We start from the raw sequence: 227,490 nt of genomic DNA, 5'->3' as shown, positions 1-227,490 counted from the left end.
AAGGTGTCGTCGTCCTGACGGAATTCGGCATGACGGCGGCTGACCGTGACATCGTCGAGGAAGATGTCACTGTCGGGGTGGCGCCCGGCCGATGTGGTGGGCTGATCCAACAGGAAGCGCGAGCCGGCATTGGGGCCGCGCTTGACAACCAAGAGAGCCGCACCCGCCGGCAGGCCCTCTACCCCTTGGACCGGCTGCTCGCCGGTCTGCTCACCGGAGCGCGACGCGTCGACCTCGTTGAGGAAGTCAGCACGGAATACCGATGTCGTCTCGGCCGCGCTCTCCCCGTAACCCGGGTCTTTGTTCTCGCTCACCCTTGCTCTCCTCCTCGAACCGTTATCCGTACAAGCATCCCGAAGCCGTTACCCAACGCGACCGGCTGTCGCGCCCATGAAGATTCCGGCACGGCCGCCGGCACATCTGTTGGCATTGACCGTACCCTGCCACGGTGTACCCGTGCAGGTAGAACTGTGAAGGCGGCTTCAGCCCCCAATAACTACTTGATAACCTGCGACATCGAGCAACTTCGAGACCGCATCGGCCAGTGCGGAAGCGTCGTCGAACTCCAGCTCGAACATCCATCCGTCACCATACGGATCGGTGTTGACCGTCTCGGGTTCGGCGTCCAGAAGTTCGTTCACCGCAACGACTTTCCCGTTCAGCGGAGCATAGATGTCGGAGACGCTCTTGGTGGATTCGACCTCGGCGATGCTCTCGCCCTCGGTGACCGCCGTGTCGACCGCCGGCAGCTGCACGAAGACGACGTCACCGAGCTGTGACTGAGCGAAATCCGTAATACCCACACGAACCCGGGTCGGATCGACGCGAAGCACCCACTCGTGCTCCTTTGTGTACCGGAGATCCTCGGGAAGGTGGGTCACGGGCGATGTCCTTTCGGGCGATCTCTCGACGGCGTCGTGCTCACTGTATCGGCTCCCGCCGACACCGCGACCCCGGCCACCCCGCAGCCGGCGTACCGGTGCGGATCAGGTGCGTTGCGGCTGTTCACCGGTGGGAATCGCGACCGTCCGGGCCACCGCGACGGCCTTGCCGAGATACAGCAGTCCGGTCCACAGATAGACCACCGCGCCCCACACCAGCAGTGCCCAGCCGAAGGCGTGCCCGAAACCCCGCAACGGCCAGTCCATGTGGCCGGCCAGCAGCCACGGCAGCGCCGACATGAGCGCGAAGGTGGCGGCCTTGCCGAGGTAGATCACCTCCGGCGGGGACAGCCCGCGGCGCCGGTAGATCGGCAGCGTCGCGGTCAGCACCAGATCCCGGGCGATCAGCAGCACCACCACCGGCCACGGCAGGATGTCGCGCAGCAGCAGGCCGATCACCGTGGCCACCAGGTACAACCGGTCCACGAACGGGTCCAGCAGCGCGCCCAGCCGCGAGGACTGGTCGAGCAGCCGGGCCAGTTTCCCGTCCAGGAAGTCGGTGAAGCCGCTGACGATCAGCAGGGCGAACGCCCACCCGTCGGCGTGCCGCACCAGCAGCAGCCACAACAGCACCGGAACACCGATCAACCGCAGCACGCTCAACGCGTTCGGCACGGTGAGGATCCGGTCGGCGCCGGCCTCCTCGGCCACGGCGTCCGGGGGTTCACTCGTCACAGCCAGTTGCATACCCTAAACCTGCGGTGACCGCCATTTCCCCACGCCGCGGCGGGGGCGCCGGAACGGACTGACACAATGAGGCACGATTTATTTCATGCAGGGGTGAGAGGACGACAATGCCCTACTTCGACTACGACGTCGTGGTGATCGGCTCCGGCTTCGGCGGGAGCGTGAGCGCGCTGCGCCTCACCGAGAAGGGCTACCGGGTGGCGGTCCTCGAATCCGGTCGCCGGTGGGAGGCCGACGACATCCCCGACACCAACTGGAACATCCGCAAGTCCATCTGGGCCCCGCGGCTCGGCCTCACCGGCCCGCAGCGGATCAGCGTGCTGGGCAAGTGCGCCGTGTTCTCCGCCGCCGGCGTGGGCGGCGGCTCGCTGATCTACGGCAACACCCTGTACGAGCCGCTGCCGAACTTCTACCGCGACCCGCAGTGGGCGCACATCACCGACTGGCAGTCCGAACTCGCGCCCTATTACGACCAGGCGAAGCGGATGCTCGGCGTCGCCCCGAACCCGCGCATGACCCCCGCCGACGAGGTGATCCGCGATATCGCCGAGGACCTCGGCGTGCTGAACACGTTCCACACCACCAACGTCGGCGTCTTCTTCAACGAGGGCAACCGCGGCGTGGAGGTGGACGACCCCTACTTCGGCGGGGCGGGCCCGCGGCGCAGCGGCTGCATCCACTGCGCGCGCTGTTTCACCGGCTGCCCGCACAACGCCAAGAACACCACCCCGACCAACTACCTGTACCTGGCCGAGGCCGGCGGCGCGAAGGTGTTCCAGCTGACCACCGCCACCCGGGTGCGCCCGATGGTCGGCGGCGGCTACGCCATCGAGACGCAGCGCTCGGATCGCTGGATTCGCAAGCACCGCAGGACTTTCACCGCCGAGCAGGTGGTGTTCGCCGCGGCCGCGCTGGGCACCCAGAAGCTGCTGCACAAGATGCGCGACGACAAGGTGCTGCCCCGGATCTCGCCGCGGCTGGGCGAGCTGACCCGGAGCAATTCCGAGGCCATCCTGAACGTGTTCAGCCGCACCCGGCGCGATTTCGCCGACGGTATCGCGATCACCTCCTCGATCCATCCCGAACCGGACACCCACATCGAGGTCTGTCACTACGGCAAGGGCCAGAACGCGCTGTTCCCGCTGTCGACGCCGATGGTCGACGGCGGCGCGTTCCGGTTCCTGCGCTTCCTGCTGGCGATGTTCACCCATCCGGGGGTCTACCTGCGCAGCCTCAACGCCCGGCACGCCTCGGAGAAGTCGGTGATCCTGCTGGTGATGCAGTCGCTGGACAACTCGCTCACCTCGTTCCGGCGCTGGGGCGGGCTGCGGACGAAACAGGGTACGGGACAACCGAATCCGACCTGGATCCCGGCCGCGCACGATATCGCGCGCCGGTTCGCGGAGAAGGTCGACGGCGATGCGCAGGGCTTGGTCACCGACGTTTTCGACATCCCGGCGACCGCGCACTACATCGGCGGCTGCGTGATCGGCGAGGGCCCGGACACCGGGGTCGTCGACCCGTACCAGCGGATGTTCGGGCATCCCGGGCTGCACATCGCCGACGGCTCCGCGGTCACCGCGAATCTGGGCGTCAACCCGTCGCTGACCATCACCGCACAGGCCGAGCGCGCAATGGCGTTCTGGCCCAACAAGGGTGAGCCGGATCCGCGTCCCGAACTCGGCAGCCGGTACCGGCGGATCCTGCCGGTGGTCCCGGCCCAGCCGGCCGTGCCCGAATTCGCCCCGGGCGCACTGCGGTTGCCGATCGTCCCGCTGCGCTGAATCCGTGCCCGCGCCACCGCCGCGGCGGCGCGGGCGCGCCGGATCGCGGCCGGATCGCGTGGGGAACCCTCGCGGGCACTTATGCTTTCGGATGACGAGTGTCGAGGGAAGGGCGGGTCGCAATGCTCGTGCGCGTGCAGAATGCCGCCGGCACCCAGGCCGAGCGGGTGTTGATCGAGTGGTTGCGGCAGTGGAAGGATCCGGCCGATCCGCACGGCGTGGCGACGGTGAACTGCAGCCTGTTCTACCAGGAGCGGCTGCATCAGTTCGACGCCGTGATCTGGACGCCGACCACCTGTGTGGTCATCGAGGCGGAGGCGTTGGTCGAGCAGGTCTCCGGCGATCTCGAGGTGCCGCCGCACGGCCCGTGGCGGGTCGGCGGCCGGCCGGTCACCCTCGAGGGTGAGGGCCGGCGCAGTCCCACCGAGATGTCGCTCGAGCACACCTTCGCGCTGCAGAGCTGGCTGGCCGCGCGCGGCCTCGGTCAGCGCGTGATACTCGGTGTGGTGCTGGTGATCCCGCCGGCCGGTTCCCGGCTGCGGGTGCAGCAGCTGTGGCACGATCCGGCGCTGCAGGTGCTGCTCGGCGACACCCCGATCCGGCTGCGCGATCATCTGGAGGCGCAGGCCTCACTGGGCCGCGCGCAGTGGACGGTCAACGATGTGGCGCTGTCCTTCCGCGGCCTGGGCATCCTGCCCTATCTGCCGTCGCCGCAGGACCTGGTCGCCGAGGGTTTCGGCGGGCCGGTCGACACCACGTTGTGGCGCGGCGGCCCGCTGCAGGCGCAGGCGGAGGCGTACCACGAGGAGCAGGCCGTCTCCGCGGCGGAGGCCGCCGGCGCGCTGCCGTTCACGATGCCCTGGTACAGCCCGTGGGAGCTGTATCCGCGCCGGTCGGACGGCCTCGACCTGGGCCAGACGCTGCTGCGGGTGATGCTGGCGCTCGGCATGCTGGTGGCCGTGGCCTGGATCATCTGGTTCGTGCTGACGGTGGTCGTGCACGCGGTGACCTGACCGGTTCAGCGCCGCCGCGGCCGATCCGCGCCGAGGTACATCGCGGACACCAGCGCGACGGCGGCCGCCGCCCCGCCGACGATGTCGGTGGGGTGGTGGTAGCCCAGTCCCACCATGCCCGCCGCGACCGGCACCAGCACCACCGCGGCCGTCACCCCCACGGCGATCCGCGTCCGGCCGTCCGCCGCGACGAGGACGAAACCCGTTGCGATCGCCACGAATTGGACGGTGTGCCCGCTGGGATAGGCGAGATAGTGGTGGAGATGCCGGTGCCACAACGGTTTCAGTGCCCAGGTGTTGATCGCGACCGCCAGTTCCGGTGCCACCAGCAGGAATCCGGCGGCGAACAGATCGCCGCGGCGGGCGTACCACAGCACACCGAGCAGCAGCAGCGGGATCAGCACGTAGCCGTCGCTCGGGATCACCAGTGCCCGGAACAGGCCGGGGTCGCGCTCGCAGGCGCGCTGCAGGACGCCCTCGAGGCCCCGGTCGGCGCCGGCCGGGCCGCCGCCGGCCGGAATCGCGAGCGGCACCAGGACGGTCACCAGCACGCCCACGGCCACGACGGCGGCCAGGCGGAGGTCCGGGATCGGTCGGGCACGCGCCCGACGATAACCGGTCCGGCGCACCCGCCGCGATCGCCGCGCGCATTCCTGGCAATCACTGGCGGAAAACGTTGCGGCCCATGGTCACCGGCCGTTCATCGTGGCACCATGTGCTGGTGGTGATCGAGCAGGCCGATCTGGCCGATGTGCTGGTGTTGACGCCGCAGCCGTTTCGCGACGACCGCGGGGTGTTCACCAGTACCTTCGACGCCGACGAACTCGACGCGCATCTGGGGGTCCCGGGGGTGGCGGCCGGATTCGTGCAGGATTTCCAGTGCCGATCCGTGCAGGGCGTGATCCGCGGGCTGCACGGCCGGTCCCGGCGCAGCGAGGCGAAACTGGTGCGGTGCGCGCGCGGCAGCGTGTACGACGTGCTGGTCGACATCCGGCCCGGTTCGCCGACCTTCGGCGTCCACGAGGCATTCCTGCTGGACGACAACGACTTCCGGCATCTGTACATCCCGCCGGGGTTCCTGCACGGCTTCCAGACGCTGTCCGAGGTGGCCGACGTGTGCTACCGCACCGACCGTCCGCACAACCCGCGCGAGGACCTGGCCGTGGCCTACGACGATCCGCAGCTGGCCATCGAGTGGCCGGAGCCGGTGACGGTCGTCTCGCCGGGCGATCGGGCCGCCGGCAGCTGGTCGGATCTGCTGGTCACGCTCGGGGCCGAAACACCCGGCCGACCGCCCTGTCAAAAAAGTTAACGATATTTATTAATACCCGTTCACAAATGGTCGCGGGTGTGGTTCACTAGCGCGAACGTGTTCCACATCGCGGTGACGTGAGGGCTCGCGGGCGAGGTTCCGCGCACTCCGGGAGGGGTCTCGCAGCGCCGCATTCCAGGCAGGAGACGCCGTGACCACACCGTCCATCTCGCACGATTTCGATTTCACCGATCCCGATCTGCTCGCCGGCCGGCTACCCGTCGAGGAGTGGGCCCAGCTGCGCCGCAGCGCGCCGGTGTGGTGGGTGGATCAGCCCGACGGCGTCTCCGGATTCGACGACGGCGGCTACTGGGTGGTCAGCAAGCTGGCGGACATCAAGGAGATCTCCAAGAACTCGGAGGTGTTCTCCACCAACGCCAATACCGCGGTGATCCGGTTCTCCGGCGAGATCAGCCGCCCGGAGATCGATATCCAGCGGGCCATGCTGGTCAACACCGATCCGCCGGCGCACGACAAGCTGCGCCGCATCATCTCCCGGGGTTTCACCCCGCGCGCGGTGCAGAGCCTGCGCGCCGCCCTGCAGGACCGCGCCGAGCGAATCGTCCACGAGGCCAAGAAGTCCGGCGGCGGCGACTTCGTCCAGCAGGTCGCCTGCGAACTGCCGTTGCAGGCCATCGCCGAACTGCTGGGCGTCCCGCAGTCCGACCGCGGCAAGCTGTTCGAGTGGTCGAATCAGATGATGAGCTACGACGATCCGAGCGTCGGCGGTAACCACATGACCGCCACGGCCGAGATCATGGGCTACGCCTGGAATCTCGCCGAGGAGCGGCGCAAGTGCCCGGCCGACGACATCGTCAGCCAGCTGGTCACCGCCGACATCGACGGTGAGGCACTGGGTTCCGAGGAGTTCGCCTGGTTCGTGATCCTGCTCGCGGTGGCGGGCAACGAGACCACCCGCAACGCCACCACCCACGGCATGAAGGCCTTCCTGGACTTCCCCGACCAGTGGGAGCTCTACCGCGAGCAGCGGCCGGGCACCGCGCCCGACGAGATCGTGCGCTGGGCCACCCCGGTCATCGCGTTCCAGCGAACGGCGTTGTCCGACACCGAGATCGGCGGTCAGGCGATCCGCGCCGGACAGCGGGTCGGGCTGTTCTACGCCTCCGCCAACTTCGACGAGGACCACTTCACCGATCCGTTCCGCTTCGACGTGCTGCGGAACCCGAACCCGCACGTCGGATTCGGCGGTACCGGCACGCACTACTGCGTGGGCGCCAACCTGGCGCGGCTGCAGCTGGACCTGATCTTCAACGCCGTCGCCGACGTGATGCCGAACCTGCGGCAGTTGTCCGATCCGGTGCGGCTACGCTCGGGGTGGTTGAACGGAATCAAGAGCTGGCAGGTTGCCTACGAATGAGCTGCACACCGATGGGCCCGGCATGACGACACCCGGGCGCCGGGGCCGGATGCCCGCCGTCAGCGACGCGGACATCCGGCGGGTCGCGCGTGCCCTGCTGGTGGAACAGGGCCCCGAGGCGGTGACCCTGCGCGCGATCGCGCGCAGCCTGGGCATCACCGCACCCGCCCTGTACCGCTACTACGCCTCCCGCGACGAACTGGTCGGCACGCTGCGCAGCGATATCTGCGCCGATCTCGCGGCGGAACTGGCGGCCGACCTCACCGCGCTGCCCGACGACGGCGTGGTGCAACTGTTCGCCATCTGCAAGGGTTTCCGGCAGTGGGCGCTGCGGCACGCCCGGGAGTTCACGCTGGTGTTCGCCTCGCCCGCCGGCGACAACCCCAGTGCCATGCGGCAATTCGACGAACCGTTCGGCCGGGTGTTCCTGGGCGCGGCCGGGCGGCTGCTGGCCGCCTACGACATCGTCACCCCGGCGCCGGAGGCGATTCCGCAGGGGCTGCGCGAGGATCTGGTGAAGTTCCAGTCCGAACTGCTGGCCGTCCTCGGCGAGGAGGGCCCCGACTTCCCGGCCGAGAAGCTGGATCTGGGCGTCACCTATCTGATGATCCAGTTCTGGGCCCGGTTGTACGGGCATGTCACCCTCGAGGTGTTCGGCAATTATCCGATGCCGCTGGGCGATCCGGACGCGTTGTTCGACGCGACGCTGGTCGATCTGGCCCGCAGCATCGGACTGGCCGGGTCCTGACCCCTCAGAGCAGCGCCGTGTTGCGGGTGGCGGGCAGCGCCAGCGCGACCGGGATCGCGACCGTGGCCAGCGCGATCAGGCCCCACGCGGTCTGATGCAGCGCGACCACCGGTCCGTGCCGGACCGCTGCGCTCGCGTACCAGCTCGCGACGCCGCCGACGCCGAACGATCCGGCGATGCGCTGCCAGATGCTGAACAGCGTGTTGGCGTCGGCCAGCCGCTCGGGCCGCAGCGGCTGCACCAGCACCGCGAGCAGCGGCGTGATCACCAGGCCCACCGAGACCGACCGCGCGGCCAGGATGGTGGCGGTGACCGCGATCGGGGTGTGCGCGCCGATCGCTAGCATCGCCGCGCTCGCCACCGCGAGGACCGTGAATCCCGCGAATACGGTGGTGCGCACCGAAATCCGGGTCAGCACCCGCTGCCCCAGCACCGTGCCGAGGCCGGTGAGGATGCCCTGCGGCAGCATCGCCAGACCGGTCACCAGCGCCGAATGTCCCTGCGCCGTCTGCAGGAACACCGGGAGCAGGAAGACCGCGGCGAAGGTGACGATCGAGGCCGCCGCGCAGAGGCACAGGGCGAGAACGGAACTGCGATACCGGGCGACGCTCAGGTCCAGGGCCGGATGTTCCCGGCGGCCGGCCCAGCCCGTGTAGGCGAGCAACAACGCCGCGCCGACGGCGATCGGCACCCAGGCGCCCGGCGCCGACCAGCCGTGTTCCCCGCCGCGGCCGGTGCCGTAGAGCAGGGCCGTCAGCCCCGCCGCCAGCATCGTCAGCCCGACCGGATCGAATCGCACCCCGGCGGTGCGGCCGGGGGCCAGCGCGGGCGGGATCCGCAGCGCGGCCAGGACGGCGAGCAGGCCCAGCGGCGCGTTGATCAGGAAGATCGCCCGCCAGCCCACGCTGCCGATCAGCGCGCCGCCCACACTGGGCCCGAGCGCGGGGCCGAGGAACAACAGCATCCCGCCGATCGGCGACATGGACCGGGTCGCGCCGCCGTTGCCGAGCAGCATACTCATCGCCAGCGGCACCAGCGGCGCACCCGAAAGCCCTTGGCACACACGGGCTCCCACCAGGAAGCCGATGGTCGGGGCGAGCGCGCACGCCACCGAGGCGAGGGTGAACAGCAACAGCGCCGTCCGGTACACCGGCAGCGTCCCGAACCGCCGGGCCAGATACGAGGTGGCGGCCAGGCCCGCACCCATGGCCAGCAGATATCCGCTGACCGTCCAGCCCACGGCGGTCAGATCGGTGTGCAGCCGCGCCGCGATCGGCGCCACCGCCACGTTCACGATGCTGGAGTCCAGCATGGACAGCAGCGGCCCGGCCAGCAGCGCGTACTGGGTGACCGGGCCGAGGCGCGGCGCGGTCGCGGTGGTGGTCGTCACGATTCCCCTTCCGGCAGTACCGGTTCGGTGTGCGCGTGGCGGCGCAGCTGCGCCAGCCACACCAGTTCGGCCTCGCCGCGGCGGACCATCTCCGCCGCGATCCGGCGGCCCCATTCCGCGGGTGTGGTGCGCGCGGCCTGGCCGCGCACCTGCTCCAGCTGCCGGCGCACCGCCGCCTCGCGGACGTCCAGCACCCGGAGCCGCTCCGGCACCGTCAGCATCGCGAAATGTGCCGCGCGCGTAAGGAATTCCGCTTCGTCACCGGCCTGATCGGCCGGCAGCTCGGCCAGCAGGTCCTGCAACAGCTCCCGACCGGTCGAGGTCAGCGTGTAGACGTGCCGGACCGGCCGGCCCGGAACCTGTTCCGATTCCTTGGTGACGGCGCCGGCCTCCTCGAACCGCCGCAGGGCCGGGTACAGCGCGTTGTTGTTCAGCACCACCCCGGTGTTCTCCTCCACGTGCTTGCGCAGGTCGTACCCGTGGGCCGGGCCGCGCATGAGATGCCGCAGGATCAGCACTTCGACATAGGACACTAGTCCACCGTAACCTATGTTCAGCTGGAATAGCCAGGTCCGGCCCGCCTTTCCCGGAGCGGCACGCCACGACCATCGACTCGCCCGACTGCACGGAACCGCACCACCGATCGCGGTACGGTTGCGCGGAACAACGCGGAAGCGCCGCAGCCCGCGGGAGAGGACGGCACCGAGTGGATGCGCCGAAGGTCGTGCACGCCGTCGAGATCGCGAGCCTGCCGGAACTGGTCTGGGTCGCGCTCACCGATGCCGAGGTGACCGGACGGTACCGGGATCGCCGCACGGTCGCCGACTGGGAACGCGGCGGCGTCTGGCGGCAACAGCGCCGCGACGGCACCGCCGACTTCCTCGGCACGATCCTCGAGATCGACCGCCCCCGCCGCTTCGTGCACACCTGGGCCCGGCCCGGGGAGACCGGCGCCGCCGAGCGCACCTCGGTGGTCGAGGTCGACATCGCGCTCAGCGGCCTGCGCGTCCGCGTCACCGTCACCCACCGCGACCTCCCCGACGACCAGCTCGACGAGGCCGCCCGCATCTGGACCCGCCTGCTCACCGACCTGCGGACCTACCTGGAATCCGGCCTCCCCCTCGACTGACCGGCCGTCGGCCGCCGAACCATCCGAAAGTTGGATGCCGCTCGGTCGGTCCGGGCCGTATGGTCGGATGTGAAGTTAGGTAACCCAAACTCACCGCCGCGCGAGACGAGAGCGAACATGCCCGAGACCATCGAAACCGTTCCGTTCTCCACGCAGATCCGCACCGCCACCGCGCAACAGCACGCCGACGCCGAGAACTCCACGTTCATGGGCGATCTGCTCGGCGGAGCGCTGGGAGTGGAGGCCTTCTACCGCTACACCGGGCAGCTGTGGCACGTGTACCGCGCGCTCGAGGCGCACTGGGACACCCTCGCCGCCGATCCGGTCGCCGGGCGGTTCGTCCGGCCCGAGCTGGCCCGGCTCGCGGCGCTCGCGGAGGATCTGGCCCATCTCGGCGGGCCGGACTGGCGCGAGGGGATCGCCCCGCTGCCGTCGACCGCCGAGTACGCCGCGCGGATCGAGGAGTGCGCGCGGACCTGGCCCGCCGGTTACGTCGCCCATCACTACACCCGGTATCTCGGCGATCTGTCCGGCGGGCAGGTCATCCGCGGCACCGCGGAGAAGTTGTGGCAGTTGCCGAAACGGGGTGACGGCGTGCGGTTCTACGTCTTCGACCACATCCCGAATCCGGCCGCCTTCAAGCGGGAGTACCGCGTCCTGCTGGACGAGCTGCCCGTCGACGACCTGGAACGGCAGCGGGTGCTCGGGGAGTGCCGCAACGCCTTCACGCTGAACACCGCCATGTTCCGGGAGCTGGCCGCCGAGTTCCCGGTGCGCCGCGAGGGGTGAGCGCCGGGACTCGGAACGGTTGCGCCGGTGCGGAGTTCACCTGTCCGTAGCGCGGGCGCCAACGCGGTCTGCCAGAGTCTGTAGACATGAACGTTCGCTGTCGTCTGGTAGCCGCGTGTGCCGCGGTGGCAGGGCTGCTGCTGGTCGCCGGCTGCGGCGGATCCGACGGAACGGGGGCGTCCACCACCCCCGCGCCGCCGGGGACGGTGCCGCTGATCTCGACCGACAACCTGCCCGCCGCCCGATCCGGCGAGGTCCATCTGTTCGGGATCAACGATCTGCACGGAAATCTGCAGCCGCCCACCGGAACCAACGGGCACGTCGGTACCTACGCCGCGGGCGGGGCGGCGTATCTGGCCGCGCACCTGGCGAAGCTGAAGGCGAAATATCCGGACAGCGCGGTACTCTCGGCCGGCGACAACGTCAGCGCCAGCCCGCTGGTCTCCGCGCTGTTCCACGACGAGCCCGCCATCGACTTCCTGAACTCGATCGGCACCGCCGCGTCCTCGGTCGGCAACCACGAATTCGACCACGGCGTACCGGAATTGACGCGGTTGCAGCGCGGCGGCTGCGCACCCGACGGCTGCTCCCCCGGCGAGCCGTTCCGCGGCGCGAGCTTTCCCTACCTGGCCGCCAACGTCACCGACGGCAACGGGCAGTTGCCGCCCGGACTGAAGGCGTCGACCGTGCTCACCGTCGGCGGGCACAAGATCGGGGTCGTCGGCGTCGTCACCCCCGACACCGTGAACATCGTGATGCCGCAGGGCATCCAGGGCTTCCACTTCGGCGACGAGGTCGACGCGATCAACAAGGCGGTGCCGCAACTGCGCGCCGAGGGCGCCGAGACCGTGGTGGCGCTGCTGCACGACGGCGGCAGCCAGCAGACCCACGGCGGTCCGGTCGACTACAACGCCTGCGCCGACATCTCCGGCAACGTGACCACGCTCGCGCAGCGGGTGGATCCCGCGGTGCGGGTGCTGATCACCGGTCACACGCACCAGGCGTACAACTGCACCATCGCCGGGAAGGTGGTCACCCAGGCCTCCTCCTACGGCCGCCTGATCAGCGACATCACGTTGCGCTTCCACGACGGCACGGTGGACGCCTCGGCGGTGAACCGGGTGGTCACCCACGACATCACCGCCGATCCGGCGGCCGCGAAACTGGTCGACTTCTTCGCGGCCCAGGCCGAGCCGCGCGCGAAGCGGGTGATCGGCGACTCCGCCGGACCGCTGCCGATGGAACCGGCGCCGGCGGGTGACTCCCCGCTCGGCGACGTGATCGCGGACGCGATGCTGTCGGCGATGGCGCCGGCGCAGGCGGTGGCCGCCTTCATGAATCCCGGTGGGGTGCGGGCGGATCTGACCGGCGGGGCGATCACCTACGAACAGGCCTATACGGTGCAGCCGTTCGGCAACGCGGTGGTCACCGTGCGGCTGTCCGGCGATCAGATCGTGAATCTGCTGGAACAGCAATGGAACAACGTCAGCAAGCCGGGCGTGCTGTCCGTCGCCGGGATCACCTACGCCTACGACGACGCGGCGCCGGCCGGGCACAAGGTGGTGCCGGGCAGCGTCCACATCGGCGGGCAGCCGTTGAATCCGGCTGCCTCGTACCAGGTTTCGACGAACAACTTCCTCGCCGCCGGGGGTGACGGCTTCACCGTGTTCACCCAGGGCAGCCAGACCGCGGTCGGCCCGACCGATCTCGACGCCCTCGAGTCCTATCTGCAGACCCGGGGATCGGTCCAGCCGCCGTCGGGCCGGATCGAGCGCCGCTGACCGGCCGGGCCGGCCGCGACCGGCTCACAGCCGATCGGCGGTGAAATTGGCGGCGGCGCGGATGCTGTCACCGTAGGCGACCACGTGCGCCGCCGGATCCAGGCCGCCCGCGCACACCGGATCGCCCGGGGCGCACCAGTTTCCGGTGCGCCCCAGGTATGGGCCGGGCACGCTCCAGCCGCCGAGGCGCATCGGATCGCCGAACAGCAGCACCGCCACCACCCGGTCGCCGAGGTCGCCGGACAGCCGGACCCCGCCCGGAACGTCCGCGGTGACACCGGTACCCAGCGCGGTGTGCACCACCGCCGCGCCCTGCGAATAGCCGGCCAGCACGAAGCGCTGCGCCGGACAGGCCGCCACCCGGGATGCCATGTGCGCCACCAGATCCGCGCTGCCCGCGCCCACCGAATACACATCCGTCAGATCCGCCGGATAGTTCACCCGATACCCGGCGACACCGACGGGCAATCGTTCTCGCAGCGCGGCGAACAGTGGATCGCCCACCGCGCTGCCGAGATATCCCGGCTCCTGGGTCCCCCTGGCCACCACCACCTCCACCGCCGCGCAACTCTGCGCCTCGGCCCGTGGAGCGGGGTACAGCAGACCGGCCGTGACCACGGCCGCCGCCACCCCGGCGATACGCCATTTCCTGGACGGCAACACCTTTCGGTCGCTCATCGTTCTCACCTACTCACGCCGTTGTGAGCGGCTCGACCCTCGCCCTCGACGACGGTCCGGAGCCGACAAGGCCCAAGGTAAGTGCGGTTCCCGGGGGCGGCAACGCGCCTGCGGGAGGTATATCCAATTGCCGCGCAACCGTATCCGGACGGAGTACCGGGGCGACCGGCAGTAAACCTGGGGCGTTCCCGGAATCAGGTGCAGGTCGGTGCGGGCGCCGCCTTCGGATCCGGCCCGGCCGGGGCGGGCGGCGGCGAACCCTCGTAGAGCGCAATCCCGGTGTGCTGCACCCGTCCCGGCGACAGCACGATGCCCGGCACCTGGACCTGATGCCCGTCGGTATCGGTCACCACGGCGGTGAACGGGCCCGATCCGGCCCCCGACGACGTGAACCAGTTGTCGATCCCCCGGGTGAGGGTGTGGGTGGCGCCGCCGGCGGTGGCCCGAATCTCCACCCGGCTCACCGGATTTCCGGTCTCCGCGACGAGCAGGCCGAGCCAGTCGGACGAGGAGCCGCTCTCCACCCGGTACATCAGATCCGGCGCCGGATTCGGATTGTGCACGCGCGCCACCCGGACGTCGGCGACCCCGGCGGTGCGGTTCGCGATCCGGCCGAAGGCCGCGGTGCTCACGTCGTATTGGTGTGCGGCACAGCCGGGACACCGATCGACCACCACCGCGCGCACCGACCCCAGCGGGCCGGTGAGATCCATGGTGGCGCCGCACAGCGCACCACCGTCGAATTCGTCGGTGGGCAGGCCGACGTAGAAGCCGTCGGCGGGCAGATCCGGGAACGAGCAGGCCGGCTCACCGGTCCCGAGCGCGAAGTACCGCGCCTGCCGCACCACCGCCGCGTCCACGTGCTCGGCATCCGGAACCGACTGTGCCACCGGGGTTCTCACCGCACCGGCGGCTTTCGCGAGCGGCGGATTCGACGTGACGTGGCAGGCCGCCTGCGCCGGCAGCAACATCCACACCACGGCCGCCACGATCCCGGCGACCACCAGCGTGGTCCACAGCCACGGTCGTACCGCTCGAACGTGCTCGTCCCGCGCCACCCGATGCATCGGCCACACCTCCGTCGCGTCACCCGCCATTTCCCGTTCGATGCTGTTCCGTACGGCACTGTTCCGGACAGCAATTTCCGTTCAGCAAAGCAGCACAACCCCGGACGTATGGGGTGAATAGACAGGTCGGAGCGGTTTACTCGGCGTGTCTACGGCGTGTCAGGTATCAGTACCGCCGCACCGGCAAACTTCCCGTGAGCCAGATCGGACAGCGCGCGATCGGCCGCGGCGAGCGGGTACGGATGGACGGTCACCTCGAGCCGGTGCGCACCGGCGAAGGCCAGGAATTCCCGTGCGTCCGCGCGGGTGTTGGCGGTCACCGAGCGAATCTCGCGCTCCTGGAACAGATGTCGCTGATAGTTCAGCGAGGGGATATCGCTGAGATGGATACCGGCGATCGACAGCACCCCGCCGCGGTCCAGCGCCTCGAGCGCCGGCAACACCAGGTCACCCACCGGCGCGAACAGGATCGCCGCGTCCAGCGCCACCGGCGGCGGATCGGCGGCGCCCTGGGCCGAGGCCGCGCCGAGGGCCAGCGCCAGCTCCCGCGCACCCGGATCCCGGGTCATCACGTGTACCTCGGCGCCGCGGGCCAGCGCCACCTGTGCGGCCAGATGCGCGCTGCCGCCGAAGCCGTAGATCCCGAGCCGCCCGCCGTCGGGCAGCGCGGCCCGTCGCAGCGCCCGATACCCGATGATGCCCGCGCACAGCAGCGGGGCCAGTTCGGCATCGGAGTACCCGGCCGGCAGCGGATGCGCGTAATCCGCGGGCACGACGGCGAATTCGGCGTAACCGCCGTCGGCGTCCCAGCCGGTGTACCGCGAATTCGGGCAGAGGTTCTCGGCGCCGCGCAGGCAGTACCGGCACGTCCCGCAGGTGTGGCGCAACCAGGCGATCCCCACCCGGTCCCCGGGTTCGGCCCGCACGCCGGGCCCGGCCGCCACCACCTCCCCGACCACCTCGTGCCCGGGGATCACCGCCGGCCGGTGCACCGGCAGATCACCCTCGGCCACATGCAGATCCGTGCGGCAGACCCCGCACGCGCGCACCCGGACCAGCAGCTCCCCCGCCGCGGGTGCGGGCACCGGCGCGCGCACCCGCGCCAGCGGCCCGGCGCCGATCGGCCCGGGCCGCCGCACCCGCCAGGCCGTCATCTCGCGCGGTGTGTCCGAGAAACCCACTGCCACACCCCTTTTCAGCGTACCGGCCGCCGGGTCACGGTCATTCCGCGGGCAACTCCAGGCCCTCCGCGGCGGCCTTGGCCGCCACCTCCTCGGGAAAGATGTTGCGGAACAGGTAGAGATCCTGCCCGAGCCGCCAGCCCGGGGCCAGCGCCTTGGCGTAACGCTCGAAATAGGCCAGCTGCTTACCCATCAGGATCAGCTGTTCCGGCCCGGACGCGTTGCGGCGCTTGCCGAATTCGACCAGCCGGGCCGCCACCTTACCCATGTCGAGATTGGCCAGCTGCCCGGCCAGTACCGGGGCCAGCGCGGTGGCCAGCTGCCGGCCGATGGTGGCGTCGTCGCCGGCCTCGGCATCGACCATGTCCAGTTCGCGCAGCGCCCGCGCGACCGGGCGGAAATCCCCGTCGATCGCGCTCGCGTGGAACAGCGCGGCGACGAAATCGCGCCAGGGACCGGCCATCCGGCCCACGATGCCGAAGTCCAGCATCGCCGCGCGACCGTCCTCGAGCAGCCAGAGATTACCGGCGTGCACGTCGCCGTGGAACATGCCGTGCGTGATCAGGCTCTCCAGCCACGCCTTCACCAGGCGGCGGATCAGCAGCTCCGGATCCGGGTGGACCAGCCGGATGTCGTCGAAGCGGTCCAGCGGCATACCGCGCATCCGCTCCATGCACAGCACCCGCGGGCCGCAGTACTCCCAGAACACCTCGGGCACCGTGACGTGGGTGTTGTCGCCGAAGGAGGTCAGATTGGCCCGGGCGCGGGCCTGATTCTCCGCCTCGTTGCGGAAGTCCAGCTCCGCCATGGTGGTCTCGTACAGGTCGCGCACCACGCCCTGGGCGTTGGCGACCCGCGCGTTCTCCGACCGCTTCTCCAGCAGACCGGCCAGCCGGTAGGCGGCGCGCAGATCCACGATCATGCGGCGGGCGATATCGGGCCGCTGCACCTTCACCACGGCCTCGCGGCCGTCGAGCAGGACGCAGGCGTGCACCTGGGCCACCGAGGCCGCCGACAGCGGCCGGTCGTCGAATTCGCGGAACAGCTCCCCGATCGGCCGGCCCAGATCGGCCTCGATGGTGGCGCGGGCGGCGATCGCCGGGAACGGCGGTACGTCGTCCAGGCAGCGCAGGCAGGCGTCGGCCAGTTCCTTCGGGAACGCACCCGGCGAGGAGGCGATGAGCTGCCCGAGTTTGACGAACATCGGGCCGAGGGTCTCGAAACCGTCGACGGTGCCGTCGGCCATCGCCAATCGGCGCCGGCGCCCGGCGAAACCACCGCGCGCCACGATCCGTCTGGTGATGTTGCCGCCGAGCACCCCGGCGATCGCCGCGGTGCGCCGCCGCTCCGCGAAACCGAACTTCTCCAGCGCCGGGCGCAGCACCGTCGGCACGGTCTCCGTCCGGACCGCCGCCGCCGTCACCGGTCACCCGCCCGGCCGCCGGTCCCTGTTCCCGCCTCTGTCCGAATCCGACTCTGCACCGCTGACGACCGCCTTGTCCTCGTTGTTCCGAAAGCCAACGTCCGAATGCCGCCGATCCACTGTCGTCGACCCGAGCACGACCGGCATATCACCCACCGGCCCCGAAGCACAGAGTGTACGACGAGATCGCCGGTTGATCCGCCGCCGCGACCGTGTCCGCGTGCCCGGCCCGCCGGACGCGGCCGCGGCGGCACCTCTCACAGCGAGCCGCCACCGCCGAGCAGCCAGGGGTTGGACGTGCAGACCAGATTCGGATTCTGTTGCGGATCAAGGGTGTTCAGGATGATCGAGAGCACCCGCGGCGAGTACATCAGCGTGAGGTGATCGGACAGATCCTGGTCGCAGCCGTCCTGGAGGGTGATGTTGCGGACCGTCGCGCCGGGCCCCGGCTGCAGGAAGGTCAGGTCGTACGGGGTGGTGATCTCGTCGTAGCGGGTGCCGACCACGGTGTAGTCCACGCCCGGCACGGTGTCGCCGCCGTCGTTGAGCTGATTCACGAAATCGGACCCGACGGTCTGCTGAATCCCGGAGTGGCCCACGAAGATCTCCACCAGGCCCAGTACATCGATGCCGAAATTGTTGATCGCGCGGCCGAGCGCGCCGATCCCGACCAGCGTGGTGCCGTGGTTGGTCGCGCCGAAGGTGATCTCGCGGTGCACCTTCGCCGCGCCGCCGTCGAACTTCAGGTACCACCGCGACATCGGCCCGCCCTGCGAATGCGCGACCAGATCCACCCGCGGCGCCCCGGTGGCGCCGAGCACCTTGTCGACGAACGCCGACAGTTGCTGCGCCGAATCCTGGATGAGGTCCGTCCCGTAGGCGCCCGGCAGCACCGACCCGAGGCCGCCGCCCTGCGGCAGGTCCGAGCGGCCGTAGTCGAAGGTGAACACGCAGAACCCGGCCGCGGCGATCGGCCCGCTGACGAAGGCGAAGTTGTCGTAGGCGTTCTCCCAGGTGCCGTGCACCAGCACCACCGGCTCCGGATGCGCCGCCGTCGGCTTGCAGTTCCAGTCGTTCGCGCCCGGGGGCGCCACATCCGGATGGAACAGCGCGTAGCCGAAGGCCGCGAGGAAGGCCGTCTGGGCCGGTCCGGTGCCGACCGTATCGGTGGAGCGCCCGCCCGCGGATCCCGAACTGGACCCGGAACCGCCGTAGCAGTTGCCCGATCCGTTCCCGGAGCCGGCGCCGCTGCCCGAGGTGCACGCGGAACCGGTACCGGCGATCGGATGCGAATCCGGATTCTTCGCGCCCTGCGCGATGTAGTCGACGAGCTGCTGCTCCGGATCGGCCGCGGTGAGCGGCATCGGGTCCGCATGCGCGCCGACGGTGGCGAATCCCGCGGCCAGCACCGCGGCCCCCGCGAGGACGGCCGCGCGCAACGGCCGGCGGCGGATGGTGTGTGTCATTCTTCGAGCCCTCCTGCGAACCACGATGTTCCCCGTTCCGGATGCCGGTCCTCCGGCGTTCCGGCTCCCGGAATGGCGCTCACGCTAGAACGGTGGCGAACCGGTCACGGCCGGTCTCGGCCGAACGCTTCGAAAGCTCACGAGCCCCGGCGAATCACGGTGGTGAGAAGCTACAAGCGGGCCCACACGAAAACACCGCGGTTCGCAATATTGCGAACCGCGGTGTCGAATCACAGTTTTATCACGACGGAATTGTTCCGGGCCACGGGACAATTCCGCCCGCGTCGGCCGCCGACCGGCTCAGACGCGCACGCCGGCCCTCCTCCGCTCGAGGTGGTCGGTGCGCTCGCGCCGGCCCAGCACCCGTTCCCGCTGCGCCTCGAAGCGCCGGGCCTTGTCCTCCAGATCGTCGAGGTAGGCCGCGAGCCGGTCGCGGGCCTGTTCGCCGGGACCGGTCAGATCGGTGCGCTCGAAGACGTTCCAGCTGCGCAGCACCGGGCGGATCACCACGTCGAGGTGCTGCCGCAGGTCGTAGATGCCGTGCTTGGCCAGGATCACCGCGTTGCGCCGGAAGTTGGGCTGGGTGAGGCCCGGCATCTGGAACCGGGTGACGACCTCGGTGATCGCCCGCATCATGTCGTCCGGGCACAGGTCCAGGATCGCCGCGGACATGCTGCGGTAGAAGATCATGTGCAGGTTCTCGTCCGCGGCGATCCGCTGCAGCATGCGCTCGGCGATCGGCTCACCGCAGGCGCCGCCGGTGTTGCGGTGGCTGATCCGGGTGGCCAGCTCCTGGAACGTCACGTACGCAACGCCTTTCAGCAGCTGCGGCCCGTCCGGACTGGCGATGCCGGTGGTCATGTGGGTCATCCGAGCCTGCTCGAGGGCCACCGGATCCACCGCGCGGGTGACCACCAGATAGTCGCGCATGACGATGGAGTGCCGGTTCTCCTCGGCGGTCCACCGGCCCACCCAGGTGCCGAAAGCGCCGTCGAAGCCGAAGGTTCCGGCGATCTCGCGGTGGTACGAGGGCAGATTGTCCTCGGTGAGCAGATTGGTGACCATCGCGATCCGGGCCACCTCCGACAGCCGCGACTGGCCCGGTTCCCAGTCCGTGCCCCCCATCGCGGCGAAGTTGCGGCCGTCGTCCCACGGCACGTAGTCGTGGGGATTCCAGGGTTTGGCCTTCCCGATGTGTTCGTCGAGGAGGCGGGCGGCGACCGGTTCCAGCTCGAGGAGCAGGTCCCCGTCGGTCAGGCCAGAAGTCACGCAAGCTCCTTATATCCGAGAGTCGGTTATCAGATCGAGGGCGAGCAGCGCCAGGCTGGCGCGCGAGATCCCGGCCGGATGGCTCAAATCCACTCCGGCGAGTCGTTCGACTCGCCGCATCCGATGCGACACACTGTTCGGGTGGATCTCCAGCCGGCGGGCGGCGGCCTTGCGGTCCAAACCTGAATCGAGATAGATCCTCAGGGTTTCCAGCAGGTCGGGGTGGGGTGCCAGCGGTCCGAGCAGGGCCGCGAGGTGTTCGCGGGCGGGCCCGGGCCTGGTGAGCTGATACTCCACCGCCAGGTCGGCCAGCCGGTACAGCCCCGGCGGACGGCCCAGGGAGCGTACCAGGTCCAGCAGTTCGCGGGCCTGCCCGACGAGTTCGGGGATCCGCTCGGTATCGCCGTCCACGACGGCCGCGGTCAGCGGCACCGACGCCGCCTCCGACAGCACCTCGACCGTATCCGCGGTCATCCGCTGCGCGCCCAGCCGGGCGGTGGACGTCTCGTCGCGGGGATCCAGCGGTACCAGCACGATGCCGCCGTCGATCGACAGCAGCGACAGCGCGCGCGAACCCAGTGTCGGGGCCAGCGCGCTCTGCAACCGGCGCAACTTCCGCCGCGCCGCCGATTCCGGATTGCCGTGCCCGTCCCGCTCCCCCGGATGCGGCGGGATCGCCAGTGCCACAACCTGATACGCGGGTGCGACGCCGATACCGGTGCGCTGGGCCAGCGCCGTGCGGCCGTGCCCGCTGAGCAGTGCCGTGACCAGGGTCTGCGCGGCGGTCTGATGATGCCGGGCGGACTGCCGGTGTTCGTCCAGATAGGCCGCGGTCGCGGCGACGGTGACCGTCTCCAGCAGCCGCAGCGCCGCGTCCACGAGTCCGGGCAGTTCGTCCGGACGCCGGCGTTCGGCGGCTATTTCGGCCAGTTCCCCGCGGACCGTCTCGTGCAGGGTGCGCAGCACGATGTCCAGGTCGATCCCCTCGCGCGCCCATTGCGCGGCCCGGCCGACCAGGTCCACGGTGACGGCGGCGTCGGGCTCCTCACTCGCGCCCGCGACCAGCGCGAGGCAGCCGCGCAGCGCGGCGGGCAGGCCCGCATCGCCGCCGGCCTGTTCCCCCGGCCGGAACCGGTCGGCGAGGGCGGCCTCCGGCAGCCGCGGCACGAGCCGCGCGGCAGCCGGGTGGATCGAGCCGTTCCCGGCCGTACGCAGCGGCCGCGTGCGGCCCAGTACCGGTGCTGATCGTGTCATCGCCGATCACCTCTGACTCTGTTCCAAGCGCGGTACCTGAATGCGCCGGAAGAGGGATTCGGTCTCGCACCACAGCGGGCGGGTCCGGCGCGTGCGACCAGTCGATGAGCGTGGCGCCGACCGCGCATCCACCGGCGCCACGCTCGAGATATAACGCTACGGAGACGGAAAGGGCCCGTCACCGGCATCCGGACATAACGATGAGAATTCTCAAACCGGATACGCGCCGATTCGGGGCGGCCCACAAAATCGCTCGAAGCGAAAACCGGGCCTGTTTCGGCGCGAATTCCGCGGGTTATTCCGTAACGGGCCCCCGGGGTCCGGACGATGACTGGTTGCACAGACCACGAACCGGTAACGTACGGAGGTGGTGCCGACCCTGGCACCCGCGACCGGACGGATGGCCGCGGCGGTACGGAAAGGCATCAGCGAGCTATGACGGGCACGGCCGAGAAGCTGCAGGAACTGCGCAAGCTCCTCGAGGTCGCAGAGGAACCGGCGGGTCAGGCCGGGATCGACAAGCGGCGGAGCAAGGGTATCCCCAGCGCTCGCGAACGGGTCCGGATGCTGCTGGACAAGGGCACCTTCGTCGAGACCGGCGCGCTGATGCGCCAGCCGGGCTCCGAGAACGCCTTCTACGGCGACGGCGTGGTCACCGGTCGCGGCTACATCGACGGCCGCCCGGTGGTGGTCATCGCGCACGACCAGACCGTCTACGGCGGTTCGGTCGGTGAGATGTTCGGCCGCAAGGTCTCCGCGGCGATGGAGTTCGCCTACGAGAACGCCTGCCCGGTCGTCTGCATCAACGACTCCGGCGGCGCCCGCATCCAGGACGCGGTCACCTCGCTGGCCTGGTACGCGCTGATGTGCCGCTGGCAGGGCGAATTGTCCGGTTATGTGCCGATGGTCGCGGTCATGCTCGGCAAATGCGCGGCCGGTTCGGTGTACGGCCCGGTGAATATGGACATTCTGGTCGCGACGGACAATTCGTATATGTTCGTCACCGGCCCCGACGTCATCAAGGCGGTCACCGGCGAGGACATCAGCGCCGAGGAGCTGGGCGGCGCGGCGGTGCAGGCCCGCGACGGCCTGCTGCACGCCGTCACCCACACCGAACAGGAAGCGTTCGACTGGGTGCGCAAGTACCTGAGCTACCTGCCGTCGAGCTGCCTGGAGCAGCCGCCGCTGATCAACCCGGGCCTGGAGCCCGAGACCACCGCGCACGACCTCGAACTGGACTCGATCATCCCGGACGCCGACAAGTCCGGATACGACATGCACGAGATCCTGCTGCGGATCTTCGACGACGGCGACTTCCACGAGGTCGGCGCGGGCAACTCGCAGAACCTCATCACCGGTTTCGCGCGGGTCGACGGCCGGGCCGTCGGCGTGATCGCCAATCAGCCGCTGGTGCTCGGCGGCGCGCTCGACGCGCAGTCCGGCGACAAGGCCGCCCACTTCATCCACATCTGCGACGCGTACCACATCCCGCTGGTCTTCGTGGTCGACACCCCGGGCGTGCTGCCCGGCGTCGAGGAGGAGCGCAACGGTGTCATCAAGAAGGGCGGCCGGTTCTTCCGGGCCCTGATCGACGCCACCGTCCCGATCGTCACGCTCGTGGTCCGCAAGGCGTACGGCGGCGGCTACGCGGTCATGGGCTGCAAGCAGCTCGGCGCCGACATCAGCCTGGCCTGGCCCACCGCCCGCATCGCGGTGATGGGCGCGGAGGGCATGGTCAGCATCGTCGGCCGCCGGCAGCTGGCCGCGGTGCCGGCGGAGCAGCGCGAGACGGTCAAGCAGCAGATGATCGACTTCTACAACGCCACCGTCGCCACCCCGTGGATCGCGGCCGAGCGCGGCTACATCGACGCGGTGATCGAACCGTCGCAGACCCGGCTGGAGCTGCGCAAGGCGTTGCAGGTGCTGCGCGACAAGCAGGCGGTCCGCAAGTCCAATCCGCGCAAGCACAGCATCGTCCCGCTCTGATCGCCGGTGCGGGCGCCGGACGGCTCAGCACTCGTCCGGCGCCGGCACCCCTTGCAGTCGCTGGTCCAGCCAGCTGATCGCGCCCGGATATCCGACGACGCCCGCGATCACGTGTTCGCCGAACACGCTGCGGTACACCGCGGTCGCGCCGAGTGCGCACTGCTGCCGGAACAGGTTGCGCGCGCCCGAGGCCGGGATCCAGAACTCCTGCTCGCCGTTGTAGATGTACAGCGGCACAGTCGATTTCATATCGGCCATGGCGGTGATCCGGTAGATCTCCGCCGCGACCGCGCCGTGCAGCGGATCGGGGACGTCGGCGGCCAGGTCGATGGGCAGCTGCAGCAGGCCGGGAACCGCGAAGATGCTGCCGCAGGTGTCCTTCAGCGGCGATACCGCCGCCCAGCGGGCCAGATTGTTCATCTCGGCCAGGATCTCCGGACGCTCCCGGCCGACGCCGAAGGTGGCGGCCAGGAAGAACCCGGCGGCGAGGTTGGCGTTCATGCTGCGGCCCAGCAGTTCGTAGTCCGCGGGCACGCCGCCGAGTGCGGCGCCGACCACCACATCGGCCAATTCCGGTGCGTACGAACCGATCAGGGCGACCGCGCCGCGGGTGGCGATCGCGCCGCCGGAGTATCCGGTCATGCCGAACCGGCTGTCGGCCAACTCACCCGAGGGCAGTTGCCGCACCGCGCGGATCGAATCCAGGACGGCGTGACCCGCCACATACGGCTCCGCATAGGCCATCCGCGGGCCCTCGTGATCGGGGATCAGCACCGCGTACCCCCGCCACACCGCCAATTGCGTGGTGGGCGGCAGGAAGTCGGTGACGTTCGTGTATACCGGCGAAACACCGTGCGCCAGTGAATAACTCGCGGTACAGGCCCGGCCCAGCGCATCGATGGGCAGGTTGTTCACCACCACCGGCCGGGAGCCGGCGCCGGTCCACGGCGTCGACGGCAGCACCAGCGAGGCGGTCGCGAAGGAGGGCCCGTCGTGCGCGTCGGTGGTGCGGAACTTCAGTTGCAGCACCTGCCGCACCGGCGCGGTGAGCACCGGCGCCGCGGTCGCGGTCACATCCCGTACCTCGAGTACCGCACCGGGTGCGGCGGCGTCCAGTCCGTCGGGCCAGGAGTCGAAGAACGGATCGCCGACCGCCGTCGGTAGCACCGCCTCCTGCAACCGGGCCAGATCCGGCGACAGGCCGGGCAGCGGCGCCACCGGGGCCGGCGGCGGCACGATCGGCGGCGGCGGGATCACCCGGTCGATCCACTGCTGCACCTCGGGCAGATTCGGCAGCTCGAGCCGGCCCATCGCCGGGAGCGCCGGTGCGGCTGCCGGATCCGCCTGCGGGGCAACCGGTTCTGGGGGCGGCGCGGGGGGCGGTAGCCCCGGAATCGCCGGTAGGCCGGGTATCGCCGGCAACGGCGGGAGGCCGGGCAGTGGCGGTTGCGCAACCGCCGTCGCCGGTACCGACAGGATCAGAATCGCCGCAGCGGGAATCCACCAATTCCGCACGGTCCACCCCCAACAGGCGAGATCACTTCGTTGTGAGTCGTCCCAAAGCGGTTGATACCGTGGCCCTCTCGGGCCGCGATGCCGACCGCGCCGGACAATTCGAGGGTAGCGACGCGGAACCGCCTGGTCGGGCGACGTTTTCGTTTCGTGCGCGGCTGGATGCCGGTTCGCAACCGGCCGCCGCCGGGTGACTCGATGCGGACACGGCGCCTGTCGCGGGCCCTGGCGGCCGCCGCGACGTCGGTATGCTGGGCGCCGACCCGAACACCGGTACCGAGTCGAGGGAGACCAGATGCGCATCGTCATCGCGGGTGGACACGGTAAGGTCGCGCTGCTGCTGACCCGGTTGCTCGCCGGACGCGGCGACGAGGTGATCGGAGTGATACGCAATCCCGCCCACGCCGGCGATCTCGAGGCCGCCGGCGCCCGCCCGGCGCGACTGAGCCTGGAGGACAACACGATCGACGAGGTGACCGCGCTGCTGGCCGGCGCCGATGCCGCGGTGTTCGCCGCCGGCGCCGGGGCGGGCAGCGGGGCCGCGCGCAAGTACACCGTCGACCGCGACGGGTCGGTCCTGCTGGCCCGCGCCGCCGAGGCCGCGAAAGTGCCGCGCTTCCTGCAGATCTCGTCGGCGGGCGCCGGTCAGCCGGTCACCCGCGGTGACGAGGTGTGGGCGGCCTACATCGACGCGAAGACCCAGGCCGAGGACGATCTGCGCACCCGCCCGCTGGACTGGACGATCGTGCGGCCGGGCAGCCTCACCGACGAGCCCGGCACCGGACTGGTGACCCTCACCGAGCCGCCGGGTGCGCGCGGCGCGATCCCCCGCGCGGATGTGGCCGCGGTACTCGCCGCCGTACTGGACGCACCCGGCACGGTCGGCAGAACCCTGGAGCTCATCGCCGGCCCCACCCCGATCGACCGGGCGGTCGCGGCGATCTGACCGCGCCGGTCAGCAGTCGGACGGCGCCGGTTCGCCGCGCATCCGGGCGTCCAGCCACGCCATCACCTCGGGCAGGCCCAGGACGGCGGCGGTGAGGTGGTCGGGGACCGGGATCGCCTCGGACTGCAACCGGACCCCCGCGCCGCACCAGCGGTGATCGGTGTCGACGATCGCGTCCACCGGGACCAGGCCGTCGATCGGCGAATGCCATTCGAAGACGGGCATATTCGGCACGCCGTCGTAGAGTTGCAGGCTGTTCTCCTCGATCACCTCGCGGGCCACCGGATCCTGCGTCATCGAGGTGGTCTTCGCGAAATCGATCATGCCCTTGCCGGCCGCCGCGGTGAGCAGATCGTTGGTGCAGCTGTTCGCCATTGCCTGCCGGACCGCGAGGCCGCGATCGTTGAGCTGATCCGACAGCGGGAACCGGTCCGGATATTCGCGTTCCAGTCCGAGCCCGGCGGCCAGCGCCAGCCCGAACACCGGATGCGCGCCGAAGCCGAGGCTCTCCAGCATGGTCACCAGATTCATCGGCACACCGCCCGCCGCGGCGCCGGCCAGGCGCAGTTCCGGTGCGTACGTGGGGGCCAGCGCGGCCGCCCAGGCCGTCGCCATCCCGCCACCGGAGTAACCGGCCATCGCGACCGGGCTCGCCGCCGTCCGCGACCGCGGCAGCCGCTGCACCGCGCGGATCCCGTCCAGCGTGATCTGACCACCCAGACGTGCGGCGCCGTAAGCGAATTGAGGACCGAGATGATCCGGCATGGTGATGGTCCAGCCCCGCTGCAACAGCAAGTTGTAGGCCGGCGCCTCGCGCACCATCAGTTTCGGATCGCTGGTGTAGAGCACGTGCGAGACCGCGCATTCGGTGCCCAGCCCGTTGATGATCGTCTGATACGACAGCAGCGGGCCGTTGTCCGGATGGTTGCGGGGGCTCAGTACCGTCGTGGTGGCCGCGATCGGTTTGCCCTCGGAGTTGGTGGAGCGGAACTTGATCAGGGTGATATCGGTGTCCGGAAAGATCGCCAGCGGCGGCAGCGCCCGGGTGTCGAGCACGTCGCCGGGCTGGTGGTCGGCGATGTCCGCGGGTGCGGCGTAGAACGGATCCGGATCCGCCTTCGGATAGATCGGTTGCGCCGCAGCGGTTTCCGAACCCGCCGCCACGAGCAACAGCCCGGCGGCCACCGAGATCAGTGTCCGCCGGAGTGTGGTTTTCCCCATGGCCGAGCAGGGTATCCGGTACCGGCCGCCACACCCAGTACTCGGGAACTGTCGGGAGAAGTCACAACCCGCCCGCGGCCGCCGCGGATACTGCATCTGCACCTGTACGTTCACCTGCACGAACAATTTGAAAGTTATCTTTCACTGCACGTTTCGTGCTTGTGCATTGAGGGGATCAGCGGTAGATGTCGGGGGTGACAGTCGATCGGGCGCAGACATCGGCGCACCGTCGTAGTTGGGAGGACCTTCCGGGCGAGGCGCGAGCCGCGATCGAGGCGGCGACGGGTCCGATCCACTGTTCCACGTCGGTGATCGCCGGATTCTCGGCCCATCTCGCCGAGATCATCGATGTCGGCACCGAGCAGTTGTTCGTGAAGGGCCTGCGCGCCGACGATTGCGAGGTCTGGTCGCAGGAGCGCGAGGCCGAACTCGGCCGCTACGTCTATCCGATCGGGCCGCAGGTGCGCTGCCACCTGCGCGCGGGCGGCTGGGATCTGGTCGTATTCGATTACATCCCAGGGCATTTCGCGGACTACCGCAACGACGCCGATCTGGCCGAGACCGCGGCGGCGATGACCGCGCTGGGGCGGCTGCGCTGCCCGCCGCGGCAGCCGCTCAAGGATGCGGTGCACCGCTGGGGCAAATATCTCACCGACACCGCCGATGTGCTGCGGTTCGGTGGCGACGCGCTGCTGCACACCGACTGGAACTACAGCAACGTCCTCATCACCGATGCCGATGCCCGGCTGGTCGACTGGCCGTGGGCCACCCGGGGCGCGCCGTGGATCGACCCGTGCTGCTGGATCGTCTGGCTCATCCTCGCCGGTCGCACGCCTGCCGAGGCCGAACAGTGGGCCGCGCGCATCCCGGCCTGGCACGCCGCGACCGAGCGCGATCTCGAGGTGTTCGCGACCGCCCTGGCCGCGGAATGGACCTCGACCGCGCACCGCAATCCGAACATCTGGACGTGCAGCCTGCGTGACGCGGCGCGGCAGTGGATGATCCACCGCTGGCAGCCGTAATCCGGCGCTCGCTCGGCGCGGTAGTGAAAGTCGCTCAGCGCGTTGGTGAATGGATCACTCAGCTCCGGCGCCCGTTGTCGGCCGTGCTGAAGCGGCGATCCAGGCGGTGGGCGCTGATCTGCCGTCCGGCGTTCGCGATCGCGGTCACCATCGAACTGCCGAACGCGCCCTCGCGATCGAACAACGTGGCGGTACCCACCGCGAGACCGTCCCGGCTGAGGTGATTGTCGGCCTCCGCACCCACCTCAGGGCCGACGGGCAGCCGGGCCAGCGCCAGCGTCACGTCGGTGTTGATGTAGCCGATGCCCTCGTCGCTCCAGTTGGTGACCATGCTGGTCTGCTCACCGACCAGTGCGGCCCGCACGAACGGCGACGGATCCTCGCCGACCATGACGTTCATCGGATGCTGCCAGGTGCGCTTGCGGGAGGCGTTCTCGTGCGCGCCGAAGGCCTGTGCCCACGGGCCGCCGGCGTCGCTGCCGAACCACGGGATACCCGGGCCGGTAGCCGGCGGCGCGAGCTCCAGCGGCGGCGGTGACGGCTGCCGCTCCCGGGTCCAGACCTTCCCCGGCGGCTCCTCCGACGGCCGCAGCAGCACCACCGAGGCGCGGGCCACCGGGGTGCCGTCGTTGCTCAGCACGGCGTCGGCGACACGGATGCGGTTACCGTCACGGACGCGCGTGGTGACGACGGAAAGCGGACGCATTCGGGCGGGCGCGAACATGTCCACGGTCAGCCGGACCGGAGCGAAGCCGTCGCCACCGTGCTCGACCTCGAGCCGGTGAGCCAACAATCCGCACACCGCCGGACCGACCACCTGGTCCGAGGACCATTGGCTCACGGCGAGAGGATCCGGGACGAACCGGTCCCCGTCCGCGCGAAAGTACCCGTATGACCCGCTCACTGTGCTCGTCCTGCCTGGTCGGGCCGCGGTCGGCCGCCGATCTTGATCCGAATCGACATATAGCACGATCACCGGCGAACAGCCAACAAACGTCGAAAGGCCAAGACATGCGGTTGCGAGCACTTCGGAGCAACTCTCCAGCAGCCGAAATCGCCTCTGCGAGTGCGTATTCGAAGTTGCAGATGTACTTGCATTTGTGCGCTACGTCGCCCTAAACTCGTTCTGCAAGGCAAAACAGGGGAATACCAGGGAGCCGTAGAGTGAACCCGGTGCCAATACTTGCCATCGGATGACTCGCGGCCTGGCGCTCAGGGGCGTTCACATGAACCAGCCAATGGACCTCGGCCGGATCGGGATCATGAACTTCAGCCGGACCGACAACTATAACAACTCGCGGGAGACCGCGACCCGTTTCGTCATCGATGCTGTCGAATCCACCGGCGCGGCCAGCCGCGACGACTTCGACATCGATCGGATCGTCACCACCGCACACGGCCTGGTGAACGATTGGGATTTCCAGGGTATGCAGCCGGAAGCCTTCTGGCGCATCGCATCCACCTGCATCCGGCAGTAGGACGGCGCCGTGGGTGGCAACCCCCGATCGGCCGCTGCCACCCGCTCCTTCATCGAAATACCCACGCGCACAACGTGGATCGGCGGGCCGCGATCGCGCGCGGCCGGTAGCTCAGCCGAGTCCGCGGATCGTCTTCTCCAGCAGTTGCCGTGACCGCTCCGGCGCCTCCGCCTGGACGCTCAGCCGATCCATGACCTGGCGGTACAGCTCCAGCTCCGCCTGCTTGTCGAGATACAGGGCGCTGGTGAGCTGCTCCAGATACACGATGTCCGGCAGTTCCGGCTCCGCGAAGCGCAGCATGGTGAACGAACTGCCCACTGCCGCATGGCCACCCGCCGAGAACGGCAGGACCTGAATGGTGATGTTGGACCGGTGCGACATGTCCAGCAGATGCTGCAACTGGGCCCGCAGCACCTCGGCGCCGCCGACCGGCCGGTGCAGCACCGCCTCGTCCATCACGGCCCACAGGGTGGGCGCGCCCGGCCGGCCGAGGATCTCCTGCCGGCGCTTGCGCAGTTCCACCCGGCGGGTGGTCTCCACGTTCTCGTGCCCGAGGGCCACGATGGCGCGGGCGTAGTCCTCGGTCTGCAACAGACCGGGAATCACCTGGCCCTCGAAGGTACGGATGGACTTGGCGGCGTGCTCCAGTCCGAGATAGGTCTCGAACCAGGGTGGCAGCAGATCACTGTAGCGATGCCACCACCCCGGCTGATTCGCCTTGCGAACCAACTCCAGGAAAGTCTCGCGCTCATCGGCATCCGCGACGCCGTACAACGTCAGCAGATCGCGAATATCGCGCTCTTTGAAGCCGGTCCGCCCGAGTTCGAGCCGGCTGATCTTGGCATGTGAACCACGAATGTGGTCGCCGGCACGCTCGCGTGTGATACCCGCCTGCTCGCGCAACTTTCGCAGTTGTCCGCCGACCGCAATACGCAGGGCGGTCGGGCCGCGGTCCGCGACAAGCGATTCCACACGGCCGATCCGGACGGGCTCTGCGATCATGAGGGTCTACTCCGATGCTCGACTGATCACCGGCAGTGAGGGCCACAACCGCCTCGTCGCGAACCACACCGCGCCGAATGCCAATGTTACCGTCCCCTAGGCGAGATCGTCGAATTCCCCGCTCTTTGCTCCGCGCAGAAAGGCATCGATCTCGGGACGGGTGTAGACCAGCACCGCACCCTCGGGATCCCGCGAATTGCGCATGGCCACCAGACCGTTCGCCAGATCCGCCACTTCCACGCAGTTTCCGCTCGGGTTGCTGAAGGTGCTCTTGCGCCACTTCATTTCGGACGTACGGCCAATCCCAGCTGCTGACATCTCCGACATCACAGTCTCCATCCTCTCGGACCAGGGCCTGCCCGCCTGCCGCGGAGCCTCGGTGCTTGCATCTGTTCTCGCAAGTGTTCTTGCATTTGAGCGGAACGTCCTCACGATAGCACGGTGATTACCGCGGATCGAGGCTTCGAGCGAAACGAAATCTTCTGCGCGACAAGGCGTTCGATCTTGATCTCGACTACCCGCCGGAGGTTTGCCACAAACCCGCACAACCGTGACGCACTGTGCAGATGTACTTGCATTTGCACAACACACATCCTTAGACTCGGGGACGACGCGACCGGCCGCATTCTCCACGGCTCTCGGACCGGCCGACGCCGGCATCGGCACCGACATCCATCTCGCACAGGTCAGAGGGCTTCCGGTGAACCAACGTCTGTTTCAGCCCGGTACATCCGAATCGAGCAGTGGCGCCGAGGGATTCGACGACTGCGCGACCGAACCCGGCAATCTCACCTTCCGCCGCGCGCGGAACATCCTGAGCACCCACGATCCGCACCTGGGTTGCCGGCAGTGGATCGCGGCGGCCGCCTACCTGTCGGCGGGCCTCGACGACGAGTGATCCGCCGAGGTCACGACGTCGCCGATGGCGCGGGTGCGCCACCGGTGCGCGCATGCCCGATTTCTCGGTGAACAGACGGGTATTTCGTATCCGTCCGGGCCCACTCGTGCCCGGGCTGCTGCACAATTGCAGTAGTCGCCGGCACTCATCGAGGAATTATGAACGAGCACAAGTCCGTTTCGGTCGTTTCGACGATTGCCGCAGTCGCGGCAGCGGTATTCCTGACCGGTTGCAGCCACAGCGCCACCGCCAAATCCATTACCGAACAAGTGCACTCGCCCGTGGCGGCGCCACAGGCCGCCGGAAATGTCCCGATCGGGCCGGGCCCGTCCGGCACGTACACCGTTGCGGCGCAACCGGCTCCGGGCACGTGCCATTTCCGCTATACCGCCGGCGGTCAGCCGCTGCCCGATCCGGTCTGTACCCCCGGCGCGACCAATCCGAAGGTCACACCGGAAACCATCGGCGACACGATCTGCCACAGCGGATACACCTCGTCGATCCGCCCGCCCGCGTCGATCACCGACCGGGAGAAGGACGCGAACGCGAAGTCCTACGGCTACACCGGCAATCTGCACGACGCGGAGTACGACCACCTGATCTCGCTGGAACTCGGCGGCGATCCCAACGATCCGCGCAACATCTGGGTCGAGCCGCCCTCCCCCGGGCACCAGGCCGGTTCCGGGCCGGAGAACCCGAAGGACAAGGTGGAGAACCAACTTCACACGCTGGTGTGCGGTAAGAAGGTCCCGCTGGCCGATGCCCAGTCCGCGATCGCGACCGACTGGACCACCGCCCTGGCCACCGTCGGCCATCCGGACGGGAAATGATCAGGAGCGGGTCGCGGTCACCAGGCTGATCAGCGAGGTCACCAGCGAGGCCGACGGATCCGGCGCCGGCGGCGTGCGGCCCAGCGCGCGGATGTAGGCGTCGACCTCGGTGCGCTCGGCATCCCAGCCGTGATCGGCGAACCACGCCGCGGCCTCGTTGCGCGGCTCGTTGTAGATCAGCTGCACCCACTCGGCGCGGCCGTGGCCGGCCTGGTCCGCGTACGACCGCATCTCCTCGAGCGCGGCCGGGCTCAGCATCTCGGTCTGCTCGACCGCGGCCCGGCTGTCCCGGCAACTGAGCGAGTCGATCGACTCGAACAGGCGGTCCTGCGCGGCGGCGGGCAGATACGGCAGCAGCCCCTCGGCCAGCCAGGCGGTCGGCCGGGTGCGGTCGAATCCGCCGTCGCGCAACGCCCGCGGCCAGTCCTCACGCAGATCGACGGCCACCTCGCGGCGGCGGGCCCGCGACATCCCACCGGCCGCGGCCAGCGCCTTCGCCTTGAAATCCAGGACCGGCGCCCGGTCCAGCTCGTAGACCACGGCATCGTCGGGCCACGACAGCCGGTAGGCGCGAGCGTCCAGGCCGGAGGCGAGGATCACCACCTGACGGATCCCGGCCTCGATCGCGGATTCGCAGAACGCGTCGAAATATCGGGTGCGGGCCGCCAGATACAGCTGGAAGCCGGCCCCGAATCCCGGATCGGTGAGCGGATGCTCCGCGACCAGGCCGTCGAGCAGGTCCTCCCATTCGGCGCCGGCGGCCCGGACGAAGGTCTCGGCGAACGGGTCCGACGCCAGTGGGTCCGGTTCCCGCGAGGCGAATGCCCGGCCGGCCGCCACGAACAGCGCGGTCGACCCGACACCGGAGGTGATGTCCCAGGAGTCTCCCTCGGTACGCATGATCGTGAAAGTACCGGTGATCCGGGCAAATCGAATCGCGACACTCTACGCCGGGTGACAAGCGCGTGCGTGACATTTCGGCAACTTCCGGCGGGCGGGTGCCCGAATCAACCGATTTCCGCGCATGCCGGTTGCCGGACGGATGCCGGATCCGCCTAGGCTCACCCACGTGGTCTCACCGATCGATGTCGCCAAGCGCCTGGTTCTCGGACAGCCGTTCCGCAGTGACCGGCTCGGTGAGACGCTGCTGTCCAAGCGCATCGCCCTGCCGATCTTCGCCAGCGACCCGCTGTCCTCGGTGGCCTACGCGACCCAGGAGATCTTGCTCATCCTGACGCTGGCCGGGGTGGCCTATCTCAACCTGACCTGGTGGGTGGCCGCCGGCGTCGTGGTGCTGCTGGCGGTCGTGGTGCTGTCCTACCGGCAGGTCGTGCAGGCGTATCCGTCCGGCGGCGGTTCCTACGAGGTGGTCGCCGAGAATCTCGGGGCCACCGCGGGCCTGGTGGTGGCGGCGGCGCTGATGGTCGACTACGTCATGACGGTGGCGGTGTCGGTGGCCTCCGGCGTCGACAACATCATCTCGGCCGCGCCCGGACTCAATCCGTATCGGGTGGTCATCAATCTCGGCGTCGTGGTGTTCCTCACCGCGATGAATCTGCGCGGGGTGCGAGAATCCGGGCGGCTGTTCGCGATTCCCACCTACGCCTTCGTGGCCGGGGTGCTGGTCATGACGGTGCTCGGGCTCGGCCGCACCGCGTTCGGGCACGCGCCGGTCGCGGAGAGCGCCGGCTATCAGATCCAGCCGCAGCAACTCGGGTTGTCCACGGCTGCGGTGGCGTTCCTGCTGTTACGAGCCTTCTCCTCCGGATGTACCGCGCTGACCGGCGCCGAGGCGATCTCCAACGGCGTGCCCGCGTTCCGCAAACCGAAGGCGCTCAACGCCGCGCGCACGATGACCGCGATGGGTGTGCTGGCGATCTCCATGTTCGCGGGCGTCACCGCGCTGGCCATGATCTCCGAGACCAAGGTCACCGAGAACACCTGCGATCTGATCGGCTTCCCCGGCGACTGCCGGACCGACGCGCAGAAGACCGTCATCGCGCAGATCTCGGCGGCGGTGTTCGGCGGGCACAGCGTGGCCTTCTACTACCTGATGGTCACCACCGCGCTGATCCTGATCCTGGCGGCCAACACCGCCTACAACGGCTTCCCGCTGCTGAACTCGATCCTGGCGCAGCGCCGCTACATGCCGCGGCAGTTGCACACCCGCGGCGACCGGCTGGCGCTGTCCAACGGCATCATGATGCTGGCGCTGGTCGCGGCCGGGCTGCTCTACGCCTTCCACGGTTCCACCACCCGGCTGATCCAGCTCTACATCGTGGGCGTGTTCACCTCGTTCACGCTGTGTCAGGCGGGCATGGTCCGGCACTGGAACCGCGAATTGCGCAGCACGCCGGCCGGGCCGGAGCGGGCCCGCATCCACCGCGCCCGCTTCATCAACGCGTTCGGCTCTTGTTTCACCGGCGTCGTCCTGGTCGTCGTGATGATCACCAAATTCACCCACGGCGCCTATCTGGTGGTGTTCGCGATCCCGGTGCTGGTGCTGATCATGTACGCGATCCACCGGCACTACTCCCGGGTGCGCGACGAGCTGGCCATCGCCCCCGACGACGAGGAGACCCTGCCGGGCCGCGTGCACGCGGTGGTGCTGGTGTCGGGCTGGCACAAGGCGACCCGGCGGGCCGTGCAGTTCGCGCGGGCCACCCGGCCGGACGCGCTCACCGCCATCACGGTCAACGTCGACGATTCCGACACCCGCCGGCTCACCCGGGACTGGGAGGAGGCCGGCGTGCAGATCCCGCTGAAGGTGGTGGAGTCGCCGTACCGCGAGATCACCAAACCCGTGATCGACTACATCAAACGGGTGCGGCAGGCCCGGCCGCGGGACGTGGTCGCGGTCTACATCCCGGAATACGTGGTGGGCCGCTGGTGGGAAAATCTGCTGCACAACCAGAGTTCGCTGCGCCTGAAGGCCCGGCTGCTGTTCGTCCCGGGCGTGATGGTGACCAGCGTCCCCTATCAGCTGCACTCGTCGGATTCGCGCACCGCCGAACGGGTGCAGCACTTCCCGGGTGAGGTCCGGCGCGGAATCACCGGCCCGGTCCGAGCATCCGGCCCAGCGGGGCCAGCCGCGCGCGCTCACCGGGAGTGAGGGCCGCCAGGCGGGCGGTGATGGCCTCGTCGAGCCGCTCGCGGATGCGGACGCGCAGGTCCTCGCCGGCCGGGGTCGGCCGGATGCGGGTGATGCGGCGGTCGTGCGGATCGGCCGCGCGCTCGAGCAGGCCGCGCTGCCCCATCCGGTCGACCATGCCGGTGACATTGGTCTTGTCGCAGCCGAGCCGGGCCGCGACCTCGCCGAAGGACGGTTCCTCGCGGCCGAGCAGGCACAGCAGCTGGGTCTGCTGACTGGTCAGCCCGAACTGCCGCGCGACCTCCGCGTAGAGCACCGAGGTCTCCCGGTGCAGGGTCATCGCCGCGGTGACCAGGTCCGCGTCGTCGTCGCTCACGCCACACAGTCTACGTGCTGGACTGTTGACATCCTCCACTTTATTGGTCGATGATCTCGACTATCGATGATGTCAACTCTTTGGAGGACGTATGACGGTCGCACTGGTCACCGGTGGCTCGCGCGGGATCGGGGCCGCGATCGCCCGCCGGCTCGGCGCCGGCGGGGCGCGCGTGGTGGTCAACTATCGCGAGAATGCCGAGGCCGCAAGGGAAGTGGTGGCCGATATCGAGACCGCGGGCGGCCGCGCGGTCGCCGCCGCCGGTGACGTCGCCGATCCCGTGCGGCTGCTCGGACTGTTCGATCTCACCGAGCGCACCTTCGGCGGTCTCGACGTCCTCGTGGCCAATGCGGGCACGGCCCGGTTCGCGACGCTGGCCGAGACCACCGACGCGGATTTCGACACCATGTTCGCGGTGAACACCCGCGGCACCTTCCTCGCGTTGCGGGAGGCCGCGCGGCGGATCCGGGACAACGGCCGCATCGTGGTGGTGTCCAGCGGATCCACCGTGACCGGGCGACCGGGCGCCGGGGCGTACGCGGCCAGTAAGGCCGCCGTCGAACAACTGGTCCGCGCGGCCGCCGCCGAACTGGGCCCGCGAGGTGTGACGGTCAACAGCGTGCGGCCCGGGGCCACGCGCACCGACGCGCTGCGGGTGGACCCGGCCGCCCTGGAGCAACTGGCCGCGCAGGTGCCGCTGCGGCGGATCGGCGAGCCCGGTGACATCGCCGCGATCGTCGCCTTCCTGGTCTCCGCCGACGGCGGCTGGATCACCGGGCAGCATCTGCACGCGGGCGGTGGCTTGTTCTGAGCTATCAAGGGGCGCAGGTGATTTCGATCACCGTCTTTCCTTGAAAGTACGATTCGCGGGTATTCGGGTTGCGCGGCCGCGGGGGCGGCTCGAGAATCCGGCCCGTGGAGAGCAGTAGATGAACAATCCGGACACACCCGTCGTACTGTCGGTCGTCATCCCCGCTCTCGACGAGGCGCGGGTGATCGTGGCGACGCTGGATCGGCTGGTCGCCCAGGACGCCGTCGACGAGGTGCTCGTCGTCGACAACGGCAGTACCGACGGCACCCGGCGCATCGTCGGCGAGTACGCGGCACGGAATCCGAAAGTCGTTCTGGTGGAAGAGGATCGGCGCGGCGTCGCGCGGGCCCGCAACACCGGGCTGGATGCGGCGCGCGGCGAATTCCTGGCCCGCACCGACGCCGACACGCTGGTCGCCACGAACTGGGGCGAGGTCATCCGGCGGTTCTTCACCGAACATCCCGAGACCGCGGCGCTCACCGGACTCACCACCTACTACGACTCCCCCGTGGGATTCCTGCTGGAATTGGGCTATCGCGTCCAGATCCGGCGCGGCAAACTCGGCGGCCAAGTCGGAAATCTGCACGGCCCCAACATGGCCGTGCGCCGCGACGCGTGGGAGCAGGTCCGCGACGACACCTCCACCCGGCCGGACGTGGTGGACGATCTGGATCTGGCGCTGTGCCTGAGCAAACGGGGGCTGCGCATCGATCAGCTGCTGGACATGCGCGCCGAGACCTCGGCCCGCCGCCGCCACACCAGCCCGCGGCGCTGGTGGCACTTCCAGCTCGGCGGCCTGCGCACCATCGAGGCACAGGGCTTCCGGGTGCTGCCCTACCATCGCTTCTTCATCGTGCTGGCCTGGTTCGCGCACACCGCGCAGTGGCCGATCTACCGGTTCTGGGACTTCGACCGCCGCCGATTCACGGTGCGCCGCAGCACCACTCGCGCCTTCCCGCTGGCCGAGCAGGTCTGACCGGCGGTCGGTCCGTCCGACCGGCGGTCAGTGTGCCTGTCGCGCCGGGCGATTCACGATCGGATAGCCGACGGCGACCAGGACCGCCCAGACGGCACCGACGAGCAGCGCGGTGCGGCCGCCGTCGGTGCGGAACAGCAGCACGATCACCAGCGCCAGGAAGGCCAGCGCCACAACGGTTGTGACGGGTGCGCCCGGCAGCCGGTAGTCGGTGGCCGGCAGCGCACCGCGGCGCACCCGGGACCGATAGATCCAGTGGCACACCAGGATCACCGCCCACACCGCGATGATGCCGACCGTGCTCACCGAGGTGATGTAGGTGAACGCCCGGTCCGGGGAGATCACGTTGACGAGTACGCCGAGCACCATCACCGCCGCCGAGACGATGATGCCCGCCTTCGGCACGTGCCGGCGGCTCAGCCCGCCGAGTACGGCCGGGGCCTCTCCGCGCAGCGCGAGGCTGCGCAACATCCGGCCGGTGGAGTACAGCCCGGAATTACAGGACGACAACGCGGCGGTGAGCAGGACGAAGTTGATGATGCCCGCCGCACCCGGAATCCCGATCGCGGCGAACACCTCCACGAACGGACTGCGGCCGGAGTGGAAGGTGCGCCAGCTCGCCACCGACATGATCACGATCAGCGCGCCGACGTAGAACAGCCCGATGCGCAGCGGCAGCGAGTTGATCGCCTTGCGCAGCGTGCGTCTCGGATCGTGCGCCTCCCCCGCGGTGACGCCGACCAGTTCCACGCCGACATAGGCGAACACCACGATCTGCAACGCCAGCAGGGCCTGGCCGAAGCCGTGCGGGAAGACCCCGCCGTCGGCCCACAGATTGCGGACCGTCGGATTCGGCGCGTGGCCGACGTGCAGGGTCAGCACCGCGATACCGATCACGATCATCGCCAGGATCGCGGTGACCTTGATGGTGGAGAACCAGAACTCGCCCTCGCCGAACAGCCGCACCGAGATCAGATTGGCCACGAACAGCACGCCGAGCACCGCCAGCGCGGTCACCCATTCCGGGATCGCGAACCAGTAGCGCACGTACTTCCCGGCCACGGTGATCTCGGCCATGCAGGTGGACGCCCACACCGCCCAGTAGGTCCAGCCGGTCGCGAAACCCGCGAAACGGCCGAGGAATTCGTTCGCGTACTCGGCGAAACTGCCCGAGACCGGACGGTAGGTGAGCAACTCCCCCAGCGCGCGCATGATCACGAAGATCACCAGCCCGGCCGCCAGGTAGCAGAGGATCAGCGCGGGGCCCGCCTGTTCGATGGCGCCGCCGGAGCCGTAGAACAGGCCGGTGCCGATCGCGCCGCCGATGGCGATCATCTGGATGGTCCGCGGATTCAGCCCCCGCTGGTAGCCCTCGCCGCCCTCACCGGGTACGGCGGCCACGACCGCGCCGTCCCCGGGCTCCCGGTTCATGGTCATGATCGGCACGCTACCGGCCGGTGACGATCAGGTGACGGCGGGGTATCGACAGCCCGGATGGACAGGAAAACTTGCAAGTTTGCCTGTCCTTCCCTACGCTGGGCCGGTGCCCGAGCCGGTCCCCCCGCAAACACCCCGCACGCCGGAGCAGATCGCGGCCGCCGCGACCGAACTGCGCGTCGTGGCGGGCCGGTTGCTGCGGCAACTGCGCGCGGCGCGCGCCGATTCGGAGCTCACCATGTCGCAGGCGGTGGTCATCGGCCGGCTCGCGGAGGGCCCGGCCACGGTCGCCGATCTCGCCCGCGCGGAACGGGTCCGGCCGCAGTCCATGCGGGTCACCCTCACCGCCCTGGAGGATCTGGGCGTGGTCGAGCGGACCCCGCATCCGACCGATCAGCGCAGCGTGCTCATGTCGCTCACCGCGGCCGGCCACCGGCTGCGCCGCGAGACCGAGGACGCCAAACAGAGCTGGCTGACCCGGGCGATGACCGAGAAGCTGACCCCCGGCGAACTGGACCGCCTCATGGACGCGGTGGCCCTGCTGCGCCGGCTCGTCGAACCCTGACCGCACCACCGAAACCCCGCACACCGAAGGATTCCGCCGTGACCACACCCCTGCTCGACCCCACCACCGCACTCGTCGTGATCGACCTGCAGCGCGGCATCGTCGGGGCCGCTACCGTCCCGAACCCGATCGAGGACGTCATCGCCCGCAACGCCGAACTCGCCGCGGCCTTCCGCGCCCGGCGGCTGCCGGTGGTGCTGGTGCGGGTGTCGTTCGCCGCCGACGGTGGCGACGTCCCGCCCGGCCGTACCGCGGGCCCGCGCCGCGGCGGCGATCAGCCGGCCGATTTCGACGTCCTGGTCGACGAACTCGACGTGCAGCCCACCGACATCATCGTCACCAAGCGCAACTGGGGTGCGTTCTACGGCACCGACCTGGACCTGCACCTGCGCCGCCGCGGGGTCACCACCATCGTGCTGACCGGCGTCGCCACCACCTACGGCGTGGAGTCCACCGCCCGCGCCGCGCACGAGCACGGCTATCACGTGGTCGTCGCCACCGACGCGACCGGCGACCGCAACGCCGAGGCCCATCAGCACGCCGTCACCCGCATCTTCCCGGCCCTCGGCCGCATCGCGACCACCGCCGAGGTGCTGGCCGCACTGCCCGCGACCGTCGGCGTCTGAGCCGGTCCGCCCCCGGCGGCCACGAATAAAATTGTCCTGGGTAACGTTCGACCGGACAGGCACCGCGGGCCCGGCACTTCCGCGGGGCGGACCGCCGCCGGATCCGCGCGGCGCCCGCACACAGTGTCGTGGCAGTCGAATTCCCCTGTCAGAGAGGCGGATCCAGTCGTGCCGAAGAATCCTCTCCCGGCGCTCGGCCGCGCCATCGCCAATCGCCCGACCGCGATGCGGGCCGCGCCGCTGATCATCCGGATCGAACGGTTCGTGCGCCGGGTGACCGGCGGCAAACACGGGGTGCTGGACGTCGCCGGGCTGCCGTCGATGGAGCTGACCGTGCCGGGCCGGCGGACCGGGGTGCCGCGCACGGTGTCGCTGCTGTACGTACCGGACGGCCCGGGCGCCTTCCTGCTGGTCGGCTCGAACTGGGGCCGGCCCGGCCATCCCTCCTGGTCGGCCAATCTCGGCGCCGTCGATCATGCCGAGATGCACAGTGGCGGTGACCGTTTCGAGGTGAAGGTGCGGCAGCTCGACGGCGCGGAACGGGAGCGGGCCTGGCAGCGGGCCACCGCGTACTGGCCCGGTTACGCGATGGAACAGCGCCTGGCCGGGGATCGCCGCTTCCGGCTGTACGAGCTGATCCGGATCTGAATTTCAGGGCACCACGGTGACCGGCCAGCGGCCCGCCTTCACCAGGCGCACCGCCACCGAGCCGACGATCCGGTGCCCGGTGTGCTCGGAGGCCCCGACCATCACCGCATCGGCCTTGAGTTCGTCTGCGGCACGGGCCAATTCGGCGTAGGGGTCACCGCGGCGGGTGAGGAACGTCCACGGCACCCGGAACACGTCGCGCACCTCGTCGGTGCGCTGCCGCAACTCCCGGGCCAGCTCCTGCGCGACATCCTCGGTGACGCTGCGGACGTCGACACCGTACGCGCCGGCCATCGTCAGCAGCGGCTGCACGTACACCAGGGCCAGCTGCGCGTGCTGCCGGCGCGCGGTGCCCGCGGCGTAGGCGGCGGCGCGCCACGAGGAGTCCGAACCGTCCAGCCCGGCCATGATCACCCGGGGGCCGTCGGTACCCAGTTCGAAACCGGATCCGGCAATCGGCGCCCACTCCGGCGTCCGCTCCTCGGTCATATTCCGAGCTTAGAACAGGCCGTCGGGGCGAGCGCGGGGCGGTATGCCCGGTTCGCGGGGGCGGACCGGTCAGCCGAGATACTTGCCGTACCAGTCGCCGACCCGGTGCCACGCCTCCGCGGCCCCGGCCGGGTTGTAGCGGGCGCCGGTGTCGTTGAAGAAGGCGTGATCGGCCCCGTCGGCGATGAAGACGTCGTGCGGCAGGCCGGCCTTCTCCAGGGCCGCCACCGCCGCCGGCCGGGTGGCGCCGACCCGCGCGTCGAGCGAGCCGTAGATCGCCAGCACCGCCGCCTTCGCCTGGGCCAGGTCGCCCCCGTCGGGGAACGGGCCGTAGAACGGGGTGGCGGCGGCCAGCTCCGGCGTGCCGTGCGCCAGCAACAGCCAGACCAGGCCGCCGCCGAAGCAGAATCCGGTGGCGCCCAGCTTCTTTCCCGGCAGCCGCTTCCCGAGCTCGGCCACCCCGGCCTGCAGATCGGCCACGAACCGGTCCTGCGGGATCTTGCCCAGCGCGGCGGTGGCGGCCGCGGTGTCGGTGAAGGATTTGGTGCCGCCCTCCTCGGACAGCAGGTCGACCGCGAGCGCGGAGTAGCCGATTCCGGCGAACCGGCCGGTGACCGAGCGGATGTGGTCGGTCAGACCGGTGTTCTCGTGGATGACCAGCACGCCGCCGCGCGGCTGCGGCGCCGCCGCCCACGCGCCCTGGAGCGTGCGGCCCTCCGGGCCCGGGAAGGTGACCGATTCGGCGGCCACCGCGCCGGCGGACCCGGGTGGGGCGGAAGTCGGTGCGGCGCCGGAGGTTCCGGAGGCGGGCACGGACGCGGTGGTGGTGGCGGAGCCCGAGCCGGAGTTGTCGGAACAGGCGGCCAGCAGCGCGACCGCGGCCGGGGCGCTCAGGCCCAGCAGGCCGAGCCGGCGCAGTGCCTCGCGGCGGCCGAGCAGGCCGTCGGCGTGATCGTAGGCGATTTCCTCGGCGATATAGCGCTGCAAGGGCTCCATGTCCCCACACCCTAGAGCGTCGCCGCGGCCCGGTCGAGGGGCACGCCGCCGGCCGAACCGGCCGATCGCAACCGCACAGGAGATGCGGCGCGGCAACTGGTTTCGCGCCGTTCACCGGCGATTCAGCTCTCGATCCTGAGCAGCAGATCGCGCAGGGTGCGCAATTCGCCGGGAGTGAGGCGGGCCAGCGCCGGCGACGGTGGATCCGGCGTGGCGAAGGCCTCGGCGAGCGACTCCAGCCCGGCCGCGGTGATGGACACCAGTTTCGAACGCCGGTTGCCCGGGTCGATCTCGCGCACCACCAGCCCGCGCTCCTCCAGCGCGTTGACGGTGACCGTCGCCGCGGGCGGATCCATTCCCGCGGCGTGGGCCAGCTCCTTGACCGTCATCGGGCCCTGCGCGAGCCGGCGCAGCACCCGAATCCGGCTGAACGCCATGCCCGTTCGCTCGATGACCGACCGTTTCCACTGATCGCGGCTGTCGGCGACGGCGCGGACGAGCAGTGCCCAGACCTCCCGGGCGACCGCCGGGTCCGGCAGGTCTTGTGCCGCAGGGTCATTCGGCATGGCTGGACACCTTCTGTTCGAGCAGCGGGGCGACGCGATCGCGAGTCCGGAACGCCCAGTCGGTACTCGCGGTGACCCCGAGTGCGACGATACCGGCGGCGAGCGCGGCCAGCACCCACCACAGGCCGGTATCGCTGAGCGCGCCGGCCAGCGCCACGCCGATGCTCATGCCGACCTGGCGGCTGGTGGAGGCCACCGCGGACGCCGCCCCCGATCGGTCGGCGGGCATCCCGCTCACCGCCGCCGTCGTGATCGGCGCGTTCACCAGGCCGAATCCGCCGCCGATCACCGCGAACGCGCTCAGCAGCAGCCAGATCGGCGTGGTGGGGCCGAGCCGGGTCAGCGCGAGCGCGCCGACGGCGATCAGTACCCCCGCGCCGACCATCGACGGCCGGGTGCCGTAGCGGCCGACCAGCCGGCCCGACAGCGGTGAGCAGATCAGCATCGCGAGACCCATCGGCAGGTACAGCAGGCCCGTGTGGACGGCCGAGTAGTGCCGGGTGCCCTGCAGATAGAGCGAGGCGGTGAACAGGAATCCGCCCAGTCCGGCGAAGGCGAACACCGCGGTCACGGTGGCGGCGGTGAACGGGAAGCTGCGGAAGAACCGGGGATCGATGAACGGCGAGGCGTGCCGCCGCTCGAGGTACAGGAAGGCCGCCAGCGCGACCACGGTCACCACGAAGATCACCGGCTCGCGCTCGATGAGCCCGAACACCAGCGTGAACATCACCACCATGGCCAGCAGCTGCCCCACCGGGTCGATGCCGCGGCGGTGCACCGATTTCGACTCGGGCACGAATACGGTGGTGAGTACGAAGGCCAGCACACAGATCGGCAGGTTGATCCAGAACACCGACTGCCAGCCGAACGAGCCGATCAGGAAGCCGCCGACCAGCGGGCCCATCGCCGTGGAGATGCCCACCACCGCACCCCACACGCCGATCGCGCGGGCACGCTCGACCCGTTCGGTGAACACCGTGGTGATGATCGACATCGCGACCGGATTGAGCATCGATCCGCCGACCGCCTGCGCGAACCGCGCGCCGATCAGCACCTCGACCGTCGGCGCCAGGCTGCACAGCAGCGAGCCGAGGGCGAAGACGGTGAGCCCGATCCGGAACACCAGTTTTCGGCCGAACCGGTCGGCGGTCGCACCGGACAACAGCAACAGGCTGGCCAGGGTGAGGGTGTAGGCATCGACGATCCACTGCAACCGCGACAGCGGCGCGTGCATCTCGGTCCGGATGGTCGGGATGGCGACGTTCACGATCGTCGAATCCATCGAGACGATCAGCAGGCTGAGACAGCAGGTCAGCAGCACGATCGCCTTGCGGCGGGCGCTCATCCCGGAAACGATTGTATGCACACAACTATTGTGAGAAGACAACTGTCCGCCGGGCAATACCCCGCGGCCCGTTGTGTGCCAGATCACCGGACCGGACCGGCGGACACGGATCGGGCCGCCGGGTTTGCGTCCGCGGGACCCGGGTATTGGCTGAACAAGCGTTGGACGACGTTGGAGTGGACACATGATTATTCTCATCGGTTTGATAGTGCTGATCGCGGCGATCGTCGTCGGAGTCTCCGCTATCTCCGCCAATTCCGATCAGGGCCACATGCTTCCGGCCCATTTCACTATTTTCGACCACCAGTTCAGCGGCTCGGAGAGCCAGCTGTTCGCCGCCGGCGCAGGCGTCGGCGCGGTGGCGATGCTGGGCCTGGTGCTCCTGCTCGCGGGGGCGTTCGGCACCCAGCGGCGGCATGCCAAGACCCGCCGGGAACTGCGTCAGACCCGCCGGGAGGCCACCGCGGCCCAGCGTGATCTGGCCAAGACCGGCCCCACGCCGGTGGTCAAGCCGGCCGCCGCCGAGCCCGCCGCCACCGCGACGAGCTGACCCGGCCGGTAAATCTCAGTTGATCGTGAATTCCGGTGAGACGCCGGTGAATTCGTTCACCGCGCCACCGGAATCACGGCTGTTTCCGGTATATGCGATGCGGTAGCGGCCGGCGGCGGTGCCCGCGGGAACCGTCCACCTGATCTCGATCAGCGAGGCGGCGGGCTGACCGTCCGGCCGCGACCAGTGCAGTTCGGTACACCAGTCGTTGTCGTCGAAGACCCGCCGGTTACCGCCCACCTGCTGCACCTCGAAATACGTTCCGCCCGTACGGAAGTCGTTGTTCGGGTGCGCACCGCTGAAGGTCACCGAAATCGTCTGTCCCGCAACGGCGGACGGCGCCGGCGCGGTCACCACAGCCCCGAACGCGTACCCGGCCACCGGGACGTCCGGCGGCACCGCGGGCAGCAGATCCGGCTGGAGGCCGGAGGTCCAGTCCAGCGGCGCCGGCCCGCGACCGGGATCCACCCGCGCGGCCAGAGCCCTTGCCAGCCGGTCGAATTCCTGCATGTACGCCGAGAGCGTCCACCGCCCGAACAGCGTCTCACCACCCTCGTACTGCTGGGAGACGTATTCCTCCGGGGTGGTCACGTAGCCGCAGTAGCCGTTCGCGTATCCCTGCACGAGCACAGTGCCCAGCGGCACCCCCAGCGCCCGCGCCACCACCCGCCGGATCCGCAAGCCGGACACTACCGTGTACTCGGCGGGACCCGAGGCCAGCACCAGATCGCCGATCCGCACGATCTGGATCGGCACCACCAGCGGCACCCAGGGCCGCGGCGGCAGGATGCCGAGCGGGACCGCGATCAGCTTGGGCGCCTGGGCATCCCGGATCCACTGCTCGATCGGGGCGGACACCCCGCCGAGCGCGGTCACCACCGGATTCGTCTCGCCCTCGAACAGGAAGGGCAACTGGGTGTTCCAGTTGTCCTCCGAACTCGTGGCGGCGGCCGCCGCGCCCATCATCGCCGGGGTGGTGCGGGTCGGTCTACCGTCGGGGGTGTAGTCGCCGTCGATCGCGGTGTCGCCCATGTTCACATAGCGCAGTACCGCGTCCACGCCGCCGGCGGTCATCGGCCGCGCGGCCGCGAACGCCGACTTCCCGGCCCGATACTGCCGCTCGCCGATGAGCGCGCAGTTCGCGCGGTTGTCCTCGGTCGGTCCGGTCGGATGCCACGGCGCCACCGACAGATTGGGGGTGATGTCGCCGGCGTTGGTCTGCGCGAAGGCGGCGACGAAGGCCGGCGGGCCGTCACCGGTGCGCACGCCCATCTCGTCGTGCTCCCAGCGGTAACTCGCGAAACCCTTGTTGTCCACCGAGATCAGCGTGTTGTGATCGGTGAGCGAGGTGCCGTGGGTGGCGAACCAGGTGATCGCGCCGACGTCCCGGCCGCCCTGGCGCAGCCGCAGCACCGTCACCGCCGGATCGATGCCGTCCGGGAATTCGGCCTTGTCCTCGGGCGGATTCAGCTCGAACGCCACCCGGGAGCGGTTGGCCCCGGCATCGTGCAGTTCGCCGTGCCCGAGCATCACCGTGCCCGGGGCCAGCCGGTCGTGCGCGGCGGCGACGGCCGCGACGATGCCGTTCACCTCCGCCTCGTGCGAATTGCGCTGGAAGCCGGAAGCGGCCAGGGAGTAGGCGTATTCGCGCGCGGTGCCACCGCAGGAGTTGTGGTTGTGCGTGGCGTTGAGGTTGACGTTGCGCTCGGTGTACAGGTCGCCGTAGCGCTGCGCGAGGCGCTGCAGCACGGCCAGGTGCACCGACTGGAACAGGCAGGCGTTGTCGGTGTTGACGAAGACCACCCGGCCGCCGGTGATCCGGTCCACGATCACGTACGCGCGCGCCCAGCAGCGGGTGAGCAAGCCGGTGGCGACCTGGTCCAGCTCGGAGTAACCCATCATGCCCTGCCCGGCGACGGCGCCGGTGATATCGGCCATGCCGCAACCGATCAGATAGTCCTGACCGTCGCCGGGCCCCGCGCCGGCCCGGCCCGGGACCGTCCCGGCCGCGGCCAGGGCCACGGCGGTGCCGCCGAGCAGGGATCGCCGGGAAACCGTCACGGGCAGCTCCTTCTCCGCGGCACTGGAACCTGTTCCGGCCGAATCGTTGCCCGAACAATACTGGTCACATGACCAGTACGCCAGCCCGCCGCGGCATCGACAATGCCCGGAAGCCGGCAACTCCGGGGCATTTGTTCACCGATTCACCCTTGTATCGAAACCCGGGCGGCGGCCAGGATTGGTTGCTGCATCGCCTTTGACAAGCGCCCGGCAGGACCGGTCCCGTGATCCTGCCGAGCGCCCGATGCCGAGTGCTCGGCAGGACCGGTCCCCTGATCCTGCCGAGCACTCAATGACAAGCGCCCGGCAGGATCGGTCCCCTTGATCCTGCCGAGCGCTCGGCGTTCGATCGTTCTCCGAGCAGCCGCCGACCGTCGTCCGGTGGTTCGCACCACTCATCGAATTCACGAACCCTCAAAAGTTAACGCCGGCCAACGCAATTGACAATTGCCGAGCACGAAGTCTGGGACAGTTCGAGGTGGATTGGCAGCCCGCTCCCAGCAAGAACCCGGAACTGACAGGATTTTCCCAGGTACGCCACACCGTGGCGCGTGCTACCTCAGCGTGTCGCCCGGCCGGGGTCGATCCGGGTGATCACCGTGGCGCCGTCGCGCGAGCCGACGGTGACCAGTTGCCGGTAGGTGCGGCCGGTGTGGTCCGGCCGGGATTCGGTGACCACGACATCGAACCGGCCGTCCGGTTGCGGGGTGATCTGCACGCAGTGATGGGTGCCGACGGGAACGGTCGCGATCCCGGCATCGATGATCTGCGCCCCGGACACCCACGCGTCCGGCGCGGTCACCGCGCGGGCGGTGGTGCCGGACCGGTCGACGTAGTAGGCGTGCTGGAAGGCCAGGATCGCGTCCGGCCCGGAGCCGGCGGATCCGATACCGTTGCCGCGCACCAGTTCCGGTGAACGCACCGGCTCACAGCCGGGACCGCCGCCGAGCGCCAGGTCCGCGCTGCTGGCCATCGTGGCCGGCGCGGCCTGTTGCATGCGGACCTCGAGCGAGAACACCACCCCGCCGACCACCGCCGCCGTCCCGACCACCGCGGCCGAACCCACCACCATCCGCCGCCGGCGCCCCGGCCGCGGTTGCGACTGCGATTGCGCCGTGGGAATCATCCCCGGCCAGATCACCGGTGGCGTATCGTCCGATCGCGACCGCCGATGTCGTCGGCGCCGGCCACGTGCCACCGCCGCCAGTGGTCCCCCGGACCTCGCCCCCCTGCGCTGCCCTGCCATGGCCCCACCGCACCCCTCTCCGAGCGTGACCGGTCGGTATTCGCCCCTCAAACATGTTGGGCTGGAACAACATTTTCACATTTGCGCCAATTCCGCTCGGCAAACGGGCAGTCCAGCGGTGATTTTCTGCGCGCGACCGGTGGTCAGCGGGTGCGCAGCGGACCCGGCCGGGGTGCGCCGGCGACCGATTCGAGGAACTCCTCGAGCTCCGCGTTGAACGACAAGGGCCGTTCCAAGCTGGGCGTGTGCCCGGAATCGGCCACCACGGCCAGGCGGCTGCCGGGGATGAGGCCCGCCAGTTCCGCGGCGAGCACGCCGCGGTCGAAGGAATCCTCGGCGCCGACCACCACCAGGCTCGGCACGGTCAGCGCGCGGGCCACCTCGGTGTAGTCGCGGCGTTCGGCGCGCCCGCGCAGCGCCGCCGCGGCGCCCTCGGGATCGGCGGCCGCGATCATCGTCAGCGCGTGCTCCACCACCGACGGACGGTCGCGCAGTGTGCGCGCCCCGAGCAGATGCGGCAGGAATTCCTCGGCGTACTCGTCGACGCCCTCCGCCTCCAGGCGATCGGCGAGGGCCAGCCGCTCCGCGCGCACCTCCGGGCCGTCGGCCGCCGCGGAGGTGCCCGACAGCACCAGCGCGGTGAGCCGATCCGGGTGGGCGGCAGCGAAATCCAGCGCCACCTGGCCGCCGATCGAATAGCCGATCACGGTCGCGGTCTCGGCCCCGGCGGTGTCCAGTACCGCGGCCAGCGCCGCCGAATGCGCGGTGAGCGCGATGGTGCCCGGCGCCGGCGCGCTGTCGCCGAAGCCGAGCAGATCCACGCACAACACTCGATAGCCGAGGGGGACGAAGTGCACGATCTGCGGTAACCACATGCTCTTGTCGAGCAGGAAACCGTGCACGAACAGCAGGACCGGACCGGCCCCGTGGTCGGTGTAACCGACCGATCCGCTGGGGGTGGCAACTGCTCGCATCGTATCTCCGCTGGCGCTGCGAACCGGGCATTCGCCCCGCACGTTAACACCCGAACGGCGCTCGCGCGATCGATGCCGGAAATCGGCGCCGCAGCCGCACTTCGGGGTGCGCCCGATCCCGCGTCACGGAATCATCGCCGCTCGGCCGGTCCGGCTCAGTGCAATCGGAAACCCTGGTTGCCCAGCGCCTCTCGCAGCCGATGCCGTCCGCTGAGAGTCGCGCCGGAACCCAGCCGGGCCAGTACCCGTGCGGTCCAGGAGTGCTGGAGCCGCTGTTCGGCGTAGTAGTCGGCCACGCGCTGTTCGTAATCCGCGATGGCCGCCAGTTGCGGTGCGGGGTCGTAGGTTTCGTGGTGCAGTACGGCACGCTGCGGCAACCGCGGCTTGACGCCGGCCTGCTCGGCCGGATCCGGGTGTCCCACCACGAGACCGAAGGCGGCGAACACCTGCTGCGGCAAGCTCAACAGCGCCGCAACCTCTTCCGGCCGATTGCGCAGCGCACCGATGAAAACGGTACCGAGACCCAGCGATTCGGCCGCCACCACGGCATTCTGGGCGGCCAGCGCGGCATCCACGAAGCCCACGTAACTGGATTCCAGATAGTCGGCACCCTCGAGCGGCACCCCACGATCGTCGGCCAGCTGGCGCAGCCGGCCGAAGTCGGCGGTCCACACCAGCAGCACCGGCGCCTGCACGATGTGCTCCTGCCCGCCGGCCAGTTCCGCCAGGCGGGCCCGCCGCTGCGGATCCCGGACCGCGATCACGCTCCAGACCTGCAGATTGGACGAGGTCGCCGCCGACTGCGCGGCGGACACCAGGACCCGCAGGGTCGCGTCGGAGACCGGCTCGTCCAGGTAGCGGCGCACCGAACGGTGACCGTGCAGCACCTGCAACACGGGATTCCACTGGTCCGGCACACCGATCTCCGGATCGCGATAGCGCTGCCGGAGGACGTCACGGGCGGATTCGACGGTGCTACTGGTCATACCCTCGATACTCACCCGCGCGGCGCGTCCGGTCGGCGGTTGGGGTCATCATGATCGAAAGGCCGGGTGTTCCGCGCCCGGCCGCCGGCCGAGGGAGAGGTGGTCGACGATGACTGCCGAGACGTCCGTACTGACCCGGGCCCTGTCCCTGGTCGCGGCCTTCGACGCCGAGCACATGGTGCTCAAACTCGCCGAACTGGCCGACCGGGCCGGACTGCCGCAGACGACCGCCTACCGGTACGCCGGCGACCTCGTGGCGTGGGGCGCGCTGGACCGGGCCCCCGGCGGGGGATATCAGATCGGGCTGCGCATGCTCGAGGTCGCCGCGCACTGCCCCCGCGGCCGGCCGTTGCGCGACGTGGCCCTGCCCTACATGGAGGACCTCTACGAGGCCACCCACCAGAACGTGCAACTGGCGGTGCGCGACGGCGTCGAGGTGATGTACGTGGAATTCCTCGCCGCGCGCAACGCCGTCGCGGTCAGGACCCGGGTCGGCGCGCGCTGGCCGCTGCACGCGACCGGGGTCGGGCTCGCGATCCTGGCCCACTCCCCCACCGCGCTGCTGGACGAGGTGCTGACCCACCCGCTCGCGGTGTTCACGCCGAAGACCATCGACAATCCGGAGCGGCTGCGCCGCGTGCTGGCGGAGGTGCGCCGCACCGGGGTCGCGATCAGCGACGGGCAGGTCACCCTGGACGGCTATTCGGTCGCGGCGCCGGTGTTCGGACCCGGCGGCACGGTACCGGCGGCGGTATCGATCGTGGTGCCCGCCGGGGATACGAAGCGGGCGACCTGGGCGCCGGCGGTGCGGACGGCCGCCAACGGCATCAGCCGCGCACTCGGCGCGGCGACCACCCGGGACCGGCGACGGCCCTGACGTCCGGGTATCGGGATCCGTACTTCCATCCACCGGAAGTGTGTCTTGGCTCCCACCCGTGCCCGGTCGCAGGGTGAGTATATGAGTCCCTCGACCACCATCATCCGTAACCAGTGGTACGTGGCCGCCTACGCCTCCGAGATCGGCGCGGAACTGTTCGCCCGCACCATCTGCGGTGAACCGCTGGTCTTCTTCCGCGCCGAGGACGGTTCGGTCGTGGCGCTGGCCGATCGCTGCATCCATCGCCGGTACCCGCTGTCGAAGTCGCGGCGCGACGGCGATCGGATCGTCTGCGGCTATCACGGCTTCACCTACGACCGCACCGGCGCCTGTGTCGCGGTGCCCGCGCAGACCCGCATCCCGCGCAGCGCCCGGGTCGCGGCTTTCCCTGTGGTGGAACAGGATTCGTTCGTCTGGGTGTGGATCGGCGAACCCGACCTCGCGGACGCCACCGCGATTGCAAGGGCGCCGTGGCTGGTCGCCGACGGCTGGACCACCATCCGCGGGTTGCAGACCATCCAGGGCCGGCACGCGCTGCTGATGGACAACCTCATGGACCTGTCGCACGAGACGTATCTGCACGGCGGCTACATCGGCACCCCGGAGGTGGCCGAGACGCCGATCACCACCGAGGTCGACGAGACCGCGGGCGTGATCCGGGTGTCCCGGCACATGGACGACGCGGAATGCCCGCCCTTCTACGCCGAGTCGACCGGTCTCGGCGGGCGGATCACGCGCTGGCAGGACATCGAGTTCCAGCCGCCGTGCCTGTACCGGCTGCACTCCCGGATCGCCCCGCAGGGCCACCACCCGCCCGCGGGCTATCGTCCCGGGGCGGACCACGCGCTGGATCCCGGCGCGTTCCACACCGAGATCGTCTACGCGCTCACGCCCGAGACCGAACACTCCGTGCACGACTTCTGGATGGTGGCAAGGGATTTCGCGACGAGCGACGCCGCGGTCACCGAATACCTGTACACCAGCAATCACACCGTGGTGATGCAGGACGTGGTGGCACTGGGCATCGTCGAGCAGACGGTCGCCGAGGACGAGCGCCGCCGAGGCGACGTCCGCGAACTGTCGATCAACATCGACACCGGCGCGCTCGCGGCCCGGAAGCTGATGACCCGGCTGGCCCGCGCGCAGGCCGCGGCGGACGCCGAGAACGCGGCAGCGCGGGCATGAGCGCATCCGGCGCGGACGCGCGGTACCGGATCGAGTGGTTTCCCGGCACCGATCGACTGCTCGGCGTATGCCATTGCGGCGCAACGATCATCGCCGAGGACCCGATCGAGACGTGGCAGTGGCTGCTCGGTCACCCCGACGGCCATCGGCCCCCGGTGCTCGACCCGCCCGGTTCGGTGCCGGCGGTCGCTGCGGTGTGACCGGGCGTCAGTGCGCCAGGTCGTACCAGACGTGCGGGATCGACCAGTCCCACTCCTCGGCCACCGGCGGCTGCCCCTCGGCAGCGATCGCGGCGTCCGGATCCACATGGATGTAGTCGACATACAGTTGGATGGCACCGGAGCTGCCCGCGCCGAGCAGCACCAAGCCGCGCAGGAAATAGCGCCATGCCACGGATGTCGTGATGCGTCGTCGCATCTGAACCCTCCTCGTCGGCGAAGGATGCCCCAGTGTGGTTGCAGCGGTCGACGGACGCCGCCCATCCGGCACGGCATCGTCGCCAGGTTCGATCTTCGCCCGCGCGGGCCGCTCAGGTGTACGATTTGTCGAAATTCGCGCCGGTACTGTGACATCCACGCCGCGCCGAGACATTCGCGCCATCCGTTCGTCGCCCGGCTGCCACTCCCCCCGTGGCCCGGCTGTGGTGTTCCCGACCGCCCGGCTGCGTGATCCCCACCGCCGGGCCGCGGGTTCGGCCGCTGCCGGGCTACCCATCGGCCGCCTGCCGCACGACCTTGGCCGCGAGCAACTGCTCCACTTCGTCGGCGGCGAAGCCCAATTCGGTGAGCACCTCCGTGCTGTGCTCCCCGATCCCGGGCAGCATCGGCCGCGGGCCGCGCGCGGTGGCCGGGCCGTAGCGCAACAGCGGCCCGATCTGTTCGAAGAAACCCCAGTCGTCGGTCCGGTACGCGAGCACCCGGCCCTGCTGCCGGTTCATCGGATCGTCGAGCACCGCGCGCCGGAACCCGTCCCGGTCCAGCGCCTCCACCGGCTCGGCGATCAGGCTCAGGGCCCGCAGCCGCTCGGCCCATACGGCGGCCGGCGCGGTCGCGAAGGCCCGCTCCAGGATCGGCTCGGCCGCCCGCGCACCCGCATCGGCGGCGCCGCCGCGCAACGGCGTGTACTCGGCGGCCAGACCGTCCACCTCGGGCAGTTCGGTCAGCCGCCGCCACCCGTCCGGATCCGGCACCACGAGCGCGAACCACCCGCCGTCGGAACCCTCGTAGAGCCGGTAGCCGGGACCGTATCCGGTCTGCGCGGCATCGAGCGCCGGCCCCCGGACCGGTTCGCCGTCGGACAGATACACACCGCTGTGCGGCAGCATGCCCGCGGCCAGCAGACTGGTGACCACCCCGTAGCCGTGCCCGTGCGCCGCCCGGCCGTACAGTCCGGCCAGCGTCCCGGCCGCGGCCAGCCAGCCCCCCGCGATGTCCAGCGGTATCCAGGTGGCCGCGATCGGATCGTTGCCCGCGCCGCCGATGGCCCGTTCGAAACCCGTGACCGCCTGCATCAGCGCATCGTTACCGGGCGCCTTCGCGCGCGGCCCGACCGCCCCGAACGCGCTGGCATGGCAGTAGACCGCGCGCGGATTCAACCGCGCCACAGTGTCTTCGCCGATCCCGAGACGTTCGGCGACGCCGACCCGGAAGTTGTGCACCACCACATCCGCCCCGGCCAGCAACCGCGCCACCACCGGGCCCGCCCCGGACGCGTTGAGATCCAGTGCGAGACTGCGCTTCCCGCGCTGACAGGCCGCCACGGCATAGGCCGCCGCACGCATCGCCTCACCATCGGGCGGTTCCACCTTGATCACGTCCGCACCGAGGTCGGCGAGAATCTCCGCGGCCAGCGGGCCCGCCACGAATGCCGAGAAATCCACCACCTTCAGCCCGGCGAGCACATCGCCGTCCGAATCGAGGAGCACAGCCGGGGTCACCGCGGAATCGGCTGCGGGCGAGGCCGATTCGGCCGGGGACCCGGCAGAGTCGGTCACGGGCAAGGCCGATTCAGCCTGAGGCACGGCGGACTCAGCCGCAGACAGGGCAGATTCGGCCGCAGGCACGGCGAACTCAACTGTCGGTACGGCAGACCCAGCTGCGGACAGCGCAGATTCAGCGGGGAGTGTGGCGGATTCGGCCGGGGAGGCGCCGGGCGCGGGGGTGGTGCGGGGGTGGATGGTGAGGGGGGAGCCGAACGTCACGACTTCGTGGCCGTCGGCGAATTCTGTTGCGGACAGGCCGATCTCGGCCAGGTGGGGATCGGCGAGCACTTCTCCCGGGCCGAGTACCGGTTCGCAGGCGACGCCGGCGGCGCGCAGTCGCTCGACCCAGTCGGCGCGCGGGCGGGTGGCGAAGAATTCGGTCCAGCGCCGGGCGCGGTCGCGGAGTTTGCCGGTCATCTGATCGGTGTAGTAGCCGTCGGCGCTGGGTTCGTCGCCGAGTACCCGGATCACGGACTCGTACATGCCTTTTCCGCCGAACCAGACCTGCAGCAGTTCGCCGTCGGCGCAGCGGTACAGGAAGTTCGGGAAGGTCGAGCCGTGTTCCCAGTAGTACTCGACGTCGGCGGCGGCCCGCTCGGAGCGGCCGATCATGCAGCCCAGGGTCGCCAGAAGTCCGTCGTAGAGCGAGGTTTCGGCCCAGCCACCCGCGCCGGTGCGGGCACGCCGGCCCAGCAGCGCGAACACCGAGGTGAGCAGCAGCGAGGCCGTGCCGACCGCGGAGGCCTGCGCGTCGACGAAGATCGGGCCCGGCCGATGCCCTGCCAGCTGGGTGCAGAATCCGGCGCGCGCCTCGACGGCCAGCCCGAAGTCGGCGACCGCGCCGCCGGAGGTGCGGCTGGGCCGGCAACGCGCGTAGACCAGTCCGGCGTTGTGCGGCACCAGATCCCGGTAACCGAGGCCGCGGCCCTCGACCATCTGCTCCGATCCGTACACCAGCGCGACGTCGGCGGTCCGCAGCAGTTCCCGCGTCCCGTCGCGATCGGCGCGTGCGATTCGCTTGTGCCGGTGCCAGACTCGGCCCCACGGCACATCGGCGTCGATCGGGACCGGTTCGCCGACCACGCGCACCACGTCGGCGCCGAGTCCGGCGAGGATCATCCCCGGCACGCCGCCGGCGGCCCCGAATCCCAGTTCGCTCGTGCCGACCGCCACCTCCACCACCGACAGACCCGCGCACAGCGGGGCGGACGCGCTGGTCACCGGATCGTCCCGGCGAGCGGGGAGGTGGGCAGCTTCAGCCGGGGCAGCACCTCTTCGGCGGCGAGCCGGACGATGCCGAGGGTGTCCTCGTGCGCCGCCGGGGAGATCACGAAGTGCCGCACCCCCGCGTCCACGTACTCCTGGAGGCGGGCCGCCACCTGTTCCGGCGTGCCCGAGGGGGCGATCTTGTCGAGCATCGACGACGGCTTGTCGCCGTAGGCACCGCCGAGGAATCCGGCGACATCCTCCCGGGCCCGATCGCCGTCCGCGCGGACCGAGCAGTAGAGGTACATCATCCATTCGAAGCCGGTCAGGTCGCGCCCGGCGGCGGCCGCCTCGGTGTGGATGGTGGTCACCGAGCGGGCGTAGGCCGACGGCGAGATCAGGTACGGCAGCCAGCCGTCGCCGAGGCGCGCGGCGCGGCGCATGGCCGGTTCCTTGCGGCCGGAGACGATCAGCGGCGGGCCGCCCGGCCGCATCGCCGGACCGGTGGCGCCGGGCGATTGCACCGGGCGCAGTTGCAGATCCTCGAACCGGAAGAACCGGCCCTCGTGGCTCACCGGCTCACCGCGCCACAACGCGCGGAGGATGGTCATGGCCTCGTCGGTGCGCGGGCCGCGCTCCTTCAGCGGCACCCCGACGGCGTCGAACTCGTGACGGAACTCCCCGCCGACCCCGAGGCCGACCGAGACCCGGCCCCCGGAGCGGGAATCCAGGTCGGCGAGCTGTTTCGCCACCATCACCGGCTGATACAGCGGCAGCAACAGCACCGCTGTGCCGATCCGGACCCGCTCGGTCCAGGCGGTCATCAGGGCGAGGCGGGTGATGGCCTCGCCGGTATGGGTCGGGGGCAGCAGGTGCCCGCCCTGCCAGATGGAGGTGATCGGCAGGCGTTCGGCGGCCGCCAGCCACTCCCGATCCGGCTCGGGGATCGCTGCCGCCCCGAAAACGATGCTGTCGGTGGACAACCCGGCTCCTTCGGCGAATGACGCTCCGATCGGCGCCCTGCGCCCTAAGATAGCAAATGCTCACTTAGAAAGAGGCTGGATTCGATGGATGCGATCGACGCGACGACCGGGATACCCCCGGCCGTGACCGAGGAGACCGAGCCGTTCTGGGCGGCGGCCGCCGAGGGACGACTGGTGGTCGAGCGCTGCGCGAGCTGCGGCGCGGAGACCTTCCCGCCGCGCGGCATCTGCCACCACTGCCGCGGCCGCGACCTGGCGATCACCGAGATCACCGGCCCCGGCGAGGTGTACAGCTACACCGTCGACCATCAACGCTGGCTACCGGACCTGGCGGTCCCTTACGCGATGGTACTGGTGGAATTCCCGGATCACCCCGGAGTCCGGGTTGCCGGCCGCTTGCGCGGTTGTGCGCCGGCGGAGGTCGCCGTCGGCATGCCGGTCGAGATCGGCTTCCAGCCCGGCCCCGGCGGATTCCACATCCCGAGCTTCGTCTGCACCGGCGCCGCGCCGGCCGCCGAGCCGACGGCCACCCCCGCACCACCCCCGGCCCGGCCGGCCGGAACCCGGCGCAGCCCCGGCGCGGGCCCGAGCACCGACCTGTTCGAGCGCAAGGTGGTCATCTCCGGGGTCGGGCAGTCGGCGATCGGCCGGCAGGTGGACCGGTCCGGATTCCAGCTGACCCTGGACGCGATCCTCGCGGCGGTGGCCGACGCGGGCCTGACCCTCGACGACATCGACGGCCTGGCCATGTACCCCGGTGGCGGCGTGGCGAATCTGCCCGGCTACTCCAACGGCAGCCTGTACGAGGTGCAGGACGCGCTGCGGTTGCGGACCACCTGGCGGCAGGGGCTGGTGGAGGGAATGTCGCTGCCGTTCTACGGTCCCGCGCAGGCGGTCGCCACCGGCGCGGCCCGGCACGTGGTCATCTGGCGCACGGTGAAGGAGGGCAGCGCGGCGCGCAATGCCGGCGGCCGCCCCGCCTACGGATCCACCAAACCGGTCGCGGAGGGCCCGAACGCCTGGCTGCTGCCGATCGGGATGCTGTCGCCGGTCTGCCAGATCGCCCCCTACGCGACCCGCTACATGCACGAATACGGCGTCACCCGTGAGCAATTGGCGTGGCTGCCGGTGACCCAGCGCGCACACGCCGCGCTCAATCCGGACGCAGTGTACCGGTCCCCGCTGACCGTCGAGGACTATCTGGCCGCGCGCGTGATCTCCTCACCGATCTGCCTGTTCGACTGCGACGTCCCCGCCGACGGCGCGACCGCGATCGTGGTGTCCGCGGCGGAGACCGCGCGGGATCTGCGCGCGCCGGTGCGGATCGAGGCCATGGCCGGGGTCGTGGACGGCCGGCCGTCGTGGGAGCAGTGGGAGGACATGGGCCGGGTCGGGCACGGTACCGCTGCCGAACTGTGGGCACGCACCGATCTGCGGCCCGCCGATGTCGACGTCGCCCAGCTCTACGACGGTTTCACCATCGAGGCGGTCTGGTGGCTCGAGGCGATGGGATTCTGCGGGGTCGGCGAGGCGGGCTCGTTCGTCGAGGGCGGCAAGCGGATCGCGCTGGACGGCGAACTGCCGCTGAACACCTGGGGCGGGCAGTTGTCCGGCGGCCGGCTGCACGCCGGCTTCGGGCACACCGCCGAGGCGGTGCGGCAGTTGCGCGGCGAGGCCGGGGAACGGCAGGTGCGCGACGCACGGGTGGCCGCGGTCACCAATGTCGGGGGGATCGAGGCCGGAGCGGCGTTGCTCACCACCTGGTGAGTGGGAAGTTGGATCGAAAGATGGAGCGGGACATGGCATATCGGACAGGCCGGGTCGAGGGCAAGGTGGCGATCGTGACCGGGGCCGGCTCGACCCCCGGCGAGGGTATCGGCACCGGTAAGGCCACGGCCGTGGCGCTGGCCCGCGAGGGCGCGAGCGTACTGCTGGTGGACGTGGCGCCCGAGCGCGCCGAGCTGACCCGGGAGCTGATCGAGGAATCCGGCGGCAAGGCAGCGGTTTTCGCCGGCGACCTGACGAAGGCCGCCGATGCCGAGGCGATGGTCCGGGCCGCGGTCGGCACCTTCGGCACCCTCGACATCCTGGTGAACAACATCGGCCGCGCGGCGGTCGGCACGGTGGTCGACACCAGCGAGGCGGACTGGGACCGCACCTTCGACATCAACCTGCGCACCGCCTTCCTGGCGTCGAAGTACGCCGTGCCCGTGATGGCGGAGAAGGGCGCCGGGTCGATCGTCAACATCTCCTCGATCTCGGCGTTGCGCGGTGACGGCACCATCGCCTACTCCGCGGCCAAGGGCGCGCTGCAGGCGATGACCATCGATATGGCGTATTCGCACGGGCGGCAGGGCATCCGGGTCAACGCGGTCGCGCCGGGCCACATCACCACCCCGATGCTGATGTCGGTGAGCACGCCGGGTCCGCGCGCGGACTTCATGAACACCATGCGCTCCGAGGCCGGCCTGCTGGGCACCCCCGGCGACGGCTGGGACGTGGCCTGGGCCGCGGCCTTCCTGGCCAGCGACGAGGCGCGCTGGATCACCGGCGTCACGCTGCCGGTGGAATCCGGCGTGCTGACCGTGACCCCGCTGATGATGGCGCCGCATCTGCGCGGGGTCCCGGAACCGGCGGAATGACGGCAACGGTTGTGTGGGCCGGGCCATCTGGTTAAAGTAAGTAAGTAGATACTTTCATTAGGCTCGGCCCGAGCCCTGTCTCGGCACCGTTGCCCGAATCGGCCAGTCACACTTGCGTTTCCGCTGATCCCGGAGACGCCCGAGCCAGGAGTACCACGTGGACGACACACTGATGTACCGCCGCGAATTCTTCATCGGCGGACGCTGGGTGGCGCCGGCCGGCACCGAGCGACTGCCCGTCGTCTCACCGTCGACCGAGGAGGTCGTCGGCGAGGTCCCCCTCGCGACCACCGTGGACATCGATCGGGCCGTGGCGTCGGCCCGGTCCGCATTCGACGACGGCCCGTGGCCGCGGATGTCCCCGCAGGAGCGGGCCGAGGTGCTCGCCCGCGCCGCCGAACTGCTGCGCAAGCGCGAGGCCGATATCGCCGGCATCACCGTCGACGAGATGGGGTGTGCGATCAGCCAGGCCAAACAGGCCCAGACCGGCCTGGTGGCGCCGCTGTTCGACTACTACGCCGAACTGATCCGCACCTTCGAGTTCCGGCGCACGGTGACCGTCGGCGAGCGGCGCGGCCTGGTCACCAACGAGCCGATCGGCGTGGTCGCGGCGATCAACCCGTGGAACGCCCCGGTCACGCTCGCGGCCTGGAAGACGGCCCCCGCGCTGGCGGCCGGCTGCTCGGTGGTGCTCAAGCCCGCGGCCGAATCCCCGCTCAGCACTTTCGTTCTCGGGGAGGCGCTGGACGAGGCGGGCGTGCCCGCGGGCGTGGTGAGCGTGGTCCCCGGCGGCCGGGAGGTCGGCGAACATCTCGTCACCCACCCGGGCGTGGACAAGATCGCCTTCACCGGGTCGACCGCGGCCGGTAAGCGGATCATGAGCCTGTGCGGCGAACAGGTGAAGCGGGTGTCGCTGGAACTCGGTGGCAAATCCGCGGCGCTGGTCCTCGACGACGCCGATCTGTCCGCCGTGCTGCCGCCGCTGGTGAAGGGCGGCATGCATCTGTCCGGACAGGTCTGCGGCGCGCACACCCGGGTGCTGATCCCCCGGGCCCGCTACGCCGAGGCGGTCGAGATCGCCGCCGCCGCAGCGAATTCCGTGACCGTCGGCGATCCGCACGATCCGGCCACCCTGGTCGGGCCGCTGGTGGCGCAACGGCAGCGGGACCGGGTCGAGAGCTATGTCGCCTCCGCGCTGGCCGACGGCGCCCGGGTCGCCGCCGGTGGTGTGCGGCCCGCGCACCTGGCGAAGGGCTGGTACTACGCGCCGACGATCATCGCCGACGCCGACAACACCATGCCGGTGGCCCGCGAGGAGATCTTCGGCCCGGTGCTGTGCCTGATCGCCTACGACGGCGACGACGAGGCCGTCCGCATCGCCAACGACTCGCCCTACGGCCTGTCCGGCGGCGTCTGGACCGCCGATCCGCAGCGCGGCCTCGACGTGGCGCTGCGGATGCGCACCGGCAGCATCGCGGTCAACGGCACCTATCCGCCGTTCCCGGCGGTGCCGTTCGGCGGCTTCAAGGAGTCCGGGCTCGGCCGGGAACTCGGACCCGAGGGGTTGCGCAGTTTCCTGGAACCGCGCAGCATCGGACTTCCGCCCGCGTTGTTCTGACCCCTCGACCATCGGTCCCCGCGCTGCCCAGGGCGGCGGCCGGGGACCCACTCGGACGGTGCACCATGAAGACTGTCTCGACCGACGACTCGTTCCTCCCGGCCAGCCTGGAGTCGACGGGCCCGTGCCCGGCGCGGGCGGACTATCTGGAACTGCGGTTCGCCACCTCCGTGGGCCGCTGGACCTGGTGTGTCCCGCACCCCGACGGCGAACCACCGGATCCGGACGAGGAACCGGTGGACCGGCTGGCGATCGCGATGGGCCGTTACGGCATACAGGCGTATCGGCATGCCGAATCCGGTACCGGTACCGCGTTGCCGAGCGCGACGGCGATCCCGCTGATCCTCGACGGCACCCCGGTGCAGGTCGCCCGGCGGCTCATCGAATCGGGCCGCTCGGGATGACCACCGGACCCCTGCACGGGGTGCGGGTGGTCGAGGTGGCGTCGCACGTCTTCGTGCCGATGGCCGCCGCGGTGCTCGCGGAGTGGGGCGCCGATGTCGTCAAGATCGAACATCCCGGCACCGGCGACCCCTACCGCGGGCTGGTCACCACCGGCCTGCACAAGGTCCATCACGGCGCCGACGTGCAGTTTCAGGCCGCCAACCGCGGTAAGCGATCCGTCGCGGTGGATCTGAAACGGCCCGCGGGCCGGCGGCTGCTGACCCGGCTCAACGCCGGCGCCGACGTCTTCCTGACCAGCGTGCGCCCGGCCGGACGCCGCGCGCTGGGTATCGATGTCGCCGGGGTCCGCGCGGACAACCCGGCGATGATCTACGCGTCGGGCACGGCCTTCGGCGCGCACGGGCCCGACGCCGATCGCGGCGGTTACGACGCGGGCGCGTACTGGGCCCGCAGCGGTATGCAGCACCTGCACCGGCACCCGGCCGAGGAACATCCCGCGGCACCCCGCACCGCATTCGGCGACGTCACGGCCGCTTTGTCGATCGCCGGCGCGGTCGGCGCGGCCCTGTTCCGGCGGGCCACCACCGGCGTGACCGCCACCGTCGACGCCTCGCTGCTGGCCTCCGGCATGTGGCAGATCCAGGCCGATCTGGTGAATTCCGTGATCGACGGCCGCAGCCCGGCACCGGCGCGGCCGGCACGCCACCGCGCCGCCAACCCCCTGATGCTCCCCTACCGCACCGCCGACGACCGCTACATCCTGCTGCAACTGCTCGCCCCCGACCGCCGCTGGCCCGAGTTGTGCCGCGCCCTGGGCGAACCCGAGGCCGCGGCCGATCCGCGCTTCGCCGACATGGCCGCGCGTACCCGCCACGCGAGCGCCTGCGTGGACTGGCTGGACGCGGTGTTCGCCCGCCGCAGTTTCGGCGAATGGCGCACGGCCCTGGCCGATTTCGACGGCGAGTGGGCCCCCGCGCAACAACCGCACGAACTCGCCGCCGACCCGCAGGTCCGGGCCAACGGCTATCTCGCCGAGGTCGATCTCGGCAACGGCCACACCCTCCCCATGGTCACCACCCCCGCCCAGTTCGACGGCGCCCCCGCACAACCGGCCCGCGCCCCCGAGACCGGCGAGCACACCGAGACGGTACTGCTGGAACTCGGCCTGAGCTGGGACGACATCGCAGACCTCAAGGACCGCAAGGCGATCGGCTGAGCTCGAGTTCCCCGCGCTCATCTGTTTGCCCGATTCGTCCTGCGGTAGCCTCGGCTCGACTCCGTGTGCGGGCAGCAACGGTCCGGGCGGGGCGGAGAAGGGGACCTGATGTTGAAAGCCGACATCGACCAGCTCGACCGGCTGGCGACCGTACTGGACGCTCTCGGCGACACCGTCGACGGTATCCGCGTCCGGGACAAGGACAACGATGTCGTCCCGTGCATGCCCGGCTCGTCGGTACCGCTGGCGTGCACCCAGCTGGGTCTGCACGTCGAGGGCGCATATCTGCGGGTCGCGGCGCGGATGAAGGGGCTGGCCGGCAAGATCCGAGACAGCGCCGGCAACCTGCAGATGTCCGACGACCGGTTCGCGCAGCAGATGCACGCGCTGGACTTCCACGCGGGGAATGCCTGATGCCCTCCCGCGCGGAACTGGACCGCTGGAACCTGCGCGCGCTCGACGACTGGGCGGCCGGTCTGCGCGCCGGCAACGAGAAGTTCCTGCTGGAAATCGACCGCAGCCGTAGATATTTCACGGATGTCGCACCGGACTGGTCCGGCAACGCCTACCACGCCGCCTACGACCGGGTCGGCCAGGACCACGACGAGGCCCGGAAGATCCACGGCGACATCGAGGATTTCCTCGAGGCGTTCACCCGCGCGGTCGGCGATGTCGCGTCGCACCGAGATGTGCTGCGCACCAAGGCCGCCGAGGCCGAGGCCGCGCAACTCACGGTCGCCGACGACTGGGCCGTGTCCGGTCACGACGCCGACGCGGTCCACGCGCACCAGGACGCCGTCGACACCGCTCGCCGCGAACTGGCCCGTGCCGAAGGCGAACTCGGCCGCCTGCTCGGCGAACGCAGCGAACTCGTCCGTGCCGCAGGCGATCTCTACGGCTCCTCGATCGAGGTCGGCGAAGCAGCCTCGCAGGGTGGACGTCTCGGCGCCGAGGACGGTAAACGCCTCGCCGACGCGATCAAGGCCGGGGACCGGGACGCCATCGACGCCGTGGCCGCCGACATGCCGCAGTACTTCCTCACCCCGCAGGATCTGCAGAACCTCGCCGACGGCAAGGATGTCACCACCGTCCCCGCCGAGGTGCAGGACTACTACCGGGAATTCCTCGACAAGTCCGGTAAGGACGGCCTGCTCGGCCTGTCCGACCACCTGACCCAGGCCGAAGCGCTCGCCCGTGGCGCGGGCTCACCGAATCCGCTCGCCGCCGGCCAGCGCGACAATCTCGCCAACGCGATCATGATGATGTCGAACGAGAAGGTGGGCAGCACCGCCCCCGACGGCACCTTCCGGCCCGGCGGCTATGGCCAACTCCCGGACTATCTGCGCCATCTCGTGAGCGACCGCCTGGAGACCACCCCACCGCCGAGCCCGCTGGAGATGCAGAACCGATTCGCCGACCAGGCGAAATTCGCGAAACTCCTCGGCGAGGCCAACCCCGGATTCGTGCCCGGCGCCGCGATGGCCGCGCAGATGCAGATCACCGCCGCCAGTATGAGCAGCTACGTCGACGGCCACAATCACGCCGGCACCGACCTCGTGGACCGATTCGAGCACCAGGGTGCCGTAGACATCAACGCCGCCTACTTCGATCGGGACAAACCCCAGATCGGCGACACCGCCCGCGCTTTCCTGGACCTCGGCACCCGCAACCACGCAGTCGACTACGGCATGCTGACCGATCCGCCCGCCACGGCCCACACCCCCGGCGACATCTACGCCGACCCGAAAACCTTCCGCGAGCAGGTCTTCCACCACGACTGGGGCGACAAGGGCAAGGTCGCCTCCCAGCTGTACAGCTGGGCCGGCGACCACGCGCACGACCAGACCCTCGACGGCGACCTGTCCCGCAAGACGATCGCCACCCTCCCACACCTGTTCGCCCCCACCGACTCCGGAGGTGGATCGGCGCTGACCGCCGGAGCCGGCGGTCATACGGTCTTCGAGAACAACGCGGACCTGTTCCGCAAGTATCCGGAAATGGCCACGGGGTTGTCGAAAGTGCTGGCGCCCAACCTCGATGCGCTGGCCGACCCGAGCCAGATGACCTCGCTGGCCCTGCCCGCCCCCACCGACCCACACCAGTACCCGTCGCCGGTGTCGTCCGAGGTGCGACTCGGCGTCGACGACGGCGATCGATTGTTGTTCCTGGCCGATCAATCCGAGGACGGCCGTAACCTTCTGGAGACGGGACGCGCACTGCGCGAGGCGACCATCTACGACCAGGCGATGCGTGAGGGAGGGAACAACGTGGGAGAGTGGCTGACCGAGAACGACGCCTTCACCCATCTCCGAGACCTGAACGCTCGCATGACGGCACAGCACTACAACGCGCTGTTCTATCAGGACGACATGAACGCGACCGACGCTGCGAAGCACCTCCAGGAGGTGTACGACAGCAAGCAGAAGGCCGCCGAGATCGCAAAGCAGATCATCACCAACACCATTCCGATGGACAAGGTCACCACGCCGATCACCGATCTGCTGCCGCACGTGGCACAGGGGGCGGCCAAGTCGTATATCAACGGGTTGCCCGGAATGGCGATGGACAAGGTCATTGCGGCGTGGAATCCGGTGCCCGATCCCGTGCACGTGCAGGATCCGAGTGGGAATCAGATCTCGTCCGAGATCAAGGTCGAAGCCACGAACAAACTTCTCGATGCGGCATACCGCGCGGGTCAACTGCCCACAGCTCTACAGGCCGATAATCACGGCTCTCCAATCTATTACGATGAACACAACCTGGATCGGGCGAATCACGCGATAGAGAGCTATTTCAACTCACGCGGAGCTACCGACTACCTGGGAACCGTCGAAACCAGAGGCGATATCGCAACGGTCAAGGACCTGGTTGGCGACCGCCGAAAGCTACAAAGCTTCCTCAACGGCGGATCCGAGCAGATCGAGGTGAAATGACACGAAACCGCGTGTTCCACCGGCTGCGTCAGATGACAACGATCGCGGCAATATGCGTCGTTACGAATCCACTGTCCGCATGCTCGACGAAAAAAGAGCATGAAATCGCGACTCCGACACCCTCGCCTACCTCACAGGCTGCGCCTCAGTATCCCGATCTCACATCCGGCTGGTCCATGGAAAAGCCCTTGACCGGGCGAGAACAGGAAGCAGCGCAGTTCGCAGCCGAAACCGAAGTAGCGGGCGCCGTATACAAGCTGTCGAACGACTACAGTCCCGAGATGATGCAGCGCTACAACGAACGCGTGGTCCGGACTTACTTTTACTCCGAACCCCTGTGGCAGGGCAGCAAGACCAAATGGCGCACCACCGGCGGAATACAATGGAAAGTGCTAGACAGCACGCAGAGTGAATCGGGTTACCGTGTGACACTCTGCGAGTTCGATACGCCGGGCATTTACGACATAATCGACGGTAAGCCCGTTCACGGCCCGGACGCTGAAAAATCTATTTCTGCCGAATGGGCCACCGTTGCTTGGACAACGGAGCCGTCGGCATTGGATTCACACAATGCAACCACACCCCGCCCCTTGATCACCTCGATCGTGAGCGCGGTCGGTTATCAGAACCCGGGCACATTGTGCGACAAGTACGCACCGGATCCGTTCGTCCAGCAACCTCCCGATCCGATTCAGCCCGGACAGAAGTAGTTCCGGTTCTCCGCGGCGAATGCCGGGGCCGCCGGGCTGCTCGGTGGCATCCGCGCGGCAGCAGTCGGCGACGCCACCGCACTGGAAACCGCACGACAGCAGAGCAAAAACGACCGGACGGGACGACCGCGCATCGTATGCTAGTCGGGTAAGTACTCACTCAGCAGGGACCGCTTCCAACGGGCTCGGACCAGGTGCCGATGCCGGTGGCGCGCATCCCGGACTCCCGGAAGAGCACATGAGCGAACTACCCGCCGCCGACCGCTTCGGTGAAGGCCGCGACGACAGTCCGTACTGGAACGAGAGCGTCTGGTTCTCCTTCTCGATCCCGCAGCGCCGGCTGCACGGGATGATCCAGTACTACTTCCGACCGAATATGGGCATGCTCAACGGCGGTCCGGTGATGTGGGATCCCTCGGGGACGTCGCAGTGGGATTGCTTGTACTACAACTGGAGTCATCTGCAGGCGATGCCCGCGGGGGCGCAGAAGTTCGCGATGACGGCGCGCAACTCGCTGACCGTCGAGGTGCTGGAACCGCTGACGCGCTACCGGATCGGTTACGACAAGGACGATTTCCGGCTGGAGCTGCAGTGGGAGGCCGTCGGTCCGATGCACGAACTGCACACCGGCGATCCGGGTCAGCAGGCGACCGCGAAATTCCATATGGAGCAGCCGGGCCGGATGACCGGCACCGCGCATCGACACGGTGAGCGGTTCGAGATCGACTGCTTCTCGATGCGCGACACCTCCTACGGTGCACGCGATTACGAGTCGCTGGCCTGCGGCGGCTACTTCTGGGGCATCGCCGACGGCGCCGCCTTCCACGCACTGTGCATGGGCGAGGGTCGCACGGCGAAATCCGTCGGCGGATTCCTCTGGCGCGACGGCGAACTCGGCAGCCTGGTCGACGGCGGCCGGGAGATCCTGGAGTACGGCCGATTCGGGCCCTCGCGGGTGGTGTTCGACGGCACCGACCATCTCGGCCGCACCGTGCACGCCACCGGTGTCATCGATCCCGGCCTGGTCTTCACCGGCTACACCGATCACACGGTGGTCTGGTCACTGTCGGAGTGGGATGTCGACGGTGTCACGTATTGGGGTGACAATCAGGAGTTCTCCCCCGCCGAGCGATTCCGCCGCCTCGCTCGCGGCGAAATCACCAGGGAGGCATGATGTCCGGGCAGATCGTGATCGTCAACGGCACCTCCGGATCCGGAAAGTCCACCGCCTGCCGCCTGTTCCAGCAACGCGCCCAGGACTATTGGCTGTCCTACGGCATCGACGATTTCCTCGCCAACACCCTCCCGGCCCGCTACGGCCACCATGGACCGCTGGCGACCGAGGGCATCCAGGCGGTCCCGGTCGACCCGGCCGCGCCGGACGGCCCGCTGCGCTGGACCTTCGGCCCGTACGGCGTGCGCGCCTTCGAGATCCTGCACGAATGGATCGCCACGGCCGCACGCGCCGGCGCGAACATCATCGTCGACCACCTCCTGATGACCGACACCCCGGTCTTCGCCGACTGCGTCCGACGACTCGACGGCCTCCCGGTATTGCTGGTCACCCTGAAACCGCCGTTCGAGGTGCTGGAACGGCGGGTCGCCGAACGGCAGATGGACAAGAAACTTCCCGTCGAGATCCTCGGCGCGGACGCCGCCCGCCGGATCGTCGACCGCCTCACCCGCCTGCGCCCCTGGTTCTACGAATCGGTGTACGCCAACGACCTCGCCGATCTCACCGTCGACACCGCGGAGCACGGCCCGGACGAGGTCTGCGACCTGATCACCGCCCGGCTCGCCGAAGGCCCCGGCACCGCGTTCGCCCGGCTCCGGACGGCAGTTTCCGTGATGTGAGCCCGACAACCGGACCGGCGATATGCCTGCGACCGATACGTTGACGCGCCCTACCATGCCGCTCCCGCACCCTGTCGTCGTGTCTCTTCTCACGTTCCACGGCGCCCCGGCACCGGCCCCGGTCGACGGGCTGCTCGCCATACCCATCCACATTCGCGCTGTCCGCGCCGAGGTCACCCTCGACGCGGCGACCGGAACCGGCATCGCCGACGCGGCCATGCACTACGAACTCGGCCCGCACACCGGCAACCCATTCTTCGACCTCCGGCAACGGATCGACCATTGCACCCTGGATGCCGGCCCGATCGCCACCCACCACATCCGCCCCCACGATTTCGGCGCCGGCCCGGGCAGTTCGTTGCGTGTCCTGGACATCGCCCAGGGAGCGGGCACCCGGCACACGCTCCGGTTCCATTACCGGCTGCGGCTGCCCGACGCGTCCTCGGCCGGCGGCCGCCCACCGGCACTGGTCCGGCTCCCCGGCCCCGCCGTCCGCTGGCAGTTCGGGATGTCCGACCTGAATCCCGGCCGTTACCTCGAAGCGTGGCTGCCCGCGAATCTGGTGTTCGACAGGTTTCCGTGCGTGCTGGATGTCCGGGTCACGGGCACCGCACTGCCGCACGCGGTGATCAGCAACGGTGACATCGTCGACCATGCAGCCGAGCATTGGACCGTGACGTGGCCGGCGCACTTCGCGGCGCTCTCACCACTGCTGGAGATCCATCCCCGAGCTGCGCTGATCACCGCGCGGGTGACCGCGAAACTGCCGGTATCAGGTGCGGTCTCGATCGAGGTCGCGAAGCCCGCCGACTCTCCGATCGACCTGGACGACCAGCTCATCCGCATTTCGGGCCTACTGGCGCGCTACGAGTGCGGCTACGGCCGCTATCCCCACCGCCGATTCGTCTGCGTATTCCATGACGGTATCGGCGGCATGGAATACGACGGCGGCTGCACGACATCGGTGTCCGCACTCGCCCATGAGACGCTGCATTCGTGGTTCGCCCGAGGTGTACGGCCGGCGAGTCAGGCCGACGGCTGGTGGGACGAGGGGTTCGCCCGATTCCATGACGACGGATTGCGCACCGAGCCGTTCGACTTCCGGCGGCCACCGGTGAAACTGTGTTCGCGCAACCCTTTTCAGCGGAACACGCCACCGAATTCCTATGTGGACGGCAGTCGCGTATTCCGCGGCGCCGCCGAACTGCTGGGCCGGGCCGGATTGCGCAGCGCCATGCGGACCCTGTTCGAGTCGCGCCGCGGAACGCCGGTGTCGACGGCCGAACTGGAGGCGCATCTGGTCGCCGAGTCCGGCGTCGTGGAGCTGGTGGACGCTTTCCACCGGTTCGTCTACGGCCTGGCGGACCCGGTCCCGAGTCCGCGGCTGTCGATATCGCAGGTAGGAGTCCGGCAGGGTGCCGACGGGCAGCCGGAACTGACCGCGCGAATACACAACTCCGGCGGTCGATGCCGGCACCTGCTGGTCGTCTTCACAATCGGGCGGGACAGGACGGCGACGTATCCGGCCGACTTTCTGCCGGGCACGGTGGCTGCGGCCGCGTTCGAACTCGGTTCGGGTCGATCCACCCTTGTGGCCGCACGTTGGCCGGCCCATCGGCGGATGCCGTCGGGACCGGTGCTGTTGCTCGCCTCCGTACATGCCCGGCGCAGCCACCCGGACGCGGGCAGCCGATCCGGCGAGGTGATCGCCCGGCCGGTCATTGTCGCCGGCGCGGCGGCGCGGGCCACGGCGCGCCAGTGAATGGCGGCTCGATGCCGACTTTCTCGATCAGTTCCGGTGACGGGCGCAGACTCAGCTCGGTCCACAGCAAGGTCGCATAACTCGTCAACTGCCGCCGTGCCTCACAGACATTGCCCTCGCCCAGATGCGCCTCGATCAGCGCCGACTGCGCCGACTCCCGCAGCGGCTCCTCGGCAACCAGTATCAGCATCATATCGATGGCCTCGGCGGTGCGGCCCTGCTCGTTCAATCGGCGCGCAACAGTCTCCATGGCGTGTAAGCGCAACTGCCGCAACTGTTCCCGGGCCAGCAGCAGCCACACTTCGTCCCAGCCGGGCAGCAGTTCCGCGGCGCACGCAAGCTCTCTGGCTTCGGCGAGCATGGCGGGCGCATCGGTCGGACGGTCCGCCAGAATCTGCTGTGCCCGGTCCCGGAACCCGTGCACGTCGACGACGACCCGGTCGGCCAGACCGACTCGATCCGTGCGGCCGTCGACCAAATCCGGAGTGGCCTGCCGGATCCGCCACAGGGCGGTCCGCAAACCGGCGCGGCACCGATCCTCCGGAGAGTCCGGCCACAGCCGCTCGGCCAGCACCCCTCGATCACAATCCGGCTCGACGACGCTGTCCAACGACAGATAAGCGAGCACGCGTTTCGCGTGCATCGGCACCGCGACATCCTGCCCGCCGACACGTAGTGAGAAACCGCCCAGCAACGACAGCATCGGGCGAGACACGGCACCGCCCGGCGGCGATGTGATGACAGTCGGTACCATCGCAAACCCCCTTCGGACAAATCCCAGCCGGACCAGCCGTGATCGATCGCTACGAGCCTGCTGAGTATCGATCGTAGCCCGTCGATCCGAGCGTCGACACCTCGTCTCCGACCACACATCGTTGATGGCAACGAGCATGACGTGCGCCGATCCTGGTCCGATGACCGATAACGACAGCCTGGTGGTCGTCGTGCGGGCCTGGCGAGAGCACGATCGCCTGCTCGTGCGGGTGCTCACCGGCTCGAAAGGCGCCTGCGGACGGGTGTTCGCCGACATCGACTCGGCGTCCGCGCACATCCGCGCGTTGCTCACGGAACTCCTCGGACCCGCCGAGACGAATCGTTGACGCCACGTGACATCGGTGGCGGCCACGATCACCTCAAAGTCTGCTATTCGCGGAGGTGGGCACCGTGTCGATCCACACCTACACCGAAACCGAGACGAATGCCGAGTCGCGCGACGATACGGCGAGCTACGTGTCACCGTTCTCCGGCCTGGTACAGCTCGCGGAGGCGCGCGACGAGGAGGCCGATGCGAAGTCGACGGCCGCAACCGGTTACGCGACCGGTGAATCACCGTTCGACGCGTTCTACGCCGCCGAATCACCATTCCAGGCCGAGGAGTTCGACGAATCCGCGGCCGCCGAGACCGCACTGGCCGAATTCCTGGAGTCGTTACACGACGAGGAGTTCACCGAAACACTCGACCAACTGCTCAACGAAGGCGCGGCGAAGGTGCTCGCCGACGAACAGCAATGGCAATCGCCACCCACGCCGACCGAGACCCAGGAATCCCTGCAGGAGTGGACGGCACCCCTGGCCACCGAATGGGAAAAGGCCATGGACGGCTACGCGGCCGGACTCGAGAACGCCGATCCGATCGGCATGAGCGAGGAACAGTTCGAGCAGCTACTCGAATCGTTGGAAACCCGGGCCGCGTTCGCCACCGAGGGCTTCGAGAACTTCTTCGGCACATTGATCCGCAAGGCGCGCAACACTGTTCGCAGTGCGGTCCGGTTCGCCAAGAACCCGGTGAAGGGCGTGCTCGATATCGCCGAGCAGGGCTGGAACGTCGTCGAGGGCGGTGTGACGGCCATCGGGAAGCATTTGATCGGCCCACTGCTCAAAAAATTGAAGAGGGCCGGGCTGGCCCTGTTGAAAGGCGTCGTGAAAAAGCTGGTGCGACCGTTGACCAAGCTCCTGCCGGTATCGGTGCGTCCGCTGATCCCGATCCTCGTGCAGCGACTGGGCGCCGGCGAGGCCGCCGAGACGTCGTGGGAATTCATCGAGGATGAAACATCATGGGAATTCCCGGTGGGTGAGACCGGCCCTGCGGCAAATGAATTCGAGGGCGAGCCCGTGCCCGGCGCCGCCGAGGAACTGACCGAGGCATTCGACACCCGACTGGCCGCGTTACTGGTCGCGCCCGAGTCCGAGGCGGATTCCCGCGACGAGATCGCAGCTCGTGACGAGTCCCCGGCCGGTGACGAATCGGCAGCTTTCGAATTCGCATACGAATCCGACGGCGGCGAATCCGAGGACGACCCGATCGGCGAACTCGACGACGCCCGGGCCCGGTTGGCCTACCAGTTGGCCGACTACACCGGCACCGAGGCGCCGATCGCGCAGATCCGACAATTCGTGCCCGCGGTCCTGGCGATCCGGCCGCTGCTGAAGCTGGGCCTCACACTAACCGGCGCTCGCAGCAAACTCATCGACCTCATCGCTGATCCGCTGGCGAATCTGATCAAGAACATGGTCGGCGCCGACGCAATGGCAACCATCACCCAGGCCGTCGGTCAGGAACCGTCGCGCATGATCGCCAGGGCCGCAGTCGGTCTCGGGTTCAACGCGCTGGGACTGGAAGCGCCGCAGGATCATCGGCAGATCGTAGCCGGCGAGGCCCTGGCCTCCGCGGTCGAGGCCACGGTGCTGCGGGTCGCGGACGAACTGACCGAGTCGGCCGTGGCGGACCCGCTGCAGGTCAGTGCCGCCGTGCAACGCGCCTTCGCCGAAGCCGCGGCCGCCTACCTGCCGGATCGGCTGTTACGCACCGACCTGCCCGAACGCGAAACCTCCGATGAGGGTGGGTTCTGGGTCATGATGCCGCGCGCGGTCCGTCCCCGGTATCGGTTCCGCCGGTACACCCGGGTGTTCCCGGTCACCATTCCGCGGCAGATCGCCCGGGCGATGACCTGGTCCGACGGCGGCACCCTGGAAAGTTATCTACTCGATCGAGGCGTCGAAAAGTGGCCGGTACACACCGAAGTCGACCTGTACGAGACCATGCCGGGCACGCTGGCCGGGCATCTGACCCGTGACGAGACACTGCCCGCGCAGGAGAATCCGAACGCCGAGGACTTTCAGCCGCTGACCGCCCAGGCCGCCACGCTGCTGTTGCGCCAGCCCGCACTGGGCCGGAACCGGGGCCGCCCGGTCACCCGGCCGCAGGTCTTCCGGCCACAGCCCGGACAGCGGTACTTCCGGATTCGTACCGCCGGACTCCCGGCTCGCCGCACTCGCCGGCCCCGGCGGGTGATCACGATCCGCTGGGACCCGGTGGGCTCGCGGCTACGGGTGGTGATTCGGCTCTCCGAGCGCCGTGCCCGGGAACTCGAACGGTTGTTGCGCCGCACCTCGCCCTCGGGGCAGCGCAATCTGCCGGCGGCGCTGATCGCGTTGTGGGACATCGTCCTTCCGCGATTGCGGCTGCGACTCGCGCGGCGACTGCTCACCGCACGAGTAGTGGGCACCCCTGCCGCCGCGGCCCGGCTGGCAGGAGCGCTGACGGCCGCCACCGGCACGGGCATCGGCACGTTCCTCACCCAGCGTGGTGCGCAGCTCACCGCAGCGGCGGGCGACCGGGCCGAAGGAGTCACCATCATCGTGACGTTCACCGGGTTGGCACGCGATGCCACGCGGACGCCCACTCCGGTCGTGACGGTCATCCCGGGCTGGCGTCATGACTGACGCGTTCGCCACCGAGATCACCGCTCTGGGCACGGAGGTGCGGCACTGGCGGCGCGCGGCCGTCGCGCTCGGCGATCTGGAGGTGGCGGCCGCACCGGCGGCCTGGCTCGAGCTGGAGTCCTATCTCGGACGCGGCGTGCGCGCGGTGCTGACCGGTCAGGTGGAAAGGCTTACCGCACAAGCAGATCGGACGCTGGCCGCGTTGCGCGCCGCGAACCGGCCGGCCGAACTCGGCCCGGTACGCGCCGACATCCTGGTCCTGCGGCGGCGCTACCTGCTGGCCGAATCGGTCGTGGACTTCTACGGCCACGCGGTGAACACCCGAACCAACCCGCGCATCGCCGCGGTGTTGCGCGGGCTCGACACCCTCGCGGTGGCGAGCATGGATCAGGTGTTGCGGCCCTTGGGAATCGACACGCCACCGGTGCTGACCTATCTGCACAAGGGGCCGGGCGCATCGATCCTGCGGGCCGGCGCCCGGCTCTGGGACGCGTCGATATCCCCGGCCGCCGCCATCAAGATCACCCGTCACAACCTCTGGCAGCCCACCTCGCTGGTGCACGAAACCGGTCACCAGGTAGCGCATCTGACGAAGTGGGTACCGGAACTCGCCGCGGCACTCGAAGCCGCGCTCACCCGCCGGAGTCCGCTCGCCGCGGAGGTGTGGCGCAGCTGGGCCGGCGAGGTCGCCGCCGACGTGTACGCGTTCTGCCTGCTGGGATTCGCCCCGGTACCCGCGCTGGCGACCGTGGTGGACGGTCCGCCGCCGATGGTCTTCCGGATGCTACCCGGCGATCCACATCCGGTGGCGGCGTTGCGGATCCAGCTGAACGTGGCACTGTGCCGGTCCTGGTTCGGCCCCGGGCCGTGGGACGCGCTGGGCGCCCGCTGGATGCGCCGCACCCCACCCGACGTGGCGCCGCCCGAGGTCGCGGCACTGATCAGGGCCAGCATGCCGCTACTGCCGATCATCACCGACGTGTGCACGCGGTTGCCGATGGCCGCCTTCGCGGACAAACCACTGTCCGCGCTGGCCGACCCGCGGCGCGTCGCACCCGCCGAACTGGCCCGGCTGGCCGAGCGGGCCGGTGCCGCGCTGTACACGTCGAGCTACCTGCAGCGCACCGAGCCGATGCGCATCCTGGCCCTGACCGTGCTGCGCGGGCTCGAATCCACCACCGCCTCGAGCGACATGGAGCCGTGGCTGCACCGGATCGGCGGAATCGAAGCGGAAGCCGCCGCATGACCATCAACGGGACAGGAAGGCAACGACGATGACCCACGAGTGCGGTTCCGGGGAAACCGGCGAAGAGCTGATCCGGGCGATGACCGACGCGTTCCGTTCGATGGGATACGGCGGCACCCGGACGGATCTGCTACGCGAACAGAAAGACTTGATCGTGCAGTTCCGGGTGGCACGCAACGGACTGGGCAATTACGGGCGTCACAACGAGCCTGCCGATCGGGCGTTGCAGCCGTCCCCGGAAGTCATCGGGTATCCCGACGAATACTTCCTGCGATTCGCGGGCACCCTGCCCGACCGCACCGCCTGGCTGATCCTGCACTATCACGATCCGGATGATCCGGACCATCCGGATCCGGTGTACCGGTATCCGGTCGACGATCTCGAAGACCGCATCCTGCCGATCGAGCATCGTGATGTGCGGCTCGTCGAATTCGCCGACCCACAGGGCGACATACTGGCGATCGCGGTGCCGATCGACCACGTCATGGATTTCAGGCCGCCGAATGCACCGGTGAAATCCGCGCGGCTGTCCGCGGAAGGAGAGTAAGGCCATGTTCCGCACCCTCGTCGAACTGATCACCACACCGCCGGGCGCTCAGAAGGTGGACAAGGCCAATGCCGTGCTGGCCGTGCACCCCTTGCAACTGAGCCGCTGGCTGGAGGAGATCTGGGCGCGCGGCGGCATCACCGGCGACGCCTGGAAACCCGTGCTGCTCTCTTCCGATGTCGCGCTCGGCGACCCGGCCGCGGTCACCAAGACCAGGCTCCCACAGGCTTTACTGGATACGCTGCCGTCCGGGGTACAACCGATGCCGGGAACGCCCCCGCCGCCGCAGCCCTTCACGATTCCGGGTCTGGGCACAGGAGACAGTTTGCCGCCGCCGGTCTGGGAACATCTCATGTACGCGTATTTGATCGAGGCGACCGGAATCTTCGAGATCCTCGGTGAAGTGGTGCGGCGCTTGGTGGTCGGGGAAACCCTGCCCGCACCGAGCATCGATACGATGGTCCTGACGAACCACACCGAGGAACTGTTCTACCGGGACCCGCCGCTGTTCGGTGTCGGCGGCCTGCTGACCAGTCAGCTGCGGCCGGATGCCCGAATCAACCGGCGCAATGTGTACTGGCGCATGTTCGGCATGGATCTGCCACATCCGCCCGGGCCGGGTGTCATCGGTCAACCCTGGAAACGCGATACCGGGTCGAACACGAACCAGCGCTTCCTGGAATTGTGGAACGAATTGCTGCGCCAGGTTTGGCTCGGCATCGAGAACGACAAGAACTCGTCCGGTCCGAACGCCACCGACGCAGGCTATGTGGGCTACCTGTGCCAGACCCTCGGCGAAATGCTGCAACTGCGTAGGCGCGGCGGGATGCTGTCGCGCGAGGAGTTCGCCTACGTGACGATGATGAGCTGGTTCCATCTGATCGTCGAATACGACACCACCCTCGTGACGGACCTGCACGCCGACGCGGGCGCGCAGGGCAACCCGGCCGATCGGCTGGCGGCCATCGGCACCCGGGTCGGGATCGCGCCCTCCCGGCAGGCCCGGGAACTGTTCGAACTGGCCGATCTGATCTCGCCGCTGCTGTGGTTCATCGAACTCGGGAAGTTCAACACCCCGACCCACGCCGAACTCCTGTACCGCAGAAACCTGCTACCCAACCCGGTCATCGCGACATCGATGAATCGGATCGTGGATCTGTGGCAGTCGGGCACCGGTGAGCGGGTCAAGGACCTCGCGGTCACCGTGCGACGGCAGCAGACACCGCAGCTCACCGCCCAACCGGCCCGTCTGCCCGGCAATCTCGTGCCGAGCGCGCCGTCCGGCAACGGGCACAAGGCACCGGCCCGCGCCTGGCCCTGAACCGAACCGGCACAACGGAGGAGTCAACGATGAGCGGCGCTGCCGAATCACCTGTCTTCGTACCGAATCCGGCCGAGACGACGGTGACACCGTGGCCGACGCGCGAGGACATCTACGCCGGCTACCAGGAGAATTCTCTTGCGCCGGACGGTCACCGGGACGAGTACACCGGTGGCGAAGACGAGTCCCGGTACGAGGACTCGGGTAACGAGAGCCCTGGATACGAGTACGCCGACCATGAGGATCCCGGCTACGAGACCTCCGGAGACGAAAGCCCCGGGTACGAGAGCTTCGGATACGAGGATTTCTCGTACGAGGAGGACTTCGCGTACGCGGAGGACTCCATCGGTACGGAGACCGCTCTGCTCGGGGAAGACGCTGTGTACGAGGGTAATTCGGCCTACGAGAACGATATCGCACCGCAGCACAACGGCTTCGAGTCCGCTCCCGGCGCCGATCTGACCGGTGAGATGTACGAGACGTACGACCTGGGAGTGGAGGCGCCCGAACCGGCCCACGAGAATCCGGTAGGCGAGGCCGCTGCGCTCGGCGAGGAGGCCGGGGAGTCGGCCGAGGACGAGGCGACATACGAAGCGGATCATGAGGATTCGTACGACGAGTTCGGCGGGGCCGAGGAAGGCGAGATCGCACCGGCCGCGGCCTTCCCATCCGGACTGGTACTGCGAACGGTCGGCGGCCCGACGGGGGAACGGCAGGAGCATTGGGACCCCAACCACACCGGGCTGCCGCTCTACGACACCGGTCCCGCGGTCCGTGGTCAGCGCCTGTCACCCGATTTCACGGTCCGCGAACTGGTCAGCAGCGGCGGCGTCGCCGCCGACCGCGCCCGCATCTCGCCGGCTCTGGTGCGCTGCCTGCAGGCGATGCACGACCGGGCGGGCCGGCCGGTGAAGATCACCTCGGGGTACCGGTCCTGGGCCCGCAATGTGGACGTCTACCGTCGATCCGGCGGGAAGGTCACATTGAGCAGGCATTGCAGTGGGCAAGCGGCCGACATCACCGTCGCCGGGTTGAGCGGCCTGCAGATCGCCCGGCTGGCGGTCGATTCCTGCGGTGTCGACATCGGTATCGGTATCGGTAACACGTTCGCGCACATCGATGTTCGCGGCACCCGGGCCCGTTGGACGTATCTGAAGGACCCGCGCGCGGCCCGCGCCGCGCTCGACGAACTCGCGGCTCATGAGCGCCGGCGGCGACCCGTCTGCCCCGGGGGAGCGTCCGCCATGTCGTTCGCACCGGCCCTGGCGGCCGCGGGCGGCGTCGCACCGGGGCGGCGGGTGATCCAGCGACTTCCGTTGCTGCGCGATCACCGGGGAACGCCACCCGATCTGGTGATCAAGTGGAACGCCATGATCGCGCCGACTGCCGTCGACGTGGTCGTGCATCTGCACGGCTACTCCGATGATCGGCAAGCGATGCGGATCACCACCGACAAGGAGCCGAACAGTGGGCTGGACTTCTCGGACCCGGATTGCCGAGCCACCGGTGGCCGCCTGACACCCACGCTGCTGGTGCTGCCGCGCGGACATTACAGCCCCAGACCCGGCGGTGATCCCAGGCGGTACACGTTCCCGGCCCTCACCGCACCGGGCGGGTTACAGCAGCTGATCGACGCCGCGCTGGCCGAGTTCACCGCGGCCACCGGCGCACCCGTACGGCGGAATCGGTTGATACTCACCGCACATTCCGGCGGCGGCGCCGCGCTGCTGGAGATCCTCACGCACACCGATCCCGACGAAATCCAGGTGTTCGACGCCCTGTACGACAAGCCCAAGGTCCTGATCGACTGGGCCCGGCGCCATCTGCGCGCGGGGAACGGTGCGCTGCGGGTGATCTTTCGACCGGGCGAGGGAACCGCGATCAACAGCGGAACGGTGGCCGCCGAGATCCGCCGGGCCGGTTCACCGAACTTCCGAGTCGAACGCACAACAGTTGGCCACCTACAGATTCCACGCCGGTTCGGCTGGCGATTGCTGGCCGACTCGGCGGCGAATCTGCCCGGACTCGTCCGGCCGCGGCCGGCTCACGAAGCCGAGACCGTGGAACTGCGTGCCGACGAGGAGTGTTGTGGAGCCGATCGGCAAACCGACGACGAAGCGCCGGGCCGGCGCACCCTCGGCACGTGCCGGCCGGTGCAGGACGATCTGAAACCGGCCGTGCCCTGGTCCGAGATGCAACGACGTTTCCGGGCGCGGTGCTCGCTGGTCAGCGGCAGTCTGGACCCTCGCGCACTCGTGGACTGCGCCTGCGCATTCCAGGGCCCTCGCGACGTCGCGACCTTCGCGATGGCACGCGTCGTCGCCGCCGGTCCACTGGCGGCACGACTGTTCGCACACTTCCTGAACGGCACCGGCAAGGAACTACCGATCGACGTCGCCGATATGATCCACCGCTCGGCCGGCGTCCGCGCCAAGATCCGCCGATCCATCGCGCACGGCGACAACCGCGGCCATACCCGGATCGAGCAGAGCGAATACGGCAACGACGAACTGCAATTCGCCTACGGTGCCATCGATTGCGTGCAGTGGCGCGTACTTCCGCCGATCCGGTCCGACTGGCGGCGGCACGCCGACACGAAGATCGAGATCTCGATGCTCGACTACTACGAATTCCATCCCCACCGCGCCGGTGTCAGCCAATGTGCGCACGCCGCCTGTGTCGAACTTGTCGCCCGTGGCCAGGCCAAGAACTTCTGGACCAGCGGCACCGCGGTGGTCACCCTCGGTGAGCTGGGCCCCACCCGCGCGCCGAAACCGTCCCGCACCAAGCTGGTCGACATCTCCAGGGATATCTGAGCGTCCGCGGGAGCGGGGCTGTCGGTGACACCGGCCGCGGGGCTGCCGGGCATGCGGGCGCCGAATCGCACTCCGCCGCTCGAGTCCCGCCCCGGCACGGGGCACAACGGATCGGCGATAAGCTCGGCATCGACCGCCCCGCAGCGCGAGAGGATTTCGATGGACGCCACCTTCACCCCCGCGGCGACCCTGCGGGATGTCACCCTGCGCGACGGCCTCCAGCTGACCCGGGGCATGCTGCCGACGCAGACCAAGGTGGAACTGGTGCGCCGGCTGCTGGCGCTGGGTGTGCCGGAGCTCGAGATCGGTTCCCTCGCCCGCGCGGATCTCGTTCCCCCGCTGGCCAATTCGCTGGAGGTGGTGGAACAGCTGACCCCCGGGGAGCTGGAACACTGCTGGCTCTGGGTCGCCACACCCCGGCACGTCGAGAAGGCGATCGCCGCCGGCGCCCGCAACTTCCAGTACTGCCTGTCGGTATCGGACGCGCACAACCGGGCCAATATCGGCCGCACCGCCGAGGACAGCATCGCCGCGATGCCCGCCGCCGTCGAGCGCACTCGCGCCGCCGGCGGCCGCATCCAGCTGACCCTGGCCACCTCGTTCACCTGCCCGTTCGAGGGCCCCGTCGACCCGGACCGGGTCCTGGCCCTCGCCGCCGATCCCCGCACCGACGGCGCCGACGACGTCGTCCTCTGCGACACCCTCGGCCAGGCGGTCCCGGCCCAGGTCACCGGCCTGATCCAGCGGGTGGCGGCCGAGACCCCGCACCGCCGCATCGGTTATCACGGGCACGACACCTGGGGCCTCGGCGTCGCCAACACCCTGGCGGCGATCTCGGCCGGGGCCGGTTTCGTGGACGGCTCGCTCGGCGGCCTCGGCGGCTGCCCGTTCGCCCCCGGCGCCAGCGGCAACACCTCCACCGAGGACATCCTGTTCGCCACCCGTCCGGCCTGGTTCACCCCCGCGATCCTGGCCGAACTCGTCGGCACGACCGAGAAGCTTTTGTCGGACCTGGGCGAGCCGAACCGATCCAAGACCGCCCAGGGCGCCCGATCGAAGGCCGAGGCCTTCGAGTGGGTCATCCGGTAGAATTTCCATTGTGGTTCAGCCATGGAATCCACCTGCCACTCGCGTGGATGCGGCCCCGGATATCGCGTTTGCCAGGACGATCGACCCACGAAATACGGAGTCGTGTTCGACCGAGTCCCGTCATTGAACCGGAGGGACGGTTCGACAGGAGCACACGATGTCCACGATCCATCTCACACACACCACCACCTCGACGCCCGAGCAGTTCCTCGCCGCGCTCACCGACTTCGGCCCCGGCCGGGCACAGTTGTTCGGCAACAGCGCCGACGAGTACCTCCGCGTCCACGAGCAGGACCCCACCCACGCCGATGTCACCGAGGGTTCGAACCACATCTGGGAGCGCCTGCGCTACGACTGGTCCGACCCACGCCACATCGTCATGACGACCACCGATTCCAACCTGTGGGGCGGATCGTCCGGTCACACCTACACCCTCACGCCGAGGCCCGACGGAACCACCGAGGTCGATGCCGTGGTGGTTCGCGACGGCAAGAACTTCACCGGCCAGGTACTCGGCGCGGTGCTGGGTACCGTCGGCAAAGGCGTCCTCGACCGGCAACTGGTCAAGACCATCCACGCCGTCGAGGCGCGCAATGCCGAAGGGCCGTCGTCCGACCGGCCGCAACGGCGCTGAGCCGCGCGATCGAAAGGCTGCCCGCTAGCGATCGAACATCAGCAGCGGTTTGCCCCCGTGTTCGGGGGCTTCGGCCGAATCGACGGCTTCGCCGAACCGCTCGAGCGGGATCGGCCGGCCCTCCGGGACACGCAGCACGCCGCTGTCGACGAGCCGGAGTGTCCGGTCGATCGCGGCGGCCATCCGATCCCGCGGGGTCTCGGTGAGCCAGCGGAACAGCCAGAACCCCCGCACGGTCTTGGTTTCGTAGATCAGCGATCGCGCGAAGATCGGGATCGTGAGTGCGCCGGGGTCGGTCTGGCGGTGCGTGGACAGCGCGCCGAAGACGACCAGCTCGCCGTGCGGCGCCAGCGCACGCGAGACGTCCGCGCCCACCTGACCGCCGACGCAGTCGATCGCCTTGGACACGCCGTCGGGACCGGCGATCCTGGCCACCCGCGCCCGCAGGTCCTCGTCTTCCGTGCAGATCACCGCGGTGCCGCCCAGCGCGCGGATCTCGTCGACGGCGGATCGGCGGCGGACCACGTTGAGGGTCTCGAAGCCGAGGTGCGTTCCGAGTTGGATGACCGACCGGCCCACGGTCGAACCGGCCGCGGTCTGCAGCAGCCATTCACCCGGTCGGACATCGAGTTCGGCGCCGGTCAGGATCACGGCGGTGAGCGGGTTGGCCATGATCTGGGCGGCCGTGGAATCGCTCATGCCCGCGGGAACGGGCAGGACCCGCTCGGCCGCGGCGACGACACAGTCCTGCCAGGTACCCGCGACCCCGATCGTGACGACCCGTTGCCCGACGCTCAAACTGACTGTGCCGCTACCGAGTTCGTCGATCACACCCACGGATTCGATACCGGGCACGGTCGGGAACTCCGGAGTGAATCCGTATCTGCCGCGGATGGTGTGCAGATCGCTGGCATGCACCGGCGCGGCCGTCACCCGGATCCGGACCTCGCCGGGACCGGGCACCGGGATCGGGCGGGCCCGCAGGCGCAGCACCTCGGACGGCTCGCCCATCGTCTCGGCGACGAGAGACCGCATGGTTGTCATCTTCCGGCGCTCCTTCGAATCCGTACGGCCCGTTCCGGCGCTACCGGCTGCCATGCTGCCATCGCCGGCGGCCGTCGGCCGCGATGACGGCACCGGCGAAATCCGGTGCCGCGCGCCGCGCCGCCGCCGCTGTCGACCGCAGGCGGCGTGCGCGCCGGAGCCGGGTCAGCGGCGGCCGGCCTCGCGCTCGGCCCACCACTGCGGCGCGTCGACGAAGTGGTTGTCGTAGGTGTCCTGTGCGGCAAGAAGTTCGGAGTATTCCGCCTGGCCCGCGAGCACCCGGTCCAGGACGCGGAAGTAGCCGAAGCGCTCCAGGCCGGGGGTCAGCGCGATGAGAATGCGGGTCGGGCTGCCGGGGGCGGCGCCGAAGGCGTGCGGCATGAAGCGCGGGACGACCAGCGCGCCGCCCGCGCCGACGGTGACGATCTCGTCACCGGTGAGCACCTGCAGTTCCCCCTCGGCCACGTAGAACAGTTCCTCGGAAAGGGTGTGATAGTGCGGGGTCGCGCCGTCGGCGCCGGCCGCCAAGGTGACCTCGAGGGTGCTCACGCTGCCGCCGGTCTCGTTCCCGTCGATCAGCAGGCGGGCGGTGGCCTGCTCGTTGCCGCCGGTCTCGGCGTCCTCGCGGCGGCGGATCGCGGCGGGGATGGCGGGGGTGGGGATGCTCATGACGCTCACTCCAGAAGATTCGATGGCTGATAGTTCGATAGCTAACTATATTCCATCGAATAAACTTCTGTCCATGGCGGAACGGAATCCGGATGCGATCGACGAGATCGTGGCGCAGTGGCGGCGCGAGCGGCCCGATCTGGACCTGGAGGCGATGGCGATCCTCGGCCGGATCGGCCGGCTGTATCAGCTGGGTGAGCGCGCGATCGAGACGGTGTTCACCGCGCACGGCCTGGGGCGCGGGGAGTTCGATGTGCTGGCGGCACTGCGGCGGGCCGGGGAGCCGTTCGAGCTCAACCCGTCCGTACTGGCCGACACCCTGATGCTGTCCCGGGCCGGGATGACCAGCCGGTTGGACCGGCTGGAGTCCGCGGGACTGGTACGGCGGATCGCCGACGCGGGCGACCGGCGCGCGGTGCGGGTCGCGCTCACCGCGGCCGGGCGCGAACGCGTCGACACCGTGGTCGCGGCGCACACCCGCAACGAGACCGCGCTGCTGTCCGCGCTGTCCGCGCCGGATCGGCGCGAGCTCGACCGCATCGCGCGAATCCTGCTGCGCAGCTTGGAGAAACCGGCCTGACCGACCCCGGCGGCATACCACCGGGGTCCACGGGTCAGTCCTCGAGGAGCTCGTAGACGGTGACGATCGGCGGCGGATCCGCGCTCAGCAGTTCGGCGCCGGTGGCCCGGTCGGGGCCGTTGCGCTCGCGCAGCGCCAGCAGCGGCGTGTTGAGGTCGTCGGCCTCGAGTTCGTAGACGGCCAGATAGGCGGGCAGTCCCTCAGCGCCGCGGTGGACGCGGTAGCGGCGGGCGCTGACGAATCCCGGCACCTTCAACAGTTCGGGCAGATGCTCTTTCGCGTACCACTCGTTGAATTCGGCGTCTTTCGCGGGATCGGCGGGGCTGGACTGCACCACCATGATGCCTTTCGGCACGGAACCACCTCCGGATACTGCCCCGGCGCCGGATGCCCCGGGGCTCAACGGCCGTACACGATCTCCTCGCGCACGGCCAGGAACCAGGACTGCGCGAACAACGCGTCGCCGCTGCCGATGTCGTTGTCCCGGAACCATTCCACCCGGGCCCGCAGCCCGGCGGCGTCGTCGAACCAGACCTCGTTCACGGCATCGTACGGGCGCTCGTCGGACAGCGGATGGTTCTGCACGTAGGCCCGGCCGCGGACGTGCTCGGGAATGATGGTGGCCGCCACCGGATTCGGGCCCGGCGCGGTCCCCGCGTGGCCGCGCCACCGGTCGGCGAAATCGGCCGTGGTCAGCGACGGGTCCCGCACCGCCAGGGCCATGTGCTTGAGTTTCACCCCGCCCTGCTGCCAGCGCCCGGCGAGCCAGTCCGCACCGCGCAGCACGCTCTCCTCCACGCACACCAGCGTGTCGCCGCCGACCGCGGTCACCCCGGTGGCCACCGCCCGGCCGCTGCCGGTGGTCAGCCAGCTCTCGTACTGCGCCAGATGCCCCGCGTCGTCGAACCATTCGATGCCGACGCCGTCGTGCCGGGGCCGGAGGTCACCGATATTCGGGACGGTCGTGCACACCGCGATCCGCCGCGGCCGCACCGCGGGCGGAGCCTCCGCGGCAGCGCCGACCGCGCTGCACCACAACACGGGAAAGTCCTGCGCGCGCAGGTTTCCCGGCCGGCGAGCGAATCGGATACGTTTGATCACCCCACGATTCTCCCGCCGGGATCCCGGAACCGCAGCCCGAACGGCACACTCACTGCCGCCGCCCGGCACTGCGCCACCGCCACGAGGGCCCGGCCGCAGGACCGGGACCGCGGCGGGAACACCCGCACACCCACTGCACCGGCAACGATCCGGTGCCGCACGGCACCGTCACGCGGATACCCCGGCGTCGGCGGGCTGCCGCAACCGCGCGACCCGCTCCCGCCAGCGCTCGACGGCCCGATCCTTGATCCCGGCGTAGCCCTTCACCTCCAGGATCGAGGTCGCGAGTTCGACCCGGTGCGGATAGTCCGCGCTCGCGTCGCCGAGTACGGCCTCGGTGACCAGTTGCTCGTACTCGCCGATCAGCGCGCGCTCGACGCGACGGTCCGGATGCAGGCCGAAGAAGTCGAAGGGTGTGCCGCGCAACGATTTCAGGTGGCGCAGCCCGCGGAACGCCCAGGCGTACGGCTTACCCATCGGCAGCTTCGATTCCATGCCGAACAGGCGCAGGATCGGCGGATGCAGGTGGTAGGTCACCGAATACGCGCCGTCGATGCCGAGATCGCTCGCGATACGGTCGTAGTCGGCGTTCAGGTGCAGCCGCGCCACCTCGTACTCGTCCTTGTAGGTCAGCACCCGGTGATAGGACTCGGCGACACCGCGGGTCAGCTCCCAATCGTGGTCCGCGTCGTCGGTGGCCGCGGTCCGTTCCACCAGGTCGAGGTAGCGCTGCGCCCGGCGGGTGTTCTGATGATCGGTCACCTGGGCCGCGCGCCGGATCAGCAACGCGCGCAACTCCGTCGGCAGCGTACGGCCGCCGACCAGTTCCGTGGCGGCGGCGACCGCGGCGTCGGTGGGATCGTTGAGATCCCGGACACCCTGTGCCGCAGCGTGTTCGGCCAGGGTCGCGGCGACCGCGGCCGGATCGTGTACGGCCCAGCGGCCCCACTCGAAGGCGGCCCGGTTGGACTCCGCGGACCGGCCCTGCCGCCGCAGGGCGGCATCCAGGTCGGCGGCCGACAGCGGCAGCGCACCGGACTGGAAGGCGGCGCCGAGCAGGATCACGTTCGCCAGCAGGTTGTCGGCGAACACCCGCGCGGCCAGATCGCCGGTGTCGAGCAGCACCGACCGGTCGGCCCCGACGGTCGCGGTGATCGCCGCCTCCAGGCTCGCGAGATCCGGTGCGGCCGCCCCGGCCTGCGACATGGTCGGGGTCGGGGTGATCGACCGGTCCACCACCGCGCGGGTGCGGCCCGGACGGGTCTTGGCGAGGTGATTCGCGGCGGCGGCTTGCAGGATGTCGCCGGACAGGTAGAGATCCGCGCCGCCGACGCCGACCGCGTTGGCGCGCAACGCCTCCCGGTCCTTCGCCAGTCGCAGATGCGAGACCACCGGACCGGCCTTCTGCGACAGGCCGGTCTGGTCCATCCCGCCGATCACCAGTCCCCCGGCCTCCGCGGCATGCGCGAGGATGCGCGCCGCGGTGACCACGCCGGTGCCGCCGATGCCGGTGAAGTAGATGCCGAAGACGGTGTCCAGCTCCGCGATTCGCGGTTCCGGCAGTTCACCCGGCGGCAGCGCGGGCCGCCGCACCGCGCGCCGGCGGCCGCGCGCGGGCCACCAGGATCGCCGGGTGCGCGGGGTGATCGTCACGAACGACGGGCAATCGCCCTCGAGGCAGGTGTAGTCGCGGTTGCACGACGCGTCGTGGATCTGCCGTTTGATGCCGAATTCGGTCTCCACCGGCATGACCGACAGGCAGTTGCTCTTGGCGGCGCAGTCGCCACAGCCCTCGCAGACCGCCTCGTTGATCACGACCCGCCGTGGCGGCGTGGGCAGTTCGCCGCGCTTGCGCAGGCGGCGGGCCTCGGCGGCGCACCGCTGGTCGTAGATGATCACCGAGACGCCGGGTACCTCGCGCAGCCGCTCCTGCACCTTCGGCAGCGCGGAGCGGTGCAGTACCTCGACCCCGGCGGCCCAGCGCGCGCGGCGGCCGTAGCGGTGCGGTTCCTCCGCGCACACCACGATCTCGCGCACACCCTCGGCCTGCAGTGCCCGGGTCATCGACGGCACGTCCAGCAGGCCGGTGACGTCCTGGCCGCCGGTCATCGCGACGGCGGCGTTGTAGAGGATCTTGAAGGTCAGGTTCGCGTTCGCGGCGACGGCCGCGCGGATGGCGAGGGTGCCGGAGTGCGACAGGGTGCCGTCACCGAGGTTCTGGATCACGTGCGGCTCGGACACGAACGGCGACAACCCGATCCACGGCACCCCCTCCGCACCCATCGGGGTGGGCGGCAATGCCCGCGTATCCTGTTGCCGCGCTTCGAAATACACCATGCCGTGGCAGCCCACGCCACCACCGACCAGCGCGCCGTCGGGTACCACGGTGGACCGGTTGTGCGGGCAGCCGCTGCAGAACGCCGGCGCGCGCGGCGGAATCGCCAGCAGCGGCAGGTCGATGCGCACCCCGGCCGCCGCGCTCGCGGGTTCCGCGCGCACGAGATCGGGCAGCAGGCGGGTCAGCGCCTTCCCCACCGCGGCCGCGTCCAGTTCCCCCACCGCCGAGGTCAGCGGCTTCCCGGCGCCGTCGCGTTTACCCGCGACCGGTACCCGGCTGCCCGCCTCGTGCAGGATCGCGCGCAGCTGATGTTCGACGAACGGCCGCTTCTCCTCGATCACCACGATCCGGTCCACCGAGGCGGCGAACTCGATCGCGGTCTCCTCGACCAGCGGGAAGGTCATCGCGAGTTTCAGCACCCGGACCCCGGCATCGGCCGGATCGTCGTAGCTGAGATCGGAGAACGCTTGCCGCACATCGAGATACGTCTTACCGGCGCAGACCACGCCGAGCCGCGCACCCGGCGCCGCACCGGACACCCGGTCCAGATCGTGCTGCCGCGCGTACGCCTGCGCGGCCCGCAGCCGCCGATCGGTCACCAGCGCTTCCTGATCGGGCACCGCGTGCGGCCCGATCCGCGCCAGCGGCTGATGCGTCCACGGCGTGCCGTCCACGAAGAGTGGTCCGCCGAAACCACTCTCGTGCCGCGCGGGATCGAGGTCCACCGTGCCGACGCCGTCGGCGACGGCGGTCACCATCTTCAGGCCCACCCAGGCGCCGGACTGCCGCGACATCCGGAACGCGTGCACGCCGAGATCGAGCACGTCCTGCTGATCACCGGGATACAGCACCGGCATACAGGCGTCGGCGAAGGTGTACTGGCTGTCGCAGGCCAGCGTCGAGGATTTGGAACTCGGATCGTCGCCGCAGAACATCACGACGCCACCGTTGGGACCGGCGCCCATCGCGTTGGCGTGCTTCATCGCATCGCCGCTGCGGTCCAGGCCCGGACCCTTGCCGTACCAGGCGCCCGCGACGCCGTCGACACCCTCGTAGGGCACCACCGCACCCATCTGGCTGCCCCACACCGTGGCCACCGCCAGTTCCTCGTTCAGCCCGGGGCGGTGCAGGATTCGATGCTCGGCCAGTTCGGCGGTCCGCTGGTTCAGGACCAGATCGACTCCGCCCAGAGGGGATCCGGGATAGCCGGAGATCATGGTGGCGGTGTTCAGGCCGTCCCGCTCGTCCAGGCGATGCCGCAGGACCAGCAGGCGCACCAGGGTTTCCGCTCCCGACAGGATCACCTCGGTCGGGGTCCGTTCGGTGATGGTCACGGATAGACCTCGGGGTTGACGTAGGCGAACGCGCCGTCCTTGAGGACCGCGCGGCGCAGTTCCGGCCGTTGCAGCACGGTCACGTCGGCGGTCGGATCACCGTCCACGATCAGCAGATCCGCCAGATAACCGGCGCGCACCTGCCCCACCTCGAGTCCGGTGACCGCCCCCATGTTGCGAGTCGCGGTGTGGATCGCCTCCACCGGCGTCATGTCCACCAACTCCACGTATCGTTGCAGTTCCGCGGCGTAGGTACCGTGCCGGGTCCACTGGTGTCCGAAGTCGCCGCCGGCCAGGATGGGTACCCCGGCGGCCTTCAGCTTGTGCAATCCGTCGACCTGGGAACGGAATTCGTCGCGATATCCGGAGGCCTCGATCTTCTCCTCCGAGATGCCCCACGGTTCGGCGTGCCCGCTGACCATGGCGTAGAGGTAGTGCAGTCCGGGGCACACCCACACGTCGCCGTGCCGGGCCTCGAGCGCCGCGAGCGCCACATCGTCGAGGAAGCAGGCGTGGTGGACGATCCGCACGCCGGTGCGCGCGGCCATCGCCACACTGGCCGAGCCGCGCGCGTGGGTGGTGACGAAGGCGCCGTGCCGGTCCGCCTCTTCGACTGCGGCCGTGAGCATCTCGTCGTTCATGTAGATGTCCTCGGACGGGAACTGCGGCATCACACCGTCGCCGGAGATGAACAGCTTCAGCGACCGCACCCCGCGCTCACACTGCCGGCGCACCACCTCGCGCAGCTCCGCCGCGGTGGCGACGACCTCCATCATCCCGCCGTCGGCGCCGAGCCCACCGGCCTCCGCGATCATCGGACCGCACGGAATCAGCTTCGGGCCGGGCAGAATTCCGCGATCGATCGCGTCCTTGATCAGCAGATCGTCGTCCGGCTGGGTCGCGCCCGCCCCGATGATCAGCGTATAGCCGCTCTCCAGATAGGTTTTCGCGACCGCCGCCACGTCCAGCAGGTGTTTACCCTCCGGCGCCGCGGCCACCGCGCCGTGGTCGAACACGAAGTCCAGCGGCCAGCTGATGTGGGTGTGAGCGTCGCCGAGGCCCGGCAGCACGGTGGCCCCGTGCAGATCCACCACCCGCACCGCGGCGGGGTCGACCTCGAATCCGTCGCCGAAGCGCACCTCGGCGATGCGGTCGTCTTCGATCAGAACCGATCCGGCCGCGAGTTTCTCGGCGGGATCGCCGTTACAGGTGAGGATGCGCGCGTTGGTCAGCAGCGTCCGCTCGCCCATCGTCCTACCTCCTGATTGAGCGAATACTTACTTATCTTAACCGCGCCGCGGAGCCCCGCGCTGCCCAACCGGAGAATTCGTCCGGAATGATCGGCGCTCCGGACGGGCGTCGCCGGCGCTGATCCCGCAGGTCATCCCGATGCCGTTCCCGGACGATAATCCGCCCGGCGCGCATTTCGGCCGGAATCCGGCGAATACCCGCTCGGACCACCGGCCCGGCGACACGAACGCCCGCCGCGGCGGGACCGCGGCGGGCGTCTGTCCGGATCCCGGCGGTCAGCCCAGCCGGGCGCCCGGGGTGAAGCTGATCGGCAGGTGCAGGGGCGTGCGGGTCAGCCCGGCGTGGTAGACGATGGCGTCCTCGTCGACCAGTGCGATATCGCCGAGCCGGGTGAGGATCTCCTCCAGCGCGATGCGAATGTTCAAGCGCGCCAGGTTGGATCCGGCGCAGCGGTGCGGGCCGGCGCCGAAGGCGAAGTGCCGGTTACGGGTTCGGTCCAGATCGAAGCGATCCGGGTCCGGGAACTCGGCGGCGTCGCGGTTGGCCGACGCCCAGTGGATGAGCACCTTGTCGCCGTTGCCGATCGGGCACCCGCCCACCTCGGCGTCCTGCACCGCGGTGCGGCCCACCGACACGAACGAGGTGTCCAGCCGCAGCAGTTCCTCGACCGCCTTCGGGATCAGGCTCGGCCGCTCCCGCAGCAGCGCCGGGATCTCCGGCTCCCGGCAGAACCGCACCAGCATCTGACCCAGCGCGCCCGCGGTGGTCTCCAGGCCGCCGAGGATCAGCAACTGGACGACGCCGATGGCCTCGTCCTCGCCGATCGGCCGGCCCTCGATCTCGGCGGCGATCACCGCGTCCACCACATCGCCCTTCGGCGGCTGCTCACGCCGGGTGGCGAGGAAGTTGCGCACCCACGCGTACAGGCCCGCCCAGCTCTCGCGGGCGTTCGGCGCGGTCGGATTGGACGAGGTGGAGGCCAGTTTCGCGACCGCCGCCATCTCGTCGGCCGGGGCGTTGATGGCCAGCTCGAAGAAGCCGAGGCTCGGGAACGGCCGGGCGAACGCGTCCATGAAATCGCAGGTACCGGCCTCGATGAACTCATCGATCAGCCGGGTCACCAGCTCCCGGGTCGGCTGTTCCCATTCGGCCACCACCGCCGGGGTGAAATGCGGGTTGATCAGGCTCTTGTAGAGCCGCTGCACCGGCGGATCGGCCTCCACCGGCAGGTTGCGCACCGAACCCCCGCCGGAGGTCACCGACAATCCGTGCGCGGAACTGAACGCCTGCCAGTTCTGCGCGACCGCCAGCGCGTCGTCGTAGCGGGAGACCACCCAGAAGCCGTCGTAGGAATCGCTGTGCGCGACCGGGCACAGTTCGCGCATCCGGGCCATCGTCGGGTGCATATCGGCCGCCAGCTCCGGGGAGAGGTGGTCGAAGTGATGCTGACACCAGTCGTCGGACAAGCGCGTGGCGTCGGTCGAGGTCATATGCGGATCACTTTCTCGGGATGGTCTGCGGTCGGATCAGCTGCGGACCAGCCGGCCGCCGGCGGCGTCGGCCAGATCGGCACCGGACTCCCGCGTCGGGACCCCGTTGACCCACATGTGCTCGACACCGGTGCTGCGCACGATCAATCGGTCCGCGTCGCCGGGCTGGTCGTGGACGCGCTCGATGGGGGTGGTGCCGATCGTGGCCGGATCGAAGGCGACGAGGTCGGCGTAGTACCCCTGCGCGATCAGGCCGCGCTCGGCGATCCGGAAGGCCTTGGCGGGCTGGCCGGTCAGCCGCCACACCGCGTCCTCCAGGCCGATCGCCTTGCGCTCGCGCACCCAGTACCCGAGCAGATGCGTCGAGTAGCAGGCGTCGCAGAGCTGGCTGGCGTGCGCCCCCGCGTCGGACAGCCCGAGCAGGGTTCGCTTGTCCGCCAGCAGATCTCCGATCTCGTCCTCGGCGTCGTTCTCCAGCACCACGCGGAACCGGGTGGTGGCGGTGTCGGTGAGGACCAGATCCAGCATCACGTCGAAGGGGGTGGTGCCGCGCGCGGCGGCGAGCCGATCCAGCGGGATGCCGACCACGTCACGGTGCGCACCGGTCTCGTCCACATCGACCTTCGGCCAGCGGTGCGCCCACTTCGCCAGCGTGGCCGGGCGGGCCCGGTCGCGCCATTCGGCGTTGCGGTACAGGGCGAATCGCTCGGCGCGGGGCAGGCCCAGCACTTCCTTCCACTCGTCGATCTCGCCCAGGGTGGTGGGATCGGCGAGGGTGAACTGCATGACGATGGGCCGGCAGGCGATCTGCGGATACACCTCGCCGGGCAGCGCACCGCCGCGCGCGACCGTGCGCAGTGCCGCGCCGGGCTTGTCGGTGCGGGTCACCAGCGCGGTCCAGGTGACCGGAATACCGTGCCGCACAGACAGATCCGAGAACTCGTTGAGGAACATCCCGGGGCCGATCGACACCTGCAGCACGCCCTTGCCGGACTCCCCCAGCACCGCCGCGAGCGTGTCGACCTCGTCGACCTCCGCGAACCGGCTGGGTACCGGCCGGCCGAACGCACCCTGGTGGGCCGGCTGCCGCGAGGTGGACAGCCCGATCGCACCGGCGGCCAGCGCTTCCCGCACCAGCGTGCGCATCTGCTCGAGTTCCGCGGCGGTGGCCGCGCGCTCCTCGCCGCCGAGCACGAACAGCCGCAGCGGCGTGTGCCCGAGGAAGGCGCCCACGTTCAGGCGCTTGCGCCGGGCCTCCAGCGCGGTCAGGTACTGCGGGAAAGTCTCGAAGCACCAGTCGATTCCGGCGTTGAGCGCCTCCATCGACATACCCTCGACGTTCTCCAGGGTGCGGACGATGATCTCCCGGTGCGGCGGCAGCGTGGGTGCCACGCCGAAACCGCAGTTGCCCATGATCGCCGTGGTCACGCCGTGCCAGCTCGACGGCGTGAGGTCGCCGTCCCAGAGGATCTGGGCATCGTAATGCGTGTGCACGTCGATGAATCCGGGCGCGAGCACCAGGCCGTCCAGGTCGACCACCCGGGTGCCGGGGCCCGGGGTGAGCTCGCCGGGCCCGGCGACGGCGGTGATGCGGTCGCCGGTCACCGCGACGTCGGCGGCCCGTGCGGGCTCACCGGTGCCGTCGATGACGCGGGCGCCGCGCAGCAGCAGATCCATCGAAATTCTCACTTTCCCTGGGGGACAGCCGATTCGCGGGCCGACTCCAGCGCCGTCTCGAACCCGCGGTGCAGGTGCTGCGGCGCGGGCTCGTTGCGGCCGAACAGGATCGAGTCGAGCGCGCCGGCCCGGATACCCGGCTCGGTCCGGGCCGCGACCCAGAAATCCTCACCGTCGACGACGGTTTCGCAGATCCACGGCGCCATCTCCGCGTACTTCTCCCGCTCCGCGTCGGACAGGCCCGGACGCAGATACGCGGTGTGCACCACCTCGCAGGACTTCTCGTCGATCGGCACGATCTGCCACAGCTCGACGTGCCGGCTGTCGAAGGTGATGTTGGTGTTCGGGAACAGCGCGTACTGCAGGCTGATGTGCTGCCCGACGTCGCCCCATTCCGCTTCGGGGAGTTCGTGCAACGCGTCGATCGACTTCAGCGCCGAGCAGTTGCGCAGATGCGGGCCGAACGAGTCGAAGGTCAGCACACCGCCGTGCGCGTAGGTGGCGAGGGTGCGCCGGTGCAGGAACCGGAAGTGATAGTTCTCCCGGAACGTGTCCAGGGTGACCTTCCAGTTCCCGCCCACCGCATGCACATGCGGCTCGCTGAAGATCTGCCAGTCGGCGAAATCGAGCATCGCCAGCTCGTCCACCAGTCCGGGACCGAGGTAGTCGTCGATGTCGATCGGGTCGCCGGGACGCAACCGGCCGACGATCAGGCCGTAGCCCTCGGCGACCGGCAGTTCCACCAAACCCTTGTCCTCCGTGCACAATCCGGTGAAGAACTCGCTCGAGGTGACCGCGACGAGTTTGCCCTCGAGGTCGTAGGTCCAGGCGTGGAAGGGACAGGTGAACCGCTTCGCCGCGCCCGCGCCGTCGACCACCCGCACACCGCGGTGCCGGCAGGCGTTGGCCAGCGCGCGTACCTTCCCGTTCTCGTCCCGGGTCAGCAGGATCGGGGTGCCGCACAGGTCCACCGTGCGGTAGGTGCCGGGGCCGGGCAGCGCGCCCGACAGGCACAGCACCACCGGCTGCCGGTGGAAGAGCACGTCTAGCTCCTCGCGGTGCCGCTCCGCGGAGTAGATGTCCGTCGGCAATTCGAGAATGCTGTCGGCGAGATCGGTGGTCCGATGCTCGAGGTGATCCAGCAATCTGTGCGCGAGTTGGTATTCCAGCGCTTGTCTGTCCATGACTTTCCCTGCTCGGCCTCGTCCGGCGGCGGAATGGCGGAGACGCCGGTCTTGTGCGCGCCGCCACACCGCCGAAAGATCACGGTGACCGGAGTCACTGTCCCTACGGCAGTTTAGACAGTAATCACTTACTCAGCAAGCCCGCCTCGACAACGCGCTCACCGGGCAAAACGGGTGACCGACACCACGCCAACCCGACCATCGATGCCCGCACATTACGATAGAGTGTGTACCCACTCACCTGCGTTCCGCGGCAGCGGAAACCCCCCGCGACACGAGGAGGCCCCGTGGCCAGGACCGGCACGATTCCGCCGTCCGGCAGCGACACCCCGCCGGTACGCCGACGCATGACCGCCGAGGCGCGCAAGAGTTCCATCCTCGCCGCCGCACGCCGCGCGTTCACCGAGACCGGTGACATGAACGGTACGACGGTCAAGATGATCGCCGAGCACAGCGGGATCAGCGAAGGCATCATCTACCGCCACTTCGAGAGCAAGGACCAGTTGTTCTTCGAGGCGGTGGTGGAGCCGCTGGAGTCCGCCATCGACGAATTGGTCGCGGCCACAGCGCTGGTCGACAAGGACGGTCCGCTCAACGCCGCGCGCCAGCTGGAGACCATGAAAGGTCTCTACAAGCAACTGATCTCGACGCTCGAGGAGGTGCTGCCGCTGCTGGGCCTGGTGCTGTTCGGAGATCCCCAGGTGGCCAAGCGCTTCTACCGCGACACCTTCGCCACCGCGATGGACCGCCTGGCCGAGGCGTGGCGCGAGGTCGAGGACCGCTACGGCTTCCCGTTCGAGTCGCCGGACATCTCGGCGCGCGCGGTGATGGGCATCGCCCTGATGCAGGCGCTGGAGAACAAGCACGGCAAGAAGGCCAACCGCGGCCGCTCGGTCGCGCTGCTGTCCGAGGGCACCATCAAGGGCTTCTTCCCGACCCTCGAGGCCGTCGCGGAGCTGAAATGAGCACGGCGAGCGAGGGTGTCGCGGTGGTCACCGAACTGAACCGCCGCTTCTCCGCCGGCGACGGCGCGGGTGCGATGCAGTTGTTCGATCCGGAGATCCGGATCGAGCAGCCCGCCTCCCTGCCGCACGGCGGCTGGTACTCCGGCCACGACGGGGTCGCCGCGATGGGCGCCGCCTTCGCCCGCTACTGGGACCGGACCATCACCGCCCCACGGATTTTCGGCGACGGCGCCGCGGTCGTACAGCTCACCACCCAGACCTGGACGGCCAAGGACTCGGGCCGGGCCGCCACCGTCGACGTGGTGGAACTGTTCCGCATCGACGCCGGCCGGGTCACCGAAATCCGTGTGTTCCAACAGGATACGCATCTGCTGCTGGGCACCCTCGGTATCGCCGCCTGATCGGCGGTAGCCACCGGCCCCGACGAATCGGCGCCGGTGCACTCCCCTGAGGACGAGTGCACCGGCGCCGCAACGATTTCCGTGACCGCCGGGGCGGTTACGGCACCTCGATCACCACGGCGCTGCCCATGCCGCCGCCGGCGCACATCGCGGCCACGCCGATACCGCCACCGCGGCGGCGCAATTCGTGCGCCAGGGTGAGGATCATCCGGGTGCCGGTGGTGGCGATCGGATGGCCCAGGCTGCAGCCGCTGCCGAGCACGTTCACCGTATCCTCGTCCAGGCCGAGTTCGCGGGTCGCGGCCACGGCCACGGAGGCGAAGGCCTCGTTGATCTCCCACAGCTTCACATCGCCGACGGCGAGCCCGGCCCGGCCGAGCGCCTTGCGGATCGCGGGCGACGGGGCCAGCCCGGTCTCCACCGGCGGGACGCCGACCGAGGCCCAGGACCGCACCACGGCCAGGGGCTGCAGGCCGCGGTCGCGGGCGAGGTCACCGTCGGTGATCACCACCGCGGCCGCGGCGTCGTTCACGCCGGAGGCGTTGCCCGCGGTGATGCTGAAGCCCTCGATCTCCGGATGCAGCGGCTTGAGCGAGGCCAGCTTCTCCAGAGTCGTGGTGCGGCGCGGATGTTCGTCGACGGCGAAGGTGAGCGTGCTGCCGTCGCGGCGGGTGACCTCGATCGGCACGATCTCGTCGACGAACGACCCGGCATCGATCCCGGCGATCGCGCGCGCGTGCGACCGCAGCGCCCACTCGTCCATATCGGCGCGGGTCAGCTTCGCGCGCACCGCGGTGTTCCAGCCCACCGTGATGCCCATATCGTCGATCGGAGCGTCGGGGGTGCCGCGGTGGCTCGGCGCGAGCCAGCGCTCGTCCCATTCGTCGGTGCCCGGGATCCGGCGGCTGGCCTTCGGCGAGGTCGAACTCGACTGCGCGCCACCGGCGATCACCACCCGGTCCATCCCCGCCAGCACCGAGGCCGACGCGGTCTGCACCGCGGACAGGCCCGAGGCACAGTGCCGGTTGTGCGCGATACCCGGCGCGTTCACCAGGCCCGCCTCGATCGCGACGTACCGGGCGATCGCGCCGCCGCCGTACAGCGACTCGCCGATCACCACGTCGTCGACCAGTTCCGGCTCGAGGCCCGACCGCCGGACCGCCTCCGCGACGGCGGCCGTGCCGAGTTCGAAGGCATCCGTGTCGACCAGCGTGCCCTTGAACGCCGTCCCGATCGCGGTCCGAGCGCCCGCGACGATCACCGCTTCCCGGCTCATCGGACTCACCTCATTTCTGTGTCTGCGAACGTGTTCGCGCTGCTGACGAATTCAGCTTCTGTAGTGAAGACGGTAAGGACAACGGTATGTTCCTGGCAACCACCGCCGGTCAGGCGGCGGTCACGATCCGGCCCGGCAACTCGCCGGTGAGTTCGTCGTGGTCGACCAGGACCACGCCGTTGACCAGGGTGTAGTCGTAGCCCTGGGCCCGCTGCACGAATCGGTTCGCGCCCAACGGGAAATCGGACGCCATCTCCGGGACGAACAGATCCAGCCGTTCCAGATCGAGCACGTTGACGTCGGCGTACGCACCGGGCCGCAGCACCCCGCGGTCCGGGATGCCGAACAGGTCGGCGCCCTCGTAGGTGAGTTTCCGGATCGCCGTGCCGATGTCGAGCAGGGCCCGCTCGCGCACCCAGTGCTTGAGGAAGAAGGTCGAATTGCCGGCGTCCATGGTCAGCGCGACGTGCGCCCCGGCGTCGGCCACCCCGATCACCACGTCCGGATTGGTGATCATCGCGGCCACCGCGGCCAGATCCTGATTGAGCACCGGGTAGTACAGCAGTCCGCGGCCCGCGGTCTCGACGAAATAGTCGAGCAGCGCCGCGGCGGCACTCACTCCCCGCCGATCCGCTTCCGCGGCAAGGCTGTTGGCGGCGCTGACGTCGTATTCGGCGGAGCCGGGCGGCATCAGGTACATCTTCGACGGATCCTTCGGCGCCAGCGGCCCGGACAGTTCGACCGGGCGTTCGGCGGCGTCGGCCAGCCGCTTGCGAACCGGCTCCTCGGCCAGTGCGGCCAGCCGCTGCTCGAACGGCCGCGCCATCAGCTCCGCCCATTCCGGCAGCGAGTCGTAGGGGGTCCGGCCCACCAGGCCGTACAGGATGGCGCTGCCGCGCACCGCGGTCATCGGGCGCAGATCGGCGTCGCGGCCGCGCGCGGCGGACACCTCGTCCATCACCCAGGCCCACAGTCCGGGCCGGCGATCGCTCTGCATGATCGAGAAGGCAAGGGGGCGACCGGATTCCCGGCTCACCCGCTCCATCCAGGCCATCTCGGCACGGGAGTTCGCGCGCTCGGCGCCGTCGCGCTCGCCGATGCGGGGCACCACCTGGAAGGTGCCGCGGCCGCGCTCGGCGAGGACCGCGCCGATGGCGGCCAGTTCGTCCTCGGCGGCGAAGGTGCCCGGCACCGGGCGGCCGTCGGGCACGGTGTGCATGTAGGTCCGCGAGGTCGAGAAGCCCAGTGCCCCACCGTCGATCGCCTCACCGACCAGCGCCGCCATCGCGGCGATATCGTCCGGGCCGGCCGGTTGCTCGTCGAGCCCGCGCTCCCCCATCACGTGGTACCGCACCGCGCTGTGCCCGACCAGGCCACCGACGTTGAGCCCGAATCGCCTGCCGCCCAGCTGTTTCAGATACTCGCCGTAGGTCTGCCAGCCCCAGTCCAGCCCGGCCATGATGGTGTCGGCCGGAATGTCCTCCACCGACTCCATCATCGCCGCCAGGTACCCCTCCTGCCCGGCGCGCACCGGCGCGAAGGTGACCCCGCAGTTGCCCATCACCACGGTGGTGATGCCGTGGTAGCAGGACGGGGTGGCCAGCGGATCCCAGAACAGCTGGGCATCCAGATGCGTGTGCACATCGACGAAACCGGGTGTGACGTAACGTCCTTCGGCATCGATCTCGCGCCGGCCGGGTTCGGGCACCGAGCCCACCGCGGTGATCCGGTCGCCGTCGACGGCGATGTCGGCGCGCCGGGGGGCCGCGCCGGTCCCGTCGACCACCTCACCGCCACGGATCACGACGTCGTGCATGATTCACGTCCTTCCGGGGCACACGGCCACTACTGAGCAGGTACTCACTCAAGATAGCCGGGCCGGGTCCCGGATATCTAGAGAAAGTGGGTACTTACTTTGCTACCATGAGGCCCGGTCCGGCGAAGGGCGCCGGCGAACGTTGTCGCGGGGAGCAGTTGTGGGATCGATGGACGGCCGCGTGGCCATAGTCACCGGCGCCAGCCGCGGCATCGGCGCGCGGATCGCCGAGCGGTTCGCGGCCGCGGGCGCCGCGGTGGCGGTGGTCGCCCGCACGGCGGGCCCGGGCGAATCGCGCCTGCCCGGCTCGATCGAAGAGGTGGTCGAGAACATCCGCGCGGCCGGCGGCCGGGCGGCGGCGATTCCGGCCGACCTCACCGACCCCGGGCATCTCGACACCGTGGTGGCCCGCGCCGAGGAGGCCCTCGGCCCGGTCGACACGCTGGTGAACAACGCCGGGGTCAACTTCTACGGCCCGGCGCTGGACGTGCCGCCGCGCCGCAACGCGGTGATGCAGCAGATCATGGTCACCGCGCCGTTCCGGCTGTGCCAGCTGGCCGCGCCGGGCATGGTCGACCGCGGCCGCGGCTGGATCCTCAACATCACCTCCAAACAGGCCCGCCACCCGCTCGGCCCGCCGTATCCGGAGTGGGCCAAGGACGGCTGCGTGCCCTACGGCATGTACAAGTCCGCCCTGGACCGCCTCACCACCGGCCTGGCCGCCGAGCTGCACGGCACCGGCGTGAGCGTGAATTCGCTCGGCACTTCGGGTTTGGTGATGACCCCGGGCGTGGCCGTGGTCTCGCCGCACACCCCCGACAACGCGCCGGTCGAGCCGGACGACGCCATGCCCGAGGCCGCCCACGTGCTGTGCACGTCCGACCCGGCGGCGGTCACCGGCCGTATCGTCTTCAGCATGGAAGTGCTCGGCCGCCCGTTCACCGAGGGCCCGTGGGCCGTCGCCGCCACCTTCTGATCCGAATTCCCCACCACGCCGAGGAGATACCGTTCATGCACGTCGCCGTCGATCCCGATCGCTGCCAGGGCCACGCCCGCTGCTGGGAGATCTGCCCCGAGGTCTTCGATCTCGACGCCGAGGGCCACGGCACCGTCCTGGTCGCCGACGTCCCCGCCGAGCTCCGGGACAAGGCCCGGGAGGCCGCCGACAACTGCCCCGAACGGGCCATCCTGCTCACCTGACGGGACCTGCCCGCCACACTTCTGAAACAGGTGTCATTTTTATGCGCCTGATGTAGAGATCTGCCCAGCCGGATCCGCTACCTTACAAAGAGAACCAGTTGCAGTCTCGGCACTGGGTGAGGAGCAGATCATGGCCATCGTTCAATCCGCCCCGGCGGCCGCCGGTGACCGACGCCGGCTCGTCCTGGACAGTCCGGTGGACCGCCACCGCATCGACGAGGTGGAGGTGAGCACCGCCGACGACGTGGCGGCGGCGGTGGCGCGGGCGCGCGCGGCCCAACCCGCTTGGGCGGCAAGGCCGGTGGCCGAGCGCGCCGCCATCCTGCGCTCGGCGATCGATGTGCTGGTGGCCCGGCGCGACGAGATCATCGCGACCGTCCGCGCGGAGACCGGGAAGCCGCAGACCGAGGCGCTGGCGGTGGAGATCGTGCCGTCGTGCGATTTCCTCGCGTTCTGGACCCATCGCGCGCCGCGCGATCTGAAGCCGCACCGGCAGCCGCTGCACGGCTATCTGAAGTCGATGAAGAAGCTGTTCGTGCACTATCAGCCGCTCGGCGTGGTCGGCGTGATCACCCCGTGGAACGGCCCGTTCGTGTTGTCGCTCAACCCCGTCGTGCAGGCGCTGCTGGCCGGCAACACCGCCGTGCTGAAGCCCTCGGAGGTCACCCCGCGCTCGGGCGAGTGGGCGGTGAAGATCCTGCACGAGGCCGGCGTCCCCGCCGATGTCGTGCAGGTCGTGCACGGCGACGGCGAGACCGGCGCGGCGCTGGTCGCCGCCGAGATCGACAAGGTGTGCTTCACCGGCAGCGTGGGCACCGGGCGCAGGATCGCCGCGGCCTGCGCCGAGCGGCTGCTGCCCTGCACGCTGGAACTCGGCGGTAAGGACGCGATGATCGTCTGCGCCGACGCCGATCTCGACCGCGCGGCCGCCGGCGCGGTGTACCTGTCGATGTTCAACACCGGTCAGGTGTGCATGAGCGTCGAGCGGATCTACGTGGTGGACAGCGTCGCCGACGAGTTCATCCGGCTGGTGTCCAAGCGCGCCGCCGAGGTCACCTACGGTCCCGGCGACACCGATATGGGCCCGCTGTTCTGGGACCGCCAGATGGATGTGGTGGCCCGCCACGTCGACGACGCGAAGGCCAAGGGCGCCGATATCGTGGTCGGCGGCGCACCCGCGGCCGGTAACGGCCTGTACTTCCAGCCCACCGTGATCGTGGACGCCAACCACGACATGGAGATCATGACCGAGGAGACCTTCGGCCCGGTCGCCGCGATCATGCGGGTGCGCGACGAGGACGAGGCGATCCGCCTGGCCAACGACTCGCAGTACGGCCTCAGCGGTTCGGTGTTCACCAAGGACGCGGCCAAGGCCCGCAGCATCGCCACCCGCCTGAACACCGGCTCGGTGGTGCACAACGACGCGTCCGTCATCTACGGCGTGCCGGAGGCCCCGTTCGGCGGCCGCAAGAACAGCGGCCTCGGCCACGTCAACGGCCTCGACGCGCTGCGCGGCTTCACCCATGCGCTGCCGATCCTGATCGACCGCTGGCAGCCGAAGCAGGAGAGTATCTGGTATCCCTACTCGGACAAGACGATTCGCAGCTTGGAGCTGGTGATCAAACACGGCTTCGGCAACAGGGTGCTCCGCCGCCTGCTGTCGTGAACAACTAATTTGTCCGGTTGGTAGAGTTTCTTTCGTGCAGAAACGGCGCAGCTACGACCAGAACTGCCCGATCGCGAAGGGGCTCGACGCCCTCGGCGAGCGGTGGACCCTGCTGATCTTCCGCGAACTGCTCGGCGGCGCACGGCGGTACAGCGATCTGCGCGCCGAGCTGCCGGGCATCGCCACCAACCTGCTCGCCGACCGGCTGCGGGAGCTCGAGGAATCGGGGCTGATCGAGCGCACCGAACTGCCGCCGCCGGTCGCCCGCACGGTCTACTCGATGAGCGAGACCGGTTGGCGGCGAGTATTTCCCGTCCTGCAGTCGCTGGCCTGGTTCGGCCTGCCGATGGTGGCGCCGCCGGACGACGGGGCGGACGCGACGCCGCTCAACGGCTTCCTCGCCGGTGTCCTGCTGGCGTTCGATCCGTCCCACGCGCCGGCCGACGCCACCGGTTATCAGGCGACGATCGGCGGCCGGGTCTTCGAATTCTCGGTCCGGGACGGCATTCTCGGGCCGGGCCGCGCGGCGCCCGCGGTGCGGCTCACCGCCGGCGCCGGCGACCTCGTCCGCTTCCGTTCCGGTACAGCCGAACTGCGCCGGGAACTGTCCCCGCGACTGCGTTTCGACGGCGACGCCGAGGCGGTGGATCGGTTCCGGCGCATGTTCGCGCTGTCCGCGCGCTAGGACCGGGCCGCCGCCGCGACCGCCGGGATCGGCGCCACCGCACGCGAATTCGCCAGCGAGAGCACGTGCAGCGTGAACAGCACCGGCACCGCGGCCGTCGGCACCAGCACCAGCGGTAGCACCGACACCTGCTCGGTGGACGGCGCGAGGTGCAGTACCTGCGCCCGCCCCGGCGCGGCGAGGATGCCGATCGCGAACGCGACGACGAAGTCGAGCATCCCGAAGAGGTTCAGCCACAACGTCTTCCGCTCCGCGCCGCCGGCCCGCACGCCGCGGATCAGCCGCGTCGCGGACCAGCCGATCGCGATATCGCCCAGGGCGGCGGGCCACGCGAACAACGGGGGCAGATCCCGCAGGGCCAGCGCGAGCAGGAAGACGACACCCATGATCCGCACCTCGTGCGGCCGGATCAGGTGCACCCGCGCGGCGGGATGCGACAGCACCCGGGTGACCGCCGGAATCCGCGACAGCGCGAGCAGGATCATCACCGGAACCGCGAAACCCGCTGCCAGCCAGGGCTTCACCGCATCCTCGGCGAAACGGTAGACGTGCGTGGCCGCGAGTGCGGTGGTGACGGCGGCCCAGACCAGCCAGACCAGGCCGAATCCGGCGGCGATCCGCCGCGCGACCTCGCGGCCGGAACCGGCGGCGACGGCCGCGGCGTACAGGGACAGCGCCGTCACGACCGCGACCGCGGCGACGGAGAGGACGACGAGAAACCAGAGGAGGGACAGGGCCGTGAACATGACGTGCTCCGTTTCGATGCGCCGGACGGCGGACCGGGTGCCGCCGCCCCGGTGGACCGGCGGCACCCGCACTCGAAACCGTAACTCACAGACAAGTTATTAAACAAGCCACTTGACTTGTTTGTCTCTCAGTCCTCCTCCAGCCGGGCCCGCACCTCGCGCATCTTGCGGCTCAGCTCCTCCTCCGCAATGAGGCCCTTGTCCAGCAGGGTGTGCGCGGCCACCAGCGCCGGATGGGTGTGCACGGGAAATTCCCGGTACAGCGACGCACCGAGGACATCCTCGGCCCGCCTGCGCTCGAGATTGTCCAGCGCCCCACGCCAGGACAGGCATTCGCAGGTCGCCTGCATACTGGACTCCCACGGCGCGCGGTGGCGTTCCATCCCCGGCAGCGTCTGCGGTGGCTCGCCGGCGAGGCCCGCCGACGCGTCGAGCAACACCCGGTACGGGCCGGTCATCGGTGACCTCCGAGCTCGGACGGCGCGCGGGTGGCGGTCCAGTCGACCTGCGGCACGGCCACCCCGATCATGGTGTCGCGGGTGACGATGGCCGCGAGTTCCGCCTCGGTCCAGTCGTCGGTCCCCGCCGGCCGCATCGGCATGACCATGAAACGCGACTTCTGGTTCGAATCATGCACCCGCACTTCCACACTCGGCGGCACGTGCAATCCGAACTCGGCCAGTACCTCCCGGGGCCGGCGCACGAGCCGGCGCCGGTAGTTCGGGGTGCGATACCAGTCCGGCGACATGCCGAGGACCGGGCGCGGGTAGCAGGAACACAGCGTGCAGACGATCACGTTGTGCACGTCCGGCGTATTCTCCAGGACGTAGAAGTACGTGTAATCGCTCGGCGTGCCCTTACCCGTCGGATCCCGCCAATCGATACCGACCTCGGCGCACGTCGCGGTGCCGTCGTCGAGCAGTCGCCGCTTGAATTCCGGATCCGTCCAGGCCTTCGCGACGAGCCGGGAACCGCCCGCCGGACCGATGTTCTCGGCCCATTCCGAGAACCGACGATGGTCCTCGGCCGAGAAGAGTCCCTTCTCGATGGACAGTTCCCGGACAGCCAGTTCCAGCACCTCGAATTCGCTGATCTCCGGTGCCTCCCGAATGGGTTCGTGGTCGTCGTGCGAGTGACCGTTACCGTGGTGATGATGATGTGCGCCCATCTATGTCGCCGCCTCCTCCGCGGGCTCGAGCCAACGTTCGCTGAATTCGGTTTCGAGCGTATCGATCTCGAAACCCGTATAGTCCGACCACAATTCGGACTGCCGGAAGCGCACCACATAGAACGGCTCCGTGCGGCCGTCGCGGTCGCGGCCCCACGCCTCGTCCTCCGGAATGATCCAGTCGGGCCGATGCTCGACCACCACGCCGGTACATCCGCGCGTGTAGGCCTGCGTACGGGTGTGGAACAACGTCGTGGCGTCCCGCACGGTGACCCGGTCGCCGATCTCGAAACGGGTCATGATGCCGCCTTCCGCAGGCGGGCGCGCACCTCATCGATTTTCGCGGACAATTCGTCGGGGGTGATCAGCCCCTGATCGATCAGGGTCTTCGTGGCGACCGTGGCCCATCGCGCATAGTACGGCAGACCGAAATACAATGTCGCACCCAGATCGTTCTCCGCGCGTCGCCGCATTTCCGCATTCCACACTCCGCGCCACGCCAGACATTCGCAGGTGACGTAGGTGTTCATCTCCCAGTTCTCCTCCTCCTTCTCGAGGTAGGGAACCGGTAGATCGGCCTGACCGCCGACATCGTGCGGAATATGCCGCAACGCCTCGTAGAGATCGGTGGATATCGTGTACGGCGAGTCCAGTGGCGTACGCTCCACCGGGCCGATATCGGATACTCGCCGCTGCATCAGATCGAACTGCACACTCGACGACATAACGTCACCCGCTTTCCGACCGTCGATATTCATCGCTGCCAGGAAAAACGCACAATCAGTATACGCCACCCGCCGCCGGGCTCAGAATCCTTGCCACGCGGGCTTGTTCGTGAACGCGAACCGGTAATAGTCGATCGCCCGCAGGTAGGCGGCGGCGGGCGGGTCCACGATCACCGTGACGTGCGGATGCATCTGCAGGATCGAGGCCGGGCAGAACGCCGACACCGGGCCCTCCACGGCGGCGGCGACGGCCTCGGCCTTGGCCGCGCCGGTGGCGATCATCAGCAGATGCCCGGCGTCGCCGATGGTGCCGAGGCCCTGGGTGAGGACGTGGGTCGGCACCCGGGACAGGTCGTCGCCGAAGAAGCGGGCGTTGTCGGCGCGGGTCTTCGGGGTCAGCGTCTTCACCCGGGTGCGCGAGCGCAGCGACGAACCGGGCTCGTTGAAGCCGAGGTGGCCGTTGCCGCCGATGCCGAGGATCTGCACCGCGATCGGGCCGCGGGTGGCGATCATCTGCTCGTAACTCGCTGCGGCGGAAGGGATGTCGGCGGCGTTGCCGTCGGGGCTGTGCACCGCGGCGTCGGCGATGTCGACGTGCGAGGTGAATTCGTCGCGGATGTAGCGCGCGTACGACTGCGGATGGCCCGGCGGGAGGCCGATGTACTCGTCGAGCAGGAACGCCTGCACCTGCCGGAAACTCAGGCCCTGCGCGCGATGCCGGCGGATCAGCTCGCGATAGGCGCCCAGCGGTGACGATCCGGTGGCCAGGCCGATCGCGTGCGCACCGCCGCCGATGTGGTCGGCCATGATGCCACCCGCGAGCCGGCCCGCGGCCGCGGCGTCGTCGGCGATCACGAGTTCCACAGGGCTCCTTCCTTGTACACGCGTACCGGCCACAGCCGGGTATCGGTCACCAGCACGTCGGCGGCGGCTCCGGGCCGCAGCGCGCCGATGCGATGCGCGCGGCCGAGCAGGCGGGCCCCGGTAGCGGACGCCGCCGTGACCGCCGAGCACAGGTCGACCGCGGCGCAGAACACCGTGCGCCGCAGCACATCCGACGCGGACGCGGTGCCACCGGCGATGGCGCCGGGCCCGTCCGGGCCGTCCAGGCGCGAGACCCCGTCGGTCACCACCACATCCAGGCTACCGAGCCGGTAGCGGCCGTCCGGCTGCCCGGCGGCGGCCATCGCGTCGGTGATCAGCGCGATGTGCCGGGCGCCGAGGGTATCGAACAGCATCCGCACGGTGCCGTAGGCGAGATGCACGCCGTCGCCGATCACCTCGGCGACCGCCACCCCGTGCGCGGCCGCGGACAGCGCCGCGGTGAGGAAGTTCGGGTGCCGGTGCTCGAGCGTCGGCATCCCGTTGCACAGATGGGTCACCGAGATCCGGCCGCCGCGCCACAGCGCATGCGAGGAGCGCGCGTAATCGGCGACGGTGTGCCCGAGCGACAGCACCGCCCCGGCCTCCGCGACCAGATCGCCGAGCTCGTCGAAGTTCTCGGTCTCGGGTGCGATCGTCACCGACACCACGCGCCCGTCCGCCCGTTCCAGCAACCGCCGCAACATCGCCGGATCGCCGGGCACGATCCGGTCCGGGGCGTGCGCACCGGGCCGGTGCACGCTGATGAACGGTCCCTCCAGATGGATCCCGGCCAGCAGCCCGTCGTCCACGGCCTTGCCCAATATGCCGATGCGCTCGGCGAGTTCGGCCTCGGTCGCCGACACCAGGGAACCGACCAGGGTGGTGGTGCCGCGCCCCCGATGGAACGCCGCGGCCGCCGCGATCCCCGCCTCGTCCGCGTCCGGGAAGCCGAAACCGCCGCCGCCGTGGCAGTGCACGTCCACCAGTCCGGGCAGCACCAGCACCGGTTCGACCGGCGGCAGATCGCCCTCGAATTCCTCGGCGGGACCGACGAATTCGATCGTGGGCCCGTCGAAGGCCACCACCGCGTCCGTGATCGCCCCCGCCTCGGTCCCGGTCACCACCCGGCCGCGCAGTACGGTCGTCACCCGGTACCGGGCGTCCGGAGTTCGGCGGCGCTCATCCCGTGGCCGCCAGTTCCAGGCGGGCGGCGCGCGCGGCGTCGGCGGCGGTGGCCTCGGTGAGGACGGCGACGGCCGCCGCCCGGCACTGGTCGAGGGTGACCGCGGACAGCGCGGCCCGCACGGCCGGCAGCGAACGGGGCGCCATCGACAGCGTCGAGACGCCGAGTCCGACCAGCACACAGGCGAATTCGGGATGGGAGGCGGCCTCGCCGCAGACGCCGACCGGGATCTCGTCGCCGCGCGAGCCCGCGACCACGGCGGCGACGGTGGCGGCCAGCGCCGGTTGCCACGGGTCGTGCAGGGCGGCCAGGGCCGAGGACATCCGGTCGGCGCCGAACAGGTACTGCGACAGGTCGTTGGTGCCGATGGAGAAGAAATCGACCTCGGCGCCGAGGAATTCGGCGCGGGTGGCGGCGGCGGGGACCTCGATCATGATGCCGCAGTCGGTCAGCCCGGCGCCGCGCGCGGCCGCGGCGAAGCGGCGCGCCTCCTCCACCGTGGCGACCATCGGCGCCATCACCTTCACCGGGGTGCCGGTCGCCGCGCGGGCGGAGGCGATCGCCGCCAGCTGTTCGTAGAGCGACCCTTCGTCGATGTCGCGCAACCGGATTCCGCGGATGCCGAGGGCCGGATTCGGTTCGGCCGGCAGGTGCAGGAACGGCAGCGGTTTGTCGGAGCCGGCGTCGAGGGTCCGGACGGTGACCGGCCGGTCGCCGAGGATCGCGAGGATCTCCCGGTAGTGGGCGGTCTGTTCGGCGATGGTGGGTGCGGATTGCCGGTCCAGGAACAGGAATTCGGTGCGCAGCAGGCCCACGCCCTCGGCGCCGAATTCGACGGCCAGCCGCGCGTCGGCGGCGTTGCCGACATTGGCCAGCAGTGGTACGGAGTGGCCGTCGGCGGTGCGGCCGGGTCCGGTGGCGGCCCGCTCGCGGCGGTCGCGCAGCTCGGAAACCGTTGCGCGCCGGGCCGGGTCGGGTGCGAGCTCGACCAGGCCGGTGGTGCCGTCGAGCAGCACCTCGGTGTCCTCGGCCACCTCGACCGCGCGCGGACAGGCCACCACGGCCGGAATGCCCAGGGCCTTGGCCAGAATCGCGGTGTGCGAGGTGGGCCCGCCGGCCACCGTGAGCAGCCCGACCACGTGTTCCGGGTCCAGCGTGGCGGTGTCGGCCGGGGCCAGATCGTCCGCGGCGAGGACGAAAGGCGTTGCGGCGTGCGGGATTCCGGGCGGATCCACGCCGAGCAGTTCCGCCACCACGCGCGCGCCGACGTCGTGCAGGTCGGTGACCCGTTCGGCCATCAGGCCACCCAGGGCGGCCAGTTGCCCGGCGAAGTGCGCGACCGCGCCGCTCACCGCGTGCGCGGTCGGCTCGCCGGCGCGGATCCCGGCATGTACCTCGTCACGCAGCGCGGGATCTGCGGCGAGTGCGGCGGTCATGGTGAGGATGTCGGCGGCGGGGCCCTCGGCGCGCTCGGCCAGCGCGGCGTAGCGTCCGGACACCGTCGCCAGAGCGGTGTCGGCGCGGGCGATCTCGGCATCCGGATCGGCGCCGCGCGGATCGTCGGCGCTGGTGACCGGCGCGGGCGCCAGCCATTTCACCGGGGCGACCACGAGTCCGGGTGCGGCGGCGACGCCGTGCAGTTCAGTGGTCAAGATCGGTCTCCAGCACTCCGGCCAGCCGCTCCAGCACCTCGTCGGCGCCGTCCTCGGCGTGCAGCGTCACCGTATCGCCGCATTCGACGCCGAGGGTCATCAGTTGCAGCAGACTGCCGGCCGCCACCGGCGTCTTGTCGCCGACCGAAATCCGCACCGGCACCGGCGATTCGGCGGCGGCCTTGGCGAACAGCGCGGCGGGACGGGCGTGCAGGCCGGTCTTGGCCGCGACCACGGCGGTGCGGGTGATCATTGTGCGACGTTCTCCTTCTCGATCTGGTCCTCGTCGGGTTCCCGGCCCGGGGTCTGCAGATTCCAGCGCCGGATGATGAAGCCGAAGACGGCGTAGTAGAGCACCGCGTAGCCCAGCCCGATCGGGATCAGCAACCAACCGCGCCGGGCCTTGCCGAAATTCAGCAGATAGTCGATCGCCCCCGCGGAGAAGGTGAAGCCGTCGTGGATGCCGAGCGCGTTGGTCAGCGCCATCGAGGACGCCGTGAACAGCGCGTGCAGCACCAGCAGCGGCCAGGCCACGAAGATGAACGAGAACTCCAGCGGTTCGGTGATACCGGTGACGAAGGAGGTCAGCCCCGCGGAAAGCATGATGCCGCCCACCGCTTTCCGGTGTTCCGGCCGCGCGTTGCGCCAGATCGCCAGGGCCGCCGCGGGCAGGCCGAACATCATGATCGGGAAGAAGCCGGTCATGAAGGTGCCCGCGTCCGGATCACCGGCGAGGAAGCGGGAGATGTCGCCGTGGGCGCCGTGATAGTCGCCGATCACGAACCACACCACCGAGTTCAGGATGTGGTGCAGGCCCAGCGGCAGCAGCAGCCGGTTGGCCAGTCCGAACAGGCCGCCACCGGCGACGGCGTTGTGCGACACCGTATTTCCCAGCCAGGTCAGCGCCGCGTGGAAGGCCGGATACACGTACGACAGCAGCACCCCCAGCACGACGGCCGCGGCGGCGGTGAGGATCGGCACCAGGCGGCGGCCGGAGAAGAAGCCGAGATAGTCCGGCAGCGTGGTGCGGTGATAGCGTTGCCAGAGGATTGCCGCGGTCAGGCCCATCACGATGCCGCCGAGCACCCCGAAGTTGACCAACTCCTGTCCGCCCTGCGCGTCGGTCTTCCCGCGCAGCACCACCGGCGACATCGCCTTCAGCACGCCCCCGAACGCCAGATAGCCGACCACCGCGGCCAGCGCGGTGGAGCCGTCGGCCTTCTTCGCCCAGCCGATCGCGATGCCGAGGGCGAACAGCAGCGGCAGGTTGTCGATCAGCGCGCCACCCGCCCCGGCCAGCACGGCGGCCACCCCCTGCGTGGCCGTCCAGCGGCCGAGCATGTCCTGTTGCCCGAGCCGCAGCAGCAGCCCGGCCGCGGGCAGCGTGGCGATCGGCAGCATCAGGCTGCGGCCCAGCTTCTGCAAACCGGACAGGTCGAGCCTCTTGCGGGCGCCGGGTTCGGCAGTGGCCATGAAGGTCCTCGCGGGTGCCTGGGGTCGCCGAGCGGGTATGGTAGCTGGATATTAACTGCATACCCGTGGCGCTGACCAGTCCCGTCCCCCTCGACACGCATGGAGGAACCATGTCCAAGGTCGACCAGATCCTCGCCGGCCTCGGCGGCACCGGCAACATCGTGGAGGTCGAGGGCTGTATCACCCGCCTGCGAGTGGAGGTCAAGGACCCGCGGCAGGTGAATCAGCCCGCCCTGAAATCCGCCGGGGCGCACGGCGTGGTGGTGGCCGGGAACGCGGTGCAGGTGGTGGTCGGCCCGACCGCCGACGCCCTCGCCGAAGACATCAACGATCTGCTGTGACCACCGAGGTCCTGGCGCCGCTGCCCGGCCGCGCCCTCCCGCTGACCGAGGTGCCCGATCCGGTGTTCGCCGCGGAGATGGTCGGCGCCGGGGCCGCGATCGAGCCCGCCGACACCGACGATCCCACCACCGTCACCGCGCCGGTCGCGGGCACCCTGGTGAAACTGCATCCGCACGCGGCGGTGATCCTCGCCGACTCCGGGGTCGGGGTGCTGGTGCACGTCGGCATCGACACCGTCGGCAAACCGGAACTGTTCACCGTGCACGCCGCCGAGGGCACCCGGGTGGCCGCCGGTGATCCGCTGATCACCTTCTCCCCCAATGCCGTTCGGCGCGAGGGCCACAGCGCCGCCGTCCCCGTCGTGGTGATGGACTCCGCGCCGGGCTCGGCCCGGGACGCCGCCGCCGGGCCGATCGCGGCGGGGGCGGTGCTGTTCACCGCCTGACCCGCCGGCGCCGTGCTCAGGCGGTGATGGTCGAGGCGTCCGCCGGAGTGAAGTTGTAGACGCGCGAGGCGTTGCCGACGGCGATCTTGTGCTGCACGTCGGCGGGCAGGTGGTCCAGCCACTTGGTGGCCAGCTGGATGGTGTCCGGCCAGGTGGAATCCGAATGCGGGTAATCGCATTCGAGCATCACGTTGTCCTCGCCGATGATGTCCAGCAGCCGGATGCCGGCCTGATCCTCGATGAAGGTGCCGAACACGTGATCCTTGAACAACCGGCGGATGTCGGTGTCGAGATCGAAACTCGCCGAACCCTTCTGCTCGCCGCGCTCGTGGCTGGCGTTCATATCGATGTCGAACCGCGAGGCCCAGAACCGCTGCTTGTCGACGACCTGCTCGGCCCGCTCCAGGAAGTAGGGGATCCAGCCGATCGAGCCCTCGGACAGCGCGATCTTCAGGTCCGGGAACTTCACGAAGTTACCGCTGAACAGCCAATCCAGCAGTGTCCCGGCCTGATTCGCGGCCGCGGAGTACGCCATGAAGGCCAGCGTCGGCATGTCCTCGGAGGTACGGATCAGGTTCGAGGAGGAACCGACGTGCATCGACACCACGTAGCCGGTGTCGTTGCAGGCCTGGAACAGCGGATCCCAGTGGCCGTTGTGGATCGACGGCAGGCCCAGCTTGGTCGGGTTCTCCGAGAAGGCGATCGACTTGCCGCCCAGCGCCGCGGTGCGCTCGACCTCGGCGGCGGCGGCCTTCGGATCCCACAGCGGGATGATCATCATCGGGATGAAGCGGCCCGGGTACGCCTGGGCGAACTCCTCCAGGATGAAGTCGTTCCACGCCTGCACGCACAGCAGGCCGAGTTCCTTGTCCTTGGCCTCGTGGAAGACCTGGCCGCAGTAGCGCGGGAAGGACGGGAACAACATGGACGACAGGACGTGGCCCTGATTCATGTCGGCCACGCGATCGGCGGGCTCGTAGCAACCCGGCCGCATGTCCTCGTAGGTGATCGGCTCGGGCGAGAACTCCTCGCGCGACTTGCCCGCGACGGCGTTCAGCCCGGTGGTGACGATCTGCCGGTCCTCGTAGACCCAGAACTCCGACTTGCCCTCGCGCACGATGCGGGGACCGGTGTCCCGCCACCGCTGCGGCAACCGTTCCTGCCACAGCCTGGCCGGCTCGATCAAGTGGTCGTCGACCGAAATGAACCAGCTGAACGACATCTGGATCTCCCAACTACCTCGTCTTAGATAAGCGAATACTCACATACTAAAGGAGGGTCCGGTCCCGCACCAGCGCGGATCAGCGGTATCGCGCGGCCAGCCGCCGACGGTGCGCGGCGGGAGTGCCGAACAGCACGCGATCGAGCGTGGCCCGCTTGAGATATCGGTGGATTCCGCTCTCCCACGTGTAGCCGATGCCGCCGTGCAACTGCATGGCGGCGCCGGCCACCTCGACGGCGGCGGCGCAGGTGTAGGCGGCGGCCATGGCGATCGCGGCGCCGTCCCCGGCGATCGCGGCGCCGACGAGGCGGCGCGCGACGGCCGTGTGCACGAACATGTCGGCGCAGGCGTGCTTGACGGCCTGGAAGGATCCGATCGGACGGCCGAACTGCTCGCGTACCTTCGCGTAGTCGACGGTCGCGGCGAGCATGGCCTCGGCGATGCCGAGGCTGTCGCAGGCGACGGCGAGGGCGGCGCGGTCGTGGACGGACCGCGCCGCGGCGTGCGGATCGCCCGGGAATCGCAGCAGCGCGTCGTCGGTGACGTTGAGGTCGTCGGCGACGATCGTGCCGAACGACCGCGACTCGTCGACGACCGGTACCGCGGTGCGCGCGAGCGTGGCGCCGGGCAGGTGGACGAGCACCGGTGTGCCCGCCGGATCGGCGGCGATCAGCAGTACCCGGTCGGCGGTGAGCGCGTCGGGCACGAATTCCGCACGGCCGGTGAGGATCCAGCGCTCGCCGTCGCGCCGGAGCCGGTAAGCGGCGGTGAATTCGGCGTCCTCGCCGGGTAGCGCCACCGTCACCGAGGTGTCACCGGCCGCGACCGCCGCGAGCAGTTCGTCGCGGTGCGCGCCGGTGGCGGCGGTGAGCGCGGCGGTGCCGAGCGCGGTGCCGAGATATTCGCTCGCGGCCGCGGCGCGACCCAATTCCTCCAGCACGACCGCGGTTTCGGCGAAGGTGACGCCCGCGCCGCCGAGGTCCTCGGGGATCTCCAGCCCGGACCAGCCGTGCCGCGCCGATGCCTGCCGATCCAGCCCGCGCGCATCGGCTTTCGCCAGGACCGCGCGGGCGACCGTGCGCAGCTCGTCCCGGATCGCCGCGAGATCGTCTGCCGCCGTTGCTGTTTCGCTGCTCATCTGTTCCGTCTCGTTTCGCTGTGCCGCACGTGCCCGGTGGGCCGGTATGCCTGCCGTCCGGATCGAACCGGCCGGTGTACGGCGCTCGGCTCCGAGCCCGGCCGGGTGCGGCCCGATCAGCTCGGTTCTCTGGGGAGGCCGAGTCCGCGTTCGCCGATGATGGTCCGCTGGATCTCGCTGCTCCCACCGGGAATGGTCCACTCCCACGACCCCACGAAATCCAGCACCCACGCACCGGACTCCCACCCGCCCGAGGACGGTTTACCCACCACCGACTGCGCGGCCAGCCCACCGATCTCCGCACCGAAACCGGTCAGCCGCTGCAACAACTCGCTGTAGAACAACTTCACCACCGACGCATCCGCCGCACCCGCGGTCCCCGCCTCGTGCCGCTCCACCACATCCCGGCACAACAACCGCAGACCCGCGATCTCCGTCTCGAACACCGCGAGCCGATCGGCCACCACCGCATCATCGATCGGACGACCACCATCACGTCGCGGCCGGCCACATTCCTCGACCAGCCACCGGAACCCGGCATTACCGAGCCGTTCGGCCAACTCCAGCATGGTCAAACCACGCTCGGCACCCAACGTGGACTGCGCCACCTGCCACCCCGTGTTCTCCGCACCGATCAACTGCGACACCGGAATCCGCACCTCATCGAGAAACAACTCACAGAAATGCGACTCCCCCGTCGCCTGCTTGATCGGCCGCACATCAATCCCCGGAGACCGCATATCCATCAAGAAATACGAGATCCCCTTCCGCTTCGGCACATTTGGATCCGTCCGCGCCAGCAACAGACACCAATCCGCATGCTGCGCACCACTGGCCCACAACTTCTGCCCCGACACCACGAACTCGTCACCCTCACGGCGCGCACTGGTCCGCAGCGACGCCAAATCCGACCCCGCACCCGGCTCCGAGAAACCCTGACACCAGATCTCACCATCGAGGATCGCCGGAAGATGCCGCCGCCGTTGCGCTTCCGTCCCCGCCGCCAGCAACGTCGACGCCGCATGATGAATCGCCACGAACGCCAGCACCAACCGCGGCGCGTCGGCCGCGGCGAGTTCCTGATACAGCACGACCTGTTCCGGGACGCTCATACCGCCACCGAACTCCTTCGGCCAGTGCGGGACCGCGAACCCACCGGACCGCAGGGTGCGGAACCAGTCCTGTTGGAACGCCACGAATTCCGTGTCGGGGACACCGGTCTGCGCCGACCGCCATTCCGACGGTACATTCGACCGGCACCAATCCCGCACCCCCGCACGGAAATCCCCGGTCACCGGGCTACTCATCGCGGCACCTCCCCCGGCCGACGACCTCCACCGCCACGGCCCGCTGCCCGGCCCTCATCGGCTACTCGTCCGCTGCCGCAACGCCAGCAGTCGTTCCCGATGCTCGGCAGACTGCATCGACACCACCTCCGCCGCGAACCCCGCCTGCAACGGACCCGCCAACGCCTGCGACAAATACATGTTCACCACCCGCTTCGTCCCCCGCAACGCCTCCACCGGCTGCCCCGCCAACCGACCAGCCAACACCCGCGCCTCCCCCAGCAACTCGTCCGCAGGAACCACCCGCGACGCCAGCCCCAGCTGCACCGCCGTCACCGCATCGATCCGATCACCGGTGAACAGGAACTCCCGCGACCGCATGATCGGCGTCAGCAACGGCCACAACGCCGCACCACCATCACCAGCCACCAAACCCACCGCCACATGCGGATCCGCCAACGACCCCCGCTCCGACATCAACACCACATCACTCAACACCGCCACACTGCACCCCAACCCCACCGCCGCACCATTGACCGCCGCGATCACCGGCAACGGGAACCGCAACATCTCCTCCACAATCTGCGCACCCTCACGCACACTCTCATCCCGCGCGATCGGATCCTCCAGAAACGACGTGATCCAATCCAGATCACCACCAGCGGAGAACGCCCGACCCGCGCCGGTGACGATCACCACCTTCGCCTCGGCATCCATCGCCAACTGCCGCCACACATTCGCCAAACCCCAATGCAGCCGCTCGTTCACCGCATTCAACTCACCCGGACGATTCAAAACCACCGTCCGCACCGCACCCTCACACTCCACGATCAACTCATCGGGAAGGTCATACTTCACGCGATCACACCCCCCTGGGATCGGAGAACAGTCCGGGCAGGCCGTGCCCGGCGAGCCGGCGGGTGAGCAGATCCGAGGTGGCGGAGCGGCCCAACGGGAGCCGGCGCACCGGCCAGCTGTAGCGCGACAACCACGACAGCGTCGCCTCGTCGCAGAAGCCGAGGGCTCCGTGCAACTGATGTGACACCCGCAGCACCACATCGGCGGCCTCGATCGCCGCGAGTCGCAGCGCCAGCGCGTCGTCGACGGCCTGGTCGTTGCCCTCCTGGATGCTCCAGAGGGCGTAGCGGGCAAGCATTTCCACGCCGGCGCGCTCGACCTCGGCGTCGGTCAGCTGGAACTGCACCGACTGGAACTGCGCCAGGGCCTGTCCGAACTGCTGCCGCACCGCGACATGGTCGCGGGCGAGATCGATGGCGCGGTCGAGCATGCCGAGCAGCGTCCAGCACGGCAGTACCAGACCCAGGGCGATGTCACCGGCGCCGCCGGTGTCCAGCGGGGTGGCCCGCAGCGGGGAGACGAAGGCCGAATTGCGCGGCGGCACATCGGGTTGCACCGCGGTCACGCGGCTGCGGCGCCCGTCGAGATCGACCGCGGCCCAGCGCAGGTCCAGTCCGGCGATCGCGGCCATCGGATTGATGTCGCCGATCACCACGAGCCCGTCGACGTCGAGATCGGCCGGGCGGGAAAGCCTTTCGGCCACCGGGTAGGGGGCCGCCCAGTAGCCGGTGCTGCGGCACAGCGCCGCGGCGGCCTCCAGTTCGACCGCGTCCGCGCGGGGGGTGAGTTCCCAGGCGCCGAGTTCGCCGAGCACCCGGGCGATCGTCTCGCGTTCCGCCGGTTGGGCTTCGGCCTTGCGGACCAGTTCGTCGCCGCCGGCCGCCTCCAGGGCGCGGCGGACCTGGGTGCCGTATTCCAGTGCCTCGTCGGCGAGTTCGATGTTCACGACGCCGCCATCAGGGAGCGGGCCAGCAGGATACGTTGCATTTCAATACTTCCCGAGGCAACGGTGGAGGCGTTGGTGTAGCGCCAGTGGTCTTCGACGGCCCGGCGGAACCGCCGGGTCCCGTCGTCGTCGGCCACCGCACAGGTGGCGATCTCGGTCAGCACCGCGGCGCTGTCCTGGTCGAGTTTGGTGACCGCGATCCGGTAGGCGGCGGCATCACCGGGCCGCACCCGGCCGGTGCTCTGGACCGCCAGCACGCGGTAGGCCAGCAGCCGGGCCCGGCGGCAGTGCACCAGCATCCGGGCCCACGCGCCGCGCAGTTGTTCGGGCAGTTGGGCCCATTGCGCACCGAGCACCTGCGGCGCGGCGAGCAGCAGTCGCTCGCAGCGCGCGTACCGGGCGATCCCGACGCGCTCGAACGCGAGCACCTCCTGCACCACGCGCCAGCCGTCGTCGACGGTCCCGAGCACATCGGCCGCGGTGACCCGAACGTCGTCGAAGAACACCTCGTTGAGGTGATGCGGGCCGAGAATGCTTCGGATGGGCCGTACTTCGATGCCCGGCGCGGACATCGGCACCAGGAAGATGGTGAGCCCCTGCTGCTTCTTCTCGCCGCGCGAGGTGCGGGTCAGCAGGAAACACCACTGCGCCATCGAGGCGTAGGAGGTCCAGATCTTCTGCCCGGACACCAGCCAGCCGTCACCGTCACGACGCGCCGAGGTCCGCAGCGACGCCAGATCCGAACCGGCATCCGGCTCGCTGAAGCCCTGGCACCAGATCACCTCACCACGGGAGATCGGCGGCAGATGCTTGCGCTGCTGCTCCTCGGAACCGTGCCGCATGATCGTCGGCCCGACCCAGTTCACACCCATGTACTGCGCGCCGCGCGGCTCGTGATGCGCCCACATCTCCTCGCGCACCACCGTCTGCTCCCAGACCGAGGCGCCGGCGCCGCCGAACTCCTCGGGCCAGGCCAGGCACAGCAGGCCCCGATCGGCGAGGGTGCGGCAGAACCGCTGGGCGATCTCGAGATCCGCGGGGTCGTCGGTGAAGGCGCCGAGGAAGTCCTGCGGCACCTCGTCGGCAACCAACTGCCGCAACTCGTCCCGTAGTCCGGCCGCGGCCGGACCCATTCGGAAGTCCACTGTCATACTCCTTCTCGCCCGGCTAGCGGGCCGTCCATCCACCGTCGACGACGATGGTCTGGCCGGTCACGTAGCGGGCGGCGTCACCGCACAACCACAGCACCGCGCCGGCGATATCCTCCGGCCCGGCCTCCAGCGGCAGCGGGGTGTTGCGGCGCAGCCACGCCGCGGATCGTTCGTCGTCGTACAGACTGTCGGTGATCTCGCTGCGGAAGAAGCCGGGGGCCACCGTGTTCACGCGGATGTGGTGCCGCGCCCATTGCACGGCCAGCTCCGCGGTCAGTCCGGACAGGCCGAGTTTGGTTGCGGCATAGGAGGCCTGCGGGATGCCGGGCACCCCGACCCGCCCGCTGATCGAGGACACGTTCACCACCGAGCCCCGGCCGGCGGCCACCATGTGCGGAAATACGTTCTGCGCCAGCAGCAACGGCGCGATCAGGTTCAGATCCATGGTCTGCCGGATCGCGTCGAGCGGTTCGTCCTCGGCCCGTTCGTGGCTGAAGATGTTGCCGGCGGCGTTGATCAGGATCTCCGGCGGACCGAGCCGCTCGGCCACCTGCGGCACCACCGCGGTGACCGCGGCGGCGTCGAGCAGGTCGGCCTCGATCGCGAGACCGTCGATCCGGTCGGCCAGTTTCGCCAGCCGGTCGTAGCGGCGGGCCACCAGCGCGACCCGCGCACCGGCGGCGGCCAGTGTCTCCGCGAGGGTTTCGCCGAGTCCGGAGGAGGCGCCGGTGACGATCGCCACCCGTCCGGTCAGGTCGAACCGGCGCAGCGCCACCGGCATCCGGTCGGAATCCATTGTGCAGTCCTCGAATTCGCGGGTGGCCTAGACCACCACGGTGCGGACGCCCTCGCCGCGGATGAGCAGGTCGAAGCCCTGGTTGATCTCGTCGAGCTTGATCCGGTGGGTGATCATCGATCCCAGATCCAACCGGCCCGCCTCGACCAGCCGGATGTAGCGGGGGAAGTCCCGCAGGATCTGCGATCCGCCGACCACCGAACCGCGAATCCGCTTGCCGGAGAAGATCGTCGAGATGGCCGGCAGCGTGAGTACATCGGTGGCCGCCGGCATGCCGACCAGGGTGACGGTGCCGGAGGTGCGTGCCATATCGATGGACTGGGTGATCAGTTCGGGCCGGCCCACCACCTCGAAGGTGAAGTCGGCGCCCCGGCCGGAGGTGAGCGCGCGCACCTGCTGCACCGCGTCGCCCTCGGCGGGATCGACGGTGTGGGTGGCGCCGGCGGCCACGGCGGCCGCTCGCCGGTTCGCCATCGTGTCGACGGCGATGATCGTTGCGGCGCCGGCGATCCGGGCGCCCTGGATCACCGACTGGCCGACACCGCCGCAGCCGATCACCGCGACACTGGATCCCGGGGTGACCTCCGCGGTGTTGAGCGCGGCGCCGAGCCCGGTGGTGACGCCGCAACCGAGCAGGGCCAGCTGCTCGTCGGGCAGTTCGGTCTGCACCGCGACCACCGACGCCTCGTCCACCACCATCGCCTCGGCGAACGTCCCGCAACCGCAGACGGCCGCGGCCTCGCGCCCATCGGCGAGGGTGAAGCGCTTCTTGGCCTTCACCCCCGGATTGAGCTCGCAATGGTTGGACATGCCGTTGATGCACCACCAGCAGTGCCCGCAGGCCGGGGACACCGAGGCGAGCACCCGGTCACCGACGCGCACCCGGCGCACCTCGGAGCCGACCTCCTCGACGATGCCGCAGCCCTCGTGACCCGGCACGATCGGCAACGGCAGCGGCGACAGGCCCTGGATCACGGTGAGATCGGTGTGGCAGATGCCGCTGGCGGTCACTCGTACCAGTACGTCGCGCGGCCCGACCTCCGGGACGGGCAGATCCTCGAGCACGAGCGGCCGGCCGACCTCGTAGGCTACGACTGTTCTCACTACAAACCCCTGGTGACCAGGTCCGACATATCGAAGGACAACGTGTACGGCCGCTCGCGGACCGACGCCTTAGCGAGCGAGGACTCACTTATATTAGGCACAGACGGAGCGCCACGTCAGCAATCCGGCACGGTACCCGGCCGCCTTGACAGCAATCGGGCCGCCGGGCAGAGTTAGTAACTAGGCACTCACTTACTGAGTGGGCACATTGCGTTCCCGGTCGATGGACCGTAGCGGAGGTATCCGGTGATGGATTATCGGTTGGTCGATGCCGATGGGCACTATTACGAGACCGACGACTGCTTCACCCGTCATATCGAGTCACGATTCGCCGACGAGACGATCCGGGTGGAGCGCGGCAGTGACGGGCTCGGTCGCGTATTCCTGCGTGGCAAGCGGACTTTCATGAGCGTGATGCCCGGCGACTACGCCTCGGCGCCCGGCGCGCTGCAGGGCCTGTTCGTCGGCGGCGTGGCCGAGGGCATGACCCACCGAGAGGTGGTCACCGCCAAGGAGTTCCCCGAATTCATCGAGAAGACCGCGCGGGTGAAGCTGCTCGATCAGCAGGGCGTCGAGGCGACGATCATGCTGCCGACGCTCGGCGTCTCGGTCGAATACGACATGCGCGACGACGTCGAGCTCACCTACGCCAGCCTCGCGGCCTACAACCGCTGGCTCGAGGACGACTGGGGCTTCGGCGACGACGGCCGGATCTTCGCGGTGCCCATGCTGTCGCTGCTCGACATCGACCGCGCCGTCGTCGAATTGAACCGGGTCATCGAGGCCGGCGCCCGGATGGTGCACCTGTGCCCGGGTCCGATCGCGGGCCGCTCCCCCGCCGATCCGATCTTCGACCCGTTCTGGTCGACGGTGGCCGAGGCCGGGATCCCGGTGGTCTTCCACGTGTCCAACAGTGGATATCAGCACTTCTACGGCACCCAGTGGTCGGAGAATCCGGACAATCCCTCGCATCAGCAGTCGCCGTTGCAGTGGGCGCTGTGCAATACCGAACGGCCGCTGGTGGATACGCTGATCGCGCTGACCCTGCACAACCTGTTCGGCCGCCACCCGAAGGTGAAGATCGTCTCGATCGAGAACGGATCCTCCTGGCTGCGCCCGCTGTTCAAGATGGTGGACAAGGCGGCGGCGCTGGGCCGGCGCGGTCCGATGATCGGCGGCACACTGCCGGACAAGCCGAGTGCCGCACTCGCCGAACATCTCTGGGTGTGCCCGTTCCCGGAGGACGACGTGCACGACCTGCTCGACGCGCTCGGCACCGAGCACGTGCTGTTCGGCTCGGACTGGCCGCATCCGGAGGGGCTGCGCGAACCGCGGGACTATCTGCCGCGGCTCGAGACCTGCGAGCCGGCGGTGGCGCGGAAGGTCCTGCGGGAGAACACCGCCGAACTGCTGCGACTGCGCTGATCCAGCGGATTCCCTCAGGCCGCGCACGGTTTCGCCGGTCATGATGGGGTCCGTGCGAGTACTCGTGGTGGAGGACGAACGGCTGCTGGCCGACGCGATCGCGGTCGGCCTGCGCCGGCAGGCCATGGCGGTCGACGTGGTCTACGACGGCGGCGCGGCGCTGGAGCGGGCCACGGTCAACGGCTACGACGTGGTCGTGCTCGACCGGCAACTGCCCGTCACCTCCGGCGACGACGTCTGCCGGGCCCTGCTGGAATCCGGTTCGCCCTCCCGCATTCTCATGCTGACCGCGGCCGACGCGATCGCCGAGCGGGTCGCGGGCCTGGGCCTCGGCGCCGACGACTACCTGACCAAACCGTTCGCCTTCGCCGAGCTGACCGCCCGCATCCACGCGCTGGGCCGCCGGTCCGGCCCCGCGACGCCGCCGGTGCTCACCCGCGCCGGTATCCGGCTGGATCCGCAGCACCACACCGTGACCCGCGACGACGAACCGATCACGTTGTCGCGCAAGGAGTTCGCGGTACTGGCCGAACTGCTGCGCGCCGACGGCGCGCCGGTCTCGGCGGAACATCTGCTGGAGAAGGCGTGGGACGAGCACATCGACCCGTTCACCGGCGTGGTCCGCTACACGATCATGATGGTCCGCCGCAAACTGGGCGACCCGACCCTGATCGAGACCGAACCCGGTGTGGGATACCGGATCCGATGACCCGCTCGACGATCCGGATGCGGCTGACCCTGCTCTACGCGGGGGCGTTCTTCCTGGCCGGCGCGGTGCTGATCGCGCTGATGTACTTCTCCCTGGACCAGTGGCTGGAGCGACGGCCGGGCGCCGCGCTGCGGCAGATCCTGATGCAGAACCTGCCCGAGCCGCCGATGCGCGCGAAAACGGTGTTCACCGAGAACATCTACGACGCCCTGGTCGATCAGGCCGAACGGCAGCGCCGGGACACCCTGCGTGCCATGCTCGGCTGGTCGCTGGCGGCGCTGGCCGCGGTCGGGGTGGTCGCCGCGGGCTTCGGCTGGCTGCTGGCCGGGCGGGTGCTGCAACCGTTGCAGCGCGTCACCGCGACCGCGCGCCGGGTCGCCGACCGGAACCTGCACGAACGCATCGCACTCGCGGGCCCGCCCGACGAGATCAAGGATCTGGCCGACACTTTCGACGCGATGCTGGAACGGCTGGACCGCGCGTTCGACGGCCAGCGCCGCTTCGTCGCCAACGCGTCGCACGAACTGCGCACCCCGCTGGCGATCAACCGCACCCTGCTGGAGGTGGCCCTCGACGATCCGGCGGCGGCCCTGGCGCTGCGGCAGCTGGGAACCACACTGCTGGAGGTCAATCGGCGCCACGAGCGCCTGATCGACGGACTGCTGGTGCTGGCGGGCAGCGAACAGCACCTCACCGAGGTCCGCCGCACCGATCTGGCCGAACTGACCGCGCGCGCGATCGCCGCCGTCCCGCCCGGGGAGGTGACCGTGCGGGCCGAGACGGCGCCCGCGCCGGTGACCGGTGATCCGATCCTGCTGGAACGCCTGGCGCACAACCTGATCGACAACGCCGTCCGCTACAACCTGCCGCGCGACGGCTGGGTCACGATCACCACGGCGGTCACCGAGGGCACGGCGCGGCTGATCGTGGCGAACAGCGGCCCGATCGTCGCGGCCCTCGAGGTGGACGGGCTGTTCGAACCGTTCCGCCGGCTGCCGGACGAGGCCGCGGAGGGCGGTCGCCGCGGCGCCGGGCTCGGATTGTCCATCGTCCGTTCGGTGGCCCGCGCGCACGGCGGCACCGTCACGGCCGTCGCGCGGCCGGAGGGCGGGCTGGCGATCACCGTCGTCCTGCCCGCCCCACGCTGACACCCCGGCTGCGCCACACCGGTTCGCACCGGTGCACGCCGCGGATCAGTAGTTGTGGCAGGTGTCGAGAACCTGCTGCAGTTCGCCCTTCACGACGCCGGGGTCGACACCCGCGGGCATCGGCCGGTGGCCGCCGAGGTCGGGATGCTGCTGCCGGAAGGTCGCGATCCGCTGCTCCCGTTCGGCGGGCGGCAGATTCAGCAACTCGTCGAGCCGGCTCCTGAATTCCGGATGCGAATCCACGCGCGCCGCGAGATCGGGAGCATGCTCGTGCAGCGCCGACTCCACCTGCGCCGCATTGCAGGTGGTCCGGAGAAATTCCCCGCCGGCCGGCGGCTGCGCGGCACCGACCGCGGGAACCAGCAGACCGGCCACACCGATACCGCCGGCGATCGCCAGGCCGGCGGCCATCCGCGCGGACCGTGCGGACATTCTCGAAACAGCCATTTGTGAACACCTTTCACCGAAAATCCGATCACGACTCCGTGACCCGGTTCCCAGTGCACCACCACGGCCGTTTGCGCAGCGCTAGGCGCTGCGCCGGCATTTCGGCGGGAATACGGCGGACCGGATTCCGCACGGCCCGTTGACAGTACGCAACGTTGTCGCTAACCTCCAGACCGCATTGTTGGTTCTCGTTCGATCGATAGTAGAAGTGTCCGTAACTGCCATGTGCCATGGGATTTTCGCCGGATGGTCTGCCACCGCTCACTCGATATCCCGGCCTAGGAAATCCTGTTGATCGAGAAATCACCGTCAGCACCGGACGGGCAACGACCACACCGGCCTTCCCGGCCGCGGTTGCCCGGACTCCGGACCGCGCGCAGCATTCGCACCCGCATGCTCGCGATCGCGCTGGTGCCGTCCGTCGCCCTGCTGATCACGGGCACCAGCATCGCGGTGAGCCTGGGCGATCAGGCCCGCACGGCGGGCCGCTGGTCGGACCTGCTCAGTCATCGGATCACCCCGCTGGTCGCCTTCGTCACCACGATGGAGGACGAACGGACGCTGAGCCTGATGGCGGCCACGGGCGACCAGCAGGCCCTGGCCGATCTGCCCGCACAACGCACGAAAACCGATGCCGCCCTCGCCGATGTCAACGGGCTGGCGGTGGAGATGCGGCCGCTGAATCCGGGCCTGGCCACGGTGTCACCGGAGTATCTGGCCCTCGGCAGCCGGATCGGTCCCCTGCGCCAGGCCGTCGACCAGCGCCGGGCGACCACCGCCGACGTGGACGATTTCTTCACCGGGCTGCTCGGCACCGCGCCGGTGGGTTTCGAGGGTATCGCGCACTACACGCCGGATTCGATGAGCGGCGCCGAGGAGATGACGACTGCCGCCGCGCTCCGCGTGGTCGACAACCATTCGCGCGCAATCGGAATCGCGGACGCGGCGCTGACCGGCGGCACGCTCGGCCCGGATGACCGGCGCGACATCACCGCGCTGATCGGCGGCTATCGCACCTCGCTCGCGGCGCTGGCCACGCGGTTCACCCCCGGCGATCGAGCGCTGTACACCACATTGACCACGAGTCCGCAGTGGCACACGGCATCCGACTCGGAAGATCAGCTGATGTCGCGGGGAGCCCCGTCGGTTCCGGTCGAGGAGTGGCGCGCGGCCGAGCAGTCGGTGCAGGCCCAGCTCATGGGCATCTTCGAAACCCATGCGCGGTACACGAATTCACTGGTCGGCGATGCGGCGAACCGGCTGCTGAACCGCGCGATCCTGGCCGCGGTGGGCATCACGGTCATCACGATCGCCGTGTTCGGGTTCGCGATCCTGCTCGCGAACGGACTCGTGCGGCGCCTGCGCTCGCTGCGGTCCCGCAGTCTGGAGCTGGCTAACGACACCCTGCCGTCGATCATCCGGCGCCTCAACGCCGGTGAACAGGTCGACATCGAGGCCGAGGCGGCGGTGCTCGACGACGGTGCCGACGAGATCGCGCAGGTGGCCGAGGCGTTCACCGTCGCGCAGCGGACGGCCATGGCCGCCGCGAGTTCCGAGATGCGCACCCGGGACGGGTTCAACAAGGTCTTCGTCGACATCGCCCGGCGCAGTCAGGTCCTGGTCCGCCGCCAGATGGACGTACTCGACATCGCCCAGGCCAAGCAGAACGATCCCGAACATCTCGAAATGCTGTTCCAGCTGGACCATCTGGCCACGCGCGGCCGGCGCAACGCGGAGAACCTGCTGATTCTCGGTGGCGCGCAACCCGGCCGGCGCTGGCGGGAATCGGTCGCGGTGGAGCAGATCGTCCGCAGCGCCGCCTCCGAGACCCAGGACTTCGCACGGGTCAGCGCGATCCGGCTACCCGACGCCTGGGTGCACGGCAACGCGGTGGCCGACCTCATCCACCTGCTGGCCGAGCTGATCGACAACGCCACCCTGTTCTCGCCACCCGAGGCCCCGGTGACCGTGCACGGCAACCCGGTGAGCCGCGGCATGGTCATCGAGATCATGGACCAGGGCCTCGGCATCCGGTTCGACGAACGGGAACGTCTCAACGAACTGCTCGCCAGCCCACCCGAATTCGAGGAGATGACGCTCGCCGGGCACCGGTATCTCGGCCTGTTCGTGGTCGGGCGGCTGGCCCGACGGCTCGGCGTCACGGTCAGCCTGCACCAATCGGCCTACGGCGGAGTCAACGCCATCGTCCTGATTCCGAGCGAGATCATGGACACCGTTGCCCCCGAACGTGATTCCGCCCCCGTCGAAACCGGTCGCGCCGCCGGACGGGCGACGGTGCCGCAGCCGGTGACCGACGCGGTGCCGCCGATGCCCGGATCGACCGTCCCGCAACTGCCCCCGTGGCCGGTCGCCACGCCGACAGCCGAAACCGATTCGCCGGCAGCGGATTCCGGCATCGACCGGTCCGCGGCGCCGGTGCTGCGGCCGTCGCGGCGCAGCCGCACCCCGCTGCCCAAACGGCAGCGGCTGACCCATCTCGCACCCGAACTGCGGCCGGACCCCGCGCCCGGACAGACCGCCGCGGCCGAATCACCGGCCGATCGGCGTCCGCCGGAGGAGATCCGCCACTCCATGGCGGCCTTCCAGCGCGGCACCCGCCGGGCCCGCGAGACCACCGCACGCACCGAACACGAGAACGGACGGTCGGAACATGAGCACTGACGCGAAGGCCCAGAAGGCCCGCAACGCCCTGGACTGGCTCCTCGACGGACTCGTCACCCGGGTACCCGGGTCCGAACACGCGCTGGTGCTGTCGGCCGACGGCCTGCCGCTGGCGCATTCGAAGAGCCTGGGCCGCGAGGACTCCGAGCACCTCGCCGCCATCGCGTCCGCGCTGCACAGCCTGGCCCGCGGTGTCGGCGAGCGTTTCGACAAGGGCGAACTCCAGCAGACCGTGGTCGAACTGGCCAGGGGCTACCTGGTGGTGACCGAGGCGGGCCAGGGCACCTGCCTGGCCCTGCTCGCGGAGATCGACGCGGACCTCGGCCTGATCGCCTACGAGGTGAACGTCATCCTCGGACAGGTCGGCGAACAGTTGTCGGCGATGCCGCGCGGCGCGGCGGGCACCCTGCGGGCGCCGCTGGTGTCGTGAGCTATTTCCGCGGCGATCCCTGGGCGGCGGACGAGGATCCCGGCCCACTGGTGCGGCCCTTCGCGGTGACCCGCGGCCGCGCCGGGAAGTATGTCAACACACTCGACATGCTGAGCCTGGTGGTCGCCGTCCGATCCGAGACCGAGGCCGCGACGCTGGACCGGGAATACGCGGAGATCGTGCGCCTGTGCCAGGCCCGGCCGGTGTCGATCGCCGAACTCGCCGCTCACCTCAACCTGTTGCTGGCCGCGGTCAAGGTCCTCGTCGGTGACCTGATCGAATCCGGCTACCTCATCTTCCGGTCGCCGACCCCGGCCGCGAACACCCCCGATCCGGAACTACTGCAGGCGGTGCTCGATGGCATACGCAATATCTGAATACGCCGATCCCGAACGCCTGAACACGGTGCAGACGATCAAGCTGCTGATCGCGGGCGGATTCGGCGTCGGCAAGACGACCATGGTCGGCGCGGTCAGCGAGATCGCCCCGCTGCGCACCGAGGAGCGGCTGTCCGAAATCGGTACCGCCGTCGACGATCTGACGGGTGTGGAGGGCAAGTCCACCACCACCGTGGCGCTGGACTTCGGCCGCATCACGATCAATCCGGAACTGGTCGTCTATCTGTTCGGCACGCCGGGACAGGACCGCTTCTGGTTCGTCTGGAAGGAACTGTCGGTCGGCGCGATCGGCGCGGTGGTGCTCGCGGACACCCGGCGGCTACCCGAATCCTTCGCCGCGGTGGACTATTTCGAATCGCGGGGGATCCCGTTCGTGGTCGCGGCGAACTGCTTCGACGGCGCCGAGATCTACGCCGAGGACGAGATCCGCGGCGCGCTGGACCTTTCCGCCGGGATCCCGGTGCAGCTGTGCGATGCCCGCAACCGGGAATCGGTCAAGAACGTGCTCGTCCGGCTGCTGCAACACATCCAGGCAACCGCCGCCGTCCGCTGAACCCCGGCCCGCCGGGCCCGGCACTAGGATCGAGGCGTCACCGTCCACGCTGCGCTCGGTTGGGAGCCCGACATGCACGACGACCGCCGGTTGCTCGAGGATCGCCTGACCCGGATGCTGTCGGAACGGATCGTGCCCGCGATCCATCCGCAATCGGTGCCGCTGCGGGCGTCGATCTGGGTCGCCCCGGACGAGCCGGTCCCGGTCGCCGAGGGGCTGGCCGCGCCGCGGACGCCGATCGAATCCGGCGCCGAGTGGGGCGCGCCCTGGGGGACGAGCTGGCTGACGGTCGAGGCGACCGTGCCGGCGCAGTGGGCCGGACGTACCGTGGAGGCCCTGATCGATCTCGGATTCGAGGGCGGCATACCGGGTTTCCAATGCGAAGGGCTGGTCTACCGGCCCGACGGCACACCGGTGAAGGGGCTGCATCCGCGCAATCAGTGGGTGCCCGTGGCGGCCCCGGCCGCCGGCGGCGAGCAGGTCCTGCTGCACGTGGAGGCCGCATCCAATCCGGCCGTCCCGTTCCGCCCGAACAATCTGGGCGACAAGGAGACCGCCGGGAACCGGCCCCAATATCGGCTCGGGCGACTGGATCTCGCGATCCTCGACGAGGAGGTCTGGCATCTGGTGCAGGATCTCGAGGTACTCGGCGAGCTGATGCACGAACTGCCCGAGGACGCCCGGCGTTACGAGATCGTGCGGGCGATCGAGCGGGCACTCGACGCGCTCGATCTCGGCGATATCGGCGGCACCGCCACGGCGGCCCGCGCCTGTCTGGCCGAGGCCCTGTCGCGACCGGCCTCCGCGTCCGCGCACCGCATCTCGGCGGTCGGGCACGCGCACATCGACACCGCCTGGCTGTGGCCGCTGCGCGAGACGGTCCGCAAGGTCGCCCGCACCGCGGCCAATATGACCGCGCTGCTGGCCGCCGACCCCGACTTCGTCTTCACCATGTCGCAGGCCGCGCAGTTCGACTTCCTGAAACGGGAGCGGCCGGAGATCTACGAGCAGGTCCGCAAGGCGGTGTCGGCGGGCCGGTTCGTGCCGACCGGCGGGATGTGGATCGAGGCGGACACCAATATGCCCGGTTCGGAGGCGATGGCCCGGCAGTTCGCCTACGGGAAACGTTTCTTCCTCGACGAATTCGGGATCGAGAGCCGGGAGGTGTGGCTGCCCGACACCTTCGGCTTCGCCGCCGGGCTGCCGCAGATCATGCGGGCGGCGGGCTCGGATCGGCTGCTGACGCAGAAGATCTCGTGGAGCCGCACCAATACCTTTCCGCACCATACGTTCCGCTGGGAGGGGATCGACGGCAGTCGCGTCTTCACCCACTTCCCACCCGTCGACACCTACAACTGCACCATGTCGGGCAGCGAAATAGCGCACGCGGCAAGGAATTTCAAGGAGAAGGGCCGGGCGACCCGATCGCTGGCGCCGACCGGTTTCGGCGACGGCGGCGGCGGGACGACCCGGGAGATGATCGCGAAGGCGGCCCGGCTGCGCGATCTGGAGGGCTCGCCGACGGTCCGCTGGCAGTCCCCCGCCGACTTCTTCGACGCGGCCGAGGCCGAATACGCCGAACCACCGGTCTGGGTCGGCGAACTGTATCTGGAGCTGCACCGCGCCACCCTCACCAGCCAGGCCGGCACCAAACAGGGCAACCGCCGCAGTGAACATCTGCTGCGCGAGGCCGAACTGTGGGCGGCCACCGCCGCCGTGCGCGCCGGCGCCGAATACCCGCGCGCGGAACTGGACCGGCTCTGGAAAGTGGTGCTGCTGTTGCAGTTCCACGACATCCTGCCCGGCTCCTCGATCGCCTGGGTGCACCGCGAGGCGGAGCAGACCTACACGCGCGTCGCCACGGAACTCGCGGAGATCACGCGCCGCGCGCAGTGGGCCCTCGGCGGCGAGCAGACCGGTCCGCATCTGTTCAACCCGGCGCCGCACGCCTGGTCGTCGATTCCGGCGGGCGGCGCGGCGGTCGCGGATACCCGCGCACCCGCGTGCACCGTCACCACCTGCGACGACGGCGGCTACGTACTCGCCAACGAGTTGGTGCGGGCCGAGGTCGACCACCGCGGCCTGGTGGTGTCGCTGGTCGATCTCGCGAACCGCCGCGAGACCCTGCCCCCGGGTTCGACCGCGAATCTGCTTCAGCTGCACCCGGATTTCCCCAACGCCTGGGACGCGTGGGACGTCGACGCCTTCTACCGCAACACCGGCACCGATCTGACCGAGCTGGATTCCCTGACCGTGATCGCGGACTCGCCGGACACCGCGGCCCTGCGGGTGGTGCGCTCCTTCGGAAACTCCTCCGTCACCCAGACTCTCGCGCTGCGTTCGGGCGACGCCGGTCTCACCGTCGACACCGAGGTGGACTGGCACGAAACCGAGAAGTTCCTGAAACTGGCCTTCCCCCTGGACATCCACGCCGACCGCTACGCCGCCGAAACCCAGTTCGGCCACCTGTACCGCCCCACCCACACCAACACCAGCTGGGAGAACGCGAAATTCGAGGCCTGTAACCACCGGTTCGTCCACTTCGCCGAACCCGGCTGGGGTGTCGCGCTGATCAGCGCCTCCACCTACGGCCACGACGTCACCCGGACCGTCCGCGCCGACGGCGGCGCCACGACCACCCTGCGCTTCTCGCTGCTGCGCGCCCCCCGCTTCCCGGACCCCCACACCGACCAGGGCCTGCACCGCTTCCGCCACGCCGTCTTCCCCGGCGCGGATCTCGCCGACGCGGTCCGCGAGGGCTACCGCCTCAACCTCTCGGCCCCGGAAACCGGTGTGGCACAACCGGTCCGACCCCTGTTCACGGTCGACAACGACGCCGTGGTGACCAGCGCGGTGAAACTCGCCGACGACGGCTCCGGCGACGTGATCCTGCGCGTGTACGAATCCCTCGGCGGCCGCGCCACCGCGGTGATCACCCCGAATTTCGACACCGAGGGCGTACACACCTGCGATCTGCTGGAGCGCCCGATCCCCGACCCCGCCCTCACCAGCGCCGACGACGACCCCTCGATCCACCTGCGCCTGCGCCCCTTCCAACTCCTCACCCTCCGCTTCCCCCGCAAAACCCCGTAACCGGCACTCGGACAACACCTTCCACACCGGAAAGGTGCTCCGCGCCGCCGCCCGGCACGTAGTGCGGTACGGCTCCGCCGGGCGATCGTTACCGCCCGACCGTCACGTCAGCACAGCGATTTCGAGCCGGCGTCGCCCGTGTCGTCCGGGTGCGCGCGGGATGCCGAAGCCCGGGCCGCAACGCTGTTCACCGCAGCATCCGACCAGGCCACCGACGTGGGCACCTACGTGGCCATGGAATCGTTCGAGGGCTCACTCAACGGAGCCGCGGGCACATTCTGCTTCGCGCATTCGGCCACGACCTCGGGCACCGATCGCACGGCGGAGTTCTTCGTCATCGTCCCGACCAGCGGTTCCGGGGATCTCACCGGAATCACCGGCGGTGGCGCAATGGCGGTCGACGCCGACGGCACCCACCGCATCCGGCTGGATTACGAACTCGGCTGAGCGGCCCGGGGCCATGTGAACCCATAACTGCTCCGGCACAGCGCATTTCGACAACTCATCGACCACAGGTCGAACGTCGTGCAGCAGCCCCGATGCGGGATCATGGTGCGCTGGTTCGTAGATCCAGAGGTAGGCGTGAACGATTCACTCCTCCGCTGACCACGCCGAGCGCAAGCCGACACCGCATGGTCTCGAGTGGACCCGGATCGACCTCCCCGCTCCGGCACGATCCCCGGTCCGCTCGGGGCGCCGGCCGCCCCGACCTCCGGATCAGCGGGCAACCTCACCGAGGGCCGGGCCGGACTTCGGCACTGTCGGCTTCGAATCATCCGGCTTCTCTGCCGACACGATGTAGTAGTCGAGTCGGCCGTTCTGATATGCCGGCAGCCAGTTGCGGGCCCAGTGATTCTCGAACCCGCTCTGCTGCATCCAGGCATCGAACCCGTGCCAGACGTGCTTGCCGATCGACTCGACGCCGACCGGCTCGAAGCCGGACGCCCGTAGTACCTCGGCGAACACGCCGATCGGCGCCACAACGTCGACCCCGGTACGGATGGTTTCGATCATCGGCTCCAACTGGCGTGCGCAGTCCTCCGCGGTGGTGAAGAAGGTCGACACCGTCAGCTTGCCGCCCGGTTTCAGGATTCGGTTCGCCTCGGCGGCGAATCCTGGCAGATCCTCGAAATGCTGCGCTGCTTCGATCGAGATGCACTGGTCGAATGTGCTGTCCTGGAACGGAATCGCGAACGCCGAGCCTTGACGGAACGACAAGCGGCCGGGGTCGGCGATCAACTCCTCGGCATTGATCCGCTCGGCCCGCGCAATTTGATCATCGGAGAGATCGAGCCCGGCGAACCGCTGCGGACCGAACTCCCGGAGTGCGAGCACCGCGCCGACTCCGATGCCGCAGCCGACTTCCAGCACGGCATCTGTTTCGCCGATCCCGGCTCGGCGCAGGACTTCTCGGTACAGGTCGGCCTGGCTGGCGGTGCGCTGATCCTCGGTGAGGTGGCCGGGGACGACGCCGTCGGTCCAGTACCCGAAATTGATGAAATGGCCCGAGAAGAGTTTGCTGGCGGCCAGATTGCCGCTGCCGTACATCGTCGCGCGCCGAGCGGCGCCGCTGTCGCGTGTGGCCATGGGATCCATCTTCCGCCTCGGTCCCGGTGGACTGCAAAGCGCAGGAATTCGCAGACCTGAGCGACCGCGTGCCGTGCCCACCCCGTTCCCCTGATCTTGCCGACTGTTTCGCTGCGGGATACATTGTATCCATTCCGGCGGTGGCCGCCGCTCGCTCGCCCCGGAACCACGACAGCAACGAGGACACCGATCGCGACGCGATCCGTGCCGGAACGGAGTCGGCCGCATGGCAGATCTCACCACCGGAACGCCCGGACCGCTACACGACCTGCGGGTGATCGAGATGGGTCAGCTGCTGGCGGGCCCGTTCTGCGGTCAGTTGCTCGGGGATTTCGGGGCCGAGGTGATCAAACTCGAATCGCCTGGACAGGGTGATCCGATGCGGGAATGGGGCCGCGAGAAGCCGAAGGGCCGGTCGCTGTGGTGGCCCGTGGTGGCGCGCAACAAGAAGTCGGTGACCTGCAATCTGCGCACTCCCGAGGGGCAGGATCTGGCCCGCCGCTTGATCGCCAAGGCCGATGTGGTCGTGGAGAACTTCCGGCCGGGCACGCTGGAACGCTGGGGGCTGGATTACGAGACCCTGCGGGCGGACAATCCCGGCCTGATCCTCACCCGGGTCACCGGGTACGGGCAGAGCGGGCCGTATGCCGCCCGCGCCGGGTTCGGCTCGATCGGCGAGGCGATGGGCGGAATTCGCTACACCACCGGCGATCCGGATCATCAGCCCGCCAGAACCGGTATTTCCCTGGGCGATTCACTGGCCGCGGTCTTCGCGACCATCGGCACGCTCGCCGCGGTGCACCATCGCGAACTCACCGGCCGCGGCCAGATCGTCGACTCGGCGATCTACGAGGCGGTGCTGGCGATGATGGAATCGCTGCTGCCGGAATGGGATATCACCGGATATCAGCGTGAGCGGACCGGCGCGGTGCTGCCGAATGTCGCGCCCAGCAACGTCTATCCCACCGCCGGTGGCGAGATGATCCTCATCGCCGCCAACCAGGACACCGTGTACGGCCGCCTGACCACGGCCATGGGCCGCCCCGATCTGGCTGTCGCGCAACGTTTCGCGACCCATTCGGCGCGCGGGGAGAACATGGCCGAACTCGACGACATCATCGCCGAGTGGACCGGCGCGCGACCGGCCGGCGAGGTCCTGGACCTGCTGCACGAGGCGGGGGTACCGGCCGGGCGCATCTACACCGCGCGCGACATGTTCGCCGATCCGCACTTCGCCGCGCGGGATGCCATTGTGCGACTGGCACATCCGGATCTCGGCGAGTTCCCGATGCAGAACGTCTTTCCCCGGCTGAGCGAAACCCCGGGCCGGGTCCGGCACACCGGGCCCGAACTGGGCGAGCACAGCACCGAGATCTATTCCACGCTGCTGGGCCTCGGTTCGGACGAACTCGCCGGCCTCGCCACCGCCGGCATCGTCTGAGGAGGACCATCGTGCCCAGCAACGACACCGACGCGCCGCGCACCGGGACTCCGGACAGTGGCGGCCATACCGGAAACGACACGGCGGCAGCACAGTTCGCATCGCCGGACGGCGCCGGCCCGGCCGATCTGGCGGCGGACTACCGCACCCACGGTTTCGCGGCCCGGCTCGGCGCGGGCGAGAAGCTCGCGGTGCTGGTCATCGATGTCTGCATGGCCTATCTCACCGACGGGTCGCCGCTGCGCGCGCCGGTGGAGGACGCGGTGGCCGCCACCGCGCGCCTGGTCGCCCGTGCGCGCGAAACCGGTGTGCCGGTGATCTTCACGCGGGTCAGCTACCGGCCCGGCACCGGCGACGGCGGCCTGTTCCGGCGAAAGGTCCCGGCGCTCGGCTCCTTCGAGGAGGGCAACCCGCTGGCCGAGTTCCCGCCCGATCCGGCGCCGCGGCCGGGGGAAACCGTGGTGTCCAAGCATTACGCCAGCGCCTTCCACGGCACCGCGCTGGCCGCCGACCTGAGCACGCGGCGGATCGACACCGTGCTGGTCACCGGCCTCACCACCAGCGGGTGTATCCGCGCCAGCGCGACCGACGCGCTCCAGCACGGTTTCCGGCCGCTGGTGGTGGCCGACGCCTGCGGCGATCGCGATCCGCGCCTGCACGAGGCGAACCTGCTCGACCTGGATGCCAAGTACGCCGACGTGATCGACCTCGCCGCCGCGCTGTCGCTGCTGCGCTGACCTCCCGCTCGAATCCGGACGGACTGCGAACAACGATGTGCCGCAGCACTTTCCGCCGCTCCCCGTTAGGACAATCATGGGCCCGCATCACCACGGCTGGTGGATCCTGCTGCATCTGGTGCTGTTCGTCTTCTGGCTCGGTGGCGACCTCGGCGTCTTCTACTCCAGCCGTTTCGTCATCGACCCGAAGCTGACCCCGCCCGCCCGCGCCACCGCGCTGGCGATCATGAGCGGACTGGATCTGGCGCCGCGCATCTGCCTGATCCTGTTCCTGCCCAGCGGCGTGACGCTGATGGCGTGTGATCCGCACGGCGCGAAGCTGTTCGGCATCACCCTGTTCCCCTGGTGGCTGGTGGCACCGGTGTGGGTGTTCGCGCTCGCCTGGCTCGCCCTGGCGGTGGTGACGCACCGCACGCACGGGCGCATCACGGCGGTGGTCCGCGCCGACCTCGCGCTGCGGACCGCCGCGATCATCGGCATGACGGCCGCCGGCCTGTACACCCTGATCGCGCACGATCCGTTCGGCGTCACCACGAATCCGCGCTGGCTCGGCGGCAAGATCCTGCTGTGGTGCGCGGCCGTCGCCGCCGGGCTGGGTATCCGGATCACGTTGCGCCCCTTCGGTCCCGCCTTCGGCCGGCTGATGGGCGGGGAATCCGGGCCGGATCTGGAGGCGGTGCTGCGGCGCAGCGTGAACGGCTGCCTGCCCTACGTGTGGACGATCTGGGGCAGCGTCCTCGGCGCGGCCGCGCTCGGAGTGTTCAAGCCCGGCGCGAATCTCTAACCCGCATAACCCAACTGGGTCGACAGGGTGGTGGCCGCGTCGAGCAGCATCGGCGCGTACTCGTCCATGTGCGGTTCGAACCGCGGCAGCGGCCCGCACACGCTGATCGAGGCCACCACGCCGCCGTCGTGATCGAGGATCGGCGCCGCGATGGACGCCGCGCCGATCTGCCGCTCCCCCATCGAGCAGGCGTAGCCGCGCTTGCGCACGGTCACCAGTTCGGCGCGCAGCTTGCGCTGCGAGACGATGGTGGCGTCGGTGAATCCGGTCAGCTCGTTGCGCTGCAGGTACTCGTCGATCTCCTCCTTGCGGAGGTAGGCGAGGATCGCCTTCGAGGAACTGCCGGCGTGCAGCGGATACGGTTGTCCCAGTACCAGTTCCATGCGCAGTTCCTGTTCCGGCACCACCTGGTCCACATACATGCGGGTATCGCCGCGGCGGATCGACAGCGTCGCGGTCTCCCCGGTCAGCGACGCCAGCCGGCGCAGCTCCGGGCCCGCCATCACGCGCAGATCGGTGCGCGCCAGATAGGCCCGGCCCAGCGCCATGGCCGCGTGCCCGAGCGCGTACCGGCGGGTACTGGGTTCCAGGGTGATCAGGTCGCGGCTGCGCAGGGCCGTAAGTATCCGGTGCACAGCGGCTTTGGTGAGGCCGAGCTCGTTGGCGATCTCGGTGACGCCGAGGTCGGAACGGCCGCTGCGGCCGAAGAGCAGCAGCACGTCCATCGCGCGTTCGACCGCGGCGATGGAGCGACTCTGGCCGTCGGATTCGGTATCGGGCACCCGGCCAGTCTAGGGGGAAAGATTTCCCGATGGGAAACACCATCCCGCTGCTCCGCTTGCGCGAACTGCCCGGCACCGTTACCTTGTGCGTTACAGCGTTTCCACTACCGAAACGGACCAGCTATGGATTCCCGGTATCTCCGTACGGTGCTGGCGCAATGGGCCACCGGTGTCGTCGTGCTCACCACGCGCACCGAGGAGGGCGGCCACCACGGTATGACCGCCAGTTCGTTCACCAGTGTGGCGCTCGATCCGCCGCTCGTCTCGGTATGTGTGGCCTCCGACAGCACGACCTGCCGCGCGATCCGCAGCAGCGGCGTGTTCGCGGTGAACGTGCTCGGCTGCGATCACGAGGAGATCGGCCGCCGTTTCGCCACCACCACGGCCACCGACCGGTTCGCCCTGGGCGACTGGGACGTCGCGACCACCGGCACCGCCGTGCTCACCGACGCCGTCGCCTGGATCGACTGCGTGGTGGCCGCCTGTTATCCGGCCGGCGATCACACCATCGTGCTCGGGCTGGTGCAGGACGCGGCCACACCGCGGCCGACCGCCCCGCTCATCTATCACGACCGCACCTATCACGAGGGGATTGCCCGATGATCGGAGAACGACTCGTCGAAGACATGACCACGCCGGAACGCGAACGCGCCGAACGGGTCGAGTCCGTGTTGCCGGCGTTGCGCGACGCCGCGGAGGAGGCCGACCGCACCGGCACCTTCCCGCCCTCGCACCTCGCGCTGCTGCGCGAGGCGGGGCTGCTGGGGCTGGTGGTGCCGGAGAAGTTCGGCGGCCTCGGCGGCACCCTGCGCGACCTCGCCGCCGCCACCTTCGCCATGGGGACCGCCTGCCCGTCCACCGCGCTGGCCTACTTCTTCCACAGCACCAGCGCCTCGCGCGGGCTGCTGCCGCTGGAGGCCATCGACGCCGGCCTGTTCGCGGACGCGGAGATCCCCGTCGTGCGCGCCTTCGCCGAGAAGGTGCTGACCCGGATGGCCGACGGTATCTGGCTGGCCAATTTCGCCTCCGAATCGGTGAAGACCTCCGGCGCCAACATCACCATCGCGACCACCGCGCGCAAGGTGGACGGCGGCTGGATGCTCAACGGGGAGAAGTCCTTCGGCTGCGCGACCGGCGTCGCCGACTACTACCTCACCTCCGCCAAACTCGAAGGTTACGACACCGCGGAGGGACTCGCGACCTTCTTCGTACCGCGCGACGCCGCGGGGGTCGCGGTCCGCGCGCCCTGGGACGGGCTGGGCATGCGCGCCACCGCCAACAACGGCATCCGGCTCACCGACGTGTTCGTCCCCGACGACGAGGCGCTCGGCGTGCCGGGCGCGTTCACCAAGATGCTGACCCAGAGCCGCGGCAGTTTCGTGGGCAATCAGCTGGCCATCGCGGCGGTCTACACCGGTTGCGCGCAACGGGTTTACGACGAGATCCTCACCGCGACCACCACCCGCACCTTCGCCGACACCGGTGAGCCGATCGCGTCCTCGCCGGTGCACCAGTTGCTGTTCGGCGAGATGACCCGCAGCCTGGAGACCGCCTACCTGTGGCTGCGGTATCAGCTGGCCGTGGAGACCGCCGAGGTGCCGTTCAAATCGAAGTCCGACGTGTTCGCGCAGTGGCGGCTGGGCAAGGGCGCGGTCACCGAGGCGTGCTTCCGGGTCGCGCTGGGCGCGCTGAAGGCTGGCGGCACCTCCGCGGCGTCGATGTCCGGGGTGATCGGCCGCTCGCTGCGCGATCTCGCGATGGGCCTGGTCATGACCTTCCCCGCCGAGCGCGGCATGCTCGAGGTGGCGCGCATCGTCACCGAGGCGCGCGCCAACGAACTGTTCGCCACCGCCCCCGTGGAGGCGGCGCGATGACCATCGAACTGCCCGCGATCCGCGATCTCGTCGACGGCGAATGGGGTGATCCGAGCGTGGATCTCGGTGTCGCCCTGGAGGATCCGGCCACCGGCGTCGCGGTGGCCCGCGCCGTCGCGACCGCACCGGAGCGGGTGGACCGCGCCCTCGCGGTCGCCGACGCCGCCGCCGGGCGCATCGACGCGGATCTGCTCGAGCGGATCGCCGACGCGCTGGACGCGCAGGTGGACCGGCTCGCCGTCCTCGACGCGTTCGCCACCGGCGTGCCGCTGGCCCAGACCCGCCCGCTCGGGGTGATCGTCGCCGGTTCGTTCCGGCTGGCGGCCGCGCAGCTGCGATCCGGGGCGCTGCGCGCCGATCGCGACGGGGTCGAGGTGCACCGGCTGCCGCTCGGCCCGGCGCTGGCCCTGGTGCCGTGGAACGCGCCCGCACCCATGGCCGCACACAAGGTCGCCAATGCGCTGGCCGCGGGCTGCCCGGTGATCCTGAAGGTCAGCGAGCTGGCGCCGTACAGCGCGGTGGTGCTCGCCGAGGTGATCGCGCAACACGTACCCCCGGGCATGTTCCAGCTGGTCCACGGCGACGCCGCCACCGGCGCCCACCTGGTCGGCGATCCGCGGATCAAGGCCGTGTCCTTCACCGGCGGCGTGCCCGGCGGGCAGGCGGTCGCGACCGCGTCCGCGCCGCTGTTCCGGCCCTGCCAGCTGGAGCTGGGCGGGAACAATCCGCTGGTCGTCCTGCCCGACGCCGACCTCGACACCGCGGCCCGCGCCGCCGCCGAACTGCTCACCACGCTCAACGGCCAGTGGTGCCGGGCGCTGGGGAGGCTGATCCTGCCGCGGTCGCGCGCCCCCGAACTGCTCGAGGCGATCGGCAAGCGGCTGGACGCGCTGCACGCCGGACCACCGCTGGACGAGGCGACCGAATTCGGCCCGCTGGTCCATTCCCGGCACGTCCGGGCCGTATCGGCCGCCGTCGCGGATCGGCCGCACCGGGCCTACGGCCTCCTGCCCGGGGCCGGAAACTACGTCGCGCCGGTACTTCTCGACGGCGATCTCACCGACGAGATCTTCGGCCCGGTCGCCGGGGTCACCACCTACGAGCGGCCCGAGGACATCGTGGCGCTGGCCAACGCCGTCCCCTACGGCCTGGAAGCCTATGTGTGCGGTACGGATACCGAATTCGCGCTGGCGGTGGCCCGGCGCATCCGCGCGGGCGAGGTGAAGGTGAACGGATCCTCGATCATGAGCCTGCACCTGATGACCCCGCGCCCGGCGTGGGGCGTCTCCGGCCTCGGCGAGGAGGGCACGGCCGAGACGCTGCGGTTCTTCACCGGCGCGCGGGTGGTCGGTGTCGAGGGGCGTTTCGCCCTGCACACGTCATGAGCACCGTCGCGATCGCCGGGGCCGGACCGGTCGGGCTGACCGCGGCCCTGGCGCTGGCCCGCCGCGGCATCGACGTCACCGTCCTGGAACAGGGACCGCGGCTGGCGACCGAATCGCGGGCCTCCACCTTCCATCCGCCGACGCTCGAGATGCTGCGCGACCTCGGCGTGGTGGCGCCGCTGCTGCGCGCGGGCCTGGTGGCGGAGACCTTCCAGTACCGCGAGCGCGGCGGGAGCGCCATCGCCACCCTGGACATGGGTGTGCTGGCCGGTGACACCGCGTATCCGTACCGGGTGCAGTGCGAGCAGAGCAAACTCACCCCGATCCTGCTCGACGCCCTGCCCGGCACCGCCGAGGTGCACTTCGACCACGCGGTCACGGGTGTCGCGACGGGACCGCGGGGCGTGGCGGTGTCGACCACGGGCGGAATCGTCCACTGCGACTGGCTGATCGGGGCCGACGGCGCGCATTCGGCGGTCCGGCACGGCCTCGGCGCCGATTTCACCGGCAGCACCTATCCGGGTCGTTTCCTGGTCGCGTCGGTCGAGGAGGAACTCGAGGCCGCGCTGCCCGGCATCGCCCCGATCAACTACGTCTTCGATCCGGACGAGTGGCTGGTCCTGCTGCGCACCCCGGACCACTGGCGGGTGCTGCTGCCGACCGCGGGCGACACCCCCGACGATGTCGAATTGAGCAAGCTCCCTTCGCGTTTGGCCCGGGTCGCGGACCTGGGCCGGCCGTGGCGGATCGCGCACGCCACCCTCTACCGCGTCCACGAGCGGGTCACCCCGCACTTCCGCACCGGACGGGTGCTGCTCATGGGAGACGCCGCGCACGTGAACAATCCGCTCGGCGGCCTCGGCATGAACAGCGGCATCCACGACGCCGTCCGGATCACCGACGCCCTCGCCGCGGTCCTGGGCGGCGCACCGGAACAGGTCCTCCACGACGCCGCCCGGCGGCGGCACACCGTCGCGGTCGAGCACGTGCAGCGCACCAGCCGCGCCAACTGGTCGTATCTGCACGGCCACGACGAGAGCTACCGGGCCCGATTGCGTGCGCTGGCAGCCGATCCCGTCGCGACCCGGGCCCATCTGCGCAAGGCGTGCCTGATGGATTCGCTGGAGCCCACGGCATGAGGATCGAGCGGGAGAATCCGGCGCGCCCGGCCGAGATGGTCGGATCGGTCCCGGTCACCCCGGTCACCGCCGTGGACGAACTGGTCCGGGCCGCCGATCACCGCTTCCGGGCGTGGTCGGCGCTGCCGTTGCCGCGGCGGCTGGACCCGCTGCGCACCGCCGCCGCGGCACTGGATGCCCGCACCGCGGAACTGGCGGCGCTGCTGGCCCGGGAGAGCGGTAAACCGGTCGCCGACTGCCGCGGCGAGATCGGTTTCGCCGCACGCTATCTGGAGTGGGTGTGCGCGCACGCCCCGGCGGTGTACGGCGCGACCGAACTCGACGACGCCGCGGGCCGGCTCACCACCACCCCGCGCCCGTACGGGGTGATCGCGGCCGTCACACCCTGGAACGCGCCGATCATCCTCGCCGTGCTGAAGCTCGGCCCGGCGCTGGCGGCGGGAAATACGGTGCTGCTCAAGCCTTCCCCGCTGGCGCCGCTGACCGTGACCGCGGTCGCGGAACTACTGCCGGAGACCACGGTCGTGCACGGCGGCCCCGAACTGGTGCAGGCGCTGGTCGCGCATCCGCTGGTCGGCAAGGTCGCGTTCACCGGCGGCGAGGTGGCCGGACGCAGTATCGCCGCCGCGGCCGGGCGGGCCCTGACGCCGGTGGTGCTCGAACTCGGCGGCAACGATCCCGCCGTATTCCTCGACGACTTCGCGCTCACCGGAGACGACTACGAGCGGTTGGTGCTGGCCTCGTTCGCCACCTCGGGCCAGGTCTGCATGGCCGCCAAGCGGCTCTACGTCCCGCAGCGCCGCGCCGCGGAGTTCCTCGACGCGTATGTGGCCGCCGCGCAACGGATCCTGCGTATCGGCGATCCGGCCGACGAGGACACCACGATGGGCCCGGTGGTGAACCGGGCCGCGGTGGAACGCATTTCGGGCCTGGTGCGCGATGCCGCGGACCGCGGCGCCGAACTGATCACGCTGGCGCGGGCCCCCCGCGGGGACGGCTATTTCGCGGATGCGGTCCTGGCCCGCACACCGCCGGACGATGCGCCGCTGGTGTGTACCGAGCAGTTCGGGCCCGCCGTACCGCTTCTGACCTACCGCGACGAGGACGAGATGATCGCGCGCGCCAACGATTCCGAGCTCGGGCTCGGCGCCTCGGTGTGGTCGGCGGACGAGGACCGGGCCTTCCGGGTCGCCGCGCGGCTGGAGGCCGGATTCACCTTCGTGAACACCCACAATCGCACCGGGATGTCGCTGCGGGCCCCGTTCGGCGGCATCAAGCGCAGCGGTTTCGGCCGGGAATACGCCGAGGAGGGGCTGCGCGAATACGTGCAGACCACGGTCACCCATGCGCCGGGCGTGTTCCGGCCCGGTGGCGCCGGCCTGCCGGCCCGGGCCTATCCGCCGGGGCAGTAGACACCCACCGGTGAATTCCGGTGGGGCGGACCGCCTTCCGGTGCCGGTTCCGGACCGCGCGGGGTCCGGGACCGGCGCCGGTGTTTTCGGGGCGGGACGGCGAGTGGGCGGCAGCGTCGCTGCCGCCCACTCGATCGGGGTCCGCCCGGCTACCGGTTGGTCTGCGGAATCTCGATGCTCAGCGGCATGTGCAGTTCGGACACGTACCACAACACGAATTGCCGCAGGAATTCGTCGAACAGGTACGCGACATCCTTCGTCGGCGGAACGACGCCCTGCACACCCTCTTTGACCGCGACGAACGGGCCCCAGGCGAATTGCAGCAACGGGCTCCAGACCGGCTCCCGCGGAATCTGCAGCCAATCCGCCACCTGATCACCGAGAATGAACCGGGTGAACGCGCCCAGAATGGGTTTGCTGAGCAGCGTCAGATCGAGGTCGAAACCCAGATCCAGCAGTCCGTGCGCGAGGGACACGCCCTCCGCGGTCGGGGCGATGATCGGATCGAGGACCTGCTTGGCCTGGTCGTCGGCCTGATCCCAGGACGCCGGAATGTATTCGTCCCGGACGCCGAGGAAATGACCGGCCAGCTGCCAGCTGTGCAGATATCCGTCGGATTCGGCGGGCGGGATGTTCAGATTCCACTGCTTGAACACCCGCATGATGGTCGTGGCCAGGCTGTGCCACGTCACCATGACGTCGTTCTGGCTGATCGGTTTGACGTCGGCCGGCCAATGCGGCGAGGTCGGCAGCAGATGCCGCACCGCCGCGTGGATGATCCGCGTCTTGACACAGGTCACGATCATCTCGCCGTCGGGTGCGTACGCGTTGACGGTGCCGATGTCGTAACCGAATTTCGCGGTCTTGGCGATGCGGTCCTTCAGGTGTGAACCACCGCGCGAGTAGTACACCGCGAGCGCCTCGTGCGGAATGACCGTGGACATCATCCCGCTGGCGAACGCGTACAGCACGCCGAGATAGGTGCCGCGCTTCTGGGTGAACTGGAACGACTGCCCCAGCCGGCCCGGATCCGCCCACGACGGCAGCTGCCGCGCGTATTCCATGAAATCGCGCAGATTCTGGGGCAGCCCGGCCGGAATGGGCTGACCGTTGTTCGTCCACGTCGCCAGCAGTCGGTTGACCGCGGGTACATCGGCGTTGTCCATCACATCGGCGACCACGGGATCCGCCTCGGGATCCCACATGGTCAGCGGATCGGCCCCGTTGCCGCTGCCCACCACCGAGCCCTCCGGCGCCCATGTCCAGGGCTCGGCCCGGACGGTCTGCGCCATGAATGTGAGGGCGCCGACGGCCCCCAGGAGGCCGCCGCCTGCCCGGAACGCGTTACGTCTGCTGAGTCGGGTTGCGTCCATGCCACTGTTCCTCTTCGTCGAGTCACAGATACAGAGATACATTTCCTGCATCTGAGTATCATGATGACACCACACTGTGGGTGCCGTCACAAGATGTCGGCGGGATTCGCGGAACCGGACCACCCGGCGCCCCGGAACGGCGTTGATACCAGCGTCTTTCGGGCAAACACCGGCGGCACGGGACCGCGCGAACGCACGGCATCGAGGATGAAACGAACGACCGAGGAGTAACCGATGAACCTGTGGATTCTCGTCCAGAATCTTCTCAACCAGCTGGATCTGGGGTCCGCCGCGACCGGGACACCGATCTGGCCCGCGGTTGCCGCAGTCGAATAGATTCGGCGGGCCGGGATCCGGCGGCCGGTGCCCGATCACGAACGCACCGGCCGCGGATATCCCGCGGCGCACCGGGTTCCGGCCGGCGGGCAAACGGGCCGCCCGGTGAACGGAGCGGATGCGTCGCGAACCGTGTCCTGGTGGTCGTCACAAGTGTTGCCGTGTCACCTTGGTGGAAGTAGTAATTCGGAAACAGGAGGAGAGCATGGCGGACGCGGTGACGGATTCGGATGCGGGGTCGTTGCTGGCGCGCGCCTTGAGTGATGCGGTGGGGCAGGTGGACGAGACCGACGAGATCCGATCCCGGCTCCTCGACGCGGCCTACGAACAGTTCTGCCGGATCGGTGTGCAGCGGTCCACCATGGAGGATGTCGCCCGGCGGGCGAATCTGTCACGGATCACCGTCTATCGGCGTTTCACCACCAAGGACGCCCTGGTCGAGCAGGTGATCCGGCGCGAATTCCGCCGCTATTTCGATCAATTCCTGCTCGATATCCAGGATGCCGCGACCGTGTCCGATCGGGTGGTGGTGGGCTTCGTGAGCTCGCTGCGGGCGATCCGGGGCAATCCGCTCATCGGCGGCCTGCTGATCGCGGAACCGGACCGTCTGGTCAGCTCCTTGATCGGCGATCAGGGCCGGACCGTGGCCGCGGTCCGGCAGTTCGTGGCCGGGCAGCTGCGCCGCGAGCAGCGGGCCGGGCAGATCGACGACCGGGTGGACATCCAGGTGGTCGCCGAGCTCATGGTGCGGCTGTGCGCGTCGTTCCTGACCATCCCCAGCGAGGTCATCGATCTCGACGACGACGCGAGTCTGTCGGATCTGGCCCGCCGCTTCCTGGTTCCGATGTTGCAGGTTCCCTCGTGAGCCGGGACGAGCGGTGCGGCCACCGTGCGCGGGCGGTGGCCGCGGAATGCCCGGGACCGATCAGCCGAAGCTGAGCGAGACCGCGGCCAGGATGTTGTACGGATCGGTCAGGCTGGTGACGGCGATGGTGCAGGCGCCGGCCGACGCGGTGCAGTCCACGCCACCGACCGAACCGACCAGCGTGATACTGCCCGCGGACAAGTGCCCGTTGCCGTCGGCGTTGCCCAGCAGCGAACCGCCGAGATTGCAGTCGTTCGGGCCGGAGATCTGCGCGGTGCACTGCCCGACGGCGACCTGAGCGAGGTTGGGCGCCAAGCCGTTCACCGACACACTGACGCTCTGGCCGACCGAGACCCCACCGGTCTGGCTCACACTCACCGACGCCGCCTGCGCGGTGGCGCTGCCGAGCAGGGCGAACGCGGCCGCCGCCGCCAGCAGCGGAACGAGACGGGTTCCGATTCGAGACATGTTTTCCTCCTTGATAATCCACTACGAGTGCGGATGCACTACAGCCGACGCCGATCGGCGAAGGCGGCTCCGGCGACGACGGCGAGCAGGCCCGCCGTCACCGACCACAGCGCCACCGACGGCCCCCGGGTCTCGGGGGCGGCGGACGCGGCGGTTCCGGCGGCGGTGGCGGCCGAAGTGGTGGGCGGCGCAAAGGTCGCACCGGCGAAGGCCATCGGCGTGACGGCCGTGTTGGCGGTGATCACCGGGACCGGCTGGGTGCCCGGCAGCGGGGCGGCGGCCACCTCGCACTGCTGCTTCAGGCAGTCGATCTCCTTGAACCGCGGATGCAGCGTCAGCGTCAGGGTTTTGAAGGTCCCGTCCGGTGCGATGTTCACGAAACCCGCACCGCCGCCGAGATCACAGTCGTTGAGCCCGTTGGTGTATCCCTGCCGGCACAGCCCGACCGCGACGGCCGGCAGTCCGGGCTGGAAACCGCTGCCGCTCACGGTGACCCGCTGCCCGTCCGCCAGATCGGTGGTGGCGCTGACGTGCAGGACCGCCGGTGCGGCCGGATCCGCCGACGCGGGCGCGGCGGCGATCGGTCCGGCGGCCAGTACGGCGGCGGCGAACGCCACAGCGCCACGGCGGTTTACGCGAATCATCACGCGCCTCCTTCGGAGGTGGGTTCGGGGTCCGGCCGGGTGATCGCCCCCGGCCGGGTGACGGACAGGGCGGCGGCGAGCACCGGCAGCGCGAGCAGGGTCAGGGCCGCGCCGTCACCCCACAGGTGCCGCAGGCCGAGCGCGAGGGCGAGGGCCACGGCTGCGGCGAGGGGTGGAATCAGCAGCGCGAGAATCGGTTTCGTGGAATCTGGGCCGCGGAGGGTGAGGGCGCGGACCGCGGCTGTCACGGTCACGGCGATCCCGAGGGTCGCCTGCCAGGGGCCGGGTGCGGTCGCGACGAGAACCGGTCCGCCCGCGGCGAGGACGAGCAGCGGCGCCGCGGCCGCGCGGCGAGCGCCGGCGAGGAAGGCGACCAGCGCCGCGGGGATCAGGGCGACGGCCAGGTACGGCGGCTGATCGGCGTCGAGTACGGTCCAGCGGAACAGCAGCAGATGCAGGGCCGGCAGGACGGTCGCACCGACCGCGAATCCGGCTGCGGCCCGGACGATCCACTCCCCCGGCCCCGAGCCGGTGACCGTATCTGGCTCGGCACCCGTCTCGGCGCCGCCAAGAATCGACGATTCCGGCGCGGCGCGGTCGGGGACGAACGACTCCGGCGCGGCGCGGCCGGGGACGAACGACTCCGGCGCGGTGCCACCGAGGACGAACGACTCCGCCTCGGTGCCACCGAGGACGAACGACTCCGGCTCGCCCGGCACGGCGGCATCCGGGGCACCGAGGCCGACAGCCCTGGGCGGCACCGGATTCCCTGCCACCGAGAGCAATCCGGCGAGCCCCGCCACCACGCCCGCGACGGCGACGGCCACTCCCGGGTACTCGGTGGTGACGGCGGCGACCCCGGCCCCCGCCAGTGCCCCGACGGTCATCGCGGCCCGAAACGCTTTCGGCTCGTTCACGATTCGGGCCGTGAGCAGCAGCGGCCCGCCCACCACACCGGTCAGCAACAGGCCGATCGTCAGCGCCGGTACAGCCGGAATCGCCCCGGCGACGATCAGTCCCAGCCCCGCGAGCAGCGCGAGCAGCCCGCCGCCGCGGCCGGTGCGCGGCGGCAACCGGCGACGGCCGAGCACGATCGCGACGGCCGCGAGCACCGCCGCGGTCGCGGCGATATATCCCACCACCGCGCCGGGCAGTCCGGCGCGGCCGCCGAGCGCCTTGCCCAGCAGCACGATCTCGACGCCCGCCGCGGGTCCGGCCGCCGCGGCGGCGAGCAGCGGCAGCCACGAGGCGGCGCGGTGGGCGGCGGATTCGGCGATGAACGGCGGCCGGGTGGACGGGGTGGTTCCTGTTCCGGTGGATGCGCTCGGTGTCGTCATCTCTCACCTCCAGCCCCGCGTTTCGTAGAAGGAAACACGGTTTCGCAGTTGCCATATTGAACCCGGACCGGCGGAGGGTGTCAAGCGCGAATGCGCACGTAACAGCCTGGAAACAGGCATTTTTCAACCCGAACGGCCATCGGGTCGGAGATTTGCCCGCCCGCTGGACAGATCCGCGCCATCGGTACAGAATCGCACTTGTTGGAAACAGCGTTTCGACCTCCGAAACGCTTTCACCCAGGAGGTGCGCGTTCATGACGCGAGTCGCCGCCGCCCAACTCGCCGCAGGCACCGACGTCGCGGCCAACCTCGACGCCTGCCTGCGCCTGATCGACGACGCGGCGACCGCCGAAGCCGAGTTGGTGGTGCTACCCGAGTTCTGTAACCACCTATCGTGGTACACGGACCGGTCCCACGCGCACCGAATGGCGTGCCGGATCGGAGATCATTTCCTCGGCCCGGTGGCCGAACGGGCCACCCGGCACCGGATGTACGTGAAGATCGGCGTCACCCTCGCCCACGACGACGGCGGCACGACCGGCGCGAGCCTGCTGTTCGGACCGGACGGCGAGCTGATCGGACAGTCGCACAAGCAGATCCTGATGGGTGCGGAGAACGATCATCTCGTCCGCGGGGAGTCCGATTCGGAGATCATCGACACACCGCTGGGCCGCCTCGGCCTGTACGCCTGTATGGAGGGGGTCATCTGTGAGGTCGCCCGCTCCCTGGCGGTGCGCGGCGCGCAGATCCTGCTGAACAGCCTCAACTCCTTCGCCTCCGACGAGGCGGGCCTGCACATCCCGGTCCGCGCCGCGGAGAACAAGGTCTGGGTGGTGGCGGCCAACAAGGTCGGCCCGCTGCTCCCGGCGGACCTGTTGCCCGACATCGCGACCCGGCTCGGTGTTCCGGCCGACAAACTGCACGGCGCCGGCGAGAGCCAGATCGTCGCCCCGGACGGCATCACGGTGGCCCGCGCCCCCGCGACCGGCGAGTCGCTGGTGGTCGCCGATATCGACGTCGCGCGGGCCGACGACAAGCGCCGCCCCGACGGCACCGACATCCTGGCCGCCCGCCGCCCGCGGCTGTACACCCCGCTGCTCACCGGCTCCGGGGTCCGCCGGGCCCCGGCCGGCGCGGAGACGCTCACGGTCGCGGCGGCACTTCCCGATCCCGCGCAGATCGCCGCCGCGGTCGCCGACGGCGCACAGCTGATCGTGCTGCCGGAATCGGCCACCCTGGAGATCCCGAAAGTCATTGCCGCACTAAGTGATTCGACCGCACACGTGGTGCTCACCGAGGCCGGCGGCGCCGGCCTGCTGGTGAACGCCGACGGTATCGCGGGCCGCCAGCCCCGGCTGCACCGGACCGCCGGGCACGAGGCGGCCGGCGCCGGGATCGAGATCTTCGAATTGCCGTGGGGCAGGCTGGCACTGGTGGTCGGCGACGATGCGCTGTTCCCGGAGACCTTCCGGCTGGCCGTGATTCGCGACGCCGATGTGGTGGCCGTACCGCACACCCCGGCCGAGCCGTGGGAGGTCCGGCTCGGCCTGCCCGAGCGGTCCGCGGAGAACCGGCTCAACATCGTCGCCGCCGGAATCGACGCGACCGGCGGCCTCACCGCCACGGTGTGCGCCCTCAGCCCTGATTTCACCCTCTGGACCGCCTGGCAGGGACCGTTCACCGGTCGTATCAGCCATCCCGACCTCGTCACCGCGCCGCCGGGCGCGCCGCGGCTCGTCACCACGGTCCGGCCCGCCCAGGCGGTCAATCGCGCGGTCTCCCGGGGCACCGATCTGGTGGCCGGGATCCCGCTCGCCGCACTCACCGCCCTCACGCGCGAACCCGCCACCGCCACCATCGAACCGGAGCTGCCATGAGCGAAACCCTGCAACACGTCGAGCAGATGGTCGACGAGAACCCCAGAACCGATGTGAGCGAGATCTTCCGGGAGTGGCAGGAGATGCTGGCGGGCCTGAAGGGCCGCCTCGACGACCGCTTCGAGCTGACCCGCGACGGCTCCACCACCGATCTGGACTCCTACGGTGATCCCGACAACGGTCCCTCCGGCAGCCTGGCCGCCTACAGCGGGCCCGAGATCGACTGGCTGGTCCACTCCTGGATCGGTGATCCCCGAACGGGTTTCGTGAACCTGCACCTCACCGCGTGGCTGGGCCCGCAGGTGCGGGTGCCGCATCTGGCGTCGGCGCTGCTGCTGTGGCCGCAGGGCTGGTTCTACGTCGACGGCGTACCGCGCGGCGATCTCGTCGGCGACGGCGACTACTTCGACCGCTACTACGCCGGCACCGACGAGCCCTGGCTGACCTTCAAGCAGGCCCATCCGGATTTCACCTGGTTCACCAGCCGGACCGGATTCATCCGGGCCAGCCTGTCGCCGACCGCGTACTGCTACTCCTTCCCCACCACCCGCCCCAATCTGGACACCGTGCGCGAGGTGCTCACGACGACGGTGGACCGCTGGCTCGGCTGGGTCGACGCCGCCGAACCCGTTCCCGCCGAGGAACAGGCCGCGCTGGCGGAGCGGGATCTGCGCGTGCGCCGCAACATCGCCGAACGCGATCCGGCGAATGTGATGGGCGAGCGCATGTTCGGGGCCGAACTCACCGCGCGCCTGGTGCGCGCGCTGTGGGGCGGCGACCGTGTCTCCCCGAGGCCGGTGGGCTGATCATGACACTCGTCCGCTCCCTGTGGTGGTCGGCGCGCACCGACGGCGACGCCCCGTTCGACACCGCACATCTGAAGGTCTACTACCCGGCCGTCGCCTCCGGTGACGACGCCGAACGCCTCACCGGCGTGTTCGCGCCGGATCCGGCCCGCGCGCCGTATCCGGTGGTGCTGTTCCTGTCCGGCGTCAATGTCGGCCAGGACGCCTACCGCCGCTACGCGACCGCCATCGCCGAGGCCGGTTTCGTGGTCGTCACCTTCGATCGGGTCGCCGATCTGTTCGGCGGCCAGCGCGGGATCACCCCCGGCGTCGATCTGGCCGCCGCCCGGCCCGACAGCTACGGCACCCGGCCCACCTGCCCCACCATCACGGCCGTACTGGCCGCCGTCGCCGAACTGAACGAGACCGAACCACTGCGTGGCGCACTGGATCTCGACCGGGTCGCGCTCGGCGGCCATTCCGCCGGCGGCACCGTGGTGTTGCAATCGGCGCGGTTCTTCCCCGGCGTGCGCGCCGTATTCGCCTGGGGCGCACACACGATGGTGGCGACCATGCTCGGCTGGGATCCGGGCACCGTGCTCCCCGCCCAGGTGGAATGCCCGGTGCTGCTGGGTGTCGGTACCAACGACGGCGTCATCCAGGGCAGTGCCGACCGCTACGGTGAATCCGACGACGCGGCCCGCCCGGATCCGGTGGCACGCACCTTCACCGAGGCGCTGCCCGACGGCGAGCATCTGCTCGCGGTCGTGCCGGGCGCCAACCACTTCGGCATCGCCGACGCCGATCCCACCGCGGCCCGCGCCTTCCTGGACGGACCCGCGGAGGCCGACGGCCTGCCCCCGTTCGCGCGGCTGACGACGCTGTTCCTGCGCACCCACCTGTCGGAATCGGCCTCGGCGCGCGACGAACTGGCCGCTTTCGACGACGGATTGCTGCTGAAACGGCACTGAGGAGATCGTTGTGCTCAAGAACTTCTGGTACGCCGTCGAATTCGCCTCCAAGGTCGGCGCGCAACCGCGCCGGGTCGTCTGCCTCGGCCAGAATTTCGTGCTGTATCGCACCGAATCCGGTGCGGTGACCTGTCTTTCGGACCTGTGCGTCCATCGCGGCGGCGCGCTGTCGATGGGTACGGTCGCCGGCGACATCATCACCTGCCCGTATCACGGCTGGCAGTACGACAGCGGTGGCGTGTGCGTCCGCATCCCCGCCAACGCGCCGGAGCGCAACATCCCGCGCAAGGCGCGGGTCGACGCGTATCCCACCGTGGAACGGTACGGCATGATCTGGGCCTTCCTCGGTGATCTGCCCGAGGAGCAGCGCCCGCCCATCCCGGAGATCCCGCAGTGGGACGATCCGGCGTTCAAGGCCGTCGAATACGAGATGGTGGTGGACGCGAACTACGAGCGCACCTTCGAGAACGTCGTGGACGCCTCGCACACCCCCTTCGTGCACGGCACCGCGTTCGGCAATCCGGACCGGCCGCAGATCCCGGATTACGAAGTGCGGCAGACGGACTGGTCCGGCGAGGCGGACATCCTGATGAGCCCGCCGCCGCCGAAGGGCCTGTGGGGCCTGCTCGCCCGGCGCAAGGAACGCCCCGAGTACGTGACGGTGACCAACGGCTGGTATCTGCCGAACGTGGTCAAGTTGCACGTGCGGCTGCCGATCGGCGATCTGATCCTCTACGACTTCAACATTCCGCTGTCGCAGGATCGGACCCTGGTGAAGATCCTCGGCTTCCGCAGCTTCTTCACCGGGGCGTGGGCCGACGGGAACACCCGCAAGCGCATCGAGAAGATCCTGCTACAGGATCGGCCGGTGGTGGAATCGCAACGGCCGGAACTGCTTCCGTTCGATCTCGCCGACGAACTGCACGTCCGCAGCGATGCCCTGCAGATCGCCTACCGCCGCCGGCGCGCCCAGCTGATCGAGGACGGCTGGTGGGTCGGCGACACCGACGTCGTCACCGGCGACGGCCCGCACCGCAGCGCGACGGTCATCGCGTCGCCGGTGCGGCGCGAGAATCCGGAACTGGCCAGCGCCTGGGTACACAAGGCCCGCAACGGAGGAGCCCCGAAATGAGCCTGCCCACCGCGCTCAGTGAGCGCACCCTCGAAACACTGTCCGCCGCGCTGGGTCTGGCGGTCACGACCGACGAACCGCTGACCAGCGCCATGTCCCCGGATCCGGTCGGGCGACTGCGCGTCCTGCGCGGCGGCCCGATCGACAAGCTGGTGACCGTCGACCTGGTCGTCCCGCCGATCGGCCTGGACAGTCACATGATCTTCGCCTTCACCGGAAGTGATTCGGCTGTACCGCATTTCACGCTGGACGCGGTGTACGGCGGCGAGTACTACGCGATGCACCTGGATCTGATCCCGCGCGCCGATCTCGCCGTCGAACTGGAATACCTGGACGCCGCGTTCCTCCCGCTGACCCCGCTGCTGGATGCCGCGTGGCAGGTGGCGGGTGTCTCGGCCGCGGCCGTCGGCCCCCGGCAGCGGGCGATGATGTCGCCGTGGATGCTGGTGTGCCGCGCCACCGAATCCGCGTTCGGCGCCCTGAGCGCCACCGTGGACACCTATCTGCGGCACTGGCTCACGCTGGTGGACAAGGGCGTTCCCGCCGTGCGCGCCGATCTGCCGGCGCGCGACCACGCCAACCGCGCGAATCTGTTCAGTCCGCAGGTGGATCCGGTGTGGGCACAGGTCACCCGGCTGCTCGGGGCCGAACAGGCCGAGCGGGTGCGGCAGGAGCTGGCGCGGTGAGCCCCGACACGGAGCCGGGCCCGGCCACCGGCGCCGAGCCGAGCCGCTGGCAGCAGCGGATCGCCGGCGAATGGGTGGGCCGCCCTTCGCTGTTCGACGCCGAGGGGGTGTGGCACGGATTCGAGGACATCCGCCGTTCGTCGGTCTTCGAGGACGGCCGGACCGTCTACTACATGGACGGCGGACTGACCGGCGGCGGCAAACTCGCCGGCCGCTACGCTCTGGGGGCGTCGTTCGCCTTCGGCGTCGTCGACTCCGACGGTGACCGCATCTACACCGGTCCCGATTTCTACGGTTCCGGCCAGCCCTACGGCGGTTTCGTGGACGCGCACTACTACGGGCCCGGCTGGCAGGTGTCGCTGAACACCTGGAACCAGACCGTCGGTGACACCCAGGTCTATTCGTCGGTGCTGTCGCAGGGCCCGGCGGTGGTCGGCGTGTTCGACGGCGTCTACACCCGCGATCCGGAGCTGGTCGACGAGCGCCTGGCCGCCGAAACCCGCTGTGGCGCGGTGCCGTTCACGCTGCCCAGTAAGGATCCGTCGCGCTACGCCGGTGATCTCGAGGTGTGGAGCGCCGACCAGACCGCGCAGGGCAAGGCCCGGATGACGCTGGACGTCACACCGCACAGCCTGCTCACCGCCGAACATCACCTGACCGTCTCCGGCGCACTGGATTCCGAGACCCGCGCCGTCGTCCGCCGCGACGGCACCCGCTGGTTCCACGAGGGACCCGACGTCTGGGGCAACGGAACCGCCTTCGGCCGTGCGCATTTCGTCCGGATGCACCGCACCGACGGGGTCCGGCTGGTGGGCCGGGAATTCATGATCGACGCCGAGCCGGGTATGGGGGCCGGTGCGACGCTGGCGGTGGTCTACCAACTGTTCGAGCACAATCGCCTGGCGACGATCGTGCACGGCGTGCTGGAGCGCGAATGACGACGCCCCGCACGGTGGTCGTGACCGGCGGCACCCGCGGTATCGGCCTCGGTCTGACCCGTGCCCTGCTCGCCGCCGGGCATCGGGTCGCGGTGTGCGGCACCGACTCCGCGCGGGTCGCCGAGGTGGCCGCGGAACTCCCTGCCGCCCTGGCGATCACCGCCGATGTCACCGATCGGGCGAGCCTGCAACAACTCTGGGACGCGGCCGTGGACCGGTTCGGCGGCGTCGACGTGTGGATCAACAACGCCGGCGTCGCGCACCCCCGGGCCCCGATCTGGGAACTACCGGCGGCCGAGGCCCGGAAAGTGGTGTCCACCAACCTGATCGGCGTGCTCAACGGCTGCGCGGTGGCCATCCCGGCCCTGGCCGCGACCGGCGGCGGCCACGTCTGGAACATGGAGGGCCTCGGCAGCGACGGCCGGTCCGTGCCCGGCCTGACCGTCTACGGCGCCACCAAACGCGCGGTCACCTACCTGACCCGCGGCCTGACCCGCGAGGTCCCCGCCGGTGTCTCGGTGGGCCTGCTCAGCCCCGGCATGGTGGTCACCGATCTGCTCACCGGCGGCTATGCCGATCCGGACGAACTGGCCAAGGCGCGCAAGGTGTTCAACATCCTCGCCGACCGCGTGGAGACGGTCACCCCGTGGCTGGCCGAGCGCGCGGTCACCCGCACCCGCAACGGCGAGCACGTGGCCTGGCTGACGACCGGCAAGGTGATGCGCCGCTTCGCCACCGCCCCGTTCCGCCGCCGCGATCTGTTCGCCGAAACACCCGAATCCTGATCCCGAGGAACAGCCATGCCCGATGTACTCGGCTGGCGCGCCAAGTTCGGCGTGCTGGCACCGTCCACCAATACCGTGGTGGAGCCGGATTTCGCCCGCCTGGGCGTGCCCGGCGTCACCACCCACTTCGGCCGCATCCACATCCGAGACCAGAACATGAGCGACGACGCCGGGATGGGCCGGCTGCTCGATCAAATCCGCGCGGAGATCGTCGCGGCCTGCGAGCGGGTCCTGACCTGCGAACCGGACTACATGGTCATGGGTATGTCCGCCGAAACCTTCTGGGGCGGTGTGGAAGGCAACCGCGCGTTCGTGCGGCAGATCCACGAGGTGACCGGCCTCGAGGTCGCCACCGGCGCCGAGGCGTGCCGGCGCGCCCTGGAGTTGTACGGCGCCACCAGGATCGGCGTCGTCACCCCGTATCAGCCGGTGGGCGACGAGAACGTCGTCCGGTTCTTCGGCGAACTCGGTGTGAAGGTCGGCGCTATCGAGGGATTGCGCTGTCCCACCGCGGTTTCCATCGCACACGTCACCGAGGACGAACTGCGCGCGGCGCTGCGCGAGGTCGACGGCGACGATATCGACGCCCTCGTCCAGTGCGGCACCAATCTGTCGATGCTGCGGCTGGCCGACGAGGCCGAACGCTGGCTGGGCAAGCCGGTGATCGCCATCAATGCCGCGACCTGGTGGATGGCGCTGCGCGACAACGGTTTCGACGACCGGATCGAGGGCGCGGGTGGACTGTTGCGCGACCACTGACCGGTTCCGCGCGACCATCGGACGGCGGCGGGATTCCTTCCTCTCATCCCGCCGCCCGGCGCCCGTCCGGCCCCGGCCGGACGGGCGCTGTCGCGTCCCGCTATTGGTGGGTGGGGTCCAGCCACCGCCCGATCGAGGCCGACCGCACCGGCTCGATCAGCCGCGGCGCGAGGGTCTGCGGGAACTCCGGCCCCCAGTTGGTCGCGTCACCGGTCATCACGACCTGCGCGTTCTCCGTGTACCAATCCACCAGATCGGCGTCGGACCGCAGCAGCCAGGTGCAGCCCTGCTCGGCGTCGGCGGTGAAATCGCCGTGCCGGATGAACGGCGGCCGCCAGAAGTACGTCCCCGGCCACATGGTCCCGAAGTTGTACTCGAAGCCGCCGTCCAGGCAGTACGCCTCCTCACTGCACGGATGGTGTGCCAGCGGCACTTCCCGCCAGCCGGGCTTGGCCTTGATCAGCCGCGTGTAGAACCCGGTCTTCTCGTCGCGGTGCAGCAGTTTGATGTAGAGCCCCGGCACCGGCGTACCACCCAGATCGAAACGCATGGGGCTGCCGTCCTTCACGTCGATCCACGGCATCGCCGCGGAGTCGAGGACCACCAGAACCTGGTCTGGCCGGACGTTTTCGCGATCACCGTCGGCGGGCTCGAACGCCCAGTCCGCGCCCTCGCGGAACAACAGGATCTCGGTGCCCTCGGCGACCGTGAGCGCCGGCGTCCAGACCCCCACCGGCGCCGTCCAATACCCGCCCGGCCCGAGTTCGGTGTCCCCCAGAGTGATTCGTCCCGAGAGCACGTACCACTCCGTCTCGGCCGCGTGCACCCCCGCCGGCCGGGACCAGTCGCTGGTGAAGGTCACCTTCAGCGAGGCGGATCCGTCCTCCTCGTCATAGCTGAGATTGCGCTGCCGCGCGGTGCCGGTCGCGTGCTGGAACTCGGCGATATGCCAGATCAGGTCTTTTTCGTCGATCAGTTCGACATGCGGACGCATGGATCCTCCTGGAGGAGTGTCGATTTACGCTACAAAATGTATCGCTTACCAATAAGCGCTGCAACCTGTACTGTTTATCCGGTGAACAGACCCGGACGCCCCGCCGGCCCCGCCGCCGACACCGCCGAGATCGTGCTCACCGCGGCACTCGAGCTGATCCTCACCGAAGGCGCGGTGGCGCTGACTCCGCAACGGCTGCACGGCATCACGGGCGTGGCCCGCACCACGATCTACCGGCACTGGCCCACGACGAGGGATTTCCTCGCCGCCCTGATCGAGGTGGCCCCCCATCCGGCCGCCGATCCCACCGGCGATCCGGTCACCGACCTGCACGCCGAGGTGGACCGACTCTGTGATCGCCTGCGCGACAAGCCCGTGGCCGCGTTCCTGCGCGCCCTGATCACCGCCTCCGCGACCGATCCCGGCTGCGCCGACCTGCGCCGCCGCTACGTGCGGGACCTGCTGGCCCCCTTCCACCGCGGCGTACGCGCGCTGGGCATCGAGGACGAATCCGTCGTCGCGGAGACCGCCAAGGCCGTCGTCTCCCCCCTGCTGATCGACGTACTGCTGCTGGACCTCCCGGTCGACCGCGACCGCGCCCACCGCACCGTCGCGGAAGCCCTGTCCCACACCACAATTCCCCCGTCCTGACCCCCAGCGAGGATCCGATGACCAATGCCGTTGGCCCCAGAGCCGTCTTCGGCGTGATCGTGCCGAGTACCAATACCGTTGTCGAACACGACTATTGGCGATCCGGAGTCCCCGGCGTCGCCTACCGCGCCGGCTCCATGTACATCCCGGATCCGGTGATGGGCAACGACGACGATTTCCGCGCCCTGCTGGGCCAGATCCGCGCCTCGATAGACACCGCAGTCCGCGACGCCCTCACCGCCGAACCGGACCGCATGGTGATGGGCATGTCGGCGGAGACGTTCTGGGGCGGCATCGAGGGCAACGCCGCCTTCGAACAACGCCTGCGCGACCGCACCGGCCTCCCCGTGACCACCGGCGCGAGTTCCTGCCGAGCCGCCCTGCACGAACTCGGCTGCCACCGCATCGCCGTCTTCTCCCCCTATCAGCCGGTCGCCGACGTGGAGGTGGGCCGCTTCTTCACCGAGGCCGGCTTCGACGTCGCCGCCATCACCGGCCTACGCTGCCCCACCGCGATGGATATCGCCCGAGTGGCCCCGGATCGCCTGCGCGCCATGATCGCCGAGATCGACGCCCCCGACGTGGAGGCCATCGTCCAGGTCGGCACCAACCTCTCCTTCGTGGCCCAGGCCGACGAGCTGGAACGCGAACTCGGCAAACCGGTGATCGCGATCAACGCCGCCACCCTCTGGTATGCGTTGCGCGACCACGGATTCGACGACCGAGTGGACAACGCGGGCACCCTCCTCCGCGAACACTGACAAAAAGGAAACACCGTTTCGACACTAGAAACACACAGGCAACCACACGGCCCCGGCCGCCACATACGGTCGGCGCACAAGTTCCCACCCGCCGTCCCGTCAACGGAACAGCCTGTCCCCCACCTGGAGTCGCGATGCGCGCACACCTAGTCACCCTGATCGCCGCCGCCTGCCTGGCGGCCCCGGCGACTCTCCCCGCCACCGCGTCCGCGGCACCCCTCCCCACCACCGTCGACATCCCCTGCGCCGGCACGATCCACCACCAGCCCGCCGACTGGTATCTCCCCGAGGGCACCCCGCGCGGTCTGGTCTGGCTCCAGCACGGCTTCGCCCGCGCCGACGGCAACGTAGCCGACCTGGCCGAAACCCTCACGGCGGCCGGCTATCTCGTCTTCACCCCCAGCCTCCCCTTCATCGATCCGGCCGGCTGCACCCTCCAGAACCTCGGCGACAACACCCCCTTCCTGAACCAGGTCGCGGCCCTGTTCACCACCGCCGACGACCCCACCGCCCCCCTGACCGTCTCCCTCTCCGCAGCGGCCGCCGCCCAGAACCGCCCCACCCCGCCCCTCCCTCACGACCTGGTCTTCATCGGCCACTCCGCCGGCGCCGAAGCGGTCGAATACGTCGCCCACCACCTCCACACCGCCGCCCCCACCGCATGGCAGCACCTACGCGGCCTGATCCTCCTCGACCCGGTGAAGTCCTTCCTGGGCAACAACACCGACACAGCCCTCACCGACCTGGATCACACCGCGCTACCCATCCTCACGATCTCCGGCCCACCCGCCCCCTGCAACAACTTCGGAACCGGCACGGTAGCCCTCCAAACCCTCCTACACCGAGACTTCGTCGGCGTCCGCCTCCCCACCGGCGCCCACACCGACGCCGAAGGCGCCAGCACCGACGCTCTGGGCGAAATCTTCTGCGGCACACCTCAACCCGCCGATGTGGCCACCCTCCAGCACCTGGCCACCGATTGGACCACCGACTTCCTCACCGCCACAACCACTCCCGCCGACTACCCCACCGGCACTCCCCCCACCGTCCCCGCCGCCCCCGGCGCCGAACCCCTCCACGGCGCATAACTACCCGTCCACAACCCCGTGCCCATGCTCGTGCTCATGATCATGCCCACTCCCCGGCACCCCACCCATCATCCGCAACATGGGAATCCCCCCGGTCCGCACGAACCGCACCACCAGCACCGCCGCCAACACCAGAAACACGATGTTCAACCAGGTCGTGTAATTCCACCGAACCCCCTCGGTCATGACCATGGCATTCCGCTCCGTAGGCGTGAGCCCCGCCACCCCGAACAGAATCTCCACCAGATACCCGGCCCCCACCATCGCGACATAGAACGTCCCGAACAGAACAACCGTCATCCGAACCCCGTAATACTTCCGATAGATGTTGAGAATCGGAAGAATCAGCAGATCGGCGAACACGAACGCCACCACCCCACCGAAACTGATCCCCCCGTTCCACAGAACAGCCGCCAACGGCACATTCCCGATGGAACACACGAACGCCGCAATCGCCACCGCGGGCCCGACCACCGGCCCCCACATCGCCGACAACACCGTATGCCCCTCCAGAAAGAACCTCTGCCAGAACGCATCCGGCACCCACGCCCCGATGGCCCCCGCAATCAGCAACCCCACCACCAGATCCCGAAGTATGGCGGCCCACTCCATCACGAAAACGTGTGCCACAGCGGTGAACCCCCGCCCCGACACCAACCGCCGCCAGAACGACCCCTCCCCCGCGACAGCCATATCCATGGCCGCATGCCCCTCCATCGACCCCGCAACCCCCCGCTCGGCCTGCTCACGAGCAGCCGCCACGAGCCGAGACCGCACGAACACCCGGAACAAAAGGGCAACGAACACAATCATGATCGGCCCACCCACGAACTCCGCCACCGTGAACTGCCACCCCAGCAACAAAGCCAGAATGATCCCCAACTCCACCACCAAATTGGTCGACCCGATCTCGAAAGCCATGGCCGCCGTGAAGTTCGCCCCCTTCCGGAACAACGACCGAGCCAACGCCACCGCCGCATAGGAACAAGACGAAGAAGCCGCCCCCAACCCGGCAGCCACCACCAACGTCCGAGGCCGGTCATCCCCGAGCAATCGCACCACGGTCGACTTCCGCACCAACGCCTGCACCACTGCCGACAGGAAGAACCCCAACACCAGAGCCCACAGAATCTCCCAGGTCATGGACCCCGCCAACCCCAACGCATGTCCCACAGCCCGCACAACGATCCCTTCTCTCGCACCACCGAGTACCTTGCCTAACCCTATACCCCTATGGGGTATAGGGTAACATCCGTCTGTAGTCATCTCCCACATGAGCAAGTTCCATGCTCCAGCGCAGGTCACCACAATCCGTTTCCCGAACCGTCGACTCATCACGGGTCGAGGAGGTCTGCCACGCGGCCCCGAGCAAGGCCGCGACGCCTGGCCGGACCAGCGCTTCGCAGGCAAACCTGGAGCCGATCGAGCGGCGGCGCAGACGCGACCGATGCCTGCCCGGGCTCCGAGCGTGAGGCCCACGGCCGGTCGACAATCGAACACGTCGCCTCGTGCGCCGAGTTTCCGTCCCTGTCCTGGCGGGACGAAAGCCCGCAGGCAGCGCTGAAGGGGCATCCGAGATCTTGTCTAGGGCATATCACAGAGGGGCGGACCACCGGCGACGCCACGTCCTCGGCATGTTCGAGACAGCTCCCAGTTTCAGCGTCACCGATCGACCGACTGACAGCCGGCTGACTGGGAACACGACAACATGGTCGTCCAGCCGGCATGCCACTTACACTCGCCGCGCTCGTCCCGTGCCCGTCATCGTCTCGACCATGCCCTCGATGTGTGTGCTATCAACCGACAACCGCGCCCCGGCGGCACCCCTCATCGGCAGGCGCCGGATCACTGGATCCGCCACTAGCGGTGCTCTACCCTGGGACCGTCGAACACCGCTGCGATCACCGGAACAGGCTGGTGATCAACATGATTCATTCGAATACTGAGCCGGAGGGGAAGATGGGGCGATGGACGGCAGGGGCGCTGGGACTGGTGGCCGCGGGACTGGTGATCGAATGCGGCGGACCAGCGCATGCGGCCGACCCCGTCTACTTCAACCATCAAGGGCTGAACTGCGCGGTCTCCGCCACCGGCCTGCTGGGCTGTGACCTGCCCGATGGACTGGTGGTGACGCAGCGACCGGGGTTCCTGCCGTCGGGCAGCGCAGACGGCCTGTCCCTGCCGGCGTCGGGGCGGCAGATCACCCAGGACGTCGTGGGTGGGCCGATGCACGGAACCTCCCTTCCCGGAACCCCGTTCACCCTCCCTGGCGGCAATCCGGCCCCGGTGTACGAACCGAACGGCTGCCCGGGCCAAGCCTGTACACCGAATCCGCCCCTGCTCGGAACCCAGATCCGTTGCGGCGACGGCCATTACATGGCCCGGGGCTGCGTCACCGGTGACCGGCACGGGTTCTCGCTGGCCCAGCCCGGCCAGGTCTACGTGTACTGAGTCGATGCCGCGCGGCCGTCAGTTCGGCGGAAACTGCCCCTGCGCGGTGACGGTGGTGCCGTTCAGCGTGAATGTCACCACACTGGATCCGGTCGGCAGCACAGGTGGTCCTGCACTCGGGCCATTTGTACTGCGCCGAGACGGTGTCACGGGTCTTCCCGAGAACCGTGGTGTAGGCGTACACGGAGGTGGATGAGAACATGCCCGAGCATCTGCGGTCCCGCGCTGCGCGTGGTCGGCGAATGAAACCGCGCGACGCACCCCAACCAACTCTGGGTACCCCCGAGCGGGCGGGTGCTCGGCATATCGTTCCAGCTCAGTCAGCCGATTTGGTTGAACAGGGGTGTCGTGAGGTAATCTCATCGAGCACTCGCGGAGCGGGTGCGGCGGGCTGTGGCGCAGCTTGGTAGCGCACTTGACTGGGGGTCAAGGGGTCGCAGGTTCGAATCCTGTCAGCCCGACCGGAAAGGCCCGGTCACAGCGATTTCGATCGCCGTGACCGGGCCTTCGACTTGCTCCGTGTACACGAGTTGTACACGCTTTGCCGCTTCCGACGTACACGCTTACCCGGTCAGGCGCTCCAAAGCGGCAGTGTAATCGGGAACTAGCTGGTCCGGCTCGATGTAGTGCCGCAGGGTCATCGAGTCCTGCGCATGGCCGAGTTGCTTGGCCGCCGCGAGCGGATCGATTTCCCGGCTCAGGTGGGTCGCGACCACCTTGCGGAAGGTCCGCCCTGTCCACCAGTCGAATTCGCTGCCGCGGATCTGCCGCCAGGTGCGGTTGAACGACTGCTCGTCGAAGATCGCACCGGTACGGGTCGTGAAGACCAGGTCATCGTCCGGGGTGATTCCGGATCGCCGCTGTTCGGCGCCGACCCGCCGCAGGATCGCGACCGTCGCCGCGGTGAGTTGCACCGTGCGCTCGGTCTTCGTTTTCGTCCACGTCTGCCGGTGCTTCGTACCTCCCTTCTGCTGAGAGAATGTGCCGCAGAAGGTAAGTCGTGGCGGCTTGGCGTCGAAATCGATGTCGCACCACCGGACCGCCAGAACCTCACCAGGCCGCGCGCCGGTGCCGATCGCCACCTCGGCGATATCGACGATCTTGCGAGACCTGCGGGGGCCAGATCGGTATCGCGCCGCGCCGCCGGGGATCGCCTCACCGGCGAGCCAGCGGGCCATCTGCGCCCGGAGCGCCTCGATCTGCTCCGGCGTGGCCGCCTTCGGCTGGCCAGCGCGCTTCTTCACCCTGGTGACGTTGTCCATCGGGTTGTGGTCGAGGGCGTCGTATCGGACGGCGATGGCCATCATCTTCTTCAGGATCGCCCGCTGATCCTTGGCTTTCTTCTTGTAGCCGGCCGCGAGCAGCAGCTTGACATGCATGTCGAGCCGGTGTGTGGTGGCCTGCCGGACCTTCAGTTCACCGAGTTCGCTCTTGATCTTGATGGTCTCTTTCTTGGCCCGTTTGTCTGTCGATACCTCGATCTCCTTGCGATAACCAGCAACGGTCGCATCGCCGATTGTGTCATCGAGTTCCGCTTCCGCGAGGAACAGGTCGGCCAGCACCGACAGTTTCGTTTCTGGCGCGACCAGCCTTTCGGTGCCACCGAACCTATCCGACAGCTTCTTCGCGATATTCTGCTGGAGTTTCGTTTTCGCTTTGCGTGCCGTGGCACCACTGCCGGAGACCTGCGCAGTGGCACCACTGTAGAGGCCGACCCGGCAGGTGGCACGCCATGCGCCACTGTTCAACTGCCAGCAGTTTATTTCCCCTTGTTGACCGGGTTCGAGCGGGGAGTTGGACATGGACCGACCTTCATTAGAATTTGGATCTGACCCGACCTTCAGGCGGGTAATTTGATCGTATGCGGTGTAACTTCCAGCAAACTATTTGATCGACCCGACCTCGGAGCATCGCAATTGACACGACGATTGGGTCTGAGTATTGTTGCCAACTTTCGACAAGACTGCGATAGCGCTGCGTGGCCCTCGACGCCAAATCGAGGGCCACGTTCTATCCAGCGATCAGTTTCAGGCGGACCTGGGCCTGCGGTAACCGTTCGGCGGCGAGTCCGGTCGGGAAGAATCGAGCAGCTCACGCTCCCACGCCTCGACATCCGCAAGACGGTAACGACGGTAGCGGCCCACGCGGATGTAGCGCGGCCCACGACCCGTTGATGCCCAGACTGCGATCGTTTTGATCGGGACCTGGTAGCGCTTGGACAGATCCTCGGTGCTGAGCCAGACCTCTGCGGTGGCCATGCGCGTTCTCCTCCTGCCTGCAGATCAGACGGTCCGACCTGCAGGCCGGACCGCTACGGAGGGGAACCGGCGGCGAAGCTGGGCTTCGGCCAGGAGAGCTTTCTCCCAGGCGACGATTTCGCTGAGTGCATACCGGCGGATCCGGCCGGGTTTGATGTAGGTGGGGCCGGTCCCGGTGTGAGCCCACTTGTCCAGTGTGCTGACTTTGACCTTGAGTCGGTCCGCGAGTTCCTGGCTGGTGAGCCAGGTTTCGTCGGCTTCTTGCGCGTTCATGGTGTCCTTCATTACTGGAAGCGGTGTGTTGCGAAGTGGCGCTTGAAGTTTCGCGGCAGTGTGCCGCTCTCACCGTCGGGCGGCGGCCTCTGGCGGCGAGACAACAGAACACCAGTGGCCCGGCGCAATCCCCGGTTTCGGCGCAAACGCACGGCGCAGCGATATCGCGCGCGATGCCGCCGAGCCTCCAGCGACGTCCGCTCGGCGGGCCGCGACCCCGTTGGCCAGTGACACGTAACGGCAGGTTCGGTCGCCGCTCGCTGGCCTCGTGCCCACCGATCAGCGTGCTGGCGAGCGACTCCGGCCGTGCGGGGGCCGAGCGTTCGGCCGTTCAGGCCCTCCACTACCGTTAGCATGCGTAAATAATACGAAAGTAACCACGCAAATCAAGTCCGACTTCGAAGACTGACACCTTGAGCGGCCGCACGGCGGTGCAGATCCTATCAGCAGCTATGTTGATCGAGGTGCGAGCGGCAACGAGCTCGTTGCCTACGTCACCGCTCCGCGAAGGCTTGTGTATATGATTGCGCTTGTGCGTGCGTACTGTGCCATCGGCTGGAGTGTGATCCGGAGTGGATAGAACCACTGCCGAGCGTCTCGGCGGATTCGTTCGAGAGCGCCGGAAGCAACTCGACATCAGTCGGCGGCAGGCCGGTCTCAGCGGCGGTCCGACCGAACCGACCATGTTGAAGATCGAGCGCGGTGAGGCCACGCGAGTCAGCCCCGACACCATGCGCAAGCTCGATGTGTGCCTCAGATGGGAGGCGGGATCAACGGCTACGATCGTCGCCGGCGGGATCCCGAGACCACTCGATGAGCGTCGACACCGCGACATCGCCGTCGGGCCTGCCGCCATCAAGGTGCCGGCAGAAGCGATCGGTCAGCTGATCCGCGTCGCCCGGGAAATAACCGACCTCGCCCAGGCAGACTCACCCCTGATGCAGGCCGCCGCGGATCGGCTCAACGTGGCGATCCAGCCGCTTTACGGGCAGTACGTCACCGAACTGCTCGAAGCGAACCGGCGACAGCAGGGGGCGCTGGCCCCCCTCGTCGTTGTCCTCGGCGAGTTTCTCGACCGACCGATCAGCCCCGACGATGATGACTGGGAAGAAGCCGCGTACAGAAGGTGGCTGGCCGGGATGCCGGTGACCATCGATGACCGGTTGCGAACCGTGTTCGAGTCACGAGTGGAGGGCGGTCGATGAGTACGGGATTGTCGCTGGCCGAGCGCACGGACATGCTCTTCCGGGCCTTGCACTCCGGCCCGAACAACGAGCCCAGCGCCGAAGACGTTGCGGAGGCAATGCAAGGCCGCGGTTTCACAACGCAGGCAACGGTATTGGCCGATATCCGATCGGGTCGGATCGGCGATGCGGCGCCGGAGCTGCTGGCCGCGATCGCCGAGCACTTCGGTCAGGAACCCTGGTACCTCACCGATCCCGGCGACGCGGATCGCGTCCTGGCTCTACACACCCAGCTAGACCTGTTGCGTGCGCTGCGCGACGCGGGGGTGAACCGCGTCCGGCTGCGGGGCACACCGACGTCCAGCGACCGACAGGCCCTGATTCGCAGCCTCACCGAGCGCCAGCGCGGCAGCTCCTAATCGCGCCGGGAAAGCTTGAGGCGTAACCCTTCCGGCTTCAACGTGATCGTTTCCTTCACCTTCAGTTGGTAGGCTGGATCCGGTGTCAGGTCGAAGTTCCGGAGGATCGTCGCGAGGACCAATTGCAGTTCGTGGTAGGCGAACTGACGGCCGATGCATCCACGCATCCCGACTCCGAACGGCCTGTAGAGCTCGGGGTGGCGTGCCTTGACGCGTTCCGGCAGGAAGCGATCCGGATCGAACGTCTCAGGATCTCCTCCCCAGGATGGATGCCGATGCAGTTGGAGTAGGACCACGAACACCCACTCGCCCTTCTCGAACGGATAGCGGTCGGCAAGCATGGTGTCCTGCTTGGCTTTACGGAAATAACCGGGCGCCGTCGGCCACAGCCTCAGTGACTCGTCGATGATGCGTCGGACAAGCCGGAGTTTGCCGACCTGCTCGTAGGTGAGGTCTTCTCCAGTCCACACCTCGGCGATTTCGCGGCGGGCCTGTTCCGCGATCTCCGGCGACCGGGACAAGTAGTGGAGTGCGAATGCGAGCACCCCCGCTGATGTCTCGTGGCCGGCGGCGAGGAACGTCAGGATCTGGTGGCGGATGTTCGTCGCGTCCAGGCACTCGCCGGTCTCGGGATCGGAGACCGTGAGCATCCGGTCGAGCAGATCCCCGTGACCTCCGGCGCCCTCGCTCTGACGCTGCGCGATGACCGCGTCGACCTCGGTGTTGACGAACCTGAGGTCCGCGAGATGCTGGGCCCGCTGCTGCCGGAAGACCGTGCGCTCGACGAGCGGATGTGAATACGCGGACCGATTGATGTAGGTGAGGATGCGCAGCATCGCGGCCACCAGCGGATGCTCGTCGGTGCGGGTGAACGAACCGAACTCGTAGCCGAAACCGGCCCGGCCGATCACCTCCAGCGCCACCTTGTTGGTGTCGCTGGGCACATCGATCCACTGCCCGGAGCGATCGGCCCAGTACTCGATCAGCTCGTTCGCGCACGCCTGCATGGTGGCGTGGTAGCCGCGCATGGCGGCAGCGGTGAAGCTCGGGGCCAGAATCTCGTGCGCTTTGCGCCAGTTGGGTTCGCTGTTGTGCGCGGTGAACAGGCCGTCACCGGCCACCGACCGCAGCGTTCCGATCGGGACGCCGAGGAACTTCGCCCAGAGCTTGTCGTCGTTGATCTCGGTCAGCAGGTCCGGATCGGACACATAGGTCACGCGGGCGCCGAAGATGTTGCGTTCGTAGATGCCCCCGTACTGCTGCGCACCGCGCATTCCCCATTGGCTGCTGTCGGTGACATGCAGATCCCACACATCGCCGAGAACCGGCAACCGGAACGGCGGGTGCGGTAGCTCCCGGTCGGCGGCCCGAATGGGCCTCTCGGTCGAGGAGTTGGTGGTCATCTCGCTCCGTCCAATTGGGGGCTGCCCAGATAGATGTCTGCATGTTTCCAGTGCCGTGCGATGCGGCGCAGCGTACGGGTTTCGTCGATGATGTCGCGGCCGGGTGCGGAAGCTTGTAATCGGACGTACGGGCCCGGTTCGGCTCCTTCGGCCTTGAGATGCAGAGCCCGCGCGATCTGGACGGCTTCTGCGGCCGGCCTGGGTACATCCGCCGGTATCGGAGCCGCAAAGCGGCCGAGCACCAATAGCGCATCGCGGATCTCCACCGTCATGCGGTGCATGCGCCGCCGTGGATCCGGGTCCGGGTCGGTGTGCGACGGCCGCGGAATCTCTACGCAGACCGTGACAAGATCACGCCACATCGGCGTCATCTGCCGGACGGTTCGTGATGCGGGATCCGCACCTAGCCATCGCACGATTTCGGTGCCCACCCGGGCCGCCGCGGCCAGCGCGCCCAACCCGACCATGTACACGAAGTTGTTCTCGTTGGCGTGGAACCGGAAGTCCACGAAAACCTGCCCGGTCCCGGTCGCGGCGCACACGGCGCTGACGAAGATCGATACTGCTTCTTCGAGCGCCCACCCGCCGACGAGCACGATCACCGCATAGGTCAATCGATGAGACGGCCGCAAGTGGCCTGCCCGTATTTCGCGCAGGCTGGCCGACACGATCAGCGCGCCCGTCGCTGCGCACCACAGCGAGAAGAATGCGAAATACACCACCGTCTGCCACCCCTCGGTGCGGTCGATGTATTGCCCGAGACCGCGCGCATAGGACCCGCAGAACAACATCGACACAATCGACACCCCGGCCGCGGCCCAGATGGTCGTGCTCATCCGCCGATAGCCGATCCGTCCGTGCTCCGACCACCGCTCCGACCACGACGCCGTCAGCACAACCAACGGAGCGAACGTGAGCACGATGAACGTAGTGCCGAGCTGTCGGGTGAAGCCGATACTGAGGAGGCCGGCCTCGGCCAGCCCACGTTGCACGGCCTGCTCACGCAGCATGGCAGCGGTCACCGCACAGATCAGGGCATAGGTCACCTGACGCTCGCTCGGCCGGGCACGGCCGTACAGCAGCACCAGCCGCAGCATGGCCGCGACAGCACCGAATCCGATGATCAACCAGGCGATCGGCTGCGGCGCCGAAGACGTCACCAGTCACCACCCCAGAACGAGCGCATCGGCCGCGATATACGCCAGCGCGATACTCCGGACAACAGCAGATCACCGAACTGTTCTGCCTCGTCCTCCTGGTCGTCGCGAAACTCGCTTCGCCCCAGAACACGACGGATCAGTGCTGGATCCAGGTCCGGCAGAAGCCGTTGCAGGCCGGCCAGGCCAGACACACCAGCATCATGATCGAGCACCATGTGTCCGACTTCATGGGCGATGATCTGGTCGATGTGGAAGTCCGTCGTACCCGCGTCATAGGCAATCACATCGACATCCACGCAATCCAGCCACAGCCCGCACTGGAGTGTTCCCGGTTGAATGGACACCGGATCAAGCCGCGATCTGACTGATTTCCCTGAATCCTAACGCATATTCCATTGGTGTCAAATAGTTGAGAGCTGAATGCCTGCGCTGAACGTTGTAGTAGTTCTCGATCCAGCCGAACGTCGCCTTCCGGAGAACCTCGACCGTCGGCCACGGACGGGTATGGATCAGCTCTTTCTTGTAGGTCGCGAACAGTGATTCCGATACGGCATTATCGAAACAAGATCCAGTCCGACCGAGGGAACGGCGGATACCGTTCCGGCGGCAATACCGGTCGAACTCTCGTGAGGTATATTGCGCTCCCCGGTCGCTGTGAAAAATGATACCCGGCTCCGGCCGGCGACGCCCGAGCGCCATATCCAGGGCCTCCAAAACCAGGCTTGTACGCATATGATCCGCCACGGCCCACCCGATCACCGACCGGTCGTGTACATCGATCACCGTGGCCATGTACGCCCACCCGGACCAGGTCTTCACATACGTGATGTCGCCACACCAGCGCCGGCCCGCACCGCCCCCGGTAGCGAAGTCCCGGCCGATCAGATCCGGCGCGCCGACCGGTCGCGTACCCGCAATCGTGGTCCGCCGGAACGACTTCGGATGTCGTCCTTGCAGGCCCGCGGCCCGCATCAACCGCCACACCCGCTTACGTGACACCCGCCACCCCGCCACCGCCAGGCCGGCATGGATCCGGCGCACACCCGGATTACCGCGCAGCTTCTCGAACATCGCCGCGATCAGCCCGGTCAGCGTGACATCCTCCCGGTCCCGGCCGGACACGGCCCGGCCACGCCACGCGTAATACCCCGACCGGGAAACACCCAGTTCCCGGCACATGAATTCGACACCGAAATCCCCGGACTCGACCCAGCCCGCGATCGCAGCGAACTTTACCGCTGGTCTTTCGCGAACCAGGTCGCAACTTTTTTTGCGAACGCGACCTGCATCTTCAGCTCCGCGTTCTCCGCACGCAAACGCTCCAACTCGGCCCGCTCCGAGTCGGTCAAATCCCGATCAGCGGAATCACCGCCACCGGATTCCTTCGCCTTCTTCAACCAATTCCTCAACGTCATCTCGTGGACACCGATATTCCGCGCCACCTCAGCCACCGGCCGACCTTCATCCCGGACGAATCCTACCGCCTGAGCCCTGTACTCATCAGTAAACCTACGCCGCGTCGATCCCAACACCGAACTCCCGTCCTACCGGGCAGCTTCGACCCTCGTGTCCACCAAACCGGGAACGGTCCACACGGCGTTCCCCGGCCCAAGTCCAGCGTTCCCGGCAGCAGCGTCGAATCGACCGGCATCAGTTCGATCGGCCGCCCCCGCCAAGCCCCCAAGCCCGCCAGAAACCGGGTACGGTCCCACGGCGACGGCACGAGCCACATCACCAGCTCACGCGCCATCATCACTCGCTGTGTCGAGTCATCCATCCGAAGCAACCCCTGTCACGGCCACGGAAACTCGCGTAGCGCACAAACAGTTAATCAGAGGTCCGCGGGCGTGGCAAAGCGGCACCGGGATTGATGTGCGGCATGCATGCGTATCACGAAGGAGCTGATGCACCGTTTTGAACAGGTAGAATACGAAGTCGATCCATTGCTAACCGTGGGATCGGCCTCGCGGGCCGAGCTGCCCCACCCAGCCAGCGCTGCCATACGATGACGCAGAGCCTAAAGCAGCACATCATTAGCTATCATATAGCGGCTTGCGCATACATGGGCAAGCCTGAGCTCATAACCCGACGACCACCATTGGGTGGCATTGAGGCCGAGTGGATACGGCCATGCGTCCCAGTGCGTAGCCCTAAACCACGAACATCGTCCCCAGGGTCCTGGAGTGACGATGTTCGTGGCAGGAGATCAAACACGCCGGTGTATCACCAGATGACGGTCAGTACGTCATAGCCCCCGCTGCCCTCGGTACAGGTGGCGTATCGAGCCCCGTCGGCAATGACCTCGCTGCGTTGGTTCTCGCATTCGCGGGGTAGAAGGAAGTCATCGTGCTGCCGGGTTCCGGGCGCCGGCCGGGAACCCGCGGAACCGGTGTCGACGGATGTGCTTTCAGCGCTGGCGATCCCCGCCGTACCGAGGGTGACCATCGCGGCCAGCGTGGCCGTAGTGATAGCTTTCTTGAACACTTGTCTCCCAATACTCCCCAATGGCTCCGATCGAAACACGAAGCGGGACATACGGTATCAACAAAACGGCGGGCGTGGCGCGTTACGTCGATGTACGAAAACACCTCGGGTTCCGGGAGCGTTTAGCCTGAATCCACCGATGAATTCGGTGTATTTGGGTGTGTCGAAATGAAGAAAGTGCCTTCTGACCTGGGATGATTGGAGTTACCACACAACAACCAAGACAAGTTCCGAAAGACACTTTCAGTGCGATTGTTCCACAGGTTCGCCGAGTCCTCGGCGAGGTTCGATGATGATGGCCTCGTGTCGGTGGCGGGGTTGGTTCCGGTGATGACCCTGGCCGAGCAGACGGGTCTGACCAGGCTGTTGACCGAGAAAATTGCCATCGACGCGCCACGAGTCAAGTCCGGGTCGGTGAACCCGGCACCGAAACTGGCCACGTTGATCGCCGGGATGTGTGCGGGTGCGGACAGCATCGACGATATCGGTCTGCTGCGCAGCGGCGGGTGCAAGACGCTGTTCAGTGGCGTGTATGCGCCCTCGACGGTCGGGACTCTGTTGCGGGAGTTCACATTCGGTCACGCCAAGCAGTTGGAGTCGGTGATGCGCGAGCATCTGCTGGCCTTGACCGCGCGCGCGGATCTGTTGCCCGGTGCGGCTGTGCGGACCTTCGTCGATATCGATTCGCTGCTGCGCCCGGTCTATGGCCACCAGAAGCAGGGCGCGTCGTACGGGCACACGAAGATTGCTGGGAAAAAGGTTCTCCGCAAAGGACTTTCACCCCTGGCAACCACGATCAGCACCGACCTGGCGGCACCGGTGATCGCCGGGATACGGCTACGCGCAGGTAAGACCGGCTCGGGCAAAGGTGCCGCATCGATGGTTACCGCCGCGATCGGCACCGCTCGTGCCGCCCGCGCCACCGGCATCGTGCTGGTGCGTGGGGACTCCGCATACGGCACCCGCAAAGTCGTGTGCGCCGCGTTGCGCGCCGGGGCACAGTTCTCGCTGGTACTGACCAAGAATTCGGCGGTCAACGCCGCGATCACCGCGATCGGCGAAGACCAATGGACTCCGGTGCGGTATCCCGGTGCCGTGCGTGATCCCGATACCGGTGAGTGGATCTCCGACGCCGAGGTCGCCGAAATCTCTTATACCGCTTTCGCTTCCACGAAAGACCGGACCACCGCGAGGCTGATCGTGCGCCGGGTGAAAGACGCCCGATACCCCGATGCCCTGTTCCCGGTCTGGCGGTATCACCCGTTCTTCACCAACTCCACCGAGCCCGTCGCCGATGCCGACATCACCCACCGCAAACACGCCATCATCGAAACCGTGTTCGCCGACCTGATCGACGGGCCACTGGCTCACATTCCGTCCGGGAAATTCGGCGCCAACTTCGCCTGGGTCCTGTGCGCCGCGATCGCCCACAACCTGCTGCGCACCGCCGGAATACTGGCCGGTGGCCGACTCGGCCGGGCCCGCGGATCGACCCTGCGCCGCAAAATCATCACCATCCCCGCCCGGCTCGCTCGCCCTCAACGGCGTCCCATCCTGCACCTGCCCCGCTGCTGGCCCTGGGCGGACGCATGGCTCACGTTGTGGCACAACACAATCGGTTACACACCACCACAACCCGACAGCATCTGACCATCCCCGCCCGACGGGCCCGAACCGAGGACTCACGTGGAAAAGCTGGCCAGGCCAGCGGCTACCCCACGCCCGAAACCCGCTGGTCCGCGCGCCGCAGGCGCGCGGACCAGCACGAAACCCCCGTCAGTGGATTCAGGTTTAGAGCTCCTATCAGGTTCGATTGCTGAGTCGTCGCCAGCAGATCAGCGCTGCGGCGAGGTCGAGGAATCCTTGGTGGATGTCGGTGCGACGTTCCCAACGGATGGCCAAACGCCGGTATTGAGGTGCCCGGAGGATCTCGGACAGTGGCCCAAAGTAGGATTGGGTAGCACTGAACGGAGTTGTTTGTGGCACAGAGGAAGCCGCGGCAGAAGCCGCGGCATTTCACTCCCGAGTTCCGGGAAACGGCGGCCAGGGAGGTCGTCGAGAAGTCGCGGCCGGTCGAGGACGTGGCCCGCGATTGCGGGGTGACGGGTCAGACGATCCGGAACTGGGTGAGAGATTTCCGGGACACGCATGCTGTGACCGATCCAGGGCTGTCGGTGACCGAGCGGGCGCGGCTGAAGGAATTGGAGCGGCGAGTCCGGGAACTCGAGGAAGAGAACCGATTCTTGGGAAAATCGGTGGCCTTCTTCGCGAAGAAGCACCGGTGACAGCGAAATACGCGTTCATCGCCTCCGAAGAAGGCAATCATGCTGTCGTGTCCATGTGTCGGTGGGCGCAGGTCTCCCGGTCGGGCTATTACGCCCGGCGTCACCGGAAACCATCGGCCACCGCGCAGCGCCGGGAGATCCTCGAAGCCGAGATCCGATTCTCTTTCGAGCATTCTGACGGCACCTACGGTTATCGCCGTATCCACGCCCAGCTGGCCCGCTGGGGCACGGTAGTGGACCCGGACACGGTCCGGGTGATCATGCGTGAGCTGGGCCTGGTCCCGTGCCAGCCGCGCCCGTGGCGGCCGGTGACAACGATCGCCGGTGACTCGGCAGAACTGCCGGATCTGGTGCGCCGCGATTTCACCGCCGAGAAGCCGGCAGCCAAGCTCGTCGGTGATATTACATATATTCGAACCTGGGAAGGCTGGTTGTACTTGGCGACGGTGCTGGACTGTTTCTCGAAGAAGGTCGTCGGGTACGCGATGGCCGACCATATGCGCACCGAATTGGTGACCGATGCCTTGCGGATGGCGGCACGGAATCTGCCGTTCCGGCATGGCGAGACGATATTCCACAGCGATCGCGGCGCGCAATATATGTCGTCTGAATTCGCGTCCGTCGCTGAAGAATTGGGTGCTCGACGGTCCGTAGGCCGCACTGGAGTGTGCTGGGATAATTGCTGGGCGGAATCGTTCAATGGCACCCTGAAGAACGAGCGTGTCCACCGCAACCCAGTACCCGACCCGCGAGCATGCCCGCAGAGACATCTGCGCCTATATCGAGTTGCGGTACAACCAGATTCGGCTTCATTCTGGAATTGACTATCGAACCCCGAACGAGGTAGAGTCCGAGTGGTTCGAACAGAACAAGGCAGCTTGAGGAAACCAAAAACTCGCTGTCCGAAATCTTTCCAGCCCCTCATATTGGTGCAGCAAGGCCAGGGTTTGCTCGACGATCCAGCGGCCGGCGGTCACCTTGTCGCGAGTGCCTCGGCGTGGGATGTAGCCGGTGATCCGTCGTTGTTCGAGTTCGTCGTAGACCCGGGGGTAGTCGTAGCCTTTGTCCGCGATCAGGGTCGTGATCTTCTCGCGTGGTCGGCCGGGGCGTCCTCGCAGCGGCCGTACTCGATCGAGCAGCTCGGGCAGCACGAGGTGATCATTGACGTTGGCCGCGGACTGCACGATTGCGAGGGGAAGCCCGTTGCCGCAGGTCAGGATGTGGTGTTTGGCCCCGGTCTTGCGGCGGTCGACCGGGCTGGGACCGGTGTCGGCGCCCCTTTTTTGGCCCGCACATGCGAGCCATCGGGTATGACGCGGTCGAAATCGATCAATCCCGCGCGGTGGCAGTGGGCGAGCATCGTGGTGTGCATGGCCTCGAAGACTCCGGCGGCCTGCCAGTCTCGTAGTCGTCGCCAGCAGGTCATGCCGGACCCGAATCCCAGCTCCTGGGGCAGGTCCTCCCACCCGATGCCGGTGATCAGTACGAACAAGATCCCTTGCAGGACAAGCCGATCGTTCATCCGTGCTGGTCCTGGCGTTCCCGGTGCCTTGACCGGCAATAGCGGTTCGATCACTGCCCATAGCTGGTCATCCACGATCCACGGCGCTGCCACGATGAAACATACTGCGCTACAACAGGACTCGCCACCACCCGACAGAACCTGTTAGGAGCTCTTAGCCACACTGGCGTAGAGCGGGGACCGATGGTGTTGGCCAGGCTTAAATCGTTAACCAGTTGCACCGCAACGCAATCGACGCCGGGCCGGTGGGTTGCCACCGATGTCCCTTTTGCCCAGCACGGCCTGGTTCCAGTGCGAGTTGGGCTGCTGCATGGGCGTGTCGCACTGCGAACCGAACGTGCAGCGGTCCCATTTCGGGCGAATCCTGTTGCGTCTCGCGGCATCCGCTCATGTCGAATTGCGTGTGACGACCATGTCCGCCCCGCGCGAATGACAATGTGGGCGAATCGAGTTGATGCATTGGCCCTGCTGCGGCGACCATGCTGTCATGGCAGCCGAGCGTCGGCCCAGCCCGTTCCGGAGACCATTCGGTCTCTAAAAATCCCAGCTCGACGCTGTTGTTCGCCCACCAATGCTGAGCCTGCGCCGTGCCTGGAATCGCTGCCGTGCCTGGAATCGCTATGGCGATCATTGCGGGGCGGACGGGCTGGTCGGGTCTGTCTCTGCGGTGACCTGACACTCGTCGAGAACATCGAACGGGGATCCCCCGGCAGCGAAGAATTCTTCGGCGACCGCCTCGTCCAGGCCATCGGTCTTCCAGGTGTTGCTCTCGTAGTTCACCACGGATTCGACACTGAATCCCTGGCCCTCGTACTCGACGACACGTCCGCCAATGTCGAGCTGCATTGTGACCGGGTCGTCGGCACCGAACAACTCGGGCAACTGAGTCAGGTAATGGAGGATGTAGAGGACATCGCCGTCGCAACGGCGCAGCAGTAACCGCAGTGTCCGGTAATCGATCACCGGTACGTCGCGTGATCGCTGGTCGAAGAACATACCGCTGTTCTGCGAGGTCACGATGATGTGGCGACCGGTGATGAGGCCTTGCTCGACCAGCTGTGGCGCACTATGAGTGACAACGTCGACGAAGAACTCGCGCCCGGCATCGGTGCACAGCGCGGCATCAATACGCTCAAGTTGCTCGTATGCCTTGGGGATCACTGCCTTGTCGGCGGCCCGCAGGTAGTCCTTGGCCCAGAAACCGGGAAGGAATCCTTTCGTCTCGCACAGGAACACGAAGTAGCCCAGGGTCGCTTCCGGCGAGATCGCCAGAATATCAATGTCGGGTGCGCCTGGGGAGAACTTGTCGAGTTCGATGTTGGTTCGGACATGGAATCCGGCAGCTTCAAAGTCGGCGGCCACCGTTTTGTTGAACGCCTTGCCGAGCGCTTCACTGAGGGTCGCATTGAATCTGCCCGGCGCACGCAACGCATGTACCCGCAGCACCTTCGCAATGCCGTCGTTATCGATAATCCTGTCGGCGATCATGAGGTATTCGCCCGAATCGGGTGGCTCTACCAGCGAGAAATGCATTGGCTGCATGGCGGCGGTGCGGACCGAGTACGTCATGTCGTCCAGGATCATGGCGATCGTAGGCTGGGCGATGCCGGTGGCGTATTCGATCTCAAGGAGCAGGCTGTCTCGGTCGAACCTGAACATCGGTACCAAGTCGTTGATCTCTGCGTAGTGCCGGTGGTAGATGGCTTTGGTCAGCAAGTACCGGTAGACGCGGTAGAGGTCGGCGTAAGAGTAGTCGGGGAACTCGATATTCGAGGATTCACCGCCGAGCATGTCGAAATGGCTGCGCATCCGATGCTCTGCTTCTGCCGTGCAAAGCTCGAATGCCCGGTCGATGTGCTCGCCCTGTCCGATTTCAGGAGCGCCCACAAGCAGTGAGTGCAACTCCTCGGTCATACGCTCGGTCTCAGAATGAAACTCGATGCGGGTCACAATTGCAGTGTTGTAGCGCAGCGCAAATTCTCTCCGCAGCGACGGATCCCGGAAGGCGATCGTCACACGCTCGCCAGTGAAGCTCCATTGCAGAGAGTCCGGCATGTTGTAGGTGTAGTAGAGCAGCTCGCGAAGGATGTAATAGTGGCCCAGAAACAGCAGATCTCGCACGAGGTCGTCGACCGAGGGCGGCGATGCCGTGGTGGCGCCGCGGCGCATGAGAGCGCCCAAGGCGATCTGCAGCCCGTTGGCCAACGCGCCGCCGAGCGCTTCAGCGTGGGGCCGCGAAAATGCCATCGTGACGACAGCGACACAGTCCACGATCGAGCTCGCGGTTCCCTGTGCGATCAGCGGGCGCGCTTCGAGCGCAGCATCCAGTTCGGCTTCGAATCGCCGCACCTCGGTCAGGTCGTTCACCCTGCGATCATCGCATCTCAATTATGCAGCTGCATAACTATTTTCGCTGTGAGCAGGGGAATCCCACGATCGGATCTTGCGCTACCGAACACTACCGAACGATCCGACCTGGCGGTGAGGCCGCTGACTAGGCGTGATTCGGGAATGCGGGCACCCAGCGAGGGTCAGCGCGTAGCGGCGGCTACAAGCACCGTAATGAGGAGCATTCCGATAGCGAACAGGAGAAGCCATGCGGCTCTACGGAACTGGCGGTAGCGGAAGGCGTGCAGTTGGGAAGCACGCCACAACTCGTCGAGAGCTCCACGGAGCTGCTGTTCCGGAGATTGATCCGACACCGCCACCCGAAAGTCCTCAAAAGTCTTCCAGGTGCGGCCGATTCGGGACAGACTGTAGACAGTCGACGCCGCAGTGCGCGTCTCGATGAACGCTCGCTCGGTACTTCGCAACATGACCAGCGCTTGCGTCGCAAAGATGACGGAACCTCCGGCCAGAACGAGCGCACAGATTGCTGGCGAGAACACCCACCACACACTCAACCGCTCCGTTCTTTTCAGCGAGAAGGCCAAGGTGGTCCCTCCGACGACAAGCGTGTTGGCGCCCAGGACCACGCCGGCACGAACGGAGATCGCAGTCCGCTGCGCATCCTCCCGCATGAGATGCCAATGCACGGCGTCAAGGCTCAAGCCACTGCGCCGGCCAGTATTTACCCCTGGGATCATGACTCGATTGTGCCGAATCATGATGATACCGGGGGGGGCTTTCGCGGGCCGAAGACGGGTCACATGCGGCTACTCGTTAGTTCCGACAGCATTCCGTGAGGAGAGCTGATGTTACGCTTCGTTGATGATCTCGTCCAGCGCATCTCGAGCAGTTTTCAGAAACTCGCGTTGAATGGCGATGAAGGACTGGCCGACTACATCGACGGCGATGGCGTGCTCAGCTGTATCGGCGACCGAGTTCGCATGATCCTCCGCGAACTGGCGGACTTCCGCAACCAGCGAGCCCAATCGTGTGATCAGGTTCTGTGCAACCTCGGCGACCTCGGCCGGCCCTTCGAGCACTACCTTGAACAAGAGCTGTTCGCCGTCTTTGGATAGGCGGCGGATCTCAGCCAACCGGTCCGTATCCAACGGCATCGGCGCAGTCGCCGTGCACAGTTCGCGGAAATACTGCTGGTTGGCCCGGTCCGCGGCGCTCAGTGCACCGAGCAGATCGAGGTAGGCGGTCTGACGGCGTTCCCTCCGCCATCTCAGATGTTCAAGCCGCAACTCTCGCAGGTGGCCTTCTCTTTGTTCGAGTTCCTGCCGTTTCTGCTGCCGCTCAAGCGCACCCTGCCTGCGTGTTTCGGATCTGGCCGCAACGATCGCCGTCAGGGCTGCGCCGAGAGCAGTCCCAAAGACACTCACAGCAGCAACAAGAACACTGATCACATCGTCCCCCGGATCGACCGTTCTCGTCAGTATAGGCTGGAAGCCTTTGTTTCAGTGTTGGTTTCGTTGCCGAACTGGGAGATTCAGCCACGGTCAGCCGACGATCTCGGCAACCGGTCTCAGCCACCAACCTGCATCGAATACCGAATGTGAGGCAAATCACTCGATCTCGATTGGATCGGGGCGATCGTAGTTCGTCATAGCCAACCTTTTCCGTTCGCTGATTTTCCCTAGTTTTACCTTCCTGAACCGCGGATTGTGCGTTGTCTACAGGTTTTCTACGGTCGATCACGATCAACGAATCGGCAGAATCGAAGGGATATCCAAGGATGGTGGTACCAGGCAATCACGTCACGCGGCAGGCGTGGGCACGTACCGCGACAGCAGCGGCGGTATCGGCTCTGTTAACCGGTAGCGCCGCGGTAGCAGCAGCTGCGCCAATCGCCGACGTGGATTTGACCGGTGGCAGCTGCCCAGTGCTGTACGCGCTGGGAGTGCAAGGCACGGGCCAGTCCTCTCCGGATGCGCCGGTATCTACTGATACGGGGATGTTGTCGGAGGTGTTCGCTCCGATGTTGGCCGAAGCCGATGCGGCACATGTGAAGGTCGCTCGCGCCTATGTGCCGTATGAGGCATCGTTCGGCGGTTTCGACAGTCCGGTGAATCCGGACAGCGCCTCGTACGCGAAGTCGGTGCAAGGCGGTGTCGATCAGCTGCAGCAGATGGTGACGCGGGTCGCCGGCGAGTGCCCGCAGACGCGGTTCGCGGTCGCGGGGTACAGCCAGGGTGCGCATGTGGTGAGCATGTGGGCGCAGCGGATCGGCGCCGGGTCCGGAGAAATCAGACCCGAGCGGGTGGCGGCGATCGCGTTGTTCGGTGACCCCGTGCGTGCTCCAGGCGCGCCGGTGTTCCCCGGTCGTGCTGGTCAGCAGGTTCCCGATCCGGCGCCGGGTACAGACGGTGTGGCAGTGCGGGACCTGGACCAGGTGCCACCGGCTCCGACGTCCGGGGGTGGTATCGGCCCGGACCGGGACCAGACCGGCGACTTCGGTGTATTCGCGGGGCGGGTGCTGAGTGTGTGCGCATCTGGTGATCTGGCGTGCGATGCCCCGGACCACGCACCGATTTTGAAGGCGGTAGCGAACATCGCGGGGCAGGCCGAGTTCGGCGGTGATCCGCTGCGGGCATTGTGGAGTGTGACTCAGGCGCTGGCCTTCACGTCGATCAAGACGGTGTCGTCGGCGATCAATGAAGACGTGCAGGGTAATTCGTTGCAGGACTTGTCGATTGCTCCGAAAGTCAGCCTGTCGCAGCGGATCGCGGATGCCTCTGATCCGCGTACTCCGTTGGATCCCGGTGATGTGGTGCAGGCTGCGATGAAGATCGCGACGATCGGATTCAATTCTGTTGTCGCGGTGGCACGGACAGTGTTGAGTCCGGACACGATCACGGCGGTGGCGACCGCGGGGCTGACGGATCCGATCGCCGGTCTGGCGACGTTCGGAATAAAGCTGTTGGGTGCGTTGCCGCAGTTGATGCCGCCGCAGACCGCGATCGGGCTGGTGCAGTCGGCGTTCCAGGTGGTGACCAGCAATATCACCGACAATCGGGATCTGGTGGATACGGCGGTGTGGGCGAAGTACTCCGACGCGATTACCCGCCACGACTCCTACGGCGTGGACCCGATCACCTCCGGCGGGCGTTCGGCCACACAGTTCACCGCGGACTGGTTCACTGCCGTCGCCCGCGACCTCTCCGCATCGAATCCGGCCGACGACAAGTCGATTCAGCCACAACCGACTATGGGCAGCAACTTCCGCGGCAGCGCGACCGCCACGACCCCGACCGGGGCCAGTTCACCGGGATCTCCGCGATACCCGTGGGATTCGGGCTCCAGCGGTCTGGAGGACGTGTCGATACCTGGACCAACCGTCTCGGTGCCGGCACCGTCGGCCTCTTCGGTCGCACCGCCGCACGCTGACGCGCACTGAACAGCCGACGAAGCGTTCCCTCGGTCCGCGCTCGGATCTCGGGCCGGACCAACCCAGAAGGATGAGGAAAGAAACGACCATGAGCGGTGGATTGGTTACTCGGACGCGGCGAGCGTCGATGTTGGCCGCATCGGCAGCACCGATTGCGGCCGTGATCCTTTGCGGTACAGCGGTTCCAGCGACAGCGGAGACCGTGGTGCAGCCGGGGATCGGCACCAGCCAGACCGGCGGCGGGCAGGCCGGGGTGACCGGCACTCCGCCGGCTCCGATGTTGCCGGACCGGGGTGTGGAAGGGCCGAGCTCGGCGCAGCCGTATGCGACCCGTTCCATACCGGACACGACGGCACCGGTACCCGCGATCGATCCTGCGCAATTGCACCCGCCGGAAGCAGTGGAGCCGGTATTGCCGATCCGGCCTGACCCGGACACGGTCCGGGTCGGTGAATTCGAGGCGCCGCGGCCGGAATGGCTGCCCATCGAGTTGACCGATCGGATCAATTCCGATGCAGCACTGGCGGAAGCGAGAATCACGGAAGCCTGGAATTCGGTGGGCGTGTCGCCGGACCGCTCGGATCGGGTCGCGGCCGCAACGATCGCCGGTGCCGCACTGGGAGCGGGTATCGGCGCGGTAACTGCGGCGATCCCCGCCGCTGTCGTCGGTGGTGTCGCAGGCGCCGGAATCGGTACCGGGGTCGGCGCGGTCGTCGGCGGCGTGGTCGGTGTCGGCGGCGCAATGATCGCCGGTGCCGCCGGTGCGGTCGGTGCGGCGTTGGCGACCGGCGGGGTGGCGGCGATCCCGGAAATCGCGGCAATCCCGATCCTTGCCGGGGGAACCATCGGCACCGCCATCGGTGCGGGGGCAATCATCGGCGGTGTCGCCGGGGCCGGTCTCGGCGCAGTCGGCGCCGGCGCTGCGGCCGCACTGGGCGGCGCCGTGGTCGGCGGTCTCCTCGGGGGCGCGATCGGCAGCATCGTCGGCGTCGGCTCCTGACGGTTGCTTCCCGGGCGGCCTGAATCCGGCTAATGGTTCAGGCCGCCGGGGGCCAGACACAACATGCCTTTGAGGAGGTGAGGAATATTGCCCACACGCAATGGGTCCGGACCCGGCCATTGGAGTGACTGGCTGCCGATGGCACCTCTGAACGTCACGCACGATGCCGTGATTACCGAAGACGGACAAGCTGTAGCCGACACTGTGAACTCGTCGATCGCCGAGAATTCTCGCCTGGTGCAGGCGTCCACGGCATTGCCGAAAGCGGTACGCCGCCACGGTGTGCTGGCGGTCGGCGCTATCGCCACAGCGATAGCGGTCGGACTCGTGGTCGTGTTGCCCGGCCTGCGGCACGCGTCCGTGCGCTCGGTTCCCGCTTCACCAACGGCGCCGGCGCGACCGGACCCGTCGTTAGGGGGCGGGCCGGGCTGCGATCCGGTGCGCACTCCGAACCTGGTGCGCGGCAACGGGACCGGGTCGCTGGCGAGCGGCCCGGACGCAATTCTGGCCTTCGAGCACGGCTACTACTCCTTGCGGTCCGGAACGGCAGCGCGGATGGCGGTCACCGCCGACGCGACCGTGCCTACCACCGATGTCATCGATGCCGGGATCGCGACCGTATCGGCCGGGACGACTGCATGTGTCGCGATCAGTCCGCTGACCGCGGACCGATACCTGGTCGCAGTCACCGAGACTGCGCTGAGCGGTGCGATGCGCAGCTTCACGCAACTGATCACCACCACCGCCGGCGGTGGTGCCGCGACGGTCCGGATCACCGGCATTCGGCCCGCAGATTCCTGAAATCCCTTGCCACACAAGCAGAACACCTCGGCACAACTATACCGTTTTCACAGACAGGGTTGCCCGAAATGTCGATCGAATACCTGACCGTGTACGTCCGATATCCCGATGGTGCGGAATCCATCCACCGTCTACCCGCCTGGGAGATCGAGGAATTCATGTCCGGTGCACGGCAAGCCGGTGCCTGGGTTTCCGTGGTGCGCGAGCTTCGCCGGCGCTGTGCTCGGCCGTCGTTCGTATCACGGCGAGCTGCGGCATGACCGCGGCGATGGCAATCCCGGCGGAGGACCGGTGGGCGCCGGTGCGGGACCGGCCCGCGCCTCATGCCGGGGATCGGGCGCCGCTGGTGTGGTTGCTCGGTGCGCACGGCGGTGCCGGGGTGAGCACCCTCGAGCAGATGCTCGCGCCGGCTGCCGACGCGAATGGTTGCTGGCCCGGCGTGCACGAGGGCGAGTCACCATTTGTGGTGGTCGTGGCCCGCGAAACCCTCGAAGGTCTGGCGGGGGCTCACGAGTTGCTACGTCAGCATCACGGCGGGCACGCCGGACCGAGCACCCTGCTCGGGCTGATCACCTGCGCGGACCGCCCCGGACGGGCAGCGCTGGAAATCCGCCGATACCGACGAATTATCGACGAACTCGTACCCGCCGGAGGGCGGTGGCGGATCGGGTGGCAGCCGGCATGGCCGGTGACCCGCCGCGCAGAGCTGCCCGTCTGGGAACCGGCGAGTTGCTACCCGGCGCGCGGCCGCGATCCGCTCGCCGCCGTCCGGCCCCTCGGACACCAGTTGCTGGGCGCGGTCACCGCCGTGACCGCGACCACCGATCACCTTCTCTCGTCAGGAAAGACAGCATGATCCTCGAAACCCTCTACCACGCAGGTGTTTTGGCCGTCGATTCGATTCAGCCGGAGGCGCCGCCGGGGTCGGGACAGTTCCTGAAGTTGATCCGGTGGTTGATGTGGTTCGTGATGTTGTGCGGTGTGTCGGCCATGATCTACGCCGGTGGCAAGTTCGGCTGGGAGAAATGGAACGGCGCCGCCCTGGAATCACCGAAAATGGTCGCGGCCGCTGCGGTCGGCGGCGTGATCGCCACCAGCGCCTCCAGCATCATGAACGCCGTCGTCCTCCATTCATGACCACCGCTATTGCCGCGAAGCCGTTGCCCGCGTCGGTGACCGGGCCGCTGGACCAGCTGGCCGGATGGGCGTTGTGGTTCGCACTGACAGTGTGCTTGGGATGGTTGATCGCCGCGGCCGGTCGGCTGTGGCTGGCCCACCGTCACGGCGAGCCGCTATGGTCCGACGCCACTCATTCCCTGGTCATGAGCCTGGTCGGGGCGATCGTCTGCTCTGCGGCCACCGCCATCGCAACTGCGGTTCTCACACCGGTCTGACCTCCGCGGGGTCGTTGTCAATCGGCGCGTGAACATGACTGCGCCACAGTCTCTTTCAAAGGTATTCCGATGTCTCTTTCGCATGCCCGGAAACGGGCAGCAGCACTGGCGGTCACCGCCGCAGTGGCGATGATGTTGACCGCGTGCGGCGGCCACACCCCCTCGACCCCCGCACCGGCATCACCGGATCTGACCGGTGCCCCGGCGGGGTTGCACTGGGAATCGTTCCAGGGGATCACGATCCCGGCCGGCGACGACGGCCCGGCCGCCGTTGATACCGCGACCGGTTATACCCGCACCCCGCAGGGCGCGGCACTGGCGGCCATCAACCACACCGTACGGCTGTCGGTTGCCGACGACGGCCAGTGGGCGGGTGTCACCGCGGCCGAAGTCGCGGCCGGTCCCAGGAAAGACGCGTGGACACTTGCGCGGGCGCGGATCTCGATCACCGCACCCGCCAGTGCGGCCCTCGCCCCGCGGATCGTGGGCTATCGGATCACCGAATATCGACCGGATCGGGCCGCGGTGACCGTGTACAGCGAATACCCGGATCGCAGCTGCGCTTCCACCGACACCCGCGTGGTGTGGAACGGCGGGGACTGGCGGCTGGAACTACCCGACCCGTCCGCCGCCACCGGAACCGTGGCCGCACTCAGCGACATCCCTGCCGGCATCGTCGCACTGGCGGCGCCGCGATGACCGCTACCCGTCGAGCGCCTGCGGACAGCCGGGCCGGAAAGCCCAGCGGGCGGACACGCGGTCGGTCCGGGCTGATCGCCGCGCTCACGATCGTGGTGCTCATCGGGGTCGTCGGGACCGCCACCCTCGGTATCGAGCACACCGGAACCAGGCATCCGGCCACCGCGACCGTCGCGTCCCCGGCGACTGCGGGCGACGAGAAAGATTCCACTGCAACAGGTTTTGGAGTTCCTCGGATCGACGTGTTCGGCCGGCGGGTCGATGTCCCACGCAACCCGTTCGGACAGCCACTGCCGCAGACCATTCCGCCACGTGAATCGGCGGACAAGGCCCGTCCGACGGTCGCACCGGCGCTACCGGTACAGGGTGGATGGCAGCAGGTCGCGGGCGCATCGGTGCCGTTCTCCAGCTCCGACGGCCCCACGGAAGTGGTGGACACCGTGGCCGCCGGATGGGCGCACACCCCGCAGGGCGCGGCACTGGCCGCCGTCTACGCCGCTTATCAGGTGACCGCGCGCCCCGGCGACCGGCGGGTTCGCGAGCACCTGATAGAGAACCCGCCCGGCGCGCTGGCCGCCTTCGAGGCCAGTTCCGCGGCGGGAAAGATCCCGAATCGGTTGCCGGAGAATGTTTCCCGGTATCTCGTGGCTCCGGACGCGTATCGAATCGACAGTTGCACCGACGACATGGCCGTCGTGGAGATCGCCACCCGCACCACCGATTCCACCGGCACACCGGTATGGCTGGCCACACAACTGGTCACCGTCTGGGACCGCGGCGATTGGCGGCTGCAACCACCTCCCGGCGGCAGCCCACCACAACACACCACCAGCTCCTTGTCGGGGTGGACTACATGGTGACCACCACCGGCACGAACTTGCGCTCGGCGCGAAAACCCCTGCACAGAAATATGTTCCGGTTGCTGACCGTGGCCGTGACCACCGTGATCGCGGCGATGGTCACTTTCGGTGCCGCAGCCGCGGACCCGGTGCCCGCGGGCGGGTCACCGGGCAGTTCGTACGGGTTCGATCGGACCTGCAACGATCTGCACGACGCGGTATCCGGGATCGGGATTCCCGACACCCCGTTGAATCTGGGGAATCTGGTGTCCGGGGCGTGCAAAGCTGGCAATGTCGCCACCCATCCGGACAAGGCGGCCGGTGCGGTCGCGGACGCGGCGTGGAACACCGCGTTCGGCAAGGTCGTGCAGTCGTTGATCTCCGGGCTGAGCCAGGCGATCGTGCTGTCGTTGTCGTTCTGGGCGAAGCTGCCGACAGCGATCACCGACAGCCCGGATCTGTTCACGAAGATCAGCGACTACACCTATCAGTTGCAGTGGTACCTGCTCGCGATCTCGGTGATCGTGTGCGGGGTCCGGCTGGCCCAGGCTCGCCGGCACGCGATGCTCGACGCCGCCCACGACACCTTCAAGGTTCTGGCGCGCACCGTTTTCGCGTCGACCATGTGGACGGCGGTCCTTGTCGCCGGCACGCACGCCTCGGACGCGCTGGCGAACTGGATCCTCGACGACGCCACCGGTGGTGACCCGAAAACCGCGGCGAAAGCATTGACCGAGACCGAAGGGCTGTCGGTGTTTTCCCCAGGTCTGGTCCTGATCCTGGCCTGCGTCGGAATCCTCGGCGCTTTGGCCCAGGTGGTATTGGCGGTGGTCCGGCAGGGACTGCTGGTCGTGGTCGCGGGGGTGCTGCCGCTGGCGGCGGCCGGTTCGGGTACCGCGTCCGGGCGTGGCCTGTTCGAAAAGCTGGTCGGCTGGTCGGTCGCGTTCCTGCTGTACAAGCCGCTCGCGGCGTTGGTGTATCTGATCGCGTTCACTACCGTCGGGCACACCGCCATCGCCGGTACCGGCAGCGTGGATGCGGAGTCCGCGCAGCGGGCGCTGGTCGGGTTGGTATTGCTGTGCTCGGCCGGGCTCACGCTGCCGGCGATCATGCGCCTGGTGTCGCCGGTTGCCGGTATGGCCGGCGGGTCCGGGGCTGCAGCAGCCGCCGGGGCCGCGACCGCAGGGGCCGCGGGATTCACCATGCTGAGTTCCCGCGCGACCGGAGCGGTATCGGGCAAAGGCGGCGCTAGCGGCGGGCAAGCCACCGCCGGGAGCGCAGCCGGTGGTTCGGCCGCGACCGGAGCGGTCCGGGCAGCGAGCACAGCGAGCGGGATGTCCGGCGGCGGCATAGCGACCGCCGCGAAGGCCGCCGGGCCGGTGGGCGCTGCCGCCGCGGCGGGAATCGGTGTCGCGGCCAAGGGAATACAGACGGTGCAGACCACCGTCGAGCAATCCACTACGACAGGTGGCCCGCCACCGGCCCGCCCGTACAGCGGGCCGTCGGGTACGGAGGTGCCGCGGTGACCGCGCCGGCGCCGCAGCGGCGCACCTACGGCGGATGGTCGCGCCCCCGGTCGGAGGGCATGTTCGGGCTGGCCTGGGAGGCAACCGTTCTCGGGTTCGTGTTCGTGGTGGCCGCGATGGTCACCGCGGTGTTGATCAGCTTCACCGCCGCGCTCGTGGTGGCGGGTTCCGAGGCACTCGTGTGGGCTCCGTTGGCTTTCCGTGCCAACGGCCGCACCGGATATGAAAGGGCTGTCGTGATGGCGCAATGGCTGCGCACCTGGAGCCGCAAGGAAAACCTGTATCGCTCCGGGATTTTCTCTCGCCACGGTTCGGCGAAATTGCCTGGTCTGCTGGCGATCTCACAACTGTATGAAGGGATCGACGCCAACGGCTACCGGTTCGGGATCGTCCACATGCCCAAACAGGCGCTGTACACGGTGATGTTGCGGGTGTGGCCGGCCGGAGCCGAGAACGTGGACCAGCCGGTGGTGGATCAGTGGGTGGCCGCGTGGGGCCAGTTCGTCGCCTCGGTCGGCGGCGCGAACGACATCGTCGCGATCACACCGGTGATATCCACGATTCCCGAGACCGGCCATCGCCTCGCTCACGAAGTCGATGAGCTGACCCGCCCGGATGCCCCGGAACTGGCAGCGGCGATGATGACCGAACTCGCGCAGACGTTGCCGTCTCATACAGTGCGGCTAGATGCGTGGTGCGCAATCACTTTCCGTGCCACGACACCGGAACGGCGGCGCCAGCCCGCGGAGCAGGCGGTGGAGATCGGGCGGCGGTTGCCGGGGATCACCGTCGCACTGGGTCAGGCCGGGGTCCGGACCCGGCCGATGACCGCCGACGAAGTCACCGCGACCGTGCGCCGGGCCTTCGATCCCGCCGCCGAAGCCGATCTCGAAACGGCTGTCGCGACCACCGACGGGCACGGCATCGGGTGGGACGAGGCCGGGCCGATCTCGTATCTGGAGCGCACCGGCCGTCTCGAGCATGACGGCGCGGTCTCCACCACGTGGGAGATGGATGCCGCGCCGTCGGGGACCGTCGACGAACGAGTGCTGCAGTGGCTGCTGGCACCGACACCGGAGTTGTCACGCAAGCGGGTCGCGCTGGTATTGCGTCCGCACGCGGCCGCCGATGCCGCGGGCATCGTCGACGACGACTACAAGAACGCGCTGGTCGCCACTCAGTCCGGGAAAGGTGTGGTCTCCGCGCATGCCACCCTGCGTGTCGGCGCCACCGAACAGGCGCGCGAAGAACAAGCCCGCGGGCACGGCGTGACCCGGTTCGGAGTGCTGATCACCGTCACCAGTCCGGTCGGCGCCGATCTGCCGCGCATCGACGCCCTTACCCAGGACTTGTCGGTGCAGGCCCGGTTGCGTGTGCGGCGGGCGCACTACTACCAGGCCGCCGCCTTCGCCGGCTCGCTCGGCGTGGGCGTACTCCTGCCTGAGATGGCCACGCTCCCGCGGGTGATGGCCGCATGACTCGTAAACGATTACACAGCAACATATCTCGGATCAAACCGGCAGGCCGGGAACCCCGCCTTCTCGATGACGCGGCGCGGAAGCGGCTGGAACAGCGTGCGGCCACCGGCCATGTTGTCGGGGCATCGTGGGCGCGGGTGCGGTTGCGCGCCGACGACAATCGCCGCGCCAACCCGGCAGATCGGCCGCGCGCGGATGCCGACGGTGCGCAGGTGACCGGCTCCGGAGTTACGAGGCCCGGGGGTGGCCGGTGGCGCAGCATCGCCTGCCCGGCGGAATGGCGCGGCACCACCGCTCAGGTCGCCGGTCTGTGGCCCTGGTGTGTCGGGGCCGGGGCACCGTTGCTGGGCACGCCGCTGGGCTCGCATCTGTCGACCGGTGCACCGGTGTGTTTCGATCCGCTGAACTGGTTCTCGCGGGGCAACTATCTGACCGCGCCGAGCTTGTTCGTGCTGGGGCTCAACGGATTCGGCAAGTCCTCGCTGGTTCGGCGGATCGTGCTGGGCGGGATCGCCCAAGGCGTGACACCGCTGATTCTGGCCGATGTGAAACCCGACTACCGAGCCACGGTCGCGGCCTGCGGCGGCCAGGTGGTCGACGTCGGATACGGGTACGGTCAGATCAACCCGCTGGACCCGGCGCTGCTCGGGCACGCCCTACGCAGGTTGCAGGCCGCCGGGCTGCACGAGACCGCCGAGAGTGTGAACGCGGAACTGCGTGCACGACAAACGAATCTGCTCGCTGGGCTGGTGGAACTGGTTCGCGGGCAGCGGATCGCCGATTTCGAGGACACGCTTCTGTCCACGGCGCTGCGGCTGCTGTACAGACCGGTCGCCCACGGCGGGCGCGGTTTCACCGCCGAGCGCCCGCCGATCCTGGGCGACCTCCTAGAGGTGATCGCCGGCGGCGGCGACGAGCTGATGCTCGACGCTGCCGCGGCCACCCCGGAAAAGTATGCCGAAGCGGTTGTGCCGCTGCGGCGTTCGCTGCGCGCGCTGACACAGGGACCGTTCGGGCAGGTGTTCAACGGATCCACCACCGTCGCACTGGATCTGGATTCCCCGGCGGTATGCGTGGATGTCTCCCACATCCCCAGCGGCGATACCAAACTCAAAGCCGCGGTGATGCTGACCTGCTGGGCGATCGGCTTCGGGTCGATCGAGGCGTTGAACCTCCTGGCCGAGGCCGGCCTCGAACAACAGCGGGTGTTCCAGGTCGTGATGGACGAGCTGTGGCAGGTCCTGGTCCTGGGCGAGTTCATGATCGCCCGCGTCGACGAGCTGACCCGGCTACAACGCTCCCTCGGAGTGGCGCTGATCATGATCAGCCACTCCATCCGCGACCTGCACAACCTGTCGGGCACGGCAGGAGCGCGCGCGATCGGCTTGCTCGAACGCTCCCGCGCGAAAATCCTGGGCGCCCTGCCCGCCGAGGAAATCGAACTGCTGGACGGCATTGTGAAACTCACCGACGCCGAAGCCGACATGGTGACGTCCTGGTCGGCCCCGCAAGCGCTGACCGGAGAACCGTTGCGGGCCGGGCGACCCCGCCCGATAGCAGCCGGCGTCGGCAAATTCTTGTTGAAAGTCTCCGAGGATCGTTCACCAGGTATCGCATTCCAGCTCCAACTGACCGACGTCGAGCAGTCCTTCGGGATCCACGCGACCAGCCAGCGATTCCGTCGGTTCGATCAAGGCACAACCGGGGGACTGGCCGCATGAGCCGCCGATACCGGCTCGTCCCCGACGAGGTGCGGGCCACGTCGGTGGCGCGCTGCCGGGAACTGATGGCGGTGGGCTTCACGCAGACAGCGGCCTGTCGGGTCGTCGCGGCGAACCTGGGAGTGCACTACAACACCGTCGGCAACTGGGTACGCGACAACACCGACCCGGACGCCCACGCGGCGGCGGGGCCACGGCTGGCCGCCGAGCTGGCCGAAGCCCGCGCACAACTGCACGCCGCGCTCGGACTGAACCGGGAACTGATGGCGCTGGTGCACGATCACGGTCGCGCCCCACAGGCGCAACCATGACCGCAGGGATCGTGAAAGTAGTCGCCGCAGGTGGCGGGCTGTTGTTGACGGTGGTGCTGGTGATTGTGACCATGATCTCCGGCGACGACATCGCTGGTTGCGCGGAATCGGTTCCCCTGGGGCAGGGCCTGCCCCAGGGGGCGGGCTCCCCGAACCCGGTGACGTTGGCGGGATACAGCACCGGTCAACTGGATTTGGCGCGCGACATCGTCGCGATCGGTGAACAGCGCGGACTGCCCGAAACCGTGATCACCGCAGCGTTGATGGCCGCGGCGACCGAATCGGGACTGCGGAACTACGCCAATTCCGATGTGCCCGAATCACTGTCGTATCCGCACGATGCGATCGGCAGTGACCATGACTCGGTCGGCCCGTTCCAGCTGCGAACGTCGGTCTGGGCCGACCGGCTCGGCGGCATCTCGAGTGTGATGGACCCGCACCGGCAGATCGGCTGGTTCTATGACCAAGCGGAAACGGTGCCCGGCTGGCAGACCCGCGACCCGGGCGAGCTGGCACAAGCGGTCGAACAGTCGGCGTACCCGGATGCCTACGCCACCAAACAGGCCGCGGCCGGCGCGCTCTACCAAGCGTTCCATGGTGCCGGATCGCCTTCGGCCGTGGCCGGCAGCTCCTCGTGCCCGAGTCGGCCGCCGATCGTCGGCGGGAACGGATCGGATTTCGGCGCGCGTGTACTCGCAGCGGGGATGCAGGAGCTGGGGCTGCCGTACGTGTGGGGCGGCGGCGACGCGAACGGACCCACCAACGGCGGGTTCGACTGCTCCGGCCTCGTCCTGTACGCGGTAGCGCAAGCCTCCCAGGGGCGAATCATGTTGGCGCACTACACCGGAAGCCAGCAACGCGACCCACAAGGCACACCCGTGCCACCGGATCGGATGCAACCCGGCGACGCGGTGTACTTCATTGCGCCGGGAGAAACCGACTCGCACCACGTCGGGCTGTACGCGGGCACCGATGACACCGGGCACGCGCTGCTGCTGAACGCCCCCGACACCGGAATCCCGGTACGCGTGCAGCCACTGTCGGATTTCGCCTCCGACAGCATGATCATCCGGAGATTTGGTGTCCAGCAATTGAATTCGGACGACAACACGTAAATATGGCTGCCGGAAAACGTTTTCGACCGGCATGCGCGACCGCTCTAACAACAGTATTGAAAGGACCTCTCCATGCTCGAATCCGTGTGCCCGACACCGCAGTATGATCTCGCGCGACGGGCGCGCCGATCCCTGCCGACCGATCTGACTCTCGCCTTGGGTACCGCACTGGCCACCGACGCGTTCATTCCGCGGACCCATTCGTACGACGGATTCGTGCTCACGGTGCGATCGAGCCTGAACTGGCCGAAGTTCCTGGACTCCACCGGCACGACCGTGCTGCTGGAGCCGGCACGCGCGGACCTGGCGCGGGCATGGGCGATCCTGCGCGACCATGCGGCCGAGGTGGTGTCGTACGCGGTCCTCGCACCTGCCGACGCGTCCGTAGCACGCGGTCGCGCGGGTGTGTCCATCGAAGCCATCGACGAACCAGCAGGCGGGCTGTCGCCTGCGGCCGAGGCCGAAATGACGGCCATGTTCGGTGAACCGTTCGCAGGCAGTTGGTGGCCGCTGCGATGACACACCATCACCGGACGATCATTCGTATCGGCCTCGCCGCCGTTCTGGCCGCCGGGGCCGGCGCGGCGGTGAGCGGATGCGCGCACCCCGCCGTGCGCGCCCCGTCGCCGGTCGGTGGCGGCGAGGTGATCAGCAGGGTCGATCCCCGCGCAGCGGACCCGCTGATCACCGCCGCCCTGGCGACGGTCTACAGCTGGAATCCCGGCACAGATCCCGACACGAGCGCGGGATTCATCCGCGCGGCAGCATTCCTGGAGCCGGCCTACGCCCGGGAAGTCGGGGTCACCGGATCCGGGCTGGCGTCGGTCACCACCACCACGTGGGCGCGGTGGACGGTCGAACACGCCACGATCACCGCGACCGCGGTCATCACGTCGGACGATCATCCCGCCGACACCCTCGCCGCCCGGCACCGTGTCGCTGCGATCACCCAGCACGTCGCCAGCTCGAGCAGTTCCGAACCGGACCGGACCCTCACCGTGTACGTCACCGCCGAAGACACCCCGGACGGATGGCGGGTCAGCCTCATCGCGCCCAGATAACTCTTGCCGCACAACGAATTCCGTCCCGGACAGCCACAGGCATCGCCGCCGAGCAGGAGAACCGACGGCCGGTGAAGTTTCGTTCTGGTCGGTGGCTGTGGGCCACGGGCGGGTGGCCGCGTCGCAGGGAGCGGGTGGTCTGCGGTGATGGGGACATGAGTGAACGAGAACAGCATGGCCACGCGCCGGGCCGGCGGCAAATCCGGACTCACCCAGTTCGGCGTCACCGCCGGAAAACTTCCCGAAGAGCGCTCTCTTCGTTCGCCGAGAACTTTTCCGCCGATACCGCAACCGGATTGGCCACCAACCCGGCCCGCGGCCCCGCCGGTCCCCGCCACACACGGCACCACCACCGGGCGGACCACCGCCCCAGGCGAGGAGACCACCACCATGAACCACACCCCCACCGACAAGAACGAAACCCTCACCACCAGCAGCGATTACATCGCCCAGCTGCGTCAAGCAGACCTGGCCGCCGCACTCGCGGCCGATCACGCGGCCGTCGCCGAAGTGCTGGCCGCAACCGGCTCCGGCGACACCGATGCCGACTGTGGGGCGGGCGCCGAGCGGGTGGAACTGCTGTGGCAGCTGACTCGCTGGTTCGGCGGACACGTCCCGCTTCCGCTGATCCTGGCGCTCGAGACCTCGCACGGCGCGATGCCGTGGCAGGCGAGCATCGCCCTGGCCGTCGTAGCCGAACTGGCGATGACCGCCGAATCCCTGGCCCGCCGGCACACCGAACGAACCCCCGGGAGAACATCATGACCGGCGACAAAGACCCCGCGCTCAGCAACCGGGAATCCCTGGCACTGCTGATCGCGGGGGGCGCCGCAATAGGCGGAGGGGGCCTGATCACTTCGGCCGCCCACCTGGGCTACCTCGCCACCGGCCGCCCCACCCACGGATTACCGATCAACCCCTTCGCATTGCTGGTGGCGACGGCAGACGGACGAGTCATGTGGCCGATCACGGCCACGGTCGTCCTCGCCGTCGAAGTCGTCACGCTGACGGTGATCACCGTCGCGATGTGGCGATGGTGGAAGATCAGGCATCCCGCGCGGCCCTGGATCGACGCCACAGCCGCACTGCTGGCGCACGGTACGGAGCTGGCGCCGCTGACCGAGTCGGCGGTGCGCGACAAAGCGGCGATGCTCGGGGTCGTGATGCCCGAGGCCACCGTCCCGGGCTTGTCGCTGGGCATCGCGGTAGCCGATCGGATCGCATTGTGGGCGGACTACGAGATGCTGCACATCGACATCTGGGGGCCACGCCAGGGCAAGAGCACCTCGCGGGCGGTACCCGCGATCTGCGAAGCCCCCGGCCCGGTCATCGTCACCTCCAACAAACGCGATCTGGTCGACGACACCCGCGGCATCCGCGAAAAACATGGCCGCTGTTGGATTTTCGACCCCCAAGCCGTCACCGCCGACGCCGAACCAACCTGGTGGTGGAACCCGCTGGCAGCTGTCCGCACCGAAGTCGACGCCGCGCAGCTGGCGTCCCATTTCGCCGACGGCGACGACGGTCAAGCCGTGCGCAAGGACGCCTTCTTCGACCCGGAAGGCGAATCCTTGCTCGCCGCACTGTTTCTAGCCGCCGCCGTTGCAGTCGAGCCGATCACGCGGGTGTACGAATGGATCTCCGACCCCGACGACCTGCAACCGGTGCGAGTACTGGAGACACGGTGGCCGCTGATCGCGACCGGTTTGCGCGCCCAGTACGAGCTGGACCGGCGCACCCGCTCCGGCGTCTTCGCGACCGGCCGGAAAATGGCGGCGAGCCTGCGCCTGGCGTCGATCCGCCGCTGGGTCACCAGCGACGGTCCCGGCGACGAGCGCCCGCAACTGGACCCCGCCGCGCTGGCGACCAGCCGAGACACCCTCTACATGCTGTCCCTCGAGGGTGCGGGTAGCTGCGGGCCGCTGGTGAACGCCTTGACCGCCTCGGTTCTCGAAGCCGCCACCGGGATCGGATCGCAGCAGCCGATGGGACGACTGGCGACACCGCTGGTGTGCGTGCTGGACGAGGCCGCCAACGTGGTGCGGTGGCGTGATCTCCCGAAGCGCTACTCGCACTTCGGTTCTCGCGGCATACTCGTGCTGACGATCCTGCAATCCTGGTCTCAGGGAGTGCGGTGCTGGGGCACCGAAGGGATGAATGCGCTGTGGTCCGCGGCCGGGGTGCGGATCGTCGGATCCGGTGTCGACGACAACGAATTTCTGCGACGGCGCTCGGACAGCATCGGTGACCGAGAACAGTTGCGCGGCACCCTGACCCGACACCACGGTTCGGTCAGCCGCTCGTACCAGCTGACCGACAAACGCACCCTCACCCTCGCCGACCTCACCGCGATACCCCGCGGCCGGGCACTGATCTGGGCGGCCGGCATGCGACCTGTACTCATCGAAACCGTGCCCTGGATGCGCCGCCCCTACGCCACCGCAGTCGCGGCGTCGCGCGAACGATACGGGCCCACCGGCACAACCACTCCGTCACCGGATTCCGGCCAGGCCGGCACTGCACAAGACCTGGTACCGCGATGATCGACGACGACCCGATCTACGACGACGTCGAGTTCCGGCCGCGCCGGAACAGCGACGGTCCGGCGAGCACGGTAGATACGCCGGCTCCGGCCGAACCGGCATACACGAACCTGGTCGACTTCGTGGAACAGCGGCTGGTGGTGATCTACCGGCGGGTGACCGACAGCGCCGCCCGCCGATGGTGTCCGCAATGGTGGCGCCACGACGAAGCCGTCCTGCGGCTGTTCGCGCTGTGGCGCGCCTACGAAGCCCTACGCCGCGACGACACCGGCCTCGGTCTGTCGCAGTGGTGGCTGCAACACGCCGACCCCCACATGCGGATCCTGTTGGCAGTCGACGGGCCGTTCGAGCTGTGCAAGAAACATCACCGCGACGGCGACACCGACGGCAACCCCGACTACGGGATACCTGCGCTACCGCACGACCCGGCCGACCGCGACGCGTTCGCCGCGCTCGAAGCCTGGCCCACCGACAGTGTGCCCCGAGCTGCGTGATTCCGACATTCGGAAGTTGTTGCCGACAGACAGAACACGAACCGACACAGGGAGACAACCGCGCATGGCGGAGGAAGAAATCGGCCGGGAAACCGCCGCCGCATTACGCACCACCTTGCAGGTCGCCGGGCTGCTGGCCGAGCATTGGAACCGGCGCACCGAAGCCCGCGCCCGCGAAGCCATTGCACGCCACGAGACCGCCGCGCGCGAAGCCACAGCTCGCTGGCACGCCGAACGCCGAACCGCAGAAACGTATCTGCGCACCACCGGCAATGCCGGGTGGTGGCAGAACGCAAACCGGAGTGACCTCACCGAAGCCTGGTGCACAGCCCGGCAATGGGCACCTCACTCGGTGCCGGCCGCCAACGCCGAGAAACGGCTCACCGGGCACATCCTGGATCGCTACGGTGTCGACCTCGCCGGCAGCGTCACCCCGGGTGGACCTGCGGACCCGGCCGTGATCAGCCGTCTGCTCGAGCGGGCCGCATGGCGGCGCGCCGCCGCCCATGACGACGACCTTGAAGCCGGTAGTGACACGCAAATCATTGCAGCACAGAAGGTTATCGACGAGGCGCTGCACGCTCTGGTCGCCGAACACGCCAGCGGGACTCACGCCGGCAGTGATAACCCGGCCCTCTACCATCGGACGCGTGTCGCCGAAGCGGGTCTGCGCGCGCTGGGCGAGCCGGGCGCGGCATGGCTGCGGGAATTCGATTGCTCCCCGCATCTGGCCTACGCGCGCGTCCTGGTCGCTCCCGACACCGCGACCCGGCTGGCGCTGTACGACACCGCGCACCGACTCCAGCAGATCGACAACACCCCCGCACTGAGCACCGACGAACGTGCCGCCCGGATCACCGAAGAACTCGCTGCGATCGAAGAGCTCGGCGAGCCCGGCCGCCGCTGGCTCGACGCATGGCGGAACGATCCCGAACCCGCCTACGACCGCGTGCTGAACAACCAGCACATCCACCACGATCTGGCCGCCCGCACCGAGAAGCAATACTCCGCCCAGCAACGAGCCGCCGAGGCGGCTCTGCGGGGCCGCACCGGAGAAAAATGGTTCGCCACCGCCGGACGCACGGAAATCCTGGACGCCTGGGACACCGCACGGACCTGGCGGGAACAGTCCACGGTCGCAGCGGGCGCCTTCGACCGGATCAACAGCCGAATACTCGAACGCTTCGGCGTCGACCTGACCAGTACCGACGCCGACCTGGACCAGGTCGCCACGATGATCGACCACGCGGCCTGGCGGGTAGCGGCCGCCAAAATGGACACCGCAGCAATCGCCGCCGCTCACGCCGAAGCCGAAGCCCAGCAGCGCAGCGAACGCGACCAGCTGTACGAGCTGGTCAACAAACACGCCGAGGCGACCGACCGATACCGGACACACGGCGACAACCAGCTCGACAAGCCCAGCGACGCCGGCCACACCCAGCCGGCCGCGACCATCGCTGCGGCGGAAACCAGGCTGCGGGACCTCGGCCCGGCCGGCGAGCGATGGCTTCGCGACTTCGACACCGACCCGCACCGCGCCTACGCCCGCGTCCTCGTCGGCCCCAACACCGTGGCCCGCCGCCACCTGCACGCCGCCGTGCAGCAACTCCGCAACAGCGACCTCATCGGGCCCACCCGCACGCCCCGCCTCACACACGAGCAGGCCGTAGCAGCCGTCGAAGCCGCCGGGGAAACCGGCCAGCGCTGGCTGAGCACGTGGCACGCCCAGCCTGAGGTAGCCATCGCGCGAATTCTCGAAGACCCCTACACCACAACGGAAATCACACAGACACCGGTCGCACCCGCCATCGGCAAGATCGATCGTGGCCCGCGTGGTGGCCGCGGGCAAGGCCGGCGTGAACACGCACCGCGTATCCGGACGGCGACGTGGACCGCGGCCGACCTCGAGGAGGCACGGGCCTGGCTCGGGAAACACGATCCCGAATGGCTGTCCGTGCGCGCCTGGAAATTGCGGAACATGCCCGGCACCGCATACGGACGGCACAGCGTCCACGAATCCATCGTGGACCGCCACCGCCGCGCAACCCACCCAGACCCCGCCGTCCGCGAGACCGTCCGCATCAACGCGATCACCGATCACAACGATCCCGACCGTCACACAGCCATCCGCACCCAACTCGACGACCGCGGCGTTTCCCCTGCAATGCAACGCGTCCGAATGAATCTTGAACAAGACAACGCCGTACCCCTCAATGCCGTGGTCGCGAAAGCATCGCGCGCCGAATCGAATCAAGGCACGACAGCGCCGGATCTCGCATTGCCCCTGGACCAGGACCTCGACCATGAGCGCTGACCACGCTCACCGCATGACCGAACGGGAACGATCACGTGAAGTCGGTTGTCCCGTTATCGCGATCAGAATCGGGTAGTCACGACAGCGGCATCATCCCGGATCGAAGTCCGATACGGTCGGTCCCCAACCTTGCGGCGCTTCAACTGGCGATTGTCACGACCTCGGTTGGCTGACTTCGAATACCGATGGCGACCGCCCCTGTCAGGGCAGATGATGGTGCGGTGAATATTGCCCGTCGTGTGCCCTACCGAGAGTTCTCACATGTGGTCCGCCGTTTCCATCGGGACCAGCTGCTGGACAAGGTCGCCGAGGCCAGCGCGGCGATCGAGGCCGCCCCGGTGACGGGCCGCCGACTACCCGAGCGTTCACCGATCCGTCAGTTCACTCTCGCAGCAATCGCACGCACCGCCCTGGCCGAGTCCATGACATACCGTACCGATCAGCCGGTCAGCGACAACCAACTGAAGCGACTGTGCGGGATGGCGATCGAGGTCGATCAGCCCGATATCCCCGACCACGAGATCATGAACGACGCGGTAATGCGCAGGTTGATGGCGCGAATGAGCTACCAGCAGTTCCTTTTCGGGCAATCCGAACTGGAGGACATCACACGCACCTTGGCGCTGTTCGTCGACCACGACCCATCGATATCCGACATGCCGACCCCGGCCGCATGGGAGCAAGCACTGAAAATGCCGCTGCCTGGCTATCTTGCGCTGGTGTGGGCAATATTCGTGCGAACCGGTATGCAACGCGGGCACTTTACCGACGCCGACCTTGCAGAGCACGCCGACCTCGGAGCGCTCGGTGGCGCCGACGCTGAGACCGCCCGCACTGTCATCGACACCCACCTCAGCTCCGACACGGCAATGATGACGAAGAGGGCGGCGGACGCCGAGCAGGCCGACGATGCCGCGGGGCACCAGCTGTGGCTTTCGAACCCGCTGGTAGCTCGCCCACTGATCCGCCGGCCGGTTGGCTATCTGGCACCGATTGATCCATATGTGCTCGACAAGGTCACTCCGAGGGGAATGTACTTCACCGGTATCGAGCACTTCGGCGACGGCTTCCCGAATCTGGTCGGCGCCTCCTTCGAAAAGCTCGTCGGCCGACACTTGCAGTTGCTGGAACCAATTGGCGCACAGGTGTACCCCGAGATTCGGTACGGCCGACGAGGAGGCGAGCTGACCTGCGACTATATCGTGGTTATGTCCGAATTCGTCCTTCTGGTCGAGACCAAGGCCATGCGGTCGGTCGAATCCGCCCGTCTGGGCCACGAAGCCGGGCTGCAAGTGCTGGCCGACCGAATCCAGAAGGCACGGAACCAGATAGCGACCACCGCGACCTTGATCCGTGACCGAATCAGCGAGGTCGCACACATCCCCGATGACCGACCCATACGAGGGCTCGTCGTGACCCTGGAACCGATCCATCTCGTGGACACGCTCTTCTTCGCCGATTTGCTTCAACCAACCACGGTCGACACCGCAACGACCAGCGCCCATGACTTCGAGCAGATCCTGGCCACTCTTATACCTCTGCCGGACGCGGCTTCTCGGATACTCGAAGCCCTCACCGCCAGACCTCCAGTGTCGCCGGTGTTCGCCCGCGCGGTCGACGGCCTGCCCCGCGCGCGCAACCAGATCTCCGCGAAGCTGTGGGACGATTGGTCGGTCCTGCTGCCACGCCCAAGGTGAAGCCTCAGCAAATCTCGTCGGTCGTGTCACCGTCCGTAGTGTGGCCTCGACACCGAACGGCTGTGCAGGGCGCCAGCGCCGCCGATATCCACCGGTTCCACCAGTCCGCTGCTTTCTGAGCCAGGACCACACGGCGCACCAGTAGGTTCTCGGTCAACCCGGCGTACTGCTCTCTAGCCTGACCAAGCCAGTCGCGGTGGCATCATCCGCCGCGCACCAAAACGACTTGTCAACAGCGATTTTCGAGCGGAAAGGTAAACGTAGATGCGTCGCGCAAAAGCTGGCCTGGCCTGGTCAGATGGCTTCGCCGCTGACGACCATCGCATCGACTAACGTGCGCTCCTCGTCGGTGATGGCTGGCTCGATTTGTCGAGTAGCGATGTTTCTGAGCTGCGCGCGAGCCCAGGTGTGGAGTGCCTTGTCATCCAGGCCGATTGGCGCAATGATCAGGCGATCCAAGAGGTGGGCAACAACACGGGGTCTTGCACCTGCGCGCATCCAGGCGATCGCACTGGGAGTACCGGCGCCATATCGGATCGCAAGCGGTAGCAGTGCGAGAACTCGTGCACTGTCCTCGGGAAGATCCCAGATACCGTCGGGTTCGCTCTCACGGCCAGCAGCCACTATCGCGCCGAGGGCACCGGCCACGATGACTAAACCAAATCCGAACCCTTCTGTGACGACGCGCAGCGTTCGTGGCAGCGGGTCCTGAAGCCCGCGTTCGAACTTTCCTTGAGGATCTTTCCGCTCGATATATTTGGCGATGTCGATCAACGGTTTTCCCTCTAACCATGCCTCCAAAGTAGATTTCAATGCTACCCAGCCTGGCCCTCGGTCGGCGGCCTGGTCCGACCAGATAGGTGCAATGTTTGTTGACTCGAAAGGCCGAGGCAGAAATATTCGTTTCAACTCGTCAATGTCTAGCTTGTACAGCACAACCAGCAATGTTCTCACCCACTCGCGGATGGTACGCGGGGGCGGATTTTCGATCAGGTACTGACTGAGCAGTCGGTGCAGACTTGCCGCGTCCGGCAGGGCAATTCCGGAGCGGTGTGCGGCAAGGGCTACCCATGCGGGCGCTGATCTTTTGTGGAGAAACACTCGTCCAACGTGGTTGAGCGTTCGGCTGAGCTGCGCCGCTACCGCCGTAGCACCTGCGCTGTGAACGGCCCAGCTATGGCGAAGCACTCCCTCGGCAGTATTTCCTTCGGCAGCGTAGGACAAGAACGCGAATGCGGTCTGTTCAGTCCTGGTCATACTGTCGACGTCCAGGGTCTGGTTCATCGCATGCTCGATTAGTCCCCGGAGTTGGCTCGAAATCTCCGTGGAGGCGTCCTCCTCTCGAAGAAAATCCGCCTTATTGACCGTGCTGGCAGCCTGGGTCCCAATATCGAGTGCGATTGCTTTGTCTGGCACTACGATAGCCATCGAGCGTGGTGCGACGTTCGCTCGCCCTGCGCGACCTATCGCGTTCAATAGCTGTGCCCGCGCTCGCTGCTTCTCCTCCTGGCTGTTCACTGTCTGGTCCCATCCGATCTTCGTGCCTCCTATGACGACCGCTGTCGCGGGGAGGTTGAGTCCTTGAGCCATGGTCCCTGTGGCGAACATTGCGCGCGCAGCTCCTTGCTCAAAAGCGAGTTCACTTGCTCGGCGCTCTTCTGCCAACATCGCGCTTGTGTGGACGGCGAGGCGTTTGATCAGTGCCTGTCGCAGGGCGCTCGGTCCGCCGAGTTCCGCTTCGGCGAGCACCAACAGTGCGTTGATGTCATCTGTCAGTTCGACAGGTGCGTCTCCCGCGAATCCGGGCATCTTTCGGGCGGCGAGGAAACAATAGTGTTTGTTCGATGGTAGGAATGCGAGGACTCGATGATCTTTTTGGCCAAGACTCTGCACCAATGCTTGCACGGTCGGATTGAGGTATCCAGACAGGTCAACGCCTTTGTTGCTATGGTATTTCAACGGAACTCGCACGGAGGTTGGCGCGAAAGCAAAGTCGATCGATTCCGAAGTCCGCCAGGCTCCCTGCAATCCTGCAAACAATGCCAACGGCGCATCGAAGGTTACGTTCTTCAGATGCTTAGGCAAGTCCTGTGCCGCCAGTACGGCTTCTTGCTTAACCGCTCGATATCGGTTCTGATCGAATCCGACAATTGCCCGCAAGGTTCGCGTCGGCCGCCATGGTGTGTCCACGACACAGGCGTCAATGCCGGTTGTATCCCGAAGCCAGTCGGCGATATCGGCTGGGTTCGCTAACAATGCCGACAGCATCAGAACTCGTGCTTTTTTGGCTCGAAAGAGGACTTCTGACACCACCAATTCTGCGATGACTGCCCGCTGGCCCGATTCGCCAAGTGAATGGGCCTCGTCGACCACACACAGTGTCATCCGTTCGAAGACGCTAGGGTCCTGACGAAGCGCGAGGGAGCACTTCTCAGGGGTCATGACCAGAATCTGGCTCTCGCTCACCACTCCGAGAGCTTCGCCTTCAAGGTCTGTGTACTCTATTCCCCCGACAAATTCGCGCACTGTCACGCCTGGAAGCGCGCCGACGACCTCGTTGAGTTGTCGTCGGATCTGCCCTGCGAGAGCGTTCGTCGGCGACAGGTAGAGGACCCAGCCGTCGCGAATCGCCTGTGCGATCGCAAGTTCGGCGACGGCGGACTTGCCGGCACCCGTCGGTACCGACACGACGGCGTGCGCGTGGGGTCCTGGCATCGCGGCCTTCGCGTACTCTGCTGCGGCAGGCCAAAGGAGTGGCCGGCCCCATGACCGCTGACGCTGAAATTGCACGAATCGACCATCATCATCAGGCGGTGGTGAGACGGTTCGCAATGCCCGGTCTGCGGTGCCTTCTAGCCCGGCCGCCAACAACAATGCGAGATGGTGCAGATCCGAATATGGTGCACCCGCATCGATCCCGACGTCGCGGCGCTCCATCTCCTCGATGAGTCTCCGAATGCTGCGGATTCCACCAGTCGCATCATCACTAATGAACATCAACCAGTGCAGATGTGACCTGATCGCTTCTCCCAGGCGCACTAGGATTGCATGCCGAAGCCGAGCATGCAGTGTCGAGTCAGGGGCTGGAAGAGGCGGTTGAGCATCGCCAGAAGGCAGCTCAAGCAAGAGCAATCCCCGGATGCTGGCAAGAGTCCACGAAGATACCGCGCTCTCGGCCGTGGGCTCGTTCTCGCCCGACTGAAGGTCGATTTCCCTACCTATCAGCGCTGCGTTTGCATCGAACCCTGCGATCAGATAGAGCAGCCCCGCTTCGACTCGTTCGAACCGCAGATTGGTGCCGAACAGCCACGGCCGGGATGGTTCAGGAGCCAGCGTCGCAACTTCCCCGGCCACTTCAAGGGCCTCCGCTGCCACGAAAGCACACGCTTTCTGGGCCTCTGTGTCGGTATCCCCCGAAAGGATAGCGTGGACTTCCAGTGCAGTCGCTAACCGGCGAAGGTCGCCGAGAAGTTGTGCACCCCCGACGCCGCCACCTCCTAGATCACGACGATCTACAGCTTCAAGCCATGCACGAGTCAGTATCCGACGTATATGCTCGGCATCGAGGTTGCCCAATCGAGGCAGAGCTTGAAGCAGCTCGTCTACTCCGCGGTTAAACACTACAGGACCACCTCAGATATTCCCGCGCGCATGGCGTCAGCGATTGAGTCGAAGAACGCGTGGAAATCGACGAGCCGCAGCGCCACCAGACGCCGTCGCGCCACGGACGGTTTCAAAGTGCCGAGCGTCCGCCGATCTGCAATAACGTCGAATTCTCTTTCATGAACAATCACCGGCACGTAGCACTTCTTTTCCAGCCAGAGCGCCGATGTCACCTGACTCACAAGATCGCCGCTCAAGAATTTGCGGAGAGCTAATAGTTCTGACCGCAACTCGGGCCCGTACTCATCGTTGTCAATTTGCCGGAACATACTTGCCGCTTCGGTCAACTGGGCACTACCGCCTGAGCGAGAGGCTTTACTTTCACCGATCGCGACCATCAGTTCTGAATTTTCACTATAGATGGCAACTAGATCCAAGCCCTGCTGACTAGGCCGACTATGCTGTGCCTTAAGCGCATGCACCGGACCAACCAGAAGTGCGGAATCATATTGCGCCCGGACCACCAGCAGAGCATGAGCAACCCCCTCGGCTATCCATGCGTTACGCTGTGTATCTCGAAATTTCTCCGCAGCCGCGTTCAAAAATACATTGTTGTCACCAACCAACCTAGATACGGTAGCCGCCAACTCCATCTGTGCATCTATCCCTTGTCCCAACAGTGCAGTCGACAAGCTCGCGTCCAGGTCAACCGCTCCGGCCAGTGCGGCCACAAGGTATCGCCCTAAGGCCAACGTGACCGTGGGGGATTCGAGCCCCTCCGCAACTATCGCTGTATGAGTAGATGCACCAGCAACCTCCCGGATCGCCACATGCCTGGAAATATCAGATATTGAATCCTCAATCAGCTTCAGAGGGGGCGTTGCCGTTGTCACCGCAACCCCCTCTCAACCACCACGAGATGGACGGCCAACGCTGCGGACACAAATTCCCCCTGCTCTAATACGGACACCACGATCGTTTCGGAAGCCTACGCCGAATCCCTGTTCGAGACCCAGAAACGGTCCAGCGGGTCTCTAACAAGTCGGCAAATGGCCCCGGACGATGTCATCTTCTGGTCCGAACCTGGGTCGTCCGGCCGAACCGCATTGCCGAGTACAGTGTTCGCCGCTGCCGTCTCGCCGGCAACGGGCGAGACCAGCCCAGCACAAGAACGCCCTCGATGGTCCCCGTTCGACCTGAACTCAGCATTTTGGTCCTGGGTGGACCGAACCGCGGAGTCCCTCACGATTCCGGCGAAATCTCGTACTTCGCGAAGAGTTCCCGAAAGAACGTCGTGAGTTCAATTTTAGCTCGGTCGAATTCGCACAGCTCAGCGCCTCCGAACCGGAACACGTCGTAGCTGCTTAATTTCATAATCCTGTCCGCTTTCGCGTTCTTCGCGTATTCTTGAGGGTCGGGTTTGCCCGCGGAGTCCGCGTAATGGTTCGCGCCATCGACCTCAAGGACGATGCGGTGGTCGGGCAGCAAGAGTAGGAAGTCCATTCGAAATTTGAGAAGCGCATCAGAGCCGCGTTGTTTCGCTGTCTTCGGATCCCAATACAGCCAGATCTCAGGCAGCAGAGCGGGTAGGTTGTATGCGGATTCGCGGTGGATCTCGTAGTATAGCTTGAACAGGTTCTCCTGCGGTGGCGAGTTTTCAGGCAGGCATCGCAACAACCTATTGTAAAGCTGCCGCTTCGCTTGATCATTATCCTGGCCGGGATGGTTGCGTTGCCACCAGGATTGAAGATCGCTCCAGCGCAGCCCATGCCGCGGGATCGGCTCATCGTAGACCAAGACCTCGTCCTCATTCATGAGTTCGAGATGGTTGTCCAGTGCGTTCACCAGCCGGAGATCTGGCTTCGCCCTTGAGGCAAAGATGATGTTCTTCGGCTTCGACAGCGGGCGATCGGCCATCGCCACGACCTCGAAGACCGGATATCCATCCTCGGAGCCGATTTCTCGCAACATGAGTCGTTCTCCACGCAGATGTCGGTTGATAACCTCGACCGTGGCCCTTTGCAATGGCTCTTTGGGAACCACATGGTGGGACACCAATGCTTCGAGGAAGAGGTTGAATCTGCGGTCCGGAGCGTCGATCGCTCCGAGCTTGTCGAAGAACTCCTCGCCGGTCCAGTCACCTGGATTGCGGTGAACGTGCTGTAGAATCTGCTGGCGCAACGTCGGCGCCCCGAAGCGAGGGCTATCGCCGAAGATCCCCCCGAACAATTCGGCCGGGCCAAGGTCCCACAACCGTTCCAGCATCGCGTCGAACCGATCTCGCGCGACCGCTGTCAGATCCTCGAAGACGAGGTCCGCAGCGATCTCACGTCGCACCCGTTTTGGAATGCCGACCGTCGGGACATCAATCCACAGGATGTCTTCGATCTCGTTCCGTTGCGCAGCGGTTAATGTTCCGTCAGCCAACAGCTGCGCAGCGAGATGCTCAAGTTCGTCATCGCCTAGAGACTTCCACACCGCTTCGGCTCGCTGCGCTTTAGAACGCCCTTCCTCCATAGGCTGAAGCGGCGGCTCAATCAACCCCAGCCTCTGGTACTCCTGCGTCATCGTCTTGTGCGTGTCACCCAAAGCCATGACCGGCATCTCCAACGCCGCCCGCAATGCGCTCAGATCCATCAACATCCTCATCCAGGTCGCGCGCGAACACCCCGTTGTTCGAGGTTGGCTCTCCTCGCCGGTTGGATCGGCACAATGCGACACAATCGGCATAGCGACAGTCTTCTCGCCCCGACCGACAGCTGACCGCAGGTTACGTATTCGTCAGGGTGTCATCGTGCCATGGCGGCGGGCAGTTGATGCTCGTGGAGCGTTGTCGAAGGCGAATCCGGCGGCGGTGAGTTCGGCACACCAGTAACTGAGCGGTTGGCGCCAGTGGCGGTGGGTGATGCCCTCGAGCAGGTGTCGAAGTAGCTGCCGCAGGTGTCGAGCCGGGCGCCCGAGCACGCTGCTGGTTGATACGGTGGTCGCACCGCGATGTGGCTCTCGTGCAAAGGAATCCAGGATGAGTTCCGGCTTCGAAATCTCCGTGATCGAGCTCGCGGCCGAGGTGGTCGCCCGCATTCCAGACGGTCGGCGCTACGTCCTCGGGATCGCAGGGCCTCCTGCGGCTGGCAAGTCGACGCTGGCGCAGAACCTCGCTGCAGCAGTGTGGTCCGAGCACGCTGTGCCTGCCGAGATTGCCCCGATGGACGGATTCCACAAGACTTCCGCCGAGCTAGAGGCGGTCGGTGCCCGACACCGTAAGGGCGAGCCCGACACTTTCGATGTCGCCGGATTCGTCGAGCGCCTGAAACTGCTGCGTGAAGCACCGCTGGGCCAGCGCGTCATGTGGCCGATCTACGATCGTGGCCTGCACGATCCGGTGCCCGACGCCATCACCTTCGCCGCGCAGCGGTTGGCGGTCGTGGAAGGCAACTACCTGTTGCTCGATCAGCCCGGCTGGTCCGAGGTCCGCGCCCACCTCGACGAAGTCTGGTACCTCGACGCCAAGGACGACGTCATCGAGCGGAGGTTGACCGATCGGCACCTGCTCGGCGGGAAGACGATCGAGCAGGCGAAGGTCAAGATCGCCGACAGCGACATGCCGAACGCCCGCCTGATCGCGGGCACACGCGACCACGCGAGTTCCGTGTTGCGCGAGAACGGCGGACGCTACATCGTCATCAGGGCAGGTCGTTAGCCCAATTCCGTGTCCCGAAGCTCCGGCAGGACAGTGTCGACACCACGGATGCGCGAGTCAGCGCATCGACGAAGTCCTGGCTCTGGCTGTAGTAGGCGCAGAAGGCGCCGTGCAGGATGTCGCCGGCGCCGAGTGTGTCGGCGGCCTCGGTGACGGGGGCGATCTCGATTGTGCCTTGGCGGCCGTCCGACGCGAACAGGATCGGGTCCGGGCCTTGCGTCACTGCAGCGTGTTTCGGCCCCGCCGAACGCAGGTAGTCGATCAGCGCCGCGCCGTCGCCGTGGAAGTCCGGCGGCGAGAACGCACTGGAGCAAATCGCGATATCGGTCAACGGGAGCAGCTGATCGTGGATCGGCTTCCAGCGACCGGCGTCCAGGACGACCGGCACCCCCAGGGCGTTCGCCTTGCGCGCGATGCCCAGCGCCAGCTCGGGATGGTGACCGTCGATCAGGATGATCGAGACGTTCTCGACGTATTCGGAGAGGTCGGCGGTGTAGGGCGCCTGGATCCGTGCCGCGTCGAGGCCGACGATCGTGCGTGAGCCCGCTTCGAGTGCGACCACGATCGACGATACCGGCGGCTTGCCGGTGCTCTCGGGAGTCGCGTCGATCACGTCGACGTGGTGGTCGGCCAGATCGTGGCGCACGAGCGCGGTGAGCGGGTGGCGGCCGAGCGCGGTGATCAGGGTCGCGGGCCGGCCGGACACGATCGCGCAGGCCACCGCGGCGTTGGCGGCTGGTCCGCCGGCGCCGAGAAACTGATCCCTCGCTTGGGTTTTCGTGTCCTCGCCGGGGTATCGGTCGACGGCGTAGGCGATATCGAGGGTGGACAGACCCACGAACAGCGCTTCGGGCACTGGGATTCCTTTCCGGTCAGCGGGTTAGCAGGTGCTCGAGTGTGGCGGTCTGATCGCTGTAGGTGCGCACGCTGACGACGGCCGCGAACTCCTGGTCCACCGCCTGGTCCTGGAGCGCAGCCCAGTGCTTGGCCAGATACCAACTGGCACCGGTCGTGCCGTGCGGCCCGAGTCCGGCGCAGAAGAACCAGTATCTGTCCGGGTGCGGCTGCGGTGCGGGGCGCACGCGGGCGATGATGCCGATGTTGCGGCTGTCATCAGAGCTGTAGGAGTTTCCGTCGGCCAGTTCCAGGTGTTCGAGATATCCACCGGCCGCAGGTGGGTTGTCCTTGATGGTGAACAGCGGATCTCGGGTGGTTTCGAGGTACATGTGGGTGCAGTCGTTGGAGCTGAGTCCGAAGGAAATATAGGGCCGGTCGCACGCCGCCACGACATCTCGATCACTCTGGATCTCGACATCCATGCCGGCGTGGTGCTGGACCATCGCCATTACATACAGCATTCCGCGGACATCGTTTTCGGCCAGGGCGACCGGCACGTCGATTCGGTGGGCGGCGTTGAATACGCTCGCCCGCTTGCTGAAAATGTGCTGACGCGGGATGCCTGCGGCCTCCAGCGCGTCGACCGAGCTCGTGGCCAGCTCGAAACTGGGAACGACCAGCGTGACACCACGATCGGCCATCTCCGCTCCCAAGAACGTTCTCAACCGCTCATCGACAAGATCGTCATGTGCCAGGTGCGGGCTGACGGCCGCCGCATTGGCCATCGAAAAAAGGGCATGGATCGACCATCCGGGGAACATTCGCGCCAGGACTCTGCGGTGATGATTCTGCGGCACGCCCTTCATGTCCCCCGACATCCAGTTGTAGAACTGGGCTCGTGAGGGTGCATCAGCCCGTGTCGCGGCGCTGTCGAGTTGGGCTGCGTGCCTGCGGTATTCGGCGCAGAAGTCCTTGTGGCTTGCCAGATGCCGTTCGTCGAGCAGCATCTTGAGCACGGTCCCCAATCACGTCCCCCTTTTTCAAGTGTCGAGCTGTCGAACTAGCGATCGATCCTATCGACACCGGTAGTCCAGCGTACGAGATAGGACAGAAACGGACTGGATCGGACCTCTTCTGCGATGCGACTGGACCCCTTGAGCGCCAACACTTCTCATACGCCGCAACGGGGCGGTCCCGGCGGCGGGGCATCGAGACATTCGTCTGTCGCAGCCAGCGCCGGCGCCTCCGGCCGCCGATCCGGCGGGCTGCACGGCAGGAGAGGAGAGACCTTGACCACCACCTGCATGTCCTCACCCGCGGAAGGGCCGGCGTCATGACCACAGCCACCGACTCCACTGTCACCTGGCCGCCGTCCCCGGAGTTCTGGTCGACCCAGTTCCCGTCCAGGACCGATGGCGCCGTCGCGCCCTATCTGTTCAAGGGTCTCGTGCCGACCGATCTCCTGGGCCCCGACGACGTGTTCGACGGTTTGCGCAGGCTGCGCCGGGCCGCCACCGAAGGTGAGCCCACCAGCGCACGCGCCCGCGTCTACGTGGGCGAGGATCGCCGCGACGAGGTGATCGACACCATGCTGACCGCTCCATGGGCCGAGGACGACTTCGTCTCCTGGATGCGGAAACTGATTGGCGCCCAGCGGTTCTCGCTGGTGATCAACAACCTCGAGACCACTTCCCCCGCATTGGCTGCTGTGCTCGGTGAGCTCATCGGATCCGCGCACGCCGGATGGGGCGTGCCGATCGGTGGCAGCGAACAGGTCGCCTTCGTCGGCAACTATGCCGGTACGGCGTTCGGAGTGCACGAGGGGTACGAAGACGCCTTCCTGGTCCACCTCGGCCCCGGCACCAAGCGGTTCTACACCTGGTCCGGTGACCTGTACCGGGAACTGACCGGTGGCCGGGCGCCGACCTTCGGCGACTACACCGCACTGCTCGAGCACGGCGAACGCCATGACCTCCAGGCCGGCGATGTGCTGTTCCTGCCGCGGCGGGTGTTTCACGTCGGCGTCCAAGACGATTTCTCGATCTCGGTGGCGGTTCCGCTCTACACCTTTTCCGACACGCGCATGCTGGCCCTGTCGCTGCTGCCCGAATCGCTGAGGGCCGCAGCCGTTATCGACGTCGCTGACGAGACACCCTCACCGATGCATCCTCTGGTCGCGGGCCCGGGGCCGGTCGCTGCCGCCCTCGTTTCGGCGGCCACCGACATGCTCATTACCGTTTCCGATCAATTGGGGCCCAGGATTGCCGAGCTGATCGAGGCCAGGTGGCGCACCCTGCACAGCAACGGCGGTTGGGAGGCCACCGAGCACGACCTCGTCCGAGCGGACGCGGCGCGCGACGCCGTGACCACGCTCGCCGCTGGCGGCACGCACCTGCGCGTCATACCGCCATACACGCTGTACACCGACCCGCATGTCGATGAGCACTTGCACATCGGTGTAGCGGTGCGAGGTCTGGTGCTGCGCGTGCCAAACTCCCCGGCCTGGGGCGCCGCGATGGCGTCGCTGGCGGCCGGTCACAGCGTGCGCATCACCGACGAGCTCGGAGGGGACGCGCTGGCGCTGCTGCTCGAAACCGGCGGCATCCAGGTCCTCACCGAACCCGAATTCGGGGAGTCCCGATGACCGGCTCGAAAGTCGCCCACTATCTCGTCGAGCATCCCGAGACCAACACCGTCATTACCAATGTCCTGCTCAACAAATTCGAGGGCAGCGGCAACGACCTGGTCGACAAGCACATGGCGCCGATGGTGGCCGCACTGTTCGAGCAGATCACCGTCGAGGTGTCCCCGGCGACACTGACCGCAGAGCAAGCCGCCCTCTACATCCGCGAGCTGTCGGTTTTCGCGCGCTACAACAGCGATTTCCTGCGCCGGGCCGCTGACACGGTCCAAGACGCGTGTATGGAGCTGGCGCACGAGTTCCGCCGCAACCACCTCGAAGAGGGCGGCGAGCGCGGCAAGGTGCCCGCGCACTACACCCTCTATTCCGGCGCGCTGTTGGCCGATCTGGGGCTGCTGGTCGTCGGACATGTGCCTGCACCGGAGACGCTGACCCTGGTGTCGTTGCACGATTGGCTGGTCATCGGCTCGTCGCAGAGCCGGATATGCGGTGGCTACTACGCCACCGAAGGCGTCGCGATCGACGAAACCGTGCTGCTGCGCGCCATCACCGACCGCTACGCCGAACTCACCGTCGGCGCCGGCGCGAAGCTGCCGAACCTGGACTACTACTACTCGCTGCACCTGGATGAAGGCCACGAAGCCGCGGCCGTGGCCGGCCTCAGCGTCGAAGGGGCCCACCTCGAAGGCATCGCCAGGTTCATCCGCGAATACCAGTTGTTCGGCCTGGACCTTCCGCAGATCGTCGACGGCTGGCTCCAGATCCTCGAGGGCATGACGGTGTGGTGGTCGCAGCTGGCCGTCCGCTCCACCGCCCTCTCCTGATTCCCGCAGTAACCCATCAAAGAAGGAGAAATCACCATGTCGATGCTCAAGAGCGGTGTCCGTCCCGACGCCGACCTCAAGGCCGGTGTCCGCCCCGACGCTCTCGAGTTCGGGGTGCGCCCCGACGCCGGTCTGAAGGCCGGTGTCCGGCCGGACGCCCTCGAGGCAGGGGTGCGCCCGGCCGCCTGATGTCCGGGACATAGTCCCCGTGCGGGGCCGCGCAACGGCGCGCACCCCTGCCGCTTCGTGGCCTCGCACCCGCATGCATTCCGACTCCGATCGAGGCCGCCAGTTCGCGCTCGAGCCACCCGACAACGGCTGCCAGGTCTCGTCCCGACCTCAGCGTGGAGAACAGCAATGACCATCACGGTGCGCGAGTCCAGCCAGCGACGTCCGTCAGCGGGTGCATCCGGTCCGGTTCGCCGCGCCTTCGGCCCCGAGCTGATCACGCGCATGGACGCCCTGTGCGTCCGCGGCTGCGCAGAAGGCCCTCTCGATCTGGCCCGGGATTACCTCGCGGCCACCTTCGCCGCCGCCGTCGGCATCATCGTCGGCCACCCGATCATGACCGTGGCGTGCGTGATCTACATCGGGATCCGGCAACGGCAGCTGTCGAACCTGACCCACGAGGCGATCCACACCAAGCTCACTCGCTCCCGCCGCGCAAACACGATCATCGGGCATCTGAATTGCGTCGCACTGGGTGAGCCGTTCACCCCTTATCGGCGGTCGCACCGGATCCACCACGCCAAGCTCGGCAGCCCCGACGATCCGATGCTGCGCTCCTATATCTCCCGCCGCGCCCACTCCGCGTGGCCGGACAAGAAGGCGTTCGTCTTCCACGTCATCATCGGCAACGCGCTGTGGCAGCTGCCCAAATCCGGTCTCGTGACCCTGGTGGGCAAATCGGGCGACGAGAGCTGGAAAGCAGGTGGTGCCCGGTGGGCGGTCTGGGCCGCGGCCATGGCATCCGCTACCGCGCTCGGACACGGCGGCGACTTCGCGTTGTACTGGGCGCTGCCGCTGATCGTGGTGCGCCCCATCGTGACCTGGTTGACCGACCTGGGCAACCATGCCGGCCTGATCCACAACAGCGACGTCATCAGCCAGACCCGCGGCTGGACCTCGCATGTGCTGACCCGGCACCTGCTCGGCGGCCACAACGACGACATGTACCACCCGATCCACCACTGGTTTCCCAACATCGGCTGGCGCCGGCTGCCAGATGCCGCCGCCGTCCTGCGCGAGAACTACCCCCGCTGGGACGAGGTGCCCTGGTGCTCGGGGTACTTCTTCCGCCGCCGCGCGACCCCGGATATTCCGTGCGTGCTCGACGACATCGTGGGCGCGCTGCATCTCCAACTCGCCGAACGCCGGCCCAACACCTGACTTCCCGCGCGTGCAGCCGCGGCGACGACACGAACAGGATCCGAATGTCTTTGCCAGTCAACAGCTATGACGAGTTCACCGCGCTGCGTCAGGTGATCGTCGGCGATCCCCACAGCTACACCTCCCACGATGCGGATTCGAGCTTCCGCCTGTTCTACCTCGACAACGTCACTCCCACCGCCGTTACCGGAGGCCGGGAGCTGGCGATCCCGGCACGCCTGGTCAATGAGCTCGAAGAGGACGTCGAAGGCTTCTGCATCACTCTCGCCGAGGCCGGAGTGCAGGTTCTGCGCCCCGAGCCGATCATCGAACGCACTCTGATCTGCTCGCCGTGGTGGTCGGCACGTGAAACGCCGCCGCTGAACGTTCGTGACCAGACGATCATCCTCGGTGACTCCATTGTGGAGACGGCCCCGCACATTCGCGGCAGGTTGTTCGAGAACGACTACCTCAAACCGCACTTCTACCGATATCTGAACGCGGGCTCGGGGTGGATGTCGATGCCGCGGCCGGCGTTGGCGCGCAGGTCGCTGGACCCCAGCTATTTCGACGGTCAGGACATCGACCTGGCGCCGATCCTCGATGACACCGACACCCGCGTCCTGCCCGGACTCGGGCACGAACTGATCTTCGACGGCGCCCAGTGCATCCGTCTGGGCCGCGATGTCCTGGTCAACGTCGCCAACACCAATCACGAACTCGGCTACACCTGGCTGCGCCGAGCCTTCCCCGCACTGCGCTTCCACCGGCTCGACGCCATCGCCGACAGCCACATCGATTCCATCGTGGTGCCCCTGCGGCCCGGCCTGCTGATGCTGCGCTCCGCCGAATACCTCGAGGCGCTGCCCGAACCGCTGCACAGCTGGGACATCGTCGTGCCGCCGGAGCAGGGCGAGGACGCCTTCCCCGACTACAGCGAGTTCGGGTTCAACCTGACCAGCCGCCACATCGACATCAACGTCCTGTCCGTCGACGAAGACACCGTCATCGTCAACAGTTTGTGCCCGGACCTGATGCGCACCCTGGAGAAGAAGGGCCTCACGGTCATTCCGGTGCAGCATCGTCACCGCCGCCTGTTCGGCGGCGGCTTCCACTGCTTCACCCTCGACACGGTGCGTGCCGGCGGGCCCGAGGACTACCTCGGATGAGCCGCGTTACAACCACGGTGACGCTGTCCGCACCCGAAGCCATCGACGTCAAATCCGATCTGCTGCACAAGATTCGGGTTTTCCTGCGGGGGCAGGGTTTCGCCGAGGTCAGCACGCCGACATTCCGGCAGGCCGACGACATGACCGGCAAACGCGCCCGCGCCGTCGTGGGCGGCCGCGACGGCTGGCTGCGTAGCATGATCGGCCCTGCGTTGCGCTACCAGCTCGGGTACAGACCTAGGGTCTTCGAGATCGGCACCTGCTTCCGCAATGATCCGGCCGACGCCACCCACTTGTCCGAATTCCAGATGCTCGACCTGTACGCCGCCGAGTCGAGCTATGACTACCTCATCGAGCTCGCCGAAAGTCTTGTCCGCCTTGCACATCCCGGCGAGCCGAGGCGGATCTCGGTCGCCGACCACCTCGACGCAACCCTTGGGGTCGACCTCACCCGCGAGACCCTGGACCCGCACACCGGCACCCTCGCACACCACCTCGACAAGCCGGCCGATATGCCGCTTCACGACCTGCTCGACGCTTACACAGCGGCCGAGCTGGAGCCACACAGCGTCGGGACCGTGCTGTTCCTGGTCGACATGCCCCTCGGCGGCAACGAGCCGTGCGCGAAACTACGCGAAGGCACCGCGGCAGTGCTCAACCGGTTCGAGGTGTTCATCGACGGCATCGAGGTCGTCCACGGCTACGAAGACGAGACCGACGCCGAAGCATTCATCCACCGCGCCAACGCGATCGGCCTCTACAATCTGGAGCAGTCGCTGGTGCAGAAAGCCATCCTCGCTGGTGCCGTACCCGTGCACAGTGTCGGCCTCGGCATCGGGATCGAACGGCTCTGCATGGCGGCCACCGGGGTCACCGACATCCGCCGGTTCCGCCAGTCCGCGATGTTCTGAAACCACGGCACCGGCACACCTGTCACGTCCGCGATCGACCGGGCGCCCTGCTCTAGGCTGGCCGGGCGGTGGCGAGCAGTCACCGCTGCGTGCACCAAAACGACTTGTCGACAACGAGTTTCGAATAGAGAAAGGTGAACGTCGATGTATGAAGGCGGCTGTCTGTGCGGGCGGATCCGGTTCCGCGCCGAGGGCGACGCGAACTGGCCACATCTGTGCTCATGTCCGCACTGCCAGAAGCTGGCCGGTGGTCCGGTCGCGGCCTGGGTCGATTTCCCGCTCGCCACGTTCGCCTGGACCGGCGACGGTGGCGAGCCGACCTGGTTCCACACCTGGCCCACGACCAAGCGCGGGTTCTGCCCCGACTGCGGGTCGTTCGTCGCCGCACTCGACGAGGACGGCGACGCCATGGGCATCACGATGATGGCCCTCGACGACCACACCGGCCTGACCCCGGTACACCAGTCCTGCAAGGACAACGCCGTGAAGTGGCTGCCGGTCATCGAAACCGTCGACGCCGGCGCCTGACCGTGCCCGAACGGCGGCCACGCCGAGCAGCAGTGTTCGGCGCGGCCGCCGGGTTCACATGACCGTTGTGCGATAGAGAAGTCGCTGGTGGCGGGTGTGATCACAGGGGGATGCGGTGTGCATCGTGGCCCGGTTGTCCCAGATCACCAGATCACCCGCTGCCCATCGGTGCGAGTACACGTACTCCTCGCTGGTGACATGTTCGTGCAGCTGATCGAGTAGTCCTGCCGATTCGGCCTGATCGAGGCCGACGATGCCACGAATGATCATGTCTCCCAACAGCAACGACTGCCGGCCGGTCTGCGGGTGCTCACGGACCAGCGGATGCACCACGTCGGGCACCTGCGCCCGTTGAACCTCGGTGAGCGGCACTTTCGCGGGATTGTCCGCCGCTTGGCGCTCGAACAGATGCACCATCGAGTGCACCGCCTCACATCCGTCGACACGGGCCCTCAGCTCGGCGGATAGGTCATCGTACGCGGCGGTCGTATCGGCGAACCGGGTTTCGCCGCCCTCTTCCGGCGCGATCACCGAGTACAGCAGCGACACCGCACTCATCGCCGGCCGGAACGACAGGTCGGTGTGCCACTCCTGTTCGTTGTCACCGTCGTAGAGCCCGATCGGCGCGCCATTGCGATGGATGTTGCTGATCGTCACGATCTGAGGGAAGCCCGGCACCGTGTATTGATCCTGGATATGCACTTCCGGTTCGCCGAACAACCTGCTGACCCGGATGTGATCCTCGTGCGACAAGGTTTGATCCCGAATCACCAGAACCCTGTGTTCCAGTAGATCGTTCACAATGGCAGCGGAGAGCGAATTCTCCAGCGGGCGGGATAGATCGATTCCGGAAATCCGGGCGCCGAATGTGGATGCCAACCGGTCGATGCGATAGCGACTCACCGAAAAATTCTAGCAAGAACCCTGGGCATTCAGGGTTCGATCGGGCGAAATATCGATCGCTTGGATCGCCTCCTTCCCCCTGGTCTTGTGGCGGGTTCCTCCGACATTCGACGGGCGAGCAGGATATCATTTCGATATGACCCAATCGACTCCACTGAAACAATCTGCCATGAACCCCACACGGGTCGAGTCGTTGGCCGAAGATCTCTCGCGCGTTGAGCCCGGCTTCGATGCCGCGGGGTTCGTCACGGCCGTCGTGGCGCAGCTCCCTCAGCTGGAGCTCAAAGCTCGAATCTCCTGTGTCGCAGATGCTTTAGCCGCATACCTGCCTGATGATGTCGGCGCCACCACATCAATCCTGGTTGCCGCTCTGCCCCCGCACGACGATGCCACCTTCACCGGCAGCGACTTCGGTCTCTACACCTACGCGCCGTACTCCGATTTCATCGCCCGCTACGGCTGCAACGGTGAAAATCTTGATTCATCACTCGCAGCGCTGAAGCAAATGACCAAACACTTCACCGCCGAAGATGCACTTCGGTACTTTCTCAACGCATTCCCCTCCGAGACAATGAAGGCAGTTGCGGAATGGAGTCACGATCCCGACTATCATGTGCGTCGACTGGCAAGTGAGGGGACACGCCCAAAACTTCCATGGTCACCCCGCATCACCCTGCCCGCAGATGCCGCAATACCGATATTGGACGAACTATTCTCCGACAATTCTCGATTCGTGACGCAGTCTGTCGCCAATCATCTGAACGATATATCCGCTACCGATCCCGAGCTGGTACTGGCTACGCTGGGGCGATGGCGTGATTCGAGAAATCAGGGCCGCAAAGAAATGGAATTCATAGTCAAGCAAGCGTTGCGCACACTCGTCAAAAGGGGGTATCCGGGTGCATTCGCATTCTTGGGGCTCTCGATCGCTCCTGCGATCGAGGTGATCGAACTGCGTCTGGACCCCGCGGCCGTAGCCATCGGCGGCGGCCTGGGCGTCGACTGCACCTTGCGCGCGACCAGCACCACCACGGAGCGGGTCCTCATCGACTATGTCCTGACCTACCCGCGACCCGGGTCGGGGCAGGGAGAAGTGGTGTTCAAAGGGACCACCGTGGAGCTCGCTCCTGGCGAATCGCGCACAGTGTCGAGGATCCAGCCGGTGAGATCAACGTCGAGCCGGAGACTTTCCCCCGGCGCCGGCCGGTTGCAGATCCAGGTCAACGGTCGGCGAATCGCCGAGGCCGCCTTCGAGCTGCTGCCCAGTCGGTGAGGATGGGGTGGTGATGGTCGCGCGTGCCAACGGCAACGTCGAGCAGCGAAACGCGCCGGGAATCCGGGTCACCTCGGAGTAGTCCACCGGGATTACCTCGATGCCGCGAGCGTCGAGTTCCGCGGCGATGCGCTCACTGCGCTCGGCGACAACCACCACCCCCGGGGCGAGCGCCAAGACGTTCACTTCGACGGCCACCGTCTCGGCGGCGGTCACCGGGATCAAGTCGAACTGCGCGGCGAACCACCGCATCTGAGCATCGTCGAACACCCGTGGATTCACCAGCGCCACTTCGGGAGCGACGATGTTGAAGTGGTCGTCCAGATGCACGATGCCGCTGCAGTCGAACTGGATCGGCCGGACGGTGCGGCTGCTACCGAGCCGGTCGAGCTGGTAACGCAACGCATCGACCCCGGCCGGCGAGCTCTCTTCGCTGAGTCCGACCAGCACCAGCCCGTCATGCAGCATCACGTCCCCACCCTCGATGGTGCCCGCGTCGAGGTAGGCCGCACGCTCGATGCGTTCCACCAGGTTCCGAATTCCAGCGAATTCCCGTTGCCGGCGCCGCGAATGCAGCCGGGACACCACGAACACATCGTCGACGACGAACCCGATGTCGCGGGTGTAGTGCTGGCAATAGGAGGCCGGCGCCTGATCGGCGAGTATGACCTCCACACCGCGGCAGCGCAGCAGCTCGATGAAGCGGTGCTGCTGCGCCCGCACGCGGTCAGGCAGATACGGTCTCCATCGGCTGGTCTCGTGCTGGCGCGCCAGCACCGGATCGATCGACCCGGACAGATCCAGGGTGACCGGCCCCGCGTAACGCATCACCACCGACCGAAGCTCACCGAACTCGCTGCCCACCCCGACATGCAACTGTCTCGACCGAGCGCCGGTCATTCGCATACCCCCGAATCTGATTCTGCCTCAGATGAATTCACCCGATGATCTGCCCAGGGAATCGGTAACTGATTGCCCGTCAGCGCAAGTCGCGGTGGCTTTCATCGCGACCAGTTCGGCGGTGTCCGGATAGGCGATGTACAGCTCGGCCATCGCCGCGTCCATGGCATTCATGTCCGGAGGCGCGGCGGCCATACGAGCACCGGAGTCGGCGACGACCGCGACGAAATCGCGCGGCCAGGTAGTGGCGCGCACGGCGCGCACCAATCCAGTGTCCGTGTCTACCAGGACAACGGTCACCACCGCATTGCGCTCCGCTCCGGACCCGATGCCCGGCACGTCGCCAATCTGCTCCAGGTGAGGGCTGTACGGGGCATCGCTCCACGGGATACCGGGATCGAACGCCCAGGCGAGCAGCGCGACATTCGAAGCGTCGATCCAGGCGAATCGCGGACTGCCGGATCGTACGGCATCCACCTCGGTCTCGGTCGGACTTCCGATCATGAGAGCGAGGTGGATTCCTGCGTGCGTGATCCGCACTATCGGCACCGGTGCCCAGTACCGCCGCTGAGGATCGTAGAGCTGTCCGACTGCGACACTACGCATTTCACGCCCCTAGCCACGGACGCCGATGCGACTCGCAAGCTCGCGGAGCCCGGTCGTCCGGTCGTTGTCGAGTAGCTCGGCAACCACAGACCGAAACAACGACTGGTGCCGCGCCCACTGCTCACCACCTACTTTCTCGGCGGTGTCGACCAGCTTGTAGGCGTCGTCGTAGCGGCCCAGACGGGTGAGGGCGGCGGCCCGGTCGAGCAGGTGTCTGGCCTGGGACACCTGTGTGAGACCGGTACCGCCGAGAGGCATCTGTTTCGCTGCGGTCAGCGCCTCGGGATACATCTCGGAGGAGACGTGGATATCGGTCAACTGCATCGCGACCTGGCTTGGCCCGAAATTCACCTCGTAGTCCTTGGTGTCGCCGGGCAGGCGCCCCGCGATCGATCGCGCTTCGTCGGCGAGATCCACTGCGAGAGAGACCTTCTGCTCGCGCCCGGAAGCGGTAGCGGCCTGTAGCAACAGTGACCCGTACACCGCGAGGTGCGCGGTGGGAACGTCGCCGACCGGGGCAACGTCCTTGGCGGCGTTGAGGACCACAGCGCGGGATTCGTCATGACGGCCCTGCACGAGCAGTTGCCAGCCGATCGACCCGCGCAATGTCGCTTCCAGCAGCGGATCGTTGCCCAGCCGTGCCGCTGCGTGCGCATCCTTGATCGCGGTCCATGCCGTGTCGATGTGGCCCAGATGCACGAGGGTGCAGGCGGTGGCCCACAGGATTCGGGCGTACAGCTCAGACGCCACGGGAATATCCGCGGTCTGCGCCGCACGCTGGGTGGCCCGGAGATCCGCGATGCCGGCGGGCAGGATCACTGCCAGTTTCTCGTAGCGGCCCGCCCAGTAGGAGCCCCACGCATACGTGACGGCCCGTCGCGCATCGCCCAGCTCGATCGGCGCGTGTTCCTCAGCGGTGCCGGTGAGTTCGTCCACCGAGCTGAGAGCCCGGCGAATCGCGATCACACCGGCGCTGTCACCGGTGGCGTTCGGCAGACCGCTGCGCTTGCCCACGACGTCGCTGACGTCGCAGTCCAACGCAGCCGCCAGCTTGCGGAGCGTCCCCAGCGAAGCCGAGTTGCGTTTGAACTGCTCCAGCTGTTTGAGCAGCTCGATGCTCACGCCAGATTTGTCGGCCAGCTCTTGACGAGTGAGAGCCCTCCCGCGCAGCCGGCGGATGTTGTCGCCGATGCGCTCGCCGGGCTGGGGGTCGTTGTCATCCATGAGAGTTCCCGCCGTCGGATGGGTTGATCCTATTCCGGAGGGTACCCGCGAAATTTCTTGGAAAGGGGTGCACTGTGCACCCCCAGGTCCGGGTCGACCAGGGAGACGATGCCAATCAGGCACGTTGCTGAGTCGCGAATCAGTAACCCCTCGTTGGTTTCTCGGCTGCGTGCCTCATACCGACCAGGGGGGCCTGGCGGGTGGGCCGCGGTCGAGGAGGTGGCATTGCTGATGTTCGATATGTCGTTGAGTGAGGAATGCGCGGTGGAGCCGACCGGATTCGCCAGCGCGCACGAGGCATACGCGGATCTGATACTGCACGACGAACACGGAGTCGAGTGCCGTCGTTACCTGGCCGCTCACGCCTACATCTCGGCCGGAACCGACGAGTGAGCGCGGGTGGCAGGCGGAATGCGCAACGCGGACAGCCAGATACACGTGATCGTCGAATTTCCCGGCTTTGCCCTGCCGCTGCACTTCCGCGCGGAAGAATCCGCCGCTCGCGCCTTTTTGGTCGATATGGCCCGTTGGCACAGCCGGGCTGTGGTCCGGTTGGACCGCGCGGTCTCGGCCGGGATGCAACTGCTTCCGTGCCACCGACTCTTCGAGGACAGATGACCACCGTCAACAGACCACCGCTACCGCAGCACATCCTTGGGACCATCCCGATTCCACCGCCGTTCCGGCCGGTCCCGCGATCCAGCGACCGCGAACTCATCGACCGAGTGCGTACCAGCCTCTCAGCATTGGTGGCCGATCAGCCGGACGCTGGAAAACATTGCCCCGGAAGCTTATTGAAAGAGGAACAGCCTGTGTATACGCAGCCAGGCCGCATGACCCCCGACGAGGAAGTCGGACGGATCCTGATGCCAGCCGACCCCGGCAAGCCCTACACCGACGCCTGGAACATCGTGACCGTGACCCGGCCGCGCGGCAGTCGGCAGCCGGTGTGGAAACCGGGCCCTACGTTCGGGCCGATGACGCTGGACGAAGCCAACAAATTCCTGCTCGAGTTGGGAGTCTCGACTGTCAATGTCGACCAGCGAGCCGCTTTTCCGATCCTCGAGACCCTGATGCATTCCGATTCCGCGCCACCGGACGCCCGCCCACTGTCTGATTCCTGCGAGGTCAGATCATGACCGCGGCCGAGGTCACCACGATCGTGCCGACGCTGCCGGTCGACACGCTCACCACCCGGACCGAGTTCTACCGAAGCGTCGGTGGACTCGACGCCCATATCCGGCCCGAGCTCCAGGCGATCATCGTGCCTGCCAGCAGCACCCTCGGTGCGATCATGATGCCCGCAGAGCTCGCGGCGCGCGTCCGGCTGCACATGCAGAAGCAAGGCATCCGTTCGGGCCCGATCATCTCCCATCCCCGGTCGAGCCGCTGGACGTTCCTGGTCCGGCCCGATATGGACATCGATGTGCAGACCTACGCCGGCATGTTCCGGATCCAAGTGACGGTAGCGCGGCCTGGCACGGAGATTGCATTACCGTCCCCGATCCGCCGGCATCAGCAATTCCGTTGCTGGACACAGCCCCCCACCGACAGGTACCGCCCCTCCGGATCGGTCGCGCTGGCCGCGATCGACGCGTGCAGACCGCCGAGCGAGTGGACCCATATGGCGCTACGGCACAATCCCACGACTGTGCCGAGAAGGTCGACGTCGTGAACTCCAATTCAAAAAAAGGGGTCGCCGATCATCGACACCCCCGGGGCTACTCGTCCGCTCGGGTTGCCGCCGGTACGGGGTTCTGAATCGCCGGCTGGATTATCTGCAAATCGTTCACCACCGACGACGCCATGCCGCCGTCACGCGGTGTTGGTGACGTGGCCGCCGCGGGCTCCGCTTGATAGATCCGTGGACACAATTCGGCAGCCGATCGACAGAAGCACAGCGGCGATGATGCGTGACTGGCAGAAGCCAGCGACACCTGCATTCCCCCTGATCCCAACCCACCGTGAGGAAACCTATGAACGACATGAACAGCTCACCGGGACCGGCGATGATCCTGGCGCGCCGCCAGCTGGGTCGCTTTCTGAAGGCACGCCGGACCAAGACCGGAAAATCGATCAAAGACGCGGCAGCGGCGGTACAGCTGTCGACTGCCTGGCTGCAGCGCGCCGAGGCGGGCAGGTCACCGAGAACGCTACGTCGCCAGGACATACGCGCGCTGTGCGAACTGTACGGCGTCGATACTGCCGACACGAAGCGTGCGATCCGCCTGGCCGCACCAGCTGTCGGTACGGAGGTCATGGTGGACATCTATCGTGCACTCGAAGCGACCGCACAGCAGGTGACCTGCTGGGAACACATGGTCCCCGAGCTACTGCACACCGTCGACTATGCGCGCGCCCACCTGACCGGCCCGATCGACGCTCCTGGGGACGAGGTCCTCGACCGATGGATGACGCGGCAGGACATTCTCACCCGTGTGCTGAACCCGGTCACGCTCGAGGTGCTGATAGATCAGGCTGCCCTGCACCGCGAGATCATCGCCCCCGAGCTCATGGCCATCCAGTTGGACCGGCTCGTCGAGGTCAGTACACAACCCGGTGTCACCGTCCGGATCCGTCCGTTCACCGCAGGCGGGAACATCTCGACCGGGCGGTTCGTGATCCTCGACTTCGACGCCGGGCCCTCCTCCGGTCGCCTCGATACCGACGAACCGCCCGGAGTCTATGTCGCCGACAGTGTCGCGGACGGCCGCTACCTCGATGACCCTCGTGACGTGCGTCGTTACCGGGACCTCGTCACCGGCATTCGTCGCGCATGCCTGGATGAGCGCAAAACGCGAGATCTGCTGAAGCGCGCCGCACGCCGGTACCGTCAAGCAGACGCACGGCGGCCGGCCGCGGATTGACTGCCGAACATCCGGCCACTGCCCCGAGAGATCGAACCGCGAACATTGGCGGACGCCTATCACGCCGCCCTGTGTTGGTCAGCGTTCGTATCTTTGGTCTTCGGACCGGTGAATTTCATGTTCGAGATCGGGCTGCATCTGGTTCGTTTCGACCAGCGCCGGTTGGCTGCGTCCGTAATCGGTGGAGGTGCCGCTGGTGAAGTCGAGCGCGCCATCGAGTACGCGTTGCATCTGTGGGGAACGCTGCCGGCCGGAGTCGGTGATCGTCGGGGCGTAGCGGGCGTGGACGGCGGCGAGTTCGGTGCGGATGGCGTGGTCGAGTTCGGCGGCGCGGTGCAGATCACCCATCGCGGCGTGCGCGTCGCGGATTGCTTCGGCGGTGTGGGTCAGCTGGGCGAGTACGAGGCGATAGGAGTCCGCCGCGGGTTGGTGCCGAGTCTGGAACATGATCAGTGCGGCACCGCCTGCGGTGAGCGTCCGGGCTGGTTTGTGCCAGCGGGTGTAGGCAGGCCGTTGCGCGGATTTGGCCAGCGACCGTGCGGTCGCGGCCAACGGGCCGGGGCTGGCTTCGGTCCGTACCGACCAGGCGGCCATGACTCCAGCGGTGCGGGCGGCTACGCGTGCCCATTGGTCGCGGTCGTCGAGCGGTATCTGCGTGAGGTAGCGGTTCCACCATTTCAGGTCCGACGCGGCGCGGTGAATCTCGACAGCGTCGACGGGTACGGTCTCGACTCCCTGCGCGTTGATCGTGGCGTGCTTGTTCTGCGCGGCACGCCATTCCCCCGTAGCCTCGACAACGGAGCTCGGATCGTGGTCCCATTCGTGGCGCAGTGCCGGGAGTGTGAGGTCAGAGGCGAGTTTGCCGCCTGCGTAGTACACCGGCCGACAGTTCTCGTGGGTCGGCTCCGCGACCGCGTAACCCACGATCCGATCGATGTCACCGGTCGCGTAGCGGGGCAGGACGATCAGGTTCTCGTTGCGGAGCCGGCGCACGAATTCGCCCTCCTCGCGGGAGGCGACCGCGCACGCACGGACGATCCGCTCGAGTCGCCACCGCACCGGTTCGGTCGCGTGATCGGTTGCGGTAGGCGCAGGCAGTTCGGCGCGGGTCAGGCCGCGCGTGCCGATGCCGGTGTGGCGGGATTCGAGCACTTGCAGACTGTATTCGTGTTCGAGTTCCCCGGCCGCGCGTTGGGCGCGTTTCTGTTCGCGCCACAGGTCGACTTTCGTGCCGTCGTCGCGCACCGTCGAGGCGATGAGGTGGATGTGATCGTTGCCGCCCTTGGATACCCCGTGCCGGACCGCGATCCATCGCGCGGGAGACCGACCGGAATCCTCGGCGGTGAAACCCATCCTCACCATGTACGCCGTCGCGATACGGCCCCATTTCTCATCGGACAGTTCGCCCTCGGACGCGCGCAGCGACAGCGAGCAGTGCCACACGTGCCCGGCAGTGAACGGCCGCGCAGGGTCTTTGACCTTGCGGCCACGGGCGTCGAGGTGAGGCCGCCCGTCGGCGTCGCGCAGGTAGTTCGGGACGTTCACCTCGACACCGAACAGCCGCCGGGGCCGGTCCATGTGGCGGGCGATCGTGACAGTGTCGGCGTGTGAGAGTTCGGCGCCGATCGGGTGTGGACCGTTCCCGGTTTGGTGGACACGAGGGTCGAAGCTGCCCGGTAGGACGGGAGTTCGGTGTTGGGATCGACGCGGCGTAGGTTTACTGATGAGTACAGGGCTCAGGCGGTAGGATTCGTCCGGGATGAAGGTCGGCCGGTGGCTGAGGTGGCGCGGAATATCGGTGTCCACGAGATGACGTTGAGGAATTGGTTGAAGAAGGCGAAGGAATCCGGTGGCGGTGATTCCGCTGATCGGGATTTGACCGACTCGGAGCGGGCCGAGTTGGAGCGTTTGCGTGCGGAGAACGCGGAGCTGAAGATGCAGGTCGCGTTCGCAAAAAAAGTTGCGACCTGGTTCGCGAAAGACCAGCGGTAAAGTTCGCTGCGATCGCGGGCTGGGTCGAGTCCGGGGATTTCGGTGTCGAATTCATGTGCCGGGAACTGGGTGTTTCCCGGTCGGGGTATTACGCGTGGCGTGGCCGGGCCGTGTCCGGCCGGGACCGGGAGGATGTCACGCTGACCGGGCTGATCGCGGCGATGTTCGAGAAGCTGCGCGGTAATCCGGGTGTGCGCCGGATCCATGCCGGCCTGGCGGTGGCGGGGTGGCGGGTGTCACGTAAGCGGGTGTGGCGGTTGATGCGGGCCGCGGGCCTGCAAGGACGACATCCGAAGTCGTTCCGGCGGACCACGATTGCGGGTACGCGACCGGTCGGCGCGCCGGATCTGATCGGCCGGGACTTCGCTACCGGGGGCGGTGCGGGCCGGCGCTGGTGTGGCGACATCACGTATGTGAAGACCTGGTCCGGGTGGGCGTACATGGCCACGGTGATCGATGTACACGACCGGTCGGTGATCGGGTGGGCCGTGGCGGATCATATGCGTACAAGCCTGGTTTTGGAGGCCCTGGATATGGCGCTCGGGCGTCGCCGGCCGGAGCCGGGTATCATTTTTCACAGCGACCGGGGAGCGCAATATACCTCACGAGAGTTCGACCGGTATTGCCGCCGGAACGGTATCCGCCGTTCCCTCGGTCGGACTGGATCTTGTTTCGATAATGCCGTATCGGAATCACTGTTCGCGACCTACAAGAAAGAGCTGATCCATACCCGTCCGTGGCCGACGGTCGAGGTTCTCCGGAAGGCGACGTTCGGCTGGATCGAGAACTACTACAACGTTCAGCGCAGGCATTCAGCTCTCAACTATTTGACACCAATGGAATATGCGTTAGGATTCAGGGAAATCAGTCAGATCGCGGCTTGATCCGGTGTCCATTCAACCGGGAACACTCCAGTGGTCCACGGTGATCGTTTCGTCCCCGGCAACCAGATGTGGAAACGCGTGCTCGTCGGATCGGCCGGGACCGATCACGTAGGCGAGCAGACCGGGCAGGTTGGCGCCGCGAGTCACGTTCGGCATCACGCTGCGGTCCCCGCTCCGTCGTGGCCGGCATCAAAACCGTCGAGTACGGCCCCGAGTCGGTTACGCAGTAGCGCTATGTTCGCCGTCAGCCGGACGTCGTCGACAACGCCAGTGGAGTTGGCGACCGTGGCGATCTGGTTGATGTTGTTCGCGATGTTGGCGATCAGCCGCTCGATGCCGATCAGGCGGTCCGCGATATCGCGGTGCGCGCCGACACCGCGCCCGGCGCTGGACAACGCGGCCTCCACCATCAGCCGCGACACCGACAGCTTCGCCCGCTCCGCACGCGCGACGAGTTCCAGTTCCTGTTCCGGGGTGACCTTCACACAGTGGGCCTTCGCCCGGCCTCCGAGGATATTGGCTTGCCGCCGACGCCGCTGCGCGCGTGTACGAGATGCCACCGGAAACCAAATCACGGGCACGTCATCGTGCCGGTCGTCGGTCATCGCGAACTCCCATGTGAATTAGTTATTGGTGAGTGCCGGTTACATGCACGGAGGCGTTCAGCGAAGCCAAGCGATTCGATACGTTCCGAGAAGAACTTTACCAACCAATGCGCTGGGCCGGTTCCGGCAAAAGTACGGATCGCATCCGCGCACGGCAAGTCCGGGTTCCGATATTGTGCAACAATATTTGAGCCCTCCCGTGCAGGCGCATCGCAGTTGGCCGTTGAATGCCCAGTACAGCGCGACAAGGAAAACTGAAATCAGTTTTGGATCGCCGAGCGAGAGTGTGAGCGAACCCACAATCGGTTGGATATCCAACCGTCCAGCTTGCTCCGCGAAACATCACCTATTCAGGTAAGGCTCAGCACACTAATTGTACAGTTTGTGCCTGATGTCGCGGCCCGCTGAATACGAAGTGAATCCCAGAGAAAAAGTGGCACCGAAGATTCGACCGTCGTAAGTGAATGGAACAGTCAGACGCTCGCGCTGGCAACCCGATATCTCGTCACTGTGCGAGTCAGCTCAGCTGGCGTGGTGAGGGTTACTCGGAGTCGTTGTCGCCGAGTCGTTCGCGCAGCTGGGCGATGACGATGTCACGCTTGCCGAGGGCGGTCCGCAGGTCGTCTTTTCGTCGATCAGGCCCGAGAGTTCCTGCTCGACGAGGTCGAGGTACGCGTCCACCTCGTCGGCGTTGTAGCTGCCCGGTCCGCCACCGAATTTCGGGTTGTCGTTGTGTCCGGTCACCGCTGTGATTGTAGGGACCTCGAGCGTGTGACAGGTGGCTGTCCGCGAACAAAATCACCCGCGCAGAGCGCAGCTGTTCCGCGTCAGGGACGCGTATCCGATTCACCGGGAGCAGTCGACGACTCCGGGTCCACCGCCCGGCCCGAAAACGACGGGCGAATGACGCAGTTCGGTTGCCTTCCCCCCGCCGGGAGACTGTGCGGTCTATACATGGAGACGTGACCACACCGACGCCGGCACATGCGCAGCTGGAAGATCTGGTGCGCGCCGAAGCGGATGCGAAACTGGCCGCGGTGAAGACTCTCGGCGAAGCGTACGCGGCTCTGCGCCGAGACCGTGATGAGTTCGCTGCCCGTGATACGGCGAACGTCGCCGCGGTCCGTGCCGCCCGCACCGCGGCGTTGAAGGCCGGGTTCGCCGAGCGCGCGCTCGATGCTGCCGGGTATCGCGACATCGCCGAGCTCATCACACCCGCCCCGGCCCGCAAACCCCGCACCGGTAAGCGGACGGCAGACACGCCCCGCCGGGGCCGGCGGCGAGCGACCGGCACGGCGGCGCGTGCCGCTGCAGCACCGGTCGCCTCGGCGGTGTCTGACCGCGGTGTCGCGCCGGACGCCTGAATCGCGGTGTCGGCGTTCACCTACCGGGTGTACTGCGGTTTGATCCGCAGGCAGGTGGTGGTGGAGTTGCCGCTGGTTGCGTGATGCTCGACGACGTCGAACAGGCCACAGTTCTTGAGGTATTTGCCGGGGTGTTTGCGGGCTGTCTCCGTCGGCAGTTTCTCGGTGAGACGCGTGTCGTGCATTCGTTTGGTCACCTTCGGCAGCTGGGACAGCCCGCCGCTGTCGGCCACCGCGCCCACCACCGCCAAAACTTCCGATACCACCGCTGCGGACATGCCGGCGTGCGCCTTCGCAGTCGCGGTTCCCGCCTTCGGCACAGGTACCGGTACCGGTTTCCGGACGGCGGCGGCCTGTTTTGTCGGCGCCGGAGTCACCGATCGGGCGGCGTTGAGGGTGTCGAGGTAGACGAACCTGGTGCAGGCGGCAGCAAAGGCGGGTACCACTTTCCGGTCTCCGTAGCCGTGCACGCTGCATCCGGTCTCGCGCAGATGGAACGCCAGGTGGGTGAAGTCGGAATCGCTGGACACGATGACCATCGTCCGGATCCCGGTGGTGTGTCGGAACTCGATCGCCTCGGCGACGATCGCGTGATCGGCGGCGTTCTTCCCGCGGACCATGGCCGGGACGTGGCGGCCGAAGATCCCGTGCGCCTGCATCGCATGCCGCCAGCCCTGGTGAGGGGTGGACCAATCACCGTAGGCGCGCACGATCTGCACCGGCCCCAGCTGCCGAACCGACTCGAGTACCGCGCCGATCCTGGCCGCCGCCACGTTTTCCGCGTCGATGAACACCGCGACCGCGCCACTGGCGTCGGGGTCGTGTCCCGCGCCGGCGCAGATCGTGGGCGCCGGGGCAGCCGGCCGGGTTGCGGACCGGCTGAACAGTCGGATGCGGTGACGTCCGTTCTGCCGGGCAACACCGGCATCGAGGAAGGTCCGGATGTTCATTCCCGGAAAAATATCGGCCACCGGACCTGCCGCGCCGGATTGACGATCCGGCGTGCCTCGGTGCGTGCCCGGGGTGTGGATTCCTGGGGCGTGTCGGTGGGTCGCGTAGCCACCGAACTACGGGTTCGGTGGCAGCGAGTCGGTACCGGCACGCCCGGCAATCCACACCCCGTACCGGTCAGGCGGCTTTCGTGGTGGGAGTGGTGTGCATGTCGGCGAAGGCGCGGTAGCGGGGGCTCAGTCCGATGTCGACGCCGGTGGCACGGATGCTGGCTACCGTCTCCCCTTTGCGGGTGGAGAAGACGCCGGCGCGCAGGTTGCGGACCTCGGCCAGGACCGGGTCGCCGGTGTGGAAGCTCTGGAGCACTCGCATGGCCAGGCCGCCGGAGAACCGGAGTTCGTAGGTGCTGGAGCCGGTGTCGGTGTAGCTGCCGTCATCGGTGCGGCGCTGATGGTTGTCGATGATCGTCACGTAGACCGCGGTGGTTTCCGGTGTGGTGGCGGTGGCGTCGTAGGTGAACGGGTCGGAGATCTTGGCGATGTTGCCCTTCACGATGGTCATTGGAATGTGTCCTTTCGGTTGATGTGCTGTCTGGCTTGTCTCGTGCGCAGTGCGGGACGGAGAAGCTGCCACACGAGGTCCGCCGCGGCGGGCGGGAAAGTTGTGTCAGCGAGTGCGCGAGCGGCCGGACCGCGTCCGGGGACAGAAGTTTCCCGCCCGGCGCGGCCGAGCAACGCGAGCCTCGTTTTGCTGCGCCGACGCCCGCACTAAAGTCGCGAGATCTGCCAGACAAGGACGGCAACCGGACCGGACACCTGATACCCGGCAATCGGGAAAGCAACTCGAGCCATTGAACGAACCCCCAGACACAGCACGAGGTCCCACGGGCAACCGGACACGCACTGCGCGGGCAACGCACGCTCCACAGCACCCGTAGCCATGCCGGGCAATCGCGCACACCCAGCAGCGGTGCACGAGGTGACACGGCACCGGTGCACGACAGCCAGCAGCGCGTCAGCGCTACCGAACCGGTCACCGATCGAGCGGGAGCGCTTCCGGTCAGTGCCACCGGAATCGGAAACGGGGATCGGGCGGAAAGCACGCCGCACGCCGAGAAAGTTGCTCTGCGCGGTATCGCCCCCGCGCGCCCGGCGGGAACCGCGAACCAGAAGTCGGCGGGCGACCAGGCTCCGGCACCGGG

222 protein-coding genes, 1 tRNA gene and 2 pseudogenes (1 of these 225 cut by a window edge) are annotated in these 227,490 nt (G+C 68.2%); 124 read left to right on the top strand and 101 right to left on the bottom strand.

The window, feature by feature from the left end; genetic code table 11:
• The 3 genes from G361_RS0103860 to G361_RS0103850 all read right to left on the bottom strand — a co-directional run.
• On the bottom strand, positions 1 to 314 hold the 5' portion of the coding sequence (locus G361_RS0103860; protein WP_019925733.1) for an FHA domain-containing protein. Its footprint begins 166 nt before the window's first position; the window shows 314 of its 480 coding nt (coding positions 1–314); the start codon lies at positions 312 to 314; its stop codon lies beyond the left edge, outside the window.
• 168 nt (positions 315 to 482) lie between these two features.
• Positions 483 to 881, bottom strand: a complete 399-nt coding sequence (gene gcvH, locus G361_RS0103855) for a glycine cleavage system protein GcvH (protein ID WP_019925732.1) — start codon at positions 879 to 881, stop codon at positions 483 to 485.
• Positions 882 to 986: 105 nt separating this feature from the next.
• The gene (locus G361_RS0103850; RefSeq protein WP_019925731.1) at positions 987 to 1,628 is read right to left on the bottom strand and encodes a CDP-alcohol phosphatidyltransferase family protein; all 642 of its coding nucleotides are present in this window, start codon (positions 1,626 to 1,628) and stop codon (positions 987 to 989) included.
• Positions 1,629 to 1,735: 107 nt separating this feature from the next.
• Here G361_RS0103850 and G361_RS0103845 point away from each other — a divergent pair, with 107 nt between their 5' ends.
• Positions 1,736 to 3,412 (top strand): GMC oxidoreductase, encoded by a 1,677-nt coding sequence (locus G361_RS0103845; protein ID WP_019925730.1) that lies wholly within the window; start codon positions 1,736 to 1,738, stop codon positions 3,410 to 3,412.
• 134 nt (positions 3,413 to 3,546) lie between these two features.
• Positions 3,547 to 4,425: a nuclease-related domain-containing protein gene (locus G361_RS0103840; protein ID WP_231386773.1), complete on the top strand. Its 879-nt coding sequence runs from the start codon at positions 3,547 to 3,549 to the stop codon at positions 4,423 to 4,425.
• A 5-nt stretch (positions 4,426 to 4,430) separates the two neighbouring features.
• Here G361_RS0103840 and G361_RS42220 read toward each other — a convergent pair whose 3' ends face one another.
• The gene (locus tag G361_RS42220; RefSeq protein ID WP_196814407.1) at positions 4,431 to 4,982 is read right to left on the bottom strand and encodes a phosphatase PAP2 family protein; all 552 of its coding nucleotides are present in this window, start codon (positions 4,980 to 4,982) and stop codon (positions 4,431 to 4,433) included.
• 128 nt (positions 4,983 to 5,110) lie between these two features.
• Here G361_RS42220 and rfbC point away from each other — a divergent pair, with 128 nt between their 5' ends.
• The 3 genes from rfbC (at position 5,111) to G361_RS0103820 (ending at position 7,863) form a co-directional block, all read left to right on the top strand.
• Complete coding sequence (gene rfbC, locus G361_RS0103830; protein ID WP_081635284.1) at positions 5,111 to 5,737, top strand: dTDP-4-dehydrorhamnose 3,5-epimerase; 627 nt, start codon at positions 5,111 to 5,113, stop codon at positions 5,735 to 5,737.
• Between the two features lie 151 nt (positions 5,738 to 5,888).
• Entirely contained in the window at positions 5,889 to 7,115 is a 1,227-nt protein-coding gene (locus G361_RS0103825; protein WP_019925726.1) for a cytochrome P450, read from the top strand.
• A 22-nt stretch (positions 7,116 to 7,137) separates the two neighbouring features.
• Entirely contained in the window at positions 7,138 to 7,863 is a 726-nt protein-coding gene (locus G361_RS0103820; RefSeq protein ID WP_019925725.1) for a TetR/AcrR family transcriptional regulator, read from the top strand.
• 4 nt (positions 7,864 to 7,867) lie between these two features.
• Here the strand turns inward: G361_RS0103820 and G361_RS0103815 are convergent, their stop codons facing one another.
• Positions 7,868 to 9,253, bottom strand: a complete 1,386-nt coding sequence (locus G361_RS0103815; RefSeq protein ID WP_019925724.1) for a DHA2 family efflux MFS transporter permease subunit — start codon at positions 9,251 to 9,253, stop codon at positions 7,868 to 7,870.
• Entirely contained in the window at positions 9,250 to 9,786 is a 537-nt protein-coding gene (locus tag G361_RS42215; protein WP_155981288.1) for a PadR family transcriptional regulator, read from the bottom strand. The genes G361_RS0103815 and G361_RS42215 overlap by 4 nt, the downstream gene beginning before the upstream one ends.
• 173 nt (positions 9,787 to 9,959) lie before the next feature.
• On the opposite strand from G361_RS42215, the gene G361_RS42210 reads away from it, so the two are divergent.
• From G361_RS42210 to G361_RS0103795, 3 genes are all read left to right on the top strand, one after another.
• The gene (locus G361_RS42210; RefSeq protein WP_019925722.1) at positions 9,960 to 10,382 is read left to right on the top strand and encodes an SRPBCC domain-containing protein; all 423 of its coding nucleotides are present in this window, start codon (positions 9,960 to 9,962) and stop codon (positions 10,380 to 10,382) included.
• Between the two features lie 117 nt (positions 10,383 to 10,499).
• Positions 10,500 to 11,171 carry a heme oxygenase (biliverdin-producing) gene (locus G361_RS0103800; protein WP_019925721.1) on the top strand — a complete coding sequence of 224 codons (672 nt, stop codon included), beginning with the start codon at positions 10,500 to 10,502 and terminating at the stop codon, positions 11,169 to 11,171.
• A gap of 86 nt (positions 11,172 to 11,257) precedes the next feature.
• On the top strand, positions 11,258 to 12,952 hold the full coding sequence (locus G361_RS0103795) for a bifunctional UDP-sugar hydrolase/5'-nucleotidase (RefSeq protein WP_052172619.1): 1,695 nt from the start codon (positions 11,258 to 11,260) through the stop codon (positions 12,950 to 12,952).
• 24 nt (positions 12,953 to 12,976) lie between these two features.
• On the opposite strand, the gene G361_RS0103790 is transcribed toward G361_RS0103795, so the two are convergent.
• The 7 genes from G361_RS0103790 to G361_RS42200 form a co-directional block, all read right to left on the bottom strand.
• Positions 12,977 to 13,630 carry a cutinase family protein gene (locus G361_RS0103790; RefSeq protein ID WP_019925719.1) on the bottom strand — a complete coding sequence of 218 codons (654 nt, stop codon included), beginning with the start codon at positions 13,628 to 13,630 and terminating at the stop codon, positions 12,977 to 12,979.
• Between the two features lie 194 nt (positions 13,631 to 13,824).
• A complete protein-coding gene (locus G361_RS46625; protein ID WP_196814406.1) occupies positions 13,825 to 14,697 on the bottom strand; it encodes an expansin EXLX1 family cellulose-binding protein in 873 nt (290 codons plus the stop codon).
• 149 nt (positions 14,698 to 14,846) lie between these two features.
• Positions 14,847 to 15,851 carry a zinc-binding alcohol dehydrogenase family protein gene (locus tag G361_RS0103780; protein WP_026342653.1) on the bottom strand — a complete coding sequence of 335 codons (1,005 nt, stop codon included), beginning with the start codon at positions 15,849 to 15,851 and terminating at the stop codon, positions 14,847 to 14,849.
• Positions 15,852 to 15,918: 67 nt separating this feature from the next.
• Positions 15,919 to 17,301: an AarF/ABC1/UbiB kinase family protein gene (locus G361_RS0103775; protein ID WP_019925716.1), complete on the bottom strand. Its 1,383-nt coding sequence runs from the start codon at positions 17,299 to 17,301 to the stop codon at positions 15,919 to 15,921.
• A gap of 257 nt (positions 17,302 to 17,558) precedes the next feature.
• On the bottom strand, positions 17,559 to 18,767 hold the full coding sequence (locus tag G361_RS0103770) for a triacylglycerol lipase (RefSeq protein WP_019925715.1): 1,209 nt from the start codon (positions 18,765 to 18,767) through the stop codon (positions 17,559 to 17,561).
• 300 nt (positions 18,768 to 19,067) lie between these two features.
• Entirely contained in the window at positions 19,068 to 20,036 is a 969-nt protein-coding gene (locus tag G361_RS0103765) for an acyl-ACP desaturase (protein ID WP_019925714.1), read from the bottom strand.
• Positions 20,037 to 20,045: 9 nt separating this feature from the next.
• Positions 20,046 to 21,290: a CdaR family transcriptional regulator gene (locus G361_RS42200; RefSeq protein ID WP_019925713.1), complete on the bottom strand. Its 1,245-nt coding sequence runs from the start codon at positions 21,288 to 21,290 to the stop codon at positions 20,046 to 20,048.
• Between the two features lie 435 nt (positions 21,291 to 21,725).
• Here G361_RS42200 and G361_RS0103755 point away from each other — a divergent pair, with 435 nt between their 5' ends.
• Positions 21,726 to 23,276, top strand: a complete 1,551-nt coding sequence (locus tag G361_RS0103755; protein ID WP_019925712.1) for an acyl-CoA carboxylase subunit beta — start codon at positions 21,726 to 21,728, stop codon at positions 23,274 to 23,276.
• 24 nt (positions 23,277 to 23,300) lie between these two features.
• Here the strand turns inward: G361_RS0103755 and G361_RS0103750 are convergent, their stop codons facing one another.
• Positions 23,301 to 24,587, bottom strand: a complete 1,287-nt coding sequence (locus tag G361_RS0103750) for a lipase family protein (protein ID WP_019925711.1) — start codon at positions 24,585 to 24,587, stop codon at positions 23,301 to 23,303.
• Positions 24,588 to 25,083: 496 nt separating this feature from the next.
• On the opposite strand from G361_RS0103750, the gene G361_RS0103745 reads away from it, so the two are divergent.
• The gene (locus G361_RS0103745) at positions 25,084 to 25,734 is read left to right on the top strand and encodes an NAD(P)H-binding protein (protein WP_019925710.1); all 651 of its coding nucleotides are present in this window, start codon (positions 25,084 to 25,086) and stop codon (positions 25,732 to 25,734) included.
• Between the two features lie 9 nt (positions 25,735 to 25,743).
• On the opposite strand, the gene G361_RS0103740 is transcribed toward G361_RS0103745, so the two are convergent.
• Entirely contained in the window at positions 25,744 to 26,955 is a 1,212-nt protein-coding gene (locus tag G361_RS0103740) for a lipase family protein (protein ID WP_019925709.1), read from the bottom strand.
• 194 nt (positions 26,956 to 27,149) lie between these two features.
• Between G361_RS0103740 and G361_RS0103735 the strand changes: the two genes are divergently transcribed.
• The gene (locus G361_RS0103735; protein WP_026342650.1) at positions 27,150 to 27,977 is read left to right on the top strand and encodes a hypothetical protein; all 828 of its coding nucleotides are present in this window, start codon (positions 27,150 to 27,152) and stop codon (positions 27,975 to 27,977) included.
• A 58-nt stretch (positions 27,978 to 28,035) separates the two neighbouring features.
• On the opposite strand, the gene G361_RS42195 is transcribed toward G361_RS0103735, so the two are convergent.
• Positions 28,036 to 28,818: an acyl-CoA thioesterase domain-containing protein gene (locus G361_RS42195; protein WP_019925707.1), complete on the bottom strand. Its 783-nt coding sequence runs from the start codon at positions 28,816 to 28,818 to the stop codon at positions 28,036 to 28,038.
• 352 nt (positions 28,819 to 29,170) lie between these two features.
• Here G361_RS42195 and G361_RS0103725 point away from each other — a divergent pair, with 352 nt between their 5' ends.
• Entirely contained in the window at positions 29,171 to 29,455 is a 285-nt protein-coding gene (locus G361_RS0103725) for a hypothetical protein (RefSeq protein ID WP_231386771.1), read from the top strand.
• A gap of 111 nt (positions 29,456 to 29,566) precedes the next feature.
• Here G361_RS0103725 and G361_RS0103720 read toward each other — a convergent pair whose 3' ends face one another.
• Complete coding sequence (locus G361_RS0103720) at positions 29,567 to 30,457, bottom strand: helix-turn-helix transcriptional regulator (RefSeq protein ID WP_019925705.1); 891 nt, start codon at positions 30,455 to 30,457, stop codon at positions 29,567 to 29,569.
• A 96-nt stretch (positions 30,458 to 30,553) separates the two neighbouring features.
• Positions 30,554 to 30,742, bottom strand: coding sequence for a DUF397 domain-containing protein (locus G361_RS0103715; RefSeq protein ID WP_019925704.1), 189 nt, complete (start codon positions 30,740 to 30,742; stop codon positions 30,554 to 30,556).
• A 415-nt stretch (positions 30,743 to 31,157) separates the two neighbouring features.
• On the opposite strand from G361_RS0103715, the gene G361_RS42190 reads away from it, so the two are divergent.
• Complete coding sequence (locus tag G361_RS42190; protein ID WP_019925703.1) at positions 31,158 to 31,355, top strand: hypothetical protein; 198 nt, start codon at positions 31,158 to 31,160, stop codon at positions 31,353 to 31,355.
• Positions 31,356 to 31,513: 158 nt separating this feature from the next.
• Positions 31,514 to 32,185, top strand: a complete 672-nt coding sequence (locus G361_RS0103705; protein ID WP_019925702.1) for a hypothetical protein — start codon at positions 31,514 to 31,516, stop codon at positions 32,183 to 32,185.
• Here the strand turns inward: G361_RS0103705 and G361_RS0103700 are convergent, their stop codons facing one another.
• Entirely contained in the window at positions 32,186 to 33,085 is a 900-nt protein-coding gene (locus tag G361_RS0103700; RefSeq protein WP_019925701.1) for an SAM-dependent methyltransferase, read from the bottom strand.
• A gap of 169 nt (positions 33,086 to 33,254) precedes the next feature.
• Between G361_RS0103700 and G361_RS0103695 the strand changes: the two genes are divergently transcribed.
• Positions 33,255 to 35,297, top strand: coding sequence for an APC family permease (locus tag G361_RS0103695; RefSeq protein WP_019925700.1), 2,043 nt, complete (start codon positions 33,255 to 33,257; stop codon positions 35,295 to 35,297).
• Here the strand turns inward: G361_RS0103695 and G361_RS0103690 are convergent.
• On the bottom strand, positions 35,236 to 35,652 hold the full coding sequence (locus tag G361_RS0103690; protein WP_019925699.1) for a MarR family winged helix-turn-helix transcriptional regulator: 417 nt from the start codon (positions 35,650 to 35,652) through the stop codon (positions 35,236 to 35,238). The genes G361_RS0103695 and G361_RS0103690 overlap by 62 nt on opposite strands.
• A gap of 91 nt (positions 35,653 to 35,743) precedes the next feature.
• Between G361_RS0103690 and G361_RS0103685 the strand changes: the two genes are divergently transcribed.
• The gene (locus tag G361_RS0103685) at positions 35,744 to 36,463 is read left to right on the top strand and encodes an SDR family oxidoreductase (RefSeq protein ID WP_019925698.1); all 720 of its coding nucleotides are present in this window, start codon (positions 35,744 to 35,746) and stop codon (positions 36,461 to 36,463) included.
• A gap of 118 nt (positions 36,464 to 36,581) precedes the next feature.
• A complete protein-coding gene (locus G361_RS0103680; RefSeq protein WP_019925697.1) occupies positions 36,582 to 37,439 on the top strand; it encodes a glycosyltransferase family 2 protein in 858 nt (285 codons plus the stop codon).
• A gap of 27 nt (positions 37,440 to 37,466) precedes the next feature.
• Here G361_RS0103680 and G361_RS0103675 read toward each other — a convergent pair whose 3' ends face one another.
• Complete coding sequence (locus G361_RS0103675; RefSeq protein ID WP_052172722.1) at positions 37,467 to 38,870, bottom strand: amino acid permease; 1,404 nt, start codon at positions 38,868 to 38,870, stop codon at positions 37,467 to 37,469.
• A 112-nt stretch (positions 38,871 to 38,982) separates the two neighbouring features.
• On the opposite strand from G361_RS0103675, the gene G361_RS49105 reads away from it, so the two are divergent.
• From G361_RS49105 to G361_RS0103660, 3 genes are all read left to right on the top strand, one after another.
• A complete protein-coding gene (locus G361_RS49105; protein ID WP_019925695.1) occupies positions 38,983 to 39,441 on the top strand; it encodes a MarR family winged helix-turn-helix transcriptional regulator in 459 nt (152 codons plus the stop codon).
• 38 nt (positions 39,442 to 39,479) lie between these two features.
• Positions 39,480 to 40,067 carry a hydrolase gene (locus G361_RS0103665; protein WP_019925694.1) on the top strand — a complete coding sequence of 196 codons (588 nt, stop codon included), beginning with the start codon at positions 39,480 to 39,482 and terminating at the stop codon, positions 40,065 to 40,067.
• Between the two features lie 168 nt (positions 40,068 to 40,235).
• Positions 40,236 to 40,715: a nitroreductase family deazaflavin-dependent oxidoreductase gene (locus G361_RS0103660; protein WP_019925693.1), complete on the top strand. Its 480-nt coding sequence runs from the start codon at positions 40,236 to 40,238 to the stop codon at positions 40,713 to 40,715.
• A gap of 3 nt (positions 40,716 to 40,718) precedes the next feature.
• On the opposite strand, the gene G361_RS0103655 is transcribed toward G361_RS0103660, so the two are convergent.
• The 4 genes from G361_RS0103655 to G361_RS0103640 form a co-directional block, all read right to left on the bottom strand.
• Positions 40,719 to 41,204 (bottom strand): universal stress protein, encoded by a 486-nt coding sequence (locus G361_RS0103655; protein WP_019925692.1) that lies wholly within the window; start codon positions 41,202 to 41,204, stop codon positions 40,719 to 40,721.
• Between the two features lie 69 nt (positions 41,205 to 41,273).
• The gene (locus G361_RS0103650; RefSeq protein WP_019925691.1) at positions 41,274 to 42,200 is read right to left on the bottom strand and encodes a dienelactone hydrolase family protein; all 927 of its coding nucleotides are present in this window, start codon (positions 42,198 to 42,200) and stop codon (positions 41,274 to 41,276) included.
• A 122-nt stretch (positions 42,201 to 42,322) separates the two neighbouring features.
• On the bottom strand, positions 42,323 to 42,766 hold the full coding sequence (locus G361_RS0103645) for a MarR family winged helix-turn-helix transcriptional regulator (protein WP_019925690.1): 444 nt from the start codon (positions 42,764 to 42,766) through the stop codon (positions 42,323 to 42,325).
• The gene (locus G361_RS0103640; RefSeq protein ID WP_026342647.1) at positions 42,756 to 44,132 is read right to left on the bottom strand and encodes an MFS transporter; all 1,377 of its coding nucleotides are present in this window, start codon (positions 44,130 to 44,132) and stop codon (positions 42,756 to 42,758) included. The genes G361_RS0103645 and G361_RS0103640 overlap by 11 nt, the downstream gene beginning before the upstream one ends.
• A 163-nt stretch (positions 44,133 to 44,295) precedes the next feature.
• Here G361_RS0103640 and G361_RS42185 point away from each other — a divergent pair, with 163 nt between their 5' ends.
• Positions 44,296 to 44,661 (top strand): hypothetical protein, encoded by a 366-nt coding sequence (locus tag G361_RS42185; protein WP_155981287.1) that lies wholly within the window; start codon positions 44,296 to 44,298, stop codon positions 44,659 to 44,661.
• Positions 44,662 to 44,676: 15 nt separating this feature from the next.
• Here the strand turns inward: G361_RS42185 and G361_RS0103630 are convergent, their stop codons facing one another.
• The 4 genes from G361_RS0103630 to G361_RS0103615 all read right to left on the bottom strand — a co-directional run bounded on the left by G361_RS0103630 (position 44,677) and on the right by G361_RS0103615 (position 49,928).
• Positions 44,677 to 46,722: a neutral/alkaline ceramidase gene (locus tag G361_RS0103630; RefSeq protein WP_019925687.1), complete on the bottom strand. Its 2,046-nt coding sequence runs from the start codon at positions 46,720 to 46,722 to the stop codon at positions 44,677 to 44,679.
• 559 nt (positions 46,723 to 47,281) lie between these two features.
• Positions 47,282 to 47,794, bottom strand: a complete 513-nt coding sequence (locus tag G361_RS0103625; RefSeq protein ID WP_196814405.1) for a hypothetical protein — start codon at positions 47,792 to 47,794, stop codon at positions 47,282 to 47,284.
• Positions 47,795 to 48,111: 317 nt separating this feature from the next.
• The gene (locus G361_RS0103620) at positions 48,112 to 48,942 is read right to left on the bottom strand and encodes an alpha/beta fold hydrolase (protein ID WP_019925685.1); all 831 of its coding nucleotides are present in this window, start codon (positions 48,940 to 48,942) and stop codon (positions 48,112 to 48,114) included.
• Between the two features lie 155 nt (positions 48,943 to 49,097).
• Complete coding sequence (locus tag G361_RS0103615) at positions 49,098 to 49,928, bottom strand: NADPH-dependent oxidoreductase (RefSeq protein WP_026342645.1); 831 nt, start codon at positions 49,926 to 49,928, stop codon at positions 49,098 to 49,100.
• 109 nt (positions 49,929 to 50,037) lie between these two features.
• Here G361_RS0103615 and G361_RS0103610 point away from each other — a divergent pair, with 109 nt between their 5' ends.
• The 3 genes from G361_RS0103610 (at position 50,038) to G361_RS0103600 (ending at position 52,190) form a co-directional block, all read left to right on the top strand.
• Positions 50,038 to 50,805: an IclR family transcriptional regulator gene (locus tag G361_RS0103610; RefSeq protein WP_019925683.1), complete on the top strand. Its 768-nt coding sequence runs from the start codon at positions 50,038 to 50,040 to the stop codon at positions 50,803 to 50,805.
• An 81-nt stretch (positions 50,806 to 50,886) separates the two neighbouring features.
• Positions 50,887 to 51,990: an aromatic ring-hydroxylating dioxygenase subunit alpha gene (locus G361_RS0103605; RefSeq protein ID WP_019925682.1), complete on the top strand. Its 1,104-nt coding sequence runs from the start codon at positions 50,887 to 50,889 to the stop codon at positions 51,988 to 51,990.
• Positions 51,987 to 52,190 carry a hypothetical protein gene (locus tag G361_RS0103600; RefSeq protein ID WP_019925681.1) on the top strand — a complete coding sequence of 68 codons (204 nt, stop codon included), beginning with the start codon at positions 51,987 to 51,989 and terminating at the stop codon, positions 52,188 to 52,190. Before G361_RS0103605 ends, G361_RS0103600 begins: the two co-directional genes overlap by 4 nt.
• 7 nt (positions 52,191 to 52,197) lie before the next feature.
• On the opposite strand, the gene G361_RS0103595 is transcribed toward G361_RS0103600, so the two are convergent.
• The 3 genes from G361_RS0103595 to G361_RS0103585 form a co-directional block, all read right to left on the bottom strand.
• Entirely contained in the window at positions 52,198 to 52,407 is a 210-nt protein-coding gene (locus G361_RS0103595; protein ID WP_019925680.1) for a hypothetical protein, read from the bottom strand.
• Positions 52,408 to 52,696: 289 nt separating this feature from the next.
• Positions 52,697 to 55,192 (bottom strand): CoA transferase, encoded by a 2,496-nt coding sequence (locus tag G361_RS0103590; protein WP_019925679.1) that lies wholly within the window; start codon positions 55,190 to 55,192, stop codon positions 52,697 to 52,699.
• Positions 55,189 to 56,160, bottom strand: coding sequence for an LLM class flavin-dependent oxidoreductase (locus tag G361_RS0103585; protein ID WP_019925678.1), 972 nt, complete (start codon positions 56,158 to 56,160; stop codon positions 55,189 to 55,191). Before G361_RS0103585 ends, G361_RS0103590 begins: the two co-directional genes overlap by 4 nt.
• Before the next feature lie 84 nt (positions 56,161 to 56,244).
• Between G361_RS0103585 and G361_RS42180 the strand changes: the two genes are divergently transcribed.
• The 11 genes from G361_RS42180 (at position 56,245) to G361_RS0103530 (ending at position 69,300) form a co-directional block, all read left to right on the top strand.
• Entirely contained in the window at positions 56,245 to 57,927 is a 1,683-nt protein-coding gene (locus G361_RS42180; RefSeq protein ID WP_019925677.1) for a thiolase C-terminal domain-containing protein, read from the top strand.
• Between the two features lie 32 nt (positions 57,928 to 57,959).
• Complete coding sequence (locus G361_RS0103575; RefSeq protein ID WP_036494457.1) at positions 57,960 to 58,802, top strand: SDR family NAD(P)-dependent oxidoreductase; 843 nt, start codon at positions 57,960 to 57,962, stop codon at positions 58,800 to 58,802.
• 172 nt (positions 58,803 to 58,974) lie between these two features.
• Positions 58,975 to 60,420, top strand: coding sequence for an aldehyde dehydrogenase (locus G361_RS0103570; RefSeq protein WP_196814546.1), 1,446 nt, complete (start codon positions 58,975 to 58,977; stop codon positions 60,418 to 60,420).
• 65 nt (positions 60,421 to 60,485) lie between these two features.
• On the top strand, positions 60,486 to 60,824 hold the full coding sequence (locus G361_RS0103565) for a hypothetical protein (RefSeq protein ID WP_019925674.1): 339 nt from the start codon (positions 60,486 to 60,488) through the stop codon (positions 60,822 to 60,824).
• Positions 60,821 to 62,041, top strand: coding sequence for a CaiB/BaiF CoA-transferase family protein (locus G361_RS0103560; protein WP_019925673.1), 1,221 nt, complete (start codon positions 60,821 to 60,823; stop codon positions 62,039 to 62,041). The genes G361_RS0103565 and G361_RS0103560 overlap by 4 nt, the downstream gene beginning before the upstream one ends.
• A 108-nt stretch (positions 62,042 to 62,149) precedes the next feature.
• Positions 62,150 to 62,455 (top strand): hypothetical protein, encoded by a 306-nt coding sequence (locus tag G361_RS0103555; protein WP_019925672.1) that lies wholly within the window; start codon positions 62,150 to 62,152, stop codon positions 62,453 to 62,455.
• On the top strand, positions 62,455 to 64,974 hold the full coding sequence (locus G361_RS46620) for a hypothetical protein (protein WP_019925671.1): 2,520 nt from the start codon (positions 62,455 to 62,457) through the stop codon (positions 64,972 to 64,974). The genes G361_RS0103555 and G361_RS46620 overlap by 1 nt, the downstream gene beginning before the upstream one ends.
• Positions 64,971 to 65,684, top strand: a complete 714-nt coding sequence (locus G361_RS49100; RefSeq protein ID WP_155981286.1) for a hypothetical protein — start codon at positions 64,971 to 64,973, stop codon at positions 65,682 to 65,684. The genes G361_RS46620 and G361_RS49100 overlap by 4 nt, the downstream gene beginning before the upstream one ends.
• A gap of 238 nt (positions 65,685 to 65,922) precedes the next feature.
• Positions 65,923 to 66,858 (top strand): hypothetical protein, encoded by a 936-nt coding sequence (locus G361_RS0103540; protein WP_019925669.1) that lies wholly within the window; start codon positions 65,923 to 65,925, stop codon positions 66,856 to 66,858.
• Positions 66,855 to 67,538: a phosphotransferase-like protein gene (locus G361_RS0103535; protein WP_155981285.1), complete on the top strand. Its 684-nt coding sequence runs from the start codon at positions 66,855 to 66,857 to the stop codon at positions 67,536 to 67,538. Before G361_RS0103540 ends, G361_RS0103535 begins: the two co-directional genes overlap by 4 nt.
• Before the next feature lie 79 nt (positions 67,539 to 67,617).
• Positions 67,618 to 69,300 carry a hypothetical protein gene (locus tag G361_RS0103530; protein WP_155981284.1) on the top strand — a complete coding sequence of 561 codons (1,683 nt, stop codon included), beginning with the start codon at positions 67,618 to 67,620 and terminating at the stop codon, positions 69,298 to 69,300.
• Here the strand turns inward: G361_RS0103530 and G361_RS0103525 are convergent.
• Positions 69,257 to 70,192 (bottom strand): BTAD domain-containing putative transcriptional regulator, encoded by a 936-nt coding sequence (locus G361_RS0103525; protein WP_231386769.1) that lies wholly within the window; start codon positions 70,190 to 70,192, stop codon positions 69,257 to 69,259. The genes G361_RS0103530 and G361_RS0103525 overlap by 44 nt on opposite strands.
• A gap of 22 nt (positions 70,193 to 70,214) precedes the next feature.
• Here G361_RS0103525 and G361_RS0103520 point away from each other — a divergent pair, with 22 nt between their 5' ends.
• The 8 genes from G361_RS0103520 to G361_RS0103480 all read left to right on the top strand — a co-directional run bounded on the left by G361_RS0103520 (position 70,215) and on the right by G361_RS0103480 (position 80,676).
• On the top strand, positions 70,215 to 70,400 hold the full coding sequence (locus G361_RS0103520; protein ID WP_019925665.1) for a hypothetical protein: 186 nt from the start codon (positions 70,215 to 70,217) through the stop codon (positions 70,398 to 70,400).
• Between the two features lie 64 nt (positions 70,401 to 70,464).
• Positions 70,465 to 73,023: a hypothetical protein gene (locus G361_RS0103515; RefSeq protein ID WP_155981283.1), complete on the top strand. Its 2,559-nt coding sequence runs from the start codon at positions 70,465 to 70,467 to the stop codon at positions 73,021 to 73,023.
• Positions 73,016 to 74,269: a hypothetical protein gene (locus tag G361_RS0103510; protein WP_019925663.1), complete on the top strand. Its 1,254-nt coding sequence runs from the start codon at positions 73,016 to 73,018 to the stop codon at positions 74,267 to 74,269. Before G361_RS0103515 ends, G361_RS0103510 begins: the two co-directional genes overlap by 8 nt.
• 28 nt (positions 74,270 to 74,297) lie before the next feature.
• Positions 74,298 to 74,816: a hypothetical protein gene (locus G361_RS0103505; RefSeq protein WP_019925662.1), complete on the top strand. Its 519-nt coding sequence runs from the start codon at positions 74,298 to 74,300 to the stop codon at positions 74,814 to 74,816.
• A 4-nt stretch (positions 74,817 to 74,820) separates the two neighbouring features.
• Positions 74,821 to 76,137, top strand: a complete 1,317-nt coding sequence (locus G361_RS0103500) for a hypothetical protein (protein WP_019925661.1) — start codon at positions 74,821 to 74,823, stop codon at positions 76,135 to 76,137.
• 29 nt (positions 76,138 to 76,166) lie between these two features.
• On the top strand, positions 76,167 to 78,953 hold the full coding sequence (locus G361_RS48030; protein ID WP_019925660.1) for a D-Ala-D-Ala carboxypeptidase family metallohydrolase: 2,787 nt from the start codon (positions 76,167 to 76,169) through the stop codon (positions 78,951 to 78,953).
• Positions 78,954 to 79,112: 159 nt separating this feature from the next.
• Positions 79,113 to 80,042 carry a hydroxymethylglutaryl-CoA lyase gene (locus tag G361_RS0103485; protein ID WP_019925659.1) on the top strand — a complete coding sequence of 310 codons (930 nt, stop codon included), beginning with the start codon at positions 79,113 to 79,115 and terminating at the stop codon, positions 80,040 to 80,042.
• Positions 80,043 to 80,199: 157 nt separating this feature from the next.
• On the top strand, positions 80,200 to 80,676 hold the full coding sequence (locus tag G361_RS0103480) for a hypothetical protein (RefSeq protein WP_019925658.1): 477 nt from the start codon (positions 80,200 to 80,202) through the stop codon (positions 80,674 to 80,676).
• 24 nt (positions 80,677 to 80,700) lie between these two features.
• Here the strand turns inward: G361_RS0103480 and G361_RS0103475 are convergent, their stop codons facing one another.
• Together G361_RS0103475 and G361_RS0103465 are read right to left on the bottom strand one after the other, a co-directional pair.
• Positions 80,701 to 81,720 (bottom strand): zinc-dependent alcohol dehydrogenase family protein, encoded by a 1,020-nt coding sequence (locus G361_RS0103475; RefSeq protein WP_026342642.1) that lies wholly within the window; start codon positions 81,718 to 81,720, stop codon positions 80,701 to 80,703.
• A 165-nt stretch (positions 81,721 to 81,885) separates the two neighbouring features.
• A complete protein-coding gene (locus G361_RS0103465) occupies positions 81,886 to 82,389 on the bottom strand; it encodes a cupin domain-containing protein (protein ID WP_019925655.1) in 504 nt (167 codons plus the stop codon).
• A 73-nt stretch (positions 82,390 to 82,462) separates the two neighbouring features.
• Here G361_RS0103465 and G361_RS0103460 point away from each other — a divergent pair, with 73 nt between their 5' ends.
• Positions 82,463 to 82,969: a MarR family winged helix-turn-helix transcriptional regulator gene (locus G361_RS0103460; protein WP_019925654.1), complete on the top strand. Its 507-nt coding sequence runs from the start codon at positions 82,463 to 82,465 to the stop codon at positions 82,967 to 82,969.
• 34 nt (positions 82,970 to 83,003) lie between these two features.
• Here G361_RS0103460 and G361_RS0103455 read toward each other — a convergent pair whose 3' ends face one another.
• The 7 genes from G361_RS0103455 to G361_RS0103420 form a co-directional block, all read right to left on the bottom strand.
• Complete coding sequence (locus G361_RS0103455; protein ID WP_026342641.1) at positions 83,004 to 83,324, bottom strand: DUF4286 family protein; 321 nt, start codon at positions 83,322 to 83,324, stop codon at positions 83,004 to 83,006.
• 44 nt (positions 83,325 to 83,368) lie between these two features.
• Entirely contained in the window at positions 83,369 to 84,070 is a 702-nt protein-coding gene (locus tag G361_RS0103450) for a hypothetical protein (protein ID WP_019925652.1), read from the bottom strand.
• Between the two features lie 168 nt (positions 84,071 to 84,238).
• On the bottom strand, positions 84,239 to 87,742 hold the full coding sequence (locus G361_RS0103440; protein WP_019925650.1) for an indolepyruvate ferredoxin oxidoreductase family protein: 3,504 nt from the start codon (positions 87,740 to 87,742) through the stop codon (positions 84,239 to 84,241).
• Entirely contained in the window at positions 87,739 to 88,992 is a 1,254-nt protein-coding gene (locus G361_RS0103435) for an amidohydrolase family protein (RefSeq protein ID WP_019925649.1), read from the bottom strand. Before G361_RS0103435 ends, G361_RS0103440 begins: the two co-directional genes overlap by 4 nt.
• A gap of 276 nt (positions 88,993 to 89,268) precedes the next feature.
• On the bottom strand, positions 89,269 to 90,483 hold the full coding sequence (locus G361_RS0103430) for a cytochrome P450 (RefSeq protein ID WP_019925648.1): 1,215 nt from the start codon (positions 90,481 to 90,483) through the stop codon (positions 89,269 to 89,271).
• A gap of 36 nt (positions 90,484 to 90,519) precedes the next feature.
• A complete protein-coding gene (locus G361_RS0103425; RefSeq protein ID WP_019925647.1) occupies positions 90,520 to 92,160 on the bottom strand; it encodes an amidohydrolase family protein in 1,641 nt (546 codons plus the stop codon).
• 8 nt (positions 92,161 to 92,168) lie between these two features.
• Positions 92,169 to 93,344 carry an aromatic ring-hydroxylating dioxygenase subunit alpha gene (locus tag G361_RS0103420; protein WP_019925646.1) on the bottom strand — a complete coding sequence of 392 codons (1,176 nt, stop codon included), beginning with the start codon at positions 93,342 to 93,344 and terminating at the stop codon, positions 92,169 to 92,171.
• A 287-nt stretch (positions 93,345 to 93,631) separates the two neighbouring features.
• On the opposite strand from G361_RS0103420, the gene G361_RS0103415 reads away from it, so the two are divergent.
• Both G361_RS0103415 and G361_RS0103410 read left to right on the top strand, forming a co-directional pair.
• Complete coding sequence (locus G361_RS0103415) at positions 93,632 to 94,309, top strand: TetR/AcrR family transcriptional regulator (protein WP_026342640.1); 678 nt, start codon at positions 93,632 to 93,634, stop codon at positions 94,307 to 94,309.
• Entirely contained in the window at positions 94,306 to 94,710 is a 405-nt protein-coding gene (locus G361_RS0103410) for a nuclear transport factor 2 family protein (protein WP_019925644.1), read from the top strand. Before G361_RS0103415 ends, G361_RS0103410 begins: the two co-directional genes overlap by 4 nt.
• A 97-nt stretch (positions 94,711 to 94,807) precedes the next feature.
• Here the strand turns inward: G361_RS0103410 and G361_RS0103405 are convergent, their stop codons facing one another.
• Positions 94,808 to 95,986: a thiolase family protein gene (locus tag G361_RS0103405; RefSeq protein ID WP_019925643.1), complete on the bottom strand. Its 1,179-nt coding sequence runs from the start codon at positions 95,984 to 95,986 to the stop codon at positions 94,808 to 94,810.
• Between the two features lie 109 nt (positions 95,987 to 96,095).
• The gene (locus tag G361_RS0103400; RefSeq protein ID WP_019925642.1) at positions 96,096 to 97,802 is read right to left on the bottom strand and encodes an amidohydrolase family protein; all 1,707 of its coding nucleotides are present in this window, start codon (positions 97,800 to 97,802) and stop codon (positions 96,096 to 96,098) included.
• Between the two features lie 181 nt (positions 97,803 to 97,983).
• Between G361_RS0103400 and G361_RS0103395 the strand changes: the two genes are divergently transcribed.
• The 4 genes from G361_RS0103395 to G361_RS0103380 all read left to right on the top strand — a co-directional run bounded on the left by G361_RS0103395 (position 97,984) and on the right by G361_RS0103380 (position 101,353).
• On the top strand, positions 97,984 to 98,778 hold the full coding sequence (locus tag G361_RS0103395) for an SDR family NAD(P)-dependent oxidoreductase (RefSeq protein WP_019925641.1): 795 nt from the start codon (positions 97,984 to 97,986) through the stop codon (positions 98,776 to 98,778).
• 35 nt (positions 98,779 to 98,813) lie between these two features.
• Complete coding sequence (locus tag G361_RS0103390) at positions 98,814 to 99,002, top strand: ferredoxin (protein WP_019925640.1); 189 nt, start codon at positions 98,814 to 98,816, stop codon at positions 99,000 to 99,002.
• Between the two features lie 130 nt (positions 99,003 to 99,132).
• Positions 99,133 to 100,668 (top strand): aldehyde dehydrogenase family protein, encoded by a 1,536-nt coding sequence (locus tag G361_RS0103385; protein WP_019925639.1) that lies wholly within the window; start codon positions 99,133 to 99,135, stop codon positions 100,666 to 100,668.
• Between the two features lie 34 nt (positions 100,669 to 100,702).
• On the top strand, positions 100,703 to 101,353 hold the full coding sequence (locus G361_RS0103380) for a helix-turn-helix domain-containing protein (protein ID WP_019925638.1): 651 nt from the start codon (positions 100,703 to 100,705) through the stop codon (positions 101,351 to 101,353).
• Here G361_RS0103380 and G361_RS0103375 read toward each other — a convergent pair.
• The 10 genes from G361_RS0103375 to G361_RS0103330 form a co-directional block, all read right to left on the bottom strand.
• Positions 101,350 to 102,099 (bottom strand): hypothetical protein, encoded by a 750-nt coding sequence (locus G361_RS0103375; RefSeq protein ID WP_155981282.1) that lies wholly within the window; start codon positions 102,097 to 102,099, stop codon positions 101,350 to 101,352. The genes G361_RS0103380 and G361_RS0103375 overlap by 4 nt on opposite strands.
• Before the next feature lie 128 nt (positions 102,100 to 102,227).
• Positions 102,228 to 102,557 (bottom strand): nitrile hydratase subunit beta, encoded by a 330-nt coding sequence (locus tag G361_RS0103370; protein ID WP_019925636.1) that lies wholly within the window; start codon positions 102,555 to 102,557, stop codon positions 102,228 to 102,230.
• Complete coding sequence (gene scnC, locus G361_RS0103365) at positions 102,554 to 103,267, bottom strand: thiocyanate hydrolase subunit gamma (protein WP_019925635.1); 714 nt, start codon at positions 103,265 to 103,267, stop codon at positions 102,554 to 102,556. The genes G361_RS0103370 and scnC overlap by 4 nt, the downstream gene beginning before the upstream one ends.
• Positions 103,268 to 103,567 (bottom strand): SH3-like domain-containing protein, encoded by a 300-nt coding sequence (locus tag G361_RS51400; RefSeq protein WP_019925634.1) that lies wholly within the window; start codon positions 103,565 to 103,567, stop codon positions 103,268 to 103,270.
• The gene (locus tag G361_RS51395) at positions 103,564 to 103,965 is read right to left on the bottom strand and encodes an SH3-like domain-containing protein (RefSeq protein WP_036494448.1); all 402 of its coding nucleotides are present in this window, start codon (positions 103,963 to 103,965) and stop codon (positions 103,564 to 103,566) included. Before G361_RS51395 ends, G361_RS51400 begins: the two co-directional genes overlap by 4 nt.
• A gap of 108 nt (positions 103,966 to 104,073) precedes the next feature.
• Positions 104,074 to 104,856 (bottom strand): glucosamine-6-phosphate deaminase, encoded by a 783-nt coding sequence (nagB, locus tag G361_RS0103350; protein ID WP_019925632.1) that lies wholly within the window; start codon positions 104,854 to 104,856, stop codon positions 104,074 to 104,076.
• On the bottom strand, positions 104,844 to 106,004 hold the full coding sequence (locus tag G361_RS0103345) for an N-acetylglucosamine-6-phosphate deacetylase (protein WP_019925631.1): 1,161 nt from the start codon (positions 106,002 to 106,004) through the stop codon (positions 104,844 to 104,846). The genes nagB and G361_RS0103345 overlap by 13 nt, the downstream gene beginning before the upstream one ends.
• A gap of 31 nt (positions 106,005 to 106,035) precedes the next feature.
• Positions 106,036 to 107,691, bottom strand: a complete 1,656-nt coding sequence (gene ptsP, locus G361_RS0103340; protein ID WP_019925630.1) for a phosphoenolpyruvate--protein phosphotransferase — start codon at positions 107,689 to 107,691, stop codon at positions 106,036 to 106,038.
• Positions 107,681 to 107,944, bottom strand: a complete 264-nt coding sequence (locus tag G361_RS0103335; protein WP_019925629.1) for an HPr family phosphocarrier protein — start codon at positions 107,942 to 107,944, stop codon at positions 107,681 to 107,683. Before G361_RS0103335 ends, ptsP begins: the two co-directional genes overlap by 11 nt.
• Positions 107,941 to 109,164 carry a PTS transporter subunit EIIC gene (locus tag G361_RS0103330; RefSeq protein ID WP_019925628.1) on the bottom strand — a complete coding sequence of 408 codons (1,224 nt, stop codon included), beginning with the start codon at positions 109,162 to 109,164 and terminating at the stop codon, positions 107,941 to 107,943. Before G361_RS0103330 ends, G361_RS0103335 begins: the two co-directional genes overlap by 4 nt.
• 110 nt (positions 109,165 to 109,274) lie before the next feature.
• Here G361_RS0103330 and G361_RS0103325 point away from each other — a divergent pair, with 110 nt between their 5' ends.
• Entirely contained in the window at positions 109,275 to 109,505 is a 231-nt protein-coding gene (locus G361_RS0103325; RefSeq protein ID WP_019925627.1) for a glucose PTS transporter subunit EIIB, read from the top strand.
• Positions 109,502 to 109,951 (top strand): PTS glucose transporter subunit IIA, encoded by a 450-nt coding sequence (locus tag G361_RS0103320; protein ID WP_019925626.1) that lies wholly within the window; start codon positions 109,502 to 109,504, stop codon positions 109,949 to 109,951. The genes G361_RS0103325 and G361_RS0103320 overlap by 4 nt, the downstream gene beginning before the upstream one ends.
• A 16-nt stretch (positions 109,952 to 109,967) precedes the next feature.
• On the opposite strand, the gene G361_RS0103315 is transcribed toward G361_RS0103320, so the two are convergent.
• From G361_RS0103315 to G361_RS0103280, 8 genes are all read right to left on the bottom strand, one after another.
• Entirely contained in the window at positions 109,968 to 111,173 is a 1,206-nt protein-coding gene (locus G361_RS0103315) for an amidohydrolase family protein (protein ID WP_019925625.1), read from the bottom strand.
• 79 nt (positions 111,174 to 111,252) lie between these two features.
• Positions 111,253 to 112,311, bottom strand: coding sequence for an acyl-CoA dehydrogenase family protein (locus G361_RS0103310; RefSeq protein ID WP_019925624.1), 1,059 nt, complete (start codon positions 112,309 to 112,311; stop codon positions 111,253 to 111,255).
• Positions 112,312 to 112,427: 116 nt separating this feature from the next.
• Entirely contained in the window at positions 112,428 to 113,618 is a 1,191-nt protein-coding gene (locus G361_RS0103305) for an acyl-CoA dehydrogenase family protein (protein ID WP_026342634.1), read from the bottom strand.
• A 54-nt stretch (positions 113,619 to 113,672) separates the two neighbouring features.
• Complete coding sequence (locus tag G361_RS0103300; RefSeq protein ID WP_019925622.1) at positions 113,673 to 114,455, bottom strand: enoyl-CoA hydratase/isomerase family protein; 783 nt, start codon at positions 114,453 to 114,455, stop codon at positions 113,673 to 113,675.
• A gap of 4 nt (positions 114,456 to 114,459) precedes the next feature.
• Positions 114,460 to 115,401, bottom strand: coding sequence for an acyl-CoA dehydrogenase family protein (locus tag G361_RS0103295; protein WP_019925621.1), 942 nt, complete (start codon positions 115,399 to 115,401; stop codon positions 114,460 to 114,462).
• On the bottom strand, positions 115,398 to 116,552 hold the full coding sequence (locus G361_RS0103290; RefSeq protein WP_036494067.1) for an acyl-CoA dehydrogenase family protein: 1,155 nt from the start codon (positions 116,550 to 116,552) through the stop codon (positions 115,398 to 115,400). Before G361_RS0103290 ends, G361_RS0103295 begins: the two co-directional genes overlap by 4 nt.
• 16 nt (positions 116,553 to 116,568) lie before the next feature.
• Positions 116,569 to 117,348, bottom strand: coding sequence for an SDR family NAD(P)-dependent oxidoreductase (locus G361_RS0103285; protein WP_019925619.1), 780 nt, complete (start codon positions 117,346 to 117,348; stop codon positions 116,569 to 116,571).
• A 27-nt stretch (positions 117,349 to 117,375) separates the two neighbouring features.
• Positions 117,376 to 118,452, bottom strand: coding sequence for a Zn-dependent alcohol dehydrogenase (locus tag G361_RS0103280; RefSeq protein ID WP_019925618.1), 1,077 nt, complete (start codon positions 118,450 to 118,452; stop codon positions 117,376 to 117,378).
• Positions 118,453 to 118,701: 249 nt separating this feature from the next.
• Here G361_RS0103280 and G361_RS0103275 point away from each other — a divergent pair, with 249 nt between their 5' ends.
• From G361_RS0103275 to G361_RS0103265, 3 genes are read left to right on the top strand one after another with little or no spacing between them, the layout of a single operon-like run.
• Positions 118,702 to 119,877: an amidohydrolase family protein gene (locus G361_RS0103275; RefSeq protein ID WP_019925617.1), complete on the top strand. Its 1,176-nt coding sequence runs from the start codon at positions 118,702 to 118,704 to the stop codon at positions 119,875 to 119,877.
• A 52-nt stretch (positions 119,878 to 119,929) separates the two neighbouring features.
• The gene (locus G361_RS0103270) at positions 119,930 to 120,586 is read left to right on the top strand and encodes a response regulator transcription factor (RefSeq protein ID WP_026342632.1); all 657 of its coding nucleotides are present in this window, start codon (positions 119,930 to 119,932) and stop codon (positions 120,584 to 120,586) included.
• Positions 120,583 to 121,734, top strand: a complete 1,152-nt coding sequence (locus G361_RS0103265) for a HAMP domain-containing sensor histidine kinase (RefSeq protein WP_019925615.1) — start codon at positions 120,583 to 120,585, stop codon at positions 121,732 to 121,734. The genes G361_RS0103270 and G361_RS0103265 overlap by 4 nt, the downstream gene beginning before the upstream one ends.
• Positions 121,735 to 121,779: 45 nt before the next feature.
• Here G361_RS0103265 and G361_RS46610 read toward each other — a convergent pair whose 3' ends face one another.
• Positions 121,780 to 122,181: a hemophore-related protein gene (locus G361_RS46610; protein ID WP_081635281.1), complete on the bottom strand. Its 402-nt coding sequence runs from the start codon at positions 122,179 to 122,181 to the stop codon at positions 121,780 to 121,782.
• 393 nt (positions 122,182 to 122,574) lie between these two features.
• On the opposite strand from G361_RS46610, the gene G361_RS42155 reads away from it, so the two are divergent.
• The 6 genes from G361_RS42155 (at position 122,575) to G361_RS0103230 (ending at position 129,784) form a co-directional block, all read left to right on the top strand.
• A complete protein-coding gene (locus tag G361_RS42155; RefSeq protein ID WP_019925613.1) occupies positions 122,575 to 124,863 on the top strand; it encodes a nitrate- and nitrite sensing domain-containing protein in 2,289 nt (762 codons plus the stop codon).
• On the top strand, positions 124,853 to 125,293 hold the full coding sequence (locus G361_RS0103250) for a roadblock/LC7 domain-containing protein (protein WP_019925612.1): 441 nt from the start codon (positions 124,853 to 124,855) through the stop codon (positions 125,291 to 125,293). Before G361_RS42155 ends, G361_RS0103250 begins: the two co-directional genes overlap by 11 nt.
• Positions 125,290 to 125,670, top strand: coding sequence for a DUF742 domain-containing protein (locus G361_RS0103245; protein ID WP_019925611.1), 381 nt, complete (start codon positions 125,290 to 125,292; stop codon positions 125,668 to 125,670). Before G361_RS0103250 ends, G361_RS0103245 begins: the two co-directional genes overlap by 4 nt.
• On the top strand, positions 125,651 to 126,244 hold the full coding sequence (locus G361_RS0103240) for an ATP/GTP-binding protein (protein ID WP_019925610.1): 594 nt from the start codon (positions 125,651 to 125,653) through the stop codon (positions 126,242 to 126,244). Before G361_RS0103245 ends, G361_RS0103240 begins: the two co-directional genes overlap by 20 nt.
• Positions 126,245 to 126,316: 72 nt before the next feature.
• The gene (locus G361_RS0103235) at positions 126,317 to 129,337 is read left to right on the top strand and encodes a glycoside hydrolase family 38 C-terminal domain-containing protein (RefSeq protein WP_019925609.1); all 3,021 of its coding nucleotides are present in this window, start codon (positions 126,317 to 126,319) and stop codon (positions 129,335 to 129,337) included.
• Between the two features lie 138 nt (positions 129,338 to 129,475).
• Positions 129,476 to 129,784 (top strand): DUF3224 domain-containing protein, encoded by a 309-nt coding sequence (locus tag G361_RS0103230; protein ID WP_019925608.1) that lies wholly within the window; start codon positions 129,476 to 129,478, stop codon positions 129,782 to 129,784.
• 270 nt (positions 129,785 to 130,054) lie between these two features.
• Here the strand turns inward: G361_RS0103230 and G361_RS42150 are convergent, their stop codons facing one another.
• On the bottom strand, positions 130,055 to 131,005 hold the full coding sequence (locus G361_RS42150) for a class I SAM-dependent methyltransferase (RefSeq protein WP_196814404.1): 951 nt from the start codon (positions 131,003 to 131,005) through the stop codon (positions 130,055 to 130,057).
• A gap of 145 nt (positions 131,006 to 131,150) precedes the next feature.
• On the opposite strand from G361_RS42150, the gene G361_RS0103220 reads away from it, so the two are divergent.
• From G361_RS0103220 to G361_RS0103210, 3 genes are all read left to right on the top strand, one after another.
• Complete coding sequence (locus tag G361_RS0103220; RefSeq protein ID WP_026342630.1) at positions 131,151 to 132,365, top strand: CaiB/BaiF CoA-transferase family protein; 1,215 nt, start codon at positions 131,151 to 131,153, stop codon at positions 132,363 to 132,365.
• A gap of 11 nt (positions 132,366 to 132,376) precedes the next feature.
• Complete coding sequence (locus G361_RS0103215) at positions 132,377 to 133,102, top strand: isochorismatase family protein (protein WP_019925604.1); 726 nt, start codon at positions 132,377 to 132,379, stop codon at positions 133,100 to 133,102.
• A 76-nt stretch (positions 133,103 to 133,178) separates the two neighbouring features.
• Positions 133,179 to 133,886 carry a hypothetical protein gene (locus G361_RS0103210; protein WP_019925603.1) on the top strand — a complete coding sequence of 236 codons (708 nt, stop codon included), beginning with the start codon at positions 133,179 to 133,181 and terminating at the stop codon, positions 133,884 to 133,886.
• Here G361_RS0103210 and G361_RS0103205 read toward each other — a convergent pair.
• Complete coding sequence (locus G361_RS0103205) at positions 133,883 to 134,668, bottom strand: IclR family transcriptional regulator (protein ID WP_019925602.1); 786 nt, start codon at positions 134,666 to 134,668, stop codon at positions 133,883 to 133,885. The genes G361_RS0103210 and G361_RS0103205 overlap by 4 nt on opposite strands.
• 123 nt (positions 134,669 to 134,791) lie before the next feature.
• On the opposite strand from G361_RS0103205, the gene G361_RS42145 reads away from it, so the two are divergent.
• The 5 genes from G361_RS42145 to G361_RS0103180 are packed head-to-tail and all read left to right on the top strand — an operon-like array spanning position 134,792 to position 140,478.
• Positions 134,792 to 135,271, top strand: a complete 480-nt coding sequence (locus G361_RS42145; protein WP_019925601.1) for a flavin reductase family protein — start codon at positions 134,792 to 134,794, stop codon at positions 135,269 to 135,271.
• Positions 135,268 to 136,542: an acyl-CoA dehydrogenase family protein gene (locus tag G361_RS0103195; protein ID WP_036494065.1), complete on the top strand. Its 1,275-nt coding sequence runs from the start codon at positions 135,268 to 135,270 to the stop codon at positions 136,540 to 136,542. The genes G361_RS42145 and G361_RS0103195 overlap by 4 nt, the downstream gene beginning before the upstream one ends.
• Entirely contained in the window at positions 136,539 to 137,927 is a 1,389-nt protein-coding gene (locus G361_RS0103190; protein WP_019925599.1) for an aldehyde dehydrogenase, read from the top strand. Before G361_RS0103195 ends, G361_RS0103190 begins: the two co-directional genes overlap by 4 nt.
• Positions 137,924 to 139,066, top strand: coding sequence for an NAD(P)/FAD-dependent oxidoreductase (locus G361_RS0103185; protein ID WP_019925598.1), 1,143 nt, complete (start codon positions 137,924 to 137,926; stop codon positions 139,064 to 139,066). The genes G361_RS0103190 and G361_RS0103185 overlap by 4 nt, the downstream gene beginning before the upstream one ends.
• Positions 139,063 to 140,478 (top strand): aldehyde dehydrogenase family protein, encoded by a 1,416-nt coding sequence (locus G361_RS0103180; RefSeq protein WP_019925597.1) that lies wholly within the window; start codon positions 139,063 to 139,065, stop codon positions 140,476 to 140,478. The genes G361_RS0103185 and G361_RS0103180 overlap by 4 nt, the downstream gene beginning before the upstream one ends.
• Positions 140,479 to 140,627: 149 nt before the next feature.
• On the opposite strand, the gene G361_RS0103175 is transcribed toward G361_RS0103180, so the two are convergent.
• Positions 140,628 to 141,851, bottom strand: a complete 1,224-nt coding sequence (locus G361_RS0103175; RefSeq protein ID WP_026342629.1) for an oxygenase MpaB family protein — start codon at positions 141,849 to 141,851, stop codon at positions 140,628 to 140,630.
• 541 nt (positions 141,852 to 142,392) lie between these two features.
• On the opposite strand from G361_RS0103175, the gene G361_RS0103165 reads away from it, so the two are divergent.
• Positions 142,393 to 143,052, top strand: a complete 660-nt coding sequence (locus G361_RS0103165; RefSeq protein ID WP_019925594.1) for a TetR/AcrR family transcriptional regulator — start codon at positions 142,393 to 142,395, stop codon at positions 143,050 to 143,052.
• A gap of 60 nt (positions 143,053 to 143,112) precedes the next feature.
• On the opposite strand, the gene G361_RS0103160 is transcribed toward G361_RS0103165, so the two are convergent.
• The 3 genes from G361_RS0103160 to G361_RS0103150 are packed head-to-tail and all read right to left on the bottom strand — an operon-like array spanning position 143,113 to position 145,501.
• Positions 143,113 to 143,520, bottom strand: coding sequence for a neocarzinostatin apoprotein domain-containing protein (locus tag G361_RS0103160; protein ID WP_019925593.1), 408 nt, complete (start codon positions 143,518 to 143,520; stop codon positions 143,113 to 143,115).
• Positions 143,521 to 143,558: 38 nt separating this feature from the next.
• The gene (locus tag G361_RS50160; protein WP_196814403.1) at positions 143,559 to 144,164 is read right to left on the bottom strand and encodes a neocarzinostatin apoprotein domain-containing protein; all 606 of its coding nucleotides are present in this window, start codon (positions 144,162 to 144,164) and stop codon (positions 143,559 to 143,561) included.
• On the bottom strand, positions 144,164 to 145,501 hold the full coding sequence (locus G361_RS0103150) for a hypothetical protein (protein WP_019925591.1): 1,338 nt from the start codon (positions 145,499 to 145,501) through the stop codon (positions 144,164 to 144,166). The genes G361_RS50160 and G361_RS0103150 overlap by 1 nt, the downstream gene beginning before the upstream one ends.
• 254 nt (positions 145,502 to 145,755) lie before the next feature.
• On the opposite strand from G361_RS0103150, the gene G361_RS0103145 reads away from it, so the two are divergent.
• Genes G361_RS0103145 through G361_RS0103110 form a run of 8 tightly spaced genes read left to right on the top strand, consistent with a single transcriptional unit; the run spans position 145,756 to position 153,434 of the window.
• The gene (locus G361_RS0103145; protein ID WP_019925590.1) at positions 145,756 to 147,378 is read left to right on the top strand and encodes a nitrilase-related carbon-nitrogen hydrolase; all 1,623 of its coding nucleotides are present in this window, start codon (positions 145,756 to 145,758) and stop codon (positions 147,376 to 147,378) included.
• Positions 147,375 to 148,184, top strand: coding sequence for a hypothetical protein (locus G361_RS0103140; protein WP_019925589.1), 810 nt, complete (start codon positions 147,375 to 147,377; stop codon positions 148,182 to 148,184). The genes G361_RS0103145 and G361_RS0103140 overlap by 4 nt, the downstream gene beginning before the upstream one ends.
• Positions 148,185 to 148,186: 2 nt before the next feature.
• A complete protein-coding gene (locus G361_RS0103135; RefSeq protein ID WP_036494436.1) occupies positions 148,187 to 149,134 on the top strand; it encodes a dienelactone hydrolase family protein in 948 nt (315 codons plus the stop codon).
• A gap of 10 nt (positions 149,135 to 149,144) precedes the next feature.
• Complete coding sequence (locus tag G361_RS0103130; protein ID WP_019925587.1) at positions 149,145 to 150,266, top strand: aromatic ring-hydroxylating dioxygenase subunit alpha; 1,122 nt, start codon at positions 149,145 to 149,147, stop codon at positions 150,264 to 150,266.
• On the top strand, positions 150,263 to 150,952 hold the full coding sequence (locus G361_RS0103125) for a hypothetical protein (protein WP_019925586.1): 690 nt from the start codon (positions 150,263 to 150,265) through the stop codon (positions 150,950 to 150,952). Before G361_RS0103130 ends, G361_RS0103125 begins: the two co-directional genes overlap by 4 nt.
• Positions 150,949 to 151,890 carry a hypothetical protein gene (locus G361_RS0103120; protein WP_019925585.1) on the top strand — a complete coding sequence of 314 codons (942 nt, stop codon included), beginning with the start codon at positions 150,949 to 150,951 and terminating at the stop codon, positions 151,888 to 151,890. Before G361_RS0103125 ends, G361_RS0103120 begins: the two co-directional genes overlap by 4 nt.
• The gene (locus G361_RS0103115) at positions 151,887 to 152,675 is read left to right on the top strand and encodes an SDR family oxidoreductase (protein WP_019925584.1); all 789 of its coding nucleotides are present in this window, start codon (positions 151,887 to 151,889) and stop codon (positions 152,673 to 152,675) included. Before G361_RS0103120 ends, G361_RS0103115 begins: the two co-directional genes overlap by 4 nt.
• Before the next feature lie 15 nt (positions 152,676 to 152,690).
• Positions 152,691 to 153,434, top strand: coding sequence for an arylmalonate decarboxylase (locus G361_RS0103110; protein WP_019925583.1), 744 nt, complete (start codon positions 152,691 to 152,693; stop codon positions 153,432 to 153,434).
• A gap of 100 nt (positions 153,435 to 153,534) precedes the next feature.
• On the opposite strand, the gene G361_RS0103105 is transcribed toward G361_RS0103110, so the two are convergent.
• On the bottom strand, positions 153,535 to 154,428 hold the full coding sequence (locus G361_RS0103105) for a DUF4437 domain-containing protein (protein WP_019925582.1): 894 nt from the start codon (positions 154,426 to 154,428) through the stop codon (positions 153,535 to 153,537).
• A gap of 81 nt (positions 154,429 to 154,509) precedes the next feature.
• On the opposite strand from G361_RS0103105, the gene G361_RS0103100 reads away from it, so the two are divergent.
• From G361_RS0103100 to G361_RS42140, 3 genes are all read left to right on the top strand, one after another.
• The gene (locus G361_RS0103100; protein ID WP_019925581.1) at positions 154,510 to 155,079 is read left to right on the top strand and encodes a TetR/AcrR family transcriptional regulator; all 570 of its coding nucleotides are present in this window, start codon (positions 154,510 to 154,512) and stop codon (positions 155,077 to 155,079) included.
• Between the two features lie 17 nt (positions 155,080 to 155,096).
• On the top strand, positions 155,097 to 155,840 hold the full coding sequence (locus G361_RS0103095) for an arylmalonate decarboxylase (protein ID WP_026342628.1): 744 nt from the start codon (positions 155,097 to 155,099) through the stop codon (positions 155,838 to 155,840).
• A 134-nt stretch (positions 155,841 to 155,974) separates the two neighbouring features.
• Complete coding sequence (locus tag G361_RS42140; protein WP_019925579.1) at positions 155,975 to 156,928, top strand: alpha/beta hydrolase; 954 nt, start codon at positions 155,975 to 155,977, stop codon at positions 156,926 to 156,928.
• On the opposite strand, the gene G361_RS42135 is transcribed toward G361_RS42140, so the two are convergent.
• Entirely contained in the window at positions 156,929 to 158,116 is a 1,188-nt protein-coding gene (locus G361_RS42135; protein ID WP_255359830.1) for a permease, read from the bottom strand.
• Positions 158,117 to 158,887: 771 nt separating this feature from the next.
• On the opposite strand from G361_RS42135, the gene G361_RS46605 reads away from it, so the two are divergent.
• Both G361_RS46605 and G361_RS0103070 read left to right on the top strand, forming a co-directional pair.
• On the top strand, positions 158,888 to 159,379 hold the full coding sequence (locus G361_RS46605; protein WP_019925577.1) for a hypothetical protein: 492 nt from the start codon (positions 158,888 to 158,890) through the stop codon (positions 159,377 to 159,379).
• A 387-nt stretch (positions 159,380 to 159,766) separates the two neighbouring features.
• Positions 159,767 to 159,840: transfer RNA gene (locus G361_RS0103070), tRNA-Pro, on the top strand.
• Positions 159,841 to 159,942: 102 nt separating this feature from the next.
• On the opposite strand, the gene G361_RS0103065 is transcribed toward G361_RS0103070, so the two are convergent.
• The 3 genes from G361_RS0103065 to G361_RS42125 form a co-directional block, all read right to left on the bottom strand.
• On the bottom strand, positions 159,943 to 161,181 hold the full coding sequence (locus G361_RS0103065; protein ID WP_081635279.1) for a tyrosine-type recombinase/integrase: 1,239 nt from the start codon (positions 161,179 to 161,181) through the stop codon (positions 159,943 to 159,945).
• A gap of 225 nt (positions 161,182 to 161,406) precedes the next feature.
• Complete coding sequence (locus tag G361_RS48020) at positions 161,407 to 161,637, bottom strand: helix-turn-helix domain-containing protein (RefSeq protein ID WP_026342627.1); 231 nt, start codon at positions 161,635 to 161,637, stop codon at positions 161,407 to 161,409.
• A gap of 24 nt (positions 161,638 to 161,661) precedes the next feature.
• Positions 161,662 to 161,910: an AlpA family transcriptional regulator gene (locus tag G361_RS42125; protein ID WP_052172719.1), complete on the bottom strand. Its 249-nt coding sequence runs from the start codon at positions 161,908 to 161,910 to the stop codon at positions 161,662 to 161,664.
• A gap of 683 nt (positions 161,911 to 162,593) precedes the next feature.
• Between G361_RS42125 and G361_RS0103050 the strand changes: the two genes are divergently transcribed.
• A complete protein-coding gene (locus G361_RS0103050) occupies positions 162,594 to 163,115 on the top strand; it encodes a hypothetical protein (protein WP_019925574.1) in 522 nt (173 codons plus the stop codon).
• Between the two features lie 8 nt (positions 163,116 to 163,123).
• The gene (locus G361_RS0103045) at positions 163,124 to 163,513 is read left to right on the top strand and encodes a hypothetical protein (RefSeq protein WP_155981279.1); all 390 of its coding nucleotides are present in this window, start codon (positions 163,124 to 163,126) and stop codon (positions 163,511 to 163,513) included.
• Here G361_RS0103045 and G361_RS0103040 read toward each other — a convergent pair.
• From G361_RS0103040 to G361_RS0103015, 6 genes are all read right to left on the bottom strand, one after another.
• On the bottom strand, positions 163,510 to 164,916 hold the full coding sequence (locus G361_RS0103040) for a cytochrome P450 (RefSeq protein ID WP_019925572.1): 1,407 nt from the start codon (positions 164,914 to 164,916) through the stop codon (positions 163,510 to 163,512). The two genes, G361_RS0103045 and G361_RS0103040, sit on opposite strands and share 4 nt — an antisense overlap.
• Entirely contained in the window at positions 164,913 to 166,076 is a 1,164-nt protein-coding gene (locus G361_RS0103035; protein WP_019925571.1) for an MAB_1171c family putative transporter, read from the bottom strand. Before G361_RS0103035 ends, G361_RS0103040 begins: the two co-directional genes overlap by 4 nt.
• Positions 166,073 to 166,372: a hypothetical protein gene (locus G361_RS42120; RefSeq protein ID WP_019925570.1), complete on the bottom strand. Its 300-nt coding sequence runs from the start codon at positions 166,370 to 166,372 to the stop codon at positions 166,073 to 166,075. The genes G361_RS0103035 and G361_RS42120 overlap by 4 nt, the downstream gene beginning before the upstream one ends.
• A 52-nt stretch (positions 166,373 to 166,424) precedes the next feature.
• Positions 166,425 to 167,297, bottom strand: coding sequence for an IS3 family transposase (locus tag G361_RS0103025; RefSeq protein WP_026342606.1), 873 nt, complete (start codon positions 167,295 to 167,297; stop codon positions 166,425 to 166,427).
• Positions 167,298 to 167,308: 11 nt separating this feature from the next.
• Positions 167,309 to 167,608, bottom strand: coding sequence for a transposase (locus G361_RS50155; protein ID WP_196814393.1), 300 nt, complete (start codon positions 167,606 to 167,608; stop codon positions 167,309 to 167,311).
• 691 nt (positions 167,609 to 168,299) lie between these two features.
• Positions 168,300 to 168,560, bottom strand: coding sequence for a hypothetical protein (locus G361_RS0103015; protein WP_019925569.1), 261 nt, complete (start codon positions 168,558 to 168,560; stop codon positions 168,300 to 168,302).
• A 246-nt stretch (positions 168,561 to 168,806) separates the two neighbouring features.
• On the opposite strand from G361_RS0103015, the gene G361_RS0103010 reads away from it, so the two are divergent.
• Entirely contained in the window at positions 168,807 to 170,210 is a 1,404-nt protein-coding gene (locus G361_RS0103010) for an IS1380 family transposase (RefSeq protein ID WP_019925568.1), read from the top strand.
• Between the two features lie 153 nt (positions 170,211 to 170,363).
• Here the strand turns inward: G361_RS0103010 and G361_RS50150 are convergent.
• Positions 170,364 to 170,474, bottom strand: a pseudogene (locus tag G361_RS50150) (transposase); the annotation flags it as partial.
• A gap of 65 nt (positions 170,475 to 170,539) precedes the next feature.
• Here G361_RS50150 and G361_RS42115 point away from each other — a divergent pair.
• Positions 170,540 to 171,727: pseudogene (locus tag G361_RS42115) on the top strand (IS3 family transposase).
• On the opposite strand, the gene G361_RS50145 reads toward G361_RS42115, so the two are convergent.
• The 5 genes from G361_RS50145 to G361_RS0102970 all read right to left on the bottom strand — a co-directional run bounded on the left by G361_RS50145 (position 171,670) and on the right by G361_RS0102970 (position 176,164).
• On the bottom strand, positions 171,670 to 172,062 hold the full coding sequence (locus tag G361_RS50145) for a transposase (protein ID WP_231386988.1): 393 nt from the start codon (positions 172,060 to 172,062) through the stop codon (positions 171,670 to 171,672). The pseudogene G361_RS42115 and the gene G361_RS50145 sit on opposite strands and share 58 nt — an antisense overlap.
• Positions 172,059 to 172,460, bottom strand: coding sequence for a transposase (locus G361_RS0102990; RefSeq protein WP_196814402.1), 402 nt, complete (start codon positions 172,458 to 172,460; stop codon positions 172,059 to 172,061). Before G361_RS0102990 ends, G361_RS50145 begins: the two co-directional genes overlap by 4 nt.
• A 534-nt stretch (positions 172,461 to 172,994) precedes the next feature.
• Entirely contained in the window at positions 172,995 to 174,734 is a 1,740-nt protein-coding gene (locus tag G361_RS0102980) for a hypothetical protein (RefSeq protein WP_019925564.1), read from the bottom strand.
• A gap of 164 nt (positions 174,735 to 174,898) precedes the next feature.
• Entirely contained in the window at positions 174,899 to 175,453 is a 555-nt protein-coding gene (locus tag G361_RS0102975; RefSeq protein WP_019925563.1) for a hypothetical protein, read from the bottom strand.
• Between the two features lie 111 nt (positions 175,454 to 175,564).
• On the bottom strand, positions 175,565 to 176,164 hold the full coding sequence (locus G361_RS0102970; RefSeq protein WP_019925562.1) for a hypothetical protein: 600 nt from the start codon (positions 176,162 to 176,164) through the stop codon (positions 175,565 to 175,567).
• 329 nt (positions 176,165 to 176,493) lie between these two features.
• On the opposite strand from G361_RS0102970, the gene G361_RS42110 reads away from it, so the two are divergent.
• From G361_RS42110 to G361_RS0102865, 20 genes are all read left to right on the top strand, one after another.
• Positions 176,494 to 178,155, top strand: a complete 1,662-nt coding sequence (locus tag G361_RS42110; RefSeq protein ID WP_081635277.1) for a cutinase family protein — start codon at positions 176,494 to 176,496, stop codon at positions 178,153 to 178,155.
• A 403-nt stretch (positions 178,156 to 178,558) separates the two neighbouring features.
• Positions 178,559 to 179,146, top strand: a complete 588-nt coding sequence (locus tag G361_RS42105; RefSeq protein ID WP_155981277.1) for a hypothetical protein — start codon at positions 178,559 to 178,561, stop codon at positions 179,144 to 179,146.
• Between the two features lie 438 nt (positions 179,147 to 179,584).
• A complete protein-coding gene (locus G361_RS49090; protein WP_155981276.1) occupies positions 179,585 to 179,947 on the top strand; it encodes a hypothetical protein in 363 nt (120 codons plus the stop codon).
• Between the two features lie 268 nt (positions 179,948 to 180,215).
• Complete coding sequence (locus tag G361_RS42095) at positions 180,216 to 180,803, top strand: hypothetical protein (RefSeq protein ID WP_155981275.1); 588 nt, start codon at positions 180,216 to 180,218, stop codon at positions 180,801 to 180,803.
• Positions 180,800 to 181,084 carry a hypothetical protein gene (locus G361_RS0102940; protein ID WP_019925556.1) on the top strand — a complete coding sequence of 95 codons (285 nt, stop codon included), beginning with the start codon at positions 180,800 to 180,802 and terminating at the stop codon, positions 181,082 to 181,084. The genes G361_RS42095 and G361_RS0102940 overlap by 4 nt, the downstream gene beginning before the upstream one ends.
• Positions 181,081 to 181,341, top strand: coding sequence for a hypothetical protein (locus G361_RS0102935; RefSeq protein WP_019925555.1), 261 nt, complete (start codon positions 181,081 to 181,083; stop codon positions 181,339 to 181,341). The genes G361_RS0102940 and G361_RS0102935 overlap by 4 nt, the downstream gene beginning before the upstream one ends.
• A gap of 69 nt (positions 181,342 to 181,410) precedes the next feature.
• On the top strand, positions 181,411 to 182,040 hold the full coding sequence (locus G361_RS0102930) for a hypothetical protein (protein WP_231386764.1): 630 nt from the start codon (positions 181,411 to 181,413) through the stop codon (positions 182,038 to 182,040).
• Entirely contained in the window at positions 182,037 to 182,900 is an 864-nt protein-coding gene (locus G361_RS42090) for a hypothetical protein (RefSeq protein ID WP_063711796.1), read from the top strand. The genes G361_RS0102930 and G361_RS42090 overlap by 4 nt, the downstream gene beginning before the upstream one ends.
• Complete coding sequence (locus G361_RS42085) at positions 182,894 to 184,405, top strand: hypothetical protein (RefSeq protein ID WP_019925552.1); 1,512 nt, start codon at positions 182,894 to 182,896, stop codon at positions 184,403 to 184,405. Before G361_RS42090 ends, G361_RS42085 begins: the two co-directional genes overlap by 7 nt.
• Positions 184,402 to 185,883 (top strand): SCO6880 family protein, encoded by a 1,482-nt coding sequence (locus G361_RS0102915; protein ID WP_019925551.1) that lies wholly within the window; start codon positions 184,402 to 184,404, stop codon positions 185,881 to 185,883. Before G361_RS42085 ends, G361_RS0102915 begins: the two co-directional genes overlap by 4 nt.
• A 137-nt stretch (positions 185,884 to 186,020) precedes the next feature.
• Positions 186,021 to 187,604, top strand: a complete 1,584-nt coding sequence (locus G361_RS0102910) for a hypothetical protein (RefSeq protein WP_019925550.1) — start codon at positions 186,021 to 186,023, stop codon at positions 187,602 to 187,604.
• On the top strand, positions 187,601 to 187,915 hold the full coding sequence (locus G361_RS42080) for a hypothetical protein (protein ID WP_019925549.1): 315 nt from the start codon (positions 187,601 to 187,603) through the stop codon (positions 187,913 to 187,915). The genes G361_RS0102910 and G361_RS42080 overlap by 4 nt, the downstream gene beginning before the upstream one ends.
• Positions 187,912 to 189,030 carry a C40 family peptidase gene (locus tag G361_RS42075; protein ID WP_019925548.1) on the top strand — a complete coding sequence of 373 codons (1,119 nt, stop codon included), beginning with the start codon at positions 187,912 to 187,914 and terminating at the stop codon, positions 189,028 to 189,030. Before G361_RS42080 ends, G361_RS42075 begins: the two co-directional genes overlap by 4 nt.
• Before the next feature lie 72 nt (positions 189,031 to 189,102).
• A complete protein-coding gene (locus tag G361_RS0102895) occupies positions 189,103 to 189,549 on the top strand; it encodes a hypothetical protein (RefSeq protein ID WP_019925547.1) in 447 nt (148 codons plus the stop codon).
• Positions 189,546 to 190,091 (top strand): hypothetical protein, encoded by a 546-nt coding sequence (locus tag G361_RS0102890; protein WP_036494063.1) that lies wholly within the window; start codon positions 189,546 to 189,548, stop codon positions 190,089 to 190,091. The genes G361_RS0102895 and G361_RS0102890 overlap by 4 nt, the downstream gene beginning before the upstream one ends.
• Positions 190,092 to 190,265: 174 nt before the next feature.
• Positions 190,266 to 190,856 (top strand): hypothetical protein, encoded by a 591-nt coding sequence (locus G361_RS50140; RefSeq protein ID WP_196814401.1) that lies wholly within the window; start codon positions 190,266 to 190,268, stop codon positions 190,854 to 190,856.
• Positions 190,853 to 192,634: a type IV secretory system conjugative DNA transfer family protein gene (locus tag G361_RS0102880; RefSeq protein WP_019925544.1), complete on the top strand. Its 1,782-nt coding sequence runs from the start codon at positions 190,853 to 190,855 to the stop codon at positions 192,632 to 192,634. The genes G361_RS50140 and G361_RS0102880 overlap by 4 nt, the downstream gene beginning before the upstream one ends.
• Complete coding sequence (locus G361_RS42065; protein WP_019925543.1) at positions 192,631 to 193,128, top strand: DUF4913 domain-containing protein; 498 nt, start codon at positions 192,631 to 192,633, stop codon at positions 193,126 to 193,128. Before G361_RS0102880 ends, G361_RS42065 begins: the two co-directional genes overlap by 4 nt.
• A gap of 64 nt (positions 193,129 to 193,192) precedes the next feature.
• Positions 193,193 to 195,442 (top strand): hypothetical protein, encoded by a 2,250-nt coding sequence (locus tag G361_RS0102870; RefSeq protein WP_019925542.1) that lies wholly within the window; start codon positions 193,193 to 193,195, stop codon positions 195,440 to 195,442.
• A gap of 221 nt (positions 195,443 to 195,663) precedes the next feature.
• Positions 195,664 to 197,139, top strand: a complete 1,476-nt coding sequence (locus G361_RS0102865; RefSeq protein WP_196814400.1) for a nuclease-related domain-containing protein — start codon at positions 195,664 to 195,666, stop codon at positions 197,137 to 197,139.
• A gap of 294 nt (positions 197,140 to 197,433) precedes the next feature.
• Here G361_RS0102865 and G361_RS48010 read toward each other — a convergent pair whose 3' ends face one another.
• The 3 genes from G361_RS48010 to G361_RS0102850 form a co-directional block, all read right to left on the bottom strand.
• Positions 197,434 to 200,514, bottom strand: coding sequence for a DEAD/DEAH box helicase (locus G361_RS48010; protein ID WP_155981272.1), 3,081 nt, complete (start codon positions 200,512 to 200,514; stop codon positions 197,434 to 197,436).
• Positions 200,515 to 200,759: 245 nt separating this feature from the next.
• On the bottom strand, positions 200,760 to 201,635 hold the full coding sequence (locus G361_RS49085) for a hypothetical protein (RefSeq protein WP_155981271.1): 876 nt from the start codon (positions 201,633 to 201,635) through the stop codon (positions 200,760 to 200,762).
• A gap of 349 nt (positions 201,636 to 201,984) precedes the next feature.
• A complete protein-coding gene (locus tag G361_RS0102850) occupies positions 201,985 to 203,379 on the bottom strand; it encodes a hypothetical protein (RefSeq protein ID WP_026342624.1) in 1,395 nt (464 codons plus the stop codon).
• A 385-nt stretch (positions 203,380 to 203,764) separates the two neighbouring features.
• Between G361_RS0102850 and G361_RS42060 the strand changes: the two genes are divergently transcribed.
• Complete coding sequence (locus G361_RS42060) at positions 203,765 to 204,442, top strand: nucleoside/nucleotide kinase family protein (RefSeq protein ID WP_036494062.1); 678 nt, start codon at positions 203,765 to 203,767, stop codon at positions 204,440 to 204,442.
• Here the strand turns inward: G361_RS42060 and G361_RS0102840 are convergent.
• Both G361_RS0102840 and G361_RS0102835 read right to left on the bottom strand, forming a co-directional pair.
• Complete coding sequence (locus G361_RS0102840; RefSeq protein ID WP_019925536.1) at positions 204,426 to 205,298, bottom strand: PfkB family carbohydrate kinase; 873 nt, start codon at positions 205,296 to 205,298, stop codon at positions 204,426 to 204,428. The two genes, G361_RS42060 and G361_RS0102840, sit on opposite strands and share 17 nt — an antisense overlap.
• A gap of 16 nt (positions 205,299 to 205,314) precedes the next feature.
• Positions 205,315 to 206,286: a hypothetical protein gene (locus G361_RS0102835; RefSeq protein ID WP_155981270.1), complete on the bottom strand. Its 972-nt coding sequence runs from the start codon at positions 206,284 to 206,286 to the stop codon at positions 205,315 to 205,317.
• A 326-nt stretch (positions 206,287 to 206,612) separates the two neighbouring features.
• Here G361_RS0102835 and G361_RS0102830 point away from each other — a divergent pair, with 326 nt between their 5' ends.
• From G361_RS0102830 to G361_RS0102800, 7 genes are all read left to right on the top strand, one after another.
• Positions 206,613 to 207,923, top strand: a complete 1,311-nt coding sequence (locus G361_RS0102830; protein WP_019925534.1) for a JmjC domain-containing protein — start codon at positions 206,613 to 206,615, stop codon at positions 207,921 to 207,923.
• Positions 207,920 to 208,744 carry a DUF3865 domain-containing protein gene (locus tag G361_RS0102825; RefSeq protein ID WP_019925533.1) on the top strand — a complete coding sequence of 275 codons (825 nt, stop codon included), beginning with the start codon at positions 207,920 to 207,922 and terminating at the stop codon, positions 208,742 to 208,744. Before G361_RS0102830 ends, G361_RS0102825 begins: the two co-directional genes overlap by 4 nt.
• 36 nt (positions 208,745 to 208,780) lie before the next feature.
• Positions 208,781 to 208,933, top strand: coding sequence for a hypothetical protein (locus G361_RS50135; protein ID WP_019925532.1), 153 nt, complete (start codon positions 208,781 to 208,783; stop codon positions 208,931 to 208,933).
• Positions 208,934 to 209,101: 168 nt separating this feature from the next.
• The gene (locus G361_RS0102815) at positions 209,102 to 210,133 is read left to right on the top strand and encodes a fatty acid desaturase (protein WP_052172615.1); all 1,032 of its coding nucleotides are present in this window, start codon (positions 209,102 to 209,104) and stop codon (positions 210,131 to 210,133) included.
• Complete coding sequence (locus tag G361_RS0102810; protein WP_231386763.1) at positions 210,067 to 211,281, top strand: inosamine-phosphate amidinotransferase 1; 1,215 nt, start codon at positions 210,067 to 210,069, stop codon at positions 211,279 to 211,281. Before G361_RS0102815 ends, G361_RS0102810 begins: the two co-directional genes overlap by 67 nt.
• A gap of 17 nt (positions 211,282 to 211,298) precedes the next feature.
• Entirely contained in the window at positions 211,299 to 212,192 is an 894-nt protein-coding gene (locus G361_RS0102805) for an amino acid--tRNA ligase-related protein (RefSeq protein WP_019925529.1), read from the top strand.
• Between the two features lie 144 nt (positions 212,193 to 212,336).
• Positions 212,337 to 212,720, top strand: coding sequence for a GFA family protein (locus tag G361_RS0102800; RefSeq protein ID WP_019925528.1), 384 nt, complete (start codon positions 212,337 to 212,339; stop codon positions 212,718 to 212,720).
• A 54-nt stretch (positions 212,721 to 212,774) separates the two neighbouring features.
• On the opposite strand, the gene G361_RS0102795 is transcribed toward G361_RS0102800, so the two are convergent.
• Positions 212,775 to 213,623, bottom strand: coding sequence for a TauD/TfdA family dioxygenase (locus G361_RS0102795; RefSeq protein WP_063711795.1), 849 nt, complete (start codon positions 213,621 to 213,623; stop codon positions 212,775 to 212,777).
• Between the two features lie 136 nt (positions 213,624 to 213,759).
• On the opposite strand from G361_RS0102795, the gene G361_RS49075 reads away from it, so the two are divergent.
• On the top strand, positions 213,760 to 214,896 hold the full coding sequence (locus G361_RS49075; RefSeq protein ID WP_155981269.1) for a DNA alkylation repair protein: 1,137 nt from the start codon (positions 213,760 to 213,762) through the stop codon (positions 214,894 to 214,896).
• Here the strand turns inward: G361_RS49075 and G361_RS0102790 are convergent.
• The 3 genes from G361_RS0102790 to G361_RS0102780 all read right to left on the bottom strand — a co-directional run bounded on the left by G361_RS0102790 (position 214,792) and on the right by G361_RS0102780 (position 217,626).
• On the bottom strand, positions 214,792 to 215,673 hold the full coding sequence (locus tag G361_RS0102790) for a dimethylarginine dimethylaminohydrolase family protein (protein WP_196814399.1): 882 nt from the start codon (positions 215,671 to 215,673) through the stop codon (positions 214,792 to 214,794). The two genes, G361_RS49075 and G361_RS0102790, sit on opposite strands and share 105 nt — an antisense overlap.
• 150 nt (positions 215,674 to 215,823) lie before the next feature.
• Positions 215,824 to 216,300, bottom strand: coding sequence for a hypothetical protein (locus G361_RS46600; RefSeq protein WP_155981268.1), 477 nt, complete (start codon positions 216,298 to 216,300; stop codon positions 215,824 to 215,826).
• A 111-nt stretch (positions 216,301 to 216,411) separates the two neighbouring features.
• On the bottom strand, positions 216,412 to 217,626 hold the full coding sequence (locus G361_RS0102780) for a helix-turn-helix domain-containing protein (protein ID WP_019925524.1): 1,215 nt from the start codon (positions 217,624 to 217,626) through the stop codon (positions 216,412 to 216,414).
• Between the two features lie 225 nt (positions 217,627 to 217,851).
• On the opposite strand from G361_RS0102780, the gene G361_RS49070 reads away from it, so the two are divergent.
• The 5 genes from G361_RS49070 (at position 217,852) to G361_RS0102755 (ending at position 220,493) form a co-directional block, all read left to right on the top strand.
• Positions 217,852 to 218,019: a hypothetical protein gene (locus G361_RS49070; protein WP_155981267.1), complete on the top strand. Its 168-nt coding sequence runs from the start codon at positions 217,852 to 217,854 to the stop codon at positions 218,017 to 218,019.
• An 18-nt stretch (positions 218,020 to 218,037) separates the two neighbouring features.
• Positions 218,038 to 218,244: a hypothetical protein gene (locus tag G361_RS0102770; RefSeq protein WP_019925522.1), complete on the top strand. Its 207-nt coding sequence runs from the start codon at positions 218,038 to 218,040 to the stop codon at positions 218,242 to 218,244.
• The gene (locus tag G361_RS49065) at positions 218,241 to 218,765 is read left to right on the top strand and encodes a hypothetical protein (protein ID WP_155981266.1); all 525 of its coding nucleotides are present in this window, start codon (positions 218,241 to 218,243) and stop codon (positions 218,763 to 218,765) included. The genes G361_RS0102770 and G361_RS49065 overlap by 4 nt, the downstream gene beginning before the upstream one ends.
• Entirely contained in the window at positions 218,762 to 219,301 is a 540-nt protein-coding gene (locus G361_RS42045; protein WP_019925520.1) for a hypothetical protein, read from the top strand. The genes G361_RS49065 and G361_RS42045 overlap by 4 nt, the downstream gene beginning before the upstream one ends.
• 301 nt (positions 219,302 to 219,602) lie before the next feature.
• Entirely contained in the window at positions 219,603 to 220,493 is an 891-nt protein-coding gene (locus G361_RS0102755) for a helix-turn-helix transcriptional regulator (protein ID WP_019925519.1), read from the top strand.
• Positions 220,494 to 220,571: 78 nt separating this feature from the next.
• On the opposite strand, the gene G361_RS42040 is transcribed toward G361_RS0102755, so the two are convergent.
• Positions 220,572 to 222,071 (bottom strand): relaxase/mobilization nuclease domain-containing protein, encoded by a 1,500-nt coding sequence (locus tag G361_RS42040; protein ID WP_019925518.1) that lies wholly within the window; start codon positions 222,069 to 222,071, stop codon positions 220,572 to 220,574.
• Between the two features lie 114 nt (positions 222,072 to 222,185).
• Between G361_RS42040 and G361_RS50130 the strand changes: the two genes are divergently transcribed.
• The gene (locus G361_RS50130) at positions 222,186 to 222,485 is read left to right on the top strand and encodes a transposase (RefSeq protein ID WP_196814393.1); all 300 of its coding nucleotides are present in this window, start codon (positions 222,186 to 222,188) and stop codon (positions 222,483 to 222,485) included.
• Positions 222,461 to 223,369 carry an IS3 family transposase gene (locus G361_RS0102740; protein ID WP_196814543.1) on the top strand — a complete coding sequence of 303 codons (909 nt, stop codon included), beginning with the start codon at positions 222,461 to 222,463 and terminating at the stop codon, positions 223,367 to 223,369. Before G361_RS50130 ends, G361_RS0102740 begins: the two co-directional genes overlap by 25 nt.
• Positions 223,370 to 223,381: 12 nt before the next feature.
• Here the strand turns inward: G361_RS0102740 and G361_RS49060 are convergent, their stop codons facing one another.
• The 3 genes from G361_RS49060 to G361_RS0102725 all read right to left on the bottom strand — a co-directional run bounded on the left by G361_RS49060 (position 223,382) and on the right by G361_RS0102725 (position 224,718).
• Entirely contained in the window at positions 223,382 to 223,525 is a 144-nt protein-coding gene (locus G361_RS49060; RefSeq protein ID WP_019925517.1) for a hypothetical protein, read from the bottom strand.
• Entirely contained in the window at positions 223,525 to 223,974 is a 450-nt protein-coding gene (mobC, locus tag G361_RS42035; RefSeq protein WP_155981265.1) for a plasmid mobilization protein, read from the bottom strand. Before mobC ends, G361_RS49060 begins: the two co-directional genes overlap by 1 nt.
• Before the next feature lie 522 nt (positions 223,975 to 224,496).
• Positions 224,497 to 224,718: a DivIVA domain-containing protein gene (locus G361_RS0102725; protein ID WP_026342619.1), complete on the bottom strand. Its 222-nt coding sequence runs from the start codon at positions 224,716 to 224,718 to the stop codon at positions 224,497 to 224,499.
• 218 nt (positions 224,719 to 224,936) lie between these two features.
• Here G361_RS0102725 and G361_RS0102720 point away from each other — a divergent pair, with 218 nt between their 5' ends.
• Entirely contained in the window at positions 224,937 to 225,338 is a 402-nt protein-coding gene (locus G361_RS0102720; protein WP_019925515.1) for a hypothetical protein, read from the top strand.
• Positions 225,339 to 225,358: 20 nt separating this feature from the next.
• Here G361_RS0102720 and G361_RS46595 read toward each other — a convergent pair whose 3' ends face one another.
• Both G361_RS46595 and G361_RS0102710 read right to left on the bottom strand, forming a co-directional pair.
• Complete coding sequence (locus G361_RS46595) at positions 225,359 to 226,288, bottom strand: NYN domain-containing protein (RefSeq protein ID WP_019925514.1); 930 nt, start codon at positions 226,286 to 226,288, stop codon at positions 225,359 to 225,361.
• A 178-nt stretch (positions 226,289 to 226,466) separates the two neighbouring features.
• On the bottom strand, positions 226,467 to 226,850 hold the full coding sequence (locus G361_RS0102710; RefSeq protein ID WP_019925513.1) for a hypothetical protein: 384 nt from the start codon (positions 226,848 to 226,850) through the stop codon (positions 226,467 to 226,469).
• Positions 226,851 to 227,490 lie beyond the last annotated feature (640 nt).

The sequence above is a fragment of the Nocardia sp. BMG111209 genome (genome assembly GCF_000381925.1).
Classification (GTDB): Bacteria; Actinomycetota; Actinomycetes; order Mycobacteriales; family Mycobacteriaceae; genus Nocardia.
Note: the sequence above shows the minus strand (reverse complement) of the source record. Positions and strands in the feature narration are given on the sequence as shown.

What these genes read in the sequence shown, in the direction of transcription:
- G361_RS0103745 (WP_019925710.1), top strand. Translation starts at nt 25,084, where the DNA reads ATGCGCATCGTCATCGCGGGTGGACACGGTAAGGTCGCGCTGCTGCTG.
- G361_RS0103370 (WP_019925636.1), bottom strand. Translation starts at nt 102,557, where the DNA reads ATGACCGGCCCGTACCGGGTGTTGCTCGACGCGTCGGCGGGCCTCGCC.
- G361_RS0103175 (WP_026342629.1), bottom strand. Translation starts at nt 141,851, where the DNA reads ATGGACGCAACCCGACTCAGCAGACGTAACGCGTTCCGGGCAGGCGGC.
- G361_RS51400 (WP_019925634.1), bottom strand. Translation starts at nt 103,567, where the DNA reads ATGACCCGTTTCGAGATCGGCGACCGGGTCACCGTGCGGGACGCCACG.
- G361_RS0102825 (WP_019925533.1), top strand. Translation starts at nt 207,920, where the DNA reads ATGACCGGCTCGAAAGTCGCCCACTATCTCGTCGAGCATCCCGAGACC.
- G361_RS0102895 (WP_019925547.1), top strand. Translation starts at nt 189,103, where the DNA reads ATGCTCGAATCCGTGTGCCCGACACCGCAGTATGATCTCGCGCGACGG.
- G361_RS0103390 (WP_019925640.1), top strand. Translation starts at nt 98,814, where the DNA reads ATGCACGTCGCCGTCGATCCCGATCGCTGCCAGGGCCACGCCCGCTGC.
- G361_RS0102975 (WP_019925563.1), bottom strand. Translation starts at nt 175,453, where the DNA reads ATGATCCCAGGGGTAAATACTGGCCGGCGCAGTGGCTTGAGCCTTGAC.
- G361_RS0103385 (WP_019925639.1), top strand. Translation starts at nt 99,133, where the DNA reads ATGGCCATCGTTCAATCCGCCCCGGCGGCCGCCGGTGACCGACGCCGG.
- G361_RS0102780 (WP_019925524.1), bottom strand. Translation starts at nt 217,626, where the DNA reads ATGGATGACAACGACCCCCAGCCCGGCGAGCGCATCGGCGACAACATC.
- G361_RS0102800 (WP_019925528.1), top strand. Translation starts at nt 212,337, where the DNA reads ATGTATGAAGGCGGCTGTCTGTGCGGGCGGATCCGGTTCCGCGCCGAG.
- G361_RS0103275 (WP_019925617.1), top strand. Translation starts at nt 118,702, where the DNA reads ATGGATTATCGGTTGGTCGATGCCGATGGGCACTATTACGAGACCGAC.
- G361_RS49065 (WP_155981266.1), top strand. Translation starts at nt 218,241, where the DNA reads ATGACCACCGTCAACAGACCACCGCTACCGCAGCACATCCTTGGGACC.
- G361_RS0103705 (WP_019925702.1), top strand. Translation starts at nt 31,514, where the DNA reads ATGAACGAGCACAAGTCCGTTTCGGTCGTTTCGACGATTGCCGCAGTC.
- G361_RS0103240 (WP_019925610.1), top strand. Translation starts at nt 125,651, where the DNA reads ATGGCATACGCAATATCTGAATACGCCGATCCCGAACGCCTGAACACG.
- G361_RS0103595 (WP_019925680.1), bottom strand. Translation starts at nt 52,407, where the DNA reads ATGCGACGACGCATCACGACATCCGTGGCATGGCGCTATTTCCTGCGC.
- G361_RS0103305 (WP_026342634.1), bottom strand. Translation starts at nt 113,618, where the DNA reads ATGAGTAGCCCGGTGACCGGGGATTTCCGTGCGGGGGTGCGGGATTGG.
- G361_RS0103150 (WP_019925591.1), bottom strand. Translation starts at nt 145,501, where the DNA reads ATGACGACACCGAGCGCATCCACCGGAACAGGAACCACCCCGTCCACC.
- G361_RS46595 (WP_019925514.1), bottom strand. Translation starts at nt 226,288, where the DNA reads ATGAACATCCGGACCTTCCTCGATGCCGGTGTTGCCCGGCAGAACGGA.
- G361_RS0102755 (WP_019925519.1), top strand. Translation starts at nt 219,603, where the DNA reads ATGAACGACATGAACAGCTCACCGGGACCGGCGATGATCCTGGCGCGC.
- G361_RS42090 (WP_063711796.1), top strand. Translation starts at nt 182,037, where the DNA reads ATGACCGCTACCCGTCGAGCGCCTGCGGACAGCCGGGCCGGAAAGCCC.
- G361_RS0103655 (WP_019925692.1), bottom strand. Translation starts at nt 41,204, where the DNA reads ATGACCGAGGAGCGGACGCCGGAGTGGGCGCCGATTGCCGGATCCGGT.
- G361_RS0102770 (WP_019925522.1), top strand. Translation starts at nt 218,038, where the DNA reads ATGCGCAACGCGGACAGCCAGATACACGTGATCGTCGAATTTCCCGGC.
- G361_RS0103430 (WP_019925648.1), bottom strand. Translation starts at nt 90,483, where the DNA reads ATGACCTCGACCGACGCCACGCGCTTGTCCGACGACTGGTGTCAGCAT.
- G361_RS0103750 (WP_019925711.1), bottom strand. Translation starts at nt 24,587, where the DNA reads ATGGGCCGGCTCGAGCTGCCGAATCTGCCCGAGGTGCAGCAGTGGATC.
- G361_RS0103675 (WP_052172722.1), bottom strand. Translation starts at nt 38,870, where the DNA reads ATGAACCGGGAGCCCGGGGACGGCGCGGTCGTGGCCGCCGTACCCGGT.
- G361_RS42155 (WP_019925613.1), top strand. Translation starts at nt 122,575, where the DNA reads ATGCTCGCGATCGCGCTGGTGCCGTCCGTCGCCCTGCTGATCACGGGC.
- G361_RS0103105 (WP_019925582.1), bottom strand. Translation starts at nt 154,428, where the DNA reads ATGCGTCCGCATGTCGAACTGATCGACGAAAAAGACCTGATCTGGCAT.
- G361_RS42180 (WP_019925677.1), top strand. Translation starts at nt 56,245, where the DNA reads ATGGATGCGATCGACGCGACGACCGGGATACCCCCGGCCGTGACCGAG.
- G361_RS50135 (WP_019925532.1), top strand. Translation starts at nt 208,781, where the DNA reads ATGTCGATGCTCAAGAGCGGTGTCCGTCCCGACGCCGACCTCAAGGCC.
- G361_RS0103650 (WP_019925691.1), bottom strand. Translation starts at nt 42,200, where the DNA reads ATGGAGCCCTTGCAGCGCTATATCGCCGAGGAAATCGCCTACGATCAC.
- G361_RS0103540 (WP_019925669.1), top strand. Translation starts at nt 65,923, where the DNA reads ATGAGCGAACTACCCGCCGCCGACCGCTTCGGTGAAGGCCGCGACGAC.
- G361_RS0102710 (WP_019925513.1), bottom strand. Translation starts at nt 226,850, where the DNA reads ATGACCATCGTGAAGGGCAACATCGCCAAGATCTCCGACCCGTTCACC.
- G361_RS0103485 (WP_019925659.1), top strand. Translation starts at nt 79,113, where the DNA reads ATGGACGCCACCTTCACCCCCGCGGCGACCCTGCGGGATGTCACCCTG.
- G361_RS0103040 (WP_019925572.1), bottom strand. Translation starts at nt 164,916, where the DNA reads ATGACCACCAACTCCTCGACCGAGAGGCCCATTCGGGCCGCCGACCGG.
- G361_RS0103615 (WP_026342645.1), bottom strand. Translation starts at nt 49,928, where the DNA reads ATGACCAGTAGCACCGTCGAATCCGCCCGTGACGTCCTCCGGCAGCGC.
- scnC (WP_019925635.1), bottom strand. Translation starts at nt 103,267, where the DNA reads ATGGGCGCACATCATCATCACCACGGTAACGGTCACTCGCACGACGAC.
- G361_RS50160 (WP_196814403.1), bottom strand. Translation starts at nt 144,164, where the DNA reads ATGATTCGCGTAAACCGCCGTGGCGCTGTGGCGTTCGCCGCCGCCGTA.
- G361_RS0103795 (WP_052172619.1), top strand. Translation starts at nt 11,258, where the DNA reads ATGAACGTTCGCTGTCGTCTGGTAGCCGCGTGTGCCGCGGTGGCAGGG.
- G361_RS0103790 (WP_019925719.1), bottom strand. Translation starts at nt 13,630, where the DNA reads ATGAGCGACCGAAAGGTGTTGCCGTCCAGGAAATGGCGTATCGCCGGG.
- G361_RS0103325 (WP_019925627.1), top strand. Translation starts at nt 109,275, where the DNA reads ATGTCCAAGGTCGACCAGATCCTCGCCGGCCTCGGCGGCACCGGCAAC.
- G361_RS0102880 (WP_019925544.1), top strand. Translation starts at nt 190,853, where the DNA reads ATGACCGGCGACAAAGACCCCGCGCTCAGCAACCGGGAATCCCTGGCA.
- G361_RS42200 (WP_019925713.1), bottom strand. Translation starts at nt 21,290, where the DNA reads ATGACACGATCAGCACCGGTACTGGGCCGCACGCGGCCGCTGCGTACG.
- G361_RS42125 (WP_052172719.1), bottom strand. Translation starts at nt 161,910, where the DNA reads ATGAACGCGCAAGAAGCCGACGAAACCTGGCTCACCAGCCAGGAACTC.
- G361_RS49075 (WP_155981269.1), top strand. Translation starts at nt 213,760, where the DNA reads ATGACCCAATCGACTCCACTGAAACAATCTGCCATGAACCCCACACGG.
- G361_RS42080 (WP_019925549.1), top strand. Translation starts at nt 187,601, where the DNA reads ATGAGCCGCCGATACCGGCTCGTCCCCGACGAGGTGCGGGCCACGTCG.
- G361_RS0103605 (WP_019925682.1), top strand. Translation starts at nt 50,887, where the DNA reads ATGAGTCCCTCGACCACCATCATCCGTAACCAGTGGTACGTGGCCGCC.
- G361_RS0103520 (WP_019925665.1), top strand. Translation starts at nt 70,215, where the DNA reads ATGACCGATAACGACAGCCTGGTGGTCGTCGTGCGGGCCTGGCGAGAG.
- G361_RS0103410 (WP_019925644.1), top strand. Translation starts at nt 94,306, where the DNA reads ATGAGCACGGCGAGCGAGGGTGTCGCGGTGGTCACCGAACTGAACCGC.
- G361_RS0103095 (WP_026342628.1), top strand. Translation starts at nt 155,097, where the DNA reads ATGACCAATGCCGTTGGCCCCAGAGCCGTCTTCGGCGTGATCGTGCCG.
- G361_RS42110 (WP_081635277.1), top strand. Translation starts at nt 176,494, where the DNA reads ATGGTGGTACCAGGCAATCACGTCACGCGGCAGGCGTGGGCACGTACC.
- G361_RS0103780 (WP_026342653.1), bottom strand. Translation starts at nt 15,851, where the DNA reads ATGACGGCCTGGCGGGTGCGGCGGCCCGGGCCGATCGGCGCCGGGCCG.
- G361_RS0103165 (WP_019925594.1), top strand. Translation starts at nt 142,393, where the DNA reads ATGGCGGACGCGGTGACGGATTCGGATGCGGGGTCGTTGCTGGCGCGC.
- G361_RS0103195 (WP_036494065.1), top strand. Translation starts at nt 135,268, where the DNA reads ATGATCGGAGAACGACTCGTCGAAGACATGACCACGCCGGAACGCGAA.
- G361_RS0103180 (WP_019925597.1), top strand. Translation starts at nt 139,063, where the DNA reads ATGAGGATCGAGCGGGAGAATCCGGCGCGCCCGGCCGAGATGGTCGGA.
- G361_RS0103310 (WP_019925624.1), bottom strand. Translation starts at nt 112,311, where the DNA reads ATGAGCAGCGAAACAGCAACGGCGGCAGACGATCTCGCGGCGATCCGG.
- G361_RS42075 (WP_019925548.1), top strand. Translation starts at nt 187,912, where the DNA reads ATGACCGCAGGGATCGTGAAAGTAGTCGCCGCAGGTGGCGGGCTGTTG.
- G361_RS0103475 (WP_026342642.1), bottom strand. Translation starts at nt 81,720, where the DNA reads ATGACAACCATGCGGTCTCTCGTCGCCGAGACGATGGGCGAGCCGTCC.
- G361_RS0103680 (WP_019925697.1), top strand. Translation starts at nt 36,582, where the DNA reads ATGAACAATCCGGACACACCCGTCGTACTGTCGGTCGTCATCCCCGCT.
- G361_RS0102850 (WP_026342624.1), bottom strand. Translation starts at nt 203,379, where the DNA reads ATGGATCTGAGCGCATTGCGGGCGGCGTTGGAGATGCCGGTCATGGCT.
- G361_RS46605 (WP_019925577.1), top strand. Translation starts at nt 158,888, where the DNA reads ATGGGGCGATGGACGGCAGGGGCGCTGGGACTGGTGGCCGCGGGACTG.
- G361_RS0103145 (WP_019925590.1), top strand. Translation starts at nt 145,756, where the DNA reads ATGACGCGAGTCGCCGCCGCCCAACTCGCCGCAGGCACCGACGTCGCG.
- G361_RS0103210 (WP_019925603.1), top strand. Translation starts at nt 133,179, where the DNA reads ATGGGCCCGCATCACCACGGCTGGTGGATCCTGCTGCATCTGGTGCTG.
- G361_RS0103135 (WP_036494436.1), top strand. Translation starts at nt 148,187, where the DNA reads ATGACACTCGTCCGCTCCCTGTGGTGGTCGGCGCGCACCGACGGCGAC.
- mobC (WP_155981265.1), bottom strand. Translation starts at nt 223,974, where the DNA reads ATGACCGACGACCGGCACGATGACGTGCCCGTGATTTGGTTTCCGGTG.
- G361_RS0102890 (WP_036494063.1), top strand. Translation starts at nt 189,546, where the DNA reads ATGACACACCATCACCGGACGATCATTCGTATCGGCCTCGCCGCCGTT.
- G361_RS0103290 (WP_036494067.1), bottom strand. Translation starts at nt 116,552, where the DNA reads ATGACAGTGGACTTCCGAATGGGTCCGGCCGCGGCCGGACTACGGGAC.
- G361_RS0103065 (WP_081635279.1), bottom strand. Translation starts at nt 161,181, where the DNA reads ATGTCCAACTCCCCGCTCGAACCCGGTCAACAAGGGGAAATAAACTGC.
- G361_RS0103235 (WP_019925609.1), top strand. Translation starts at nt 126,317, where the DNA reads ATGCACGACGACCGCCGGTTGCTCGAGGATCGCCTGACCCGGATGCTG.
- G361_RS42145 (WP_019925601.1), top strand. Translation starts at nt 134,792, where the DNA reads ATGGATTCCCGGTATCTCCGTACGGTGCTGGCGCAATGGGCCACCGGT.
- G361_RS0103190 (WP_019925599.1), top strand. Translation starts at nt 136,539, where the DNA reads ATGACCATCGAACTGCCCGCGATCCGCGATCTCGTCGACGGCGAATGG.
- G361_RS0102935 (WP_019925555.1), top strand. Translation starts at nt 181,081, where the DNA reads ATGACCACCGCTATTGCCGCGAAGCCGTTGCCCGCGTCGGTGACCGGG.
- G361_RS0103115 (WP_019925584.1), top strand. Translation starts at nt 151,887, where the DNA reads ATGACGACGCCCCGCACGGTGGTCGTGACCGGCGGCACCCGCGGTATC.
- G361_RS0102930 (WP_231386764.1), top strand. Translation starts at nt 181,411, where the DNA reads ATGTCTCTTTCGCATGCCCGGAAACGGGCAGCAGCACTGGCGGTCACC.
- G361_RS0103575 (WP_036494457.1), top strand. Translation starts at nt 57,960, where the DNA reads ATGGCATATCGGACAGGCCGGGTCGAGGGCAAGGTGGCGATCGTGACC.
- G361_RS46620 (WP_019925671.1), top strand. Translation starts at nt 62,455, where the DNA reads ATGCCCTCCCGCGCGGAACTGGACCGCTGGAACCTGCGCGCGCTCGAC.
- G361_RS0103375 (WP_155981282.1), bottom strand. Translation starts at nt 102,099, where the DNA reads ATGTTCACGGCCCTGTCCCTCCTCTGGTTTCTCGTCGTCCTCTCCGTC.
- G361_RS0103535 (WP_155981285.1), top strand. Translation starts at nt 66,855, where the DNA reads ATGATGTCCGGGCAGATCGTGATCGTCAACGGCACCTCCGGATCCGGA.
- G361_RS0103715 (WP_019925704.1), bottom strand. Translation starts at nt 30,742, where the DNA reads ATGAAGTGGCGCAAGAGCACCTTCAGCAACCCGAGCGGAAACTGCGTG.
- G361_RS42140 (WP_019925579.1), top strand. Translation starts at nt 155,975, where the DNA reads ATGCGCGCACACCTAGTCACCCTGATCGCCGCCGCCTGCCTGGCGGCC.
- G361_RS0103265 (WP_019925615.1), top strand. Translation starts at nt 120,583, where the DNA reads ATGACCCGCTCGACGATCCGGATGCGGCTGACCCTGCTCTACGCGGGG.
- G361_RS0103555 (WP_019925672.1), top strand. Translation starts at nt 62,150, where the DNA reads ATGTTGAAAGCCGACATCGACCAGCTCGACCGGCTGGCGACCGTACTG.
- G361_RS0103405 (WP_019925643.1), bottom strand. Translation starts at nt 95,986, where the DNA reads ATGAGCCGGGAAGCGGTGATCGTCGCGGGCGCTCGGACCGCGATCGGG.
- G361_RS0103050 (WP_019925574.1), top strand. Translation starts at nt 162,594, where the DNA reads ATGTTGAAGATCGAGCGCGGTGAGGCCACGCGAGTCAGCCCCGACACC.
- G361_RS0103610 (WP_019925683.1), top strand. Translation starts at nt 50,038, where the DNA reads ATGACTGCCGAGACGTCCGTACTGACCCGGGCCCTGTCCCTGGTCGCG.
- G361_RS0103700 (WP_019925701.1), bottom strand. Translation starts at nt 33,085, where the DNA reads ATGCGTACCGAGGGAGACTCCTGGGACATCACCTCCGGTGTCGGGTCG.
- G361_RS42085 (WP_019925552.1), top strand. Translation starts at nt 182,894, where the DNA reads ATGGTGACCACCACCGGCACGAACTTGCGCTCGGCGCGAAAACCCCTG.
- G361_RS0103480 (WP_019925658.1), top strand. Translation starts at nt 80,200, where the DNA reads ATGTCCACGATCCATCTCACACACACCACCACCTCGACGCCCGAGCAG.
- G361_RS0103185 (WP_019925598.1), top strand. Translation starts at nt 137,924, where the DNA reads ATGAGCACCGTCGCGATCGCCGGGGCCGGACCGGTCGGGCTGACCGCG.
- G361_RS50140 (WP_196814401.1), top strand. Translation starts at nt 190,266, where the DNA reads ATGGCCACGCGCCGGGCCGGCGGCAAATCCGGACTCACCCAGTTCGGC.
- G361_RS0103500 (WP_019925661.1), top strand. Translation starts at nt 74,821, where the DNA reads ATGTTCCGCACCCTCGTCGAACTGATCACCACACCGCCGGGCGCTCAG.
- G361_RS42045 (WP_019925520.1), top strand. Translation starts at nt 218,762, where the DNA reads ATGACCGCGGCCGAGGTCACCACGATCGTGCCGACGCTGCCGGTCGAC.
- G361_RS0103625 (WP_196814405.1), bottom strand. Translation starts at nt 47,794, where the DNA reads ATGGTGGTGGGTTCGGCCGCGGTGGTCGGGACGGCGGCGGTGGTCGGC.
- G361_RS0103465 (WP_019925655.1), bottom strand. Translation starts at nt 82,389, where the DNA reads ATGAGCATCCCCACCCCCGCCATCCCCGCCGCGATCCGCCGCCGCGAG.
- G361_RS0103285 (WP_019925619.1), bottom strand. Translation starts at nt 117,348, where the DNA reads ATGGATTCCGACCGGATGCCGGTGGCGCTGCGCCGGTTCGACCTGACC.
- G361_RS0103845 (WP_019925730.1), top strand. Translation starts at nt 1,736, where the DNA reads ATGCCCTACTTCGACTACGACGTCGTGGTGATCGGCTCCGGCTTCGGC.
- G361_RS0103560 (WP_019925673.1), top strand. Translation starts at nt 60,821, where the DNA reads ATGACCACCGGACCCCTGCACGGGGTGCGGGTGGTCGAGGTGGCGTCG.
- G361_RS0103740 (WP_019925709.1), bottom strand. Translation starts at nt 26,955, where the DNA reads ATGGGGAAAACCACACTCCGGCGGACACTGATCTCGGTGGCCGCCGGG.
- G361_RS0103125 (WP_019925586.1), top strand. Translation starts at nt 150,263, where the DNA reads ATGAGCCTGCCCACCGCGCTCAGTGAGCGCACCCTCGAAACACTGTCC.
- G361_RS0103140 (WP_019925589.1), top strand. Translation starts at nt 147,375, where the DNA reads ATGAGCGAAACCCTGCAACACGTCGAGCAGATGGTCGACGAGAACCCC.
- G361_RS0103505 (WP_019925662.1), top strand. Translation starts at nt 74,298, where the DNA reads ATGACCCACGAGTGCGGTTCCGGGGAAACCGGCGAAGAGCTGATCCGG.
- G361_RS0103435 (WP_019925649.1), bottom strand. Translation starts at nt 88,992, where the DNA reads ATGGGCGAGCGGACGCTGCTGACCAACGCGCGCATCCTCACCTGTAAC.
- G361_RS46600 (WP_155981268.1), bottom strand. Translation starts at nt 216,300, where the DNA reads ATGATCGGAAGTCCGACCGAGACCGAGGTGGATGCCGTACGATCCGGC.
- G361_RS0103685 (WP_019925698.1), top strand. Translation starts at nt 35,744, where the DNA reads ATGACGGTCGCACTGGTCACCGGTGGCTCGCGCGGGATCGGGGCCGCG.
- G361_RS42065 (WP_019925543.1), top strand. Translation starts at nt 192,631, where the DNA reads ATGATCGACGACGACCCGATCTACGACGACGTCGAGTTCCGGCCGCGC.
- G361_RS0103250 (WP_019925612.1), top strand. Translation starts at nt 124,853, where the DNA reads ATGAGCACTGACGCGAAGGCCCAGAAGGCCCGCAACGCCCTGGACTGG.
- G361_RS0102835 (WP_155981270.1), bottom strand. Translation starts at nt 206,286, where the DNA reads ATGCTGCTCGACGAACGGCATCTGGCAAGCCACAAGGACTTCTGCGCC.
- G361_RS0102870 (WP_019925542.1), top strand. Translation starts at nt 193,193, where the DNA reads ATGGCGGAGGAAGAAATCGGCCGGGAAACCGCCGCCGCATTACGCACC.
- G361_RS0103565 (WP_019925674.1), top strand. Translation starts at nt 60,486, where the DNA reads ATGAAGACTGTCTCGACCGACGACTCGTTCCTCCCGGCCAGCCTGGAG.
- G361_RS42040 (WP_019925518.1), bottom strand. Translation starts at nt 222,071, where the DNA reads ATGGACCGGCCCCGGCGGCTGTTCGGTGTCGAGGTGAACGTCCCGAAC.
- G361_RS0103720 (WP_019925705.1), bottom strand. Translation starts at nt 30,457, where the DNA reads ATGATCGCAGAGCCCGTCCGGATCGGCCGTGTGGAATCGCTTGTCGCG.
- G361_RS0103420 (WP_019925646.1), bottom strand. Translation starts at nt 93,344, where the DNA reads ATGGACAGACAAGCGCTGGAATACCAACTCGCGCACAGATTGCTGGAT.
- rfbC (WP_081635284.1), top strand. Translation starts at nt 5,111, where the DNA reads ATGGTCACCGGCCGTTCATCGTGGCACCATGTGCTGGTGGTGATCGAG.
- G361_RS0103460 (WP_019925654.1), top strand. Translation starts at nt 82,463, where the DNA reads ATGGCGGAACGGAATCCGGATGCGATCGACGAGATCGTGGCGCAGTGG.
- G361_RS0103570 (WP_196814546.1), top strand. Translation starts at nt 58,975, where the DNA reads ATGTACCGCCGCGAATTCTTCATCGGCGGACGCTGGGTGGCGCCGGCC.
- G361_RS0103315 (WP_019925625.1), bottom strand. Translation starts at nt 111,173, where the DNA reads ATGTCGTTCAGCTGGTTCATTTCGGTCGACGACCACTTGATCGAGCCG.
- G361_RS0103335 (WP_019925629.1), bottom strand. Translation starts at nt 107,944, where the DNA reads ATGATCACCCGCACCGCCGTGGTCGCGGCCAAGACCGGCCTGCACGCC.
- G361_RS0103755 (WP_019925712.1), top strand. Translation starts at nt 21,726, where the DNA reads ATGACGGGCACGGCCGAGAAGCTGCAGGAACTGCGCAAGCTCCTCGAG.
- G361_RS0103400 (WP_019925642.1), bottom strand. Translation starts at nt 97,802, where the DNA reads ATGCACGACGTCGTGATCCGTGGCGGTGAGGTGGTCGACGGGACCGGC.
- G361_RS42060 (WP_036494062.1), top strand. Translation starts at nt 203,765, where the DNA reads ATGAGTTCCGGCTTCGAAATCTCCGTGATCGAGCTCGCGGCCGAGGTG.
- G361_RS0103620 (WP_019925685.1), bottom strand. Translation starts at nt 48,942, where the DNA reads ATGCGAGCAGTTGCCACCCCCAGCGGATCGGTCGGTTACACCGACCAC.
- G361_RS0103330 (WP_019925628.1), bottom strand. Translation starts at nt 109,164, where the DNA reads ATGGCCACTGCCGAACCCGGCGCCCGCAAGAGGCTCGACCTGTCCGGT.
- G361_RS0103110 (WP_019925583.1), top strand. Translation starts at nt 152,691, where the DNA reads ATGCCCGATGTACTCGGCTGGCGCGCCAAGTTCGGCGTGCTGGCACCG.
- G361_RS0102830 (WP_019925534.1), top strand. Translation starts at nt 206,613, where the DNA reads ATGACCACAGCCACCGACTCCACTGTCACCTGGCCGCCGTCCCCGGAG.
- G361_RS0103800 (WP_019925721.1), top strand. Translation starts at nt 10,500, where the DNA reads ATGCCCGAGACCATCGAAACCGTTCCGTTCTCCACGCAGATCCGCACC.
- G361_RS0103600 (WP_019925681.1), top strand. Translation starts at nt 51,987, where the DNA reads ATGAGCGCATCCGGCGCGGACGCGCGGTACCGGATCGAGTGGTTTCCC.
- G361_RS0103160 (WP_019925593.1), bottom strand. Translation starts at nt 143,520, where the DNA reads ATGTCTCGAATCGGAACCCGTCTCGTTCCGCTGCTGGCGGCGGCGGCC.
- G361_RS0102940 (WP_019925556.1), top strand. Translation starts at nt 180,800, where the DNA reads ATGATCCTCGAAACCCTCTACCACGCAGGTGTTTTGGCCGTCGATTCG.
- G361_RS0103850 (WP_019925731.1), bottom strand. Translation starts at nt 1,628, where the DNA reads ATGCAACTGGCTGTGACGAGTGAACCCCCGGACGCCGTGGCCGAGGAG.
- G361_RS46610 (WP_081635281.1), bottom strand. Translation starts at nt 122,181, where the DNA reads ATGGCTGTTTCGAGAATGTCCGCACGGTCCGCGCGGATGGCCGCCGGC.
- G361_RS42095 (WP_155981275.1), top strand. Translation starts at nt 180,216, where the DNA reads ATGGCAATCCCGGCGGAGGACCGGTGGGCGCCGGTGCGGGACCGGCCC.
- G361_RS51395 (WP_036494448.1), bottom strand. Translation starts at nt 103,965, where the DNA reads ATGCAGCGGCGAGTATCCGATATCGGCCCGGTGGAGCGTACGCCACTG.
- G361_RS0103725 (WP_231386771.1), top strand. Translation starts at nt 29,171, where the DNA reads ATGACTCGCGGCCTGGCGCTCAGGGGCGTTCACATGAACCAGCCAATG.
- G361_RS46625 (WP_196814406.1), bottom strand. Translation starts at nt 14,697, where the DNA reads ATGCATCGGGTGGCGCGGGACGAGCACGTTCGAGCGGTACGACCGTGG.
- G361_RS0103525 (WP_231386769.1), bottom strand. Translation starts at nt 70,192, where the DNA reads ATGCTCGTTGCCATCAACGATGTGTGGTCGGAGACGAGGTGTCGACGC.
- G361_RS49100 (WP_155981286.1), top strand. Translation starts at nt 64,971, where the DNA reads ATGACACGAAACCGCGTGTTCCACCGGCTGCGTCAGATGACAACGATC.
- G361_RS48030 (WP_019925660.1), top strand. Translation starts at nt 76,167, where the DNA reads ATGAGCGGCGCTGCCGAATCACCTGTCTTCGTACCGAATCCGGCCGAG.
- G361_RS0103425 (WP_019925647.1), bottom strand. Translation starts at nt 92,160, where the DNA reads ATGGATCTGCTGCTGCGCGGCGCCCGCGTCATCGACGGCACCGGTGAG.
- G361_RS49060 (WP_019925517.1), bottom strand. Translation starts at nt 223,525, where the DNA reads ATGCCGAACGTGACTCGCGGCGCCAACCTGCCCGGTCTGCTCGCCTAC.
- G361_RS42185 (WP_155981287.1), top strand. Translation starts at nt 44,296, where the DNA reads ATGATTATTCTCATCGGTTTGATAGTGCTGATCGCGGCGATCGTCGTC.
- G361_RS48020 (WP_026342627.1), bottom strand. Translation starts at nt 161,637, where the DNA reads ATGGCCACCGCAGAGGTCTGGCTCAGCACCGAGGATCTGTCCAAGCGC.
- G361_RS0103220 (WP_026342630.1), top strand. Translation starts at nt 131,151, where the DNA reads ATGGCAGATCTCACCACCGGAACGCCCGGACCGCTACACGACCTGCGG.
- G361_RS0103645 (WP_019925690.1), bottom strand. Translation starts at nt 42,766, where the DNA reads ATGCCGAATGACCCTGCGGCACAAGACCTGCCGGACCCGGCGGTCGCC.
- G361_RS0102815 (WP_052172615.1), top strand. Translation starts at nt 209,102, where the DNA reads ATGACCATCACGGTGCGCGAGTCCAGCCAGCGACGTCCGTCAGCGGGT.
- G361_RS0103510 (WP_019925663.1), top strand. Translation starts at nt 73,016, where the DNA reads ATGACTGACGCGTTCGCCACCGAGATCACCGCTCTGGGCACGGAGGTG.
- G361_RS0103820 (WP_019925725.1), top strand. Translation starts at nt 7,138, where the DNA reads ATGACGACACCCGGGCGCCGGGGCCGGATGCCCGCCGTCAGCGACGCG.
- G361_RS0103770 (WP_019925715.1), bottom strand. Translation starts at nt 18,767, where the DNA reads ATGACACACACCATCCGCCGCCGGCCGTTGCGCGCGGCCGTCCTCGCG.